Genomic DNA, 228018 nt, shown 5'->3' with positions numbered 1-228018 from the left:
CTACACGTGGGGTCCGGCGCTGGTGTACGTCAAGGGCGGTTATGCCTGGGCTGACTCCCGCCTCACCAACGGTTTTGGCGGCGGCACCTTTTCAAACGGCGGCGGCGGTCGCGACGGCTACACCGTCGGCGGCGGTCTCGAATACCTGTTCACTCAGAATTGGTCGGGCAAAATCGAATACCAGTACTACGATTTCGGTACCCGGAACGCTCTCTTTACCAGCGCTGCTGGCGTCGTCACCGCTGTTGGATTCCGCAACGACGAGCATACGATCAAGGCCGGCCTGAACTACCGGTTCGGTTGGGGCAACGCGGCGGCTTCTCGTTACTGACGACTTTTGAGATGCAGATTAAGAGGGTCAGCCGTCAGGCTGGCCCTTTTTTTGTCCAACGCTGACGTGCGCTCGCGAAACATTCGCATCGTCCCGGCTCATTCGACCGAAACCCGCGCAAGGCCACCCATGCCGATCGCGTTTGCCCCTGCCCCGCTGAGGTCGATGCACCGGCTAAAGGCGACAATTCGACATTACGAAGCATGGATCTGGCCGTGATACTCGCCGGTATCATCATCTTAGAAATTGGCAACCTCCGAAAGGGCATGCTGACAAAATGACGTCCTGCTGAGATTCGCACTCTGCGTCCCCCGCGATGTGTAGGTGATTTGGGGTGCAGGGCAATATCTTTGATTTGCAGAAATTCAGGATTTTGACATGATTTCTTGAAATCGGAAGTGATTTGCCCGTCGAGTCCATTTGTCGCGGATGCCCTTGGGTTGAGGCCCAGCTGCTGGCCGAGATCGACTACCGAGCGAAGTCCGCCGAGGGCAAGGTGCGGCACCCGTTCTTCAAGGATCTGAGGGAGGACTTCGCGAGAATGCAGGTCTCGAATATCTTCGTCAGTACACCGCGCGACCATCGAGCCACCAAAACCGGCATTCGGGAAAAACGGAAAAGCCCTAGGCCGAATCTGATCAGTGAAAACGAAGAAGAGGCCAAAGAGAGCGCTAAAGCAATTCGCAGGCGCAATTTGCGAAGCTAGCGCGTCACCTCAGTTGGCGGCTCCGAACCGTGAATAGGCGGCCCCAGCGCGCCTGGCGCTTGCGCTGGGGCCGCCATGCCGCGTGGCAACGGCGGTTGCCAGCGGGTTCTTGCCAAGTTACCGCAACTTGATTGATCTTTTCGAACCAGTTCGGAGTACCTATTTCGGGAACAAGTGGCAATTTGTTGCGTTGCTGTCCCGTCCGGAGGGATACTGGACATATGCCTTCACGGCCTCAGCGCACGCTTCCCCTTAGACGCTGGGGCCGTTTTTTGTGCCCGCTTGGCGTGGGTCGAAGCCGATGGGCGGCAGCACCAGGATCGGGTCAATTACCTTAGACTGTTGAGATCGGCAGACTGTTGAGATCGGCGCGAGGGAAGGAATTCCACTTATGCGTTCGACATCAATTCTGATTGCCATCATTGCAGCATTCGTCTCAGCGACCCCTGCACGCGCCTTGGAATCCAGCATGACGGCGAGATCGTCACTGCCGCCGGGGCGAACTCTGGGCGCAGATCGGTGATTTCCTATAAACCGAATTGACTTGCCCGTCGGGTCAATTTGTCGCGCAAATGCAAGGCTCGCGCGATGAGCGCTGCCGATCGCGGCCGCATAGACCTCTCGAACCGACGTTGGCGGCGGTTCCATCGCTTCTCCGTCGGCGACGACAGATCGGTGATTGGCGCTGTGAAATGTTCTCCGGAATTAGGAACGACCCCGTAGCGGCCGAGTTAAGCCGACAAACCACCAGTTAGGGAGACGAAACCATGGCCCGTGCAACAGCCCATCCGGATCATCACTGCATCTCGAGCGAAGACATTCAGGGCACCGAGGTTTACGGTGCACAAGGAAAGAATATCGGCGAGATCGATCACCTCATCATCGACAAGATGTCAGGTCGCGTGGCCTATGCCGTCATGAGCTTTGGCGGCTTTGCCGGGTTGGGCCACAGCCACTATCCCATTCCCTGGGGCGCTCTGACATTTGATACGTCGCTTGGTGGTTTTCGAACCAACATCACCGAGCAACAGCTGAAGGACGCGCCTGAGTTCAGTGATGACTCGTGGGAGGATCGAGATTGGGAAGCGCGCACCCACCAGTACTACGGGACGCCTACGTACTGGGAGTCGCGAGGTGGCCAAATACGCTAGGCAGCGCATGTACCAGCCGCGTCATTGAACAACGGATCAATGACGCGGATGGGTGTGATGCCGGAAATCAAGGCGAACTGCCGGAAGGCAGTTCGCCGGCGCAGGTTCTTGTCACTTCAGATCGCTCTTGGAGCGCGGCCAGCGCGTCAGGACGATACTGCCTGTTGATTCAGTGGATTGAGCCGTCTTCGGTCTTGTCGACGGTTCGCAGTTCGTGGGCGCATTAGCATTTGCGCAACCCCGCCTCTTTTGTCGTCGATCAACGGCGGATTACGCCGGAGCCTGCTATCGGGCCGCGCTACGCGCGGACCCGTTGGGCCCAATCCCCTCCGCATGATGGCGATCATACTTTTCGCCGCATACTGCGCGGACGCTCTTCGATCATGACGACGGCGCCAATGACCGAACGAAGGTCATGGCCGTCGCGTATCGGAGTACTCCGGAAGAGTGACTGCAGCTCGCTGACGAGCCGGGTTATGATGCCCAGAAGTGCCGCAGGATCGCGACTTTGGATGGAATACAAGATTTACTTCGCGCTGGTCGGCGTAGCCGGGCTGATCGGATCGTTTGTCACTGCAGCCTTCATGCCGTTGAGTGGGCGATAGGCAGTATCTGACTGCCTCTTCTCTCACCTTTCTGCCTGACGGGTCCGGCCGAATGCGGTGCAGGTCTCTGCAGGGTCTTGGCTATTGATGCCACGGAAAAGTGCGGCGGTTGGCAAGAGCGGATGTACCTCTTGCCAATGCCAGGGCCCCGGAGCGATCCGGGGCCTTTTCGCCGTCCTGAAGCAATCACTCTGCGCTGTTGTGTACGGGTATCGTTGCGTGGAGTTGCTTTATGAGTAAGTCCATTTGGACCCCATCGATCGTTCCAAACGAGCACAATCGAGAGGTCTACCTGGTGGTCGATGACTTTGGCTCCCTCGGCCGAGCATGGCGGGGCAGTGGTGTCGGCGATACCGGCCTCGAAACGGTCGTGCGCGATCTGCTGGAGGGTCAATACTGCAACCCCGTCCGCGTTGCCGGTTTTAATGTCGCTGAGGGATGGTGCAGAGACGTTTCAGCAGACGTCGCCCACGAGCTGCAGAAACGTTGCTCGGATCAGATGCGAGAGCTGCCGAGCTTCCTGCAGGAATTCGTCCGCCGGCATGCCGGAAAAGCAACGCCCAGGTAGCGCCTGTCTGGCCGCACGTTGCCGAGGCCGAACGAGTCTTTAATCTTCCCACGTGCGCTGGCCGCACCGGCATTCAAACATGTGGACGATGCAGCCGGTGCGAGGATTCACTATCGTTCGAATCAGGGCCAACCGCTTCCCGCATGTGCTGCAGATCTTGTTGGTGTGGCTTTCCAAAACAGCCACCTCTTCACCGCGGATTAATTCCATAACCGCCTCCATGCCGAGTTCTGTTTTGAGGGGTGAGACCTAAGTCAGGTCCCCGACATAGTACGAGGGGGCGCGAACTATTCCAAATTAATTCGAAGGTGCGCCCTCCGTTCGAAAGGGTCAGCCTGCAATACCTACCGCTCCGCGTTTATTCGTCAAGACACGCAAGGCGCCGAAGAGACGGAAGCCTGGCACCGCTTCGCCTGGATCGGGAACAAGCAGCAACTGACTGCAATGAACTGTCGCCTATCGGGCAGACAACGACACCAGAAGCGATTTCAATCGGTCCCTACCTGAAGGCTGTGCAATCGCTCAATTGAACGGGTGGACGGATGGCGCACCAAATCAACAGATTGGTTGTCGGCACTCGTTTCAAGGTGAACCAACTCGGATCAGTCCGGTGCCCGGCGCTGGCCGGCAAGACCGGGACGGTTACCGGAATTAGCTATCGCAACACGGGCGTTGCCGTGCTGTTCGATGGCACCAAGAGACCAACTTACCTGCACAGGGATTTTATCAGCTCCATCCCCGATCGTTCGTTGACGACAGAAGAGGCGGGTTACGCAAACGCCAACCCGCACCACGAACTCAAGCGCGGCGATCGGCTGCATGCATAGCTAACCATCTCGTCGACGCGAGACTGTGCCGCAGGCTTCTGCGAGCACGGAATCTCGATTGCGATGTGCGGGTCAACTCCGTCCCACCGAGAAGACCACTCAGCGCGCGGACCGCATTTGCCGAGGCAGATTCGCAAGCGTCGCGGCTTTCGTAATACTCGACCGCGCAACGGCAATCGCTTTGGTCACCTACGATCCAAACAGGAATATTTGCGCGGAGTTATAAAGTCCACAGCAGGATCACGATCGCGGCGCCCGCTGCGCCATTGCACGAACTCGTCGCCAAGATACCAGCCGTGGCTTTGATCTCGAGCGCCTCGCCGTCGCGCGATACGAGAATGGCCGGCGGCGCAAGGATTAGTCGGAGCCCGGTCTCGCGTATCCGCGCCGTTCTGCCTCGGAGGTAAAATGGCATTTCGGACAGGTAAATTGAATCATCGGCCGAGACGACCAGGACGGCTTCACGATGTTCAACGCCATCGGCCACGCGTTGCATTTTGGACATGCGATCAATACGGCATCGGGGGCGAGGTCGGGGGTTCTCATCCGATCCACCTCACCCCGCCCGGTTCACGCAGGTTCGCGTCGATAAGCAACTCCAGAGCCGCGAGCACCCATCCAATGCGGCATCGGCGCACCGTCACGGTGGCGCCCGCCTATACCTGCCGCTGCCCATGCGATGACAGCACCCAGCAACAGGGCCGCGGCGACGGAGAAAGCGAGGATCACCGAGCTCCGGCGAGATTTGGCTATCGCAGTCCGAGAACTTGCGATTACGCCATCGACCCGTTTTTCGGCTTCGGGCCCGGCAAGACCAGTACTCGCGGCGACGAGTTGAGCCAGATAAGATCGGTCCTCACTGCTCATTCCCGAGTGGCTCGACGACGTCAGGAGGATTCTTCCGGCCTCCGCCCGCTCCTGCGAAAGGTCCACGTTCGCGGCGCGGCGCAAGGGCCTGAACAACCGGTCGATCTCATAGCTTAACAGCGGCTCTGCGGCGCTCGTCCTTGCAGAGGACATGTTGCTGTTGGACCGCGTCAGGGACGCACTTCCGAGCAACGCCGCAAGCGCCACCCCGAGCACGACGGCGAGCGCCCAGGCAGCGAGACCATGCAAGCCGTCGCGCTGTTCGATTTCGTCAACATCCGAGACGGCCGGCGCGACACTCGTTCGCCCCGCAATGTAGCCTCCCACGCCGAAACTCAGTGCAGCCTGGATAATGAGATACAGTCCCGATAGAATCCAAAGTGCGGCGGACGCGTCCCGCCACGTCGGCGCCGTCGACGAAATCCCCAATCCGATGGTCGCGCCGAACGCCAACAGGATCGACGAAAGCGCGGTGGCCACCAGCGCACCCAGGATCGCCGGCGTCCAATTCAAATACCTCGGGGGGACTCCAATGGGAGCCGCGCCGGGTTCGATCTGTTTCACCATGTCAGCGCAGCCCGAAGAAAGACAGTACGGCCAGGATGACGACGATCAATCCAACCAGATAAATCAAACCGTTCATTTTTCTCTCCTCGTTTTGCTAACGATCGAACTTGCAGTTCATCATGCGCTTTGCGACGCGCGCTTTCCCGCCGCGTCGCGCCGATCAAGCAGCTTGAAAATGCCAGGCCAGCTGGGGGCCCAACCTCTATCTAGCGATGCGCGAGCCAACCCGACACGGAAGTGCGCCGCGTAACCCGATAATGGAAATCCTATTGGGAAGGTTCCAATCGCGAACAACATAAGACCTTGTCTCGGTCCGATGCGCTTGAGCAGATATTGGGTGCACTGCAACGATGACCGGGAAGAAATGGCAATCTTCAGTGCCCCCTCGTTGCTCCTCGCGGAGGAGACGGAACCAAATCTGAAGACTGCGGTTTCATCGACGCATCATGAAGCTGGAGGATTTTCAGGAAGCTGCGATCGGGATTCTTCAGACACGAAAAACGCGCCGCCCCATGGAGGTGGCAAATCATGGTTGATCCGCATCAGGTTAACTCGATCATTGCAGATGCAATTTGCGAATGCTTCAAGGATCATCCCGAGCGAAGCATGGGCTTTGAGGAAGCCAAACAAATAGCAAAATGCGTCGTCGAGGCCCTCGCCGACGCCCGGCTGGAGATCCGCGTGCGTGAACAGGATTGAATGTTTGCGAGGTGTCTGGGCTTCCATCTTTGCCGTCGATGACGGCGGATGAGGGCTGGGGTGGGGCGTCGCCGCGAGTCATCGTATGGAGAGAGCCCCCACCCGCCGCGCTCTTCGAGCGCAGGTACCTAAGAGCGAGCTTCGCTCGTCTCGACCCCTCGAGCGAGAGAGGTGCACTGAGTTTGCGCCTACCGATTCACTCAAGTGGCATTAGGTTTGGTGCTCGCGTAATCCGCCCGATGGTTTTTCATCACTGGATCGTCTCATGCACGTCGAGAATGGGCACGTCCGGCGTGTTCATGATCTCGGCAATGATATTGTATGAAACGTCAACCGAGCCGGGCTTGTTCGGGTCAATCCTGACATCCTTGACGTGAAGCGTCGCGCGAACCAGCCGGCCGTCGCTCAGGGTTATTTCGGTGACGCCGTGACGAATGCGGGAAACGACAGTTTCCGGGCGATGGCCGATGTTGAAGGAAAATGGTTGTGCGTATCCGAACTTCATGGCCTCACCCTCGCATTTCACGTGCAGTCTCGTAGCTTGCGCGCTTGCTGTCCGATCAGATTTTCGGCGCCCGGCCTGCGCGGTCGAATACCGGCACCTTCTCGACATCGTCGGGTGCTGCGGCAGACGGCGTATCTTCGGCAGCGTGTCGCAACGCCTCGGTCTCGGCGTCGAGGCCGTCAACGGTTTCATTGGCCTGGCTGCCTGAATCGTGCGGTCGTGCCGGAACCTTGCCGTCCGTTTTGACTGGATTCTGTTTTGCCATTGTCTGTCTCCTTGGAGGTCAAGACACCAATGAACCGGGGCGCGGTCGGTTCCGTTGCGTTTATGTGATCGCGAGTAGCAAACGCAGAAGGGCCCCAGCGTAAGGCTGGAGCCCTTCGATGATGTCCGCTTGCCTGATTACGCGGCTTGCGCGGTCTCGGCGTGACGGTTGACCTCGGATTCCGCGAGCTGGCTCAGGGCGCTGTCCGTCGCCTTTTCTTCCTTGAGCGTCGCGTCGAGCAGCTTTACGGCGTCCTTGTAACCCAGTTCACTCGCCCAAGTCTTCAGCGTGCCATAGCGGGAAATCTCGTAGTGCTCTACGGCCTGCGCGGCAGCCAGAAGGCCGGCGTCGAGGGCGGGCATGCCCTTGTACTCGTCCATGACTTCCTTGCCTTCATCGATGATTCCCATGATGGCATCGCAGGTCTTGCCCTTCGGGGTCTCGTCGATCGACGCAAACACCTGCTCCAGCCGCTCGACCTGGCCGTCGGTCTCGGCCAGGTGCTTTTCAAAAGCCGCCTTGAGTTTTGGGGACTGCGCCGCCTTGGCCATCTTCGGCAACGCCGAGAGGATCTTCTTTTCCGCGAAGTAGATGTCCTTCAACGTATCGAGGAACAGGTCCTGCAGTGCTTTCTCTTTCGCCATACCGGCCTCCAGCTGTTGGATTGTGTTGCGGTAGAACCAGCCGTACCGGGAGTTGTTCCTCAACTGCGTCCCGCTGGGACGATTCATTTTTCTCGGCTCATTTTTGTTTTCGGTGCGCCGCAGCGGGCGGACCTGAATCACAAGGACCGCAAACCCGATCAGGCTCGCGACGACGATCGCGATCGACAGATGACCGCCTTGCCCATCATTTTTCGCACCGGCGCCCATCGTTGCGCCCTTCCTTGGCGCCTATCGTTAGTGTGTGTCGCTCTGCTGCCACTTCTCCAGATCGGGCGTCTTGTCGCTCGGCTTCTGCTCCTTCTCGGGAGGCCCTTTCCAGGGTTTGTCGGTCTGGGAATGCGAACCCCAGTCGGTTCGCTGCCGGGGATCGTCCTTCGGGGTTTCTTTGCTCATCGGGTTCTCCTGCATCGGTTACCCTTGGGAAATCCCCTGTCCCGGCGTCCGTTCCATGAGGGAATGCCGAAGTCTGCGTGGAATGCGTCGATGCGTCGCGCTGATTGATTTCATCACGGTGCTCACGGGATGGAGAACGCGTACGACCGGTTGTCTCCGCGTTACCGTAAACGGGAAACCGAAGCAGCAGCCACAGAAGATCCAGAGTCAAAAAACGCCGTCGAGCGGCGTGGTCACCGGCCTGGCGCTCGTTGCACGCGTTGTCGCGCGGATTGCAGGACGCGGCCAAAATCCCATCAACCGTCAGAGCGTAATCGGCAAGACCGCTACCGGCTGATCCATGGAAAGGAATCGCTCACGGCTTTTGCTCGGGATGGAGCGCGGCCTTTTCGGCCATCATTTGCTTTATCAAACCGGCGATCCCGTCCAGCGTGAGCTGGTCAGTCATATGCGTTGATATACGCTGGTAGTGTTCGATCTTGCCGTCGAGTTCGGCGCACCGTTTGCACATTGCTCACCTGCCTTCAGGCGGGAGCACGACACTCTCATCGCCGGTGGAGGCCAGGGGCGGACGGCGATAGAACGGCAACTCCGATCTTTATGTCGGGTTCCTCTGACATCGTGACCCAAGCTGGATCGCCCGGGTAAGGTGGATTAACGGCCACCGGCAGCGATGCTGCGACAAGCACTACCTACCCATAGCGGGGCGGCCGCGACGGAGTAGCCTTCGGCTGCGAAGGCGCGATGCGTGCTGTTCCCGTTTCGATGGCCGGTTTGGCGCCCTCGGCCGCGCGATTCTGGCGGGATGCAAGGATCTGTTCGGCGAGGTATTCCCACCGCTCGGCCTCACCGAGCAACCTCCAGCTATTGTCCGGATCGCACGCGGCCTGTTGACGGCAGAGCAAGGCCGTCGCGCGATACGCTTCAGCGCTCTTGAAACCGCTTTCCATAAGATCCTCCCCAGCTTTCGCGAGGTGCGACCAACCCCGCGTGAGGAGCAGAACGTTCCAGCCGCAGCCCCGTTCCTATGACGCCAGCGACAGGCCCTGTTCGGCTCGAAAACGCTGGTAGGCAGCGATGGCGGTGTTGGAGAGAAGCAGCCGGCGGCGCTCGCCGCGGCGAACCATCGCTTCGATCGTGTCGAGCAGGTGATTGGCTGCGGTGTCGGGATGGCCGAGTTCGCCCGTTGCCTCCAGATAGTCCCAGGCGATCTGGAAGGAATCTTCAATCGTTGTCATCAGCGTTTCGGTCATGAAGGCAAACGCCGCCGGGGATGACCTGTTCCGCGACCATCTGCCGCTTGAAGCAACCATCTGCCGCTTGAAGTAAGTCGCGCGCGCCAAGGGTTCGGGCGACGTCGCGCATCAAGGAACGTGATCGTTCCTGCTGCCGCCGATGCGATGCGGCTTGTTGAGGAAGTATCCGCGATTGCCGAGTGCGGCTTCCGCGTATTGGTCGATCGAGACGATGATGGCCTGGACGTGCTGGTAGCACCAGCCTTCGCGGCAGGCCAACGTCCGCACTTCGGCGAGCGCCTTGATCCAGGGCGGATTATCCGCGTTGTGGTCGTACCATTTCAGCGGATCTGACGGCATCGGAATGGCCTCGCTTCATCAAATCTTCCAGCTCCGCCCGCTTGCGCGAAAGCAGGAGCTCAGCCGTCGCATTGTCGAGGCCGGCTTGATCCAGCCGGCGAACTGCCGAGCCCAGTTCGGCAAGCTGCCTGCGCAGCTTTTCGACTCTTGATTTCCAGGCCTCTTGATATCCAGCCTCATCGCACACGGCGGCCGCGCGCGCCTTTCAAGGGCCCGCGGCCGACGGCTCGGCAATCCGCTTTCAGCCGCTCATCGACATCGAGCAGGCGTTCTTCGCCGCCGAGCCTGTTCCGCTCGCTGATCAGCCCGAGCATCACGACGCGCATGGCCATCACCTGCATCGAGGCCTCAGCGCAGTCTTCGTCGCGGTTGATGTGTTGGCGGATGGTACTCTCGGCATCCAGCATTTGAGAGCGCAAGAACCTGATTTTCCTGCGGATTTCGTTCAATCTGTTGTCCATGGCTCACCTCACCGGGGGTTGGAGCCTATAGAGAACAAACAAAGAACAAATATCAAGTTAACAATGCGGGCGGAGCCAAGAATCTTTGTGGGTCAATCTTTGTGGGGTCGTGTGGGCCGCGCCCGATCGGCTGGTGAACGGGCGCGGGCGTGGCCTGCGCGTAACCGCGCGACCAGCGGTCGTCCGAGCCATCGCGTCGTCAGATCCCGAATACCCAGACCGCGACGATGGTGCCCAAGGTCGCGAGCCCGCTGATGGTCCATCCGGTTGCGTAGAGAAGGTTGTCCTCGCCGGTGCCACGCATCGCGTCGGCATCCGCGGTTTCTGATCGCCAGTGCATGGCGCATCTCCACAGAGCCTGCCCGCGCTGACAACGCCGGGCCGGGTTCCCGGTTCCATCATTCCCAGATCACACGATCGAGCACTGATCGCCGTTTTGAAGGGTGGCCAAGGCCAAAACCGGCGCGCCCGAGCAGGTCACAAAAAAAGGCCGCTCCCCGGGCGGCCCTCTGAGTGCTTCGCGCCGTCGGCGAAGACCATTACACCAGCAACAGACGGTCCGCGTTCGCGGGCGCCAGCTCATCCTCGTCTTTGACGATGATGGTGACGTCCCAGCCTTCGCTGGCCCATACGCGCGCCTTGGCGAGTGCCATCAGCGAACTCGTCCTGTCCATCCTGACGGTCTCGTTGTCCCGTTCCGCCACGATCCTGTACGCCATGCAAGTTCCCCTTACGCATCCTGTTTGGCGGAACATTTGAATCCGGCTTTGACCGCAATTTGCTGACAATTTGTCCAATTGGCGGCCCGCCGGGCGGCGCCGGACCGCAAAACGCCTTATTTCGCCGAGCCACGCGGAACGTTTGCCTTTGTGACGAATTAGCGTCAGTGCGGGCGGGGAGAAATAAGTATGTTGAATTTGTTCCGGCATTCCGAAGCTGCCGATCTCGAAGATATCCTGGCCCGGCACGCCATCAGGAACACCGCCGCAGCTGACGACACGGAATCGCGTGAGAAGCAGTTCCGCGATCTGCTGCAGGCGCTGCCCGCCGCCATCTACACGACAGATGCCGAAGGCCGGATCACGTTCTTCAACCATGCCTGCATCGAGTTCGCCGGCCGCACGCCGAAGATCGGTGAGATGTGGTGCGTGACCTGGAAGCTGTTCTGGCCGGACGGCACGCCGCTGCGCCACGAAGATTGTCCGATGGCGATTGCGCTCAAGGAAAACCGCCCGGTGCGCGACGTCGAGGCGATCGCCGAACGGCCCGACGGCTCGCGCATCTGCTTCATGCCATACCCGACACCGCTGCGCGACGAGGCCGGCCGGCTGCTCGGCGCCGTCAACATGCTGGTCGACATCACCACCCGCAAGCAGGCCGAAGAGCGCATGATGCTGCTGACCGGCGAAGTCGATCATCGCTCGAACAATCTGCTCGCCGTGATCCAGGCCATGCTGCGGCTGACCAAGGCCGACAGCGCCGAAGAGTTTCAGGCCGCATTCCAGGGGCGCTTGAGTGCGCTTGCCAATGTGCAACGGCTGTTCTCGGTGTCGCGCTGGACCGGCGCCAGCATCCAGACCATCATTCAGGAAGAATTGAAGCCCTATGGCTCGACGCGGGTCAGCATGACCGGGACCGACGTCCGGCTTCCCGCTTCACTCGCGCAGGCCATCGCGGTGGCCATCCACGAACTCGCGACCAACGCCGCCAAATACGGCTCGCTGTCGGGCCCCGCGGGCAAGATCGACATCCACTGGCAGATCGATGAGGCCGACAGCCTTCAGCTGCGCTGGACGGAATCCGGCGGTCCCCAAATTGCCGAACCGATGCGGAAAGGATTTGGCGTCGACGCGATCGACGGCATGGTCCGCACCCTCAGCGGCCGGATCACGCGGCAGTGGAAGCCCGAAGGACTGGACTGCGAATTGTCGTTCCCGGTGATCGGGGCGTAGTACTAACACCCTGTTCGTCATGCCCGGCCTTGTGCCGGGCATCCACGTCTTAGCCTTACCTAAGCAAGAAGACGTGGATGGCCGGGGCATAGGCGAGCGAAGCGACGCCGCCCTTCAGACGGCTGTGCCCGGCCATGACGGCTGTGATTAAGACCTCGCCCCTACTTCCCCTGCCTCACGACCAGCGCCGGCTTGGTCACGCCGTCGAGGCCGGTCAGCATCAGAACCGTCAGCAGCGCGTTTTGCGGGCCGAAATACGCATCCGTCGGCTTGTACCATTCGTTGCGCGAGTGCCAGTTGCCGCCCTCGCCGCCGCCGCCGATGGTGACGGCGGGAATGCCGAGCGACATCGCGATGTTGGAGTCGGTCGAGGAGCCCGCAAAGGTCACCCGCGGCGCGCGGGTGACGGCGGCGACCGCGCGCTGCGTCGCCTGAACGATCGGGGAATCCATCGGCACGATTCCGGCGGGCCGGTCTCCGATCATCCTGGCCTCGACGCCAAGCTTGTCGGACTTCCAGCGCGCGTTTTCATCCGCCACCGCCTCCTTGACGAGATCGAGCAGGCGCGCCTCGAGCTTGAGCAGTTCATCGGTCGAATTCGAGCGCATGTCGACCGCCATCCGTGCTTCGGCCGCGATGGCGTTGACCGAGGTGCCGCCGACGACGGTGCCGACGGTGAAGGTGGTCTTGGGATCGGACGGCGGCTGCAGCTCGGAGATTTTGGCGATCGCGCGGCCCATGGCGTGGATCGCGCTCGGCAGGCCGAACTCCTGGAACGAGTGGCCGCCGGGCCCCTTGAAGATGAACTCGTAGCGATGGCTGCCGGTCGCCTGGTTGACGACGCGGGTGATGCCGAGCCCGTCGATCGAGATGAAGCCGTCGATGTCCTTGTGATCGCGGAACAGCGCCTTGACGCCGCGCAAATTGCCGAGTTCCTCCTCGCCGACGGTGCCGACGAACATGATGTCGCCGACGGTCGCGATCTCGTTGGCGTTCATGGCCTTGATCAGCGACAGCAGCGCCGCCAGCCCGCGGGAATCGTCGCCGATGCCGGGCGCGACAAAGGCGCCGTCCTTTTCCTTCACCGTGACGTCGGTGCCTTCGGGGAAGACCGTGTCGAGATGCGCCGACACCACGAGTTTCGGACGGCCGCCGCCGGACCCCTTGCGCAGCGCGATGACGTTGCCTTCGCTGTCGATCGCGGCGTCCTTGAAGCCGAGCTCCTGCATCCGCTTCTGGTAGTATTCAGCACGGATCTTTTCCTTGAAGGGCGGCGCCGGAATTTCGGTGATGCGCTTTTGCTCGTCGAGCGTTCGCGCATCGTCGGCCTTGATGTCCTCAAGTGTCTTGGCGACCTTGGGATTGGCGAGGATGGGCTCTATCGCCGGCGCGGGCGCGGCCTGCCCCCAGGCCTGCGAAGCTGCCGCGACAAAGGCGATTGTCAGGATCGTGCGCTTGAAATTCATGAATGACTTCCCTCGCTCCTCGCAGGTCTCAGCCTGCACTTAAGCCCGTATCCTTCAGCCGCTCGGCGAACCAGATCGACATAGCCGGATCGATCACGCCACCGGTATAGACCTCAGACATCGCGACCTGCTTCCTGCCGAGCGTCACGAACACGCCGATCCAGTAGGCGAACCACAGATGCGGATCGGTCAGCGCCCGCAGCTTGTGCTGGTCGTGTTCCAGCGGCTGGTGATTGGCGGATTTCCGGACCTCGATCGTGAGCAGATTATTGGGGATCTCGCGCTGATGCACGACGATATCTGGGTAGATCGATTTGCCGAGATGGTCGTCGGTCGAGATGATCGAACCGTGCGGCAGCCGCAGCGTCCGCTCGCCGAGCCTGTCGTAGTCGCAATCGACCTGCCAGCCGGCAAACTGATGTTCAAGATGCACCGCCAGCCGGTGCGTCAGCGGGCGCTCGCCGACGTCCTTTTCGAGCAGGAACGTCTCGTGCGCGTAAAACTCTGACAGCGCCGTGACGACCTTGTTCAGCTCGGTCTGCATGTCGCCTCCGACCTTCCGTCATTCCGGGGCGATGCGAAGCATCGAACCCGGAATCTAGAGATCCCCCGGTGCGCAATTGCGCACCTGAGGTTCGCTTCGCACCCCGGGATGACGGCTACGCCGTCACATCTGCACTTCGATCAACCGCGGCCCCGGCTCGGCGACGGCTTCCGCCAGCGCCTTGACGAAATCGTCGACATTGTCGACCGCCCGGCCGGGCACGCCCATGCCCTTGCCGAGCGCGACGAAGTCGATTGTCGGGCGGTCGATCTTGAGCATGTCGAGCGCACGCTGTCCCGGCTCGCCGGCGCCGACGCCGTCGAATTCGCCACGCAATATCTGGTAGATGCGATTAGCGAACACGATCGTGACGACGTTGAGGCCTTCGCGCGCCTGCGTCCACAGCGATTGCAGCGTGTACATCGCGCTGCCGTCGCCGACCATGCAGATCACCTTGCGGTCCGGGCAGGCGATCGCGGCTCCGGTCGCGACCGGCGTCGAGTATCCGATCGAGCCGCCCAGATTCTGGATCCAGTCGTGCGGGGCGCCGGCCGCCATCACCGGAAAGAATGCTCGCCCTGTGGTGACGGATTCGTCGACGACGATAGCATTGTCCGGAATAGCCATGGCGATCGCCTGGGCAATTGACGCATGGTTCAGGGCGCCGGTCGGCTTGACGAGTTCGACCTGGGTCTGCGGCTTCACGTCCGCCGGCTTGGCGCCCAGCGCAGACGCCAGCGCCTCCAGCGCCGCGACCGAATTCTCGCCGCTCGACGTCATGCGATGGACCTCGCAGCCCTCAGGCTTCAGCAAGCTGGGCTTGTTCGGATAGGCGAAAAACGCCACGGGATCGTTGGCTTCGACCAGCACGATGTGCCGAAAACCCTTCAGCGCCGCTTGCGCCGCTTCGATCACGTAAGGCACCCGATCGATCGAAAAACGCCCGCGGCCGCGCGCCATTCGTGGACTGGCCAGCGGGCCCATCACCCTGCAGCCGGTCTTGCCGGCGATTTGCGCGGCCAGCGCCAGTCCCTTCTCCGTCACCGCGCTGCCGGTCATCAACAGCAAGGTCTGTTCGCCTCCGCGCAGCACCTTTGCCGCCTTCTCGACGGCCTGCGGGGAGTAGCTTTGACGCTGCGATTCCAGCGGGACTTCGGCCACGCCATCGGCTTCGTTCCACGCGGTGTCGGCCGGCAGGATCAGGGTTGCGATCTGCGGCGGCGCACCGCTCGCCGCGGCGATGGCGGCAGCACCGTCACGGGCGACCGATTTCGCGTCCGGCGAAGTCCGAACCCAGGACGACATCGGTCGTGCCAGGCCCTCGATATCGGAGGTCAGCGGCGCATTGTATTCGATGTGGTAGGTGGCATGCTGGCCGACGATGTTGACGATGCCGGAATTGGCCTTCTTGGCGTTGTGCAGATTGGCAAGACCGTTGGCGAGCCCGGGGCCAAGATGCAGCAGCGTCGAGGCCGGGGTGCCCTTCATGCGGAAATAGCCGTCGGCGGCCCCCGTCACCACGCCCTCGAACAGGCCCAGCACGCAACGCATGCCCTCGACCCGGTCCAGTGCGGCGACAAAATGCATCTCCGACGTGCCGGGGTTGGTGAAGCAGACGTCGACGCCGCCTGCGACCAATGTCCGCACCAGACTTTCCGCACCGTTCATGGTCTCGCCCCCGTTCGCGATTGTTCTCAAGACGGCTCAAGATCAATCATTGTTCACCCGTTTCGTCAAAGGTTTAGCCGACAATGCAGCCATCGCCTCCGATGTGTTGCCTTTTTTAACCGCCGTGTCCGAAAATGGCGCGCTCACGGGCTCTTTGCTTGCGAAATCGCGGCAGTTATGGCCTGTCTCGCTGCATATTCTGATTTTTCACGAGGAAGAAAATGACCCGGGTTTTGGCTTTGTTATTTGCGGCATTGACGGTGCTGGCCGGTGTCGGTCACGCGCAAGCCCAGGATTTCGGGGGCTTCTTCGACTCGCGCGGCCTCTTCGGCGGCGGTCCCGATTTCCGAGGTGGCGGATCGAGCCCGATCCCGCGGCAGACGGTCAACTTCTCGGGCGGTTATGCCCCGGGCACGATCTACATCAACACCGCCGAGCGCCGGCTCTATCTCGTGGTCGGCAACGGCCAGGCGCTGCGTTACGGCATCGGCGTCGGCCGCGACGGCTTCCGCTGGAGCGGAACCCACCGCATCACGGCGAAAAAGGAATGGCCGAGCTGGACCCCGCCGTCGCAGATGCTGGCGCGGCGGCCCGATCTGCCGCGGCACATGAAAGGCGGCATCGACAATCCGCTCGGCGCCCGCGCGATGTATCTGGGATCGACGCTCTACCGCATCCACGGATCGAACGAGCCCGAGACCATCGGACAGGCGGTATCGTCCGGCTGCTTCCGCATGACCAACGACGATGTGACCGATCTCTATAGCCGCGTCTCGGTCGGCACCCCGGTGATCGTCAAGAACTAGCCGCATCCCAACGTCAGGGAACCGGCAGCGTCTGCGTTGACGCGCGAACAAGACTTGTTGACCTGAACCAGCCTCGCCTGGCGTGAACAAGTCTTGCGCGCACGCGCCGATTGCGGCAGCGTCGAGCCACAATGAGCGCAATTGGCCGGCCTCGATTCCCGCGAATGCTCGCAGCCGCTCTGGCGGCCGTAGCCCTCGGCGAAGTGTTGCTGCCCGCCGCGGCATTGGCCGGGGATCCCTCCGTCGCCCAGCGTCAGCGCGCCCAGAAGAAGATTTTCACGGACAGCGAGATCATCGAAGGCTTCTTCAAGATCGCCTTCGGCGCCGAGTATCACCTTGCCGGCCGCGTCGACCGCATCCGGAAATACGAGGCACCGGTGCGGGTGTTCGCCGACGGCACCCGCGCCGACCGCAAGGCCCAGCTCGCGAAGATCGTCGCCGACATCGCCACACGGGTCCAGCACCTCGATATCGCGATGGCCGCGAACAACGATGATGCCAATGTGCTGGTCAAACTGGTGCGGGACCGCGACCTCAACCGCACCATCATAACCTTCTACGGCAGCGAACGGGCGCGCGAGATTCGCTCCTCGCTCGACCCGCAATGCCTGAGCGGCTTCCGCAAGAACGAAAAGTTCGAGATCGAGCATTCCGACGTGATCCTCACCGTCGACAATGGCGACTTCGTCTTCTTCGATTGCGCCTATGAGGAATTGCTGCAATCGCTCGGCCCGATCAACGACACCCCGACCGTGCCCTGGACCATGTTCAACGACAATGTGTCGATGGGATATTTCGGCGTCTACGACCAGTACCTGCTCAACCTGCTGTACGATCCCCGGATCAAGGCCGGCATGACCGTGCAGGACGTCAGGGCGATATTGCCCGACGTGCTCGCCGACGTCCGTGCATGGGTGCGCAAGGTGAATAATCTGCCGGAGTGATATCCATCACGATCGCGGCGTTGACCTCCGTTAGCTTCCCTATCCTTCCCGACGCCGCCGTTGCGAGGTCCGCTTCGAGGGGAAGAGCGGTGGTCGTGGCCAACCGACGCGAATGCCCCAATTGAGACAGCCTGATCGGCCGGGCGCCATTTCTCACTCGCAGCGCATCCGCAAAGTGCTAGGCTTTAGGCCCGGGACGAGATGTGTTCTTGGGGGATGCATGCGTCGACGCGAGTTCATCACGCTGCTGGGAGGTGCGGCGGCAGCTTGGCCGCTGGCCGCGCGCGCGCAGCAGCCCGCAGGGCGGGTCTACCGGGTGGGTTACTTCGCAACCACCTCCCGGGAACGTTCGCTCCATCTTATGAAGGCGTTCGAAGAGGGCCTGCGGAGCCTCGGCTACCGCGTTGGCGAGAATGTCGCTATCGAGTATCGCTTTGCCGATGGCGAGATGGGACGGCTATCCGCGCTCGCCACAGACCTGGTCAGACTCGGTGTCGACGTCATCGTTGCAGGGAACAATACGAATACGGTTGCCGTCATGAAGGTGACCACGACGATCCCGATCGTCGTGGCCAGCAGTGCCGATCCAGTTAGTGCCGGGCTTGTCGCCAGTCTGGCGCGCCCCGGCGGGAACGTGACCGGGATCGCTCAGGACACGGGCGGCGAGCAACATGTCAAGCGGCTCGAGTTGGTGAAGGACACACTGCCGAACGTCTCGCGCGTGGGCGTTCTGTGGAATCCGGACTTTTCGCCCAATCCCGCCCGGCTGTCGTCGATGCAGGAGGCTGCCCCGGCGCTGGGCTTGACCCTTGTCCCGGCTGAAGCACGCGGGCTGGACGCACTCGAACAAGCGTTCGCGACGATGGTGAAGGAGCGCGCGCAGGCGCTCGTCGTACTGAGCGATGGCGTGCTCTTCAACTTTCGTGGACAGATTGGCGTCATGGCCATCAGAGATCGGCTGCCGGCAGTCGCTGCCGCAAGAGAGTATGCCGAGACGGGTTTTCTTCTGACGTACGGGATTGATTTACGAGATGGATTTCGTCGATCCGCCGCCTTCGTCGACAAGATTTTCAAGGGTGCAAAGCCTGCCGACCTGCCGATCGAACAACCGACCAGGTTCGAGCTAGTGATCAATTTGAGGACCGCGAAGGCGCTTGGCGTTATCATGCCTCCAGCGCTGCTCGCCCGCGCCGACCAGGTGCTTGAATAGCGGGGTTGTTTGCTGTGGTGCAGTGACTGCTTGTGGTCACAAAGCAGATCTGCCGCGATGGCCTATCGATGTCTGCTCCTGAAGGGCAAGAGGCCATCCCTGTCACGAGGCCCAACTTCCGCATTGCCCCCAACGGACGTTGCGCACCCCCAAAGGCAGGAACTGTGGTATCCTCCGTCAAACGCGATGGGACGGTTTGCTGCTCGTGCTGAGCGTCCTCGTGTCCTACGATTGCAAACGGATCAGAAGATAGCTCTCCCGGATCTCGGGGAGGACCAACGTCGTGAAGCGGGACTTCGACCTCATCGTCTATGGTGCGACGGGTTACACCGGCCGTCTCATCGCCGAATATCTGGCGGCATCCTATCGCGGCGACGATGCCCCGTCCTGGGCGATTGCGGGACGCTCGACCGACAAGCTCCAGAAGGTGCGTGCCGACATCGGCGCACCGGACAGTTTGCCTCTGGTGAAGGCGGATGCCGCTGAGCCGGCCAGCCTACGTTCGATGTGCGAGCGCGCGGCCGTGATTGTCACGACGGTCGGGCCTTATCAGCTCCACGGTCCCGAGCTTGTGGCGGCCTGCGCGGCCACGGGCACGGCCTACGTTGATCTGTGCGGCGAACCTGCCTGGATGCGGCGCATGATCGACGCCCATCACGAAGAGGCGAAACGGACCGGGGCGCGCATCGTCTTTTCCTGCGGCTTCGATTCCATCCCGTTCGATCTCGGCGTGCTCACGTTGCAGGAGAAGGCGCGCGAGAAATTCGGACGCCCGGCGCGCCGGGTCAAAGCCCGCCTGCGCAACGTGAGAGGCGGCATGTCTGGCGGCACCGCAGCGAGCGCTCGGGCGACGTTGGCCGCCGCCGCGCGCGACCCGGCCCTGATCCGGCTGCTGAACAATCCCTTCGCGTTGACGCCGGGGTTCACCGGGCCGTCTCAGCCGTCGGGCCTCGTCCCCGAATTCGACCCGCGCATGAACGTGTTGCTCGTGCCGTTCCCCATGGCGCCGATCAACACCAAGAACGTGCACCGCACGAATTTCCTGCTGGGTCATCCCTATGGCAAGGACTTCGTTTACGACGAGATGATGGTCGCGCCGGGATTTGGGGAACTCGCCCGCGTGACGACGGAGACGTTCGCCACGATGATTTCCCTGGTCGCGACCGGCGGTCTCAAACCCGGCGCAGGCCCGACCCGGGAAGCGCGCGAGAAGGGCCTCTACGACATCCTGTTCCTGGGCGAGCTGCCGGATGGTGGACGGGTCGAAGCGGTAGTCACGGGCGACCGCGATCCGGGCTACGGCTCGACCAGCAAGATGATCGCCGAGAGCGCTCTCTGTCTCGTGCGCGACGTGCAGGGCGAGGGTGGCATCTGGACGCCGGGCGCGCTGATGGGGCCGGCATTGCGCAAGCGCCTGAGCGAGCGCGCCGGCCTCACCTTCAGCGCGCATTGAGGTAGCGCTCAGAACTGCAGCGGCGTGCCGGACGACGTCGATCGTAACCAGCGAAAGCGGAGGAGACCAGCATGACGATTTACGTTTCTCAAGGTCGTTACACCGCCGCGGCCATCAAAGGGATGTCTGCGAAACCGGAGGACCGTTCCGAGGCGGTCGCCGAGTTGTTTGCGGCCGCCGGTGGTCGGCTGATCAGTTGGTATCTGACTTTGGGGCCCTACGATTGGCTGATCATAGCTGAAGCTCCGGATGAGCCCACGATGATTTCAGCGGTGCTTGCCGCCGCGGCTGGCGGAAGCCTTTCGGACATAACAACTACCGTGGCGCTCACGGCGAGCGATACGACGAAGGCCTTCCAGCGGGCAGGTGAGCTTACTCAGAAATTCAGATCGGCGGGCCGAGCCGATTACTACGGAGTAGGGATCGATTCGGGGCGTGAGATCGGCTAAGCTTGACTACCAAATTCCGGGATGCACGGTGCCGCTTGCACCACGAAGCCAACAAGATGTCGGCGGCTATGAGCGTGGTGCGGCCTTGTCAGGCCGAGCGTGGGCTGATCGCCAATGCAACTCGAAACGAATGTCCGCGCCCGCAGACGGTGTGTTGGCGCAAACCCTCATTCGGAACCTGAGCAGAGGGGGCATAATCCCTGGGGCCCGCACCGAGGAGCAACAATATGAAGCAACAGATCCCAGAGGAGCTTTCCACCAGGTTGATCCACTGCAGTCCCTTCGTGACCATGGACAGCGCGGTGCCGCCCCGAGATCCTGATGAAGACGAAGAGGACGAAGAGGACGAAGAGGAAGAGGACAATGCCGACGAACCGGCGGTCGTGCGCGAGCCGGACGACGACTAGACTGGCCTGTCGCTGGCAGCCGGCGTAGAGTATCTCCCATGAGTTGGGATGCGAAAGACGTAGCACTGCTCAAAAAACTCTGGGCCGCTGGACAGAGCGCCAGCCAGATCGCGCGTCGTCTCGAGTGTAGCCGTAACGCGGTCTGCGGCAGGCTAACTCGCTTGGGCCTGAAGCGTGGTCACAAGTCGCCAACGGCAAAACCCAAGATAAGGCCGGTCCCGAAACGAAGGCCGGCGTTATTGGCCGCCTGTGCCCGCCCGGTGGCAAAGAAGGTGTCGCTGAAGCCAGTAGGGAGACAACCCAAGGAATTCAGCAAGAGCCAGCTTTACGCGATGCTTGCTGACGCGGTCAGGAATACGGGCTAGCCCGTTCACCGCGACCTCGTTGCGGCACTGCCTCCGGTCCTCGTTCAGTTCGAACGGTTTCCTTGGCGAAACTGCTATTCCCGGCAAACGATCCCGTCATGATCTGCCGCAAAACTCAGGATGTGTTCGGCGCAGGCCCGCGGCTGCAGCATCCCGAGCATCGCGTAGGGTGTGCCCAGATGCGTCACGCGCACCGAGGCGATGTTGTCGCGCAGCGCGGCTTCCTGATCGGATGAGGAGATATTGCTGCCGGTCGGATAGAGTGCGAGCGTCGGAGCCGTGATCTTCTGCAGGTAAGGTCTGGCGTCGACGGAGCCGGCGAACTCGACCATCGCCGCGACGATTTCGACGTCGGCCTTCCCGACTTCCCGGGCGTACCAATCCATGAAGGCGGGATCGAAACCGGCGGGAAACCGCGCCAGCGTGTTCGACTTGCGCACCCAGCCCTCGACGCCGAGCGCCCTGATGGCCTCGACCCAGCTTGGAAAGCCGACCGCATAGGCGTTGCGGATCCAATCATTGGCCCACACCGCCGGCGCCAGCACCGACAGCGTACGCAGGCGCTGCGGCCGCTCGGCGGCGAAAATCAGCGTGATGGCGCCGCCGATCGCCTCGCCGACCAGATGGAAATTCGAAGCGCCCGCGTGATCGGCCACCGCCTCGATGTCCCGGATGTAGGCAGCGAGCGCGAGCGCGTGCGCCGGATCGTTCAGCGGCGTCGATTGTCCGAGCCCGCGCAAGTCCGGACAGATCACGCGGTAGAACCGCGCCAGATACGGCACCATGTTGAACCAGAACTCGCCCGAGCGGGCGAAGCCGTGGATCAGGATGATGGTCTCTGCCTTGCGCCAGCGGTCGGTGTAGTCGTGAACCGCGTAGTGCAACGGTGTCCCGTCGCCGGCTCTGACGGTCGGCATGGCGGCGCTCCCGTCAGTTCGGTTTCAGGCGCAGCTCTCTGGCGAGCTGCTCCATCTGGACGAATTCGCTTTGCGCGTATTTGGCGGCGTCTTCGGCGCTGATCGTCCAGACCTCCTCGCCGCGCTTGGCCGCCATCGCCTTGAATTCGGGGCTTTGCGCCGCCCGGGTCAGAACGTCGCGCAGCTTTTCAAAGCGGTCCTGCGGGATGTCGCGCGGCGCGATGACCGCGCGCCACAGCAATGTCTGGGATGGCGCCATCTTGACGTCATCAAGGCTCTCGACGTCGGGCAGCGTCGGAAAGCGCCGCGCCGTGGTCAGCAGCAGGCACTTTGCTTTTCCTTCGGCGACAAGTTGCGCGATCGAGGCGATGGCGCCGCCATAGATGTCGATGGTGCGCGCAAGGAAGGCCGTTACCGTCTGGTCGGCGCCGGTGAAGGGGATGATCCGCTGGCGGATGCCCTGGGGTTGAAAAATCCGTGCGGTCGAAAACTGCACGAAGGCGCCGACGCCGTCCGAACCATAGGTGTATTTGTCGGGGTTGTTCTTTAGCTCGGCGAGGAACTCGCTTGCGTTCTTCGCCGGAAAATCCGGGTGGACGCAGAACACGCCGGCGGCCTGCGTGATCATCGCAACAATGCGGTAGTCGGCCTGCTGGAAGCTTTGCGCAGCGACATGCGGGGCCATGGTGATGGCGCCACTCGGCACCCCGCCGATGGTGTAGCCGTCCGGCTCGGACTTCGTCACAAAGCCGACGCCGATGGTGCCGCTGGCGCCGGGCTTGTTCAGGACCACGATCGGCTGGCCGAGCATCGGCGCTGCGACCTGGGCCAGCGACCGCATGATGGTGTCGGTGCTGCTGCCTGGCCCGGCGGGCACTACCAGCTGAACCGGCCGTTCGGGATAGCCGTCGGCCGACGCCGGCGAACATACACCTGCCAGGAGGACAGCAAAGGCGGCGACTGCGCCGCTTCGGGCGGAATCGGCACAACGGCGCAACCAGGGCCACCACATCATTTCAGCGAGTTTCTTCATTCTGTCCCCCGCAATTGCCGGCAAGCGCCATGATCCAGGTTCCGGCCGGTGACAACGCAGGGTTTCGCCTTCGAAAACTTGTGACTTGCAGGAGCAAATCTTGTCTAATGAGACAAAGGAAATCGTGTATAAGCTTTTCAAATGAATGACCTCCCCCGTACCCAGGCCCTGCGCTGCTTCATCACCGTGGCGCGCGAGGGCGTTGTGTCGCGCGCGGCAAGTTTGCTGAACCTGACCCAGCCGGCCGTCAGTTTGCAGCTAAAAGGGCTGGAGGAAAGTACCGGCCTGCTGCTTTTCAACCGAACACCGGGCGGCTTTACCCTGACCGAAGCCGGCGCCGCCCTGCTGCCGCTGGCGCACAAGGCGATATCGGCCTCGTCGGACTTCAAGACGATGGCGGATTCCCTGCGCGAGTCGGTACGGGGATCGCTTCGGGTCGGCACGATCCTGGATCCCGAGTTCATCCGGCTCGGACCTTTCGTGCGGAGCCTCGCCACGTCCTTGAAACAGACCGAAGTCTTCCTGCGCTACGGCATGAGCGACGACGTGCTGGCGCAGATCGGCAGAGGCGACCTCGACGTCGGATATTTTGTCGACGCGACGCCTGCCGAATCCCTGTCGTTCCCGAGCTTCTCCGAGCGCCACATCGACGACGGAAAGTACCAGCTCGCGCCGCTGATGAGCTACCCGTACCGGGTGATTGCCCCGGCGGAATGGAGCGACCGGGTGATCGGCAAGGACTGGCCCGACCTGATCGGCCTGCCGTGGCTCGCAACGCCGCCGCACTCGGCGCATCGGCGCCTGCTCGACAATATCTTCCGTCCCATGGGCTCGCTGCCGAAGCGCGTGGCCTATGCCGACCAGGAAGAGGCCATGATCGACTTCGTCGAATCCGGCATCTGCCTCAGCCTCGCGCGCGACTGCACCCTCGATCGCATCACCCGCAAGCGGAACTTCGTGATCGCCGACAAGGTGACGGTGACCTGCGACCTCAGCTTTGCCTGCCTGACATCGCGGCGGCACGAACCGGTGATCTCGCACGCGTTCTCGGCCATGCAGGCGGTGTGGGATTTGAAGCCGACCGTTGCCCTGCCCGCGCCGGAGGCCGCGCCACGGTCGCGCAAAAGCGCGCGACGATAACCAGACCCGCCGAATTGGCCGTCAGATCTTGCCGTCGGAATCGCAGATCGATCTCAGCGCTTGCCATTCCTCCGGCGTCAGCAGCGGCGGTTTGCTGGCCGGCCGGTCTTCCCGGGTCATCCGCGCCAGCCGATCCTCGCTCATCGGATGGCTGGAGATGATGGAGAGGCCCTTGCCTCCCTTGCCGGTGACGCGGACGAGCAGTTCGCCCATCGGCTTGGTCGGCCGGCCCAGCCGGTGCATGACGTCGATCGAGAAGCCGTCGGCATCCTGCTCGGCCTCGCGCGAATGGGACGAGGTGACCAGCGTCTTTGAAGCAAAGATCAGCGCGCTGGAGCCCGTGATGTCGCCGAACAACAACCCGACCAGAAACGCTGTGCCGCCGTCGCGGATCAATCCCCGCATGTTGTCGCGATGCTTGTGGTGGCCGAGTTCGTGCGCCAGCACGCCTGCGATCTCGTCGGCGTTCTCGGCCTTCGCCAGCAAGCCGTTGAACATGTAAACCCTGCCGCCCGGCAGCGCGAAGGCATTGGGCACCGACGACGACAGCACGCTGGACTGAACCGACGTATCCATCCCGGCGGATTCACGTATCGCGGTCATGAGCTTGACGAAGGCTTTTTGTCCGGCCGCATTGTCGCAGACCTTGGCGTCGAAGATCGTCTTGACCTGACTTTCGGCCGCCTCACCGAGCCGCCGTTCGAAGGCCTCCGGCACCAGCGGCGCCAAGCGATCGGCGGCGAGCGGGACGCCGAACAATACCACCGCGATGATCGAAACCGTCGCGGCGAGCGACCAGCCGACGATCGCGGCGACACCGCGGCGGCCCGGCGTGTTCTCGTCCAGAGTTGCGCAGCGCGAGACCAGGTCGGCCGCGACCACGGCATCGCGAACCTCCAGGCGCGCCAGCGCCGGTGCGGTCAGAGCACTGAGGCGCAGCATGCCGGAGGGACCGTCGGCACGGCGGATGTCGGCATAGGCCCATGTCGCAACGGTCGCTTCACCGTCGCGGATTTCAAGCCGGTCAGCAAAGTGCAGCGTGACCGGGCGACGCTGGTTCGACTTGCCGTCGAAATAGATCGCCGAACCGCTAGGCGGCGATTTCGGGGTACCGGGAGCGTCGCTATCCGTGATGGTACCGGTCATCAGCTAGAAGCCCGCCACGTCAAGGCCATCGGCAAAACCTTCACCAAGCGCATTGGCCAGTTCACCCCTTGCCGAAACATTGGCGGCCGCCTCGATGCCGTGGATGTTGATCGATTCCAACACCCGCACCCAGAGATCGCGCATCAGATAGACGCGGATCACGACGTTGAGCGCCAGTGCGAACACCAGGTAGCCGAAGCCTGCGAGCACCAGCAACAGGATGCTCTGAGAAGCTTCCTGCGACTTGAAGAACTCGCCAATTCCCTCGCCACTCATGCTGGCAACCAGCGCCGTGGCAGCTGCGAGGTAGACCGAGAAAACCAGACCCAGCACGACGATCCAGCCGACCACCTTCCAGTACAGGCCGATCAGCCGGCTGCGCGGCAATTCCGATTCCAGGCGCACGCCGCCGATCCGGATGCCGGACAGCCACCAGCGCCATTCGACCGCCTTGAACGCGCCGTAGATGAAGGGTGCGAACAGCGGCATCAGGAATGCCATCGGCGCGAGCAACCACAGCCACCAGCCGCGCTTGAAGAATTCCCAGCCGCTTCCCTCGAACTTCCCCTGCAGATCGCCGTAGTATGAATGGCGCATCTTGTAGCGCTCGAGCGCCGCCGTGCGCCAGGGCAGCGCCAGGCCAAGGGTCGCCATTGATAGCAGGCCCCACAGCGACGCCTGCAAGGCATAGATCCAGCCCGAACCACTCATCCAGAACCGAACGCCGCGCCACACCGTGCGCGTCAGGCGATAGCGGCGGGCGCGAAAGATCGCGAACTGCCCGAACAGATAGAAGAAGGCGACCAGCGGAATGCTGGCGAACGCCTTGTAATGCTCGGCTTCGAGGCCGGCGAGAAAGTAGGCCAGATAGATCGGCACCAGGATCGCGAGGGCAACCAGGAACCCGATCAGCAATTCCCGGCCCCGCCCGGTATATTCGGCGCCGTCGCCGTCGATCTGGGTATTGCTCCAGAGATGGCGGCGGATGTCGGTGGTGAGCCAGAAGCGGTAGAAGCCGAGCGTGACCAATTCCAGCCCGGCGCCGCGCTTCACCAGTTGAAAGAATTCATCACGCTTGCCGGAAAACCCCACCGGCATCGGCGGCGGTTTCGGCAGCGATGGCGGCCCGAGCGGGGTCCAACTCATCTCGTTCACGGGTCAACTCCAGGGCAGCTCCGAGGCAGCGGGCAACAAATCGGGTTTACACCAATTTGTCGACTGGAGTGTGATCCGGTTCACTTACGCCGACTTGTCGAACAGCTCCCGCCCGATCAGCATACGCCGGATTTCGCTGGTTCCAGCGCCGATCTCGTAGAGCTTGGCGTCGCGCAACAGCCTGCCGGTCGGGTAATCGTTGATGTAGCCATTGCCGCCGAGCAGCTGGATGGCGTCGAGCGCGCATTGCGTCGCCTTCTCGGCGGCATAGAGGATGGCGCCGGCGGCGTCCTCGCGCGTGGTCTCGCCGCGGTCGCAGGCTTTCGCCACCGCATACACATAAGCGCGCGAGGCGTTCATCGTGGTGTACATGTCGGCGATCTTGCCCTGCACAAGCTGGAAGGTGCCGATCGGCTGGCCGAACTGCTTGCGCTCATGCACGTAAGGCAGCACCACGTCCATGCAGGCCTGCATGATGCCGATCGGACCTGCGGCCAGCACCGCGCGTTCATAATCGAGGCCCGACATCAGGACGTTGACGCCGCGGCCGACTTCGCTGAGCACGTTCTCTTCCGGCACTTCGCAATTGTCGAACACCAGTTCGCAGGTATCGGAGCCGCGCATGCCGAGCTTGTCGAGCTTTTGCGCGGTGGAAAATCCCTTCATGCCCTTCTCGATGATGAACGCCGTAATGCCGCGCGGGCCGGCATTGGCGTCGGTTCGGGCATAGACCACCAGCGTATCGGCGACCGGGCCGTTGGTGATCCACATCTTGCTGCCGGTCAGCACGAAGCGATCGCCCTTCTTGTCCGCGCGCGTCTTCATCGACACCACGTCGGAGCCGGAATCCGGCTCCGACATCGCCAATGATCCGACATGTTCGCCCGAGATCAGCTTCGGCAGATATTTGCGCTTCTGCGCGTCGTTGCCGTTGCGGCGGATCTGGTTGACGCAGAGGTTGGAATGCGCGCCGTACGAAAGCCCGACCGCCGCCGATGCCCGCGACATTTCCTCGACCGCAATACAATGCTCGAGATAGCCGAGCCCGGTGCCGCCATATTCTTCCTCGACGGTAATGCCGTGCAGGCCGAGCGCGCCGATCTTGGGCCAGAGATCCCGTGGAAACTGGTTGCTCTTGTCGATGTCGGCCGCGCGCGGCGCGATCTCCTTGCTCGAAAAGGCAAACACGGTTTCGCGAATGGCATCCGCGGTTTCACCGAGATCGAAATTGAACATCCGGTACGCATTGGGAATCATGGTCGGGCGACCTCCGGCGAAATATCGTTGTTGGGATAAGCCTTAACCCCTGCAGGCGCGCTTGTCACGAGGAATGATACGGCTCCGTATCGGCCCCGGCCGGGGGTAAAGTTCAATGCGGCCAAAGCATCAAAACTGTCCCTTGCCCCGGCACGTACGAACGGCTGTAATCACCCCAAAATACCGCCACCGGGCGAATCCCGGCGCGCGGAAAACAATCAGGGAGCCGCTCCATGCAGGGAACCATCGAACTCACCCAGGATTCCATTGAACTGGACTCCCGGCAAAAGGCCGCACGCGAGCGCGCTTATTCGCTGCCGCTGGCCGAGTTCGACCCCGGCGATCCCGAACTGTTCAAGACCGATACGTTCTGGCCGTATTTCGACCGGCTGCGCCGGGAAGCGCCGGTGCATTACTGCAAGGACAGCATGTTCGGGCCGTATTGGTCGATCACCAAATACAACGACATCATGGACATCGAGACCAATCACGCGGTGTTCTCGTCGGCGGCCTATCTCGGCGGCATCACCATCCGCGACGTCGCGACCGATCTGCGCCGCGAAAGCTTCATCGCCATGGACCAGCCGCGCCACTCGGCGCAGCGCAAGACCGTAGCGCCGATGTTCACGCCGACCCATCTCGACCAGCTCGCGATCAACATCCGCAAGCGGTCGGCCGAATGCCTCGACAATCTGCCGCGCGGCGAAGTGTTCGACTGGGTCGACCGGGTCTCGATCGAGCTCACCACGCAGATGCTCGCGGTGCTGTTCGACTTCCCCTGGGAGGACCGCCGCAAGCTGACGCGCTGGTCCGACATTGCGACGACGATTCCCGGGCCCGGCGGCCTCGTCCCGACCGAAGAGGCGCGGCAGGCCGAGCTTCTGGAATGCGCGACCTATTTCGCCACGCTCTGGAAAGACCGGATCAACCAGCCGCCGAAGAGCGATCTGCTGTCGATGATGGCGCACAGCGAAGCCACCCGCGACATGGACCCGAAGAATTTCCTCGGCAACCTGATCCTCTTGATCGTCGGCGGCAACGACACCACCCGCAACACGCTGTCGGGCAGCATCTATGCGCTGAGCAAAAATCCGGATCAGTACAGCAAGCTGCGCGACAATCCCGCGCTGATCGACAGTTTCGTTCCCGAGGTGATCCGCTGGCAGACGCCGCTGGCGCATATGCGGCGCACCGCGCTCGAGGATATCGAGTTCCGCGGCAAGCAGATCAAAAAGGGCGACAAGGTCGTGATGTGGTACGTCTCGGGCAACCGTGACGAAGAGATCATCGAACGCCCTTACGAGTTCATCATCGACCGCGCCCGGCCGCGCACCCACATCTCCTTCGGCTTCGGCATCCACCGCTGCGTCGGCTTGCGGCTGGCGGAACTGCAATTGAAGATTATCTGGGAAGAGATCCTCAAGCGCTTCGACAAGATCGAGGTGATGGATGAGCCGAAGCGGGTTTATTCAAGCTTTGTCAAGGGTTACGAGACCCTGCCCGCGCGCATCTCGAACTAGGCAGCCAGTTCCGCAACTACCTGCACGGGCTTTGCCCTTAGAAGGCCTATAAGTTATAGTCTAATACATTCCTTCAACGTTTCCTGTACCCGGGGATGAACGACGATGAACGTCCAGGCCGCGATCCGAGCCGACAGACAAGAGCTTCTGCGCGCCGCGCGCGAAGAGGCCTACTCGACGCCGCTGAAGGATTTTCACCCCGGTGCGCCAAAGCTGTTCCAGAACGATACGTTGTGGCCGTGGTTCGAGCGGCTGCGCAAGGAAGAGCCGGTACATTACTGCACCAACGCGCCGATCGAACCCTATTGGTCGGTGACCAAATACAACGACATCATGCATGTCGACACCAACCACGGCATCTTCTCCTCCGACTCGACACTCGGCGGCATTTCGATCCGCGACGTACCGCCCGGCTATGACTATCCGAGCTTCATCGCGATGGACCAGCCGCGGCACTCCTCGCAGCGCAAGACGGTGTCGCCGATGTTCACGCCGACGCACCTGGACGAGCTGGCAAAACTGATCCGCGAGCGCGCCTGCAAGGTGCTGGACAATCTGCCGCGCAACGAGACCTTCAACTTCGTCGACCGCGTATCGATCGAACTGACGACGCAGATGCTGGCAACGCTGTTCGACTTCCCCTGGGAAGAACGGCGCAAGCTGACGCGCTGGTCCGACGTTTCGACCGCGCTGCCCAAGAGCGGCGTCGTGGAATCCCCGGAACAGCGGCGCCAGGAAATGGACGAATGCTACGCCTATTTCTCAAAGCTCTGGAATGAGCGCGTCAACAGCGAGCCGCGCAACGACCTGCTGTCCATGATGGCCCACAGCGACGCGACGCGGCACATGGACCCCGACAATCTGATGGGCAACATCATCCTCTTGATCGTCGGCGGCAACGACACCACCCGCAACACCATGAGCGGCTCGGTGCTGGCGCTGAACGAGCATCCCGAGCAGTACCAGAAGCTGCGCGACAATCCGGCGCTGATCGACAGCATGGTGCCGGAAGTGATCCGCTGGCAGACTCCCTTGGCGCATATGCGGCGCACCGCGCTGGTCGATACCGAGATCGGCGGCAAGAAGATCGCAAAGGGTGACCGCGTCGTGATGTGGTACGTCTCGGGCAATCGCGACGAGGAGGGTATCGAGAAGCCCGACGAATTCATCATCGACCGCGCCCGGCCCCGCACCCACCTTTCGTTCGGCTTCGGTATCCACCGCTGCGTCGGCATGCGGCTGGCCGAGTTGCAGCTGAAAATCGTGTGGCAGGAAATGCTGAAGCGGTTCGATCGCATCGAGGTGGTCGGCGAGCCGAAGCGGGTCTATTCCAGTTTCGTGCGCGGCATCGAATCGCTGCCGGCGCGGATTTCCTGAGCGAGCTCAATTCGCCTGATCGCGCCGAAGCTATCAACGCCAAAGGCTTTACCGGCGCCCCTATAACATCGCGGCATGGCAGCTTGAACCAGATGAGAAGGCCGCACTGCGGTCTTCTGGGCTAAACCTTGGCCGTGGTCACGCAGGAGACGTGACCCGGAACCGAGGCTGCCATGAACGATGTTGCTGTCAGGGATGACGCCAAAGACGATACCCAGTCCGGCCTAAGCTGGCCGGCGCAGATCTACAAGACGCTGAAAGCGCATGGCGTCTCGCAAATCTCCTATGTTCCCGATGCCGGCCACTCCCGCCTGATCGAGCTGTCGCACGCCGATCCAGCGATCCAGACCACCGTGCTGACCACCGAAGAGGAAGGCGTCGCGCTGTCCGCCGGCGCCTGGCTCGGGGGCGATCGCTCGGTGCTGTTGATGCAGTCGAGCGGCGTCGGCAATTGCGTGAACATGTTTTCGCTGGCCGCGAGCTGCCGCCTGCCGTTCCTGACATTGGTGACGATGCGCGGCGAATGGGCCGAATTCAATCCGTGGCAAATCCCGATGGGGAAAGCGACGCCGCAGGCGTTCGAGATCATGGGCATCACCGTGTTCAGGCTCGAACGGCCTGAAGACGCAGAAGAGGTTATTTCGGCCGCCTGTTCACTGGCGTTCGAGAGCGACCAGCAGATCGCGGTGCTTATCTCGCAGCGCATGCTGGGCCGCAAGAAATGGACGGAGACGAAGTGATGGTCCAGAATTTCACGCTTGGCCGCCGCGAGGCCGTCAAGGCACTGCTCGCCGATCGCAAGGACCTGCTTGTCGTGACCGGGCTCGGCTCGGCGTCGTACGACGTGTTCGATGCCGGCGAGAGCCCTGCCAATTTCTATTTGTGGGGCGCGATGGGCGGAGCCGGCATGGTTGGCCTTGGCCTTGCGCTCGCGCAACCGAAGCGGCCGGTCGCCGTCATCACCGGCGACGGCGAACAGTTGATGGGCATCGGCAGCCTGCTGACGATCGCCACCAAGACGCCGGGCAATCTGACCATCGTCATTCTCGACAACGGCCATTTCGGCGAGACCGGCATGCAGGTCAGCCATTCCGGTCTCGGCGCCCAGCTCGACGTGATCGCGACCGGCGCGGGCTTTCGCTCGGTCACCGAAATCACCGACATCAAGGGCGTCAACGATTATCGGCCGACGCTGCAGCGCATCGACGCCGGGCCGCGGCTGGCGCGCATTCGTATCGCTACCGGCCATGTCGATCGCGCGCTGCCGCCGCGCGACGGCGTGTTCCTGAAGAACCGGTTCCGGGAAAATCTGGGGTTTGCGGTTACGTAATCGCCTCAGCCGACCTGGATATCCCAGAGGCCTTCCTTGCGGCAGGCGTCGACCTCCTTGCGGAGCAGATCAGTGACGAGCGTGATGGCGGTCGACCCGGGATGCTCGATGGGGGAGGCGATGGTGAGTTCGCGCATCGGCGCCGGTTTTGAAATCGTGGCGACTTCCAGCCGGCCGTCGGCGACTTCCGCGCGCAGCGAGGACGGCGGCAGCAGCGCATATCCGAGCCCCTCCTCGACCAGGCTGGTGAGGACGCGAAAGGAATCCGCCTCGACCTGGACATCGAGCTTCAGCTTCTTCTTGGCCGCCGCATGCTCGATCAGCGTCCGGAGCCCGTGCGAATGACTGGGCAACACCAGCCGCTGCCGCAGCAGCCAGTCGATATCGACCTGCTTCTTCTTCGTCAGCCCGCAACCGCGCGGGCCGACCGCCACGATCTTGTCGCGGCCGAGGTGTTGCACGGTGAGGTGCAGGTCGGCCGACGGTCCGTAGATCACGGCGAGATCCATCTGGCCGCGATGCAACCACTCGATCAAATGCCCGCTGTAGCTCTCGACGATGCAGAGCGAGATGCCCGGGTAGCTTTCGACGGTGCGCCGCGCCAGCCGCGCCGAGATCACGCAGCTAACCGTTGGAACCAGACCCAGCACCACCCGTCCCGACGGCGGGCCGCCGGAGGACTGGATATCGTCGCGAATTTGGTCGATTTGCCGGACGATGCCGGCGGTCCGCGCCAGCAGCAGGCGGCCGGCCTCGGTCAGCACCATGCCGCGGCCGTTGCGGGTAAACAGCTCGGCGCGCAGCTCGTGTTCGAGCAGCTTGATCTGGCGGCTGAGCGCCGGCTGCGCGACCCGCAACGTGTCGGAGGCCTTGCTGAGGCTTCCGAGTTCGGCCACGCAACTGAACGTCCTCAGCTGTCGGAAATCCATGCTTGCCAATCTTGGAATGCGGGTTAATACGCTATAACAATCGAGCATAGGGACTTACCGGTGGTTTCACAACTCCACGCCCATCCCCAATCACAACGGCACTCCAAATGACCGCACTCGAACAGCAAGACGAATACGCCGACATCCGCAACGCGGTCGCGAAACTCTGCGCCCAATACCCCGGCGAATACTGGCGCAAGCTCGACCGCGAGATGAAATATCCGAGCGAGTTCGTCGATGCGCTGACGCAGGCGGGCTATCTCTCGGTGCTGATCCCCGAGGAATATAACGGCGCCGGGCTAAAGCTGTCGGCGGCGGCCGCGATTCTCGAAGAGATCCAGCGCGCCGGCTGCAATGGCGGCGGCTGCCACGCCCAGATGTACACGATGGGCACGCTGCTGCGGCACGGCAGCGACGAGCAGAAGGCAAAATGGCTGCCCAAGATCGCCAGCGGCGAATTGCGGCTGCAGGCCTTCGGTGTCACCGAGCCCACCAGCGGCACCGATACCTCCTCGCTGAAGACCTTTGCCAAGCGCGACGGCAACAATGGCTACATCGTCAACGGCCAGAAGATCTGGACCAGCCGCGCCGAATATTCCGACCTGATGATCCTCCTGGCGCGCACCACGCCGAAGGAAGACGCCAAGAAGCGCACCGATGGTCTGTCGGTGTTCATCGTCGACATGCGCGAAGCGAAAGGCAACGGCCTGGAAATCCGCCCGATCCGCACCATGATGAACCACGCCACCACGGAAGTGTTCTTCGCGGACATGCGGGTGCCCGCCGAAAATCTGATCGGCGAGGAAGGCAAGGGTTTCCGCTACATCCTGTCAGGCATGAACGCCGAGCGTATCCTGATTGCGTCCGAATGCATCGGCGACGCCAAATGGTTCATCGCCAAAGCCACCGCCTATGCCAAGGAGCGCGTGGTGTTCGGCCGTCCGATCGGCCAGAACCAGGGCGTCCAGTTCCCGATCGCCAAGGCCTATGCGCAGATGCGCGCGGCCGAGCTGATGGTGAAGGAAGCCACCCGCAAATATGAAGCCGGGCTCGATTGCGGCGCCGAAGCCAACATGGCCAAGATGCTGGCAGCCGACGCCTCCTGGGAAGCCGCCAATGCCTGCGTGCAGACCCATGGCGGCTTTGCCTTCGCCGAGGAATACGACGTCGAGCGCAAGTTCCGCGAGACGCGGCTCTATCAGGTCGCGCCGATCTCGACCAATCTCATTCTGTCGTTCGTGTCCGAGCATGTGCTCGGCATGCCCCGCTCCTACTGAGAACAAATAATGCTGCCGCTTGAAGGATTGATCGTCGTCGCCGTCGAACAGGCGGTCGCTGCGCCGTTTTGCAGCTCACGGCTGGCGGATGCCGGCGCCCATGTCATCAAGGTGGAGCGCCCCGAGGGTGATTTTGCGCGCGGCTATGACGCCGCGGCGAAGGGACAGAGCAGCTATTTCGTCTGGCTCAACCGCGGCAAGAATTCCGTGGTCGTCGACCTCGCCACCAAAGAGGGCCGCGTGGCGATGGAAGAACTGATCGCCAGCGCCGACGTGCTGCTGCAGAACCTGAAACCCGGCTCGATGGACAAGCTCGGCTTCTCGCTGGAGCGTTTGCGCAAGGATTATCCGGCGCTGATCTGCTGCACCATATCAGGCTATGGCGACGACGGCCCCTATGCCGACCGCAAGGCCTATGATCTCCTGATCCAGGCCGAGAGCGGCCTCGCCTCGATCACCGGCGGGCCGGAAGGCCCGTCCCGCGTCGGCATTTCCGTCGTCGATATCGCCACCGGCGCTACCGCGCATGCTTCCATCCTCGAAGCACTCATTGCGCGGGGACGCACCGGCAAGGGCGCCGATATCCGGATCTCGATGTTCGACGTGATGGCCGACTGGATGGCGGTGCCGCTGATCAATTCGGAAGCCGGCAACCCGCCGAAGCGGATGGCGCTGGCGCATCCGTCCATTGCGCCCTACGGCGTATTCCAGTCGAAGGACGGCAAGGGCATCCTGATCTCGATCCAGAGCGAGCGCGAGTGGAAGAAGCTCTGCGCCGAGGTGCTGGATCAACCCGATCTGCCCAATGATCCCCGCCTGGCCAACATGGTCGAGCGCGTCAGGAATCGCACTGTGACCGACAAGATCGTGGCCGACAGCTTTGCCACGATGGATCGTGTCGATCTGCTGAAGCGGCTCGCGAACGCCGATATCGCGTTTGCCGAGGTCAACACCATGGCCGATCTTGCCACCCATCCGCATCTGCGCCGCATCGAGGTCGATACGCCGAAGGGCAAGGTCAGCTACGCCGCGCCGGCTGCGATCTTCGTCGGTGAGAACAGGCGTTACGGCGCGGTCCCTGCGATCGGCGAGCACGTCGAACTCCCCAAGGCTTCTGCACGGGCAAAATCGTCATGACGGAAAAACTCGACCTCGACCATTTGCGCGGCTGGATCGGAAAGACCACCGAGGCCTCCGACATCGTCACCGCGCAACTCGTGAAGGGTTTGCGCGCGACACTGTTTCAGGAGATCGGCGAGCCCAGGACCGGCGACGCCGCGCCCTGGACCACGCATTGGTGCCTGGCGCAGCCGGTGTTTCCGATGTCGATGCTCGGCCCCGACGGCCATCCGACCCGCGGCGGTTTCCTGCCGCCGGTGCCGCTGCCGCGGCGGATGTGGGCCGGCGGCGAGCTCGAATTCCTGGACGCCTTGCGCGTCGGCGATGAGGCCAAACGTACCTCGCGCATCGCTGACGTCGCCATGATGACCGGCAGCACCGGCGCGTTATGTTTTGTCGCGGTCGAGCACACCATCACGACGCCGCGCGGCGTTGCCATCCGCGAGCGCCAGGACATCGTCTACCGCGACCTGTCGGGCGCGGCGCCGTCCGCCCCTGCCAAGGCGCCCCCGCCGCCACCGGTCGCAAAGCACCGCGAAAGCCACATGGCCGACCCCGTGCTGCTGTTCCGCTACTCGGCGCTGACCTTCAACGGCCACCGCATCCATTACGACCGCGACTACGTCACCAAGGTCGAGGGCTATCCGGGGCTGGTGTTCCACGGCCCGCTGCAGGCGGCCCTGATCGTGGAGTTCGCGGCCAAACTGCACGGCGGCGCGGCGCCGAAGAAACTAGGCTACCGCGGCGTGCAGCCGCTGTTCGAAGGCAGCGAGTTCTCGGTCAATGCCAACGACACCGGCACCGGCACGGAACTGTGGACCGCCAATTCGGACGGCCAGCCGACGATGAAGGGTACGGCCACGTGGTGAAGTTGATTTGACGTCATTGCGAGCGTAAGCGAAGCAATCCATACCTCCATGCAGGAAGTATGGATTGCTTCGTCGCTTTGCTCCCTTGTGCAAACGCTTCGCGTTTGTCACAGGCAATGACGGAGTCTGCAGTTAGCTCTGGGAGTCACGGATGTCGTCCCGCAAGCCCACCAAGACCGAAACCAAATCCACCACCGTCAAGGACGCCACCTTCAACCTGCTGCGCGCGTTCGGCGTCAAGAAAGTGTTCGGCAATCCCGGCTCGACCGAACTGCCGTTCCTGAGCGACTGGCCTGACGACATCGATTACGTGCTGGGGCTGCACGAAGCCTCCGTGGTCGGCATGGCCGACGGCTATGCGCAGGCGACCCGCAACGCCGGCTTCGTCAACCTGCATTCCGCCGCCGGCGTCGGCAATGCACTCGGCAATATCTTCAACGCCTACCGTAACCAGACGCCGATCGTGATTTCAGCCGGCCAGCAGGCGCGCTCGATCATGCCGCTGCTGCCGTTCCTGTTTGCCGAACGGGCGACGGAATTTCCGCAGCCTTACGTGAAATACAGCATCGAGCCGGCGCGGCCTGAGGACGTACCGGCCGCGATCGCCCGCGCCTATTATGTCGCGATGCAGCCGCCGTGCGGACCGACCTTTGTCTCGGTGCCGGTCGACGACTGGACCCGTCCCACGCAACCGGTCGAGGCGCGCCAGGTCAGCCGCGAGCTCGGGCCCGATCCCGCTGCGATGAAGGCGCTGGTATCAGCGCTCACCGACAGCAAACGCCCCGCTCTCGTCGTCGGCCCCAGCGTCGATCGCGCCGAGGCCGTCGACCTGATGGTGCGCGTGGCGGAGAAAGCCCGCGCCGCGGTGTGGGTCAGCCCGTTCTCGGCACGCTGTTCGTTTCCGGAACGGCATCCGCAATTCGCGGGCTTTTTGCATGCCTCGCCGGGACAGGTTTCCGACGCACTGCGCGACCACGACCTTGTGGTCGTGATCGGCGCGCCAATTTTCACCTTTCATGTCGAAGGCCACGCCGCGATCTTCGATGGCGCCACCACGATATTCCAGATCACCGACGATCCGACCGCGGCGGCGGTGACGCCGTCAGGCACCAGCATCGTCGCGACGATGAAGCCGGCGCTGACGATGCTGCTGGACCTGTTGCCCGAGACCAAGCGCGTGATCCCGGCAGGCCGCGCGCCACTCCCCGCGCCCACGGCCGCCGATCCGATCCCGACGGAATTCCTGCTGGATGCGCTGTTCCACGCCATGCCGAAAGACGCGGCCCTCGTCGAGGAGGCGCCGTCGCACCGCCCGGCGATGCAGAAATTCATGCCGATGCGCGGGCAGGACAGTTTTTACACCATGGCGAGCGGCGGCCTCGGCTTCAGCCTGCCCGCGGCGGTCGGAATATCGCTGGGACGTCCCGATGTGCGCACCGTCTGCCTGATTGGCGACGGCTCGGCGATGTATTCGATCCAGGCGCTGTGGACCGCGGCTCAGCGCAAGCTGCCGCTGACGGTGGTGGTGATCAACAATTCCGGCTACGGCGCGATGCGTTCGTTCAGCCAGGTGATGCAGGTCCGCAACGTGCCGGGCCTCGAACTGCCGGACATCGATTTTGTGAAAATCGCCGAGGGCATGGGGTGTCACGCGGTGCGCGTCAGCAAGGTATCAGAGCTCGGTGCTGCGCTGAAGCGCGGGTTGGCGCATGAGGGTGCCAGCCTGATCGAGGTGATGGTGGATTCGGCGGTGCCGCTGCTCTACACGAAGAAGGATTGAGCCACCGGCCTATCAACGTCATTGCGAGCGAAGCGAAGCAATCCATGGTGCGGCATAACGGATAGATGGATTGCTTCGTCGCTAACGCTCCTCGCAATGACGGGGAAAGAGCACGGCACTCCTCACGCTCACTTCCCGTACGTTTCCCGCATCTTGGCCTGGATCTTCGCCATCCCTGATATCCAGCGATCGTAATTCTCGGTCTTCTTGCGCATGTAACCGAGCACCTGCGGGTGCGGCAGAATCGCAAAGGTTTCCTGCTCCAGCCCCGCGAGCACGTCCTGCGCCACCTGCTCCGCCGACAGATCGCCGTCGCCGGATTGCGGGCCCTTTGGAATCGACCTGAGCATCGCGGTATCGACGCCCTGCGGGCACAGGATCGAAACCTTGATGCCGTCGGCCTTGTGCGAGATCGCGAGATTTTCCGCAAAGCCCACGGCCGCATGTTTGGTGGTCGAATAGGCCGGGCTGCCGACCTGCGACAGCAGTCCCGCCGCTGATATCGTGTTGAGGAAATAGCCGCCGCCACGCGCCTTCATGCGCGGGATCAGGTGCCGCGCGGCATAGACATGCGCCATGACGTGAACGGCCCAGCTTCGCGACCAGGGCTCATCCGAAGTTCCGCCTGCATTGGTGGACAACGGATCGAAGCCGCCGCCGATGCCGGCATTGGAACAGAACAACGCGATCGGGCCGAATTGCTTCTCGGTCTCCTCGATGACGTGGAGGACATCCTTCTCCTTGCCGACATCGCATTTGAAGGCCGCGCCATTGATCGGCGTGGCGACGGTTCGCGCGCCGTCCGGATTGATGTCGGCGACCACGACCTTGGCCGCGCCCGCGCGATGGAAGGCTTCGCACAGCGCCCGGCCGATGCCGCTGGCGCCGCCGGTGACAACCACGACTTTTCCGGTCACCTGCATGGCCGTTCTCCCCTCATCATTGTTTTCCTGGTCGCGAAGGTATGCCGCGTCCGGAATGTTGTCACGGGGCGATAAAACATCGCCGTTGGGAGGTCAACGCGCCGCCCGGTTCGTCGGCCGAAACCTCCCTCCAAGCTTGATTTTGGTCCCCCAATCGCCACTTTGGCGGGTGAGCGCCCTCTCATCGAGTCTTCCCGCACCGCATGGCCCCCAGTTTTCAGGATATCGTCGAGGAAGCGCGGCTGTCGGCGCGGGCGCTATTGGATTACGGCGACAGTTTCTTCCATCCGACGGTACGGCTCGGCGTCACAGGCTTGTCCCGCGCCGGCAAGACCGTGTTCATCACGGCGCTGATCCACGGCCTCACCCGCGGCGGCCGTTTTCCGGTGTTCGAAGCGTTTGCGACCGGGCGCATCGCCCGCGCCCGACTCGAGCCGCAGCCCGATGACGCGGTGCCGCGCTTCGATTACGAGAACCACGTCCGCACCCTGATCGAGGAGCGCCTCTGGCCCGCCTCCACCGTCGACATCAGCGAACTCCGCCTGGTGATGGACTATCAGCGCCAGAACGGCGCCGACCGCACGCTGACGCTTGATATCGTCGACTACCCCGGCGAATGGCTGCTCGACCTGCCACTGCTCAACAAAAGTTTTGAGCAATGGTCGGCCGAGAGCCTCGCGCTCTCACGCGAAGGCCCGCGCGAAAAGCTCGCCGCGCCGTGGCATGAACATCTGGCGACGTTGACCGCCGAGGCCCGCGAGGACGAGCCGGCGGCGCGCATGGCCGCAAAGCTGTTCACCGATTACTTACGCGCCTGCCGCGACGAGCGCTTTGCGATGAGCCTGCTGCCGCCAGGACGCTTCCTGATGCCGGGCAATCTTGCAGGCTCGCCGGCGCTGACCTTTGCGCCGCTCGACGTCGCACCCGACGGCACCGCGCCTGACGGTTCGCTGTGGGCGATGATGCGACGGCGTTACGAGGCCTACAAGGACGTCGTGGTGCGGCCGTTCTTCCGCGATCATTTCGCGCGGCTCGATCGCCAGATCGTGCTGGTCGATGCGCTCGCGGCCTTCAACGCCGGACCGGAGGCGCTGCACGATCTGGAAGCCGCACTCGCCGGCATCCTCGATTGTTTCCGGATCGGCCGCAGCACGATCCTGAGCAATCTGTTCCGGCCGCGGATCGACCGCATCCTGTTTGCGGCGACCAAGGCCGATCATCTGCATCATTCCAGCCATGACCGGCTGGAGGCCATATTGCGGCGCGCGGTCGCCAAGGCCGCCGATCGCGCTGAGTACGCCGGAGCGGCCATCGACGTGGTGGCGCTGGCCGCGGTGCGCGCCACCCGTGAGGCGATGGTCGCGCGCGGCCGGGAGAAACTGCCCTCGCTGCTCGGCACGCCGGCATCAGGCGAAGTCGCCAATGGCGATACGTTCGACGGCGAGACCGAAGTGGCGACCTTTCCGGGTGACTTGCCCAGCGATCCCGAGGAACTGTTCAAGGGCACGTTCCGCGGCCTCTCCAGCACGCCTTCGGAAAAGGCCGATTATCGCTTCCTGCGCTTCCGGCCGCCGCTGCTGCAGCGCGAAGGCGGCGAAGAGCCGGCGCTGCCTCACATCCGCCTTGACCGCGCCCTCCAGTTCCTGATCGGAGACAAACTGCAATGAGCGAGAAGACGCCTCATCGGCGGCCGGCGACGTTCAAGCTCGACGATCCCGACGTGATCGTGATGGATCCGGATGATGCCAGCCGCCCCGCGCGCGGCACGGTGCATATCACGCCGGAGCCCGACCCTGCGCAATTGCCGGTGCCGATCGACAGGCCGCTGGTCCCGGCCCGGCGCGGCTTCCGCTGGGGCACGCTGTTCTGGACCGCCACCGGAGGGCTGGTGCTGCTCGGCCTCGGGCTCGGCGTTGTCAATTTGATCGAGGATCTGTTCGCGCGCAGCCAGACCATGGGTTACGTCGCGCTGACATTTGCCGTCGCCGCGGCGCTGGCGCTGACGGTTGTGATCGCGCGCGAAGCCTTCGGGCTGGCGCGGCTCGCCGCCATCGAGAAGCTGCACCAGCGTGCCGCCGAGGTGTTGGTCAGCGACGATCGCGCCGCCAGCCGGGCGATCGTCAACGACCTGCTAAAACTCGCGCACCAGAATCCGCAACTGGCGCGCGCCCGCGCCACGCTGGTCGGTCACGCCGACGACATCATCGACGGCGCCGACATGATCAAGCTGGCGGAGCGCGAATTGATGGCGCCGCTCGACGAGGAGGCGCGGCGGCTGGTCTCCACGGCGGCGCAACGCGTCTCGGTCGTCACCGCGGTCAGTCCGCGCGCGCTGATCGACGTGCTGTTCGTGTTCGTCGCCGCGATGCGGCTGATCCGGCAACTGGCGCGGCTTTATGGCGGCCGGCCGGGAACGCTCGGCATGCTCAGCCTGCTGCGCCACGTCATCGGCCACCTCGCCGTTACCGGCGGCATGGCGATTGGCGACAGCCTGGTGCAGCAGATGCTCGGCCATGGCATCGCGGCAAAGCTCTCGCAGCGGCTCGGCGAAGGCGTGCTCAACGGGCTGCTGACCGCCCGGCTCGGCCTCGCCGCCATCGACGTGACGCGGCCGCTACCCTTCACCGCGCTGCCGCGGCCCGCGCTCGGCGATCTCGCCAAGGACCTTTTGCGCAAGCGCGACGGCGAGGAGTGACATTCCCGGCGGCGCATTATCTGCCAGCACGCGCCAGCGGAACAGCGGCGTGTCCGGCGGCGGCGAGAGTTCCGGCGTCCAGCCGGTCAGCTTCTCCAGCGCGTAGGTATCCATCACCACGCCGCGCCAGCTGCGCTCGACGCGTTCGAGCGGCTGCCGCCTGGCTGACGTGAAATCCCAGATCGGCAGGCGGTTATCCGGCTCGCGCGCGACGTAGAGGCCGGCGCGATCCCGGATGAGGTTCATGCCGGGATCGCGAAAGCCCTGAAACCTGCCGCGCTCGTTGATCTGAATGACCGGCACGCGGCCGTTGAAATACCAGCGCAGCATTGCGTAGGTGCGATAGTCCGTGGTCGCGATCCAGGTCGCGCCGGTCTTCTGCAGCTGATCCTGGGCACGCGCCACCACCTGCTCATAGCCGGCCTCGCTGCCGACCGGATCGGCGCGGCCGATCAGGTTCCAGGGAACCGCGACATAATAGAAGAACACGCCGACGACGAAGGCGATGCCGGAAATCACCGCCACCCTCGCCCATTTGTTGGTGGATGCGATCATCGATTCCGGCCAGCCCTCGCGCGGCAGCATTGCGAGGTTGATGGCGGTGGCGGCAAATCCGGCCGGCCACAGGAACATCGGCCAGGTATCGCCGACGCGCAATGTCAGCGACTTCCAGAAGAAGTAGCCGAACGGCACGATGACAGCGGTCGAGAGCAGGATCGCAACCGGCTCGCGATGGCGATAGCCGCGCCACGCCGTCAGCGCCACGCCAGACAGCACCACCGGCAACAGCACGAAGCCGACGAGGCCGAACTGCAGGCCGACATAATCGCCGATGGTGCGCAGCGACAATTGATGGGTCGCGACCGCGCGCACGAACTGGAACCGGAACGAGGCCCAGTCGTGCTGATAGTTCCAGATCAGCACCGGCGCGAACACGATCAATGCAATCAGCGCCGCTGCCCACGGATAGGGACTGAGCAGCCAGCGCCGTCGCCAGTCCGGCACCAGCGCAAACGCCAGCACGGCGGGCAGCAGCATGATCACGGTGAATTTCGACAGCATCGCCAGGCCGGCGAACAGTCCCGCTGCGAGCCACCAGCGCGCATTGCCGCTTTCATGGAGCCGGACCAGCGACCACAGCATCGCGACCGCGAGCGGGATCATCGCCGTATCCGGCGCCACCTTCGCCATCAGCAGCCCATAATAAAGCGCGGCCTCCGGCATCAGCAAGGCGAACACGATGGCGCGAAAATCACCGGTGACACGACGGACGATATCGGCAAGCAGCAGCTGCGTGATCAGCATCGCCACGATGCCGCCGAACCGCACACCGAGATTGGTGTCGCCGAAAATCGCAGTGCCGAATCGGATCAGCCAGGCAATCCCGGGTGGATGGTCGAGAAAAGCCAGCGCGCTCTCCTTCGACCAGGTCCAGTAATAGGCCTCGTCGGTGCGCAGCTCGATGACACCGGCATAGATCAGCCGCATCGCCGTCATCGCGGCGATCAACGCCACCACGGCAAGCCACGGCCGGCCGGCGCTATCCGGTTTGTTGCTATTGTCGGGGGCGCTCGTCACGGCGCTTTTTCTTCGACTCCCGCGGGGGTGTCAACGTTTCGCGGCGGAAAAGACTTGGGTCGCCCCGGCCTAGTGCGCAATTGCGCACGGGGGCCGGGGCCCATAGCCACCGATTGTGGTAAGGAAAACGACTCCGGCCTCGGCGCCCATCGATGGGCCGCGGAGTATGGGTCCCGGCCTTCGCCGGGACGACGCCGGAAGGTATCGGTAGAAGAAGTTAAGCACTATCATCGCTATTACTCATCCTATGGACCGCATGGCCTCCCTGTCCCCTAAGCAAATCACAGCCACCCTGCGCGGCGTCAGCCTGCGACAGGTCCGCCTGGCCACCGGCGTGGTGCTGTTCGCCTATCTGATCAGCCATTTCGTCAACCATGCGCTCGGCAATATCTCGATGGAGGCCCTGGCTAGCGGAGTCTATTGGCACACGCTGTTCTGGCATTCGCTGCCGGTCACGCTGGTGTTCTATGCGGCCTGCCTCATTCACACCGGGCTCGGCATCTGGGCGCTGTACGAGCGCCGGCAATTCCGCTGGAAGGCGATCGAGCCGCTGCAACTGGTGCTGGGCCTCAGCATTCCCGCGATGATCATCACGCACGTGATCGGCGTGCGGCTCGGCTATTCGCTGTACGGGCACGAGATACTCTACCCGCAAGTGTTCTTTGCGTACTGGATCTCATGGCCGCCGCTCAAGATGTGGATGCTGTTCGCCGTCCTGGTGATCTCGTGGACGCACGGCTGCATCGGTCTGTATTTGTGGCTGCGCATGAAGGCGTTCTACAAGACCGCCGCGCCCTATCTGCTGGCCGCCGCGGTGCTGATTCCGACGCTTGCCATGCTCGGCCTATATCAGGGCGGACGCATCGTCGTCGACAGCGACAGCGCCGAATGGCGGGCCGAGAATCTCAAACCATCCCAGACGGGGACATCGGCCGAAAAGGCCGTGCTGAACCAGATCACGGATTATCTTCTGCTCGGCTACTGGGGCCTGCTCGGATTTACACTGCTGGCAAAGGGCGCCCGCGCCATTCATGAGCGCCGCGGCGGCATGATCAACCTGTCCTATGGCAACGGCCGAACGATCCGGGTGCCGAAGGGCCTCAGCGTGCTCGAGGCCAGCCTGCGCCACAACGTGCCCCATGCCAGCGTGTGCGGCGGCCGTGCGCGCTGCTCCACCTGCCGTATCCGCATCATCGGCGACCACCACGACCTGCCCGCGCCCTCGCAGCGCGAAGCCTTCGTGCTCGGCCGCGTCGGCACGTCGGATCCGTCGATCCGCCTCGCCTGTCAGTTGCGGCCGGCGAGCGACCTCTCCTTTTTCCAGCTCTTCCTGCCGCACACCATGTCGGCCGACGCACCGTCGTCCAGTCCGACGCGGATCGGCCAGGAGCGTTATCTCGTCAGCATGTTCGTGGACATGCGCGGCTCGACCAAGCTTGCGGAAAAACGCCTACCCTTCGACACCGTCTTCATCGTCAATCGGTTCCTCGGCGCGGTATCGCAGGCGGTGATCGAAAGCGGCGGCCGGCCGAACCAGTTCGTCGGCGACGGCATGCTGGCGCTGTTCGGGCTTGCTGTGAGCCGACAGGAGGCCTGCCGGCAAGCGCTGCGGGCCGCCGCCATGATCGCCGCCAATGTCGACGAGGTGAACAAGTTTCTGGAACATGATCTGCGCGAACCGATCCGCTTCGGTATCGGCATCAATGGCGGCGAGGTGATCGTCGGCGACATCGGCTACCGCGACCATATGGTGTTCACCGCGCTCGGCGATCCCGTCAATGTCGCCGCACGCCTGCAGGACATGACCAAGAGCCTTTCCTGCGAGGTGGTGATCTCGGACGAGGTTCGCGCCGCCGCAGGCCTATCCGCCGACGCGCTGCCGCAACATGAAGTCGAGATCCGCGGCCGCAACGAGCCGATGATCGTACGCAGCGTGTCGGATGCGAAGGAATTGTCGGCGCTGATCGACGACGTGACGCCTGCCGCGGCGTGATGGCGATGTAAGCCGAAGTCGTAGGGTGGGCAAAGGCGCGTTGCGCCGTGCCCACCATTCTCTCGTACGAATGCCGTGAGGATGGTGGGCACGCTTCGCTTTGCCCACCCTACGATCTACGATTCCATTCGCGATCCTCACTTTCCCTGAACAAGCATTCAGAAAATTCTGCCCGATCGAGACGCCGTTTTCTCGAACCCGCTTTTTGGCGCGTACGACTGATGGGCGATGGGTCAGACTGAAACTGAAACCCAGACTGAAACTGAAACGATCAACCCGCGCCAGGACAAGATGTCGACGCGCATCATTGAAGGAGAAAGACCATGCGTAAAGTTGCTCTCGCTCTCGCCGCCGCCACTTCCCTCGGCGTTATGGCGCTGGCTCCCACCACCGCTTCGGCGTGGCATCACCACCACCATCACCACGGCCATCACCACCACGGTCACTGGGGCCATGGCTTCCGCATCGGCTTCATCGGTGGCGGTTATGACGGCTGCTACGTGACCCGCCGGGTGTTCACCCCCTACGGCGTTGTCCTCCGCACCGTCAACGTCTGCTACTGATCGAAGCACTCATTCGGTTCAGAAACCCCGGTCGCCCAGCGCGGCCGGGGTTTTCTGTTGTGGGTGCGGTTCAGACGAAGCGAAGCAATCCATCTCGCGACGTGCGAGACGATGGATGGATTGCTTCCGCCTTCGCTCGTTGAGCTACGGCGGACAAGTCGTCGCTTCGCTCCTCGCAATGACGATGGCGCCCAACGTTGCATTAACGATGTGGAATCCCGGCGCAAACCGAGCCGCCTAGCCCATCGCGGCTTTCCGTTGTGTGATCTGTTTCACATCTGAACAGCCATTCAGGTAGTTGTCCGCAATGTAATGCGGCTTTCTCGAACCGGCTTTCTTGCACGCACGACTGATGGGCGATGGGTAAGACTGAACCTGAATGATCAACCCGCGCCAAGACAAGATGTCGATCGCGCTTCACTTCCGGAGAAAGACCATGCTTCGTAAAGTTACTCTCGCTATCGCTGCCGCCGCCACCCTCGGCACCATCGCAATGGCTCCGACCGCCGCGTCGGCGAAGCCGGTGCACTGGCCCGCCTTCCCGCATCACCACCACCATGGCCATCATCATCACCACCACGGCTTCGGCTTCAACGTCGGCTACATCGGTGGCGGTTACCACGGCTGCTACGTGAGCCGCCGCGTGTCCACCCCGTATGGCGTTGTGTTCCGCACCGTCAACGTCTGCTACTGATCGAACCACAAATTCGGTTCAGAAACCCCGATCGCCCAGCGCGACCGGGGTTTTCTGTTGTTGCAATGTAAATGTGAGAATGAGTTTGGGCGCGCCCGAGGTGACAAAGATGATGATCATCAAGGTCTGTGTATGGTGGATTATCTCACCGCGAACGACTGAAACGAACGGCGGATGAAGGCGCGGATGCTCCCGCTCGGCGCGTCTATTTTGTGGAGAGCCCCCTCCCCCGCACGCCAGGCGAGGGAGGATTTCTGGTCAATCCCCCCATCGACGAGGCTGGCGCCGGCCACGATTTCGCCGCGTCAAATGAGCGCGAAACGGGCAAAACGGCGGAAATACGGTGCGATATGGCGGATTTTTGCGGAATCCGTGGTGCCGTTTGCGCTACCCAGTCCGCCACAACCCGCGTATCCTGAAGTCTCGGGCATGCCCGGTATGTGCGGGGACCGGCGGCTCGGATATTTTTTTGATTCCGCGGAGACGACGTGAATGGCTAAAGGTACGGTGAAGTGGTTCAACCCGACCAAGGGTTATGGATTTATCCAGCCCAGCAACGGCGGCAAGGACGTTTTCGTTCACATTTCGGCAGTTGAGAAAGCTGGGCTTTCGACGCTTAACGAAGGGCAGACCGTTGAATACGAAGAGATTGCCAATCGCGGCAAGACTTCGGCCGAGAACCTCAAGGTTTAGCGCTACCGCGCGATCGGCAACGGCGCGCTCTCGGAACTAATCCGGGAGCCGGGCTTGAAAAAACTCTCAAAAAACTGTGAGCGTTCGGCGGAGCGAGCACCGTAGTTGCTCGTACTCATTTTGGGCCGACCGGCCGCTCAATCTTCCTTCACCCATTTCTCGACCGGCATGACGTCCGGGGGCTGCAGATAGCCCCGCGGCCAGAGGTCGACGACCCATTCGGCCTTGGTGGCGCGGTCGACCAGCACGGCGGTGTTGTGCGGCGTCTGCAACACCAGCGTATTGCCGCGATAGCGGGGATCACCGATCGCGTGATGTTTCAATAGCCCCCAATCCCGCAGCACCAGTAACAGGCTGGTGGTATTGCGGGTGGTGTCCCAGCAATCGTAATTGTGCTTGTCGTCGAAGTAGCGGAAATCCGCTTTCGCCACGCGCTTGTTGGTGCCGAGGATCGGTCCCATACGGCGGTCGAACCACACCACGGCCTTCTGCACCGCCGCGCGTTCGGCCACGGCCGACGCACGGCCCGCGGCCATGATCTGCGTCAGCGCGGTGCGGTCTTGCGGCGTGAATTCCAGGATCTGGCGGCGCCGGCAGACGAAGCCGTAACAGACCGTCATCGAATTCGCCGACGGCGGATAGATCGACACCGACGTATAGAGGTCGGCGACCGCCGAACTCATTTCGGCCGCTTCGGAAGGCGCGCCTGATAACGCCACCCCGACAACGCCAAGCACGCCCGCAAGCCGGGAAAACGTCTGGCGCAACGCTCGATCGGCGTCTCTCATGATCCCGGCTATCCAAACCATGGCGGTGCCCGAGAATTAGCGCGTGCCTTTCACGCTGCCAAGTTGCAAAGACCGCCACCCGTGGAACAGGCCACGGCTATTTTTGGCGTGGTGCGTTTTGGTCACGGTTGTTTTGTTTGCGCTACCCGACCGGCAACGGCGCGTCGCGCTTGACCTCTTCCATGACGGCGTAGGTCCGCGTTTCGCGCACCCCTGGCAGCGCCAGTAGGGTCTCGCCGAGAAAGCGCCGATAGGCCGTCATGTCGGCGAGGCGGGCCTTCACCAGGTAATCGAAGCCGCCCGCCACCATGTGGCATTCCAGCACTTCCGGGGCCGATTGCACCGCTTCAGCGAAGCGCTCGAAGACATCGGGCGTGGTCTTGTCGAGCATCACCTCGACGAACACCAGCAAGCCCAACCCCAGCCGATGCGGATTGAGCCGGGCACCATAACCCTCGACAAAGCCGTCGCGCTGCAGCCGCTTCAGGCGCTCGCCGATGGAGGTCGGCGACAGCCCGATCCGCTCGGCCAATTCGACATTCGCAATACGGCCATCCCCCTGAAGAATAGAGAGGATTTTGCGGTCAATCTTGTCAATTTGCATCGTTTATGCGGTCACCTCTGCTATTTTCCGAACTTCCTAAGGCAAAATCACGAATTTGTCTATCGAATTGCGGTTGCAGCAACGGTAAATTGGGTTAGACCCGAGGGAATCACCATGCCGGACCGCCCACCGCCTCTCCCGCCCTTCGACGCGGCCTACGCGCCCGATGATTCGAAAATCGCCGCCCGGCTGCTCGCCACCGCCAAACTGAGCGGCGAGCAGGAGGCACGGATCGACCGCACGGCAACGCGCCTGATCGAAGCCGTCAGGGCCAATGACGATCCGCTCGGCGGTGTCGAGGACATGCTGCGCGAGTTCGCATTGTCGACCAAGGAAGGCCTCGCGCTGATGGTGCTTGCGGAAGCGCTGTTGCGGGTGCCGGATGCGCGAACCGCCGACCAGTTCATCGAGGACAAGCTCGGCCAGGGCGACTTCGTGCATCACGAGACCAAGTCCAGCGCCTTCCTGGTCAACGCCTCGGCGTGGGCGCTCGGCATGTCGGCGCGGGTGATCCAGCCCGGCGAGACGCCGCAGGGCACCATCGGCCGGCTGACCAAGCGGCTCGGCGCACCCGCCGTGCGCGCCGCGACACGCCAGGCGATGCGGCTGATGGGCAGCCATTTCGTGCTCGGCGAGACCATCGAGGCCGCACTGGCGCGGGCCGAAGCGCATGCATCGCGCCACCGGCGCTATTCCTTCGACATGCTCGGCGAAGGCGCACGCACCGCCGCCGACGCCGCGCGCTATTTTGATTCCTATGCACGCGCGATCGATGCGATCGGCCGCACCGCCAACAATCGTCCCCTGCCCGATCGGCCGGGTATTTCCGTCAAGCTCTCGGCGTTGCATCCGCGCTTCGAAGCGGTCAGTCATTCACGCGTGATGAGCGAACTGGTGCCGCGCCTGATCGATCTGGCGCGACAGGCCAAGACCTTCAACCTGAATTTCACCGTCGATGCCGAGGAAGCCGATCGGCTGGAATTGTCGCTCGACGTGATCGCGGCGGCATTCGCCGATCCATCCCTGGCTGGCTGGGACGGCTTTGGGCTGGCGATCCAGGCTTATCAGAAGCGCGCCCGCGAGGTGATCGACCATGTCGACGGTCTCGCGAACAGCCTGAACCGCCGCATGATGGTGCGGCTGGTGAAAGGCGCCTATTGGGACACCGAGATCAAGCGCGCGCAGGAGCGCGGCCTCGAGGGTTATCCCGTATTCACCCGCAAGGCGATGGCGGACCTGAACTACGTCGCCTGCGCGCAGCAATTGCTGCGCTTGCGGCCGCGGATCTTTCCGCAATTTGCGACCCACAACGCGCTGACAGTGGCGACCCTCCTCGAACTGGCAAAGGACGAACGCGGCTTCGAGTTCCAGCGCCTGCACGGCATGGGCGAAGCGCTCTATGCCCAGCTCAGCGAGGATCATCCTGACATCGCCTGCCGCACCTACGCGCCGGTCGGCAGCCACCGCGATCTCCTCGCCTATCTGGTGCGGCGCCTGCTGGAGAACGGCGCCAACTCGTCGTTTGTCGCGCTCGCCGCTGACGAGGCCATTCCAGTGTCGGCGCTGCTGCGGCGTCCAGCGGATGTGATCGGCAGTGCCGACAAGGCCATGCATCCGAACATCCCATTGCCGCGCGATCTTTTTTCGCCGCAGCGGGCGAACTCGCGCGGGCTGGAATTCGGCGAGCGCGCGGCGTTGGGCCGGCTTGTTGCTGATGTTGCCGCGGAGACCACGCCGACGGCCGGCGCTATCGCCGATGCGACGCCGGCTGCGGTGAACGCGGCGATATCCGCTGCGCGCAACGGATTCAGGGGTTGGAGCCGGACACCCGCCACGACGCGGGCGCGCGCGTTGGAAAAAGCCGCCGACTTGCTGGAGCAACGCGCGGCGCATTTCATCGCGCTGCTGCAACGCGAAGGCGGCAAGACGCTGGATGACGCGCTGTCGGAACTCCGCGAGGCCGTCGATTTCTGCCGCTACTATGCCGCGCAAGGCCGCGAACAGTTTTGCGACGGCAAGGCCATGCCGGGTCCGACCGGCGAGAGCAATGTGCTCGCCTTGCGCGGCCGCGGTGTCTTCGTCGCGATCTCGCCATGGAATTTTCCGCTCGCGATCTTCATGGGCCAGGTCACGGCAGCGCTGATGGCGGGCAACGCCGTCATCGCAAAACCCGCCGAACAGACACCGCTGATCGCGGCTGAAGCGGTGCGGCTGCTGCATGAAGCCGGCGTCTCACCCTCCGCATTGCATCTGGTGCAAGGCGATGGGCGGATCGGTGCGGCGCTGGTCGGAAATCCCGACATCTCAGGCGTTGTCTTCACCGGCTCGACCGAGGTGGCACGATCAATCAACCGCACGCTCGCCGCCAAGGACGGCCCGATCGTGCCGCTGATCGCGGAGACCGGCGGCATCAATGCGATGATCGTCGATGCCACCGCGTTGCCCGAACAGGTCGCCGACGACGTCGTCACCTCGGCGTTCCGCTCGGCCGGCCAGCGCTGCTCGGCGCTGCGGCTGCTGTTGATCCAGGACGACGTCGCCGACCGCATGATCGAGATGATCGCCGGCGCCGCGCGTGAACTGCGGATTGGTGACCCCTCTGATCCTGCAACCCATATCGGGCCGGTGATCGATGCCGAGGCCAAACAACGCCTGGATGCACATATCGCGCGCATGAAGCAGGACGCGCAGGTGCACTTTGCGGGCACCGCACCGGAGGGTAATTTCGTCGCGCCGCATATCTTCGAACTGTCCGATGCCGGGCAACTTAGGGAAGAAGTGTTCGGTCCGGTGCTCCACGTGGTGCGCTACCGTGCCGACCGGCTCGCCGCCGTGCTGCAATCGATCGAGCGTTCCGGCTACGGACTTACGCTCGGCATTCATTCCCGGATCGACGATACCGTGGACGACATCATCGACGCTGTTCAGATCGGCAATATCTACGTCAACCGCAACATGATCGGCGCCGTCGTCGGCGTGCAGCCGTTCGGCGGCCATGGCCTCTCCGGCACCGGCCCCAAGGCCGGCGGCCCGCATTATCTGGCGCGGTTTGCCACCGAACAGACGGTGACCGTCAATACCGCGGCGGCGGGCGGTAATGCAGCCCTGCTCTCGGGCGGGGAGTAGTTGCATCCCGCGCCCAAATGGCGTTGAAGTTTCAGCACGCACGGCATGCAATATTCCAGTGGAAGAAAAATCAACAGGGTTACGGGAGCGGCATCGAGATGGAAAAAGGCATTTTTGACGGCCTCAAGGTTCTGGACTGCGCGAGTTTCATCGCAGCCCCCGCGGCCGCCACCGTGCTGTCCGATTTCGGCGCCGACGTGATCAAGATCGAACCGCCGGTTACCGGTGATCCCTATCGCAATTTGCCGAATCTGCCGGGCTACCCGCACAGCGAACACAATTTCGCGTGGATGCTGGAAGCCCGTAACAAGAAGAGCCTGGCGCTCGACCTGACGAAACCGGAAGCGCAGGCGGTGCTCTACAAGTTGGTCGCCGAGGCCGATGTCTTCATCACCAACATGCCGCCGCAGGTCCGCACCAAGCTCGGCATCACCTGGGACCATCTGGCGCATCTCAACGACCGGCTGATCTACGCCTCCTTCACCGGCTATGGCGAAAAGGGCGAGGAAGCCAACAAGCCCGGCTTCGACTCTAACGCCTATTGGGCGCGCTCGGGGCTGATGGACCTGGTGCGCGCGGATGAACACACCACGCCAGCGCGATCGATCGCCGGCATGGGCGACCACCCCTGCGCGATGGCGTTTTACGGCGCGATCGTGACCGCGCTGTTCAAGCGCGAAAAGACCGGCAAGGGCTCGCACGTCAGTTCCAACCTGATGGCCAACGGCGTCTGGGCAGCCTCGGTGCTGGCACAGGCCAAACTGGTCGGCGCCAAGTTCGGCGAGCGGCGGCCGCGCGAGCGCGCGCTGAACGCGGTGACCAATCACTACCAGTGCAAGGACGGCCGCTGGCTGATCCTGTCGCTGCTGAACGAGGACCGGCAATGGCCGACACTGGCGCGCTGCCTTGAGCGTGAGGATCTGGTGAGCGACCCGCGCTTTGCAACCAAGAAGGATCGGCACGCGCGCTCGCTGGACCTGATCAAGATCTTCGACGAAATCTTTGCCGGCAAGGACCTCGCCGAATGGCGCAAGATCCTCGACGGCAACGGGCTGGTGTTCGGCGTCGTCGGCATCCTCGACGACATTCCGGGTGACCGGCAGATGATCGAGAACGAAGTGCTGGTGCCGTTCGAGAACGACACCATGATGACCATCAGCAGCCCGATCTGGGTCGACGGCAGCAAGAAGGTCCAGCCGCGCAAGCCGCCCGGCCTCGGCGAGCACAGCGACGAGATTTTGCGCAACGCCGGCTATGACGAGGCTGCGATCAAGAAGTTGCGCGCGTCCGGCGCGGTGGCGTAAGCCTGCGGAAAAGATAGCGGCATGACTACCTACCGACTGCATTACTTTCCAGAGTCCGGAAACAGCTACAAGCTTGCGCTGATGCTGACCCTGTGTGGCCAGACCTTCGAGCCGGTCTGGACCGATTTCGGCGGCGGCATCACGCGGTCAGCGGAATGGCGGCGCACGGTCAACGAGATGGGCGAAATCCCGGTGCTGGAAGAGGACGGCGTCCGTCTTACCCAGACCGCGCCGATCCTGCTGAAGCTGGCGCGGCAGTTCGGCCAGTTCGGCGGCGAGACCGAACAAGAACAGTTCGAACTCCTGCGCTGGCTGTTCTGGGACAACCACAAGCTCACCGGCTACATGGCCTCATACCGGTTCATGCGGACGTTCATTCCGTCTGGCGATCCCGTGGTGCTGAAATATTACCGCAAACGGCTCGACGACTTCCTGGGGATTCTGGAAACGCACTTGCAACGCGATGCGTTCGCGATCGGCGCACGGCCGAGCATCGCCGATATTTCCATGATGGCCTATCTGCATTATCCGAGCGACGAGACTGGATATGATTTTGCGGTGAGCCACCCGGCCATCAGCGCCTGGCTTGGCCGCATGGCTGATCTGCCCGCCTGGAAGTCAGCCTACGATTTGCTGCCCGGCAAGCGGCTGACGCATTACGCGAAATAAGGGGCTCAGCGATTCAACCAGGCCCACGCGATGCCAAAGACGATCACACCGGCAATCACCGTGACCGCAATCGCCCAGGTGCTGACGCGGACGTTGCTGACGACCTCGCGCTTGGCTTCGTTCTCCGCGATCTCGCGATTCCGCTGCCTGTTCTCCTGGTCGGAAGAGCTCATCGCCGGTCCCCGCTCGGTTGGTGCTGATGCCTTGCACACCTTAGCATCAAACGATGACGCGCATCGGTGCTCATGCCGGCCGGCTACCGGCTCTTCACAAAACACATGCCCATGCGTGCGGTCGTGCCGCTGATTTGACAGGCCAGCCCCTCGGCGCAGGTCCAGCTGCGAAAACTCGCGTCGTTGCTGGCGGCCGTCTTGCCCGGAGCGTAGCAATGCGCACCCCAGCCATCGCTATATTCGGTGCCCACCAGTTCCGTGCTGCCGCGCAATTGCGGACGGCTGGCAAAGCCCCGGGAAAAATCCGGCGTCTTGCCATCCCGCACGGCGGTGAGGATGTCACGGCGGCGAACCTGGTCGCCGAAGAAGTGCGGCGACGCCGGAACGACCGTTGAATTGGAAGGATTGACCGCCATCCAGTCGACGCCGGGAAAATGAAATCCGCCGATGCCGCGCGTCTGGTGGCACCCGGAACAGGTGACATCGTTCAGCCGCCGCTCAAAGCCGCCGGCCGAGCGGATGTTTTGCAACTTTATACCGCCGGCAGCGGCCTTCTTCAGTGCCGTGACGACGTCAGCTTCGCTGAACACCGCCTTAGCCCCTTCGCCCTGCATCAGGCCGAATTCAGGCTGCAGGTCGGACGCGTCAAATCCAACCGGCGTTGCGGCGATGGCGCTGTTGGCAAGGAATTTTTCCGGGATCAGCACCGCGCCGGAATCGAATGCTGCCAGATGTTTCGGCTCCAGCAGCCATGACTTGAATTCGCGCCCGAGCTTGTCGTCAGCCAGAATGCGGTCGCGGTCGATCTGGTTCTCCATCGGAGCTTCCCGAAATTCCCGCGCCGCGGCGTTGTAGCGAAACACCTTCAACAGATAATCGGTGCGGAAATCCCGCATTGCAGATTTCGGCGCATGCACGATCTGAAGGTTGGTCTCGATGCGATCGATGTTTTCGTAACCGAGCAGATCGAGTGGACCGTTTTCATCCAGCAGATTTTCCGCGAACGGCGCACCGGTCAGCGACAATTCGGCTGCGGCGAGCCAGCGCTTTGCGATTTCGGAACAGGTGACGGGTTTGCCGTTACGGTCAATCCCATCGCGGGCCTTGGCTTTCAGCACGAGATTCAGCGTCATCGGCAGACGGGGCAAAATTGCCCTGTCGTCGGTCCCCGGCGTTTTCATTCGCGTCAGCCGGTAGATCAGCCGGATGTCGCCGCAGCTGGCCTCGTCGACATAGGCGCGGTCCATGCGGTTGACGATGCCCGCCAGCACGAAACGGGTGTCGCTGGCATCAAGCTGGGTGTGGTCGAACAGTTGAAAGGCAAAGCCAGCGCCAACGCCGATGGTTTCGTTCGGCAGGCCATTTTTGTGTCGCGCAATGTAACGATCGAACTCGGCGTCGATCGCCTGCCGAACCGGGACCATCGACGGCAGGGTGAATAGCTGGCCGCTCGTGAGCGGAACATCGGCCGACCGCTCCGGCCACAGCAGACGGCCGATGCCGAACCTGCCACCGTCGAGTTCGCGCAGCGCCAGGGGATCCGTTATCGCGGTCCCGCGCTCCAGCGGCGCGGCGGACGCCGGCAATGCGCCGCACACCAGGGCGAATAGGATGACAAGAAATCGCAGCGCGCGGCTCATGCCTTCACTAACACCGCGCGAAGTGGCCTATTCAAGCAAAAAGGCGCTTCACATCCCGGTGAAGCGCCTTCGTCATTCAGATTGCGCGCAATCAGCGGGCGACGATCAGGCCCTTGCTGGTCACGACCACCCATCTGCCGTCCTGCTTGCGGATGGCATCGATGCGGCCGAGACCGGGGACGGGATCGCCGGCGTAGACTTCAAAGATGCCCTGGCGGCCCTCGATCAGCGCGCTGCCATTGGCGGCGTCACGCAACACCCAGCCGTCCACGGTCGGCAGCCGTGCAATCTCGGGCTTCGGCGCGGGAAGCGGCACCGCCGCAGCCGTTGCGGGCGGCGACACCGTTCCCGTGACGTCCCTCGCGGCGGCCGGCATTGCGGCGGCGACGGGCGTGGGCGCAGCAGCTTGCGCGCGGAGTTTTTCGACGGCTTCGCTGAGCTTGGCGAGCTTGGCGGCCGGCTCGGCCTGCGCCTTCTCGACCTTGTCGAGGCGGTCGCTGGTCTTGTTGAACTGGCTCACCCCGGTTTTGGAGGTGTGCTCGACGCTGGCCTTCAGCGCCAGGATATCGGCATCGATCCGCGCCACCGAGGCTTCGAGCGCGCTGTTGTTGTTCATGGCGGCGGAATTTCCGGCCATCACGTATCCAAGGCCCCCGGTTGCGAGCGCGCCACCGAGCGCACCGGCGACCGTCGCCAGCGCCACCACAGCCGCCATCGCCGACATCCGGCGCTTGCCTGACACCCCGTCAGCTGCAACGGCCTCCGGCTTCGCATCGGCTTCGTCACCGTTCCACGCGCGCTCGCCGGGCGACATGATCAACAGCTTGCCGGGAATTCGCGGCGATTCAACTTTCGGAGCTTCAGATGTAGCCGCCTCGACCTTCGCCGGTTCAGCTTTGGCAGCTTCAAGCTTGGAAGCCACGACCCTGGGCGCTTCCACTTTGGGTGCATCCGGCTTGGGAGAGGTTTCTTGCTGGTCGGGCGCCAGCATCGGGGACTCGATCGCCGCAATCACCGGCTCTTTGGCTGCGGACATATCGGGAGCGGCCGGCCCGGCGCCGACGGAACCGGTTTCACCGCTGGTGGCCTCGGACTGCTGTTCGCTCACGTTCAATTCTCCAGAATGGGTTGACCTTTTGGTAACTTTTATTGCTTGCGAAATCGTTACCGGGTTCCGCCTTACCGAAATTTAAGAGGGCAACCGGGCCTGTTTGCGGCCGCAAGTTGACGGCGACGCGGCCGGCAATTCCGCCCCTCGCCCTTTGTTGCCCTGCGGCAATTTCGACAGCTCCGTTTGCGCCCGTTCATTTACCGATTAACATGGCCCGACCATCCAGCCAGAAGGCAGGAGGCCGCCATGACCATCGAAAAATGCATCAACGAGTTTGATGTCGATGACGTCATTTTTGAGGAAGGCTCGACCGGGCGTGAGCTGTTCGTCGTACTCGACGGCAAGGTCGAGATCGCCAAGCTTAACGGCGCCAGCAAGACCATCATCGTTACGCTCGGCAAGGGCGAGTTCTTCGGCGAGATGGCCGTGATCGACGGCTCGTCCCGCTCGGCGACCGCGATTGCCGCGGCGGCGCACACCCGCGTGATGCGGATCAACCACGCGCGCTTCGTCTACCTGGTCAGCCAGCAGCCGGCGTTTGCACTGATGATCATGGATGCGCTCAGCAAGCGGCTGCGTGCCTCGAACGCGATCACGTTCAAAGCCGCGGCCAGTCCATGAGCGAGCGCAGGCCGAGCCCATTCAAGACCCTGCTTGAAAGCGACGTCTGCACGCTGATCGAGGCAGCCGAGGACGTCTACCAGATCCGCTTCAAGAACCGCGCGGCGAACGCCTATCTGGTGCGCGGCAGCTCGCGGACCATCATGATCGATGTCGGCCTGTCATCGAACTATCCGCATCTGCTGAAATGTCTGCAACACGTCGATTGTCCGCCCGAGAAAATCGACTTGGTGGTGCTCAGCCATGAGCACCTCGACCATATCGGCGCCGCCTATCATTTCAATGGCCGCGCCTTCATCGCCGCGCATCGGCTGGCCGCCAACAAGATCATGCTGCGCGACGATTTCTCGATGCTGCGCAAGATGTTCAACGAACCGAATATCCCGATCAATGTCGACATCTGGCTCGAGGAAGGCAATCTGCTCGACCTCGGCAATTTCCGCCTCAACGTGATGTACACGCCGGGCCATACCTCGGCCTGCATCACGCTGTTCGACCAGGACAAGGGCCTGTTGTTCGCTTCGGACACGCTGATGCCCGGCGGCGTGATGGGCGGCGTGTTCGGCTCCGGCAGCATCGCCGACTATATCCAGTCGCTGGAGCGGCTGAAGGGGTTGAACTCGAAGATCCTGTTGTCCGGCCACGGCCGCCTGTCCGACACGCCGCAGGACGATGTACGGGTCGCCATTCAACGTTCGCACAACCTGCTATCCGACACCGCGCAATTGTTCGATGCGCTGGATGCGCGCTCGAATTTCGAACCGATCATGCAATCGGTGCGCGACCTCAACAAGCTGGATGACGGCTAGGCAGCCAACGCCGCCGAACCAATTGCGGCATCCGGAATTATTCCCCCCTGCGTGGACCCTGGCATCATTTAAGATCACACTTGCCGACCCTTCTGTGTGACTCAGCGATTTGACAAAATTTGTGGCGGCCTGTTCAACAGCAGCAATAATGACGCCTCAAGGGGCACAGGGAGAGAGAGCACCATGAAACTTTACGACTCGGTCGGACCGAACCCGCGCATTGTCCGTATGTTCATGGCGGAAAAGGGCATCGAAATGCCGAAGCAGACGGTCGACCTGCGCAAGGGCGAAAACCGCGAAGCCGAGCATCTGAAGCGCAATCCGCACGGCCAGATGCCGGCGCTTGAACTCGACAATGGCAGCTATCTCTCGGAAGTCATCCCGATCTGCGAATACCTCGAAGAGAAGACCCCGGCGCCTGCGATGATCGGGACGACGCCGGAAGAGCGCGCCGAATGCCGGATGTGGACGCGCCGCGTCGATCTCAACATCTGCGAACATCTCGCCAATGGCTTTCGCTTCGGCGAGGGTCTGAAGTTTTTCGAAAAGCGCATCCTCTGCGCGCCCGAAGCCTCGCCCGGCCTGAAGATGATCGCGGCCAACCGCCTGCAATGGCTCGACGGCCAAATGGCGGGGAAGGATTACATCTGCGGCAAACGCTTCACGATGGCCGACATCCTGCTGTATTGCTGGCTCGATTTCGGCGGCACGGTCGGCCAGCCGCTGGATCAAAGCAACGGCAATATCGTGGCGTGGATGGCGCGGGTTGCGGAGCGGCCGTCGGTGAAGGCCTGACCGTCATTGCCTGCGACAAGCGCGAAGCGCTTGCGCAAGGGAGCGCAAGCGACGAAGCAATCCCTACTTGCTGTTTGGCTGTGGATTGCTTCGCTTCGCTCGCAATGACGTGGAAGGTTCTGAGTTAAATCACCACCGGCGTATCCGGCAGTTCATTCGTCCCGCCGCCCTGCGGCGGGAAATGCGCCGCCAGTTCGCGCGACACCGCCTCGATCCCCTTGATCACGCCGCGTTCGAAATTTCCCGCCCGAAACTCCGCTTCCATCTCGACGCAGATATTCTCCCAGCCGGCAGTGCCGACATGCGCGTGGATGCCGCGGTCGGCGACGATTTCGACGTCGCGGTCGGCGAGCAGGAGATAGATCAGTACGCCATTGTTGTGCGCGGTGTCCCAGATCCGCAATTGCGAGAAAACATCGAGCGCGCGTTCCCGCGCCGGCTGGTTGCGGAACAGCGGCGCGCCGTCGAGCGCGCCTTCGACGACGAAGCGGACCTGGCCGGAATGCGTGGCCTCGCCCGCCCTGATCGCCGCCTCGATCGCGGCCAGCACTTTTGGTGGAAAGTCGCGCCGCTCCCGCCAGCGGTGTTGCAGAAGATGCCTGCCGATGCGTTTGATGTCCATATCTACCAGCTCCCCGACGCGCCGCCGCCGCCGAAACTGCCACCCCCGCCGCCGCTATCGCTCGAGCTGCTGCTCGAACTGCCTCCGGACCATGAGCCGCCGCTGCTGCCCCTTGACCAGCCGCCGCTCCCACTGCTTCCTGGCCCCGACGACACGATGGCGTCGCTGAACAGCACGAAAAGCGCTGCGATTAACCCCGCGAATATACCCGCAACCAGCGAGCCGAACAGGAACCAGGCGATCAGCATTACCACGCCGCCGCCAACGCCCGCGCCGACCAGGCGCCCGAGCATGGTCCGCATCAATCCGCCGAACAGGAACACCGGTATCAGGAGAAACGGATTGAATATCGCATCGACGTCGAACACCCCTGTCTGATGTTGCCAATGCGGCGGCTCCGGCTCCGGCAGTTTCTCGCCATCGATGATCCGGATCATCTTGTTGAGGCCGGCCGAAACGCCGCCGGCGAAATCACCGGACTTGAATTTTGGCGTGATCTCCTCGTCGATGATGCGCTTGGTGGTGACGTCGGTCAGCGCGCCTTCGAGGCCGTAACCGACCTCGATGCGAAGATGACGATCGTTCTTGGCGATGACCAGCACGGCGCCGTCGTCGATCTTCTTGCGGCCGATCTTCCAGGCCTCTGCCACGCGGAGCGAGAACTGCTCGATCGCCTCGCCATCCGTCGTCGGCACGATCAGCACCGCGACCTGGCTGCCCTTCCGGGTCTCGAAACTTCGGATGGTCTGGTTCAGCGAAGCGATATCGCCGCTGGTGAGTGTCCCGGTCTGATCGACCACGCGCCCGACAAGCGGTGGCACCGCGACGACGGCCAGGGCTGAAGCAGCCCAGAACACGAGCAGCGCAAGAATGGAAACTCTTGCAGCATTCATTGCGATTGATCTTTGATCCGCTACTTCGCGGGCGCGGCCGGTGTCGGATTGAAATCCACCTTCGGCGCCGTGGATATTTCCTTCTCGTTCTCGACCGCGAAGTTCGGCTTTTCCTTGTAGCCGAACATCATCGCCGTCATGTTGTTCGGGAAGGTGCGGATACCGACATTGTAGTCCTGCACCGCCTTGATGTAGCGGTTGCGCGCCACCGTAATGCGGTTCTCGGTGCCTTCGAGCTGCGCCATCAGATCCTTGAACAGTGCGTCGGATTTCAGCTGCGGATAGTTTTCGGTCACGACCAGTAGTCGGGACAGCGCGCTGGAGAGTTCACCCTGGGCGGCCGTAAATTTCTGGAACGCGGCGGGATCGTTCAACACCTCGGGCGTGGCCTGGATGCTGCCGACCTTGGCGCGGGCGTTGGTGACCCCGAGCAGCACGTCCTTTTCCTGCTGCGCAAAACCCTTCACCGAGTTGACGAGGTTGGGCACGAGATCAGCGCGCCGCTGGTACTGATTCACCACCTCCGACCAACCCGCCTTGACCTGCTCGTCGGTGGTCTGGATGGCGTTGTAGCCGCAATTGGTCAGGCTCAGCGTCGCCAGCGCCGCCAGCACGGTCCATAATCTGCGCATAAAACACTCCCGGTATTATTTCGTGTCACGGTATCAGAATGGCGTGGTTTCATACAATTATTCCGGGGCTGGGCCTAATGGCCCATCCCGGAATAACGGCGGTGATTGAATGAACTTCGGGCCGCTTTCGTTCCGATGGCTCTTGCCTATCGTCAGCTGAAATAGTCACATGGCCGCACAATAATAACGGGAGGGCCCATGACCACATTCGAAACCATCGTCGTGGAGCGGCCGGAGCCGCGCATCGCGCGGATCGTGATGAACCGGCCCGAGGCGCGCAACGCGCAGAACCTGCAAATGACCTACGACCTCAACGCCGCCTTCGATGCGGCTGTGCAGGATGACGCGGTCAAGGTCATCATTCTCGCAGGAAGCGGTCCACATTTTTCCGCCGGGCACGACCTGCGCCCGGGCAGCAAAAATGAAGCGGGGGTGGATTTTCCGCCGGTCGGAAATTGGGGCGGCTTTGCCGAACCCAACGCCCATGGCCGCTTCGCACGCGAACAGGAAATCTATCTGCAGATCACGCGGCGCTGGCGCAATCTGGCGAAGCCGACCATTGCGGAAGTGCACGGCAAATGCATCGCCGGCGGCCTGATGCTGGCCTGGGCCTGCGACATGATCGTCGCCAGCGCCGATGCCGAGTTCTGCGATCCCGTGGTCACGATGGGCGTGTGCGGCGTCGAATGGTTCGTGCACCCCTGGGAGCTGGGCCCGCGCAAGGCCAAGGAATTGCTGTTCACGGCGGATACCTGGAGCGCGGACGAGGCGCACCGGCTCGGCATGGTCAACCACGTCGTGCCGCGCGCGGAGCTTTCCTCGTTCGTGATGGCGCTGGCGCAGAAGATCGCAGCAAAGCCGTCGTTTGCGCTGAAGCTGACCAAGGAGGCCGTCAATCGCTCGGTCGACGTGATGGGACAGCCGGCGGCAATCGAACAGGCGTTCGCGCTGCATCAGCTCTGCCATGCGCATAATCTTCAGGAATTCGGAATGGTGGTGGACCCCGCGGGCCTGCATCCTTCCGTCCGGAAATCAGCGGTAACGAAGTAGATCATATGGACCTGACCTTGAGCGACGAGCAGCGGCTGCTGCGTGAGAGTGCCGAACGCTTTGTGAGCGAGACCTACACCGCCGACCATCGCCGCCGGATGGCGAGCGAACCGCTTGGCTTCAGCAATGATCTCTGGAAGCAGTTCGCCGAACTCGGCTGGCTGGCGCTGCCGATTGCCGAGGAATATGGCGGGCTTGGCGGCGGCGCGGTCGAGATCGGCATCCTGATGGAAGCCTTTGGTCGGGGACTGGTGTCTGAACCCTATCTCTCGACGGTGGTGATTGGCGCAGGGCTGATCGGTGCATGCGGCAGCGAGGCGCAGAAGCAGGCGCTGCTGCCCAAGGTCGCCGACGGTTCGCTCTGTCTGGCGTTCGCGCATTCGGAACGCGCGGCGCGGTTTGACCTTGCCGAAGTCTCGACAACGGCCTGGAAGACGCCCAACGGCTGGCGCATCGATGGCCGGAAGACCGCAGTGCTCGACGGCAACGCCGCCGGGCAGATTATTGTTTCGGCGCAAGTCGCCGACGACAATGGCGTGGGCGACCTCTGCCTGTTCCTGGTGCCGGCAGATACGGCCGGCCTCGGCAAGCGCGATTTTCCGCGACTCGGCGGCGGGCGCGCGTGCAACCTCGAACTTCGCGGCGTTCACGTGGGCGCCGATGCCCTGCTCGGCGACGGCGGCGATGCGTTGCCTGTTATCGAGGCGGTGGTCGACCGCGCGATGGCCGCGCTCGGCGCGGAGGCTGTCGGCATCATGCAGACATTGCTGGATCAGACGCTCGAATATACCAAAATTCGAAAACAGTTCGGCCGGCCGCTGTCGGCCAATCAGGTGATCCGCCATCGGCTCGCCGACATGGCGATGAATTGCGACGAGGCCCGCTCGATGGCGCTGCGCGCCGCGCTGATGATCGATGCCGAACCTGTCGCGCGCGGGCGTGCCGCGTCGGGCGCCAAGGCCAAGATCGGCAAATGCGCCCGCTTCGTCGCCGAACAATCCGTGCAGCTGCATGGCGCGATGGGCGTCACCGAAGAGCTCGACATCGGCTCCTACTTCAAGCGGCTGCTCGCTTTCGACACGTTGTTCGGCGGCAGCGCCCATCATTATCGCCGCCACGCCGCCCTCGGCGGCAAGACTCTTCACACTTAGAAGTCCATTCAAGCCTAGCGGGAGCGCACCATGGATCTCACCTTCAGCGCCGAGGAGCGCGCCTTCGAACGGGAAGTCCGCGATTTCATCGCGCAGAATCTGCCGGCGGAAATGAAGCACGCGCAGTCGCTGACCCCATCGGTGTTTTCCGATCCGGATATCGGCATCGCCTGGCAAAAGGCGCTGCACGCCAGGGGCTGGGGCGCGCCGGGATGGCCGGTGGAGCATGGCGGGCCGGACTGGACGCCGGCGCAGCGCTGGATTTTTGAAGCCGAATGCGCCCGTGCCGGTGCGCCCAATGTCAACGTGATGGGCGTCAAGATGGTCGGGCCTGTCATCATCGGCTTCGGCTCGCCTGAGCAGCAGAATTTTTATCTGCCGCGGATTCGCTCCGGCGAGGATTACTGGTGCCAGGGCTATTCCGAGCCCGGCTCCGGCTCCGACCTCGCCTCGCTGAAGACGCGCGCGGTGCGCGACGGCGACGACTACGTCATCAACGGCACCAAGATCTGGACCACGCATGCCCATCACGCCAATCGCATGTTCGCATTGGTGCGCACCAACGAGACCGAGCGGCAGCAGGACGGCATTTCCTTCATCCTGATCGACATGAAGAGCCCGGGCATCACCACCCGCCCGATCCTCACGATCGGCGGCGACCACGAGGTCAACCAGGTGTTCTTCGACGACGTCCGCGTGCCCGTCGCCAACCGGGTCGGCGAGGAAGGCAAGGGCTGGACTTACGGAAAATACCTGCTCGAGTTCGAGCGCGGCTCCGGCATCGCCTCGGCGAAATTGCGCGAGGCGCTGAAGACGGTATCCGACCTCGCCGAATCCGAGGCCACCGGCCGCGCCATCGACGATCCCGATATTTCGATGCGGATGTCGGAGATCGAGGTCGACATCGACACGCTCGAGATGACCGAGCTGCGGGTGCTGTCGGCGCTGCAGACCGGTCAGAATCCCGGCGCGGTGTCCTCGCTGCTGAAGTTGCGCAACAGCGAAATCCGCCAGGCCGTTACGCGCCTCGGTGTCGATGTGATCGGCCATGACGGCCTCTATGTCGAACCGATGCGGCCGTTCTACAAGCTCAACGAGGCGCCGGGGATTCCCGAGGAGATGCTGCCGGTGGTGCCGGAATATCTCAACAGCCGGGCGTACACGATCTTCGGCGGCTCGTCGGAAATCCAGCGCGATATTATCGCCAAGATGGTGCTGGGATTGTAGGACGAATCAGGCCACTTCCCGCCTACGGCCCACAATCTCATGGGCTGTGACAGCGTTACCCAATCCGATCGCGGTGAGCAGCTTCAGCATCTCCAGCCGCGCGGTGACGTGCGACATGGTGGGGCGGCTGCCTAGCGTGATCTCGTCGAGATCATCGACGGCGGTCAGGCCCCGCGGATAGAACTCGCGAAAAATCACCCGTTCGGCGAGGCCGTCGATGCAGCGGAAGTTCAGCCGCTGCGACAGCTGCTGGATGCTCTCGCCCACGAGGCGCTTGTTGCGCGAGCCGAGCGTGGAGAGCCGGTTGCGCAGCACGATCCAGTCGGTGACGCCGAGATAGCGCACGCGGCGCCTGCCGCGCGCTTCTTCCACCATCTCGGCATAATGACTGGTGCCGGTGACGCGGAAGGATTCGGGATCGACGCTGCCGAGCACGTCGAGATCGACGAAGCTGTCATTGAGCGGCGTGATCAAGGTGTCCGCCATCGCATGCGCGACATGCGTCAGATAATCGTCGTGGCCGGGAGTGTCGATGATGACGACGCCGTAGCGGCCGGCGAGCGTCTCGACGGTCTTCTCCAGCGCCCGGCAGCCGGCAGCCTGTTCATCGGCCGAGGGATAATCGAGTTGCTGGAAGCAGAAATGCTGGGGCATGCCGAGGTCGCGGCCGACATGACGCGCCCAGGCGCGGCGGTTCTCGATGTGATGGGTGAGACTCTTCTGCCTGGTATCGAGATCGATGGTGGCGACGGCCTGTCCCGACTTGATCAGGGCGATCGCGATGTGCATGGCGACGGTGGATTTTCCTGATCCGCCTTTTTCATTGCCGACGACGATCACACGAGCAGACAGTGCCCGCATCGCACCTTCAACCGACATCGGATCGCCCCCGAGAGTCTGATTACGTTCCTGCTTCTTGCTGGGCTCATTGGGCTTGATTCGGCGGATTCCCGCAACGGTGCGGGGTGCCGATTTTTGAGGCGTGCTGCTTTGAGTCGCACTCATTTCAAGCCAGCACCAAGTGTCATGGCCGGGCTTGACCCGGCCATCCACGTCTTGCTTGCTCATACACCGTGAAGAGTGGATGCCCGGGACAAGGCCGGGCATGATGACCTTTCTGCCGTTACACCCCCACCCGCGCATCCCTGATCGCTTGCCAGACCTTGGCCGGCGTCAGCGGTGTGTTGAGCTGCTTGATGCCGAGTTCGCTGAGCGCATCCATCACGCCGTTGGTGATGCAGGGCGGGCCGCCGATGGCACCGGATTCGCCGCAGCCCTTGGCACCCAGCGGATTGGTGCGGCAGGGCGCGGAATCATCCAGCGTCACCTCGATGGGCGGAATGTCGTCGGCGCGCGGCACGCAGTAATCCTGATAGCTCGCGGTCAGCAATTGTCCTTCCTCGTTGTAGGACACGCCCTCATACAGCGCCTGTCCGATGCCCTGCGCGACGCCGCCATGCACCTGGCCGGTGACCAGCATCGGATTGACGGCGATGCCGACGTCGTCGACCGTGGTGTAGCGCACCACTTTGCTGACGCCGGTTTCCGGATCGATCTCGACCTCGCAGATATGCGTGCCGTTCGGCCAGCTCGGACCGTCGACTTCGCCCTCCGAGTCGACGCTGAGCCGCGCGCCGTCTTCCTTCTTGGCAATCTCGAACAGGCTGATGCGCCTGTCGGTGCCGACCACGGTGAGAAAGCCATCGCGATACTCGATGTCCTCGACCGAGGTCTCCAGCACGTTGGACGCCTTCTCGCGCGCCTTGTTGATCATGTCGTTGGTGGAGACCGCCACCGCGGTGCCGCCGACGAACAGCGAGCGCGAACCGACCGAGCCGAAGCCGGTGGCCAAATCCGTGTCGCCCTGCACGACGTCGATCTTGTCCATGGGGATGCCAAGCGTATCCGACACCATCTGGGTGTAGGTGGTCTGCAGCCCCTGCCCCATCGCCATGGTGCCGGAATGCAGGATGATGCGGCCCTCGGCTGTCGCGTGCAGTGAGACCTTTTCGGTGTGCGCGCGCCCGCCGGTCCATTCGATGTAGCTGGTGAGGCCGCGGCCGTAGAGCAGGCCCTTCTTCTTCGCGGCCTTCTTGCGCGCGTTAAAACCGTCCCAATCGGCGAGATCGGAGGCGCGCTGCATCATGTGCGCGAACGCGCCGGAATCGTACACCTGGCCGGCGGCGTTGGTGTAGGGCAATTGCGCCGGCTTGACGTAATTGACCTTGCGGATGGCGCGCGGGTCCATCCCGATCTGGCGCGCGGCGGCGTCCATCAGCCGCTCGACGATGAACACGGCTTCCGGCCGGCCCGCGCCGCGATAGGCGCCAACGGGCGCGGTGTTGGTCATCACGGATTTGACTTCGAAATGCACCAGCGGCAGATCATAGACGCCGGTCTGCACGAACGGCCCGAGCACCAGCGGAATGATGTTGCCGGCGCCGCTGCTGTAGGCGCCGGTGCCGCCGATCGAGCGCACGCGATAGGCCAGCACGCGGCCCTTGGCGTCGAGCGCGAATTCGCCGGTCGAGGTGAGATCGCGGCCATGGGTGCCGCCGACGAATTCATCGGTGCGGTCGCCGCGCCAGCGGATTTTCTTGCCGAGCTTTGTGGCGGCATAGGCCACCACGCCGTCTTCTGGATAAAGGCTGGTCTTCTGCCCAAAGCCGCCGCCGATATCGCCGACCAGCACGCGGACGCTTTCCTTCGGCCGCTTCAGGATCGATTCGGCGAGCAGGTCGCGGGTCGAGCCAGGGGTCTGCGATTGGACGTGCAGGATCAGCCGGCCGGCCTTGTCGATCTCGGCAATGGTCGAGCGCGGCTCCATCGCGGAGGGGATCAGCCGCTGGCTGACCAGATCGAGCGACACGGTATGCGCGGCGCTGGCGAAGGCCGCTTCGACCTTGGCGGCATCGCCATAGCTCATGGCGCCGACGATGTTGTCGGGCGCCTCAGGCCAGACCACAGGCGCGCCCGGCTTGACCGCCTCGACGGGATCGACCACCGACGGCAGCACCTCGTAATCGACCGCGATCGCTTCCGCCGCGTTCTGCGCCAGCACGCGCGAGGTCGCGACCACGGCCGCGACCGGCTCGCCGGCGAAGCGCACGATCTCATGCGCCAGCAGCCGCCGCGGCGGCACCGTCATCGGCGAGCCGTCCGGCCGCTTGAAGATCGCCAGCGTCGGGATGGTGCCGATATCGTCCCTGACCAGGTCGGCGCCGGTATAGATGGCTTCGACGCCGGGCAGCTCGACCGCGGCCCTGGTATCGATCGCGACGATTTTGGCGTGGGCATGCGGCGAGCGCAGCACGTGCAGCCACAGCGCACCCTCCTCCGGCCTGTCGTCGATGAACTGCCCCTTCCCGGTGAGCAGTCTCTGATCTTCCAAACGCTTGACCGGCTGGCCCGCACCAAAACGCATATTGCCGGGAAGAATGTTCATCAGTTGGTCCTTCGATTTTCTTCGCAAAAGTTGGGTGGGTTCTAGCCGATAGATAGGGTGCGAGCCAACCCTATGGAAGCGCCTGGGAAATAGGCAATGCTGTCATGCACTGCGGCTCCAAAAATGGTGTCGTCCTCCGCGAAAGCGGGGGACCCAGTACGCCGCGGCTTCTCGGTTCAATCATCGGCGTCTCTGGAATACTGGGTCGCCCGGTCAAGCCGGGCGATGACACTGAATATGTAGCTGCGATCTCGCGACGCGATGCGCCCGAGCTATGCTTGAAATTTCCCGCCCTCGAAAACAGAGGGCGCAGGGAATGCCGGATGCGCGCTGCACCCGCGGTCTCATGTGCGATTGTGCTAAGAAAGCTGCACACGAGCATACAGGGCAGCGGAGAACATCCGACATTCCCTGCGCAATGGCTTTACGGCTTATAACGCGCTCTCCCCGGTGAGACGGCCTCTATTGCCACCGTCGCCCCTCGGAAGCGTTAGCTCCCTTAAGGCTTGACGCCGTTACGGGCGCCAGGACCACACGCTTTCGCCGTACGCCTCAGCCGCGACCGTCAATCGCAACCCCAGCGTCCACCGCAACCCGCCCTCGTCGTGACGACGGCCGACGCCCCTCTTGATAGGACGGGATGGCGATAGATGCGCACTGATTTGGGGTGGATGACAACAAGAATATTTTCGATTTTCGGAATTTTATGACTTGACACGATTTCTGTAATTCGGAACTGATTTGCCCGTCGGGTTATTTTGTCGCACCACTGTCATTGCGAGGAGCGAAGCGACGAAGCAATCCATTCCTCGGCTGGGCGCACCATGGATTGCTTCGCTGCGCTCGCAATGACGGGGAGAGAGCGCAATCCAACTATCCAACATCCCGCAGCGCCGCTTCCACCACCTTGCGCTGCTCCGCCGTCAGCGCGGCCTGCGGTGGAACGGGATCGCCCACCGCGTAGCCCTGGATTTCCAGGCCGGCCTTGATGCAGGCGGCGAGGTTGAATCGCGCAAAAGCTTCGTTGATGCGCCACAGCTTGCGCTGCAGCGTCAGCGCCTCGTCCCAGCGCTTGGCGTGGCAGAGGTTGTAGAGCTCGACGCTCTGGCGCGGGATGATGCAGGCCGGGCCGGCCATCCAGCCGAGGCCGCCGATCAGCATCACCGCCGCCGGAATGTGGGCCGAGGCCGAAAACACTTTAATGCTGTCGCCGCAGCGGTTTATGATCGAGAGCAGTCGCCCGGTGTTGGTCGAGGCGTCCTTGATGTAGCCGATGCGCGGATGGGCGGCGAGCCGCTCGATCACGTCGAGCGTGAGGTCGGAGCGCTGGAATTGCGGGTTGGTGTAGATCACGACGGGAATCTCGACCGCATCGGCAATGGCGCGGAAGTAGGATTCCACTTGCGCATCCGAAATCGGAAAATACGCTTCGAGGATTGCAAGGATGCCGTCGGCGCCGAGCTTCTGATACGCTCTTGCCTGCGCCACCGCGTCGGCCGTCGAGGTCGAGGCAACGCCGGCAATCACGGGCACGCGGCCTTTTGCGGCCTCGATCGTGGTCTGCACCACGGCGGTGCGCTGCGCCGGGTTGAGATAGGCGAACTCGCCGGTCGAGCCGAGCGGCGTCAGCCCGTGCACGCCTGATTTGATCAGATCGTCGCAGAGGCGGCCGAGCACGTCGGTGCGGATGTCGCCTTCGGGATCGATCGGGGAAACGAGGTAAGGAAAGACGCCGTGGAGATCAGCCATTGGAGAAACGCCTTTAAAACAGAAAGCCTCCCTCTCCCCTTGTGGGAGCCGAGGCGAGCGAAGCTCGCTCTTAGGGTGGCACGGACGCGAAGCGTTTGTGACGGATGAGGGGTCTGTTTCCGCGGATAGAGACCCCTCATCCGGCGCGCTACGCGCGCCACCTTCTCCCACAAGGGGAGAAGGGAAGGAAGTACCGGCTTATACGTAACCGGGACGAAGCCACCGTTCAGCCAGCCGTAAGCGCCATACCGTCGGTCGCCGGATCGGCGCCACCTTCCATCCCCTGAGGAGAAATCTTGATACCGTGTACCCAGCCGAATGTGTGGCTAAGTGCGGATCGTACCGTCTGATATCCGAGCCCATTCAGCGCCCGCTCGGTAGAGCGCGGGATCCGGTTCGAGAGATCGATGATATCGCTGGTCGCCGAAAAGCGCGGCGCTGAGACCGCCTCCAGCATCGACATTTCGAAATCGAGGACGTTCAACGATACCTGGAGCACACCCATGGCGATCTGGGTCGCACCAGGTGCTCCGATCACCAGGACGGGCTTGTCATCCCTGAAGACGATCGACGGGCAAATGGAAGAGAACCTCGCCTTTCCCGGCGCCAGCGAGCCGGCGCGCCCGGGCCGCGGATCGAACACCCCCATACATCCATTGTACATGAAGCCCAGTCCATTGGTGATCACGCCGGACGGCAGACCAAGCGAATGGGTCATCGAGATGCAGTTGCCGTCGGCATCGCATATCGAAACCTGTGTCGTATCCTTGCTCGGGAGGCCGGCATTGAGCCTGACCACGTTGACCTTGTCGCCACGCTTGATGCCGTCAGCGATTTCGGCGCAGTGCTCTTTCGAGATCAAACGATCGGTCGGAACGTCAACAAAGGAGGGATCACCGATAAACAGATCCTTGTCGCGGGTTGCGGCCTTCATGGCTTCTGCAACGACGCGAATGTATTCGACACTGTTGTGACCTATCGACTTCAGATCGAAATTCTCGAGCGTGCGAAGCATCTCCAGCAGCATGATGCCGCCGCCCGGCGCCTGATTTGTCGTAACCCGTGAGTTTCGATAGGTGGCCGAGAGCGGCTTGTTCCTTACGGTTTGCAGCTTCTCGAGATCAGATCGGCGCAACAGACCGCCGTGGGCCCGCATGTCCGCGTCGATGGCATCGGCGATCTCGCCGCGAAAGAATGCATCAGGCCCATCCTTCGCGATCGTCCGCAGCACGTTTGCATAGTCCCGATTGACGACGCGGTCTCCCACCCGCTTCGGCGATCCGTCCGGCCTGCAATAAAGCGCCTTGGCCGACGGGACGAATGAAATTCGATTGGCGTTGCCCACCCGCCCCATCGTTCCTTCTTCCGACCACCAGGTGTGGACATGCGGCCGAACGTTCCAGCCGCTTTCGGCGTAATCAATGGCCGGGCCAAACAGTTCGGCCCAAGGCAGTTTGCCGAGATCACGGTGCGCGTCGGCAAAGGCCCTGAGCGAGGAAGGAACGCAGATCGATTGATAACCGATATCGTTCACATTGCCTTTGAGAATGAATCCGTATCCGTCACGCGCTTCGCTCTCGATCAGGTCCTGCCACATGTCAGGCCGTACGGCTGATGGCGCAGGGGCATGGAAATCGTAGTAGCTATGCACCTTCTTCGACGGGAAATAGGCGGCCAGGCTTCCGAAGCCGGCAATGCCGCACATCATGGGGTCAACGACGGTCTGAACCAGCGCGGCCGCGATGGCCGCGTCGATGGCATTGCCGCCGGCGACGAGGATGTCCCTGCCCGCCTCGGTGGCCTCGGGTTGCGGAGTTACGACCATGCCCTTGTGCGTCACGTTGTTCTCCCTGGCGCCGTGAGTTGACATCCGGTCGCTGCAAGGAGCGAAGCAGCTAGGAATTCTTTTGGCAACAGCGCGATCGGCATGGGCCTCTGCGAGAAAAACCAAGCCTCGGGCAGCGCACACGCGCAGGAGCAACCTGCCTCAGCCGTGGACTTAACAGCGAGGAGGCTGCTTTGACGCTGCTTCGTCAGAACGCCTTGGCGATCGCGGCCCTGGCGTCGCTCTGGATCCTGCCCAGATGATCGCTGTCGCGAAAACTCTCGGCGTAGATCTTGTAGACGTCTTCGGTGCCGGACGGCCGTGCGGCGAACCAGCCCTGGTCGGTCTCGACCTTGATGCCGCCGAACGGCTGATCGTTGCCGGGCGCCTTGGTCCTGACCGCCGTCACCGGATCGCCGGCCATTTCCTTCATGCCGAGCTGTTCCGGCCCGAGCGCCTTGAGCGCGTTCTTCTGCTTTGGCGTCGCCGGCACGTCGATCCGCGCATAGACGGGCGTGCCGAGTTCGGCGGTCAATCCGGCAAACAACTCGCTGGGATTGCGGCCGGTTTTGGCGAGGATCTCGGCGGCCAGCAGCCCCATCACGACGCCGTCCTTGTCGGTGGTCCACACCGACCCGTCGCGTTTGAGGAACGAGGCGCCGGCGCTTTCCTCGCCGGCAAAACCGAATGCGCCGCTGCCGAGCCCCTCGACGAACCATTTGAAGCCGACCGGAGTCTCGACCAGCTTGCGGTTCAGCTTTTTCGCAACGCGGTCGATGATCGAACTGGAGACGATGGTCTTGCCGATCGCGGCATCCCTGCTCCATTGCGGCCGGTGCTCGAACAGATAGGCAATTGCAGCGGCGAGGAAATGGTTCGGGTTCATCAGGCCGCCGGTGCGCGTCACGATGCCGTGGCGGTCGGCATCGGTATCGTTGGCGAAGGCGACGTCGAATTTGTCGCGCATCTGGATCAGGCTCGCCATTGCGTAGGGCGAGGAGCAATCCATCCGGATCTTGCCGTCCCAGTCCGCGGTCATGAAGCGGAAGGTGGGATCGACGACATCGTTCACAACAGTGGCGTTGATGCCGTAATGCTCGATGAGAGGCTGCCAATAATGCACGGCGGCGCCGCCGAGCGGATCGATGCCGATCTTCACGCCGGATGATTTGATCAGCGCCATGTCAACGGCATTGCCGAGATCGGCGACATAGGGGCGGATATAATCATACAGATGCGTCGACGGCGCCTTGCGGGCGCGTTCATAGGGCATCCGCGCCACGCCCTTCATGTCTGCCGCCATAAAGGCGTTCGCGGCTTTTTCGACCCTGGCCGTGACGTCGGTATCGGCCGGGCCGCCATGGGGCGGATTGTATTTGTAGCCGCCGTCCTCGGGCGGGTTATGCGACGGCGTGATGACGACGCCGTCGGCAAGGCCGCTGGTCCGGCCCTTGTTGTAGCTCAGGATCGCGTGCGAGATGACCGGCGTCGGCGTGTAGCCGCCGCGATCGTCGATCATGATATCGACGCCGTTGGCGGCAAACACTTCCACCGCGCTCACCAGCGCCGATTCCGCCAGCGCGTGGGTGTCGATGCCGATGAACAGCGGGCCGGTCAGCCCGGTTTCGCGGCGGTAGTCGCAGATCGCCTGCGTCGTCGCCAGAATGTGGTTTTCGTTGAAGGAGTTTTTCAGCGACGTGCCGCGATGACCCGAGGTGCCGAAGGCGACGCGCTGGGCGGGATCGGCCGGATCAGGCTTGCCGGCGAAATAGGCCGTCACCAGGCGCGGAACATTGACGAGATCAGCGGAACCGACCGGTTTGCCCGCGGCGGGATTGGTTGCAGTCACATGGCCTCTCAGGAAGGAGTGGTTTCTTGGAACATAATCGGTTCTGATGAAATCAGAACCGATTATGTTCCAGATTCTTGTTTTGACGCGTTTTTTTTCACGCGAACCGGTATCCACTTCGCTCAAAAACGCTTTGGAAACATACGCGAAAGGACGGCAGCGACAAAGGCGCTTTCGGCCGCTCACCATGCCGGAAATGCAAGCAGGACCGCCATGACGATGCCTTGATCGTCACAGCCGGGGAATATTCGCTGTCTTGATCACGTCGGCCCATTTTACGATTTGCGATTGAATCAGCGCGCGCATCTCCTCCGGCGTACTGCCCTGCACTTCGCCGCCGATCGCGGTTTCCAGCGCCGCCCTGGTTTCGGGATCGGCGAGGGTTTCCAGAACAGCCTTGTTGAGGCGCTTGATGATCGCCGGCGGTGTGCCCTTCGGCGCCAGCAGGCCGGCCCAGGTGCGCACATCGAATCCCTTGACGCCCGATTCATCGGCCGTGGGAACGTTTGGCAGGAGCTTGCTGCGCGCAGGCGATGTGACGGCAAGCCCGCGAATGGCCCCGCTCTCGATCTGCGGCGCCAGCAGCACCGGCGTTCCCACGATCATTGGAATCTCGCCGCCGAGCAGCGCGGTGACGGTGAGCGAATCGCCGCGATAGGGAACGTGCACCATCCTGATGCCGGCCGTGGTTTCCAGCAGCGCGCCGGCCAGATGGTGGGTGCTGCCAAATCCAACGGAAGCGTAATTGAGCTCGCCGGGCTTGGCCCGGGCAAGCGCGATCAATTCCCCAAGCGATTTGGCCTCGTAATCGGCGCGAACCGCGATCACGAGCGCGTAGTAGACGGCGGTCGAAATCATCTCGAAGCTCTCGACGGAATCGTAGGGCAGCGACTTGTAGAGTGCCGGGGATATGGCGTGGGCGCCGGTGACGAGCCCGATCGTGTAGCCATCGGGCTCGGCCTTGGCGATCTGGGCCGCGGCGAGATTGCCGCCCGAGCCCGGCTTGGCCTCGATCACGATCGGCTGGCCCAGCCGTTTCGAAAGCCCGTTCGCCAGAATGCGCGACAGGGTGTCGGCGGCGCCGCCGGCGGCAAAACCGTGGAGAAGGCGGATCGGCCGGGTCGGATAGTCCTGGGCGCTGGCGGCGCACATCGATCCCGCGATCGTGGCGATGAACACCATCGCGAGCAGTCGCCCGAACGAATGACGACGAACTGAACTGCGTGTTGATCCCGCCATTTTCGTCTCTCCCCATATCGATCATTTGTGATGTTAGCCGTCGAAGGTCCGCGCGCTTACTTCCCGCCGCGCATCTTCGGCGAGAACTCCGCCGCGTCAGGCGAAGGGCCGACGCCCCAGATGTCGCGCGGCAATCCGATCCAGGTCTTCGGACGCTGCGGCCGGTCGCGATGCCAGGGACGCGGCTCGAAATAGCCGAGTTCCTCGTCGGCCATGCGGTCCATGTCGTAGAACAGCTCGATCAGATAGCCGTCGGGGTCGCGATGATAGGTCGCGATGTTGTGGCCGGGGCCGTGGCGCACCGGTCCCCACAACAGCGGGATTTTTCGGCGCCCGAGCAGGTCGCAGGCCTGCTGCATGTGGGAAGCATCGCGCAGTTCGAACGCCATGTGGTGCAGCCGCGCGTCAGTGCCGCGCGCAAAATTGATGGCGTGATGCTCGAAACCGCAGCGCATGAAGACGAAGTTTTCCTCGATCCGGTCCGAATCGCGGAAACCCAGAACGTCGGCATAGAATTTTGCGGTCCGGTCCGGATCGGGCGCGTACAGCGCCATGTGGCCGAGTTTGCTGACGACGATGCCCCGCACCTGTTCGCTCGGCGGGGTGAATTGCCACTGCGTGAACAGCTCGATCTGGCGGCCGTCGACATCCGAGAAAACCAGCGCGCGCGGTATTCCCGGCACCGAATCGGAGCGGAGTTCGGATTTGATGCCGAGATCCCCAAGCTGCTTGCCGACGTCCCCGAGTTCGACATTGGGGGCGATCTCGAACGCCATGGCCTTGCAGGATGAAGCCGTATCCTGCTCCAGAACCAGCGTGAGTTCGCCGGACTCCGAGGCAAACAGCGCGCGGCCGGCCTGCCTTTCGACAAGACCGAGCCCGATGATCGCCTGATAATATTCGATCTGCCGTGCGATATCGGCGGTCGCGAACGTCGCGTGCCTGATGCGTTTGACCTTTATCATCGTAACCATCCCCGTCAGTCGCGCGTCATGATGATCTTGCCGAGCGCCTGGCCGGAATCCAGCAGCTCGTGCGCCTGCCGGACCTCGGACAGCTTGAAACGCGCAAAGATCGCCGGCTTGATGCTGCCGTCAGCCAGATGGCCGATCATGCGCTGCATGATGGCGCGGCGGCCTTCGCGGTCGTGGTCGTAGATGTGAAACGAGAAACAGCGGATGGCGGGGCAGACGTCGAGATGCTTGCGCATCTCCTCCATCATGTTCTGCGTGGGCAGGCCGTCGAACGCGTTGTAGGAGACCACCGTTCCCCACTTGGCCAGCGCGTGCAGATGGCTGAAGAAATCAGGACCGCCGACGTGATCGAGCACCAGATCGACGCCGCGCCCATTCGTCAGTTCGCGCACGCGCGCGACGACGTCTTCGCCGCGGTAGTAGATGATGCCGTCGGCGCCCATCGCGCTGGCGAAGACCGCCTTCTCCTCCGAGCTGACGGTGCCGATCACGGTCATGCCCGCAAGTTTTGCCAGTTGCACCAGCGATGAGCCGACGCCGCCGGCCGCGCCGATGACGAGCACCGATTTCGGCGGACGCGCAGCGCCGCATTCATTCAGCAGCGCCCAGGCCACCTGGTAATTGGCAAGGCAAACCGCGGCCTCGAGATCAACCTGCTCGGGCAGCAGATGAATGGCATCCGCCGGGGCTGCGACCATCTCGGCGTAGCAGCCGCCGCGCTGTGCCAGATCGCGGGCGCTCAGCAGCACCTTGTGTCCGACCTTGATGTCACGGACGGCGCTGCCGACAGCCTCGATCCGGCCCGCGACGTCATTCCCGGGGTTGGCCGGCAGCGGCGGCATCCATTTGTAGACGCCGCTGCGGATCAGCTTGTCGGGCTGCCCGACCCCGAAGGTCTCGGCCCGGATCAGCACGTCGGTCTCGGCGAGCTTTGGCTCCGGGACGTCCTGATATTGCAGGGCGTCCGGTCCTCCCGGGCGGTGTACCAAGACAGCCTTCATGCGCGCTCCCACCCGTCCTCAAGCCATATTTTCGAAAATACTACCGCTTACGAAAATTATTGCAACAGCATTCTCGCCTCGATAGACTCGAAGGGCGATCGGAGAGCGATTCCATGAACGTGACGGCCTTCAAGCGCCGAAAGGAATTCGGCAAGACGCTCGCGTCCGACATCGCGCACCGGATGCGAAACGAGATCGTGACCTGCCGGCTCAGGCCCGGCGAGGTGCTCAAATTCGATACGCTGCGGCTGACCTATGGCGCGAGCTTCACGACGCTGCGCGAGGCGCTGACGTGTCTGGCGGCCGAGGGGCTGGTGGTGGCCGAGGAGCAGCGCGGCTTCAAGGTGGCGCCGATCAGCCTCGCGGATCTGATCGATCTCACCCGTGCCCGCATCCTGATCGAGGTCGATTTGATCCGCCGCTCGATCGAAAATGGCGATGATGACTGGGAAATCGCGGTTATTTCGTCGATTCACCGGCTTGGAATCATCGAGGGGCGCGAGGTCGAGGACTACGCCGACAATCCGGAATGGAAGCTGGCGCACCGGGAGTTTCACGAATCCCTGGTGGCGGCATGCGGCTCGCCAACCCTGCTTGGCATCCGGCAATCACTGTTCGAACGCGCCGAGCGCTATCGCAATATCTCGGCAAGGTTCCGGCCACGTCCGCGCGACAAGGCCGGCGAGCACCGTGCGCTGATGAAGGCCGCCGTCGGCCGCGATGCCGACCGCGCCTGCGAGCTGATCGCAAAGCACATCCAGAGCACCACTGACAACGTCATCAAATACGCTTCGGAATTGTTCAGCCAGAATTGAACCCGATCGGGCCTCGGCGACCGCGCCGAAATGCGCGCTCCCGAGCCGAAACTGAATTCCGCTTGTTTAATTTTCGAAAATAGTGTCTTTTACGGAAATCTTAGATCAGGGTCCAGGGATCACGTTCATGAAGCTCATATCTTTCCTGCGGCAGCAGACCGAAACATGGGGCGCCGTGCGCGGCGACGAGGTCATCGACCTCGGCAAGGTGCTCGGCGGGACGCTGGCGGATTTCATTGGCAGCGCGAAATTCGCCGAGCGGGAGCAGATCGCCGCCGCCCACAAGGCGGACCTGAAACTGAGCGAGATCAGTTTTCTGCCTGTGATCCCGCGGCCCGAAAAGATCGTCTGCGCCGTGCGCAACTACCTCGACCACCACAACGAGGCTGTCGCGTTCGGCATGAAGCGCGAGATCACCGAATTTCCGCCGATCTTCCTGCGGGTCTGGCGCTCGCAGGTCGCGCACAACGCGCCGGTGATCCGGCCAAAAGTTTCCGACAATCTGGACTGGGAAGGCGAGCTCGCCGTCGTGATCGGCAAGGGCGGCCGCCACATCAGCCAGGCCGACGCCTGGAGCCATGTCGCGGGTTACTCGATCTACAACGACGTCAGCGTCCGCGACTGGCAACGGCATGCGCAGCAGATCGCGTCCGGCAAGAATTTCGTCGGCACCGGCCCGTTCGGTCCGTGGCTGGTGACGCCTGACGAGATTGCCGATCCCACCAATCTGAAGCTCGAAACCCGCGTCAATGGCGAGGCGGTGCAATCGAGCAATACCTCGATGCTGATCTTCTCGATCCCGCGGCTGATCGAATATTCCTCGACCATCTTCGACCTCGTGCCGGGCGACGTCATCGCGACAGGCACGCCGGCCGGCGTCGGCTTCACCCGCAAGCCGCCGATCTTCCTCAAGCCCGGCGACGTCGTTGAGGTCGAGATCGAACAGATCGGTGTGCTCCGTAATCCCGTCGTCGACGAGTGATCCGATGACGACGCAATCGTCCGCCGCCTATGAAATCCGCAAGACCTCGCTGAGCGTCGAGACGATCTGGCACGAGCGCGGGCCGCGGCTGGCAGCGCCGCTGCTCGTCGGCACGGCGATCGCGGTGATCCGCAATCCCTTTGCCGGACGCTATGAGCCGGACCTGATGCCGTTTCAGGCGTCACTCCGCGAACTCGGCCGCGAGCTCGCGGCCGGGTTGATGGAGCGGCTCGGCGCCAGCGCCATGATCGAGGCCTATGGAAAGGGCATCGTCGTCGGCGAGGACGGTGAACTCGAACATGGCGCAGTGTGGCACGAGGCCGGCGGCCAGGGCATGCGCGAGGTGCTTGGCCAGCCCAAGGCGATCGTTCCCGCGGCAAAGACGATCGGCGGCCCCGGCACACGCCTGATGGTGCCGCTCGGCCATATCAACGCCGCCTATGTGCGCAGCCACTTCGGCACCGCCGAGATGACGATGTGGGACGCGCCACGCCGCGACGAAATCGCGTTCGGCCTCGTGATGGCAACCGGCGGCCGGCCGCACGCCCGCATCGGCGGATTGTCGGCCGATGCGATTTCAGTCCATGACGGTCAGCGCTGACTTCACACGCCGATCGCTCAGCCGCCCTGCAGGCCGGTTTCCTTGATCAGCGGCCCCCACTTCAGCCGCTCCCGCTTCTCGAACTGGGTCAGCTCGGCGGGCGTACCGCCACCGGGATCGAATCCGAGTTCCAGCAGGCGCTTCTTCGTTTCCGGTTCGGCAAGCGCCTTGGCCAGTTCCTTGTTCAAGAGATCGACGATCGGCTGCGGCGTGTCGCGCGGCGCATAGAACGCGTTCCAGGCGGTCACCTCGAAGTCGGCTACACCCTGCTCGGCGATGGACTTTACACCCGGCATCAGCTCGGTCGATTTCAGCGAGGTGATCCCGAGCGCCTTCAGCTTGCCGCCGGCGACATGGCCGCGCAGCGCCGTCACCGTGTCGATGATCAGCGGCACCTGGCCGCCGAGAACATCCGTCGTCGCCGTCGCCGATCCCTTGTAGGGCACCGAAAACAACGACGCGCCGCTCCGCCCCTTCAGGAACTCGAAGACGATACGGGCCGTCGTGCTCGGCAGCGCGATGTCGACCTTGTCGGGCGTCGCCTTGGCCGCGGCAACCAGGTCGGCCAGCGAACTTCCTGAAAACGACGGATTGGCCGCGAGCACCATGGGCAACTTGCCCACCAGGATGATCGGCGCAAAATCCTTCGCCGGATCGAATCCCGGCGATGCATACATGAACTCGTTCATGCTCTGGGTGGCATTGGTGCCCATCATCAGCGTGTATCCGTCAGCGTCCGAACGCGCCGCCTGCTCGGCGCCGATATTGCCGCCGGCGCCCGGCTTGTTCTCGACATAGAACCGCTGGCCCATCGTCCGCGACAAATGGTCGGCGAAGTATCTTGCCACCACGTCGGTGCCCTGGCCCGCCTGATACGGCACGATGATCCGCACCGGCCTCGACGGATAGGACTGCGCAACTGCCGCGCAGCTCCATAGCAAAGCCAGCAATCCTGCGGCCCATTTTGCGGATTTCAGCATGATGGTTTCCTCTCCAGATGATTTTGTTTTTTGTTATGAGCTCTTCTTGTCGTTGGGTGAGACGATGCCGGTCTCGATCAAACCGTCGATGGCCATTTGATCGAATCCGGCTTCCGCCAGTATGTCGTGGACATGTTCGCCGAAGCGGGGCGGTCGCCGTCCCGCGCCACCGGGCGTCTGCGCAAGTTTTATGGGAATGCCGGGTGCGCGGTGGCCCTCGCTTTCGACCAGCATGTCGCGGTGTGCCACATGCGGCTGCGCGAACGCCTGCGCCACATTGTTCACCGGTCCCGCCGGCACCCCCGCGCGCATCAAATCGCGGCAGAGATCGTCGGACTTGAAGCCGGCCAGCGTACGCTCGAGTTCGGCGCGAAGGGATCCTACGTGCTTGAGCCGGTCGGCATTGGTCCGGAAGCGCGGATCGTCGAGCAGATCTTCGCGCGCCACCTTCTGGCAGAAACGGCGGAACTGGCCGTCGTTGAGGATACCCAGAAAAATCTCGCCATCGCTGGCCGCGAATTTGTCGTAAGGCGCGATGTTGGGGTGCGCGCTGCCGAGCCGGCCGGGTACGTTGCCCGAGCAGAGCCAGTTGGCCGCGTGCGGCACCAGGAGATTGAGCGCGGTGTCGAACAGCGTCACCTCGACGCGCTGCCCCATCCCGGTGCGCTCGCGCGCCGCCAGCGCCAACAGGACGCCGGTGAGCGCATTGTATCCGGTGACGTAATCGACAATGGGAACACCGACGCGGGTGGCGCCGGATTGCTGCGTGCCGTTGATGCTCATCAGCCCGCACATCGCCTGCAGCACCGCGTCATAGCCGGGGAGCCCACCGAGCGGCCCGTCGGAGCCGAAGCCGGAGATGGCGCAGTAGATCAGCCGCGGAAAGCGCGTGGACAGAGCATCAAAGCCGATACCCCAGCGCTCCATGGTGCCCGGCAGGAAATTCTCCACCAGCACGTCCGCATCCTTTAATAGGGCTTCGAGCACCGCGCGCCCTTCGCTGCGCGAGAGGTCGAGCGCCATGCCGCGCTTGCCGCGGTTGACGGCGCTGAAATAGGCCGCCTGCCCGGCCGCATCGAACGGCGGCCCGAGACCACGGGTCTCGTCCCCCGCAGGCGGCTCGATCTTGACGACATCGGCGCCGTGATCGGCCAGCATCTGCGTGCACAGTGGTCCGGCGAGCACGCGCGACAGATCGACGACCTTGAGGCCGGTCATCGCTCCGCGCGTGAGCTCGTTTGCGGGCATGGTCAATTGACCGTTCTGTTGTCAGGAACGAAGCTTCTTCAGGAACGGCTTGGCAGTTCCACGATGCCGGTCCCCAGCACCGACACTTCATTGTCCTGGTTGTAGGCTTCCTGCTCGATCTCGACGAGGTGACGTCCGCCCTCGACGAACTTGCGCTTCACCTTGCCTCTGATGAACAGCATGTCGCCTTCGGGATTGTGCCGGCGGATCTTGCAGGTCGCACGGCGCAGGAAGCCGTCATCGCCCATCCAGTTGGTGAGATGGTGGGTGAGCCAGGAGCAGCGTTCCGGACCGTAATCGTAGGCGCCGGGCGCGCCGACTTCGAGCGCGAACTCCTCTTCCCAGTGCACGCGCTCGGGACAATCGGGAATGTTGAAGCGGTTGGGAATGCCGAGACCGCGATGGGCGTCCTGCAGCTTCCAGGCGAGCTTGTTGGCGCGGATGTAGAGGCCGCCCCACCCTTGCGCATAGGCGATGAAGCCGGTGACCGTCATCGGCCCCTTGAACATGACGGGCAGCGCCTCACCCTCGGTGACGTCCTGCCAGTAGCGCTTGCGCGAACCCTGAATCCGCTCCTCGGCATAGAGCTTGTAGGCGTCAGCCAGTTCCTGCTCGCTGTAACGGCGCGGCGCGCGGGCCTTGACCTCCTTGTACTTGGTGCCCTGCTCGCGCGCATGGTCGCGCTCGGTGCGGAAGCACCAGCTATCCGCCTCGGCGACGAGGTCGCCCTGCTGGTTGAAGAAGTCGACATGATAGGTCTGCTGGATCGCGCGGCCGGCAAAGCGCGTCTGGTGCTCGACGAGATCCTTCAGCTTGGCCTCGGTCGAAATCACGTCGTTGCGCCTGACCGCCTTGTGCCAGGTCCAGTCGGCGCCCGACCACATCGCGTGGACGCCGGGCAAACCGCCGACGTAACCCGACACGATGCGGCTGGTCGAGAACAGGAAGCTCGGCAGCGCGATGATGCCGCCATGGTTGGTCTTGGCGGCGTAATCAGGGTCGCACCACAGCGGATTGTCGTCGCCGATGCCGTGCGCATAATGGCGGATGTTGTCGCGCGTCGCCTCGTAGCACCAGGGCTCGGCGGTGACGCCGATGGAGACGCCGATGCGCTTGCGCAGATCGTCGAGGCCATCCTCGGTGATTTTCGGAAATCTGGTTTCGACGGTATCAAGCATTGACGTTCCTTCCTTCAGGCTTTTGCCTCTATCTCGCTTCTGATTTCGTGATGGCCTGCTCGCGGTCGCGCAGCACCTTGCGGTTGACCTTGCCGGCCGGCGTCTTGGGCAGTTCGGTGACGAAACTGACGACACGCGGATATTCGTGATGGCTGAGGCGCTGGCGCACGACGTCCTGGATCTCGTGCTGGAACGCTTCATCGCCGGCCCGGTCGGTGACGACGAAGGCCTTTACGACTTGTCCGCGCAGCGGATCGGCGACGCCGATGGCGGCCGCCTCGCGCACTTGCGGATGCTTCAGGATCGCATCCTCGATCTCGACGGCGCTCATGGTCCAGCCGGCGGAGATGATCACATCGTCGGCGCGGCCGCCGTGATAGAAATAACCGTCCTCATCGATGCGGCCGAGATCCTTGGTCGCGATCCACTGCCCGTGGCGCCAGACCTTCAGTTCGCCGGCGACGCCGGGCGGGCATTGCCGGCCCTCGGCATCATGGACTTCGACGCGTCCGCCGGGGATCGGCTTACCCAATGAACCGGGCTTGACGACGAAATCGCCGGCGCCGGGATAGCTCACCAGGATCACGCCGATCTCGGTGGTGCCGTACATGCTGCAGGCCGGCCGGCCAAAAACATGCTCGACGAACGAAGCGGTCTCGCTGTCGATCGGCTCGCCGGTGAAGGACAGTTTCTCGATCGCGTAGCGATAATTCGGCGCCGCGCCGGAATTTCGCATCATGCGATAATGGGTGGCGGCCGCCGAGATGTTGGTGAACTGGTGCTGCTGCAGCGCCGCCAGCAGCCGTTCCGGATTGAACTTGCCGGCATAGGCGCCAATGGTGATGCCGAGCGCCAGCGGCGCCAGCGTGCCGTGCCAGAGACCATGGCCCCACGCCGGCGACGACGGACAGATGAAACGATCGCCGGGTCGCAAACCGGTGCCGTAGAGCGCCGCCACCATCAGCGTCACGATCGAACGATGGGTGTGCTTGACCGCCTCGGGAAGCTCGCGCGTCGTCCCCGACGTGTACTGGAACAGCGCCAGCGCGTCGGCCGCCGTGTTTGATGTGAAGTGCGGCGAGAAGCCCTCAAGTCCTTTCAGGAACGCATCGTCGGCGACCACGATTTTCGCTTCGATGCCGTCCAGGCTCGGCGCCTTCTCGGCGTTCGTCACAATCAGCCGCGGCGTGCAATCGTTGACGCGCAGCTTGACGCCATCGGGTCCGAACAGCGTGAACAAGGGCACGGCGATGGCGCCCGCCTTCATCGTGCCGAACACCGCCACGTAGAACGCCCGCGACGGCTCCAGCATGATCGCGACGCGATCGCCGGGCTTGACACCCTCGCTTGCCAGATAATGCGCGAAGCGCGACGAGGCTTCCGAGATCTCGCGAAAGCTCAACAGTTCATCCGGCCCGTCGGCGTGAACGACAATGACAGCCGGATTGGAACGCCCGGCATGCCGGTCGATGCATTCATGGGCGATGTTCAGGCGTTCGCGATTGCCCGCGAACAATTCCCAGAGTCTGGCGGAGGAAAATTCCGCCTGCGCATCCGCGTAGCTCGTGAAGTGGGTCAGCTTGGTCATGGCGGCAAAATACCGAAGACAAGCTGATTGTCAAATAGCGTTTATAATTGTATATGTACAATTAGCACGGATCGTTGTTGCACCGCAATCACTGTTGTACAGAGACAATCATGCCGAATCCCAAATCGCCGCGAGTCCGCGCGGTACCCGCCGTCACCCGCGCCATCGCCATTCTCCGGCTGCTCAGCCGCAGCCGCGATCCACAGAGCCTCAAGGCAATAGCCGAAGCGCTCGATCTGGTGCCGAGCACCGCGCTGCATATTGCGCGCGCGCTGGTAGCCGAAGATCTGCTGCGGGTCGACCCGCTGACCAAGCGCTACAGTCTCGGTACCGGCATGTTGCCGCTGGCGCGCGCGGTGCTTGAGAACGCAGACTTTCCAAGCCTGGTGCGGCCCAAGCTCGATGATCTCTCGGCGCGCTATGGCGTGATGGCGATCGGCGTCGAGGTCCCGGATCTCGACCACATGATCGTGGTCACGCTGTCCCGCAGCCAGGCGCCGGTGCGCCTGCATGTCGATGTCGGGAGCCGGTTTCCGGCGCTGATCAGCGCCACGGGGCGATGCGTCGCCGCCTTTTGCGGGCAACCGCAGAAGGAGATCGAGAAGCGGTTTCGCCTGCTGCGCTGGCACAACGCGCCGAGCTACGATTCCTGGCGCAAGGAAGTCGAGCTGGTACGGCGCCAGGGTTTCAGCATCGATCGCGGCAATTATATTGACGGCGTCACGATCGTGGCGGTGCCGGTTCTGAACGGCCAGGGTACGATCTCGCATACGCTCGCGGCCGTTGGCCTCGGCAGCCAACTCGACCGTGCAAAATCGCTGGCGCTGGCGCACGACATGAGCGTCGTCGCACGCGAGGTGACGGAGCAGTTGTCGCCGCAGTCATAGGCGGCGCGAACCTGTCCACACAGCGGTCCCGGACATACCCCGATTTGCCGAATGTACGTCCCGCGCCAGAAGCGGAAATTACCTCCAGGTCAGTCTTTGACCCAAAACCGGCGTGCTTCAGAAATCCCACGCCGCCTTCTCCGACGCCCACTAATATCCCTATTCGTCGCCACCGATCAGTGGTTCACTTGATCCTGCCGTAAGGCATCTCGTGTTTTCTCAAAATGGAGATTGCAATGAAGTACATCTCACATTGGAAAATACCATCAAGCTCGATCGATGCTGCAATCAAAAAGTTTCTTGAGACGGGTGGTACGCCGCCTGAGGGCGTGAAAATGCTTGGCCGTTGGCACGGCATGAATGGCCAAGGATTCGCGATTTCCGAGAGCAATGACGCGAAGGCGATGTACGGATGGTACGCGCAATGGTCAAACGTGATGGAGATTACCGTGACGCCCTGTGTTGAGGATGCGGAGGCCGGGCCGATTCTGGCATCAATGGTCCAGCGCTAACCTGACACCTGCTTGCCTGACTAAATAGAAACTGGTGCATTTCAGGCTCAGTTTGATGCGCTTTAACGCCACCCATTAGCGAATGCATGGGTGGCGTTTGTGTTATTCCGTGACAGGCAGCTCGAATGTCGCTTGTTGGCACCTAGCCGACATAATCGTGGCACCCGCGCAACTGGCGCCGATCGTCTAATTTCGCGATCCACGTTCGTGACAAACTCAGCTGCGCCAGATTTTATCCTCGCTCCAACCGAGCTCGGCAAACTGCGCGGCGCGCAGCGGCGCTTCTTCCGCGGCAAAGAACTCGTCGAGCTGCGGCGGCTTGACAGCAGTCGCGCTCAACATCGCATGCGCCTGGCCGCGATGATGAATCTGGTGCTGGAACAGATGCAGCAGCAGCCGGTCCATCCGCTCATGTTGAATGCGACTGCCGCGGTGGACGTTGACGATGCGATCGAGATCTTCAGCGCCGAGGCGCTCGACGAAGGCGATCAACCGGCGGTCCATCTCGCCCTGCGCGTCGCGGAGAATGCTGACGGTTTCGCACGGCTCCTGGTTTGCCCAGGCCGCCGGCCCCAACGTGCCGCCTTCCAGGGCATCGATGTAGAAGCTGTCGATGATCAGGATGTGATTGAGGGTGGCGCGCAGGCTTGGAAAGAAGCCGGTGCGCGGCGCGGTGAAATCCGCCTGCGACAGCGCTGCACAGGCGGTCAGCAGGCGATGATTGGCCCAGCCATTGTTGTAGGCCATGGTACGGAAAGGAAGCACGGCATCCATCACATCTGCTCCCGCCTGATGGCTCAGACCTTGACGAGGCGCACGCGCGTGCCCCAGGGGTCGACGGCCTCGAGGCCGCCAGCAACAGACGCGACCTGGACGCCGGCCTGACGCAGGCGCTCTTCCTTTGCCGCGAACAAATCCGCCTTCTCGATCTCCAGCGAAAACCAGGCAAGGCCGGTGGCCGCGTCGTCACGGCGGCCGGCACCAGCACTTTGCCAGACGTTGAGACCGAGATGGTGATGGTAGCGCCCGGAGGACAGGAACGCAGCGCCGCTGCGCGCCCGTGTCGGATCGAAGCCGAGCGTGCCGCGGTAGAAGCCGTCGGCCTTGGCGAGATCGCCGACGCGCAGATGCATGTGGCCGATGCGCAAGCCGTCGGGCGCCTTTGCATAATCGCTGACGTTGGTATTGGTGAGCGAGACGAGATTGTCGATATCGAGCTGGTCGGTCCCCATCGTCACGGTGCCCTCGCTCCATTGCCAGAGCGAGGGATCGCGATCGGCATAGACCTCGATGCCATTGCCCTCGGGGTCGTCGAGGTAGACGGATTCGCTGACGCGGTGATCGGCAAAGCCCGACAGCGGCACGCGATGGATCGCGGCATTGACCAGCCAGCGCGCGAGATCCTTGCGCGTCGGCATCAGGAAGGCGGTGTGATAGAGCCCGGCTGCGTTGCGGGCTTCGTTCGCAGCATCCGGGCGCGCCTCGAGCACCAGCAGTTTCACCCCGCCGGCGCCGAGCACCGCGCCGGTGGCCGAGCGTTCCATCACGGCAAGGCCGAGCACGTCGCGGTAATAGTCCGCCACCACATCGAGCTTGCGGACCCGGATCGTCACCATGCCGATCCGCATCGGCGTGCGGTTGGCGAAAGTCGGCCCGCCGCCGCTACCGCCCTGCTCGGCGCGCGCCGCGGCCGCGAGTGAGGAGGCGCCGGCGAGATGCAGCAAGGTGCGGCGGGTCATATCGAGGTTCATGGTGAGCGCGTTGCCTGTTTCGAATGAGATGACGGCGGTCTATCACATTTTCGACCGGCGAACTGCCCGCCATCGCGCGCATTTCAATCACATCTGCGTCGGCGGAATGGCAGTCACCCGGAGGTTACCAGGCCTACCCGAGCGCGCGATAAATACCGCGCTCGAACTGCCGGTAGGCCACCAGCGCCTGTTTGTCGACGAAGGGCAGGATCTGCATCATGATCACGCCCGCAATCCGCTTTTTCGGGTCGATCCAGTAATAGGTGTTGTACAGGCCGGCCCAGGTGAGGCTGCCCGCCGCGCGGCCCTCGCGGACCGGATCGACATTGATCATGTGGCCGAGCCCCCAGCGCAGATGGACGCCCGGGAAAAAATCCACGTCATTTGAAAGCGCCGGATTGGCCGTCTTGAGAATTCCGGCTTCGATATTGCCGATCTGATTGGTCGACATCATTGCGACGGTATCCGGCCGCAACAGGCTTGCGCTGCGAAAACGTCCGCCGTTCAGCAACGCCTGCAGCAGGACCAGATAGTCCGGCGCGGTCGAATAGATGCCGCCGCCGCCGGAAAAGGCTGAGGTCGGGGCCAGCTTCTCGAACGGTTTTGGGACGAGCTTTCCGCTGGCCTCGCGCACATGCAGGCTGGCCTGGCGGGCACGCTGCTGCTCGGTGATGACAAAGCCCGTGTCGTTCATGCCGAGCGGGCCGGTGATGTGTTCACTGAAGTAGCGATCGATGGTTTGCCCGCTGGCGATCTCGACCAGCTGGCTGACATTGTCGATACTGCCGCCATAGGCCCATCGTGCCCCTGGCTCGAACATCAGCGGCCGGCGCGGCAGCGCCGGATCGGCCCGCGCCGCTTTCTGGTAGCGAACCACATTCGGATCCCACAGCGGGTAGCTGAAGCCGGACGTGTGCGTCAGCAGGTTTCGCAGCGTGATCGGCTTGTGCGCCGGCCGCATCTGCGGAACGCCTTTGGCATCGAAGCCCGCGAGGACCTGGGGCGCGGCGAGGGTCGGATCGATATTGGCGGCCGGCTCATCCAGTTTCAGTTTGCCGCGCTCGACCAGCTGCAATGCGGCCACCGACGTCAGCAATTTGACCATCGAGGCAATACGAAAAACCGTATCTGGTGACATTGGCATTGCGGCCGCGACGTTGCGCGCGCCGAATGCCCCTTGGTAGACGACCGAGGTTTCGTTCGCGGCCATCGCGACCACGCCGGGTATTTCCTTGGCGCCGATCTTCGCCAGCAATGCAGCGTCGATCGCCTCGCCGGAAACCGGCTTGCGGACAGGTGCGGCAAAACCCGCGTTAGAAACCAGGCCGGCCGCCGCAAGCCCCGCGCTCCGCACCAACGCATCACGCCGACTGAGCAATCCTGTCATCGTGTTCCCGAATGCCGCGCCGAGATTCGGGCATTCTAGACGCTTCGAAACCGATGACGCCAGTGGGCTAAACCGGCGCGGCGATGCCGCGCCGGGCTCGTTTGCTTCAGCCTACTTCCACTTCGCCAGATAGAAGCGCGGCAGCTCGTCCGAATAGGGGGTGAATTCGAGCTGCTTGGAATAGCCGTAGGTCGTCACATAGGTGTGCAGCGGCGTGAAATAGGCCTGCTGGGTGATGCGCTGGATCGCGGCCGAATAGGCCTTGTTGCGCACTTCAGCGTCATTGGTCGATCCGCCCTCGATCAGCCATTTCTGCACGTCCGGATCGCGCGCATAATCGTCGGCGCCGCCGTCAAAGAAGTTCGGCAGGAAGGCCGAGACGTCATTGATCGAATAGCTGCCCCAGGTGCCGAGATAGGCGCGCAGTTCCCCTGCCTTCGCGCGCTGTATCAGCGCGCCGACCTGGAGCTGGTTGAGCTTGGCGCGGATGCCGACCGCCATCAGATAGTTCTGAATCGCCGAGCCCCATTGCGGCAATATATAGCTGGCCAGATCGACTTCGAAGCCATCCGGATAGCCGGCTTCCGCGAGCAGCTGCTTCGCCTTGGCGGGATTGTAGTCGTAAAGCGTCGCGGCCTCGCCGTTGCAGCCGAATTGAGTCGGGAAGCAGGGAGCTCCCGGAACGCGGCTTCCGCCGGTGACGAGCTTGTCGGCAATCGTCTGCCGGTCGATCGCGTGCCAGATCGCCTGGCGCACCTTGAGCTTGGTCAAAGGATTGTCGGCGCCGGTGCGGCCGGCGGCGTCAAGCGCGAGATAGCCTACCCGCATTGACTCCTTGCGCACGGCCGCCAGATTCGGGAACTTGTTGACGCTATCGAACTGGTCGGGGTTCAGATTCCAGATCCAGTCCGCACGACCGGAGAGCAGTTCGGTCATTTCGGTGGCGGCATCCGGCACGAAGCGCACGCTCATCTTCTTGATCGCGGCTTTTCCCTTGGGGCTGCCGGCCCAATAATCCTCGAAGCGTTCGAAGTCGATGGAGACGCCCGACTCGACCTTGGTCATCTTGTAGGGGCCGGCGCCGACCGGCGCCTTGGCATAGGCTTCCGCACCGACCTTCTCGCGATAGGCCTTGGGGTAGATCGGGACAACCATCGCGAAATAATCCAGCGCCGCCGGCGTCGGCCGCTTGAGTTTGACGCGAACCGACATGTCGCCGGTCTTCTCCGCCTTGTCGATCCAGTTGTAGTTCGCCGGGGTCGACACCTTGCTCGCGGGATCGGATATGAGATTGAGCGTGTAGACGACGTCATCGGCGGTGAACGCGCTGCCGTCGTGGAATTTGACGCCGGGCCTGAGCGTAAACTCGATCGTGGTCGTATCCGGCAGCTTCCACTCGGTGGCGAGCAGCGGCTCGACCTTGAAGGTTTCGGGGTTGCGGTAGACCAACCCGTCCCAGCCCTGGTGGTGCATCACCACGCCGGTGCGCTCGTTGTTATAGTAGGGGTCGATGTTCGACAACGCGGCGCGCATCGTGATCCGCAACGTGTCGGCGGACTTCTGCGCCAGCGCCGGGGAAGCGCCGGCACCGACCAGTGCCGCCGCGAGGATCGCCGCACCAAATCTCAATTGCACGCCCATGCCGTCCTCCTTTGGTTCCGATCGCAAGACCGATTTCAAGCACACTCTATGCCAGATGGCACTCTACCATTCCCTGGGGCGCGCGGGCCATGGGCGTTGGTGCCACACGGCGGCAGCGCTCAACGGCGATGCCGCAGCGCGGGTTGAACCGGCAGCCCGGGGGAATATTGGCCGGATCCGGCATGGCGTCGCCGAGGCCGATATCGGGCACGCCCCGGCCCGGCTCCGGTGTCAGCACGCTTTGCAGCAACGCCTGCGTGTAGGGATGACCGGGCGCACGAAACAGGGCGTCGGTTTCGTTGCGCTCGACGAAACGACCGAGATACATCACCGCGACCTCGCTCGCGACATGCTCCACGACCGCCAGATTGTGGCTGATGAAAAGATAGGTCAGTCCGAGATCGCGGCGCAGATCGGCGAGCAAATTGAGGATTTGCGCCTGCACCGAAACGTCGAGCGCACTGGTCGGCTCGTCGCAGATCACGATCCGCGGCTCGAGCACCAGCGCACGGGCAATCGCCGCCCGCTGGCGCTGCCCGCCGGAGAGTTGCGAGGGCATGCGCTCGCCCATCGCCGCCGAAAGCCCGACGCGTTCCAGAATTTGAGCGACCCGGCGCTCGATTTCCGCGCGTGAGAAGGTGCCCTGGGCGGCGAGCGGCAGCGCGACGATGTCCTTGATGCGGTGCCGCGGATTGAGCGAGGCGAACGGATCCTGGAACACCGGCTGGATCAATCGCGCCCGCGCCTTGCGGTCGAGATCGAACAGGCGCTTGCCGTCGACCAACACGGTCCCCGCCGTCGGCTTCAGCAGCCCGAGGATCAGCCGCGCGAGGGTGGATTTTCCACACCCGGACTCGCCGACAATGCCGAGCACGCTGCCCGCCGGCACGCTGAAGGTAACGTCGTCGACCGCGATCACGCGCTTTTCCGCCGCGAACCAGCCGGCGTTGACCCGGAACTCGCACCGCAAATTCTGGACTTCGATCGCGACGCTCATGCGGGCTGCGGCTCCGAGAACTGCGGCGCGAGCCGGCACAGATAGTCGTGCGCGCCAGCTGCCTCGCGGCGCGGAATTTCGCGTTCGCAGCTGGCGTCGGCATGGGAACAGCGTGAGCGGAACGCGCAGCCTGCAAAGCCGGGTCCGATCGCCGGCACCACGCCCGGGATCGAGCCGAGCGGCCGGTCGCGCTGCACCCGGCCCGGCACCGGCACGCAGGACAAGAGGCCGCGCGTATAGGGGTGTTGGGGGCTGCGGAACAATTCCGCGGTCGGCGCGCGCTCGACCACCTCGCCCGCATACATCACCGACACGCGGTCGGCGACGCGGGCGACGATGCCGAGGTCATGGGTGATCAAGAGGATCGCAAGGCCGAGTTCGCGTTTCAAGGTCGCCAGCAGCCGCAGGATCTGCGCCTGCACGGTAACGTCGAGCGCGGTGGTCGGCTCGTCGGCGACCAGCAGTTCGGGATCGCACATCAGCGCCATCGCGATCATGACGCGTTGACGCAAGCCGCCGGAAAGCTGATGCGGAAACTGGCCGAGCCGCATCTCCGGCGCGGTGATACCGACGCGGCCCATCAGTTCGACCGCCCGCTCGAGCGCGGCGGTGCGCGAGCCGCCCTTGTGGCGGGTCAGCACCTCAGCCATTTGCGAGCCGATCGTAAAGGCCGGGTTGAGGCTGGTCATCGGCTCCTGGAAGATCATCGAGATCCGATTGCCGCGCAGGCGCGCCATCTCGCGGTCGGACAGCGAAAGGAGGTCGGTACCGGCAAAGCTCATGCGTTTGGCGGAGCGCCGGCCGCCGCGCGCGAGCAGGTTCATGATCGACAGCGCGGTCACCGATTTGCCGCAGCCGGATTCGCCGACCAGGCAATGCGTCTCGCCCTTCTCGACCTGAAACGAGGCGCCGCGTACCGCCGCGCTACGGCCGCCGAACATCACTTCGAGATCCTCGATGTCAAGCAATGCGCTCATCGCGACCGCTCCGAGCCGAGCAGATTGCGCAATCCGTCGCCGACCAGGTTGATGCCGAGCACCAGGATGAACAGCGCGACGCCGGGCACCATGATCACCCAGGCCGAAAAGAACATGTAATCCTTGCCCTCGGCGATCATCAGACCCCAGGACGGCAGCGGCGGCGGCACGCCGAGGCCGAGGAACGACAGCGCGGCCTCGAGCAGGATCGCGAGCGCCATTTCCAATGTTGCCACCACGGCAAGATGGCTCGCGATGTTCGGCAGGATCTCCCTGATCAGCAGATGCGAAGTCGAGGCGCCGGCGCAGCGGGCGGCATTGACGTAATCGAGGCTGCGGATCTGCATCGTGGTCGCGCGCGCCACCACCGCAAAACGGTCCCACAACAAAAGCCCGAGGGTTGCGACCACGAGGCCAAGGCCCGAGCCCATCAGCCCCACAACTGCGAGCGCGACCAGCACCACCGGGATCGACAGCCGCGTGGTGATGGCGAACAGCACGGCGTCGTCGATGCGGCCGCCGAAGAAGCCGCCGAGCACGCCGAGCGTGATGCCGATCAGTCCCGACGTGATGACCGTCATGATACCGATCAGCAGCGAAATGCGCGCGCCGTACACCAGCCGCGCCAGATAGTCGCGGCCGAGCTGATCGGTGCCGAGCAGATGCCCGGCCTGGGTGCCCTCCATCCAGAATGGCGGCTTGAGGCGGTTGCCGAGATCCTGGGTGAAGGGATCATGCGGCACCAGCTGATTGCCAATGATCGCGGCCACCGCGATGATGCCGACGATGACGATCCCGACCGTGAAGCCGGCCACGCCGACCCGCGACGTCAGGGGCGCATGGATTGCAATCGGTTCGCTCATCCGGTCCGGAGCCTCGGATCAAGCAGCGCGTTGAGGATGTCGGAAAGCAGCGTGAGGCCGATATAGATCGCCGCCAGCACCAGCACCACCGCTTGCACGACAGGAAAATCATTCTTGGCGATGCTCTCCCAGCCGAGATAGCCGACGCCATGCAGCGCAAACACCGTCTCGATGACGATGGAGCCGCCGAGCATGAAGCCAAGTTGCACCGCTGCGATCGACACCACGGGGATCGCGGCGTTGCGCAGCGCGTGCTTGAAGATGATGCGTGCGCGCGACAGGCCCTTGGCCCGCGCGGTGCGGATGTAGTCGGACGCCATCGCCTCGATCATGCCGGAGCGCGTCAGCCGTGTAAGGGCGGGGATTGCCGTAAAAGCGAGCACGATGCCCGGCATCACGAAGTGCTGCCAGGTTCCGGTGCCTGAGATCGGCAGGATGCCGAGATTGAGACCGAGCACGATCATCAGGATCAGTGCGAGCCAGAAGCTCGGGATCGCCTGCCCCACCATCGTGAACATGGTGACGCCGCGATCGAGCCAGGTATTCTCGCGGACCGCCGCCAGGATGCCGAGCGGGATCGAGATGATCAGAGCCAGGCTAAGGCCCACCAGGCCGAGCGTGAGCGTGATGGGCAGGCGCTTCGCGATCAGGTTGGAGACGCTGTCCTTGAAGAAATAGCTCTGGCCGAAATCGCCGACCATGGCGCGGCCGACCCAGGAGAAGAACTGGACGTAGAGCGGACGATCGAGACCATAGGCCTTGCGAATGATTTCGACGTCGGCCTGCGTCGCGGACGGGCCGGCGATTGAAATGGCAAGGTCACCGGACAGCCGCGTCAGCATGAATGCAAGCGTCATCACCGTGAGCGCGACCAGGAGGCCGAGACCGAGACGCCGGGCAATCAGAAGCAGCATCGAGACGTCCAATACCGAAACGCAACGAGAGTGTTCAGGTCGGTGTCCCCTACCCGAAGCGACCGCACGGTGTCATCAAACAGACCCTCCATGCAAGAGCACGACTTGCCACATGCAAGAGCCGCGCCGCGGCCACGAGCAAGAGCCGCGCCGCGCCGCGCGCAGGTTTCAGGGTGCGGCCTTGCCCGAGGCAGCTTAGAGCGTTGCGTACGTCACGTGAAACTTCGGCTTGAGACCTTCAGGCGACCTCCGGGCTCATCAGTGTCTCCAGCTTGGCCTTGAAAGCCGCGCCGTCAGCGCACTGGCGCAGCGGTGGACGCACCCGCAGCCAGCCGGCATCGCCGCTTTGCGCGGCGAGAATTGCCTTCAACGTCGAGGGGAACGACGGCCCGCTCGCCACGACGTCAATGGCGGCCTGCATGCGCGCTTCCGCCCCCGCGCCGTTGATCATGGCCTGAACCAGCCCAGGCACGACATTGCCCATCCCACAAATCGTTCCGGCACCGCCTTCTGCGATGGCGCGGGCGATATCGGCCTCGTTGCCGACCGTAATCGCAAGCTCGGGCGCGGCGGCACGAAACGCCTGGAATTGCCTGAAGTCGCCGCTTGAGTCCTTGAGACCGGCGACGATAACGCCGTAGCGCTTGCGCAGACTGGCCGCCACCGCGGCCGGCACGGCGACGCCGGACACTTGCGGGATGTGATAGAGCGTGGCGCGAAGGCGGTCGTCAGCCACGGCATCGAAAATCGCGGCGAACGAATCCTCGATTCCCTCCGGCGTGACGGCACGGTCGAAATAGGGCGGCAGGATCAGCACATGGTTCAAGCCCAGGCTCAGCGCCGAACGCGCCAGTGCAATGCTGTCGGTGATGGCGGGAAAGCCGCCGCCAAGCCCGATGCGCGACGCCGCCACGCCGGCCTTGAGCAACGCCTCGACGGTCGCGATCCGCTCGGCCACACCGAATGAGGTGCCCTCGCCGGTGGTGCCGAACAGCACAACGCCATCGACGCCTTTTTTGAAGAGGTCGAGGGCGTGCCCCGCGAGCTTCGCGTGATCCACGATCCCACCGGCCGTCAGCGGCGTGGGCGCAGCCGCCCAAAACCCGCGAATTGCTGCTGTCATGACCTCTCCCATTGCATCTGGACGCTTCAAGCGGCCTTCTTGACTTCTGTTGTACCTTACATACAAGAAGACCTCAACTCGGTATTGGGCAGGCCGCGCCGCCAAAAACGCATGGACGCGCGACGGACCAACAAAGGCTCCGCCATGGATGCGATGACGCGACCCGAACGACCGCTGGAGCTGCTCGGCGCCTTGCAGCTCAAACTCGGCCCGCAGGCGGTGCTGACCGGCGCCGAAATTCCCGCCCGAAATTGCAACGACTGGAGCGCGAGCCTGCCGCAAACACCGATCGCGGTGGTTCGGCCGCTGGACGCGGCCGGCGTATCTGAAACCATCGCGACATGCCGCAAGGCGCAGCTGCCGTTCGTGCCGCAAGGCGGATTGACCGGCCTGTGCGGCGGTGCCGCACCGGAGCCAGGCTGGGTCGCCATTTCGCTGGAGCGAATGGTCGGCATCGAAGAGATCGATCGCGCCAGCGCGACCATGACGGTGAAGGCCGGCACGCCGCTGGAGACGATTCAGAAAGCCGCAGATGAAGCCGGCTTGTTCTTTCCGCTGGATTTGGGATCACGCGGCTCCTGCGCGATCGGCGGCAATCTTTCCACCAATGCCGGCGGCAATCGCGTCATCCGTTACGGCATGACGCGCGAACTGGTGCTTGGCCTCGAAGTCGTGCTGCCGGACGGCACCATCGTCACCAACCTCAACAAGCTGCTGAAGAACAATGCCGGCTACGATCTGAAGCACCTCTTCATCGGCTCGGAAGGCACGCTCGGCATCATCACCCGCGTCGTATTGCGGCTGTTTCCGAAACCGCGCTCGACCATGGCGGCACTCTGCGCAGTTGCTGACTATGCTGCGGTGCTTGATCTGCTCGACGCGGCGCGTGGCGGGCTCGGCCCGCTTTTGTCTGCGTTCGAAGTGATGTGGCCGGACTATTGGGAGGTGATTACGGCACGGGCCGGCGTACGCTCGCCGGTCGGCACCGGTCATGGCCTCTATGTGCTGGTGGAGGCGCAAGGCACCGATGAGAGCATCGACGCGCCGCAGTTCGAAGCCTGGCTCGAAGGCCTGATGGCGCGCGAACTGCTGCTGGACGCCGCCGTCTCGCAATCGGTAGCCCAGACCAAGGCGTTCTGGGCGGTACGCGACATCTGTTCGGAATTCGGCCAGGTGCTCGGCCCGCACATTTCCTACGATATCGGGCTTGCGGTGGCGCGGATGGATGAGTTCGTCGGCCGCTGCAAGGCCGCGCTGACCACCGGCATTGCCGGATGCGAAAGCGTCTATTACGGCCATATCGGCGACGGCAATTTGCATCTGGTGTCCTGGGTCGCTGGGCTGCCGGTCGAGCGCCAGCCAAAGGAGGCAATGGACGCGATCATCTACGGCCTGGTGCGCGACATGGGTGGCAGCGTCTCCGCCGAACACGGCATCGGCACGATGAAGAAAAAATGGCTCGGCCATGCGCGCAGCGAACCGGAGATCGCGCTGATGCGCACGCTGAAGGCGGCGCTCGATCCCGATCATTTGCTTAATCCCGGAAAGGTGATCTGATCGGGCCGGAGGCACGAGGACCATGAAATCGCTCAAGCTCGATGCACCGAAGTCGCTGTCGCAGCGGGTCATGCTGCGGCTGCGTCAGGCCATCATCGATGGTGAATTCGGACTGGGCGCGGTCATTTCCGAAGAGATGATCGCGCAATCGTTCGGCGTCAGTCGAACGCCGGTCCGCGAAGCGATGGGTCTGTTGCAATCGCAAGGGCTCGTGGTGATAAGGCCGCAGGTCGGCAGCTTTGTCTTTACCCCGAGCGCTGCCGACATCTCGGCGCTTTGCGCGTTCAGGATCATCATCGAGCCCAAGGCCGCCGAACTCGCCTATCGTCATGATCGTGCCGGCGCGGTCGCGGCGATGCGGACCGCGATCTCGGAGATGGAGCAGGCGCTGGCCGCCAAGGACAACGTCGCCTATGGGCGAGCCGATACCGCAATGCATGAGGCCTTCTTCGCGCATTGCGGCAATCGCTATCTCGTCGAGTCCTATCAACTGGTATCGGGACGCGTAGCTGCGCTGCGCACCAATTTGAGCGCGCCCGTCGACGTCCAGACACCGGCCTCGTTCGACGAGCACCGCAAGCTGCTCCACCTGTTCGAGCGCGGCGAGTTCGCGGCGTTCGAGGCGCTGATGACGTCGCACATCGCCAATTCAGGGTTGACCTACGCGCGGGCGCTGGAAGTCGCGTAGGCGCGCCCGCCAGAGATTTTCAAGCGATCGGCGGACGCGCTGAAGCCCATGGACGCGCGGCCTCGAACGCCGCGGACATTTGCAGCACTCCGAGATCGTCGCAGCGCCGGCCGACGATCTGCAAGCCCACCGGCAGGCCTGATGCGGTGAACCCGCAGGGAAGCGACGCGGCCGGATTCTGCGCCAGGTTGAACGGATAGGAAAACTCCGCCCACGACATCCAGTCCCACTTATGTTGAGGCCAGTGGTCGGGCTGCAGCTGCGTGGCGGGGAATGCCGCAACGGATACCGCCGGTGTCAGGAGGAAATCCCAATCCTCGAAGAAATGGTGGATCTCCGCACAATAGGCGAGCTTTGCGACTTTCATTTTCAGATAGTCCGGCAGCGTGATGTGCTGTCCGGCCTCAAAGCATGCGACAAAGCCCGGATCCAGCTGGTCGAGGGATTCGGCGATGCGATCGGCGTAACGGCTGTAATGCGCCGGCCAGAAGAAGCGCGCGAGCTCCGGGCCTTTCGGTCCCCACGGCGTCTTGACCTGTTCGACGCGCCAGCCGAGCTCGGTTTCGAACACCTCCGCGGCCTTGCGCACCAGGTCAGCCACGTCAGGATCAACGCGGGCATGGCCGAGATCCGGACTGAATGCGATACGCGGCGCGCGCGGCCGGCTCGCGAGCTGTGCGGGATAGTCGGCCGGCGGCCCTTCAAGGCTCGACTGGTCGTCGGGATGGCGGCCGGCCATCACTTTCAGCATCAGCGCGGCGTCCGCGACCGTGCGCGTCAAAGGACCGAGATGCACGGTGTTGTCGCTCGGCGTCATCGGCGATTGCGGCACGCGACCGTAGGTCGGCTTGATTCCGTAGACGCCGCAAAAATGCGCGGGCATGCGGATCGAGCCCGCGCCGTCGCTGCCCTGATGCAGTGGACCATAGCCCGCCGCGGCACCGACGCCCGCGCCGGAAGAAGACGCGCCGGCGTTCAGGCCGAGCTTCCACGGATTATTCGTGACGCCGGTCAGCGGGCTGTGGCTGACGCCCTTCCAGCCGAATTCGGGCGTGGTGGTCTTGCCGAGGATGATGGCGCCCGCACTGCGGAGGCGCGCGACCGCGACGTTATCGGCAGGCGCGACCTCGCCGCGAAACAAATAGGTCCCGCGTTCGAACGGCATGCCGCGCACCGGTTCGAGGTCCTTGATGGTGACGGGAATGCCGTGCAGCGGCCCGAGCGAATCTCCCTTGGCGAGCGCGCTGTCGGCGGCCGCCGCGGCGTCCATCGCCTCCGCCGCAGCCAGATGCGCGAACGCGTTCAGTTTGGGTTCAAGGGCTGCGATGCGCTCCAGCACCGTCGAGGTGATTTCGACGGAGGATAGTTTTTTGGCGCGGATCGCACCCGCCAGATCCGTTGCCGGCGTGAAACAGAGATCAACTTTATCCATGACCTAGCTTCCGCGCTTCGCTGTCACGGGCGGATCGTAGGCCTGGATCGGCGGCAGATTGCCGATGAAACGTTCGACCTCGGCGGTCGTCAGTTGCCCGGTGCAGCCCTGCGCCAGAGAGGACGTGCCGACGTCCCGCGTCAGGACGTTCGGATTGCCGTGCACGCAAAGCGGCGCATCTTCGTTGGGATCGGCGGGATCGTACCAGGCGCCGGTAGCCAGTTGGATCACGCCCTGCCTTATACCGTCGGTCACGCGGACGCCCGCCAGACACGCGCCGCGCTCGTTGAACAGGCGAATGATGTCACCGTCGGAAATCCCGCGCGCGGCGGCGTCGATCGGATTCATGCATGCGACCTCGCGTCCGCGTTGCTTCGACGCTGCGCTGTGGCCACCGAAATCAAGCTGGCTGTGTAGCCGCGTCGCCGGCTGGTTGGCGACCAGGATCAGCGGTGCCGACGGCGCCGGCACCTGCACCCGCTCGAGCCAGGCCGGATGACCCGGACAGTCCGTCTCGCCAAAGCCCGCGATGGTCTCCGAGAAGATTTCCAGCTTGCCGCTCGGCGTCGGCAGTTTTGCGCCATCCGGATCTTCGCGGAAACGGCGCAGCTGCCCGCCATCATCAGGGTGTTGCGGCATGATCAGGCCGTCGCCCTTCCAGAATTCGTCGAAGCTCGGCGCAGCCAAGCCACGCTCCGCGAGCCCCTTCCGTGTCGGTTCATACAGATGCTCCAGCCATTGGCGGACGTTGCGGCCTTCGGTGAAGGCTTCGCGCTTGCCGAGGCGTTCGGCGAGATCGGAGAAGATCGCGTAATCGTCCCGCGCTTCGCCATAAGGCGGCGCAATCTGCTGCATCGGCACCAGAAGTGGATCGTTGGCGTTGGCACCGATGTCCTCGCGCTCCAGCGTCATGGTCGCGGGCAGCACGAAATCGGCATGCCGCGCCGTCGCGGTCCAGCCCAATTCATGCACCACCAACGTGTCGACCTGCGCGAAAGCCTTGCGTAGCCGATTGATGTCCTGATGGTGATGGAAGGGATTACCGCCGGCCCAGTAGACCAGCTTGATATCGGGATAGGTCTTGGTCTTGCCGTTGTAGCGATAGGTGCCGCCGGGATTGAGCAGCATGTCGGCGATGCGGGCGACCGGAATGAATTCGGTGACGCCGTTACGCGCTTGCGAAAGTGTCGGCGTCGGCACGGCGTTGTAGCGTCGGCCGTAATAGGCGATGGCCCCGAGCGCGTAGGCATAGCCGCCGCCCGGCAGACCGATCTGCCCCAGCGCTGCGGCAAGAACGGCGCCCATCCAGACCGGCTGCTCGCCATGTTCGGCCCGTTGCAGCGAGTGCGAGACCACGATCAGCGCGCGGCGGCCGTGAAGCTTGCGGGCGAGCGCAACGATGGTGTCGGCGGCGACGCCTGATATCGCCGCGGCCCATGCCGCATCCTTGGGCTGGCCGTCGGTCTCGCCCAGAACGTAACGCTCGAACACCGGCCAGCCGACCGTGAAGCGATCGAGGAAGGCCCGATCGTGCAGTCCCTCGGCAACCAGCGTATGCACCAGCGCCAGCATCAGGGCGACATCGGTGCCCGGGATGTTGCTGATCCATTGCGAGCGGGCTTCATCAGGCAAATCGCCGCGCAGCGGGCTGACATGGACGAACTGGCAGCCGCGCGCCGCGGCGCGCGCCATCGCGCCACGCTCGACATGCTTGCTGGTGCCGCCGCCGGCCACCATGCTGTTCTTCAGCGCCATGCCGCCAAAGGCGAGCACGACATCGCTGTGCTCGGCGATCTGTTCCCAGGAGACGTTGCGCTTGGTCAGATCCTCGTAGTCGCCAATGATGTGGGGCACCACGACGGTGGCGGCGCCGGAACTATATGAATTGACCGACTTGACGTAGCCGCCCATCGCGATGTTCAGGAAGCGATGGACCTGGCTCTGCGCATGGTGAAAGCGGCCCGCGCTCGACCAGCCGTAGGAGCCGCCGAACACCGCACCCGGACCATAATTGTCCCGCACGCGGGCGAGTTCGGCGCCAAGCAGATCCAGCGCGTCCTCCCAGGACATCGGGACAAATTCATCACGCCCGCGGCGCGCGTCCGGCCCGCGCTTGCCTTCGAGCCAGCCGCGGCGCACCATCGGCTGCGCGACGCGCGCGCGGTGGCGCAAGGCGCCGGGAAAATTATCGATGATCTGGTTCGGATCGGGATCATCCGGATGCGGCCGAACCTCGAGTTCATCGCCCTGCCAGCGCGCCGAAAACACGCCCCAATGGGACGAATGCGGGCGGAAAGACGCGTCGGTTGGGGAATCGGAAGGGGCGTTATCGGTCACATCGGTCATCAGAGTCTCTCATGCCCATTTGGTTCCGCGCTGGCGCAACCTTGCTGCCGACAGCATAAACCGATCGGGCACCATGAGTAATGCGTAATTCGAGAGAGAGACCTGCTCCAGCCCGCCTCGCTCCCAACCAAAATATCGAAAACAACCCCATGCAAAGAAAGGGCTGCACGGATGCCGCACCCCGCAAAAACATTTTTGACACGTCGGGCAAATCAGGGACACCAATCCATCATCGCCCCATTTGTAAGATCGCCCATGGCGCCGCCCATCGGGTTCCCGGCGCGATGACAGGCCAAAATCCCGACAATTCAAGTGGTACGGGCTGGCACGCAGCGATTGATCGCTTGCGTGCTGCCGTACTGCGTAGCCGCTTGGAGCCGCAATTGCTGCGTCGTGACCTATCGTCCGCATCCTCCCGACCTCATCCCCGGGACAACCTGGGAGACTCCTGTTCCGCGAATCAGTGCACGGCGTTAACGATGGCGAGGAGCTGGCGATCCGACCCGGAGATTTCCATGGCCCTTCCACTCGTTCAACAACAGCCGAACCGATCCTGAGTCGGCGACACGCCTCGACGTGCGATGATCTTCTTGCCCGCTACCTTCACCTGCGGGAAATCTCCAAGGGACTTCACGAGGAGGTTCTCAACTCCATCTCCAGCGATGCACTGTTGAGCTGCGCGCGCCGGCTCGGTCTGGCGCAAGGAAAGACGCTTCTTCTCGAACACATGGACGAGATGTACTACGTCTATGACCTTGCCATTTATACGGCGCCCGCGGATCGTTCGCGAGCGATCGATCGTTACGCGAGGTCGGCCAAATGCGACGCGCAGTCCGACGAGCGGCTGATGCTGGAGGCGATGCGCGCATCGCAGTTTGCAATACTCCTGATCGAGCAACGTCACGACGTTGTGGGTCTGATCGCCACCGACATTCTCCGCAACTCCAAGGTATGGCTGCTCGACGTGGGGCTCGAGAGTTCGATGGACGAAGGCGAATTGATCGCTACCCGGTTGCTCACCCCCGGGCCGTGCTCGATGACCGCCGGCGTCAACGTTCCTTTCGAGATCGAAATGCTCGAACCGGTTTGTGCGCTATTGCCGCAGCGCATGGCCAATGGCAAACTGACCCGAACAGCCGACGACAGGCGTTTCGCTGAAGCCGTCTACAGGGTGGGGCTCGCGGATGGCGTCATGGATCGTCTGGCCTATCTTGATCTACCCGATCGCGCCTGACTCAGCGCGCCACGGAATGGCTCGCTCGCACAACGAAGCGCGGCTGATGCAATCCGCGCGCGCCCGATCTGGCCGGCAGCGTGCCCTGTGCCAAATCTGCAAAGATTGTGACAGTGCAAAAATTCACCAAGCCGATCGCTCTTAGGTTAAGTGCACTGTCACCGTAATCTGCCTGCCCCTTGCCGCAGCAAGCACTGTCCCAGTTTATTTGTCGAACCCAAACAGGCTTGCCGGATTGGTCACCAGAATTTTCTCGAGCTCGGCCTCATCAGGCGCATAGCGATAGAGCAATTCCAGCAAATCCGCGTCGTTGGGGGGCTGGACGACCGAAACCGGATGCGGCCAATCGCTGGCCCATACGCAGCGGTCGGGCGCCGCCTCGATATAGGCGCGGGCGATCGGAATGACGTCGTCCCACGGCGGGCCGGCCTTCGAGGTCTTCTCGCCGAGCGAAAGCATCACCCAGAAATTGCCCTTCGAGAGCAGATCGAGCACCGCGCGCAAATTCGGATCGTCCTTGCCGCGCAGCGGATCGGGCCGCCCCATGTGATCGATCAGGACAGGCACGTTCAGCCCGCGGATCTTGTCGAGATTGCCGACGATGCCATCCTTCTCGGGCTGGAACTTGGCGTACCAACCGAGTTCGCGGATGCGCGCAATGGCGCGCTCGAAATCCTTGTCCGACAGCACCGCGCCGAGCTCTTTTCGGAAACTGAAGCGCGCCCCGCCGACGCCTGCGGCATCGAGCTTGGCAAGGTAGGCGTCATCGGCTTCGGCAAAGACCAGTGCGTTGGCGCAGGCGCGATAGTTCGGCCCCATCGCAGCCAGGCCATCGAGCACCACGGAATGATCGGCGCCATAGGTCGTGGTTTGCACGATGATGCCGCGCTCGATGCCGAGCGCCTTGTGGACGCGCAGCGCCGCCTCCCAGGTCGCTGACGGCATCTGGTAGGCCGCCCCTGCCCGGATCGGATATTTTTCCACCGGCCCCAGCACGTGAAACTGGCTGTCGATGCTCTTCGGCGGCGGCAGCCTCAAAGGACGGCGCGGGTTCGGATCGAACGGCAGATAGTCCGGCATGGTATGTCCTCTCCTCGGGCGCGTCAGCCGATCACGGCGGTGAAGTCGCATTGCACCAGCGCGCCGCCATCCATGTTCATCTGCAGCGCATGACGGGCGGGGCGCGAATGCTCGTCCGGAAACATCTTCAGCCACTCGGTGTTAACAGGCGCGCGCTGGGTGCGGTCCTGCAGCCACACCGTCATCTTGATGATGTCGTCGGTGGTGCCGCCGCCGGCTTCCACAATGGCCTTCATGTGGGCGAACATGTTGGCGCACTGCTCCTCGATGCGTTCGGGCATGACGCCGGCGGCGTCGCGACCGAGGATGACACCCGACATCAGGAGATTGCCGATCCGGCATGCATTCGGAATCGGGTTGGCATGCTTGAACTCGCCGATATAGATGCTCTTGCGTCGTGCCATTTGCACACCTCGCTTTGATGAATACTCGCTCAGACGAATTGGCAGGAGACCGATCCGAATGGACCGTAATCAGCGTGAAACGTATCGCCCTTGCTGATTTCGACCGGGCGCGTAAAGGATCCCGCCAACACCACTTCGCCTGCAGCCAGGTGCTCGTCATGGCGAGCCAGCCGGTTGGCGAGCCACGCCACGCCATTGGCCGGGTGGTTGAGGACGCCGGCCGCGATCCCGGTCTCCTCGATCTGCCCGTTGCGAAACAGCAATGCGCCGATCCAGCGCAGATCTGCGTCCAGCGGCCGGAACGGCCGGCCGCCGACCACCAGCGCCGCGTTCGCCGCATTGTCGGAGATCGTGTCCGTGACCTTGCGCGGCGCCTTTGTCTCAGGGTCTATCCGGTGCATGCGCGTTTCCAAAATTTCGAGCGCGGGCGTGACGTAGTCGGTGGCGTTGAGCACGTCGAACAGCGTGCAGTCTGGCCCCTTCAGCGGCGCCTTCAGGACGAACGCCAGTTCGACCTCGATGCGCGGGGCGTGGAAGCGGTCGAACGGAATGGTGCCGGCGTCCGAATAGAACATGTCCGCGAACAGCACGCCGAAGTCAGGCTCGGAGATACCCACCGCGTTCTGCATCGCCTTCGACGTCAGACCGATCTTGTGGCCCTTGATGCTGCGGCCGCGCGACAGCTGGACCCTGGTCCACGCCCGCTGGATCGCATAGGCATCCTCGATCGTCAGATCCGGATATTCCGACGTGAACGCAGGGATCAGCGACTTGCTGCGTTCGGCCTCGTCGAGACGCTGCGCCAGGCGGTCGATGGTTTGCTGGTCGAGCATAACTTAAGCTTCCGCGGCAACGACGTTGCGTAAGGTACCGATGCGGGAGGATTCCACCTCGACCACGTCGCCGGGCTTCAGCCAGCGGGGCGGGTCGAACCTCGCGCCCGCGCCGGTCGGGGTGCCGGTTGCGATCATGTCGCCCGGTTTCAGGGTCGCGAAGGTGGAAAGATAGGCGATCAGGAAATCGAACGGAAACATCAGCCGCTCGGTGGAATCGCTCTGCCGTACCTCGCCATTGACGCGGGTGACGATATCGTGCGGCCCGCGCGGATCGCATTCGTCTGATGTGACGATCCACGGCCCGACGCTGCCGGAGCGGTCGAAATTCTTGCCCTGCGTGACGTTGAACTTGCCGTGGTGCAGCCAGTCGCGCACGCTGCCTTCGTTGCACAGCGTCATGCCGAAGATGTGGTCGAAGGCCCGCTCGCGCGGGATGTGGCGCCCCGCCTTGCCGATCACGATGACGAGCTCGCCCTCGTAATCCAGTTGCTCGGATATTTTCGGCTTCTCGATCGGCTGGCCGGACCCGACCACCGAGGACGGGTTGCGAACGAACAGGCTGGGATATTTCGGCAGGTCGGAATTGTCTTTATATTCGGCGTTGCGATCCCGGTAGTTGACGCCGATGCACCACAGCTTCTCCGGAGCCGGGATCGGCGAGCGCAGGGTGAGATCGCCGAGCGCATGGTCAGGCGCTTGTCCGGCGATGGCGGCGCGCGCTGCCTCGAAGCCGTCGCCGGCGATCAAGGTCCGCAAATCGGGAAACTTGGTGCCGATCCGGCTGCTCAGATCGACGACACCGCCGTCGACGGCAGCGCCAAAGCACGGTCGTCCGTTGGCGTGATAGCTCAGAAGACGCATGTGGCTTCCCTCAGGATTCGGATTTCGAGGTCTGGAAAACTGGCTTCAGCGTGACGATCTCGCCGAGCCGCGCGTAGCGCGGACCGCCGATGCGCGCGATCGGATCGAGCGCCTCGGTCTCGATCTTGCCGTTCTGCAGCAGCCCGTCGCGGACGTGGAACACCAATACTTCGCCGACGATCAGCCGGCTGCGGGTCTCGCCGAACTCGAGGCATTGCCGAAAGCGGCACTCCATCGCGATCGGTGCTGCGGCGAGACGGGGCACCTTGATGCGCTCGCTCGGCAGCGTCTCGAGTTGCAGCTCCTCGACCTCGCTGACATCGGGCGGATGCTCGGTGGAACTCTCATGCACCGCAATCATCAGGCTCGAATCGGCGATGTGGACGACGTATTCCTCGTTGCCCAGGATGTTATGCGCCGTGTCCTTGTAGATTCCGGCCTTGCGGCCGACGCTGATCGCCAACATCGGCGGCTTCGGCGAAACAAAGGTAAAGGCGCTGAACGGCGCAAGGTTGACGATGCCGCCGCTCGACAGGCTGGTGACCCAGGCGATCGGACGCGGCACCACGATGCCGGTGATCAGCCGGTAGGCCCTCTCGGCATCGAGATCTGACGGATCGATCCGCATCACGATTCCCTCAAAACAGTTCCCTCAATCGGTCTTGATATTCGCTTTGCGAACGACGGGAATCCATTTGGCGTCCTCGGCCTCGAGATAGCTCTTGAACGCCGCCGGTGTCATCGTGACGGCCTCGGCGCCGAGCGTATTGAACTTTTCGACGATCGCGGGATCCTTCAGGATCGCCGCCATCGTATCGTGCAGCTTGGTCACGATCTCGGCGGGCGTACCTGATGGCGCGAACAGGCCGGTAAAGGTCTGGCCGTCGAATTCCTTGTAACCGAGCTCGGCGAAGGTCGGCACATCAGGTATCCACGAGGCGCGGTGGCTGCCGGTGACGGCAAGAGCGCGCACATTTCCATTCTTGATGAAGGGCAGTCCGACCGAAATCTGGTCAAAGGCAAACTGCACCTGGCCCCCGATCAGGTCGTTGATGGCGGGCGCGTTGCCGCGGTAATGCGCCGTCACCCATTGGACTCCGAGCGTCGACTGTACGAGCTCGCTGAGCAAATGATTGGTGGTGCCGGCGCCGGGCGAGGCCATCGTCATCTTGCCGGGCTCGCGGCGGGCGAGATCGAAAAACGCCTTCAGATCCTTTGCCGCGACCGACGGATGCACCTCCAGCACCAGCGGCGTCATCGAGATCGAGGTGATGGGGAGGAAATCACGCTTCCAGTTATAGGCGTCGCGTTTGGCGATCTCGGGGGCGAACAGAACCGGTCCGTTGGCGCCGACAAACAGGGTGTAGCCGTCGGGCGCGGCCTTCGCGAATGCCTCGCCGGCGATCAAGCCGCCGGCACCGGCCTTGTTTTCCACGATGAAGGGCTGCCCCAGCGCCGTTTGCAGCTTGTCGGCGATGATGCGCGCGGCTCCGTCGACATTGCCGCCGGCCGGATAAGGCACGATGAGCTTCACCGACCGTGCCGGCCATTGCTGGGCCGCGACCGGAACGCTCGACAGTGCCGTTATCAATGCCGTGACCGCAATGCCAGCGATGGCGAACAATCTCATTGCATCCTCCCGAAAGCGAGCAGCTGGAGCAATCCGCTACTCTCGTTGTTGTGGTGCGAGCTGCAGCCCGTCCGCCGTTACATTCATCCGATCTTGCCCCGCGGGCTTCCCTTGTCGATGGAATTGTGGTGTTTTTGTCCACATTATGGACATCGGATGAAGCTAGATGACGGATGGTCGGCGGCGCGACAGACCGGAGCCCCAGCAGGGCGGGCAGGCGATCCGCCGCGCCTTGACCGTGCTGCGGATTCTAGCGGCCGGCCGGGAAACCGGCGTGCCGTTGTCGGAGGTCGTTCGGGCAACGTCCCTCACCCGTCCTACCGTGCACCGGATCGCGCAGGTGCTGATCGAGGAAGGCATCGTCGAGCGCAGCGCCCAGACCGGACGCTACGCAATCGGCCGCCAAGTGGCGGAACTGGCGCTGGCGCGGCAATCGCGCTCGCCGCTGCTGGTCGCGGCCGAGCCTTATCTGGCGCGGGCGTCCGCGCAGCTTGGCGATACCTTGTTCCTGACGGTGCGCACCGGGCTCGATACGCTGTGCGTCGCGCGCCGCATCGGCTCATATCCGATCCAGGTGCTGTCGATCGAGGTAGGCGCGCGGCGGCCACTCGGGGTCTCCAGCGCGGGCGTGGCAATTCTGGCCGCGATGCCGGCTCCGGAGGCGCGAGGGATCGTCCTCGCCAACGAGGCACGATTCATGGCCTATCGCACCGACCTGCCGACGGTACTGGGGCAGATCCGGCTTGCACGGCGCCGGGGCTACAATTTGCGCGACGTCGGCCTCGTGCAGGGAACGAAATCGCTCTCGGCCTGGATCAGGAGTCCCGACGGTCAGCCCGCGGCGGCGATTACCCTATCCGCGGTGAGAAACAGGCTGAGCCCGCGCCGTGCCGTCGAAGTGTCTGATGTCCTCATCGCCGCTGCACGAGAGATCGAGCGAACGATACCGAGTGCGCCAGGCGGCTAACCGATCGGGATTCGAAACCGAACGACAGCGTAGTGCCGGACTCCGGGTCTAAGACTTGTCCTTCAAGAACACCCGGCTGGCGAGCACGTCCGACGCCTGCAACGACATCACGTCGTCCGCGTCCAGCATGCGGTCGAGATCGGCGACGAGACGATTGGCCTGGCGCAGCCGCATGCGGTCGAGCGCGTTTCGGATCGAGCGGGCGTTGGAGAACAGCGGCTGGGTGACGCGCGCCGCGATGTAGCGGATGAAGGCCTCCCGCGCCTCGTCGCTGAACTTGTAGTTCATGTCGTGCAGCATCAGCTCGGCGATGGCGAGCAGCTCATCATTGGAATAATCCGGAAAATCGATGTGATGGGCGATCCGGGAGCGGAAGCCCGGATTGCTGGCGTAGAATTTCTCCATGCGGTCGCCATAGCCGGCGAGGATGACCACCAGATCCTCGCGCTGCGATTCCATCACCTGCAGCAGGATCTCGATCGCCTCCTGGCCGTAGTCCCGTTCATTGTCCGGCCGATTGAGATAATAGGCCTCATCGATGAACAGCACGCCGCCCATCGCCTTCTTCAGCACCTCCTTGGTCTTGGGTGCGGTGTGGCCGATATATTGCCCCACCAGTTCGTCGCGGGTGACCGAGACGACATGGCCGCGGCGAACGAAACCAAGCCGGTGGAGAATGCTCGCGATCCGCAGCGCCACCGTGGTCTTGCCGGTGCCGGGATTGCCGGTGAACGACATATGCAGTGTCGGCACGTCCGTTGTCAGATTCATCCGCTTGCGGATACGCTCGATCAACAGCAGCGACGCGATTTCGCGGATGCGTGTCTTGACGGGTTTGAGCCCGATCAGCTCGCGGTCGAGCTGGGTGAGGATCTCCTCAATGCCGACGGCCTCGAGTTCTTCGCGGAGACTGACCCTGTCTGTCATCGGCGAGGCATCCAAATCCATGTGCGAACCTCAACGCTGGAGAAAAAAAGCTCCGTCGCCGCTTTCGCAAACGACGGAGCAGAGGATCCGGCCGGGGTCGATGAGGGAGATCCGCCGGCCGGCAGAGGTAACAGAGGAGCTAACCGTAGCGACCGCCTTCCGGGCGATCGACCGCGTAAGACTTCGTGGTGTAGCGAATGTTGCGGCCGGCCATCTCGTGCCGTTCGAGGCGGAAGCCGGGTTCGTCCTTTGGCCGGTTGACGATGAAGGACAGCCGCACCGATTCCCAGCCGTGGCTGTTATCGAACGCCGACATTCGGATGTAGCTGTTGCCGTACACCTTGCGGCATTGACCGAGCTCCATCATCACGCCGGCGGCGTCGCGAAGGTCGAACATCGGCAATCCCCACATCTCCCAAAAACTGTTGCGGGGATGCGGGTCGTCGGTGAATTCGATGTTCACCGCCCAGCCTTTCTCCAGACAATACTGGACCTGGCGGGAAATCTGCTCGTCGGTTAGATCGGGCAGGAACGAGAAGCACCCCTGGGTAATGCGCATGATAACAGCTCCTTACATCGCGACGCTGGGTGTGGGGACGTAGTCGGGCATGTCGGTCGATTCATAGTTGAAGGTGACGTTCTTCCAGACCTCGAGCGCCGACTTCAGCGGCGTGCAAGTCTCCGCCGCCTTGGCCAGAATTTCTGGACCTTCGGCGAGATAGTCGCGGCCCTCGTTGCGGGCGAGGATCATCGCTTCCAGCGCGACGCGATTGGCGGTTGCGCCGGCCTGGATGCCCATGGGATGGCCGATGGTGCCGCCGCCGAACTGCAGGATCACGTCTTCGCCGAGATGATCGAGCAGCTGGTGCATCTGCCCGGCGTGAATGCCGCCGGACGCGACCGGCATCATCCGGTTGAGGCTGGCCCAGTTCTGTTCAAAGAACACGCCGTGCTCGAGCCGCACCGGATTGTAGTCTTCGCGGCAGATGTCGTAATAGCCGCGCGTGGTCGCCGGATCGCCCTCGAGCTTGCCGACCACGGTGCCGGCGTGGATGTGATCGACGCCGGCGAGCCGCATCCATTTCGCGATGACGCGGAATGAGACGCCATGGCTGCGCTGCCGCGTATAGGTCGAATGCCCTGCCCGATGCAGATGCAGGATCATGTCGTTGCGGCGCGCCCATTTCGCCATCGACTGGATCGCTGTGTAGCCGATCACCAGGTCGATCATGATGATGACCGAGCCAAGCTCCTTGGCGAATTCGGCCCGTTCGTACATGTCCTCCATGGTTCCGGCGGTGACGTTGAGATAGGTGCCCTTGACCTCACCGGACGCCGCCTGCGCCTTGTTGACGGCTTCCATGCAATAGAGGAAGCGTTCGCGCCAATGCATGAACGGCTGCGAGTTGATGTTCTCGTCGTCCTTGGTGAAGTCGAGCCCGCCCTTGAGCGCTTCATAGACCACGCGTCCGTAGTTGCGGCCGGACAGCCCAAGCTTCGGCTTCACGGTGGCCCCGAGCAGCGGGCGGCCGAACTTGTCCATGCGCTCGCGCTCGACCACGATGCCGGTCGCCGGCCCCTGGAACGTCTTCACATAGGCCACCGGCAGCCGCATGTCCTCCAGCCGCAACGCCTTCAGCGGCTTGAAGCCGAACACGTTGCCGATGATTGACGCCGACAGATTGGCGATCGATCCGTTCTCGAACAGGTCGAGATCGTAGGCGATATAGGCGAAATATTGCCCCGGCGAGTTCGGCACCGGATCGACGCGGTAGCACTTGGCGCGGTATTTCTCCGCCGCCGTGAGCCGGTCGGTCCACACCACGGTCCAGGTCGCGGTCGAGGATTCGCCGGCCACCGCCGCCGCAGCCTCGATCGGATCGACGCCATCCTGCGGGGTGACTCGGAACAGGGCGATGATGTCGGTTTCCTTCGGCTCGTAGTCGGGCTCCCAATAGCCCATCTTCTTGTATTCCATGACGCCGGACCTGTAGCGATCCTTGCCGCGGATGGTCATCGAGTGCTGGTTCATCTTGGTTTCCTCTTGTTGCGTGCGGCGGCTGGTCGGAAGCGTGGGGATCAAAAGATCAGGCGGCATGGGTCATCTCCCCGATGCGTGGGTCGAGCGCGCCGGAGCGATAGCGCCTCGCCATCTCGGCCAATGGAACGACCTTGATCTTCGAGGCGTGGCCGGCGGTGCCGAATTGCTCGAAGCGCTCACGGCAAAGATCGCGCAGCGCGTCCATCGCCGGTTTGAGGAATTTGCGCGGATCGAATTCGCTGCGGTTTTGGGTGGCGACCTTGCGGAACGCAGCGGCCATCGCCAGCCGGCAGTCGGTATCGATGTTGACCTTGCGGACGCCGTGCCTGATGCCGCGGACGATCTCCTCGACCGGCACGCCCCAGGTCTGCGGCATCTCGCCGCCGAACTGATTGAAAATGTCCTGCAGCGGCTGCGGCACCGAGGAGGAACCGTGCATCACCAGATGCGTGTTCGGCAGCCGGCGATGGATCTCCTCGACCACCCGCATCGCAAGGATGTCGCCGTCCGGCTTGCGCGAAAACTTGTAGGCGCCGTGCGAGGTGCCCATCGCGATCGCCAGCGCGTCGACCTTGGTGGCGCGGACGAAATCGACAGCCTGGTCCGGATCGGTCAGCAACTGGTCGTGACTGACTTCACCCTCGACGCCGTGGCCATCCTCCTGCTCGCCGCCGCCATGTTCCAGCGAACCGAGCACGCCCAGTTCGCCCTCGACGGAGGCGCCGATCCAGTGCGCCATGTCGACGACGCGGCGGGTGATGTCGACATTGTAGTCGTAATCCGCCGCGGTCTTGGCGTCGGCCTTGAGCGAGCCGTCCATCATGACGGAGGTGAAGCCATGTTTGATCGCGGTGGCGCAGGTTGCTTCCTCGTTGCCGTGGTCCTGATGCAGGCAAAGCGGGATCTGCGGATGCATCTCCTCCAGCGCATCGATCACCTTCGAGAGCATGATGTCGTTGGCGTAAGAGCGCGCGCCGCGCGAGGCCTGGATGATAACGGGCGCATCGACGGCGGTCGCCGCTTCCATGATCGCAAGGCCCTGTTCCATGTTGTTGATGTTGAACGCCGGCACGCCGTAGCCGCGCTCGGCAGCATGATCCAGCAATTGCCTCAGTGTGATCCTGGCCATCGGCCCCTCCGTGTCGTTGTTGGTTTGCAGGCGGTCATGTGTCGCTAGCCGCCATCCTCGCCCGCGCGATGCAGCGCAGGGCCGCCTTCGCCACCTCGTCCGCGGTGATACCGAATTCGCGGTAGAGCGTTTCGGCCGGTGCGGAAGCGCCAAAGCCGGTCATGCCGACGAATTCGCCGTCATCGCCGAGCCAGCGCGCCCAGTCGCCTTCGACCGCGGCTTCGACGCCGATCCGCGGCACGCGGCCGAGCACCGCGGTTCGATATTCGCGGGATTGCTGGCGAAACAATTCGAAGCACGGCGCCGAAACCACGGCCGCGCGGACGTTGACGCTCGCCAGCAATTCGGCCGCGTGCATGGCGATCGATACTTCCGAGCCGGTCGCGATCAGGGTGACGTCACGGCCTTCCTCCGGATCGACCACGACGTAAGCGCCGAACGCGACCAGATTCTGTTCGCCAGCTTCGCGAAACGTCGGCATCGCCTGCCGCGACAGGCACAGCAGCGACGGGCTATTTTGAGCGCGCAACGCGCAATCCCAGGCTTCTGCGGCCTCAATGGCATCGCCGGGGCGAAACACCAGCAGGTTGGGGATCGCCCGCAGCGATGCCAGATGCTCGACCGGCTGGTGAGTGGGGCCATCTTCGCCCAGTCCGATCGAGTCGTGCGTCATTACATGGATGACGCGGATACCCATCAATGCCGCCAGCCTGATCGCGGGGCGGCTGTAGTCGGCGAAGCTGAGAAAGGTGCCGCCATAGGGAATGAAGCCGCCATGCAACGCGATGCCGTTCATCGCCGCCGCCATCGCGTGCTCGCGGACGCCGTAGTGAATGTAGCTGCCGTTGAGGCAATCGGCCTGCACCGGCCGATGCGTTTTGGCGCGCGTCAGGTTGGAATGGGTCAGATCGGCGGAGCCGCCGAGCAGATTCGGCAACGCCTCGGCGATTGCGTCGATCACCAGCTGCGAGGCCTGCCGGCTCGCGATGTTGGGCCGCTCGGCGGCGAAGCGATCCCGCAACAGCGCCATCGCGTCGACATAGCTGCACGGCAGGTTGCGATTGAGGGCATCGTGAAACGGCGAGCGCGTCGCGGCACAGCGTTTTGTGCGTTCGATCCAGCTGCGGCGCGCCGCATGCCCGCGTGCGCCGGCGTTGCGCCATTGCGCAAGGATGGAATCGGGAACGTGGAACGGCGGATGCGGCCAGTTCAACGCATCGCGGGTCCTTGCGACCTCTTCAGTGCCGAGCGGCGCGCCATGGGCTTTCTCGCTGCCCTGGCGGCTCGGCGACCCAAAACCGATCAGCGTGCGGCAGGCGATCAGCGACGGCCGGTCGCTGGTGCGGGCCCGTTCGATCGCAGCGGCGATGGCCTCGGGGTCGTGGCCGTCGATCCGGCAGGCCGACCATCCGGAGGCCTTGAACCGCGCGAGCTGGTCATCAGAGCACGACAGCGAGGTCGCGCCATCGATCGAAATCTCGTTGTCGTCGAACAGCACGATCAGGCGATTGAGCCTGAGATGGCCGGCCAGCGAGATCGCCTCGTGGCTGAGGCCTTCCATCAGGCAGCCGTCGCCGGCAATCACATACGTGAAGTGATCGACGTAGTCGTCGCCGAAGCGCGCATTCATCAGTCGTTCGGCGAGCGCCATGCCAACGGCGGTGGCGATGCCCTGCCCAAGCGGCCCGGTAGTGGTCTCGACACCAGGGGTATGGCCATATTCGGGATGTCCCGGCGTTTTCGATCCCCATTGCCGGAAGGCCCTGAGTTCATCCGATGTCACGCCCTCGTAGCCTGTCAGGTGCAACAGCGCGTACAGCAGCATCGAGCCGTGACCGGCGGACAACACAAAGCGATCGCGGTCGGGCCACGCCGGGTCGGCCGGATCGAATTTAAGGAATCGCGAAAACAGAACGGTGGCGACGTCGGCCATACCCATCGGCATGCCGGGATGGCCGGATTTCGCCTGCTCGACCGCATCGATCGCCAGAAAGCGAATCGCGTTGGCCATTTCCGCGTGCGAAGCATCCGGACGGGTGGCAATACGGGACAGGGGAGCGTTCATGTCGTGCGCCTCTTGCGTTCCATCAGTTGCAGGATCAGCGGGGTGAGAATGAGCTGCATCGCCAGATCGAGTTTCGCGCCATGGATCACGATCGAATTGGCGCGCGACATGAAGCTGTGCGGGATCATCGACAGCAGATACGGGAAATCGATGCCGCGCGGATTCTTCAGGCGGATCACCACCATCGATTCGTCCGGCGTCGGAATCCACCGCGCGATGAACGGGTTCGACGTATCGACCGTCGGCACGCGCTGGAAATTGATGTCGGTCTCGGCGAACTGCGGACAGATGTAGTTCACGTAGTCGGGCATGCGCCGCAGGATGGTGTCGGTTACAGCCTCCGCGGTATAGCCACGGGCGCTGCGGTCGCGGTGCAGCTTCTGAATCCATTCCAGGTTGATGACAGGCACGACGCCGATCTTGAGATCGGCATGCTGCGCGACGTTGACCTTGTCGGTCACGACGGCGCCATGCAGTCCTTCGTAAAACAGCAGGTCGGAATTCTCAGGCAATCGGTGCCAGTCGGTGAACGTGCCCGGTTCGGCGCCGTACAGCTTCGCCTCTTCGTCGTCGTGGATGTAGTGCCGGGTGGTTCCGGTACCGGATTCGCCATAGTCCCGGAACACCCGTTCCAGTTCCACAAACAGGTTGGTTTCCGGGCTGAAATGGCTGAAATGCTTGTTGCCGCGCTCGGCTTCCTCCAGCATTTTCGTGCGCATCTCAAAGCGATTGTAGCGATGGAAGGCGTCGCCCTCGATGTAGGCCGCAACGACCTTTTCGCGGCGGAAGATCTGCTCGAACGTCTTCTTCACCGACGTCGTGCCGGCGCCGGACGAACCCGTGATCGAAATGATGGGATGAGCCCGTGACATGTCGATCGCCCCTCAGAGAAATAGGCCGCGCCGCGCAAACAGCGGTGCGTCGCTATTGTCGAACATCGGTTCGATCCTGTCGTGGATGGCCGTCACGTCGCGCACGTGATGCACGGATCCCATGATCAGTGGCACCCGCTGATGCGGGGTTTTCGCGGCCAGTTCCAGAATTCGCCGGCGCCCGGTCGACGCCGCGCCTCCCGCCCATTCCATGATCAGCGCCATTGGATGGGCTTCGTACAGCAGGCGAAGCCGCCCTTCCCGATAGCTCGGGCGTGCATCGGCCGGATAAAGGAACACGCCGCCGCGCACCAGGATGCGAAGCGCCTCCGCCACCAGCGAACCAATCCAGCGCATGTTGAAATCCACCTCGCCGCCGCCGCTGGTGCCGGAGAGGCACTCATCGATATAGGTGCGGACCGGCCCGTGCCAGTGGCGGTGATTGGACGCGTTGATGGCGAACTCCGGCATATTGCGTGCGATCTGCACACCCTGCCGGGTCTGCACGAATTCCTGCGCGTGGCGGTCGAGCATGAAGACATCGACGCGCGCGTTGAGCGCGAGGACGAGCGTGGTCTGCGGACCGTAGACGATGAAACCGGCGGCGCACTGCGCCGTGCCGGGCTCGAAGAAAGTCGAAAGCAGATCGTTGCCCCTGGGGCGGATCGAAAAGATGGTGCCGACCGAGATATTGTTGTCGAGGTTGGCCGATCCATCGAGCGGATCGATCGCAACGCAGAACGGCGCCGAAGGACGCAGGGTTTCCGGCAGCGCCGCTTCCTCGGAAAGAACCGCCGCCACCGGGGTGCCGCGTAGGGCACGCCGTATCAATTCATCGGCGGCAACATCGATATCCCTTTGCTGATCGCCGTCAGAATTGATGCCGCCGTGCCGTCCGGTAATGCCTGCGAACGGTCCATCCGCGATCAGCCCGGCAAGCTCGATGGAAGCTGACGCAATCGCCTTGATCACGTCGGCAAGCGCAGCGCCATGCAGCGGTGTCTGCAACGCGGACCGATCGAGATGTGAACGCAGCGTCACGCGCTCGTCCATGGCCGTCTCCCCTGTGCCCTCTTTCGGGGGCTCTCGAAGCGTCTCGCCGGCTTGGCAATCCGCGATGTCAAAGGAAACGCAGTTTGCCGAATTAGTAAAATTTTGTTATCTTTTGTCTGGGCAAAGTTTTTATTATAAGGGGTGCTGCGATGGCAGGCCGGTTATTGCGGGAAGTGACGATCCGCCAGTTGCGTGCACTGGCCGCTGTTCAAAAAAGTCGATCGGTCACATCAGCGGCCAAACAGCTCCATCTCACCCAGCCCGCGGTCACGCTGCAGCTTCGCAATTTGCAGGCACTCGCCGGACTGCCGCTGATCCAGCGCACCGGCGACGGCATGCTGCTGACGGATGCCGGACGCGAAGTGCTGGCGCTGACTGAGCGGATCGAGGCGGCGATATCAGATTGCGAAACCACGATGGCGATGATGGCGGGGAAGACCGCCGGCCGCATCTCGATCGGCGCCGTCAGCACCGCGAAATATTTCGTGCCGTTCATGATTTCAGGATTTTCGAAACGGCATCCGGACGTCGAAGTCACGCTCTCGATCGGAAACCGGCAGGAGATAGGCACGGCATTGCGCGGCTACGATCTCGACTTTGCGATCATGGGCCGCCCGCCTGCAGACATCGACATGAACGTTCACCTGATCGGCGATCACCCCCACGTCATCATCGCGCCGACCGGACATCGGCTGGCGCGAAAATCCCGCATCGCGCCGGGCGAACTCGCCAGCGAAACTTTCCTGACGCGCGAGCCTGGATCCGGAACGCGCGGGTTGATGGAACAACTGTTCGAATCGGCCGGCATTCGCCCCAGGATCGGCCTCGTCATGAGCAGCAACGAGACCATCAAGCAGGCCGTGATCGCAGGTTTGGGCATTGCATTCATTTCCGCACACACGGTGGCGACCGAACTCGACGAGCGGCGATTGACCACGCTCGACGTGGACGGCCTTCCCGTGATCCGGCAATGGTACGCGCTCGCCCGCAAGGACAAGGTCTTGCTGCCGCCGGCGCAGGCGATGCTCGATTTCCTCAGCACCAGGGGCAAGCAGTTTCTGCCGCGCACCAATGGCCGCCTGCGTCTCACCCGGTCATCCATCCGCAAGAAACGCGGCTGAAATGCCACGCAAGTTCTGATCACGCTGCTACCTTGACCGGCAATCCGGTACTCTGGAAGGCTCCATGCTCTCTCGTATCAAAACTCGTATCAAAACCTGGGCGAAGGCTCTGAAACGCGACGCTCACGCGATCTATCTCGCGTCCCGCGATCCGCGCGTGCCGTGGTACGCGAAGGCGCTCGCCATTGCCGTTGCCGGATATGCGCTGTCGCCGATTGACCTCATTCCGGACTTCATCCCGGTCGTCGGCTATCTCGACGAGTTGATCCTGCTCCCTTTGGGCATCTGGCTCGTGGTGACGCTGATTCCCGATGAGATCATGGTCGAATGCCGCGCCAAGGCGAACGCGGCCGCGCAGCGTCCGATCAGCCGAGCCGGAATGGCTGTTATCATCCTGTTGTGGATTGCAGGCGCAGTGATGCTGGGATGGATCGGCTTTTCCTGGTGGAATCGACCGTGACGGTTCGCTTCAGAAGGTCGACTTCAGGCCTGCGTAGAAGGCGCGCGGCCGCGCCGGGCTGAGCGAACGCGCGTCGGTGAAGGGTGCGCCGCCATTGGCGAAGTTGGGGATGTCGCCCATGTCGAAGAAGGTCCCGTAAGTCGCATAGCGGTTATCGAAGATGTTATCCACGCGCCCATAGATCTGGAGCGTCTTGTTGATCTGATACGAGGTGTGCAGATTGAACACCGCATAGGACGGCAGTCTCGGCGCCTGATTGGATTCGTCGCCGGCAAAAAACTGGTTGTCGACGAACAGCGCATCGCCTCCGACCTTGAAGGCATCCGTGATCGCGTAGTCGATGCCGAACTTGATCCGGTTGCGGGGGATCGCCGGAATTCGATTGCCCGGCAGAATCTGGACATTGCCGTTGTCATCGGCAAACGGGCTATTGGAGCCGACCTGCAGCGCGTCGAGGAAGCGCGCATCCACGAGGGCATAGCTGGCATAAAGTTGCAGTGTCTTGGACGTCAGATTGACCTGGGCGTCGATGCCCTGGCGCCGGGTCCGGCCTACGTTCTGGAAGTAACCAAATCCCTGCAGCTCGGGGCTCGGAATTGCGAGGATGTCATCGGCGTTGGTGGCGCGGAACGCACCAACTTTCCAACTCAACGTTCCGATATTCAGTTCCGACGTTCCGCGGAAGCCTGCCTCGATGGTGCGGGACACGACTTGCTTCAGCGGCGGGTCGGCGATGAGGAATGCGGCAATGAGACAGGGGCGCAAGGGGTCGGCGCACGCAAGCTCCAGCGGGGTCGGTGCACGATTGGCCTCGGAATACCCCGCATAGGCAGTCAAGGCGGGTGTGATCTTGTAGGTGCCGCCGATCATCGGATTGAAGCGGGTAAACGTATGCTCGCCGTTGAGCGCCGTACCGATCTGGTCCTCGAGCTTAATATGCGCATGGTTGAACCGGCCGCCGCCCGTGATCGAAAATCGATCGGTCACGTCGAACGTGTCTGACGCGTAGAGCCCGGTGTAGCGGTTGGTGGCGCGAAGCGAAACCGGGCCGATCGAGATCGGCTCGCCGGAGGGTCCGAGATAGATGCCACTGCCGTTGACGACGTAGTTTGAACCGATGGTGCCGAGTTCCGCGCTCGCCCCGAACCGGGTGACACCGGAGTCGATACTGGCGCCGACCATGAACTGGTTGTTGTGCCCGAACAGCTGGTCGGTATTGGTGGCCTGCAGGGTTGCCCCGGTCGTGAGCGAACGGGTTGTGGTCCGGTCGATCTGTCCCAGCACGGCATTGTCGGGGAAGGGATTGGCAAGCTGGACGCCGTTGAGGCCATTCGCCGGGACGTCGTCGTCGTTAAAGCAAAGCAGGCCCGGATCGGCCGCGCAGCGCTCCGTCTCGGTCGGATTGCCGTCCACCGTCTTTTGCCTGAAAGCGCGGACACGGGCCGAGCCTTCGATCGTCCAGGTCGGCGTGGCCTCGACCTTTCCGGTCAAATTGGCATAGGCAACCTGATTGGATGTCGTCTGCGGCGTGGTGTAGGTGGCGCCCCAGTAATTCTGCAGCAGTTCAGCCGGCACCGTCGCCGCCGCGCCGAAATTGTTCTTGGCCAGGCCCACGTTGAGGTGAAATTCACTGCTATCGGTGCGGTAGCCGACATCGCCATAGAACCGGCGAATGGCCGACTCCGAAAAATTGCGAAAGCCGTTATCACGCACGCCTTCGAGCGCGCCATAGACGGAAAAATTGTCGATCTGCTTGCCATACTGCGCCGAACTCTGGATGCGTCCGAACGAACCGCCCATCGTGTTGATTTCGGCGCCACGATAGTTGAAGCCATCCTTCATCTGGACGTTGACGGCGCCGCCCAGCGCATTGAGACCGAATGCGGGATTGTTGGTGACGACGGTGACCGACCTGATCGCGGCAGTCGGGATCAGGTCCCAGTTGACGGTGTCGCCGAACGCTTCGTTGATCCGCACGCCATTCTGGTAAACCGCCAGTCCCTGAGGCGTACCGGCGACCGGTGATGCGACGAAACCTCGAAATTGGATGTCGGGCATAAACGGATTTCCGGTCGTATCACTGATGATGATACCGGGCACCTGCTGCTGTAATGCGTCCGCGATGTTCAGCGAGCCGGTGCGCGCGATCTGTCCGGCACCCACTGCGTTGACGCTTGCCGCCACCTTGTCGACATCCATTCCGGAACCGGCCGTCGGCGTGGGCGCGGTCGGATAGACGAAAACCCTGCGGACGTTCCTGCTCGCCCGGGGCGCATTTCTGCTGCGGGCGGGCCTGGCAGCTGTCCCCGGAGAAACCACCTCGATGGCGGGCAAGACCTCGGTCGCACCGGCCGCGTCCTGGGCTTGAGCGCAGTCACTCCCGGGAACCAGGCACAGTGATATTGTCCCGATAAACAGGAATCGCGCGCCCATTTTACTTCGTCCCATCCCATTCCGGCTGCATTGGTGTCTGCCGGTACGCCGCGGATGATCTTACGGGCGTCAAAAAAGTTGCGCACCATTCAAAACGTCCCGAACGGGTTCGGGAAAAATTCCCGAATTAGAGCGCTTTCCAGCGAAGTGGACACCGGTTCGCGTCAAGAAAACGCGTCAAAAAAGAATCTAGAGCCCAACGGGCTCTATCGCCCCACGTCCCGGGGAACCAGGGCTTCTACCGTTACGCCGCTGTCCCCGGAGGCAATCGTAAGCGAGCCGCCCAGCGCCAAAATGCGCTCGCGCATGCCGGTTAGCCCGAAGCCCAGCTTGTGATCGGGCCCCAATCCGTTGCCATTGTCACGAACCCGCACCAGCGCGCCGCCGCGGCCGCTACGCGCAAGCCCCACAGGCAGTTCGGCCGGTTGAACGCTTACCTCGATGCAGGTGGCGCCGGCGTGGCGAAACACATTGGTCAGGGCTTCCTGGATGGTGCGGTAGATCGTCAGATCAGCCGTCTCGCCGGTGTCGCCCAACGAGGGCGAGATCGCCGTTTCGATAGCGACTTCGGGGTGAGACTCGCCCCACAGGCGCAGCAGCGCGCCGAGCGCCTCGCGAAGGCCGAGTTCCGTCAGTCCTACGGGGCGCAATTTTTCAAGAACCCGGCGATTGGACGCCTGCAAGGCATTCAGCTGTTCCAATATGGCACTGCCGTGCCTTCGCGTGGCCTCCGCGCTCGGATCCCCCGCATCCGCAATCCGCGTCAGGGCGCTGGCGTGCACCCGCAAAGCGAAGAGATAGGGGCCAAATTCATCGTGCAGTTCGCGGGCAATTTCCTTGCGTTCAACATCCTGCAGCGAGACGACGCGCTCGGCCAGGCGCCGCTTGTCTTCAACCGCATCGCCCAGAGTGGCCGCAAGGTGATTCAACTTGTCGCAAATGGCAACGAGTTCCGGCGGCCCGTCCGGTTTCACGCGCGTGTCGTAGCCGCCGGCCTCGATCTTCGCCATCGCACTCGAAAGCGTCTGGATCGGCGCCAGCGCCCGGCCAACGACCCTGCTGGTAATGAGGAATAGAACGATCGCAATCGCGGCGCCGATCAGGAGCTGAGTGAATATCCCGTCCCAGATTTCGGCCATCTCGTCGTTGGGATGCGACGTGATCAGCAGCGTGTCCGGTTTTGCCTTGATCGAGATCGGCACGTTCACCGTGGTCTGTTCGGGGTGAACAAGCCGGACAAACCATGCCGGCGGCGAGCGTGCATCGGGATTGTCGTCCGGCTTGTCCGCGATCCCGGATCTTGCGACGGCTTCGCTCTGTCGGGTGATGCTGACGTGACGCAGCTTGTTGAGGTCGTGAACAATCTGGTTCAGTCGCGCCTCGGGATCCGGCGCCTCGTTCAATCCTGCAACGATCGTATCGATGAACTCGCGCGCCAATCGTATGACGCTTTGATCTTCGGCCTGCACCCGGGGGCCGGCCTCGAGCACAAGCCGCGCAACGTTGATGGCCAGACCAAGCGTGAGGACGAGCGCGAGCAACAGGTTGATCCGGGCACGTAACGAAAGCTTTTGCCACATATCATTTGTCCAGGAGTGAAATCGCCTTTGCCTGAGAGCGAACTCGTCTTCAATTCATCATCGAGCAGAGCGTTGACAGATAAAACCGGCGTCTATCTAATCGAAGCGTATAGCAACATCGCCCGGGTTGCATGACCATCGACGGCAGGTGTTCACCTGATGCGGTGCACAACGGGATTGACGCGGCTATTCGGGACCAATGCCAATGCGCGTTCTGATCGTTGATGACCATCGCATCGTAGCTTCAGGCTGTCGTGCCTTGTTCGCGGACGAGCCGGAGATCGATGTCGTGGAAGCCTCCGACGCGGAGAGCGGCGAGCGCGTGTTCGGCGAACGGCATCCCGATATCTGCGTGCTCGACATCAACCTTCCGACGGTGTCCGGTTTCGAGTTGGCGCGACGCCTGCTAGGGCGCGATGCGTCGGCGCGCATCATCATGTTCAGCATGAACGATGACCCGGTATTCGCCGCGCGCGCCATCGACGTCGGCGCCAAGGGTTTTGTCTCCAAGACCGGGGATCCCCAGGACCTTGTTGATGCCATCCGCGAGGTAGCAAAGGGCGGGGTCTATTTGCCGCCGGCGATTGCGCAAAGCATTGCATTCGCCGGACCATCGTACGCAAGGAGCCCGCTTTCAAAACTCACGGCGCGCGAGATGGAGATACTGCGCCTGCTCAGTGCAGGAAAATGCCTGTCCGAAATCGCGTGGCTGGTCCATTCCTCCTACAAGACCGTCGCCAATACATCCTCGATCATGCGCCACAAACTCGGCGTGCGCACATCCGCCGAACTGGTGCGGTTGGCCATCGACAACGGCGTGGCCTAAAGGCCGCGCGACGCGGCACGGCACGGCAATGGTGAGCTCATGACAATTCAAACGGTTTCGCTGAACAAATCGCATGGCGGTACGCAAGGCGTTTACAAGCACGCCAGCGCCGAGACCGGTACCGACATGACATTTTCGGTCTATGTCCCTCCCCATCAGGATGGCGCGAAGCTGCCGGTGATCTGGTATCTGTCGGGACTGACCTGCACCCACGCCAACGTCACGGAAAAAGGCGAGTTCCGCAGTGCCTGCGCTGAACTCGGACTGGTGTTCGTCGCGCCGGACACCAGCCCGCGCGGCGACAAGGTGCCCGGCGATCCTGCCGGCGCCTATGATTTCGGGCTCGGCGCCGGCTTTTATGTCGACGCAACACAGGCGCCGTTCGCGCGTAACTACCGGATGTGGAGTTATGTCACGGAAGAATTGCCGAAACTGGTCGCCGCGAATTTCCCCGTCGATGCCGGGCGGCAATCCATCTTCGGTCATTCCATGGGCGGCCACGGCGCCCTGACCGTCGCACTGCGCCATCCCGACCGGTACCGCGCCGCCAGCGCCTTTGCGCCGATCGTCGCCCCCTCACAGGTACCGTGGGGCATCAAGGCGCTCGGAGGCTATCTCGGCAGCGACAGGCAGGCCTGGCGCAGACATGATGCGGTTGCGTTGATCGAGGACGGCGACAGATTCTCCGATCTACTGGTGGATTATGGCGACGCAGATTCGTTTCTGGCCGAGCAGCTTCGCCCCGAATTGCTGAAAAGCGCCTGCGAGAAGGCGAACATTCCGCTCACGCTGCGCCGCCAGGGTGGTTACGACCACAGTTATTTCTTCATCTCCAGCTTCATGGGCGATCATCTGCGCTGGCACGCCGCGCGCCTGAAAGCCTGAGATTTTGCGCAGTCCATTAGGGCTGGGGCTTGCCATAATTGGGCGCCAGCAGCCGGTTGCGCACGAGATAGCTGGTCGCCCGCGTCCAGGATTCATCGGTGTTGCCGCGAAAATCGGCATTCATCGCGGTGATGAGCTGTCCGGTGTGGGCGTCGCGCACGAAGATGGTGAGGTTGAGAATAAGTGTCGAGATCTTCTTCATGACACCCGTGATGACGAGATCCGCGCCGATGCGCTGCGCATACTGGACGTCGCAACCGCCGCATGCCTGCAGATTGCTGCCCTCAGCCGCAGCTTTCACCGGCGAGATGTCCAGAAGTTCGAACTTGCTGGATTCCGTCAACTGCCGGCGCACCAGATCGCTGATGCGGATCAGTCGATCATGCTCGTCGGCCTGAGGTCCCCTCATCTCGCCTTCGAGACTGGTGTCCAGCAGCTCGAAATCGAAAATCGCGAGCTTCGGCGGATCGGCGCGCGCCGGCACCGACACCAGCAGCATCAGCGCGGCAAAGACAAATTGCGCTCTCATGATCGTGATCCCTCACATCGACGGTCGAACAACGACGAAATGCGGACTTGCAAGCTAGAACAATTCAGTCAAGTTTCAAGTCGAGTGTGCTTACGGGACAAGTATCCCTCCATCGTCGTCAAGTCGAGGAGGAGAATTCAGGGAGCGTCCATGATCCGATGGTTGATCGGCGCAATCGGACTAAGCTTCGTGGCCAGTTCCGCGCTCGCGGCCGACCCGATCGACATCCGCGTCGGCTATCTCGGTCAGGCCGGCATCAAATCGAAACTGTCCCTTGTCGAGCAACCGTCAGAAAATGACGGCATCGCCGGTGCGCGGCTGGCGATCGAGGACAACAACACCACCGGCAAATTCCTCAATCAGCGTTTCTTCCTGGAAGAAATGCGATTGAAGGAAGGCGAGGATGTCGCCAAGGCGGCGGCGGCTCTCGCCGACCGCAACGGCATCATCATCACCGATCTGCCCGCCGACGCGCTGTTAAAGGCGGCCGATGCACTGCGCGATCGCAAAACCGTGCTGTTGAACAGTGGTGCGATCGACGACCGGCTGCGCGAGCAGGATTGCCGCGCCAATGTGATCCATGTGGCCCCGACCCGCTCGATGCTCGCTGACGCGCTGGCGCAGTATCTGGTGTGGAAGCAGTGGAAGCGCTGGCTGCTGGTGGTCGGCTCACATGAAGCCGACAAACTTTACGCCGACGCGCTGCGGCGCGCGGCGACCCGCTTTGGCGCCAAGATCGTTCAGGAAAAGGTCTTCGAGGATACCGGCGGCGCGCGGCGCACCGACAGCGGTGTAACCCTGATCCAGCGGCAAATGCCGGTGTTTACGCAAGGTGCGCCGGCTTATGACGTCCTCGTCGCGGCGGACGAAAGCGAAGTGTTCGCCTCCTATCTGCCCTACCGGACCTGGGACCCGCGGCCGATCGCCGGCTCGGCAGGCCTGGTGCCGACGAGTTGGGACGCGGCGCACGATCAGTGGGGCGCGATCCAGATCCAGAACCGTTTCGTCAAATTGAACTCGCGGCGCATGACGGCGCGGGACATGCAGGCCTGGACCGCAGGGCGCATGATCGGCGAAGCCACATCGCGCACCAACTCCGGCGACCCGAAAGTGGTGTTCGACTTTCTCAAGCGGCCGGACTTTTCGGTCGCGGCCTTCAAGGGACAGCGGCTGACGCTGCGGGACTGGAACCTGCAGCTACGCCAGCCGATCCTGCTGGTCGACGGCCGCATGGTCGTCTCGGTCTCGCCGCAGGAGGGTTTCTTGCATCAGTACTCCGAACTCGACACACTCGGCCTCGACCGGCCCGAAACCAAATGCAAACTGAACTGAAAACGGAGGAATGGCGGATGTGGCGTCGGTGTCTGCTTTCCGGAATGGCGGTGTGGCTCGCGGCCACCAGCCCCGCTTTCGCCTTCATCGCCTATGTATCGAATGAGAAGAGCAACACCGTATCGGTGATCGATACCGACAAATGGGCGGTCACCCATACCATCAAGGTCGGTCAGCGCCCGCGCGGTATCGAATTCACGAAGAACGGCAAATTCGTGCTGGTCGCGGTCGGCGATGACGACAAGATTGACGTGATCGATACCGCGACCCATCAGGTGGTGGACAGCCTGCCCTCCGGTCCCGATCCGGAGCTGTTCACCCAGGATGCCGCCGGCAAACTCCTCTATGTCGCCAACGAGAACGACAACACGGTGACCATCATCGACCTCGAGAAGCGCGTCCGCCTCGGTGACATCCAGGTCGGCGTCGAGCCCGAAGGCATGGCCCTCAGCCCGGACGGCAAGATCCTGATCAATACTTCAGAGACCACCAACATGGCGCATTTCATCGACACCGCGACGCGCGAGATCGTCGCTAATGTGCTGGTCGATGCCCGGCCGCGCTATGCCGAGTTCAAGCGCGACAGTTCCGAATTGTGGGTATCGTCGGAGATCGGCGGCACCGTTTCCATCCTCGACCCCGCCAAGCGCACCATCACCGGCAAGATCGAGTTCAACATTCCCGGCCTGCGGCGCGAGGCGATCCAGCCGGTCGGCATCGCGATCACCAAGGACGGCAAGACCGGTTTCATTGCGCTCGGCCCCGCCAACCGCGTTGCCGTCGTCGACGCTACGACGCACAAGGTCACGAAATATCTTCTGGTCGGCCAACGGGTCTGGCATATGGCCTTCACCCCGGACGAAAAACATCTGCTGGTGACCAACGGCGTCTCCAACGACGTCTCTGTCATCGACGTGGCGGCGCAAAAAGTGATCAAGACAATCCAGGTCGGCGAGCTGCCCTGGGGGATTACGTTTGCTCAGCCATGACAGCAATCGACGCACACAGCACAGGACCCGCACCGCCGGACCCGCGTCCCCGGAGCGATCCTGCGGCTACGCCCGCATTGTCGATCGACGGCATCAGCCATTCCTACGGCACAAGGCGCGCTTTGATCGACGTCAGCTTCGCGGTTGCACCGGCAAGCTTCACGGCGCTGCTTGGCCTCAATGGCGCCGGCAAGAGCACGTTGTTCGCGCTGATCACGCGGCTGTTCGGAACCCAGGCTGGACGCATCGGCATTTTCGGCCACGACATCAGTCTTGCGCCAGGCGAAGCGCTGCGGCTGCTCGGCGTGGTGTTCCAGTCACGCACGCTCGATCTCGATCTCTCGGTGACGCAAAACCTGCTCTATCACGCCGCCCTGCATGGCATCGGCAAGCGCGAGGCACGCCTGCGCAGCGACGAAGTGCTGACGCGTATCGGGCTTGCCGACCGCGCCGGCAGCAAGGTACGCGACCTCTCGGGCGGCCAGATGCGGCGGCTGGAAATCGCGCGCGCCTTGCTGCATCGCCCGCGCCTGCTGCTGCTTGACGAAGCGACCGTCGGGCTCGACGTCAAAGCCCGTGCCGATATCCTCGGCCACGTCCGGCAGCTCGTGACCGAGCAGGATATCGGCGTGCTGTGGGCCACCCATCTGTTCGACGAGATCGTGCCCGGCGACGATCTCGTGGTCCTGCATCAGGGCCGGGTTCTTGCGCATGGCCCGGTCGAGAATATCATCGCCGACGCCGGAGCCCGTGACATCAATTCCGCATTCATGCGCCTGACCGGCGCTGCGGTGGATCCCGGGAGCCCCGCGCCATGAGCTCCACGACCGTCAGCCGACGCCACGGCGGCTTCTCGCTCGCGCAATATGTCACCTGCCTGAACGGCATCGTGTGGCGCGAGGCGCTGCGCTTCGTGCACCAGCGCGAACGTTTCGTTTCAGCGCTGGTCAGGCCGCTGGTGTGGCTGTTCATCTTCGCCGCCGGCTTTCGTCAGGTCCTCGGCATCTCCATCATCCCGCCATACGAAACCTACATTCTCTATGAGGTCTATATCGCGCCGGGATTGATGGCGATGATCCAGCTCTTCAACGGCATGCAGTCGTCGCTCTCGATGGTCTACGATCGCGAGATGGGCAATATGCGCACCCTGCTGGTCAGCCCTCTGCCGCGCTGGTATTTGCTGTTCTGCAAGCTCGTTGCGGGAACCGCGGTCTCGCTGCTCCAGGTCTACGCCTTCCTGCTGATCGCGTGGTTCTGGGATATCGCGCCGCCGCCGATCGGCTATCTCACGGTGCTGCCGGCGCTGATCGTTTCGGGCTTGATGCTCGGCGCGCTCGGCATGCTGATCTCCTCCGGCATCAAGCAGCTCGAGAACTTTGCCGGCGTGATGAACTTTGTGATTTTCCCGATGTTCTTTGCTTCATCGGCGCTCTATCCGCTGTGGCGGGTGCAGGAGGGAAGCCCCTTGCTCTACTATGTCTGCCTGTTCAATCCGTTTACCCACGCCGTCGAACTGATACGCTTTGCGCTGTATGGACAGATGAACTGGACTTCACTGGCCGTCGTCGTTTGCTGCACAACGGCTTTCATGATCGGTGCGATATACGCCTATGATCCATCGCGCGGCCTGGTTCGCCGCGGGCCCGCCGGAGGCGAAGCATGAGATGGCAGATCGCAATCGGGACGCTCTTCCTTGTCGCAGCATCGACCGAGGCCGGCTTTGCCGCCGATCCGCGCTATCCGGACTGGCCGTGCACCCAGGCCAAGGTCCCGGAAATCTCGCTCACCGCGGTGTGGGCCGGTCCGCCGCTCGACGACATCAAGGACAAATGGAGGGACGATGCCAAGGTAAGCCCGCTGGTGTCGAGGCTGGCCGCAAGGCGGACTTCCCTCGACGAGGCCCAGAAGCTGATCACGGAATTCCTTGGCAGCCCGGCCACCGACAAGGCCACGGCAGGCAAGCTGCTGTTCGCCGGCCTGTTCGACAGCCTCAACGCGCAGCGCGCATCGGTCATGAACGGGTTGGAGCGGATCACCCGCAAGCAGCGCGAGGCCGCGGACAAGATCCGGTCCGATGTGTCCGCATTGCATGCCCTGCAGGGTGCGTCCGCGCCCGATCAAGCCAAGATCGACGACCTCAGCAATCAAATGGTCTGGCAAACCCGGATCTTTGAAGACCGGCAGCGGGTGGTCAAATTCGTCTGCGAGGTGCCCACCGCGATCGACCAGCGACTGTTCGCGCTCGGCCGCATGATCCAGCAGGAAATCGAGTAGCGAATGGGTGGCCGATTCTACTTTGCATGGGGTTGTTTTTGCAATTTTGTCGCAAGCCCCTCATCTGCTCCCATTCTCATCCGTTCTGGGCTCAGGCTGTGATTCAACGACCGGCAGGTTGGCCTGCTCCCATCCTTCGGTTCCATCCGGGTACCAGGCCACATTGGAATAGCCGTAGGACAGGACCCGTTTCGCCGCGTTCCACGACATCCAGCAATCCTCCTGACAGTAGATCACCAGCAGCGCGGCTTTGTTACCATGAGACGCCCGCTCGAGCCCGCGCCGCAGATAGGCCTCGGTTGGCTCTGCCAGTTTGCCGTATCCCGTATCGGGCAACCAGATGCTGCCGGGGATGTTGAGCCGCGGCTTGTCACGCCAGACCGTGCCGGCGGGAAGATTTGGCGGCTTCGGCGCGCGCGGCAACACGTCGATAAAAACGCCGCTGCCGGCGCGCCAGATCGCTTCGGCCTGTGCCGTCGTAACGACGCGTACGCCGGCGAGCGACGCAGGAACAGCCGCGCGATAATTATCCGTGCGGTAGCCGTCCGGCTCCGGCACATTCTGCTGCGCGAGAACGTTGGCTGCGAGGGCAAGGGTCGCAACGACCACGCACGCCAGCCTTCGTATCACGGCGACTTTTTCGCCGTCTCCGCGCCGATCGGCCGGTCATTCTCGTCGAGCAAGGGAACGCCGAAGTCGAGCAGTATCCTGTTGATGGCCGGCTGGTTCTCCTGGATCAGACGATTGAGCATCCGCTTCCAGTTCTGGTCGGCCGGCCGGACGCCCATGCCGATGCGATAGACGAGCCGAGGTCCCGTGGTTTCCTTGACGAGCGGCGTGACATGAAGCGGCGGGTTCGCCTTCCCGGCGTAATACCCGGCGAGCGGTCCCCACAGAATGGCGGCGTCGATCTTCCCCGACGTCAGATCCCTGATCATGACCTCCGCCGATGAATCGATCCGCGTATCGACCATCAGCGGATAGGACTTGGCTTCCGCCATCAAACCATTGGCGGTCATGTTGGTGGCGGGCGGCGTGCCGGCAACGATGCCGATATGCTTGCCTTTCAGACGCGCGTCCGCCAGCGTCGCGACCTCGTCAAGGCCGCTGCCCTGCCTGACCACCAGCGCGTAAGCGGTCCGGTAGTAGGGATTGGTGCCCTGCACCAGGTCGTCGCCTTGCGGATAGCCCATGATGACGTCGCAACGATGAGCGGCAAGCGTCATCCGGACAAAGCCAGCCGCTTGCGGATAGTAAGCATAGTCCAGCTTTTTCTGCAGCTTTTCGGCGAACAGCTCGCCGAGCTTGTTTTCGATCCCCTCCCCCTTGTCGTTCGAGAACGGCAAATTGCGCGGATCAGCGCACACCCTCAGCACCTTGGGATCGATGAGCTCGATGGACAGGTCGGTGCTGTCGTTGGTCTGGGCTCCGGCGATGTCGCGACCGGCGAATATTGCTGTGATCGCCAGGAGCGAGACCAGCAAGCGGCGGCGTTGTCCCCAATCTGTCATCATGCATTCCCTTCTTGATTGAACGCCCGCTATCCATCAATTGCTCAGCGTGCCAGAGCGTGCAACAGGAATATCCCCGTGCTGGATTTGCGTTGCATGCTGCGACGCAAAACCAACTCGACGGAACCCCAGGCGATCGAAATCGCTTCCGGACGAGACTGAGGCAGAAACATGACTCATGGCGTTTCGATTCTTGCCTTACTCGTGGTTTTCGCGACGTCCACCCTAGCGCAAGCCCAGCAGCAAGAATTGACTGTGAGCGAAGTCGCTCCCGGAATATTTGTGCACCAGGGCCAGACCGCGCTGATGACGGGCGAGAACGACGGCGCGACCGCGAACATAGGATTCATCATCGGGGAGAGCGCGGTGGCGGTGATCGACACCGGAGGAAGCGTTCGCGAGGGTCAGCGGCTGCTCACGGCGATCCGTGCACGAACCGGCAAACCGATCCGCTATGTCATCTACACACACGGCCATCCGGATCATGTCTTCGGCGGCGCCGCGTTCGCGAGTGATGGAACCGAGTTCGTCGGCCATCGGAACCTGCCGCGCGCGCTGGCGGCGCGGGGAGCATTCTATCTCGATGCATTTCGCCGGATCATGGGTGCGCAGTCCCTGGATGGGGTGCGCATGATACCGCCCACGCTCCTCGTCGACGGCACCGTCGAGCTCGATCTCGGGGCGCGGATTTTGACCTTGAAGTCGTGGCCGGCCGCGCACAGCGACAACGACGTCACCGTGCTCGACGAGCGGACCAAAACCCTGTTCGCCGGCGACCTGCTGTTCATTGGCCACATTCCGGTGCTGGACGGCAGTATTCGCGGATGGCTCGCCGTGATCGACGAACTCGGCGCGCTTTCCGCGCAACGCGTGATTCCCGGTCACGGACCTGTGAGCGAATGGCCGGGCGCCCTCGCCGACCAACGCCGCTACCTGGAAACGCTGGCGGCGGATGTTCGCAAGCTGGTCGCCCGTGGCGCTCCGATCACGGTCGCCGCCGACACCGCCGCGGCCAGCGAACGACCGCGATGGCAACTGTTCGACGACTACAATGCACGCAATGCAACAACTGCATTTTCGGAAATTGAATGGGAATAGCCCGCCCGATGACGTATACTGGCGGCGCTACGTTCCATCCCAGCGAAGGGGTGCCGCCATGCCCGGACGTCGTTTTCGCCTGCTCTGCATCGCCAGCCTCCTGAGCGTCATGCTCGTCGACGCGCGCGTTGCGCCTGCGGCCAACGATCCGTGGCCCGGACTGGTCCAGGACATCTTCAACAATCGCCCGATGAACGACGGCGCAGACGTGATCGCCATCGAGATGCCGTACCGCGCCGAGGATGCGGCGATCGTTCCCGTCACCCTGCGCACCAAGCTCCCGCCTGGCGACAGCCGCCGCGTCGTGAGAATCACGCTGGTGATCGACCAGAATCCGGCGCCGATGGCGGCAAAGTTCGAACTGGGACCGGACGCCAATGTGACGGAAATCTCGACGCGTGTGCGCGTCAACAACTACACCGATGTTCATGCCGTGGCCGAACTGAGCGACGGCAAGCTCTATATGACGAAGACTTACGTGAAGGCTTCCGGCGGCTGCTCCGCACCGGCCACCAAGGTCGCCGACGATGCCAAAAGCCGCCTGGGGCTGATGCGATACCGGCAATTCGCGCGTGCCGGTGAAGGACCTGCTAGTCAAGGGCTTGGCCAGGGTCCCGCCAGCGCCACCCGCGAGGCGCAGATCATGATCGGTCATCCCAGCCATTCCGGCCTGCAGATGGATCAGGTGACCCAGCTCTACATCCCGGCCTTCTTCGTCGACCAGTTGCGGCTGTGGCAGGACGATAGTCTGGTGCTGGCGATGGAAGGCGGCATCTCGATTTCGGAAGACCCCAATATCCGCTTTACCTATGTTTCGAATGGCGCCAAGCGGTTCCGGGCCGAAGCCAGGGATACCGAAGGCCACGTCTTCCAGAAGGAATGGAAGGTCGACGATTCAGGCACTTGACGCGACACGGCAATACCGCCAGCACATCGCGACCACGTCTAGAAACATCGCACCTCTGCTTCAGCCTGTGCGCGCCTGAGATCATTGAGCGCGCTCGCCGCCTGCTCTGAAGTGCGGAACTGCCCGCCCAGATTGCCCCGGTGCTGCGCCATGCTGAGGACGGTTTCGGCCGAGACATAGCGCTCGTAAGGGATGATCGATGCGATGATATCGATCGAGCAGGAGCATTGTTCGATCGCCTGCCGCGTCTCGCCATTCGCCTTGAGACAACCAAAGACGTATTCGGCGCGCGCCGAGGTCGGATAGTCGTTGATGTCTGCGGCCCGCGCCATCGTTACCATCGCCGTCAACGCTGACAACGCGGCGACAATACGTCGTACCGATCCGACAGCTGCCATGATCTTCCTCCCGCTACGAAGCGTGGAAGCTATGCTATGACAGTCCTCAAGAAAAGATGCGCGCGGAAACGGCTCACCATGACAATTTGCATTCGCATGCTGCTGGCTGCGGGTATTTTGGCCTTTGCGCAGGTCGGTGCATGCTACAGCGCTGAGACCGTGCGGGTTGCGGTGCAAAAAACCGGAACATTCGCCTGGGAACTTGCCGTGATCCGCGCCCATGGTCTCGACAAGCAGGCCAACCTCTCCGTCGGGGTTGTTGAGCTCGCGAGCCCGGAGGCAGGCAAGATCGCGCTACGCGCAGGCAACGCCGATATCATCGTCTCCGACTGGCTGTGGGTGTCGCGCGAACGTACGCTTGGCGCCAAGCTGACATTCTATCCCTATTCGAGCGCGCTCGGCGCCGTCATGGTGCCGGCCGCGTCGCCGATCCAGACCTTGGCCGATCTCAAGGGCCGCAAGCTCGCCGTTGCCGGCGGCCCGATCGACAAGAACTGGCTGCTGTTGCAGGCGTGGCTGAAACGGGGCGGCATCGACCTGAAGTCGGAGGCGACCATCGCTTACGGCGCGCCGCCGCTGCTGACGGCAAAGACGCTCAGCGGGGAAATGGACGCCACCATGAACTACTGGAATTTCTGCGCGGTGCTGGAAGCCAAAGGCTTCCGCCGCGTCGCCGGCGTCGAGGATCTGCTGCCGAAGCTTGGCGCCACCGGCCGCACCGCGATGATCGGCTACGTCTTCGACGAAGCATGGGCAAACGCCAACCAGGACAAAGTGGCCCGCTTTATCGCCATGACCCGCATGGCGAAGGAGATCCTGTCGACCTCGGATGCCGAGTGGGAGACAATTGCGCCGCTGACCGGCGCCGGCGATGCCGCAACGCTCCGCGTCTATCGCGATCGCTATCGGGAGGGAATTCCACGTCGCCCGATTGCCGACGAGGAGGCCGACGCGCGCACCCTCTATCGCGTATTGGCAGACATCGGTGGCCGCGAACTCGTCGGGGCTGCGCCAGAGCTTGCTTCCGGCACATTCTATCACGCGATTCCGGGAGACTGAGGTGCCGCGTCTGCTGTCATTCGCCGTGTTCTTCGCGACCTGGTGGATCGCCTCGTTGCTCGCCGGCGACGCGAAGCTGCCGCCTCCGCCCACCGTCCTCGCGGCCATGCTTGCGGAAGCGAAGTCGGGTGACTTGTTCCTCAATCTCGGCGTGACATTGGCGCGCGTGGCGCTCGCCTTCACCCTGGCGATGTCGCTGGGTTCCGCCATCGGCTACCTGATGGGCCGAGTGCGGCTTGCCGACCGGCTGGGCGACCCCTGGCTGATCCTGCTGCTCAATCTACCCGCGCTCGTGGTCATCGTGCTCGCCTATATCTGGGCCGGATTGACGGAAATCGCCGCCATTGCGGCAATTGCCATCAACAAGCTGCCGACCGCCGTCGTGACGTTACGCGAGGGCGCGCGGGCACTCGACGCGGCGCTCGACGAAATGGCGACAGTATTTGCATTGCCGCGCTCAAGGACGTTCCGGCACGTCATATTGCCGCAACTGGCGCCCTATATCGCGGCCGCTGCGCGATCGGGCCTTTCTCTGGTCTGGAAGATCGTCCTAGTTGCGGAACTGCTTGGACGCCCGAACGGCGTTGGCTTCGAGATTGGCGTGGCGTTCCAATTGTTCGACATCCCGCTTTTGCTCGCCTACTCACTGAGCTTCGCGGCGGTCGTGCTCGTCATCGAAACCGTGTTGGTGCAGCCATTTGAGGCCCGGCTATCCCGGTGGCGCCCCCGTGCGGCTTGACGTCGATATAGCCAGCAAGAAGTTCAGGAACGCGGCGGGCGAACAGCACGACGTGATCGCCGGCGTGGCCTTTGCGCTCGATGCCGGAGAGGTCGGCGTTTTGGTCGGTCCATCCGGCTGCGGCAAGAGTACCATGCTGAGGATTCTCGCCGGCCTCGACCACGACTTTCAGGGACGCGTGGAGCGTCCGGCCGGCGCGCGCATCGGCATCGTATTCCAGGAACCGCGGCTGCTGCCGTGGCGATCGGTCGAGGAAAACGTGCGGCTTGTCGCACCCCTGGCCGACGAAACGAAGCTTTCGGCGCTGTTCGAAATTCTGGAGCTGAACGAGCATCGCAAGCATTTTCCCGGCGAATTATCGCTCGGCCTTGCCCGGCGCGTCGCGCTCGCGCGCGCGTTCGCCATCGAGCCGGATTTCCTCATTCTCGACGAGCCGCTGGCCTCGCTCGATGGCGCCCTCGCCGCGCGCCTGCGCGATCAGATTGCCATGCTGGTCGACGGCCGTTCCGTGATGACGCTGCTGGTGACCCATGACGTGGACGATGCGGCCCGCCTCGGCGACCGCTTGTTTCTGCTGTCGCCGCGCCCGGCCCGGGTTGTCGCCGATCTGCCCATCCGCACGCCGCGTCGCGCGCGGGGCGACGCCGAGATCGCGGCGATCAAGTCGGACATCATGCAGCGGATCAACGGCGGTCTCACCGGGCGGGATGCCTCATAGTTGCTCGATGTGATTCAGCGAGATTGAAAAGCACCAAAAACTTTCGAGACGGCGAAAAACCGGAAACGTCTGATAAGGTAGGAAGCGCTTGAGGCTTGCCGCGGGAGGATCTCATAATGCGATGGATACTGGCCTTGGTCGTGCTGTTGTTGGCGGGCGCCGGCGAACTCGCCGCGCAGAGCAAGGGCAAGGGCATCCGGCTCTGGAACCTGACCACCTCGACAATATCGGGTTTCCAGCTGTCGCCGGTCGGGAAGGACACTTGGGGACCTAACCTGACCCTGAACGACAAGGACAAGGAGGTCGACCACGACGAACGCCTTCGCATCACGGGCGTGGAGCCGGGACAATACGATGCCAAGGTAAGTTATCCCGACGCGCGGCAGTGCCTTGTGAGGGACATCGAGATCAAGGCGGATGCCGTATTTTCGATTGCCGACAAGGATTTAAAGGACTGCAACAAGTAACCCTTGCGGCGGCCTGACAGGATGGCTTCAGCCTGCGGGTGTCACTTCGCCCTTGTCCGCCCGGTCGTTGTGGTGCGGATATTCGCAGCGCCACTTGACCGCGGTCCATTTCGGATGCTCGCCGACCCATTGCGCGATATAGGGTTGCGCAGCCATGACGCATTGCCGCGGAGAAACATCCGATGAAAACACCAGATGCCGTTCTTCGCAGGTGGCCGGCGACAGCACGGCACACACGGTCAGTACCAGGTCGATCGCATTCATGCCTGAGATCCCAGAGCTAGTGCGTTGAATAGATAACACAAACAGCTACGTATCAGGCAGAGCAAAGTTTCACCACACCGTGAAAATCCGGTTCCCGGCGACCTCGAGTCAGCCGCACAGGCTCAAAAGTTAACGCCGAAAATCAGCCGCGCGTGATGGCGTTCGAAGTTGACGAGATCGAGCGCCGCATTCGATCCGGCCGGACGCCCCCATGCCTGAACGCTCCAGGCCGCGGTCAATCGTGAGCGCGGCGACAATTGAAAATAGGCGGTTGGTCCGACAAACAGCGCCTGGCCTTCGAATTCCTGCAACCCGATCCCTTCATATTGCCTGAGGTAGCGGGCTTCACCGCCGAGAAAGACGCCCGGACGTGTTTGCACCATCAAGGCGAGCGCGGCGCCGATGGTCGATTCCTGCTCTGCGGCTCGCGTGCCGACAAGGCGCGTCCATTCCGGCTGGTAAATCAGATTGAGCGCGGTGACGGCGACGTTCGGAATTATTTCGCGATCGAACGCCAGCGCCAGTCCCGCCCCGTAGCTTCGGACCGCCGCCGCGGAAGACTCGTCAATGCGGCTGCCGTGGCCTTCGACCGCGACGGTAAAACCGAATGGGGCGGCGTCCCGATCGAGAAACCGGTAGCGCAGGTCCAAGGAGACGCCTTCCCACGACAATTGGCGCCGATCCTCCAGGCCTGGAACGCCGCGGATGTAATGGGACGCAAAGCTGGTTCCCAACTCCACCCGAACATTTTTGGCAGGCACGAACTCCAATTCGAATTCCTGCCCGATCGCGCGATACTTTCCGCCATTCTTGGAAAATCGTCCGGTGGTCTCGCTCTGCAGCTCGCGCTCGCCGACAGTGCCGATATCCGTGCCGATCATGAAGCCGAACAGATGCTCGGTATCAATGCCTTCCGCGCAAACACCACCCGGAAGCAGCGCGGCGAGACAGACGAATACCACCCGGCAGGTGTTCGAACGAATTGGCATCCACGAGCCACAGGAATGAAAACGACGGGAATGAACGAGGCGTCACTGCCGGCACCCTAGCATGGCGCAGAGGGCTGCGGCCAAGGAATCGAAAGGCGTGTTCCCGGAATTCCGGATCATGGCACCCGGAGCCGGCACGAGGGCGCCCCCGTCAGGGAAGATCAAATGGCAAGCTTCTTCTGCAGGAAGCCTGACGCAAGCCGATCAATGCAAAGGGAGCTGGGTGCTGCGTGATTTCGCGAGGCGATGTTCTGAGATACTGAACCGGACTAATTCTCGCGCCGGACTAAATCTCGAGCCGGACCAGATCTTGAACCGGACGCCTGCCACGGCTCGAGCAACAGAATGCAGCCAGAGCCGGGCAGATCGTTTCGGTGCAGTCTATTTGCGCGATGCGCAGGCGTACATGTTGATTTCCATGCCCACCGACACTTCGACAATTTTCGGAGTCTTCCAAGTCATTCGGGGTCCTCCCAACTAGTTTGGCGCGACGTTCACGCCGGAGCAGAACCTAGGGCGGCCCCGGACGCAGCGCAAGTACGGAACATCGACGCACAACGCTGGAGTGCCGCACCTGGCCGCCAATATTTCTCTCTCGGACAAAGTCACTTCGCTCCTAGACAAATCGGAACACCGGCTCGCTACGCGACATGAGCGCAATAGCGCACGGGCCGTGAAAGACCTCGTGCCCAACGGAAGCTTGAACACCACTTGACGAATTCGGTTTGCCTGCCCATGCGACATGTGGAAGGCTGGTGTTCTCTTGGGTCGAGGTTCTTGGGTCCAGGTTCTTGGGTCGAGGTGTCCGGATGCCAACGGCGAGTGGCGATCTAGATTCTTTTGGTGACCGCGGGCCTCTGTTGCGATGGCTGGTCTTCACCGGGCTGTGGATTTTTGCGTTCTTTCTGTTGTGGCGCTTCGGCCTCATTCGGCAGATGATCGCTGGCGATCGCACCTATCTCTCGCCGATCATCGCGCTGCTCTATGTTGCGACGTCGCTGCATTGCCTGTGGCGCACGATCGTGATTGCGCGCGAGGGCGATGCGGCGCGCCGCACAGGCGCGTTGATCGCATCTGGATCGGGTCGCATTGATCTTGACGGCGACGCCGTCGTCGTCGAAGGCGTCGGCCTGCTTCCAACCGGCCTGGTCGCGGCCCACATTCGTGACCTTGCCGTCAAGGCACGCCTGCAGGGATCCCGCAAGCTCGATCAGACGCTGCTGCTGCGCGGACTGGCCAGCCGGCTACGCGGCTCCAACCAGTTTGGCGCCTTCGCCAGTGACACGCTGATGAAGCTGGGCCTGCTCGGCACGATCATCGGATTCATCATGATGCTGGCGCCAATTGCGGGGTTAGATCCCAGCGACCGCAGCACGGTCAGGTCTTCGATGAATCTGATGAGCGACGGCATGGCGGTCGCCATGTACACGACGCTCGCCGGTCTCGTCGGTTCCATCCTCGTCAGGATCCAGTACTACATGCTCGACGACGCGACCGCGAAGCTGTTTGCATTCGCCGTCGGGCTGACGGAAGTCCGCGTGGTTTCGATCCTGGAGAACAGGCCTGAGGCCGCGGAATGATCGACGAATATGACCTCATGCCGCAGGAGGAACCATTCGATCCGTTCGCGGTCATGCTGTTCAAGGCGCTGCAGGTCCTTGCCTTCCTGTTCTTCGTCGCATTGCTGGCCATCGCGCCCGAGGCAAAGGATGGCAAGATCGACAGCAAGGCGGAATTCCTCGTCACGATGGCCTGGCCCGACCAGCATCCTGATGACTTCGACATGTTCGTTCAGGACCCGCTTGGCAATATGGTCTGGTATCGGCGGCGCGAGGCTGGATTCATGCTGCTCGACCGCGACGATCGTGGCGGCGCCAACGATTTCATTCTGGTCAACGGCCGCAAGGTCCTGTCGCCGATCCGCCAGGAGACGGTCAGCATCCGCGGCATCGTCGCCGGCGAATACACTGTGAATATCTATCATTTTATCGCGATGGGCCGCGAACCCGTGCCGGTCTCGGTGAAGGTCGAGAAGCTCAATCCAACGGTTCAGGTCGTCCACTACGACAAGATGATGATGCAAAGCGCGGGCACCGAACGCACCGCCGTCCGCTTTTCGATCGACGCCAGCGGCGGCATCGTCGATGTCAACCATCACGAGAAATCGCTGCTGCAGACGCTGCGCAACCGGCTCAGCAAGAGTGGCTGACCATGGAACTGCAGAAGGAAATCGTGGGTCTGTCGATTGCCTACGCGCTGCTGGCGGCGTTGTTGCTGATCTTTGTGGTGCGCGCCCGCGTATCCTGGCAGCTCAAGGCAGCGGCCGTGCTTGTCACCAGCGTCTACTACTGCGTGGCGTTCTTCCGCATCGAAGGCCTGGCCGGCTGGTCGGCGCCCGCACCGCTGCCGTCGCAGTTCCAGTTGTTGTGGGCGCGGGTTGTCGAGCCGAACCCGCTCGATCGCGATCCCGGTGCGGTGCATATCTGGGTCGAGGAACTCGATGCCGCCAATCTTCCGAACGGTCAGCCGCGGGCCCATCGCCTGCCCTATTCCGCGGCACTCGCGCACAAGGTAACCGCGGCGCGCGACGAGATCATGAAAGGCCATCCGCAGGGCGGACGCGCGGCCGATTATGGATCCGGCAATGGGCAACCCGCGCCGGAAGGTCCCGCCGATGTCTCGACGCTTCGCCCGACGGCCGCACCGGGCGGCGATCCGATGAGCGGCGGTCCGCTCGATCTATCGTTCCTGACCGGTGAAGCCGGCAATATCGAATTCGCACCGCTGCCCGCTCCGATTCTTCCACCGAAGGACGGGCCCTGAAGGCTGTTCAATGCGGCGCATGTTTCAGCCGTCGGCGCGTTTAGCAGTCCTCATCGGCTTTCGCGGTCTGGCCGTCAGGCTTGGCGCCTTGGGCCTCCTGCGCGGCCGTCGGCTGACCTTGCATCTGCTTTTGTGTGTCCTGCGAAGACGCTGCAACATCGTCGGTTGCACGATTCATCGTGCTGGTTGCCGCGTGTTCCCTGGTGTCGGAAGCCTTGCCGGTGGTCTGGCCACTGCCAACCGATGCGGGTCCGGAACCCGCGTCCTTCAGATTTGCGGCGCGACCGGTGGTGTCGCACGGGCCTGCCATTGCGGTGCTGATGCTCAAAACAGCGATCGAGCAAGCCGCGAGAATGAGTCGTTTCGTGTTCATCTGATCCTCCTTGGACCTGCCGCGCGCCCCGGCACGTCAGGACGGAGGAGCAACCGGTTCGAAGGCCACGGGTTCCGGGTGGCGGGTCGAATCTCGCTATTGTTTAATCGGGCGCACCTCATGTTCCGATCAGTGCCAACAAATTGCGAGGCGATTTCACATGCGACCATTGATCTGCGGAACGCTCGCGATCTTTCTCGCCGTCTGCCCAGGGCCAGCGGCCGACGCCCAGGACAATTCGCGACTCGGGCAGCCGACACCGGATTCAGCAAACCCGCCTGCGACACTGACCGGCAAGGAGCGTCTCGGCAGGAAATGGATGGATGAGCAGCGGATCGACAATTGCAATGTGCCGATCGACAAGCGTGGGTCGCAGCCACGGCCAAGCGTCTGCCCGCATGTTCCGATGGGTTGATCAAGCGCTCACACGCCGCCGTCTGGACGTGGCAGAACACGTGACCGATGCGGGGTTAAGCGAGGGCGCCTAGGAAGCGTCTGGAGCCGGGCTGCTGTGCTGCGCCTTCTGGATCGAAGACGGAACAATGCCGAAATACCTGCGGAAGACCCGGCTGAAGTGGGAAGAACTCGAAAAGCCCCATGAAAATGCGACATCCGTGACGGTCTTGCCGCCGTGCGTCTCCAGTTCGTGGCGGCAGTTCTGCAACCGTGCCTGCCAGATATAGTCGCTGACGGTCATGCCCCGGTCGCTGAACAGCATGTGCAGATAACGCTTGGTGCAGCCCAGCGCCGCGGAAATCTGATCGATGCACAGATCAGGATCGCGCAGATGTTCGCGGATGAAGGCCTGGGCGCGAATATACATCGCCTCGGGGCCGCCGCGATCGAAACTCGCGTCCGCCTCGCGCAGCGGCAACAGCAACAGATCGATCAGCGAATCGGCGACGACGACCGCGTTGTTCGGTGACAGTCTCGCAGCCTGGTCAAATGCGGCATGAACGAAGTCATAGGCAATGCGGCCGGTGCCGGTGCGCGCCGAGAGCTTGCACGCCGACATCCGCGCTGTATGGAAGCCGCGCTCCTGCAGCAGCGCCTTCGGCACGATGACGACCTCGTGCCGCGTCAGCGCCGGACTGACGATCGTATGCGGGCAGGATACATCATAGGCAAGACAATCGCCGGGCATCAGCTCGATGCGCCGGCCCTCCTGCTCGAAATAGGAAACGCCGTGCGTCTGAAACAATATCTTGACGTAGGGATGCTCGCTGGCTTTTGAACGCGACACGGTGTGCGCGATGCGATGCTGGCTCACCTCGATCTGACAGAGCTTCAGCTTTGAGACCGTCGTGTAATTGACACGCGCTTCGAGCGACGAAGCCTTCAACGGATCTATGTCAAATTGGCCACAAAGATCCGTCAGTGCATCCGACCAGCACTGGATCTGCTTCTTCGGCGACAATCCCGAAGTGGTAAGCGAGTGGACCGTATCAACCATTTCCAGCCACCGATTCGAGAAACGTAACTGTTGCCGCGGAAGACTCGGTCACGGTGAAGTTTGATTTACCTCAATTTAGAACGGTCGTTGTTGCCTAAGCAACGTATGTCCCGGCATCCACTTGACAATCCTCCGACTTAGTTTCTGCGCCGTCAAGGGGAAGGTTCGCCTCGATCGTGCGACATCCGTCGTAGTGCGCCGCACAGTGGCTGCCCAAACCGCTGCCTTATGTGTGGCAACCCCCACAGCGATTCGGCAGGAAAACAGAAATCTCGCCAAGGTTCGCTTTGGAGCAAATGCCCTTCCCTCTTGGGCAAGTTTCCCATTCCCGAACGGGATAAAGATACGGGACAAAATCGAAAAAGTGGGCCGCCTCGGCGGTACCTGGGCTTCATCAGTGGGAGGACGCAATGCGCAGACTGCTAGTTGCAACTTGTCTTGGTTCCATGGCGGCGTTCGCCGTGGGCAGCGCCGTAGCCAACGAGGAATTGATCAAAATGTCGCAGAACCCAAAGGATTGGGTGATGCCGGCAGGCGACTACGCCAATACGCGCTACTCGAAACTCAACCAGATCACGGCGGCCAATGTCGGCAAGCTCCAGGTCGCCTGGACCTTCTCGACCGGCGTGCTGCGTGGCCACGAAGGCGGACCGCTCATCATCGGCAACATGATGTATGTCCACACGCCGTTCCCAAACAAGGTCTATGCCCTTGACCTATCCAAGGACCAACAGATCGTCTGGAAGTACGAGCCGAAGCAGGATCCGAACGTCATTCCGGTGATGTGCTGCGACACCGTCAACCGTGGCGTGGCCTATGGCGACGGCAAGATCTTCCTGCACCAGGCCGACACCACGCTGGTCGCTCTCGATGCCAAGACCGGCAAGGTTGAGTGGTCGGTAAAGAACGGCGATCCCGGCAAGGGCGCTACCGGCACTTCCGCACCCCTCGTCATCAAGGACAAGGTCCTGATTGGCATTTCCGGCGGCGAGTTCGGCGTGCAGTGTCACGTCACCGCATACGACATCAAGTCAGGCAAGCAGGTGTGGCGGGCGTACTCCGAAGGGCCGGACGATCAGCTCCTGGTCGACCCCGAGAAGACGACCGATCTCGGCAAGCCGATCGGCAAGGATTCCAGCATCAAGACCTGGCAGGGCGACCAGTGGAAGATCGGTGGCGGCTGCACATGGGGCTGGCTGTCCTATGACCCCGCGCTCAACATGGTCTACTACGGCTCGGGAAATCCCTCGACCTGGAACCCGAAGCAGCGCCCGGGCGACAACAAGTGGTCGATGACCATTTTTGCCCGCAATGCCGACACCGGGATGGCCCGCTGGGTCTATCAGATGACGCCCCATGACGAATGGGACTATGACGGCGTCAACGAAATGATCCTGAGCGATCAGCAGATCAATGGCACGGAGCGCAAGCTTCTCACCCATTTCGACCGCAACGGGCTCGCCTATACGATGGACCGCGTCAACGGTGAATTGCTGGTGGCCGAGAAGTACGACCCGAAGGTCAACTGGACCACCGGCGTCGACATGAACAAGAGCTCGCCGACCTACGGCCGCCCCAAGGTCGTCGCCCAATATTCGACGGAACAGACCGGCGAGGACAAGAATACCAAGGGCATCTGCCCGGCCGCGCTCGGCACCAAGGACGAGCAGCCGGCAGCCTACTCGCCGGACACCCAGCTGTTCTATGTGCCGACCAACCACGTCTGCATGGACTATGAGCCGTTCAAGGTGAGCTACACCGCAGGCCAGCCCTATGTCGGGGCGACGCTCTCGATGTATCCACCTCCCGGCGAATCCCACATGGGCAACTTCATTGCCTGGGACAACAAGACCGGCAAGATCGTGTGGTCGAACAAGGAGCAGTTCTCGGTGTGGTCCGGTGCGCTCGCCACCGCCGGCGGCGTGGTGTTCTACGGAACGCTCGAAGGCTACCTCAAGGCAGTCGATGCCAAGACGGGCAAGGAACTCTACAAGTTCAGGACCCCGTCCGGCATCATCGGCAACGTCACGACCTATGAGCAGGGCGGCCGGCAGTATATCGCAGTTCTGTCCGGCGTCGGTGGTTGGGCGGGCATCGGCCTTGCGGCCGGTCTGACCGATCCGACCGCTGGTCTCGGCGCGGTCGGCGGCTACGCCGCCCTGAGCAACTACACGGCACTCGGCGGATCACTGACCGTATTCGCCCTGCCGCAGTAAGCCGAACCATCTACGTTCCGGCGCATGGACTGGCTCCATGCGCCGGAGCACTTCCCAACGAATCCCGAGGACAATCTCTTGCGTAAAATCTGGTTTGTGGGCGCCGCAATGATCTTCGCGGTATCTGGCGGAATTACCCTCGCTGCAGACGCGGTCGATCCGACTGCCGTCAAGTCCGAGGACGGAAAGTACTTCGACAAGGAAGGCACTCCGACCTTCAAGGTCGCCCCTGACGGCACGGTGGATTGGTACACCTACTCCGGATACCGCCGCTATCACTCGGAATGCCATGTCTGCCATGGCCCCGACGGGATGGGATCGACCTACGCCCCAGCCCTCACCGATTCGGTCAAGACCATGAGCTACGGAGACTTCGTCGGCGTTGTCGCGAGCGGCCGCAAGAACGTGAGTTCGTCGCAGGAGAACGTGATGCCGGCGCTCGGCGATAATCCGAACGTCGCCTGCTACATGGACGACCTCTACATCTATCTGCGCGCCCGCGCCAATGACGCGGTCGGGCGCGTGCGTCCTGCCAAGAAAGAAGACAAGCCTGACGCCTACACCGAGGCGGAGAATTCTTGCATGGGCAGGAAATGATCATCCGGAGTGAGCGCGGGGGACAGGTGTCCTTGCAGCGCCCTCAAGACGAAAAGTGGAGTTGAGAATGAAGACGCGCGCAGCTGTGGCTTTCGAAGCAAAAAAGCCGCTCGAAATCGTCGAGGTCGACCTCGACGGGCCGAAGGCTGGTGAGGTCCTTGTCGAGATCAAGGCGACCGGGATTTGCCACACCGACGCCTATACGCTTGACGGTTTCGACAGCGAGGGAATCTTTCCGTCGATCCTCGGCCATGAGGGCGCCGGCATCGTTCGCGAGGTCGGCGCGGGGGTCACGTCACTGAAGCCGGGCGACCATGTGATCCCGCTTTACACGCCCGAATGCCGCCAGTGCAAGAGCTGTCTGAGCGGCAAGACCAACCTCTGCACCTCGATACGCGCCACGCAGGGCAAGGGCGTGATGCCCGACGGCACGTCGCGGTTCAGCTACAAGGGCAAGCCCGTCTTCCACTACATGGGCTGCTCGACGTTTTCGAACTTTACCGTGCTGCCGGAAATTGCGCTGGCAAAGATCCGCGAAGACGCTCCGTTCGACAAGAGTTGCTACATCGGCTGCGGTGTGACGACCGGGGTCGGCGCGGTGGTCAACACCGCCAAGGTCACGCCGGGCGCCAATGTGGTGGTGTTCGGACTTGGCGGAATCGGGCTCAACGTGATTCAGGGGGCCAAAATGGTCGGCGCCGACAAGATCATCGGAGTCGACATCAACGACAGCAAGGAAGCATGGGGTCGCCGCTTTGGCATGACCCATTTCGTCAATCCGACCAAGGTCGGCGGCGATATCGTTGCGCATCTCGTTACGCTCACCGACGGCGGCGCCGACTACACCTTCGACTGCACCGGCAACACGACAGTGATGCGCCAGGCGCTCGAGGCGTGCCATCGCGGCTGGGGCGTCTCTGTCGTGATCGGGGTGGCGGAATCCGGCAAGGAAATCGCGACCCGGCCGTTCCAGCTGGTGACCGGCCGGGTGTGGAAAGGCACTGCGTTCGGCGGCGCGCGCGGCCGTACCGATGTCCCGAAGATCGTTGACTGGTACATGAACGGAAAGATCGAGATCGACCCGATGATCACCCACGTCCTCACGCTGGAAGAGATCAACAAGGGCTTCGATCTGATGCACGAGGGCAAGTCGATCCGCTCGGTCGTCGTTTTCTAAAGCCAAAGAACGTCAAACATAAGGAGGATAGGCCCATGACTGTTCACATCCACCCATCGGTCGACAGCGGCGTCAAGAAGGGATCGGGCAGCTTTGCCGGCGGCACCCTTGTCTGCAAGTGCTCGGACAAGGCGGTCAAGGTCGGCATCAAGGGCGATGTCGCCCACAACCACGCCTGCGGCTGCACCAAATGCTGGAAGCCGGCAGGGGCAACCTTCTCGGTGGTGGCGGTCGTGCCGCGCGAGAATGTGTCGGTGCTGGAAAACGGCGACAAGCTGCAAATCGTCGATGCGTCGGCGGCGATCCAACGCCACGCCTGCAAGGCCTGCGGCACGCATATGTACGGCCGGATCGAGAACAAGGGACATCCGTTCTACGGCCTCGACTTCATCCACCCCGAACTATTCCAGGAAGCCGGTTCGGCGGCACCAGGGTTTGCCGCGTTTGTATCGTCCGTGATCGAAGCCGGCGTCGCTCCGTCGGACATGGCGGGGATCAGAGCCCGCCTCACGGAGCTCGGGCTCGAGCCCTATGATTGCCTGTCGCCGCCGCTGATGGATGCGATCGCTACCCACGTGGCGAAATCGAAAACCAAAGCGGCCTGACCCTTGCCATCGTCTACGACCGCCGGTGAGCTTACTGCCACCGGCGGAGCCTCGATCAACCGCGCAAGATTCGGCCTCGCCGATCAGCAAGGCTGCGCGAATTCGCCGCGGCGGGTGACTTTTCCCGACCTCCGATAACCTACCTGCCAGTAAGTCAAGCCCTCTCGAAGCCGGCTGAAACGCATACTGAAGATGCGTTTCTCGAGATTTGATGGCATAATCATCAAGGGCTGCTGAGGCTCCGAGACCGAGGATTGCGCGTACGCGATCAATCCCGGCCAAAGCGATGCGCCCAAAGAGATGCACTCCAGAATCCAGCGAACGATCGCGGCTGCGGTCAGACGGCGAGAGAAATGGAGGACCTTATGGCGTCGTGGCGTGACGACAAGGCCCGGGCGACCCTGATCCGCGAAGCTGCGGGTAACGTGCAGCCAGGCAAGGCGCCCCGATCCTTTGCCGAGCATCTGTTCGGCCATACCAATCTCGAGGACCTCGCCAACTACGATGCGGCCTCCCTGGCCTTCCTGGCGGAACAGGCCTGGGAGCATGTGCAGCAACGCACGACGGGCCGTGCCGACATCCGTGTCGTCAATCCGATGATGCCCGACGGGCGCGAGATTTCCGTGCTCGAAGTTCTCAACGACAACATGCCCTTCCTGTTCGATTCCACCATGGCGGAGCTCGCCGAGCGGGGCATCGAGGTCACGCTGGTCGCCCACCCGATCATCGCCGTGGAGCGCAACGACCAAGGCAAGCTGGAGCATTTCCACGGCGAAGCGCTGCCCGAGGGAGCAAAGGGCGAACGCGAAAGCCTGATTCATTTCCACATCGCGCGCCTGGACGCCGATGCCGACCGCCAGAAACTGATCGAGGGCCTGACCAGGACGCTCAACGACGTGCGCGCCTGCGTCGGCGACTGGCGGGCCATGCGCGCCCGGGTCGAGCAGGCGATCATGACCTTCCGCTCCAATCCGCCGCCGCTGCCGATCGACGAGGTGGCCGAAGCCAACCAGTTCCTGCAATGGCTGTGCGCCGACAATTTCACCTTCCTGGGCTTGCGCGAATATCGATTCTCGCCCGACGCCGATGCGCCGGACGACATCAGCACCGGCGAAGGCCTCGGCATCCTGCGTGATCCCGATGTGAAGGTTCTTCGCCGCGGCGCCGAAATGGTGGTCATGACGCCGGAAATCCGCGAATTCATGCGCGAGCCGACCGTTCTGATGGTGGTCAAGGCGAATGTGAACAGCCGTGTTCATCGGCGTGTCCGCATGGATTATGTCGGCATCAAGCTCTATGCGTCCGACGGGCGGCTCGAGGGCGAGTTGCGCCTCGTCGGCCTGTTCACCTCGGGTGCCTATACCCGCTCGGCGCGGCAGATCCCCTATGTCCGCCACAAGGTCGAACAGGTGCTGCAGCGCGCCGGCTTCGACCCAGCCAGTCACTCAGGCAAGGCGGTCCTGCATATCCTCGAAGATTATCCACGCGACGAGCTCTTCCAGCTCGATGCCAAAACGCTCTACAATTTCGTCATGGAAGTCCTGACGCTCTATGAGCGTCCCCGCGTGCGGGCGCTGGCACGGGCCGACAAGTTCGACCGTTTCGTCTCCATCCTCGTCTTCATCCCGCGCGAGAAATATGACACCGATGTGCGCACGCGCGTCGGGGACTTCCTGGCGCAGGTCTACAAGGGGCGCCTGGCGGCCTCGTACGCTTCCTTCCCCGAGGGATCGCTTGCGCGCGTCCACTACATCATCGGGCGCTATGACGGCAAAACGCCTGTCGTCGAGCGCGCTGCGCTGGAAGCCGAGATCAGCACCATCGCCGCGACCTGGGGCGACAAGCTGAAGGCGGCGCTCGCCGCCTCCACCGACGGCATGCGAGCGCGCATGCTCGCCAACCGTTACGCCCAGGCCTTCACTGGCGGCTACACCGAGGCCTTCGGCACCTCGCAGGCGATTGCCGATATCGCCACCATCGAAAAGCTCACCCCGGCGCGACCGGTGGCGATTTCGGCCCACCATATCGAGGGCGAAGACGATCCAACGCGCTTCGGTCTCAAGGTCTTCTCGCTTGGCGCGCCCCTGTCGCTGTCGTACCGGGTGCCGGTGATCGAACATCACGGCCTGCGCGTCGTCAACGAGCGCACCTATCAGATCGTGCCTCGCGCCATGCCGGCGCCGGCGCCGGTATGGCTGCACGACATGACGATCGAGGCCAACGACGGCAAGCCGATCGTGATCAGCTCGGAATTCGGCCATCGTCTGGAAGCCTCGATCATGGCGGTGGTCGGCGATCGGGCCGAATCCGACGGATACAACGCCCTCATCCTGCGTACGGCCCTGAGCTGGCGCGAGGTTTCGACCATCCGCGCGCTCTCCCGCTACCTGCACCAGATCCGCGCGCCGTTCAGCCAGGACTACATGTGGGAGACCTTGCGCAGGAACACCGCGATCACCGCCAGCATGGTCGCGCTGTTCCAGGCCCGCCTCGATCCGCGCCTCGCCGCCACCGACGCCGAGCGCTCGGCACGTGAGGCGACCCTCCTCACCGAGATCGAGGAGCAGCTCAAATCCGTCGCTTCGCTCGACGAAGACCGCATCCTGCGCCGCTTCACCAATCTGGTGCAGGCAGCCATCCGCACCAATCTGTGGCAGATCGGCCAGGACGGACATCCGCGTCCGGTAATCTCGTTCAAGTTCGACGCGCGCAAGATCGAGGACCTGCCGGCCCCGCGGCCGCTCTACGAGATCTTCGTCTATTCGCCGCGTGTCGAAGGTATTCATCTGCGCTTCGGCAAGGTCGCGCGCGGCGGGTTGCGCTGGTCTGACCGGCCGCAAGACTTCCGCACCGAGATCCTCGGCCTGGTCAAGGCCCAGCAGGTCAAGAACGCCGTGATCGTGCCGGTCGGCGCCAAGGGCGGCTTCGTGCCCAAGCGCCTGCCGCCGCCCTCCAATCGCGACGCCTTCATGGCCGAAGGCACCGAAGCCTATCGCATCTTCATTCGCTCCATGCTCGAACTCACCGACAATCTCGACGGCGACGACATCGTGTCGCCCGACTCCACCGTGCGGCATGACGGCGACGACCCCTACCTCGTCGTCGCCGCTGACAAGGGCACCGCCACCTTTTCCGACATCGCCAACGCGATCTCGACCGAGAAGAACCATTGGCTCGGCGACGCCTTCGCCTCCGGCGGCAGCCAGGGCTATGACCACAAGAAGATGGGGATCACGGCGCGCGGCGCCTGGGAGGCGGTGAAGCGCCACTTCCGCGAGCTCGGCACCGACATTCAGACCATGCCGTTCACCGCCGCCGGCGTGGGCGACATGTCCGGCGATGTGTTCGGCAATGGTATGCTGCTGTCGCCGGCGACCAGGCTGGTCGCGGCTTTCGATCACCGCGACATCTTCATCGATCCCTCGCCCGACCCGGCCGTCAGCCACGCCGAACGCCTGCGCATGTTCAACCTGCCGCGGTCGAGCTGGCAGGATTACAACAAGGGGCTGATCTCGCAAGGCGGCGGCGTGTTCTCGCGCTCTCTCAAGGCCATTGCGCTCGCCCCGGAAGTCCGCAGCCTGCTTGATCTCGACAAACCGCAAGCCACGCCGTTCGAGGTGATGACGGCGATCCTGAAAGCGCGCGTCGACCTGCTCTGGTTTGGCGGCATCGGCAGCTATATCCGCGCGTCGGGGGAAAGCGACGATCAGGTCGGCGATCGCGCCAACGATCCGATCCGCGTCACCGGCGCCGATATCCGTGCCCGGGTGATCGGCGAGGGCGCCAACCTTGGCGTGACCCAGCGCGGCCGCATCGAAGCCGCGCAGAAAGGCGTCAGGCTCAACACCGACGCGATCGACAATTCGGCCGGCGTGAACACCTCCGACGTCGAGGTCAATATCAAGATCGCGCTGGCGCGCCCCGAGCGCGAGGGACACCTCAGTGCGGCTGACCGCAACAGCCTGCTGGCCGCGATGACCGACGAGGTCGGCGCCCTGGTGCTACGTAACAATTATCTGCAGACGCTGGCGCTTTCGCTGGCCGAACGCAAGGGCCTGGCAGAGACCGGATTCCTCACGCGCCTGATGCAGTCGCTCGAGCAGCGCGGCCTTCTCAGCCGCGCTGTGGAATTCCTGCCCGACGACGCGGCGATCGCCGAACGCGCCCGGCGCGGCCAATCCCTGACTCGGCCGGAACTTGCCGTGCTGCTTGCCTACGCCAAGCTGACGCTTTACGACGATCTGCTCGCCGCCAGCGTGCCTGACGATCCGTATCTTGCCCGCGAATTGTCTCAGTACTTCCCGCGCGAGGTTAAGGACAAATTCCCCGCTGCAGTGGAACAGCATCGCCTTCGGCGGGAGATTGTCGCCACCAGTCTCGCCAATGCCGTCATCAATCGCGGCGGCCCGGCGTGTGTCGTGCGCCTGATCGACGAGACGGACGCCGAGGCGTCGACCATTGTCATGGCCTTCGTGGCGGTGAATGAATCCTACGGTCTGAAGCGGCTGAACGACGCGATCGATGCGCTCGACACCCGCATCGACGGGCAATTGCAACTTACCCTCTACGCCGCGATTCAGGATCTCCTGCTTTCCCGGATGGTCTGGTATGTGCGCAACGTCGATTTCAAGGCCGGTCTGGACCCGGTCATCGCGCGCTTCGGCCCGAGCATCCGCGAGATCGTCGCTGGGCTCGACAAGACCCTTCCGGAGGACTTGCTGGCCGGGCGCGGCAAGCGACGGCAGGACCTGATCGATGCCGGCGTCCCAGCCGACGTCGCAGGCGAGTTCGCCGATCTCGACGCCTTGGTCTCGGCACCGGATATCGTGACTGTAGCGGAGCGCACCAGCCGGACCATCGGCGACGCCGCCGCTACCTTCTTCGCCGCCGAGGCTAATTTCCGTCTCGATCGCCTTATCGCCGCGGCACGCAGCGTCCCGGCCAACGATAACTACGAACGTCTCGCCATTGATCGCGCCATTGACCAGATCGCAGCCGCCGAAAGAAGGCTGGCTGCGGACATGCTGGCAACCGGCCAATGCGGCCAGGAGGCCGCCGGGAGCTGGCTGGCGGCTCATCCTGAAGCGACGCGCATTCGCCGCTCGGTCGAGGAGATTGTGGCCAGCGGCCTGACGCTCGCGAAGCTGACGGTGGCGGCGAACTTGCTCGGAGATATGGTGAAGGGCTGAGCAGGCGCGCTCACAAGCGATTCGGGATACCAGTTAGCCCGACCATTCTTCGTCCCAAACCTGGACGACGTGGCCCGGTGTGACCTCGCGGTACTGGCGGACCGGAGGCTGGTAGTCGGGCGCGCGCACGGGACTTTTGATTTCGTCGTTGGATACACCGCGCTTCTCGGCGCGGCGCGCAGGATCGGGGATCGGTACGGCCGCCATCAGCTTCCTGGTATAGGGATGCTGCGGATTCCCGAACACCGCCGCGCGGGGTCCGATCTCGACAATTTCGCCGAGATACATGACAGCGACACGGTGGCTCATCCGCTCGACGACCGCGATGTCATGGGAGATGAACAGATAGGCAAGACCCATGCTCGCCTGAAGGTCGAGCATCAGATTGACTACCTGCGCCTTGACCGAGACGTCGAGCGCCGAGACCGCCTCGTCGGCGATGATCAGCCTGGGCCCGAGCGCCAACGCGCGGGCGATGCAGATGCGCTGGCGTTGCCCGCCGGAAAACTCGTGCGGAAAGCGCGACGCCATATCCGCCGTCAGTCCGACGCGAACCAATAGATCGGCAACCTTGTCGCGCGCCTGCGACGAAGAAGCCAGTCCATGGGCATAGAGCGGCGCGGCGACCGCCGAGCCGACCGACATGCGCGGATTGAGGCTCGCGAACGGATCCTGGAAGACGATCTGCATGCGCTTGCGCAACGCACGCAGAGCCCAGGCGCCCATGCCGAGGACATCCTCGCCATCGACCAGCACGGAGCCGCTGTCCGGCTCGACCAGCTTGAGGATGGACCGTCCCGTCGTCGACTTGCCGCAGCCGGACTCGCCGACAAGCGCCAGTGTTTCGCCGGCGTGCACGCTGAAGGATATGTTCTCCACCGCATGGACGCGGCCCGAGACCTTGCCGAACAGGCCGGAGCGGATCGGAAACCGCGTGGTCAGGTTGGCGACGTCGAGCACCGGCCGCTCTGATGCGGCGACCGTATCGGGCGTCTCCGTCGGTTCATCCGACGTTCCCGTTACCTTGTCGACGATCGGAAATCGCATCGGCCGCGCCCGCCCTTCCATGGAGCCGAGACGCGGCACAGCGGAGAGAAGCGCGCGGGTATAAGGATGCGAAGGCGCGGCGAAGATCCGTGCGGTGCTGTCGGCTTCCACCGCCTGGCCGTCATACATCACCACGGTGCGGTCCGCGATCTCGGCCACCACTCCCATGTCATGCGTGATGAAGAGGATCGACATATCCTCTTCTTCCTGCAGAACCTTGAGGAGTTCGAGGATCTGCGCCTGGATCGTGACGTCGAGCGCGGTGGTCGGCTCGTCGGCGATGAGCAGCTTCGGCCTGCAGGCCAGCGCCATGGCGATCATCACGCGCTGGCGCATGCCCCCGGAGAAGCGATGGGGATGTTCATGGAAACGCGACTTCGCCGCCGGGATGCGGACCCTCTCGAGCAGGCAAACGGTCTCGGCCTCGGCCGCCGCGCGCGACATGCCCCGATGGTAGATCAGCGCTTCGGCGATCTGGAAGCCGATGGTCAGCACCGGATTGAGGCTGGTCATCGGTTCCTGGAAGATCATGGCAACTTCGTTGCCGCGCACATCCTGCATGGTCTGTTCGGGCAGCGTCAGGAGATCGCGACCCGCGAGCTTGATGCTGCCCACGATGCGGCCGCTCTCCTGCGGAATGAGCCGCATGATGGAGAGCGCGGTGACGCTCTTGCCCGAGCCAGATTCCCCGACGATCGCCACAGTCTCCTTCGCGGCAACGTCGAACGACACGTTCCGGACGACGGGAATCCATTGCCCGTCGCGGATGAACGAGGTGGTCAGACCCGCGATCGACAGCACCGGCGAACCCGCTGCCTGGGCCGGCTTCACGCCGGTGGCGAGATGGTCAAGTCCGCTTGGGCCAATACTCATCCTGAAGCTTTCAATGCACGGTTTCAGTAGCCGCGGTCACGATCGACACGCCCCGGCAAGATTTCACCGCGGCGGTGGCGACCGATGGTATCGAGCACGAATTCGACCGCCGTTTCCGGCGTCGTCATGCTTGCGATATGTGGTGTGAGCAGGATGCGCGGATGGTTCCAGAACGGGTGGCCTGCCGGCAGCGGTTCCTGTTCGGCGACGTCAAGAACGGCTGACGACAACAGGCCGCGCTCCAGCGCCGCAATCAGGTCTGCCTCGACCAGATGCCCGCCCCGCCCGACATTGACGAGTTGAGCGCCACGCGGCAGCGCCTCGAACAGACTCATATTCAGGATGCCGCGGGTTTCATCGGTCAGCGGCAGCAGGCAGACAAGGATGTCGGTCTGCGCCAAAAAATCCAGCAATGTCTCCCGGCCCGCATAACAAGTGACACCCTCTATGGTGCGTGGGGAGCGGTTCCACCCCGCGAGCGGAAAGCCGAATAGTTTGAGCCGTTCAAGCACCGCCTGACCGAGCAGGCCGAGGCCCATCACGCCAACACGCCGTTTCGCCGCCGGCGTGATCCGGATCTCGCGCCAGATCTGCTGGCGCTGCTGGGCGATGAGGTGCACGAGATCGCGATGCAGTGCGAGCACGGCCATGGTGGCATATTCAACCATGCCTTCCGCAATGCCGGGCTCCAGCATGCGGATGAGCGGAACATGAGGCGGGAGCTGCGAGAAATCGAATTGATCGACCCCTGCCCCGACCGAGAAGACGAGTTCGAGATTGCGGAAGGTTGTGGCGATGTTTTCCGGCGGGCTCCATACCGCGAGATAGCGTACCTCTGCCGGATCGCCGATATCAGGCCAGAGCCGGAACGGCAGCTCCGGGGCGCGCGCCGCAAAATGGCGGGCCCATTCGAGGCCGCGGGTTGCATTCGCCTTGTAGAGGAATGTCATGGCGAGCTGCCCCGATCCGGCACCGCTAGAACAGGCTGACCGGCGCCAGCGGCCGGCCGTCGATCAGGCGCATATGGCTGTAGGCCGCCGGATCGACCAGCGGCGTTTCGCCCGTGACGAGGTCGGCAGCGAGCTTGCCGGCTGCCGGGCCAATGCCGAAGCCATGGCCGCTGAAGCCGGTCGCGAGGAAAAACCCTGGCATCGCATCGACAGGTGAAATCACCGGAATGGTGTCGGGCGTCGTGTCGATGGTGCCTCCCCAGGCCTCCGCGACTTCGATGCCTTTCAACTCGGGATTTGACTTGATCAGCGCCGCGAGCGCCGAAGTGACCAGCGACATATCAGGCGCGGGATCGCGCACCCGCTCGGTCTCGAACGGCGAAGGCTTGTCGAGACTCCAGCTGGTGCCGCGCATGATCTGGTCGAAAAACGACTTTCCGAACGACAGCTTCAACCCCTTGCGGCGCTGCTTGTAGGTCGGCCAGAAGGTTTTGGCATAGCGAAACAGATCCGGCGACACTTCCACCGTGCCGCGGCCGCGCAGCGCCAGCGTAAAGCCGCCATCGAGGCGGCGGCGAATGCAATAGAAGTCGGTACCGAGCGCGCCCATCGTGATTTCCGGCGCCGGCGTGGTGCGGCACGCGGTGGCGTTGACGAGGCCGATCGGCAGCTCAATGCCGTGGCGCCGGCAGAACAGCGACGACCAGGCCCCACCCGCCAGCAGCACGGACTGCGTGCGAATGGCCCCCTTCTCGGTGACGACCGCGCTTACCTGTCCGCCCTGGGTTTCGAGCCCGCGCGCGGCGCAGCCCTGATGAATCGTTACACCGTGCTTGCGCGCGGCGGCCGCGAGCGCCGGCACGGCCATCGAAGGCTCGGCGCGCCCGTCACTCGGCGTGTGCAAACCACCGACCCAGCTATCGGCATTGCCGGGCACGCGCTCGGCGACCTCGGCCGCCGACAAGACGGTTGAATGAACCTGCTGTTCGCGGGCGATCTCGGCCCATTTCTCCCACGCGGCCAGTTCCTGCGGGTTCTTGGTCAGGAACAAGACACCGGTACGCCGAAAGCCGGCATCGACGCCGGCGTCGTTCTGCATGTCCTCCCACAGCCGCAGCGCCTCGCGGGCCAGCGGGATCTCGGCGCGGGCACGGCCCTGCTGGCGGCACCAGCCCCAGTTGCGGCTCGACTGCTCGGCGCCGACATGCCCCTTCTCGATCAGCGCGACGGAGTGTCCTTTCTTCGCCAGGTGATAGGCCGCCGAAACGCCGATGACGCCACCGCCGATGACGACGACATCGGCTTGCGCCGGCAAGCGTTCGTCGCTTGTGATGCGGCTGAGTGGCGGGGACATGAGACTCTCCTGACAGTAAAGTTGATCGAAGCTAGAGCCTTTTCCGTTCCGATTGTATCGGAACGGGCTCTAGGTTTTTGTTTTGACGCGTTTTCTTCAGGTGAACCGGTATCCACTTCGCTGGAAAACGCTCTGGTTGGCGCTTCATGGGATGTTCATGCGCGGATCGAGGGCGTCGCGCAGTCCGTCGCCGAGGAAGTTGAAGCTGGTCACGGCGAGCGTGATGGCAATGCCCGGCGCAATCGCAAGCCAGGGCGCACTCGTCATGTAGATCTGCGCATTGTTGAGCATGTTGCCCCAGCTCGCGGCCGGCGGCTGAATGCCGAAACCCAAATAGCTGACATAGGATTCGAGCAGGATCGCCTTGGCGACGTTGAGCGTCGCCGCAACCACGATCGGCGCCATGGCGTTTGGTACGAGTTCGCGGAACATGATCCGCAGGTTCGACGAGCCGAAGGCGACGGCGGCGATCGCGAACTCGCGTTCGCGCAGCGAACGGACCTGCGCTTCCACCACGCGGGCGACGCTCATCCACGCGGTGGCCGCGATCAGCAAGGTGGTGGTCATCAGGCCCGGCTCGGTGAGCGCCGCGAGCGCCAGCAGCAGAAAGATCGCCGGGAAGCACAGCACGGCATCGACGAACCGCATCAGCACGGCACCGATGACGCCGCCGTAGAAGCCCGCGAAAGCGCCGACCAGGATGCCGACCGCCATGGCGATGGTCATGGCGACGATGCCGATGGAGAGCGACACGCGGCCTCCCATCATCAGCCGCGCCAGCACGTCGCGGCCGAGTTCGTCGGTGCCAAGGATGTGGGCTCCCGACAATGGCGGCGCGAACCGCTTCATGATGTCGATAAAGGTGTCGTCGAACGGCAAAAGATAAGGGCCGAACGCCGAACCCAGCACGAGGATGACGATGGTCACGGCACCCGCCAGAGCCAGCTTGTGACGCCGGAAGCGCTGCCAGGCGGCCTGGCCAGGAGCAAGTTGGACGGTCTGCAAGGCTGCGGTGCTCATCGCCTATCCCACCCGGATCCGAGGATCGACGACGGCATAGAGGATGTCGGCGAGAAGCGAACCTATCAGCACCATCATGGCCGAAAACATCAGGATGCCCATCACGACCGGATAATCGCGATAGCCGATGGAATCGAGGAACAGCCGGCCCATGCCAGGCCAAGTGAAGACGGTCTCGGTGACCAGCGCGCCGCCGAGCAATGTTGGAAACTGAAGGCCCGCAACTGTTATCATCGGCAGCAGCGCGTTGCGCAAGGCATGCACCGTCAGGATGCGCCACTCCGGCATCCCCTTGGCGCGCGCCGTGCGGATGTAATCCTGGTTGATGACCTCGAGCATGGAGGAGCGCATGAAGCGCCCCCAGATGGCGGTCTCGACAAGCGCCAGCACGACGGCCGGTGCGATCAGATGATGCAGGAGATCGAGAAATGAGCCGTCACCTATCGTGTGCCGGTTGCCCGACGGCAACCAGCCGAGCTTCACCGAAAACAGATAGATCGTGACGAGCCCGAACCAGAACGTCGGAATGGAGAGCGCGATCATGGCGCCGACAGTTGCCAGCGAATCGAACAAGGAATAGCGGCGCACGGCGCCAAGCACGCCGATCCAGCAGCCGAGCAGAACCGCAATGAGGGTCGCTGTCGCCATCAGTTCGAGCGTGGCGCCGAGATGCGAGCCGATGACGGACAGCACCGCCTCGCCGTCCCGATAGGATCGGCCCCAGTCGCCCCTGACCATGCGGCCGAACCAGTCGAGATACTGGATCGGAAGCGGACGATCGAGGCCGAGCTGCCTGGTGACGCGATCGAGGTCCTCCTGCGTCATTTGCGCCGAGGCGGCGAATTGGGAGAGCGGGCCGCCAGGCGCCAGATGCAGGATCGCAAAGCCGAGCGCCGAGACAATCACCAGCAACATGATCGCCTGCATCAGGCGATTGGCGACGTAACGGGCCATTCAGGCAATCCCCCGGATCAGACGCGTCAGGTCCAGTACCATTCGCGGATGTTCCAGCAGTTGGACGAGGCGTTGATGTTGTGCCGGAAGCCCTGCAATCCTTCCTTGACGCCCTCGGTGATGGTGCCCTGGAACAGCGGCAGCACCGCGAGGTCGTTGCGGATCAGCTTCTGAAGGTCGCCATAGATCGCCTTGCGCCTTGCAAGATCGAACTGCTTGGCGCCCTCGGCGAGCAGCCGGTCGGCTTCCGGGCTTTGGTATTGATAGGTGTTGAAGCCGCGTCCGCCTTTGGCCGGGATGGCGCCCGAGCCGAAGCGCGGCGTCACGTCCGGATCGCTGCCCAGCATGAAGTTCACCGACACCAGGACCGAGTTGAACTTCGACTGCTGCCAGAACTCGCCCCAGATGACCGCAGCCGGCATGTTGTTCACGCGCATCGCAGCGCCGATCGCGCGCCAGTCCTGAATCAGCAGCTGCTGGGTTTGCTCGCGCACGGCGTTGCCGGACGTGGTCGAATTGGTGAATTCGAGCTTGGCGCCGCCCTTCTCGCGGATGCCGCCCGCGCCGCGGACCCATCCCGCCGCATCGAGCAGCGCATTTGCCTTCGCCGGATCGTAGCTGTGCTGCGGCAGGCCCTGCTGGAACGACCAGGCCTGCTGCGGCACAAAACTCTCGGTCTGCGTCGGCAGGCCGTAATTGAGCGCGTCGATGATCGCCTTCTTGTTGATCGCGAGATAAAGCGCCTCGCGCACCATGCGATCGGTGAATGGACCGAAATCCAGGTTCGGCGCGACATGCTCCACCGAGGCCGTCGACGACACGAAAATCTTGCGGCCACGCAGCGTTTTCGCCTCTTGCACGAAGTTCGGCAGGATTCCCTGCAAGCCGGTGTAGTCGACCTGGCCGGTGCGGAACTGGGTGTACAGGACGGTCAGGTCCGGGATGTATTTGAAAACGACGCGCTCCAGATAAGGCCCCTTGCCGTGGTAGCCGGTATGGGCGTGCAACAGGATATGGTCGCCAGGCACGCGCTCGCCCCAACGGAACGGTCCGGTCCCGACCGGTGCATTGTGGAACGGCGAGCTGTTCGGATCCGAGACCTTCTCCAGGATGTGTTTGGGCACCATGCAGGTCAGCGACAGGATCGACATATAGGGCGAATACGGCGCCTCCATGCGCCAATGAACCTCGTCGGGCGCGACGACCTTGATGTCCTTGACCAGGTTATGGCCGACGCGGTTGCGCGCGCGGAAATCCGTGTTGTTGATCAGCTCAAGGGAGAACTTGACGTCATCAGCCGTAAACGCCGTGCCATCATGCCACTTGGCGTTACTGCGCAGCTTGATCTTCCAGATCAGACCGTCGGCCGACAGCCCGCCGTTCTCGATGGTGGGGACTTCGCGGGCCAGGTCAGGAACGAAGTTTCCATCAGGATCGATGAACCACAACGGCGAGAAGACTTGCCACCAAACGCCCTGATCGACCTCGATACCGGGCATCAGGGGATGAAAGACGGTCGGCTCCTGCGACAGGGCCGCGATCACCTGCCCGCGTGGCTTGGCGGGCGGATTGCCCGGACGTTCGGTCTGGGCAAAGGCGGAGGCGGTGGCACTCAGCCCCGCCGCAGCGCCCGCGCCAAGCAGCATGAACTGCCGGCGGTTCGGTATGCCGAAGGCCGAGTTGCCCAATGCGGGAATGTCGAATTTGCCCGTTTCGTCCGCCATGACCGTCTCCGTTTTCGCGCGCGGTACCGATCCCCCGTGCCCGATCTCGAAAACCCGGCAACGCAGAGGTTAGCTGAGCTTTAGTACGTCTAATTATTTGCATCCAAATTTCATCATAGCTAAATAAACGAGTCAATCACATTGATGATATGGTCCGATTATTCGATGAAACTGATCGCCGCTTGTTCCGGTGGGTCAGAAACGGTTGGGGCTTTGAGACGATGTACGGGAGAGCGACATGGCTGGCCGCGGCGGCGTGAGCGTTCCGAAGAACGCCCAGGCGATCGAAAGCGACGACGCGGTCGATCAGCGGCGGCTTGGCGAGACGGTGCGGCTGCTGCGCCAGCGCGCAGGCTTCTCGATTCAGGACGTCGCCAAACGTACCGGCCTGTCCACCGGCATGATCAGCCAGCTCGAACGCGCGCTCGCCATGCCGTCCGTGCGCACCTTGCGTCTTCTCAGCATCGCTCTCGACGTGCCGATCTCCTATTTCTTCGGAGCAACCGACGCCGGCGAACCGCAGCGCTACATCGTGCGGAAGAATGACCGTCGGCTGCTTCGGCTCACCGCCAGCGGCGTCGTCAAGGAAGCGCTCACCCCTGCCGAGAAGGGTGAACTCGAACTTTATGAACTCACGCTCAATCCCGGCGGCTCGTCGGGCACCGACTTCTTCCAGCACACCGGTGAAAAGGCGGGCTACATATTGTCGGGCAGCCTGCGTCTGTGGCTCGACCACGAAGCCCATGTCCTGGAGGCCGGCGACAGCTTCCGCTTCCCGAGCATCGTGCCGCACATGTTCGACAATCCGACCCAGCAGGTAGCGCGCGTCATCTGGATAACGACACTGCGCCGAACCGATCCGCCTGCTGGTTGAAGTGCGGTGCGGCCGCGTACGCCGCGTGGTCCGCAACACTCACGCGATTCTGCGCAAATTACGCAAACCCAGCGTCGTGCGCGTAGCAAGCTGCTGATGCGGCCTGTGCTGGCTATTTCTTTTTTGGCGTCAGCCAGTCGTCGTCTTCCAGGGACGGTGCCAGCTTCTGCTGTTCCAGGATTTTCCTGTGCTCCTCGGGGATGACCTGACTGCGCGATGCCTCGTGCAGCCTCTGCGGGAACCAGGTCGCAATGCCGGGGAAGGCGATCATCAGTCCAACGCAGATCACCTGCAGGATCATGAACTGGAACATGCCGGCGTAAATCGTCGCGAGACTCCAGCCCTTGACCACCTGCTTGAGATAGTACGCCGACATGGCGACCGGCGGCGACAGGAAGGCGGTCTGCAGCACCACCGCAACCAATGCTCCGAACCATATGAGGTCGATGCCCATGCCCTTCACGACGGGGTAGAAGATCGGCAGGAACACCAGGATGATGGCTGGCCACTCGAACGGCCAACCCAGCAGGAAAATGAGAAACAGCACGACAATCAGCATGAGGCCGGTCGGCAACTGGAGGCCGAGCATCGTCTCGGTGATCCAGTTCGCCGAGCCGAGGCGGGCGAACACCGCACCGAAAATGTTCGACGTGACCGCCAGTAGCAGCACCATGCTCGACGTCGCCATCGTCGAGATCAGCGCTCGCTGCAGTCCGCCGAGCGAGAACCTGCGATATGCGATCGCCAGGGTCAGCGCGCCGACGCTGCCGATGCCGGCGGCCTCCGTCGGCGTCGCAAGCCCCCCGATGATCGAGCCGAGCGTCGCCGTGATGAGCCCGAGCAGGGGCAGCGTGCCGACGATCACCTCGCGCGCAATGTACCCCGCCGAGTAGATCCGCTCATCCATTGGCACCGGCGGCCCGAGTTTGGGGTTCAGGAAGGCGCGGCCCATCAGATAGACGATGTAGAGGCCGGCCAGCAGGAAGCCCGGCCCGAAGGCTGCAGCATAGAGATCGGCGACCGACACCCCGAGCACCGGCCCCATCACGATCAGCATTACCGACGGGGGAATGAGAATGCCGAGCGTGCCACCCGCAGTGATGGTGCCCGCCGAAAGCTTGGCGTCATAACCCGCCTTCATCATGATGGGCGAGGCCATGATGCCAAGAACGGTGACGGCGGCTCCGACGATGCCCGTCGCCATCGCGAACACGGTCGAGGTCAGGATGACGACGAGGAAGAGTGCGCCGCGCACCGGCGCAAGCAGCATGCGGAACGCCGTGAAAAGGCGCTCCATGAGCCCTGCTTGCTCGGTGATGAAGCCCATGAAGATGAACAGCGGCACGGCGGCCAGCAGCTCCTCCTTCATCAGGCCGATGGTCTGGAAGTAGGCAAGGTCGAAGACCGTCGCGCCCATGCCCACGTAGCCGAACGCAAAGGCGAGAAAAAGCAGCGTGAACGAGATCGGCACGCCGATGAAGATCGCTCCGAGCAGCACCAGAAGCATGATGAGGCCGATGAGCGCTTCTGCGGTCATATCTCGACCTTCTCCTTGTGCTCGAGCTCGACGCCGGTGCGCACCATGTAGATGCTCTTGATCAACTCGGACACGCCCTGGATCAGCAGCAAGATGCAGGCGAGCGGCACGACGAACTTGAACGGCCACAGTACCGGCCGCCACGGTGTCTGGTCCGACATCTCGTTGATCTGCCAGGAGTAATGAAACTCGTTCCAGCTGATCAGCAACAGCATGATCAGGCTCGGGAAGAAGAAGACGATATAGGAGATCGTGTCGATCAGGCCCTTCCTGCGGGTGGAGAACTTCTCCCAGAAAAAATCGGTGCGGATATGAGCGCCCTTGTGCAGCGCGTAAGCGGCGCCGAGCATGAACAGCGATCCATAGAGCATGTAGGTTGCGTCGTAGGCCCATACGGTCGGCGCGTTGAACAGGTAACGCGCTCCAACCTCGTAGGCGACGGCCAGAACCAGCGGTACCGCCAGCCACGAGAAGATCGTACCGGTCCGATCCGTGAAGCCGTCAATGATCCGGATCATGGTCAGCAGCGCCGGCGACTGCCTGTCTGTTGCCTCAGCCATCCCTCCCCCTACGGTTCGCGCCTTGCGGCGCGATGCAGGCAATGGAGGGCGGCCAAACCGGCCGCCCTCGGACGAGGTCCTATTTCTCGACCGGGAAGTAGTAGTTCGCCATGAAGGAGTATGGCGGGAAATAGGACCGCTTGTACGGCACCACAGCGCTGGCATAGGTCTTCTGCGAGTCGTGCACCTTCTTGAAGAACGGGTTCCTGGCGCCCTCGGCCGCCGCGATCTCGTCCCACTTCTTGATGAAGGCCAGCAGGATCTCGGTCGGCGTGCGCAGGATCTGTACGCCGTGCTTCTGCTGCATCTCAATCAGCGCATCTGCGTTCTGGCGCTGCCACTTGGTCCACCAGACGAGAAATGCCTCGTTGGCAGCCGACTTGATGATTTCCTGGTGCTGCGGGCTGAGCTCCTTCCACACATCGCCGTTGATCACGATTTCGCCGACCGTCACGTTCTCGTGCAGGCCGGGCGAATAGTGATACTTCCAGACGTTGTGGAAGCCGAGCTGCATGTCCTCGATGCCGCCGACCCATTCCGCGCAATCGATCACGCCGCGCTGTGCGGAGGGAATGATCTCGCCGCCCGGCATGTTGACCACACTGAAGCCGAGCGCCTGCCAGACTTCGCCGGCCATGCCGGTCTGGCGGCATTTCATTCCCTTCATGTCCTCGATCGTCTGGATCGGCTTCTTGAACCAGCCGAAAGCCTGCGGCCCTGCAGGCAGGATGGGGAACACGACGACGTTGAGCTTGAGCTCCTTCTGATAGAACTCGTTGTAAAGATCGAGGCCGCCGCCGTGATAGAACCAGCCCATCACGTCCATGTAGTCCATGCCGAAGGTGCCGCCGGGACCGCCGGTGAACAGAATCGCGGTCTTGTTCTTGCCGGTCCAATAGCCGGCCCACGCATGCGATCCGTCGAGCACCTTCTTGTGGGTCGCGTCGAGCACCTCGAACGCCGGCACAACCTGGCCGGCGGGCATCGTCTCGATCTTCAGCGCGCCCGCGGACAGCTTGTTCACCCGCTCGGCGAAGTAGGTGAAGTTATCATAGAGCGTGAGCGATGCCGGCCATGAGGCCTGCATCTTCAGCGTCTTTGTCTGCGCCATGACTGCAGTAGTGGATCCGACAAACGCCGATGCCATCAGGGCAGCGACGAGCGATCCCAGAAACAAGCGTTTCATGAGCCCTCTCCTCCCTTTGACGACGTGACCTTGGCGATCGTTTTCTTGGTTTTTCTTGCCGCGCTTGGTCTCGAAACCAAGTCTGCCACCATCTCGTCAATTTGTCATCTTGCTTTCTGGCCGCAGCAAGCGCCGGCAGTCAGCTGCAGCGTGGGCGCGCTTTTGCGCAGGGGCGCGCCCGACGGATCCACCGCTGCCTGTTGCACCGCGGTCGATCTTTCTTACCGATGTCAGCACGCGGAGCGTGTGGTGAAAGCCCGGCCTGCTCCGGGTTTGGGCAGCGACTTCCAAAGCGTTTCAGAACGGCTGCCCAAACCCGCCCTAAAGGCGATGAAGCCGAGCCTCGCCGCCAAGACTACAAACTCACCGGCGACGGCAGTTGAGCATACTCATGGTGTCCGGGCGCCGTCGCTACGACCGCAAATCACTTCGAGCGGAAAAATTCACTCATCCAATTTCTTGCTCAGTTCAGGATCGAGCTTGTTCCGGTCGACAGACTGATAGAACGTGATGGGTCTGCATTTTCCCTCGAAATCTGCCAGCACGATGGCCGTCCATGGATTCGTGGTCTCGCCCGAATTGTCGCGGAGGTCCGGCATGACCTTGCGGGCAGCGATCACATACCAAGCTCGACCAGTCGTTGCGGCCTTCGCAGCCGCAGCGAACTCGTCCAATATTCCGCGCAGATTCTTGCGCATTTCTTCTTCAGTGTCCCCGCGGAGGTATTTTCGAGACGACTTTCCCGCCTCTCCGTACTCATGATGAATGTTCAACTGCAGTCGGGCATCGTCCACTTCGATCTTGGTCACCCGTATCGCCGCGCCGCCTTCGCGAAGATAGTCTCGCACCCGGACATCGCAGGCCAAAAATCTGTCGGCGGGCGGCTGAGCGACGCTCGCTGCAGGGTTCTTTTTTCGAGGAGCGGCATCCGCAGGCGTCGTGGCGATGGCGGTGCTGAAGAGCGCCGCGGCAAGCACGACTGGAAGAGGGGTACTCATGACTGCGCTGCCAATATGGTGTTTTTAGAACGCACCGGCCGCAGCGTTGGTTCCGCGGGCCCGGCCAAGTCGGAGCGGTGCTGAAGGTTCGGAAAAGCGGGCGGCGGCACCTCGGGAACTTTTTCCTCAACACAGCCTTGTTTATAGTATTGTTCTACAAGAACGGGACCTTACGGAGGCGGCTTTTTCGACCGTCGGCAGGTCATGGACTCGATTCTCATCAAGATCTTCGCCACGGCGCTGGCCTTCAGCCAGGTCACTACCCGGCCGGATGGGGTCAAGACGGAATTCGATGCGGTGCGCGACCGCTTCGAGGTGGCGCAGCTTTTGAATGCCGGCTGCGACCACATGCGCAAGGCTTTCGACATCGAGGACATCAACGTCGACGATCTGATTGCCACTGCCATGGATGACAAGGAGGCACTGAGCAGCGAGATCAAGGCGCTTAAAGGACTGAACCTAGCCGACCTCCACGTGACCTACAGGGAGTTCTGCAAAGTCGAAAAAGTGGAAGGATCGCCGGTCGATCTTGGCCAGGTCATCGCTTTCTACAACGGCGCGGTCAAGGATCTGCCCGACGCCGTGCAGCTCAAGCACCTCAGGCTTCCTGGCACCAGCGTAGTCCTCGACAACAAGCGCGAGCGCCTTGCCGAGATTTACGAGCCGAACAACCGCCGCGTCTGGGTCAAGCTTGCGGATATCCCAGAGGAGGTGCGCAACGCATTCATCGCAGCCGAGGACAAGCGTTTTTTCCAACACGCGGGCATTGACGAGCGCGGGCTGGTCCGCGCCTTCATCGGCAACTTCACGCATCCGGGCCGGCCGCAGGGCGGCTCGACCATCACGCAGCAGGTCGCCAAGAATCTGCTGGTGGGCAACGACATCACTTACGAAAGAAAACTGCGCGAAATGATCGTTGCCTCGCGGATGGAGCGCGCCCTGACCAAGGCGGAAATCCTCGAGCTCTATCTCAACTCGATTTATCTCGGTCGCGGAGCCTGGGGCATCGAGATGGCGGCGCGCAGCTATTTCGGCAAACCAGCCAAGGCGCTCTCCGCCGTCGAGGGCGCGCTACTCGCCGGGCTCGCCAAGGGACCGAACTACTTCAATCCTGACCGCCACCCTGAGCGCGCGCGCGAGCGGCTTGCCTACGTGCTGGGCCGCATGCAGAACGACGCCATGATCGACGCCGCCGCGGCGCAAGCAGTATTGCCGCAGCTTGTCGAGTACCGGCCGACGCGACGGGACTTCGGCTTTCACTTCGTCGATCACGTCGCCCGCGAGGCAAAGGTGGTCGCGGGCCTCGATACTCTCACCAGTTCCTCCTACACGGTGCGCTCGACCGTCAACTCGGCCTTGCAGCGCACAGTCGAAGCAACATTGCAGGAGGGCCTCGCGCGGTACGAGCTGAACACCAATCGGTACAAATTTGAGGGACCCGAGGCGAACATTTCCAATGCTGTTCGTCTGAGTGCGGCTGACCTGAGGGCCACGGAACCGGCCTGGCTCGTGGCGTTGAAGACGACGCGGCTACCTCTCTATGACGTTCACTGGGAATCGGCGGTCGTCCTGGAGAATACGCGTGGCAAAAGCAGCCATGCGATCAACGTCGGCCTGACCGATGGAAGCATCCTGCCGCTGAACACCTGGAGCGCCGCGATCCGGCGCAGTCTCAAGCCGTACGACGTGATCTACGTGCAGGTGCGCAAAGCCAATGGTAAGCAAGCGGCGCGTGCCGATCTGCGCATTCGACCGAACGTGCAGGGAGCGGCGCTCGTACTCGAGAACGAAACCGGCCGCATTCTCGCGATGGCGGGCGGCTTTTCCTATCCGGCAAGCCAGCTCAACCGCGTCGTCCAGAGCCTGCGGCAACCCGGCTCCACCTTCAAGCCGCTGACCTACCTCGCCGCCCTTCGGAAGGGGTTGCAGCCCAACACGCTGGTGATGGACGAACCTCTGACGCTGGCACCGATCGGGGCGACGGCCTCCGGCCAGCGCGGTTTCTGGTCGCCGAAGAACTATGACGGCGGCGCTTCGGGCGCCATTACACTGCGGCGTGCGCTGGAAAACTCCCGGAATCTCGCTACCGCCCAACTGCTCGCGACCGGTCTCGATGACAGCGCCGAGCGAGGCCTCGACCAGGTCTGCTTGCTCGCGATGGAAGCGCAGCTCTACAAGGAATGCATGCGCTACTACCCGTTCGTGCTCGGTGCCCAGACTGTGCGGCTCATCGACCTTGCGGCGTTCTATGCGGCGATCGCCAACGAAGGCGCACGACCCCAGCCCCATGCGATCGAAACGATCGAACAGGACGGCCGCCCAATCTACCGGCACGATCCGCATGCGGTATCCTGGATCGGCTTCGCCGACCGCGCATCATTTTACCAGTTGAAATCAATGCTGCAGGGCGTGCTCGCGCGCGGAACTGCGCGCGTAGTGAAGCATCTCTCGCCCTATGTCGGCGGCAAGACCGGTACCACTGATAATTCGGCCGATGCCTGGTTCGTCGGTTTCACAAATGACGTCACCATCGCCATCTGGGTCGGCTACGACAATGGCGACGGCGGGCGTCGCACCCTTGGGCGCGGCCAGACCGGAGGGAAAGTGGCGCTGCCGATGTTCGAGCCGATCGCGCAGGCAGCCTGGGAGTTGCACGCTCCCAGGACGGCGTTGAACGGCCCTTCGCGCGAAGCCATGCGTCAGCTCGTTGCTCTGTCGATCGATTCCCATACCGGCGATCCCGCACCGGCCGGCTCCGGGCGCGCTTTCACCGAGTACCTCAAGAGGGATCCGTCGGGCAGAATCGATGATACGCAATTTCGGATCGTCTCGCGTGCAGAAAGCTACGTTCATCGTGGCGGTCATGACGGAGACGAGGGGCCATTCCAGCCGTGGTCCTACGATAACCGCCTTTACGGCGATAACCGGCTGCCCTTTCAATTCCCGAACTGGCGTCTTGGTCCGCGCGAATATCCCTCCTGGCGCGGAAATCCCGATGACGAGGACCGCCTCCCGCGACCGCCGCTCCGAGTCGATCCCGATTATTTCTGGCGGCGGCTGAATTGAGCATTGACGCCATGAGACTGCACCGTGCCGCTGCCCTCATCGCCGCCTGCGTCGCCACATGCACGGGCGCGGCCGCGCAGGAATTCCGGCTGGAGGACGTGCCCGCAGCCGCCAGCGTTCCGATTGCACAGATCAAACCTCGCACAGTCATCTTCGCTGACCAGCGCAACGACAAGCTCGCCGATTCCTCGACGGGACTCATTCCTTTCGACGATTGGGCCCGCTCACGTCCGGTGCAGCGGCGCTTCCTCTCGCTCTTCCCGAGCTTCGTTGAGCCCACGCTCAATCAGCAAACGAAGCTGACGCTCTCAGTCTACCAGGCAGAGGCGCGGTTTCGCCTTCCAAGACCGGCAGCGGCATTGGATCTGTCGCGGTATGCGAATGTCGCGTTCCTCGAGCAGATCGATCCGGCGGTCAAGCACCGGCCGATCACGGCGGGCGATGCTGTTCCCAACAGGGACACGGGCGTCGCCGCGCACAACCGTCCGCCGGATCGCCGCTGGTGCGAGGACACGAAAGCGATCTGCGTGCAGTCCCGCTACATGTTCGAAGGGAAAATTCCGGCGGGCATTCAGCTTGCCAACAAGCTGCGCGAGGAGAGCAAAAGGCCCATTCCGGATTTCATCGAGTTCCAGAGTGAGATCGGGTTGGTCACGCAGCCGCACCTTGCCGAACTGCCGAGCCTGACAGGGCTCGACTCCACAGTCACCGGCGGGCTCGAGCAGAACATCTTTTGGGTCAACCAGGTCATCCAGTTCGGCAAGCTGCTTGCGATTCTGCAACAACATCCGACTGAGCGGGACGCCGCCATCGCGACGGTCTACATCCTGATTGTGGTCAGAAACGACGTGCTGAACAAGCAAAGGGAATACAGCAAGACCCCCGTTCTGCGAAACCTCGTGCCCGCGCAACTGCTCATGGGCAACAGCTCCTTCAACAGCGGCGATTCGCTGAGCGCCGGCCTGCCGAAATACGCCAGAAGCCGCATCAAGGCGATCGCCGACATGATGGAGCGGGAATGAGCAGATCGTGTGCGGCGCCGAATGGACGCCGGTAGATTGACAAATCGCGTTTGCAGTCGAAGGCCTCTAAGATGGCAAACAGCCACCGCGCCAGGGGCAAGACTCCTGCGCACCATCGCTTGCAAGATCAGTCGATCGAGGGGCTGGCACGCTCGATCGGGACTCCCATCGCAAATTTCGCGAAGGATCGTGCAATTTGGCGCTCCCTAGGGGAATCGAACCCCTGTTTCAGCCTTGAGAGGGGCGTAACGTGGACTTTGACGGACGTTGGCGAACGTCTACAAATGCAATAATATCAGTTGCTTAGTTCGTATGCGTCCGCTAGAGTCCGTCTCGACTTTCCTCCGTTTATTGGAGAAAAGTTGAAGAAATGGGACCCGCCTGAATGGCCCGCACCGCTCGCAATTCCTCCCTCGAAACCAGAACCGCGCGCGTCCGATTGCGTGTTCGTCGTACGCCCTACTTCGCAAAAATCGCGAAAGGTTTACGGCTTGGCTATTACCGCGGCTCGGTCGCGGGCTCTTGGGTGGCGCGCTGCTATCGCGGCGCCGGCGTCTACGCCACCGAGGCGCTCGGCATCGCCGACGACACGCTGGACGCTGACGGCGTCAAAGTGCTCGACTACTGGCAGGCGCAGGACCACGCGCGGCGTTGGGGCGAGCGGCAGCGGCTGATCGCCGAGGGCCGGCTGCGCGAGGGCATCTATACCGTCAAGGACGCCGTCACGGATTACCTGGCGGAGATCGCTGCCGAGAAGAGCCCGGCCGCGCTGCAGGGCGCAAAATATGTGTTCGACGCCTGGATCCTGCCGGACCTCGGCGCCACCCAGGTCGAAAAGCTGACGACTGACCGCATCAACCGCTGGCGCAACAAGCTCGCCACCCAGCCCAAGCGCGTCCGCAAGAAGCTGACGGCGCTCGAGCCCGCCACCCGCGAAACCCCCGACGACGAGGACGCACGCCGCGCCCGCAAGGCGACCGCTAACCGCATCCTGACCATGCTCAAGGCCGCCCTCAACCGCGCCTTCCACGCCGACCGGGTTTCTTCCGACAGCGCCTGGCGCAAGGTGAAGCCGTTCAAGAAGGTCGACGAGGCCGTGGTCCGCTATCTCAGCGCCGCGGAGGCGCGCCGGCTGGTCCGGGCCTGCCCCGAAGATTTCGGGAAGCTGGTGCAGGGAGCCCTCCTCACCGGCTGCCGGTACTCCGAACTCGCCCGCCTCAAAGCTGGCAATTTCAACCGCGATAGCGGAACGCTGGCCATTCGCCTCAGCAAGGGCAAGATCCGCCACGTTGTGCTGACTGATGAGGGAAAGCAGTCGTTCGCCAAGTGGACTGACAAGCTAGGCCCTGCGGACAATATATTCCTGCGCGCTGACAAAGAGCGTTGGGGTGCTTCGCACCAGAAGCGGCCTTTGGATGAGGCGAGCAAGCGCGCCGGCATAGAGCCAGCGGTGACCTTCCACATCCTACGGCATACCCACGGTTCACACCTCGCCATGGCCGGGGTGCAGATGGGGGTGATCGCCGCGCAGCTCGGCCACGCCGACACCAGGATGACCGAAAAGCACTATGCTCATCTGGGGCCGAACTACGTTGCAGACACCATCCGTGCGAACTTTCCGGTACTCGGATTTCAAGCAAACGACACTGTGGTCTCATTCCGCCCACCTGGTTCAGCGAGGCGCGCCTAGTCTGGCCTGCAACATTCAGCAATTCCGCGTATGAAATCGAAGAAAGCCCAGAAGCGTCGTACCAGGGTTAGCTCCGACGCAGACCCTCCGGACGCAGCGTCAACGAACAGCGCGGAGGAAACTCTTCGTGCATGGAACGATTCGGCTTGGAAGGCGCGGCTGAGCTGGATTGCTAAGCCGCGACTGCACACAGCCATTTTTGAACAATTCCTCGAGACTGACATCTCGATTGAGCCTGCGGATGATGCGTTCCCTTCGCTTGAAACTAAGGAAGCGTTCTATCGACAGCGCAAGGAAATGATCGAGAAGATTGAGGATTTAAAAAAACGGTTGGATTGGGACAACGAGAGATTGAACCATTTCGCAACCCTTGCTGTTGATTTTCATAAAGATCCCTCGATAGAAAAGTATCTTACAATCCGACAGACGTTCTCAGAGGTCGATATACAGGTAGGAATGTCCGGGGGAATTGACGCGCTCTTTGCCATCCAAAAACAATGTGAGCAGTACGGCATCGATCCTAGCCTAGTCGCCGGCACAATGGACGGGGATGAGCCAGACATGGACGAGCTCTCCCTAATGTTGATGGCGAGAATCGTCAACCGAAACAAGATCGCTGGTGTCGGGGCGCTTCAAAAACGACGTGCCGCAATTTCCGACGCAATGGTCAATTATTTGATCGCATTTATGCTTGAGGGGGCAGACTGGAGCAACGAAGAAATCCGCTTACCAGCCTCTCTGATCCTCCTGATTAGACACCAACTCGGTGCCCTCAAGGGCGTTTTGCATGAGGAATATAGATCTCGCGAAACAAAATTAAGAGCCGCTTGGATCGCCGGGCAGCAACTGAAGTTCGACGAGTCACTTTCGATTAATCGCCTCGTTAACCTGACGGCTAGTGTACCGAATTTTGTCATTTCCCGTGCGACCGCTGCGAGATGGCTGAAAGATGTTGAATTCCAGAAACACCTAGAATCGTCTCGAAAGATCAAGAATTCATCCGAAAAGCTCGATCTTAAGCCAAAGAAATAGAGTCTCATCAGAAAAAACGTGCGAGACACCTTCTAGTTTCCATATGACTTCGCTGTCATCCGCCGCAATGCGGGTGGCTCCGGGACAGATCCCGGTTAGCACCAGCGGACGCCGTATGACTCCAAACAGAATTTTAGAGCGAGAACAGCAGCGCCGGTCGCGTCAGCGCGCCCTCAGTGTTGTCGAGTTTGCCCAACGATATGGCGTTGGCCGAACCACGACTTACGAGGAAATCAAATCTGGGCGTTTGCCCGCCCGCAAGATCGGGAAGCGCACCATCATCACTGTTGATGACGCAGAAGAGTGGTTAAGTCGTCTACCTGTACTGGGGGCCGCTAAATGAATCGAGGCGTCCAGAACGCACACGTTTTTGGTGGCGACGCGTTGTTGCATCAGCCGGGCATGTACGATCGCCGGCGTCGGGTGCATGCGGCCAGCGTTACGGATTGGCAAACTCCGCGACGGCGTGAGTCACGCCATTTATTGGACAAATCGCAACAACAATTGCAGTTCCTCACGGAGACGAACTCGACCTTGCTGGCCAGCGGTGAAATTTTGGAGCTGTACGATGAGCGTTAATGGGGCTGCTTCATGCAAATTGTCACCCAACCACCAGCGCATGATCCGTCTGGCACACCTTCAGGGGCGTAGTCTGACTCAGCGTGAAATCGATCGCTTTGCCAAACTTAAAATCAGCGCGCCCAACTTGGGCGTCCCCTGGCCCGTGTTGGCTGACCGCGTGGTGTTCGAGCGAAAATTCTTCGTCTTCGCCGACGATGCCGACGAGACGGGCGAGCTCGCCTTCACGTTTGCGGTGATATCCAACGCTGGGTTCATCGACATCGTGGCATGGCACCCAACGACAGATCGCCTTGCGACCTGGTTTGGACATGCTTTCGCGCTTGGCGAACGCCAAGTGCACCATCCGAATCCCCTCTTCTCCGGCCTGCCCGTCTTCCGTTCGCCAATTGGCTGGCTTCGCAACGGCCGCCGCGGGATCGTTATCGTCCGTGACAATTTTGCTCGGACTGTGCTGGCAAGAGTGCCCTTGCTCATTGCCGAAGATGAAGAACACCAGCGCGACTTGGAGAAGGTGCTTCCGGTCAACCCGGGGCCGAGGATCATCGTGTCGCAAAAGGTATTGATCAGGCCGGAAACCGTGGAAGCGGTGCGCACATGACCGAGGTCGTCACGGTGCTCAAGGAACTCCAGGGGCCACGCCCGTTGCCGTTGGTACGCGAAGTCGTGCCAGCCGACGCATTTCCTGTCGAAGCTCTCGGCGAGGTTCTGGGCTCGGCCGCGCTGGCCATTCATGACCATGTTCAGTCGCCGTTGGCGATGTGCGGACAGGCGGTGCTGGCCGCCGCCACCCTGACTGTTCAGGGTCACGCAGATGTCGAAGTGGCAACCGGACAGGTAAAGCCGCTCTCGAATTTCTATCTGACGATCGCCGCTTCCGGGGAAAGGAAGACGGCGACCGACAGCATGGCGCTGTCGCCAATTCGTAAACACGAATCATATTTGGCAGAAATCTATCAGGCCGAATTGCCTCGTTTTCAGAACGACATGATTGCCTGGGAAGCGGCTCGCAAGAAGGCGGTCACATCGAATAAAGGTAATCGCGCTGCGGTTCGTGATGCGCTGAATGGACTCGGACCGCGGCCCGTCGGCCCGCTTCTGCCCATGTTGACATGCCCGGAACCGACGTTTGAAGGCCTCACCCTGGCGTTACAACTTGGCCAGCCTAGCATTGGCATTTTTTCTTCGGAGGGAGGCCAGTTTATCGGCGGCCACGGCATGTCGGCGGAGAACAAGCTGGCCAGCGCCGCAGGCTATTCCAGCATCTGGGATGGAGACCCAATCAAGCGGGTTCGCGCCAAGGACGGCGTAACCATTCTGGTCGGCCGGCGTCTTTCGACACACCTGATGGTGCAGCCCGACGTAGCCAACCTGCTGCTCTCTGATGCTCTCTTAGCGGATCAGGGAATGCTTTCCCGGTATCTCGTGACCGCGCCCGACTCTCGTTCCGGTCAGCGCTTTTCCCGTGACCCTTCGCCAGATTCTCGGCTGAAGATGATGGCCTACGAGAACCACATGCACGAGATCCTGAGAAGGCAGTTGCCGCTTGCTGTCGGCAAAGCGAATGAGCTGGAACCGCGCGTGCTGCGTCTGAGCGCGGACGCTCATACTCTGCAGAACAATTTTGCCGACCATATCGAGCGGCAGATTGGGCCCAACGGCGAGTTGAAGCCGATCTCGGGCTTGGCCAACAAGCTTCCGGAGCATGCAGGGCGCCTCGCCGGCGTTTTGACCATTTTCGAGAATCCTGACGCTCACGAAATTTCACAGGATTTCATGGCCCGCGGCATCATGTTGGCCCAGCATTTTGCCGGAGAAGCCTTGCGCCTCTTCCAGGGAGCCAGGATCGACGCAGACCTGCGGCATGCCGCCCGTTTACTCGACTGGCTTCACAACAGCTGGAATGAGACAAACATCTCATTGCCCGACATTTATCAACGAGGACCCAATTCGATCGGAAGTCGAGAAACCGCCCTTCATCTTGTCAGAATTCTCGAAACCCATGCCTGGGTGGTGAAATTGCCTGGCGGGGCTGTCGTTGGCGGTGAGCCACGCCGCGATGTCTGGCGTATCATACGGAACAGCTAGCATGGGCGCTTTCGAGAAGTTCGATCCATACGCACCGGTGTCAGGTCCGAAGGGGACTGCCCCTAAAGTGGCTAAAGTACCTAAAGTGGCCAGACCCGCTTATCGCCGAGAGGTAACTTTAGGTGGTTTAGGTACTTTAGGTGGCGTCACCGCAAGCATCGCGAAGCCGACGGGATCGCTTTCTTACGGTCGCCCGGACCTTATAGGTCGGAACCGGACCCACTTTGTTCGGTGGCGGGTCCCAGCGGACTGGATCGACGGTCTCGAGCGCATGCGCGTTAGGACTCGTCCTGGTGCCATCAATCCAAACCATTGGCTGCAGCTCCAGGATGCTGCCCAGCGCCTTCTAGAACTATGGGGCGAACAGGCAGCGGGGTTAGGTTGGTCGGCTTTAGACGTCTTCGGCTGCCATCCTGAACGCCCTTCTGATCGTACCGATTGTATGGGACTTGTGTGGACAGTCACCCGCGCCGATCCTCTAGCGATGGGCCGTTGGATTGTCGCAGTTCGAACTCGGTCTGGACGACTGATGACGGTGTCCAAGTCCGCCGATGTTTGCGAGCGGATTCTAATATGGGATCTCCCCGGGGGGGCAGATTTTTTGGAGACAACCCCATGAACCAAGACCGTGTCATGGCACAGCTTGCAAACATCAGGACAGCCCTACGCTGTGGCGCAAAGACACGGGCCGGCGGTCCTTGCCAGTGCCCGGCCATTTGGGGCCGCAACCGCTGTCGGCTTCACGGCGGGCGCAGCACCGGCGCGCCGAAAGGCCTGGGTAACGGCAACTACAAGGATGGCACGTTCACCGCGGAGGCGGTCGAGGAGCGACAATGGCTCAGATCGATCGTTCGCACTTATGGAAAGGTCGATAAAGGATGAGCATCCTACCGGCGAGCCAGATTCCGGCCCGGGGAAGGAAGAAGGAAGCTCCTGTGCGGGTCAAACTCGAGCGCATCAATTGCAACGTTGCCAAGTCGCTTCCGCCGGATGGCAACCACCAACTGTGGTTCGTCCGACTGATGGACGCCTGCGGCACTTCTTCGCCAGATTTCATCAATGCGACTTTGTTTCAGCTTCAAGCCGCCGCTCGACTGCCAAACGGTGGATTGTCTGAGACCGCCCTGAATGCTGCTCTAGCAATGATCGAAAGCGAGCAGCCCAGGGGTGAAACCGAATGCGCACTAGTGATCCAGATGGCAGCTGTGCACGCAGCATCGATGGCCGTCCTGGGCCGGCTCGGCGGCGGTCATGGCGGTGATCGTCATATATTGGCAGGTGCGACGGCCGTAAGCCGGCTGTCGCGTACTTTCGCGATCCTAGTTGAAACATTGCGGCGGCTTAGGAGCGGCGGATCGCAAGTCATCCGGATTGAAAGAGTGGACGTCCGGGAGGGAGGGCAAGCGGTCATCGGAAACATAAAGCAGGAGAGCTTGAGTGGATAATACTTCCATACAACGTCTCCGTCGCAGTCATAACGTTCGTTGTAGCGTCGTTGCGGTATACCTTGCTTTGCGGTTTTTCGCGTCGCTGACTTAGGCACTCGGAGTTGTCCATGCCTGATGAGCATCAAATAAATGCGACCATCGCAACGACGATACTCGCATGCGCCATGAGCTGCAACCAATCCACGGAACGGAAACAAGGAGAGGACACCATCAGGTGAAGGATACAACATACAACGGCGCGTGCACGCGCACGGCGCTGACCAAATCAATAACGCCAGAAGAGGTTCGCGATCTTCTCACTGGTTTTGTCGCCGCCATCGAGCTGGATCAGATCCGGGTGGATGCCTTGCCACCTGAAAAGTTTCATCGGTGGTACAGTGATAACATGTGGCGGAATTGGCGTCGCAATCATATTGAGCAGATCAATCGGTTGCTTTCTAGCGTGAACACGATCCCGCCGAGCCTGCTCAAAGAACTGGCCTGGCTGGCGATCAGCTACGAGCCGGCATTCGTCCGGCAAGCGCTACTCCGTCTTTTCGCCGAGGCCGCAAGTGGTAGCTGCGCTGCGGAGGAACCTAATACCACCGCCGCTTTTTTTGGCTGGCTGATCAAAGATGTGAGCGACACACCCGCACGCAAACCCCTGAATATCGATGCCAGAGCCTTGATGATGCAGTGGTTGGCCGTCACCGACCCGTTAAGCATCGCTGAAGATCCCGAGTGCGGTTACGGTCGGCCCGCTGGATTTGTGAGTTGAGGCGCTCCAAGCCGTATGTTGTGATTGACTGGCAGATAAGCCTGACGAAGGCTCAGCCTACCCAAGCGGCAGCAGATTGATTGTAACCCAGTCCACAGCTAACCGGTGATTGCGATAGCGTCTATAATCTATTACGGTAGGCCAATAGTTCAGTTCTAGTTTTGTAAAAGGCTCCCATAGGCGGGCCCTCAGGTCGAACAGTTAGGGCTTTTGCGTTAGGGCAATTTGCTGTCAAAGGTGAAGCACACAGATAACTAGCTAATCTTAAGCGCATTCGTCGGCGATCACGTTAGACCCGGTGGGCCAGGTCTCTCAATTTTTTGGGAGCAGAACATGAAAGCGCGCAATTTAATACTTGAGGACTTACTTCCCGTGAAGCTGCTCGCGCGATTAAATCGCAGCGAGGACCGACGCCCAGCAGCAATTCAGTTTACCGCAGCCGTCATGTTCATCGACGTGTCGCGATACACAGCCTTGGTAGAGCAGTTGGCGCGCCGCGGCCAAGAGGGACTCGAAGATCTTCCGAGATTACTCAGCCTTTCGTACGGCCGCTGCGCGGAGCATATCGATGATCTCGGAGGTGAAGTGCTCTACTTCGCTGGAGATTCGCTACTGGCCTATTGGCCCTCCGATGCTGACGATCTTGGGTGCGCCGTACGGTCAGCAGTTGCCTGTGCAGAAATGATCTGCCAAGGCGGCAGCGACGTGAAACATCGTGTTGCCAGCGAAATTTATCCGGCTTTGCATCTAGGCATAGGCGCGGGTCGCCTTTGGTCGGCCGCTTTGGGCGAGCACCCGACCCGAAATCTCATCGCAGGTGGTGAAGCCGTCACCCAGGCCGCTGCGTCACAAGCCGTCGCACGCAGTTGGGGCTACGTACTGTCCACCGAAGCCACGCAAATACTCGCTCGCGAGGTCACCACGGCGACAAACGTTTTCTCCCGACGTCATTTCGAAACCTGCTCTGACATACCTTCCGTCGACTGGATGACTCAGTTCTTGCCCATGCAAGTCAGGGAGATACTGCTTTCAGCTGATTCGAAGCCACCTGCTGTTCGCGGGTTGTTGGCGGTCGACGTCGATCCCATTGGGGATATCGATGTCCAACTGGCTGAACTTAGCGAAATAAGACCTGTCTCTGCTCTCTTCGCGCGAATTGTCGGTCTCAATTGCTCCGATGCTCTCGCACTACCGCAACACCAAACGCTCTATGCTTCCTTAGAGGAAGTAGTGCGAGCGCGGGGCGGGCCACCGGGAAATCTGTACTATGACGATAAGGGGCTTGTATTTTCTACGACATTTGGGGCCCGCGGCAGCTTTCACCGCGATGACGCTCGGCGTGCCGTTAATGTTGCGCACGCCATCAATCAAGCTGTTGACAGCCTGGGGCTCTCGTCCTCGATCGGCGTTGCTACTGGGGAAGCCCTTTTTGGATTCGTCGGAAGCATGCGGCGCCGCCAATTTATGACACACGGCGCACCGATTAATCGTGCTGCACGCCTTATGATGGCAAATGATCGAGGTATTCTCTGCGACGCACCGACGGAACGAGCAAGTCGATCGGCGTTCAGATTCGAACCGAAAGGCACTCTCCAGCTCACCGGCCTCGGTGATATGGCGGCGGTTTTTTGCCCAGTTGAGTCCTACGAGGCCAGTTCGTCCGACATATATCTCGTTGGACGACTCAATGAACTAGATCTGCTCAAACGTACATTCGAGGAAGTACAAGGCGGAGGCAAACGCCTACTCGTCATCATGGGCGAGTCAGGCATAGGTAAGTCTACGTTGGTTGCTTCGTTCACTGAAACTCTGCGCTCAACTGGGACGACGGTCGCCGTGGCACGCGCCGAACGGGATGATCGCCGAACGTCCTTTCTGCCCTGGCGACGACTGCTGGGTTCCATTCTTAATTTGGCGATTGATATCGATGCCATGCTTGTGCTCGACGCTCTTTCGTCGCGGCTCGGGAATAATCCGAGAATTCTCGAACGACTGCCTCTGCTCGATGGCGTTTTGGGGATTGACATTAACGAGACCGAGAGTACGCGTCACCTTCAAGGTGCCCATCGTGGCGACGCAACCATGCGTCTGGTTGCTGACCTACTTGACGTAATCGCACCATGCCCTTTGGTGTTGGTACTAGAAGACAGCCAATGGCTTGACTCGGCATCGTGGCGGCTAGTCGAGCGGGTAGTGGCTGGCCGCTCGTCAATACTGGCGGTGCTGTGTGTGAGATCGGAGGAAATCCCTGAAGATCTTCGGAACCTCCAGCGGCGCGCAGAAGCCGCGCGAGTGACTCCATCTGGAATTGAGTTAGATGATCCGGCCCGGTTCTGCCGCATCCTTGAAGTCGAGGAACTCCACGACACTGCGATATGCGAACTTGCTGCGCGCACGCTTGGGGATGCGACTCCGGATCGCGAGCTCGCCGAACGGATATCCGCATTAGCTTGCGGCAATCCTCTTTTTGCAGAGGAAATCAGCCTTACATTAAAGACCGAGGGATTGATAGCCATTCGCGAAGGCTGTTGGCGGTCGATCCGCCCGCTGGATGACCTCCGCTATTTCGAACGCATAGAGCGAGTGATACGAGAACGCGTAGATGGCATTGAACCCAAAGCGCTAGACGTCCTTAAGGCATGCGCTGTGATCGGACGATCCTTTCTGTTCGAGGCGCTGGAGGTCGTACTCAAGGACGAATCGAAACACACAATACAAGCTGCTCTCAACTCGCTTGTGGCCGCGCATTTTCTACGAAAAAACTCGACTGCGCGAGCTTACGAATTTCGACATGATCAGATCAGAGACGTCGTTTACGCTTCGATCCCTGCAGACGTTCGGCAACGACTCCACGGCATCTTGGCTGATTGGCTCGAGCAAACCGAAGAAACTGCCACTGGGGCGGATATTGCAATTCTTGCTCAGCATTTTGAAGCCGCCGGAAACAAAGATAAAGCTGTCACATACGCGGAGAGTGCGGCGACAAAGGCGCTGCAGGCCGGAGCTTTTCGCGAGGTCGAAGCCTTTCTGGCTATTTGTTTCAGTCATGAATCGCGACAGATGAACTTAACGAATAAGCAAAGGCTTCGGGCGGTCCGATGGAGAGCACAGCTTGCTGAGTCCCATTATAGCCGCGGAGATATCTATGCTCAGGGCGTCGCAATTCGTCGCGCGCTCACACTGGCCGGGGAAACGATTCCTCGTTCGCGCATCACAATTGCCGCTCGGATTGCAAGAAGTGCCTGTCGGCTCTTGTTTCAGCAGATGCTCCCGCGAGCGACTCCCGAGTCGGGCAAGGCTTGGGAGCAGGAAATGGCTCGCTGCCACAACCAGGCAGTGATGGTCGACTATTTCGAACTTCGTTTCCTTGAGGGTATGCGCCATCTCATCGAGGCTGTTGTTCATGCCGAACGAGCGGGAATCACAAGAGAACTCGCTGTGGCGTCTTCACAGATGGCGTGCGGACTCGGGATATTAGGGCAAAAGCGCCTCAGCAAATATTTTATGAGAAAGGCCGATCGAGCTGCGGTTACTCTCGGTGATCCAGCAATACATTCGCACGTCTGTAACCTCGATGCGCTGTGGCAAGTTGGGCGGTGTCACTGGGAGATGGTCGATCGTCGTCTGAATCAATCACAGGATCTGAGCTTGCGCGCGGGAGATCAATTGCGGTGGTCCAATGCGCAAGTCATCCGCTTCTGGTCCCTGTTCTATCGCGGGGACTGGAATTCGCTCGAACAGACCGCGCAAGGGCTCTTGTCACGTGCACAAAGCAGCGGAAACGTTCAACAGGAGAACTGGGCCTTGCGATGCAAATCGTTGTGCGCGCTTCATGCGGATCGCCCTCGCGAGGCCATCGAAATCTTACGGCTCATTACTTCTGCAATGCTCGGATCTGCCGACTTGGCTGCCCAAGTGTCCACAAAGGGTTCGCTCGCTTTGGCACTTTCTCGGATCGGCTTGAATGACGAGAGTCTTCAGGCAGTCGAAGAAACGCTCCGGATACTGCGCGGAATGCGTCGTCCGACGGGCCACGTCACACTCGTTGGCATCTCCGGTGTATGTGAGGTGCTCTTCCGGGGGCGAGAGACTGCATTGTCTCGCGAGTACGACCAGTGGTCCGATTGGGAGGCGCAAGCCCTCAACGAGCTCAAAAGATACAGTCACGTCTTCCCCGTCGGGAAGCCTCAGTACGGCTTGTGGGCGGGCGTGGCGCTCTGGTTGGAGGGTCGAAAGGATAGAGCACTTATTAAATGGAATGAGGCGTTGTCGGTCGCCCGGCGGCTTTCGCTGCGGCACGACGAGGCGATGATCGCAGCTGAAATCAGACGCAGGCAGGACCGACTTTAGAAATCTTTGCGCCGCCGCGATGGCAAGCTGTTCAGGTGCTCGGATGAGAAAGAGGTGCGTCGATCAACATTTATTGGCACCGACCCGCAACGACAGTGCGGCGTCAATGGGCTGTTTGATATCCGCCGAGTGAAGATGTTGCAGCGGTTACGGGTCTCGGCGGCGGGTCTCTGATCAGCGCTCGGAACATGGGGCGCATATGGCAGGTTGTGAACGCTTCGCCTGGAAATCACTTCGAAGGGCTCCTGTCCTCTCCGTGGTGCTTTAGTGGTTAATTGTGTGCTGTTTAGAGGGGTCGCGCATGGACACCCAGACATCAGGCGGACGGCGACATGTGACTTGGTTGTCGTGCGGGCTCGAGACATTGGTGGACAACTGCCGATGGATGGCCAACCCCGAGCTGCCGGATCGTCCCGAACATGACTTCGACATAGTCATCGTCGGCAGCGGTTACGGCGGTGCTGTGGCCGCTGCGAGACTGAGCGGCTGCACGGATACGCAAGGCCAGGCACTAGGCAAAGACGGGAAGCTAAAGATTTGTGTGCTCGAACGCGGCAACGAGTACCTGCGCGGCATGTTCCCATCGCGCCAGGCCGAACTGCCCGGACATATCCGTTTTACAACGCCCGAGGCAAAACGACAGCGCGGCGTCTATGACGGGCTCTATGACATGCGCTGGAGCAATGACGCCGTGGCGCTGATAGCGTCGGGTGTGGGAGGTGGTTCGCTGATCAACGCCGGCGTCATGGAAATGCCGAAGCCGTATGTGTTTCAAGAGGCCCGTTGGCCTCACGAAATCCGCAAAGCGAGTCTCGACGGCAGCCTCGAAACGTCCGCTAAAGCGCTTCGCATTTGGCTGGGCGCTGACCGCTTGAAAGCAACGGAAGCTAATACTGATCTTGCCAAGACCGGCGCACTTAGGAAGCTGGGCGGTGGAAAGGTGGATCCCGTTCACGTGACCGTGGCATCCAAGAATCACAAGAATGCTGCTGGCGTTACCCTCTCAAAATGCAACTGTTGTGGCGACTGCGCAACAGGCTGCAATTACAACGCAAAGGAATCACTCGATCTCAACCTGTTGTGCCTCGCCCATGAGGCCGGTGCGCAAATCATCACGGGCGCCACAGTGCTGCGCGTCGCGCCGCGCGAGACCGGCGCGGATGGCGGCTGGCAGGTATATGTCAACCACACGGATGGCCATCTGCGGGACCGTCAACTGGAGCCGTTCTGTCTCCGCGCCAAACGGGTGATCCTCGCCGCTGGGACGTTCGGCTCTACCGAGATCCTGATGCGCTCGCGAAACGCGCGGTTGCAGCTTTCCGACCAGCTCGGATTCAAGTTCTCGGCCAACGGCGACATGCTGGTGATGGCGCATGACCTAGCTTTAGGCACGGAGGTAAACGCCGTTGCCGACGAAACGGTAGATCCGAAACCGCTTCCGGAGGCACAGCTTGGGCGTCGGGCCATCGGTCCCACGATCACCGGGATGATCGATCTGCGCAACGGCGATGCGGAGACGGACTTGGTAATCCAGGACCTCGCGGTACCCGGGCCGCTGCGGCGGCTGTTCGAGGAAGCCACCACCACTTTCGACCTTCTGAACCAGCTGACCGCGGGCGACTGGAAAAAACATGAGAATGGCGCCAGCCGCGACGACGACGCTTCGGTCAACACTTCCGCGATGAAGAGGTCGCTGGTCTTGGCGATGATCGGCCGTGATGATGCAGAAGGAGAGTTGAGCCTGGCCGGTCGTCCGATATGCGACGACGCAGACGGGTTGCTCACGGTCAATTGGCCGCAGCTTCGCTTGGACCGCCGGTTTGAAAACCACCACCGCCATCTCGGTGATATGCTGAAGGAATCCGCCGTCGGCGGGCGGGTAGTGAATAACCTGCTTTGGCGGCCACTCTCCGAGGAGCTGGAAGACGTCTTTGGCCGACAGCGGGGCCCGCTGTTGACGGTGCATCCGCTAGGTGGCTGTCCAATGGGGGAAGACGTGGGCCAAGGCGTCACCGACGACTGCGGCCAAGTGTTCGATGCATCAGACCGGACGGCGAAAGCCGTGCATTCCGGATTGATCGTGCTGGACGGTTCGATCGTGCCCACATCACTTGGTATCAACCCGGCATTGACAATCGCCGTGCTGGCAGATCGCGCCGTCACCATTCTCAAGAAGAAATGGAACCTGAATGGCGGCGAGTTGTGCGACTTGCCCAAGCGCGACGGCTTGGAACGCCCGACGTTCTCGGTGACCGTGACAAAAGCCAATCCGGAGCCGACTCGTATCGAATTGACAGAGCAGATGCGCGGTGAGGTGGAGCTCAAGGGACGCGGGCGCCGGCGATCGCACGAGGTCGAAATCACCCTTACGACCGAGCCGGTGCGGGTGGCCGATCTGATGGATCAATCGCCCTCACACGGCTGCCGACTGCACGACGTCCCGACAGTGCAGGCCGGACGCCGCCTGAACGTCGCACGTCCCCAAGAGGGAAAGCCTGCCAAAGGAAAGCTGCGGATTCTACGTACGGGGGCCAGGTTCGATCCCGTGTCCGACCATCCCCAGCCAAAGGACGTGATACTCGAGGCCGACATCTCGGGCTGGCTGACCCTTTTTGATTTCGAACCCACTCAACCTTGGTCGCGAATCCTTCGCGTTTTCTGGGCCTGGCTGCTGAACCGCGGCCTGCGTGACTTGGTTCAGAGGTTAATCCGGTGGCTCCAGGAAACGCTGCGCCTCCTGCCACGGCTGGACGATCGACCAAAGCAAAAGTTGTCCTTTCTACAAAAGGTGACTCGTGTAGTTTTGGGTGTAGTGATCTTCGCGTTGCTCATCTTTGCGCACTGGCTCAACGGTTGGTGGAAGGCGGCCTCCGTAGGTGCGGCGGCAGCAGTGTTCGGCCTATACCTGCTATGGTCGTACAGGCCATACATACGCAAAATGCTGGGCCTGTTTTCGCGTGCAGGTGCGGTACGACTTATCGAGTACGACCTGCGCATCAACAGGGTTGTGCGGCACAATGTCGGCCTTGAACCGGCTGTTGCCGATCTTGAACCTCAGATGTTCGAAGGAGAATCGATTCGGGGCGTCAAACGGCTCACCTACGGGCGCTGTGCCAGCCCGTTTACGCAGCTGACGTCGATGTCGCTTGAGAAATTCCCAGGAATGCCCAGCTTCATCGGCAGGAAATCGCCCGAGCTGGAATTGAACAAGCGCTACCTGGCGCGCCAGGGAGTACCTTTGCTGCGTGTTGTAGGACAGCAGGACGGCTTTGCGTCGTTGGTCGATATGCTATCGTTCGCGCTTTATGTGATCAGGATCGTGCTGCAGGTCCATGCATTAAGCTTTCGCAAGCCCGATGCCTCTTTCGCCCGCGCACACCAGCGCCTGCCCGTCGCAGTGCCGGGCTTGCCCATCCCTCAGATCGATTGGCTGATTGTCGATCGCAAGATTAATCCGCACCCCCGTATTCGCTTGGCGCGCTATGACGGCCGAAAGCAACCGCCTGTTACCAGCGCCCCGGGAAGGCCTGTGCTGCTCATCCACGGCTACAGTGCGAGCGGCACGACTTTTGTTCATCACTCTGTGCCAGGCAACTTAGTGGAAGTTTTATGCGGGCACGGCCGCGACGTGTGGGTGCTTGACATGCGCAGCAGTGCGGGTCTCGACACTGCCACGGAAGACTGGTCGTTCGAGATGATGGCTAATCAGGACATACCGATTGCCATAGAGCATATCCTCTCCGCCACCCAAATGACTAGAATCGACGTCGTTGCCCACTGCATGGGAGCGGCGATGTTCAGCATGGCAGTGCTGGAAGACGAGGACCCCAACGACAAGAAAAAGAAGAACCGATTGCATGAGAAGATCGGCCGTGTCGTGTTCTCTCAGATCGGGCCGGCAATGTTGTTGAGCCGGACCAACGTGCTTGCCGCCTATATCATGCGCTATGTTCGCGAATTCCTTCCACTGGAGAAATATAGTTTCAGCCCGAAGGATGTCTCGCCCGCCGGCCAGTTCCTCGACCGTGCCCTCGCCACCATGTCCATGCCACGGGACGAGTTCCTGCGAGAAAATCCCTTGTCGTGGCCGCCGGGCAAGGCGAGACCCTGGGTCGGAACACGGCATCGCATGGACGCTCTGTACGGACGGACATTCCGACTCAAGAACATGGACACCCGCACGCTCGAGCATATCGACGATTTCTTCGGCCCGCTCAGCGTCGAGACGGTGTCTCAGGTGTTGCATTTTGCAGCCGTCAACTGCGTAACCGATGCCCGGGGTATCAACAGATATGTGACTCCAGAGCGTGTGAAGGAACGGCTCAGGTTTCCAATGATGTCGATCCACGGAGAGGAGAACGGCCTCGCCGACCCGGCTACCATGGCGATCGTGCGCAGAATGCTCGAGAAAGCAGGCGTACCCTACCTTAACGATGATTGGGGTGAGCCACAGCGGGCCAGCAAGGACCGCGTCGCGACGGCGAGTTGCAGCGAGGAAATCGAGCGGCTCATCGACTCGGCCGGTCCGGATCTGACGCCAGGCAAGCCCTCCTACTTGACATGGCTCATCAAGGACCACGGCCACCAAGACTGCCTAATCGGCAAAGACGCCAAAAGCATCTGCGGGGTAATCGCGAAGTATCTAGGTATGCCGGACGCTTCCCGATCGGTTCAGTCCGCGCCAGTTGTGGTCGCAACCGTGTCGAAACCGGCGACGGACACGAGGGCCTGCGAGGCGAGAGCGCCTGCATGTGGCTTGCGCGTGGCGGCTGCGGCCGACAAGATCACCGTGCTCGCCCTGGACGCGAGCGGGCGTGGTCGCCCTCTTGGGGCCGTCTTCGTGCCGGTTGAGCAGGAGAACGAAAGGTTCCGCATGGTCGAGCGGAACGAAGGTCCCGGTTTCACGATCTATTTTCCCCAACTTCCCGAGCGCGCATCCCAGGTCGCGCAGAAGCTACCTGAGAAGAAACCGGTGCATGAAGAAGAAATTGTCACGTTGTATGTGTTCGAAGTGCCGCGCGCCGAATGGCCACCAGGGTCGCAAGTTCTCGTCTTGTTGCTCTATGAGCAGAGTGAAGGCATCGGCGGTAACCCCCGCCCGCCACGATCGATGGCGGACAACAGTACTGACTCCCTAGTAAGGGAGGCGCTCGATCATGACAGTCTGGATGAACTGCGTGGAGGTCTCATTTGCTGTTCGTCCGCCGCTCCAGAGCCGGACACACTCGTAGCAGACAAACCGCGGCGCGTTACCTTCGCGGTGGCAAGCTGCCAATATCCGAGCGACATCTTCAACCGCATGCCGGATGGCGAGCATGCCACGCGCGGACCGGTCGACCGCTCACTGCTCGCGCTCGGCGACCGGTTGAACGAGCCGAACCCGCCGACGCTCCTCTTGCTGTGCGGCGATCAAGTCTACACCGACGCGACAGCCGGCCTGTTCGATCCTAAAGTGTCCGATCAGAAATTCCGTATACCCCATGAACGCCGGGGGCAGAGCCGTGGCGCCAGGGCGGTCACGCAACGCCTTAACTTGGCCGTTCAGATGATGCTGGACGACCACGAGATCCGCGACAACTGGGCGCCCAATGATCCCGACACGGAAATGCTGGGAAGCGGGAAGACCCTGATGGAACTCGGTAGGTCGGCGTATTTCAGATATGAGCGCGGACTGCAGAAGGAGCCGCCACACGTTTGGCACACCATCGAGCACAATGGACTGCCGTTCTTCCTTGGAGACACGCGCACAGAACGCGAGGCTCGGACAGTGTTGGACTGGCGCGAGAAGCAGATCATGAGCCGGAAGCAGTACACCGCTCTTTGCGACTGGCTTAAGACTGATGCCTACAAAGACGTTCCGAAGTTCATCCTGACACCCGCGGCCTTGCTGCCGCGCAGGCTGCAGGTGGCCAACGAACCTGCCCGCACCCTGCACTCGGAAGCTTGGGAAGGATATCCCGCATCGATGTACGCGTTGCTCAAATTCATCTGCGACAACGAAATCAAAGGCGTGGTATTCCTGTCGGGCGACGACCATTTGAGCAACCTGGTGACCGCCACCGTGACTCGTGGCGACGGTGATCGGCGCTGCACCCTGCACTCAGTGCACAGCTCAGCGCTGTACGCGCCGTATCCGGTCGCGAACGGCGTGCCGGAAGATTTCAAGGGCGACGAGAACTTCCGCTTTCCCGACCCGGATGCGTCTCAGGAGAGGTCCTATTTTTGCGAGGTACGAACGCAGTTCGCTCGCGGTGACGGCTTTGCGGTGCTGACTGCACGCAGTGAAAGATTCGGTTGGCACCTGGATGTCGACTTTTACAATGCCGCCGGGGACAAGAAGGGCGAAACAGTTACCCGAGACCTCGGGCTGCGCTCGTCTTCACAAGCAATGCTTTAACGTGAACCCGTCGGAGACACTGTTGGATTTTAGGCCGTGTTCTCCACGGAGCAGGTGCATTCGATTTCCGCTTCGGCCGCTGTCGCCAGCAATCGTGGGGTATGTGTATTAATATACGACTGTCTTCGGTCCTGAGTTGGGTGTGGCGACCCCTGTGCTGTGCCAGCTGACTACTGCCGCAAGCCTAATCGGACGGATCATCTCTTACTTTGGCTTACGTTCGTTTCACGAGCCTTCCTCATTGCTGATTTGAATAAACCAGAACCCAAAATATTCTTTTCCCACTGGCGCAAGCTATTCCCGCTGTAACGTTGTCTCACTTCTGCAGGTGGCCGAGGGCGAGGAAGTCCTCTCACCGAAGCATCTGCATATTGGATTAAAAAGACCTGCACAGCCCTTTCGAATGCGGTAGGCCGTTTGCGTCGCGCTTCGTTTGTCTTATTTTTCTCATGATCCGCAAGCGCTGCGCGTTGGTTGGGAGTTACGCCGGACGGTTCAGTGCGAACACCTTCCTCTTTCCAGACTTTCTCGTAAAGAATCTGTTCGCCGCGAACGTGGCAATATGCCTCAACAAAGAGTCGTCTGTAGGTCTGATCGGAGGCCAACCAAGTGACGTTTCCTGCGGCCGCCTTGATTGTCCATCTCAGCGATTCCGGTGGGATTGGATAAGTTGCTGTAAGCTTATGATATGCATAAGCTGTCGCGCATTGGGAGACGAAACTGCGTAGAAGCTTACGGGCTTTTTTAGCTTTCGCTTCTTCAATAGCTTTCTGCTCTGCCTTTGAGAGGGGCTTACCGGCAGTCTTTGATTTGGGAGGTCCATATCCCGGTCCTTTGCGGCTTCCTGTCATAAATCTGTTGGCTTTTTTATACATGCCAAATAGCCCGCGACCGAGACCGCCGTCCCCATGTGCCCTGCATAGCAGGCAGAGCTCTGTCACCACCAATTCCGCTCCAGGGTGTGAATTGCAAGAGCATGGTCTACGTGCCAACCACGGCTTTGACGATTTTGTAGGTCAAATAAATCCTCGCGACCTCTTGGTTTGAGCTGTCCTGATAGACCAGCCGCTTGATCTCATCGCCCTGTACTAACCAATGGCTGTAATCGATGCCCATCACCATGAGGTTCCCCTACCTCAGGTTGACGCGGCTTCCATTGTGAATCAAGCCTCATGGAGTAGAAAGACCCTTTCAGCTTCAAGCGCCAGTGCGGAGATATTCGTCGTGGATTCGTTTCAGGAGATGCAATGGCCGTGGCTCTCACCTCTGGGCCCGCGCCAGCAGCCCGTGCAATAATCATGAATTATGCACAATCCCGTTGACCCTTGCAAAATAGTAGTTTATGTTGTGCGTAATATATGTGCGAAATGTGAGGAATTATGGTCGCTTACGGATACGCCCGTGTAAGCACAGACGGCCAGTCTCTTGCCGCCCAGTTCGCTGAGCTCAAGGCGGCCAAATGCACCAAGATTTTTCAGGAGAAGATCAGCGGTGCACGTTCGGACCGCAAGCAACTAATGCGACTGGTGGCGGTTCTGACAAAGGGCGACGTATTGGTCGTCACTCGGCTCGATCGCCTGGCGCGCTCCACTCGCGATCTCCTCAACTTGCTCGCAACAATCGCAGACAAAGGCGCCGGCTTCAGATCGCTAGGAGACGTCTGGGCTGACACAACAACGGCTCACGGTCGCTTAATGCTAACAGTTCTTGGGGGCCTCGCTGAGTTCGAACGTGAACTCATTCGATCGCGCACTGGTGAAGGCCGCGAGCGCGCCAAGGCGAGAGGGGTTATCCTTGGCCGCAAACCAAAGTTGACGACTCACCAGCGGAAGGAGGCAATCCTCCGCCGAGAGGCCGGCGAAGTACTGACCGACATCGCTCGTTCCTACAATGTCAGTCACAGCACAATTAGTCGTTTGCGCACCTAGCGAATTCAGCCACATGGCCAAAGGACTTTCCCTATGAAAGCGGGAGGTGAGTTTGAAGAACTCTCCAAGCCGCCCGAGCAACATGGCGAACTACGCCATTACAAACTTGGTCACACCGAGATGCCATTGGACAGAAATTACCCGCAATCGGTACAAGTGACTTAAGAATCACGGTATCGGTCGCTGAGGCCAGCGGCGGCAAATTGCGTCGCATGTACGCCGCAGAGAATTAGGTGTCGGGGCGGTGGCAAACAGCCGGCTTGATGAATGAGCGGCCTATCCATCAGCGGCACTGCCTTGACAGATGCAGCGGTCATCAGATCTTATCTAAAGTTGTGGGGGAGATGAGATGCCTTTTGAAACGCCAATTCCTATCCGTCAGGCCATACAGAACATCCTCGACGGGAAATATGTCCTTCCGGCTATTCAGCGCGAATTTATTTGGGAGCCCGAGCAAATCGAACTTCTTTTCGACTCTCTGTTGCGGGGCTATCCGATCAGCAGCTTCCTTTTCTGGGAAGTACCTCGCAAACAGGTGAACGACTGGCAGTTCTACAAGTTTCTGACGCAGTATCACGAGTACAACGCGCGCCATAATGCGCCGGCCCAACTAACCGGTGATCGAGACGTTACGGCGGTCCTGGATGGTCAACAGCGGCTGACGGCGCTCGTGATCGCCCTCACCGGAACCTATGCGAGCCGCACCAAGAACAAGCAACGCTCAAATTTAGCCGCCTATCCAGTTAGGAAGCTTTATATTGATCTCCTCGGGCGCGCCGACGAAACCGACGAGCAAAAGTTCTATGCGATCCGCTTTCTTACCCCGGAAGAGGCTGCGATCGATAAGGCGCGCTTCTGGGTGTCATTTCCAGAACTCTTCTTGAAAATTAAGAGCGTCAGTGATGTTTTGATGTTCATGGCGATGGAGCGCATTAGTTCGTCGCCTCAGGAGAAGCGTGACTTTGCGGCTCAAACGCTCGCAAAAATCTGTGAATCGCTGAACACTATAGGGAATGTGAACTTCTTCCTAGAGCGCGAAGCCGATCTCGATAAGGTCCTGCAGATATTCATCCGAATAAACAGCGGGGGTACGAAGCTGAGTTATTCCGACCTATTGCTTTCGATCGCTACCGCTTCATGGAAAGGTACAGATGCCCGCCAGGCAATCCACGGATTTGTCGACGAATTAAACAGCGTCAGCGACGAGTTGACTTTCGACCAGGATTTTGTCCTCAAATCCGCATTGGTGCTTTCGGACATATCGGACGTGAAATTTAAGGTCGAGAACTTCAATGCACAGAACATGGCCACGATTGAAAAGGCCTGGCCCTCGATCAAGACCAGCCTATCATTGACGGTTCATTTGACCAAATCGTTCGGGCTCAGTGACAGATCGCTACTGTCGGCGAACGCACTAATCCCGATCGCCTACTACCTACGAAAAAAGGGCGCCACTGACTCTTATCTACACTCCTCATCGAACTTGGCGGATCGAGCCACCATTCGCAGCTGGCTAACGAAGGTGCTACTGCGCGGGACGTTCGGGTCAATGGGAGACACAATTCTAGGTGCCCTTCGCGGCGTTCTGCAGAGCGCATCTATTGAAAGATTTCCCGAAGCGGAAATCAATGACCGGCTAACGCAGCTGAACCGATCGATTAAGTTTCCGCAGGAAGAGATTCAAAATCTTTTGGGACTGCAACACAAGGGTCGGCAAACTTTCCTCGTGCTCAGTCTCCTCTATCCAAATTTTGACTTCTCCAATGGCTTCCATATTGATCATGTCTACCCCAGAAGCAAGGTCACTGAACGACGCTTGCTCGCCAAGGACGTCGACCCTGAGAATGCCAGCGTTTGGCCGGATTTGCGTGACAACCTTGCCAACTTGCAATTGCTACAAGGTGGCCCCAACCAAGCCAAATCAGCCGCCGACTTCGACGAGTGGCTGGATAGCCAGTTTAGAGATAGCACAAAGAGGGGCTACTTTTTAGCCACGCATCATTTCCCAAACTGGTCTGCATTTCCCTATACAAGGTTCGGCGAATTCCTCGGCGATCGAGAAGCCATCATAGGCAAATATTTGGAAACGGTGCTGGCCTAACTCTCCACACAAAAGAATGCCGAACGCTGCGGCGACATGGTCTGCATCAGCAGGTTGCGATCCAGAAACGTATTGCGCATTTCGCAGCTGGTCTCCGCGATCAGCAGGCAGCCATGACAGGCAGCGCCATGGGTAGCGCGGTCGCCGCCGTGGGGATCGGGTTCGTGATCGGCGCAGACCGGGTCGTTCGAGCAGACCCGCGTGCGCTCAAGCGCTGCAGAAAGGATTTGCGAGAAGCGCGGCGCGGTACCGACCAGGCCACCGAGCGTGCCCTGCGCGCCGGCCGTCGCCGTGTAGATCAGGATGCCGCACCGCTCCGGGGCGCCGTCAGCCGCATGCAGCGCATAAACGCGCTCCTTCAGCGAGCTCGACGGATAGCCGCAGTCGAGCGCTATCTCCGTCATCAGGATATGCGCTAGGCTGTGCAGCAGCGTATAAGCTGTGCCCGGGTATTTAGGCGGCTTCGCGAATTTTTGCCTCCAGTGTAGATAGCCGCCATGCAACAGATCGTGCCGCGCACGCGTTTCAGCCTCGGTCAGCCAACGCGCGATCGCTACTTCGTCGAAGTGAATGAACAGACCCTCGCCGAACTGCTCGATCGCGGGAAGCCAGTCGGCATTCTGCGAAATCGGTGCGCCGTGCACGGCGAGACCGACATCCTCAAGCTCTCCGTCCGCCGAGGTCGGCGCGGCCTCGAAGCGCGTGAAGCCGTAGAGGCACGATACGGCGCGCAGCCGATGTACCGCCACGACGCTCTTGATCGACGAGAGGTCGATCTCGGTGCCGGCGTCGAGCCAGGTCTCGCGGGGCAACGTTTGCGCATAGAGTTTGGCGGTCGGCGTATTGTGCCCGATCTCCGGCCGGCCGCTGGCAAACACGTCGAATTCCGCCAGCTTCGCCGAGCCACTGCTCTCCGCGACCGCGCCTTCTCGAATACGGGTGAGGCGCGCGAAGATCTCCTCGTCGGGATATGACTCGAGCGCAGCCTTGATCTTCGAATTGAACCGCCTAGCAGGTCCAACGTCCGCAACAGATTGAACGTTGGCCAGCTCGCCCGACAGGCTCTCGACCAGCTTCGTCAGCTCGTCCTCGGCCGACGGTAACGAAATGACGGTATCGACCTGTGGAAAGTACGTATTGGTCGCCGTACGCGTCAGCAGCTTCAGCGGCTGATCGCAACCGTTCGGGTCCCGGTCGAGAAGCCAGGGGCGTTCGCCGCGACATTCGCCCAGCAATCCGGCAATGAACAATTGCCGCATCGCCAGCCTCTTTCCGCAGCCGCAGACGACCTCGAGATCATCCGCGTCGGCGCTCGTGCCCTTTTCTTCGATCCACATCGGGTTCTGGCAGGGCTCACTACGATGCACTATCCAGCGCCAGTCAATGTCCTGGATGTGGCCTTTCCTGCAGGCGCAGACGAACCGGATCGGGGTGGTGTCCGACTTCTTACCATCGTCGGAGACGAACCTGCGTCGTCCTCCTGCCGTGTCGAGGTCCTGCCAGCGCACCAGACGGCGGCGGCGCAACGTGTCACGGCCCGTGCTTTCAACCTGGTCGCATACGAACCATGCCGGGAATACCGGCGCAGCGATGTGGCTCGGCACCTGACCGGGCCGTCCATGATCGACCGGCGGAGTGCGCAGCGACAAATTTGTCGTCTGCGGGAGCCGGTTCTGGGCCTTGAGGAACGTCTCCAGCCTGGCGACCAGCCGTGGCTCGGGTACCGCCGCGAAGCTTCCGCTCCGCATGTCCCAGAGCTCAAGCCCGCCGATGATCACGGAACGCGTCGGTAGATCGACCATGGCTCCGGGGCCGAAGGTCGAAATAACCTGGCTCAATCGTTGCGCATTTTTTGTCATTTGAGATCGTCCGCGTTGGCGATTGGCTTGCCCCATGGATCACGCGCATTGACCAGCACGCTGGCCTCGACGTCACGCATCGAACGGCCGGCAACGAAGCGTTGATGGGCCGGAGGAAGGTTCGCGATTTCCGGCGCGAGCGGCATGTGCAGCAGCCGGTGTGGGCTGGGATTTGACGCATATGCGAACGAGTTACCGCCATCGATCTGCTCTCTTGCAGTTTCGATCCAGGCGTCGAACAGGGCGTCGATCAGCTTCCCTAGTGCAGGCCTCCCGCCGGGGATCGCCGCCTCGGGTGCGCGTTGCAGGATAGCTTCGCGCACCGCGGTTCGCGTCGGCGCCTGATTGACCAGCTCCTTGACAGCGGTCTCCGGCGTCAGTCCCGGATTAATGTGGCGGGCCGCCGCCACAACGACCGCCGCGAGCGCGCGATCCAGCGCGCGGGACGCCCAAGGCGTCACGCTGGTGGCCTCGACGGCGCGGTAGAACGTGCGGTGATACTGTCCGAACTGCTCGAAATGGGCGCGGTCGCGTGGCTTGTGCATGTTCAGGACCACGACGACGAGGCCGGGTCGGCGATGATCGCGGCCGATGCGGCTCGTCGCCTGGATGTATTCAGCTGCTGTCTTCGGTTGACCCTGCACCGCCATCAAACCCAGCCGTAGAATGTCGAGGCCGACCGAAATCATGTTGGTGGCAAGCGCCACGTCCACCGGCTCGCCGTTTCCGCCGAAGACGGCGTCGAGACGTTGCTTGGCGCGTGCCACGTCGTCAGTTGATACGCGCGAGGTGATCTCAAGCGGCTCGCGGAGCCGGCGGTCGGCAAAGGGAGAATCTATTGGGTCTGCCCTGCGACGGTCGGACCCGTAGCGCTGGGCATTCGCGCGCACCTCGTCTTCGACGATACGGCGCGCACCGCCGAGCTCGCGCAACGCATTGAAGTAGCAGAGTGCCGTCATGTAGGGATCGGCCGGATTGGGGTTGGCCCCCGCCGCCGCGAGACGGTCGTATTCGGCCTGGGCTGCCGTCAGCAGCGTCGTCAACGAACGCAGGAAGACGAGCTTGGGGCCTCTGCCCTGCGCGGCGATGCCCAGATAAAGCCGCGCGGGATCCTGCGACGAGGGCACGGTGCGTGCGAAGAAGCTGTTCGTGCGATCGATGCCCGGTGGTGGAAAGATGCTGGTGCTCTGCCGATCGAACAAGGCTTCGATCTGCTGGCTTGCGCGCCGCACCGTCGCCGTCGAGGCCACGATCTTGGGACGAACGCGCTTGCCGGATACGCTGCGCGTTGAAAGCTGGTCGATCGCAACCTCATAGAGGCCAGCGACGGTTCCGAGCGGGCCGGCGATAAGATGTAGTTCGTCCTGAATGATGAGATCGGGCGGATCGAGTTTCCAACCGTTGTCGAGCTTCTTTCCCTGCCGTTGCTCGGCGGCGCCGAAGAAGCCGACGTTCTCTTGGAAGCGATCGACATGGCCGAAGAACGCGCCGGCCTCGCCGACCCAAGGCAGGCCGGCAAACTTGTCCACGGTTGCGATCACGAAGGCCGGAAGACGCCGATAGATCGGCTCATCGACCGTGAGAATGGGGAGCGGACGGTCGCGGGTAAAGTCACAACCGGTATTCGCGCAGCGGATCACCATGTTGTTCGGCGCGGCATCGCTCGGAACACAGGAGAACGACTGCGGCGTGAAAGCCGTGCCACACCAGGGGCACGCCTTCAGCGGCGCGGGCGCACGCTTATCCTGCCCCATCCTGTAGCGCCGCACGCGGCCCACCGCGGTTGTCTGGTCTGCGTCACCCTGGCGGCCCAGTCGATTGGGCGAGGCATCGGAGCCGACCCACAGGCCGATCTCGATTGGCCAGTCGCCGAGCAGTTTGCGGCCGTTCTGGTCGGCGTTGGCCGGGTCGGTTCTCATCAGCTCGAGCGCGCAGACCACACCTGCAGCGCGCGAGAGCTGATCAAGTGTCAGCAGCCGGAGCGTATATCGCATGATCACCGCTACACCCGCGCCAAGCACGCCGGCGCCCTTCAGACGCCGAAGCGCGATGACGAAGGCCGCGAGCCCAAGATAGGCTTCGGTCTTGCCGCCGCCAGTGGGGAAGAACAGCAGGTCGGCGATCTCACGATCCTTGTGGGTGCGATCGGAAAGGCCGGCCAGATTGACGAGAATGAACGCCAGCTGGAACGGGCGCCATCGAGGGTTCTGCATCGATGCGTCGCGACGACGCGCCGCCGCTGAGACGGCAAGATTCATGAAGCGGAACGCGCTGCGCGCGAGCTTGTCGCGCGAGAGAATGTCGATTCCTTCGACAATGCGCTCGCGCGCGCGCTCCATATCAGCGATTAGCTGACTTGCCGTTTCGCCGCGGCGCACGCCCAGATCCGCTCGCTTGACGCGCTCGGCCTCAACCCAGCCCGCATAGAGTTGCGGCAGCGCCGACAGGGCCCTGACAAGATCCGCGCCGTCCCCGGCCGCCGCCTCGGCGAGCGGGCCCATGTCGAACACCACCTTCGACGTCAGCGAGACGTCTTCGTTTGGCGCCACGCGCTCGACCTCGGCTAGCGGCAGCGGATCGGTCCAGACCCGCGTGACCCTGGCTGCATTTTCTTCTGCTTCGTCCCAGCCCGCGGCGGAGTTGCGGCCGACGCCGTATTCGCAAACATCACGGTAGTGAAGGTCGGCAAGGCGCAGATCAGGGTCGTCGGAATTGAAACCGGACAGATCGCGGCGAGGCTTGAAGCCTTCTTTGCAAATGAGTTCGAGCCGCGCCTGGAAGACCAAACTGACGTCCGCGTAGCGGCGACGGACTTCGGCACGCTTGTTGACGAGAAAGACCGTCAACGCCGTGACTTGTTCGGTTCCCTCCGGGGTGGCGAAGCTGAACTTGCGCGCGTGCGCCTCCAGAACGAGGCCGCCCCCGCTTCGCTGCTCGGCCGCGCTTTCGGGAACCATGACCGGATCCTCCGCACGCCCGTCGGGCACGGGGACGCGCACGACCTGTTCACGCGGAGCACGAATCCAGTCCACCTTCGGCGGCTTCGGCGCCTTGGGATCGACATCGGAAAGCGTTTCGTCATCTGGAAGCAGCATCGACTCCGGCAGCCGCGGCTCGGTCAGATAGTCGCCCCAGGAGACTCGCGCCTCAATCTGGGTGACGTCCGGCGGCAGTAGGACGGTCAGACCGACCGAGGACGGCAGGAACCGGCGCTTGCTGTTCGGCGCTTCGGGAGGATCGTCGTCGCCCGCGGCGCCGCCAGCGCCAGCCTCATTCGGCTGCGTGAGGAAATTCTCATTGTCTTCTTGCGCCGACGGAGTGTCTTCCTCTTTCGACGGCGTTTCGTGTGTAAATGGGTCGGCGATCGGTGCAAGGAATCCGGTCAGATACCAGCGCGAGGGATTTTCGTTCAGCCGCTCGCGCACGATGTCGGCATCGGCAGGATCGAGACCGGGACCGACGAGATCGCGACGAAATTTGCCAACGATGATCGAACGCATCTCGAGGGGGGTGTTCGTGGTCATTTGCGTTTCGCTCCCTCAGACATCACCATTTCGCCGAGTATCCGGTCGAGCCACTTCGATGTGTAGTTCTCCCGCAGCACCGATCCGGCCTTGTGACCCGCGTCGGACAACAATCTCTCCAGGGCGACGAGCCGGTCGCGCAGGCCAAGCCTTACGCCGAAGCGCAAGCTCGCCTTGTCCGGCCCACAGAGCACCCAGGCATCGGCGCGGCCGACGGCGTGCGCCCACAGCGAGCGTTCGCCATGGTCGAGGTTGGCAGCCAGCGGATCGCGAAGCAGAACGCCGGCCAGTTCGGCCTTGCCGACCTTGTGAACGGCGCGCAGCGAGGCCGCGAGCACAGCCTGCTCGACACGCTGCTCCTCGCGCCGGCGCTGGTAGCCGGTCTGGGTCTCGATCACGCAGTCCTCGACCGTTTCCACGCCGTAGCCTCCGCTGAGTGCATTCCACGCATTCACGCGCCAGCACTCGAGAATGACGTTGGTATCCACCAATACCGGGCCCTGGCGCCGCACCATGGCCCCTCACAAATCGACCGAAGCTTTGACGCCGTGAGTGGCGCAAAGCTCCGCAAGGTCTTCGAGTTTCAGGTCGAGCAGATCCGCCGCCTTGCGCGCGGACACCTGCCCGTCGTCGATCGCAAGCGCTATCACTTCCATGAACGCTTTCGAGAAAAGCGGAGGCGGCGTGCGGCCTTCGACCTTGCGGCCGTTGTTGCGCAGCGCCGAGTCGGCCATCCTGTTGGCCTCCGCGGAATCGAGCCGGCCGAGTGCGACCAGCCGCCACTTCAGCGCCGACGCGGTCACCTGCAGCGCTTCGGCGGTGTCGTTTAGCCATTTGACATTGTATCCCTTTGCGGGCGCCAGCCCGTCGAGCACCGCTGCCGGCATCAGCAAGGCTGAGGCAAAACTGTTCGCGAGCTGCTCGACGCGACTTCTGCTGCGCTCGGACGATTCCTCGACATGCTCAGGCGGCATCGTGTCCCAGGTGAGGATGTGAAACAACTCGTGCGCAAGATCGAAGTGACGGCGGCCCGCAATTTCCCGGCGGTTGATAAGCACCGCGTCCAGTTCGGGCAGCCGGCATGCGGCCCCCGAGACGCCCTCGAACGCGTCGATCATCAGCACGAGGATGCCGAGCTTTCCCTCCATCACCTCGGCGAGGCGTCGGGCGGGAACATCGCCAAGTCCGAAATCGGTCGCGAACCGCTCCCCCGCGGCCATCGCGTCGTCGAAACTGCTCTTCGACGTCAGCTTCAAAGACTGGCGCATGTTCGGTCCGGGCCTGCCGACCGCGGGCGCCAGGGTGCGGATGGCGGCGACCCAGCGGCCGACGACGCGCTCGAAGGAATTCAGGCGCTCGCTCGACACGCCCGACTGACGCCAGGAAAAGCTCCCCTCGCCGGCAAGCATGAAGGGGTCGGTGAAATATTCGAGCGAGGACGCAAGCTTCTCGACCGCGAGCAGCAACTCCTCGGCTGAGAGGCGGCGCTCGCCGTTCTCGATCGCCGATACGGTTTGCCGGTCCTTGAAGCCGAACATGCGTGCAAGGTCGTCCTGCGAAAGCTTGCGCTCCTCGCGAAGAGCCTTGAGGCGGGTGCCGATCAACGTGCTCATGAAGATCTTATAATCTTGCGAATCCGTACATGCAAGATAATCTTGCAATTAGACTTATGTCAAATTGGATGAAAAAGATGTAAATTTTCAATAGGTTATTCGATAGATTTCGCGGAACCAAGATCCGCTGTGCGTCAGTACGTAGCAGGAAATCGTGAAAGGTCTGAATGTCGCCTCGGTCACCCCCGGATTTCGAGCATCGCCCTTCGTACCGCCTCGGGTGAAAAGTCGAGCCGCGGGGGCCCGCGAAACACCTCAAGTGCGCGGCCTGCGCGCTGTCGGGTCGGCGCACCCATGATCGGTGTGGAAAAACCTCAGCCAAGCTTGCCCGGAAACAACGGAAGGCTCTCAACTCGTCGCTGTCGGACGCATTTTACGGACACCTAGATCAATTTCGGTCATCGACATCTTACCGACAGCCGTCCGCGACGTGGCGATGCGCAACGCGGCAAGTCGGAAGGCCTTTGTCTTGACGTCCTCAGCGCCAGAATTCGGCTTGGGTCTCAGGCCGATCCGCGGGCCGATATAGAGCGGGGTTGTTTGCTCTTGCCGTCGAACGAGACGCAATGGTCCCAAGTGAATGTTGGTACCGTGAATCGAGCGGACGATCTTTTTCTCGTCATCAGACCACACATTCCCCTTTCGCGGGAAGCTTTCCCTGTCGCCCCGGATGATTCGTTGGAAGACCCATCGATGCTCTCCCGACAGTTCGCGCACGAGAATACCGCCGTGGATGCCGTCATCGTCTGATCCGCATGTGATGTCGATTCCCGAATACGTCGGCGCACGGGTACCTTCATCATGGACGTACCATGTACCGGCCTTCAGCTGTTCCGGATTGGCATGCGTATAGGGATCCCGCCAGCCGTTGAAGGACTGGCGGCTGCAAAGATAGAGTTCGATAGCCGTGACCTTCCAGCGGCGTTCGCCGTGGACCAGATCGTGAGACCCCATGATATCGCGCGCGAAGTCGATGAATCGCGCCTCGATCTGGTCAGCGGTCTGTGCGCCCCTGAATCCGACCACTTCGAGGGTTTCGTCCAATGGCTTGGTCATGAAACAGGTCTCCCGCAAAAGGCGTCAATAGACTGCGAAACCCGATTTGAGAGCGACGGGAAATTCAAGGAAACACAGGCCGGCACTCTTCGAAGGGGGCGCTCCGCGCAGTCAAGGCTGAGGCGCTTCGCTGTCGGTTGAGTAATTTCCAACAACCCAAATAAGGCTCTGGACATCGATTCGATCGCGCGGCTTGAGATCGGCCAGTTCCTCTTCCGTCTGGGCGACGAGGTCGAGCAGGCTCTCGTATACGGCTGGATCGAGCCGCGCCTCATAGTCAAAGGAAAATCGATGTCCTACCCGCGCGGCAACGTCATTGGTCACCTCGGGCTTCAGGAACATGTGCTGATCCGGCCGCCAGAGAAAGGGCAAGTAGGTCACGACCGTCCATTTCGCGTTGTCATGAGGCTTCAGCGTACGCTCCATATCGAGGAGCGCGGGCTCGCCCCCGCCCAGCGTAAAGCGCGCGGCAGCCTGAACGAATGCGTCGGCGTTCGGCCCTCGCAAGACTTCCTGCATACGCGTCATTTCGAAGGAGGACAGCAGATTGGTGGCCCGGAATACCGCGAGGACCGCTTCGCCAAATCCGGTGCCTGTTGCCGCCTGGCCGACCGAAACGGTCGAATCGAGTTTCGACTTTGCGGCGACTTTGTAGTCGCGCTCCTGCCTCGCATAGCCATCGGACTGAAAGCCGTTCGGAAAGAAATGCAGGAACCGGTTTCTCGCGCCGTCGAAGCCCACGTACTTCGGGCCCGATTTTGCGGCCTCATCGTGAAGCCGCCGCCAGACATCGTCTGCGCTATCACCCTCGATCGGCGCCCTCCGCGTGCTACCGCCGACAACCACGCCGAAAAAGCGTTTGTCCTTTTCGACAAGCCGCAGTTCGAGTTTGCCAAGCTTGGCCGTGCGGACTGTCTTCATGGTTCGGAGGCCAATTGAATTGGAGATTTCAATGGTATCTCTGGAAATCCTCAGCCAGCTTTCGCCAGGATATGCGCTTGAATCCGCTCTTTGTCTTTGCGCCCTTCCAACCAAACGTGCCCTGGCCGATCTCAATAGTGCCGAGCAACAAACCCCGATCACGCACGCGCAGCGTGACCGCGGCGCCCGCCTTTGCCAAATCCCATGCCTTCATCGAAATATTGACGGCGTATTTTGGTTCGACTTTTCGCCTCTTCGCCATAGCCACCCCCTGAGCCTACCTCAGTCCAGCACAGACTGTTACTGATTTCAACGTCGGGTTGTCGGCAGTTTCGGGCGCGGCCTAGTCGCGTCTCGTATTGAACTCGATATGATCGACCTCATGGGGATCGATCGCCTTATTCACTGCATTGCGGAATCGAGCAAACGTACGGCGCGGGGCTTCGTCCCGCGATCGATCTGACCACCCTCCCCACGATGGGGTCGCCGTACCGTCAGCTTGGACAAGCAAGCGTCGCGTTTTCTTGCCCGTGAACGCCACGGGACGTGTAACTGTTGAAAGGTCCGATCCAGCGATCTCGGCCCAATGCGCAGATAAATATTCGAAATCTTTCACTAGTTCATCATCGGGCCGTCGCACCTTTGTCTCGGAATCCCACAGTAGGTAACATGGACCCGCCCATCGGACCTACTGAATAGCTGGTCGGCATTTCGGCCCTTACGATCCGCAATTCCTTCGACGATGCTTAAGCAGCCATTGGCTGAGGCACAGTCAACCATCTCTCTCCACCTGCGCGCCTTATCGCTGTCATTGCTGTACGCCCATCCGGCGAGAATGAACGGAGCCGGCGGCCGGCTTGGATTGCAGGGATGCGCCTCGGCGTATTCAACCAATTGCTTGAATACGTCGTTCCACCGCGGCGGGTGGGGGCAAATGCGTTGCGGGGTCGCACTTCTTACCTTCGTGCTGTTCCCAACGCGCCGCCGTAGAGGTGCAGCGGTAAGCTGCGCCCCTTCATCTAGCGGAACTCAATTTCGCTACCGCATCGGCTACAGATCGGCATCCGGCACTCTCTGCTGGCGCGACCATTTACTCTGTATCGCCATCCTCATCGCTTTCATCCTCGGGCTCGCCCTTCATCCCCGGCGCGACACCACGACGAACTTCTTCGGCATGGCGCTCGGCGTTGAGCGCGAGGAGACGGGCGAGGACCTCGTCGCGAAAATCGGAGGGCCAGAACAAGCGGCCTTGGTAGGTGAAATCGCCCTCGTTGGTTTCGTCGAGAAAAACTGGCTCGGCGCGCGCGGCGAGATCGTGCCAGCCATAGGCTTCGAACACGGCACGATCCATCGCGGCATGTAGCTCGCGCAGGCATTGGATGTCTTCAGCGGTCTCTAACGAATTGTGGAAACGATTGTAAGCTTTGGTCATACCCTCGTTGCGGGCGACCATTAGCGCAGCACGATGGTCGAGGTATCTTTGCGCCGCCGCGTCTAAATTGGGCGCAGATTCGAAATTGGTCGGAAGTGGGAATGTCTCAAAACAGTCTGATGGCGTATACCGCAAATCATCTTTCATCGATGAGGCAAAAAACCGTGCCCACATCTCGTGCGGACGGGCCTGCAGGTGGCAGAATGGCGACAACGAATGAAATGGAAATATCACCAGCGAGTGTGCAAAGATACTACCTGTAGGCAGGCGGGCAACAACGTGATGCGGTGAAGCTCCTGCATTGCAAGCCAAGACGTGGCCTAGGTTTGAAACCGAGCTATATAGGCCTGGCCGCTTATCGGCGTATTGCCACCAGCGCTCTCGGACAGCTTTACGTTTCTGTCCGTCGCGCTCTGGCTTAACGCGAAGGCGGATTATCTCTAAGAGATCAGGCCAATCTTCGGCGACTTCGTCTGGATAGTCACCTGGTACAAGACCTCGACTCAGGCATTTTGCTTTTTCGCCTTCAGGCATTTCTTTCCAAGAGCGTAAGTCGCGATCGCGGCTCAACGGCCTATCAAAAAAATCGATTGTGTACCGATGGTGCTCGTGGCGAGGATCAGAGTTCATCTCTTCGCCTCCGATGAACGGAAAGACGAGTTTGGCATTGTGGGAATCTTTGTGAATCAGACTCCGCATCGTCTCTAGATTTTCAGACACCCCCTTTTTTGCGGCCGCATCATCAAAGGTAAATCCCATGCCAAGCAAGAATGAGCCAACAAATGACTTTCGAACATTGGAAGCGAGCCGCTGTGGCGAAAGGTCGAAGTCCCCGTCGACGAGATAAGCCGAGATGCGACGGACAGGTCGCCCATCCAGTAAGGGACGCGAGAGGCCAACTTTGGCGATATGAACCACGCAAACAATGACCGATGCCTCACCTGGCCATTTCAAGCGCCTCACAGCTCGCCGAATTATGCCGCCCTGCGCAACGATTGCTGCCAAACCCGTTTCCCGGGTGTCGCCTTGACGGATTGTCTTGGTAGCGATCAGCCCAAACGCGCCGTTCTTATTGACCAAATCAAATGCTTGGCGGAAAAAATGCGCAACAATATCTGCGCTACGACTACCTTGGGGGTGTTGCGCTTCCAACCAAAGTCCGAATGAATTCCCGAAGTTTGTCGAAATGGATTTGCCACCAAGAAACGGTGGATTTCCAACAATTGCGTCGAAGCCAGCATCTATCCTTGCAAAGATCTCCGGAAACTCGATTCCCCAATGAAAGGGCGTAAGCGAATACTCGCCTTGCTTTAGCGTCGCGGCAATCGCGGTGAGTTTGTTCCACGCTACTGGCGATCCGGCCAACCAGCTCTCGACCTCGGCGCGCTTCTTCTCGCGGGCCTTCGGCTTGTCCTCGGAGAAGAACGCCGCGATCACTGCATCGCCCATCAAGCGAATTTCCTTCAGGCGCCCTTCCAGCGAGCGATGCCGGGCCTCCTGGATGGCACGCGCAGTATCGTCAGGTGCCACCTGGATTTCCGCGCGGCCCTTCATAGCTTCATCGATTCGATCCTTTACGAGCTTGCGGAACAGCGGCAGGCTTGGCTTCGACGTATCCCAATGTGCCGCCGCGATCTGCGCCTGCGAGAGACCTACAAGGCTGTCGCCCGATTTGAGCGCGTGGTCTATAAAGGTGAACTCGTGGTCGCGCGCGAGCGTCGCAAGCCACAGCGACAGCTTTGCAAGATCCGTGGCGAGGGGATTCTTGTCCACGCCGTAGAGGCAGCGCTGCGCCACAAGGCGCTTTGCATGCAGCTCTTCGTCCTCGTCCGGCGGAATGTTCTTCGGCTTCTGTTCTGGATGGCGTGCCCACGCCTGCACAAGTCGTGCAGCCAGCGCGCGACAGGCCTCGACTAGGAACGCGCCGGAGCCCATGGCGGGGTCGCAGACTTTCAGGTCGAGAATCTGTTCGGGCGTCGCGGCCGGCCCTAGTCGCTCGAATGCCGGCGCAAGCGCGTGTTCGACGATAGGCGCGGTAAGCGTGCGCGGCGTGTAGTGGCTGCCGGTGCGGCGGCGCTCGTCGGTCGGCTGCAGGATCGGTGTTCCCGCCGCAATCGGATGCTTCCTGGGCGAGCCCCGTTCGTCGACGATCCCATCGAGCGCGGCGGCAAGTTCGGCGGCCGTTTTGGCAGCCTGAACTGCATTCGTCACGCCAGCGGACAACTGTGCGCGATCCGCTTCCTCCTTCAGATGCTTGATACGATTCTTGCCCTTGGCCGCAAGCAACGCCTTGAGATCGACGAAGACGGGGGTGCGGTTGTTTTTGCCGGCCTTGATCGCGAGGCTTGGACCCTCGGTCCGCTCGGCGCGAAAGCCCATCACCGTCTCATAAACCGAGCCGATTTGTTCGACATCGAGGGTACGGTAGGACAATCGCTCGCGCGCGCCCCCTTTCGCGGCGAGAGTCATCAGACCTTCGAGAATGCGCAGAACGCAGCCGTCGGAAACAGGCAGCACGCATGATGCATCTTCATCAACCTTGCGTCCCTCGAGGAATGAAAACTGATCAGGGTCGAATAGCTTGCCGCCCCGTGCCCGCACGAAATGGCTCGAATGTCCTTCGTGAATCAGGCGGAATAGCGCGAGCAACTGGCCCCAAGCGCCACGGCGTTCGTCCATGGTGTCCGGATTGAGCGCGGTGTCGTGGGTGAGGCGGTCATAGAGACCGCGCAGCGAATAACCGGTCTCGTAGAGCTCGCGCGCGCGGCCGTCGGTCCGGGACGGAAGCAGGTCGCGATCCTCGGCATAGAGGATGAAGACGAGCCGCATCATCACTGTCAGGAGGCCTTCATAAAGATGCGCGGGTCGCTCGCCCGCCAGATCGCGAACGAGATCGGGCGCCGCAGCGTCGAGCCCGCGCAGCAGCTCGTGCAGCGCGCCGAGAACCTGCTCGGCCAGCGTGGTGGAAACAGCAGCCTGCGCCTCTCGGCTCTTTTCCAGCAGCGCCGGAAGACGGCGGTCGCTTGCGTCAGCAAACAAACGGGTGGAATCGAGCAGCAGCTTGAGGCCGCCGAGCATCGGCCGCCCGGCAACGGTGCGCAGGTCGCGCAACGGGAACGCGAGATACCCCGACGTTTCGCCCTTCGGCGCATAGACGAGGCGCAGCTCTGGACGGAAACGATCTTCGCCGTCCTTGTGCTCGCTCCGCTCCGAGATCAGAACGCCGGCGTGGACGCCGGTTTCGCGCAGCAGGCGCTCGAATCGCTGGTGGGCAGTCGCTTCCCAGCCACCGTGCGTCGCGCGTGCATCGGGATCAATGCCCGTCTGCTCGATGCGCACGAGGAGCTGCCAAGGCTGCTTGGTCTCGCCCAGCTCCTTCACCGCCCAGGTAGGGCTGAGGGTAGTCGTATGCTCGGGCAGCGCGACCTGCACGTCCGGCAACGGCGGGCCATCCGGACTGCCGGCAACATGTGCGGCTTCCCAGCCGAGGACGTCGCGGACGAACCCCCACGCATCGGCCAGCGCCGGCCTGCCGTCATCGTCGCCGATGTGCGCGGCCACCACGGCGCTGTCGAGCTGGGTCTGACGCACCGGCGGCAGGCCGAGCTCCTTGAGCAGCACCGGTGCGACGACAAGCCCGACCGGCCGGACGTGGTCCAGCCATTCCAAATCGGGATCGCGCCTGATCTCCTGAGCCATCGCCATCAGCCTGTCGCGGGCCAGAGATAAACGAGCCCGACTGGCTCAAGTCGATGTGCCGAGACGTCATAGGAGCTGCGGATTCGCGCGGGCTCGTCGCGGATTTCCTTCTCCAGCCGCACCAGGCGGCCCTGCCAGTGACGCCGGTCCGCCTCGCGCTCGCGCCGCTCCTCGTCGCCAACGCCGGGTAAAAGATACTGGTTCGGATCGTATTCGTCGTTAGCCTTTGCGATGCGCCGCCGCTGTTGCTCCAGCAACTCGGCAAGCGATTTCGCCTCCGCCTCACCACGCTTCACGAGATCGATTTTCACCTTCGCGAGCCGCTCGTCAGCGATCGTCTTCAGCACGGGCACGAGGTCGGCGATATCCTTCTCGATCAGTGCCTCGACGCGGGCGGCCGCCATGGGAGGCGCGCGACGTGCGTCACGCAGCGCGTGCTCGAGCTGATTGAGCGTCCGCTCCTCGCCGCTTTCACCAAGGGCTTTAAGCGGCTTCTTCCCGCGGTCCGCCTCGATCCAGATCGCGGCGACCGGGATGATCTCTTCATGCAGCCGAGCGGCGCCTGCGCCGTACACCGCAAGGCGCCCCATCAGCACAAGCCGCGGCTGCGCGCCCGGCCCTGCGATTACGGTAACGCGAGAGAGGCCGGACTGAAACCCCTGCGACAGAAAGCGGGACATGAGCCGGCGCACGAGCCGATGCTCGAGGTGCACCTGTACGATCTCCGGCACGTCGCGGCCGTCCGGGAGGCGCGGCGATTCGAAGGCGATGGGGCGGACGGGCGCGCGCTTGCGCCATTCGTTGAGGCTTTCGCCGCGCTTGCGCCGGCGCAGGCGGAGGTCGTCGAACGTATCCTGCCAGCCCGCGTCCTTCGCGAATGCCTTGTCCGTGGGATCGATCGCGAATGTCGCGACGTTGCCGATCGTCTCGCCGCGCGCCTTGTCCAGCAACAGGTCGACGTGCGACAGCGCGGCGCCGATCACACGCTGCAGATCATGCGGGTCGACGCCGACGCGCTCACGCGAATTCTCGAGCGCCTTCTGCAGATCCTGCTGCTCCCTGACGACGCGCTCGTACCGCGCCTTTTCTTCGTCATCCATCTCGGCGCGCGCACGGGCGAAGCTCTCGGCGTCGGTCTCCTCCTCGATCGCCTTCGCAAGTGCCTTCGCCTCGCCGCGATCAATGCCCACGGCCGCCATCCGCTCCTTGATCCGCTTCTCGATCACTTGCCCCGCGGAGCCGAGCTGGTTTTGAATCACCTCGGTCTTGCGCACCAGCGCTTCCAGCACGATATCGGCCTCGCGTTGCTCGTAGCGGAAGTAGCGGCAGAACACCTGCTTCGCCGGTTGCAGCTTGCGATCGATACGGCCGTTACGCTGTTCCAGACGGGAGGGATTCCAAGGCAGATCGAAGTGGACCAGATCATGGCAACGGGTCTGCAAATTGATGCCTTCGCGCGCCGCATCGGTGCAGATCAGAATGCGCACGGGCTCCTTTGCGGGATCGGCATTGAAGGCGGCCTTCACCTCTTCGCGACGGTCCTGCCCAGTTGCTCCCGTGAATATGGCGATGCGGTCGTCGGCGTGATCGGTGCCCTCGATCACTTCCCGCAGACGTTTCTCAAGCCAGCGGCGAGTGTCTTCCCACTCGGTGAAGATGATCAGCCGGCGGCTGTTCCACGCCTTGCCCGAGAAACAATTGGATTTGATCCACTGCGCGAGCCATTGCGCCCGCGCGTCCGGCTTGGGTGCGGCACGCGCGGCGATCGTCAGCATCTCGTCGACTGCGGCGACTTCCTTAGTCAGATCGGGCGCCATTGCGCCGGAGGCACCAACAATCGACGCCGCTTCGGTCGCGGCGTCCTCATCCGCATCGAGACCGGTCTCCTGCTCCTCGTCATCGAGCTCGAGACCCTCGACCTTGCCCGTGGTGCTGCCGTCCACGAAAGAGTGGGCCGCCTCCTCGACGACTTGGGACTGCTCACCATCGAGCAGGCGATGCAGGGTCTTGCGATGCGCCTTCAGCGTGCGTTCGAACGCGGAAATCGATGACAACAGACGCTGCTGCAAGCCGACGAAGGTGAGTTTTGCCAGCGCTTTTTTCTGTGGCGGCAGTTTCGCGAGCCGGATGTCGCGGAGTTCGCCGTAGGCGGCGAGTTTCCGCCAAAGGTCCAATTCCGGTGCATCCGCTGGCAGTCCCACAATGGGAATTGCCTCGATCTTGCGCTCGGGGAATGCCTCTCCGAGACGGCGCAGATCGACCTTGAGGCGGCGCACCATCACCGGATCGAGGTCGCGCGGGCCAATTTTCAAGGCCTTGGAATCGCCGCGAGTAAACCTTTGCGGATCGAGCATCTCCAGCAACGCAGCAAAACTGTTCGAATGCCCATTGTGCGGTGTCGCAGTGAGGAACAGGCGGTGCTCGAAACGCTGACTCAGATCGCGCACCGCACGGGTGATCTGGCTTGCAATCGCATAGCGCCCCCCACCCGAGGGGGCTGCATGATGCGCTTCATCAAGGATAAACAGCGCGCGCGAGCGGAATTCGCCGAGCAGATCACGCAGGCCTGCGATGTAGTTCTCCTCGGTCAGGAGGCTGTGGGAGATGATGAAACGCGAACCAGTCGCCCATGGGTTGACCGAGAAGCCGCGCAGGCGGCGCAGCTCGCCGATGCGTTCGCGATCGATGATGTCGAAGCTCAGACCGAACTTGCTCTCAAGCTCGTCTTTCCACTGGATCGTCATCGCCGGCGGCGCCGCAATGACGATGAAATCGATGCGCCGGCGCAGCAGCAGCTCGCGCACGACGAGACCGGCCTCGACCGTCTTGCCAAGGCCGACGTCGTCGGCGATCAGGAGATTCACCCGCGGAAGCCGCAGCGCCTTGCGCAGCGGCAAGAGCTGATAGGCATCAAGCCGGATGCCGGCGCGGAATGGCGCCTGCAGCAGATCGCGATCGGCCGCGGTTGCCGACTTCCAGCGGATCGCGCGCAGGTGGGCGGCGAGAACCTGCGGATCGTCGGGCGCGCCGCGACCTACGTTGTCCCATGAATTGACCGGCAATACGGAGGTGCCGATTTCGGCGTCCCACAGCACCTCGATCTGCTCGCCTTGGGCGTCGTCAGATATGGACGAGAGCCGCACCGTGCGAAGATCGGAATCCGGATGGTCGACCGCCTCCACGAGCCATTGACGGCCCCTCGCCTCGACGAAGTCTCCCTGCTGGATGCTCATTATTCCCTTTTTTCGCTCCCCGGTCTGCCTCATTATGCGAGACGTGGCGCTCTACGCAACCCGGTACCATCAGTTCCCCAGTCTTGACCGGCCCGTATGCCGGACGCGCACCGCTATTGCGGGCGCGGGTGCCGCCAGGCGGGATGGACCGGTCGCCCAAGGAAGAACTGACCCGCAACGGGTCGCCTGGCCGAATCAGATAAGAGGAAGGGTGAACTGGAAAATTCCGAGGCACGGATGAATGGGCCTGCAATACTCGTTCGGACGTTATCGAAGGTCAGTATCCGCGATCGCTATCATAACATGTGGCAATATCATTCGAGGAGTGATCACCACTCGAAGATTGCGTGCTGGGGCGTGATTTTCGATTTGATGGTAACAACTCCGCTCCTGCGTCGCCATGTCGAGGCCGGTGTCGTTTGCTTCGGCATCAATCACGAAATGCGAGATTTTGTCCACGATCGAAAGAAGAACCTGGATCTCGTGCTGTGCATGCCCGGCGGGCCCACAACAACTGAGACTTTGGCGAGCATTGCGGCAGATTACGATATTGAGCTGACAGAGAAGGAGCAGACGGCATTGGATGGGCTTCCGAAGCTCGTCCGCGCACCGGTAGGCTCAGTGCTGATGGCGCTTGAAGCCAAAGCGTGCATGACGGCACATCAGCGCGCCCTTCCCCGCCTATATGACGAGTTGAACTCGTCTCATCTAACGGTGCACGGAGCAAGCGAGCAGGCAATTGCCGTCGCGTTCACCATGGTGAATCTCGCGGATACCTATCTCAGTCCGGATTTGAACAAGAAGAACCGATCAGCTGACCCGGAGTGGAGCCGACACCGGCAGCCACGGGATGCTCAGCTAGCAATCGATAAGATCAAACAACTACCGCGTCGTTCAAAGGTGGGCGACGTTGGATATGATGCGATTTCCATCCTGGTAATAGACATGGCGAACGATGGATCGCCCCCTAAGCTGGCGACTGGCATTCCTTCGCCACCGAATGGCGACATCTACAACTATAAGAATATGATCGCTCGGCTATCTGGCATCTACGCTACGCGGTTCAAGGACCTTAGCTAGTTTGTCTCGGATTTGGTCCTGCTGACATTCCCAAATGATGATGACGCGATAACCCTCGCGGCGGAGCCGCATTGCGCACCGGGCGTCTCTCCGTTGATTATCACGAAACTTGGCGGTCCAAAATTTGCGGTTTGATTTTGGAACCGTCGCCCTCGAACATCCTTGGTGATGATGCCAGAAACACCCGTTTACAAAAATGGCCCACCGCTTAGAGCGATTCGCGAAATCGGGACTTCCGGGAAGCGTCTTTACGTTCTTGCGGTAGTAGGCACCCACATCGCGCAATGCGGCCGCAACAATTGTTTCGATTTTTGTTCCCTTCTGCCTAATCCGCGCCATTCGCGCGGAGGTTCTGGGATCTGGGCTGCCGCCTTCATTCAGCGGCAATGGCGAATTTCGAGTGCTTCGCATTCTCAAGCGCTTCCATGCGGAGAAGATGTTCGCGAAGTCTATCTTGGAAGCCGTCCGCAAAGCGAAGCTTTGCCCGCTCGGTCCTCGAAAGGAATCCACGTGTCGCACGGGCCGAAAGGGGCTTTCCGGCGTAGCGGAGGAACTGCGTCAAGGCTGGTCGCGTTCCCCATTTTGGATAGCAATTGATGCGAACCGCACATCGGCGATTACCATCATAACGCGCCGCCGTGGGCCACCTCCCGTTCGCAGGAAGTTCAAGATCTCGGCTGACCTCATATTTGACTGGCCGATTTAAGCGTCTGCCCAACCATGTCGCAACTGGAACTGTGACTGCATTTCCGACAAGCGACCAGCGCAGCGACGCACGACCAACCCGTTCTGCCGGACGGGTCCAATTCTCCGGAAAACCTTGAAGACGTTCTGCATCCCGAATGTCGGGCGTAATCACTTCGCCAGATGGCAGCAAGATCGCGGGGGGAGAAGCAATACCCACGGTCGAGCCGTTCTTCAATGTGGGAACCGAATCAACGGCCCAGCCGAGGCCACGTACTCCTTCGGTCCAATAGAATCCATGAGCGTGCAAATCGAGATTGGTTGGAACCAAACGTGGCTCAGCTTCGTCAGTTAGAACTATCGAAGCTGGATCGATATCGGTCGTGGTCGCGACAAAAAGCACCCGCGCCCGCCGTTGCGGCAAAAAAGAGAGACTATTCACGACGCGATATGCCCAGCGGTAGTTGCGCTCCTCAAACGCTTCGACAAGGGCCCGCATGCCGCTTCCCTTATCCAGCTGCAACATGAATGAGACGTTCTCCAGTACGACCCAAGGCACACGCCGGCGATCGAGAAGGCGGAAGATTTCACCGACTAGGCCCGACCGAGAACCCCCGATACCCAGCGTTTGGCCCGCCTGGCTCAGATCCTGGCATGGAAATCCCGCTGCTATCAGTTCAACTTCGCTAGGGAGCGCTTTGAGTTCTCTAACGTCCCGTTTGCATGGAACGTCAGGCAGCCGGTCTGCCAGAACGGCCCGAGCCGGCTCCCAAATTTCGCAAAGAAGAATTGACTCATGCCCCACTGCGGCAAGGCCACGCTCCAATCCCCCAACACCGGCGAATAGCCCCGCTACCTTCACTTCCAGTCAGTCCTAACCACAACGAATCGAAGAGCAGTCTGCATTACAGTAACACGTTCTCACTCTGTTCTCAATCCTCACCCCATCAACACACTAGGTGAGCGTCCCGGTCCAATGCGTCGTTACGTTGCCTAGCTATCGGGCAACAAGAAAGCGTCTTACCCGATACAGTACAAAGCGACGATTATCAAAAGACCGGGCATAATTGGGATCCAAACAGTACAGGAGGTGTCGAATGCCAGCAGTTTGGGCTAGCTCGGCGTTCGCGGGAGGCGACGACACATTTCGGACGCTTCATCAGGGGCTCTCGGTCAGTTTGATTTCGACATCTCGCGATCAACTTAGAACTTGCAGACCAACTGAACTGGCCTCGGACGTTCTTGCTGCAAATTCAGGTGAGTTCGACTTCATTCCAGTTATAGACAATTCCGATAGCCACCACGGGTTTGTCGGCCTTTTTCCTGCAGCCGCTGTTCGCAATAGTGGTAGAATCGATGGGACCGTGGCGTCTCTCTATCAGCCGCTAGCGGACGAACTCTTAATCCATTCCGACGTGAGCATTTTGGACTACGTCCTCCAGGCAGATAGTCGCCCTTGCTGTCTCCTTATCGAGGATTCGCAAATTGTAGGATTAGTCACTCTATCTGACCTACAGCGATTGCCAGTGCGCGCAGCCCTGTTCGCGCTCATCACTGGCTTTGAGATGACAATGGCGGACTTCATAAAGGCAAGGTTACCGGATGAAGCAGCTTGGATGGCTATGCTTAGACGGGAGAGACAGGAAAAGCTCCGACGAGAGATATCGACTGCTCGCACCGGTGGAGCTTTCATAGATGCGCTGCTTTTCACGCAATTTTCGGACAAGGCCCAAATTCTCAAACAGTTAGATCTGGGTCTAGACCCCAATCTGCTAACGCAACAACTGGAAGACTTCCGGAATCTCAGAAACAGCCTCGCACACGCGAACGAATACGCTTCCTCGCCGCATAAGGCCAAACAGGTTTGCAAACTGGTCCGCAACCTCTTGAGCGTGCGGCTACAGTTAAACAAGGAGCTAGCTCAATAGACGTGCGACGATATGGCTGCCTTACGACAATTGGAAACTCACATGAAAACCCGGCTGGAATTATTGAGTGCGGTAAAAAAACTTCCGGCGGGCGCTCAATTCGGCTCCCTTGCTGAAGCAACGCTTCGTAGGATGGCTTTCGGAATACAACAATCCGCTATGGCGCAAGAATCCTGATCGCGATGCTCGCTTTATTTACAACAAGTTAAACGCACCAATGACGATTTTGTGGCTCGCAGCGGCAGCGGGCATTGACGAGAGGATAATTGGAACCGCCTTAAAGCGTGTCAAATGGTCGGAGCGACCTGAAACCAGTGCTGCCGCCGCGCGCAAGGTGTTGGCTTGGGACATCATCGCCCATAAGCTCGATGAGTGGCGGCCGAGTGCAAGCCATATCGCGCGAAATTTTGTTGCCTATCACAATCGAGAACAAATCGGGCAACCATTTCTTAGCGGAGACGATGCGTCCGGTATCGACGAGGCAACGTTCTTCACTGCAAAGCAATTCAGACCTGAAACGCTTTTAGGCAACCGTCTGTGGGTATTCGAAGGATCGGGATCACCGCGCAGATACACACTGGCTTGTCATGGGACGATCGTCGGCCTTAAAAAAAGAGCGCGACCAGCGTGGTACCAAAGAAAGAGGCGAAGGGACGGAAGATCGGTTGTATTCCGCCTAGACGACCCTAACCCCGTCGCTGTGGATGTTACCGGGCTCGGATGGTTCAAGCGGCTACGCATTCAGCAACAGTCGTTTCAGAACGGGCTAAATTCTATAGACGACAGCAATGCCATCTTTGCACTACACCGATTGGCGAACCCAAGCGCCGAAGAGAGATCAGTGCAAATCGCCCAGGCGCAGCTCTCAAGGGAGGCAAAACAAACAACCGATCTGATCGAGATTGCGAGCCGAAAGCGCGACGAAACCACTCGAAAGATCTTTATCGACGCCCGATTGGGTCAAGGTCAATTTCGAGCGGACGTAGCAAGGCTCTGGAGTAACGCCTGTGCCGTGACCGGCTGCGACATTCCAGAGATGTTACGAGCCTCCCATATGAAGCCTTGGAACATCTCTAATGATGGCGAACGCCTCGACCCGCAAAACGGATTGCTCTTGGCGGCACACGTTGACGCGTTGTTCGATCGGGGCCTCATATCCTTTTGGCCGAACGGTACCATGATGATCTCGGACGCAATCGATTCAGCAAATCTACGACGCCTCCGCCTACCCTCGAAACTACGTCAGAAACTCTCGGCGGGTCAGCAGCGTTTTCTCGCGCATCACAGACGTAGCTATTTTAACTGAGGAAGCTCTCGGCACGCCGTTTCCGCTAACGCGAATTGTCGCTTCATCGCCGAAGTGATGTAACACGTGAAACGACTCGTTGCTGAAGTCGAGATCTATAAGCTCGCCGAACCGGATCGCCTCTTGCGGATTCATTCGCTTGCCTAGCTCATTGCTTCGAGCTCGTGAGCAATAGGCCATCTCGGCTGTTGGAGAAAAGTTGGAGAAGCGCAGTGCTTCTTCCTAAAGGATCGACGTAAGCAATTGATATCATTGGCGCTCCCTAGGGGAATCGAACCCCTGTTTCAGCCTTGAGAGGGCCGCGTCCTAACCGCTAGACGAAGGGAGCGTACGGCAGAGGGAATAGCCGTGAAATCGGCCCGCCGCAAGATGGCTGTGGGGCGGATGGGCTCATAACGACACCGCAAAAGCCAGCATCGAGGCCCGAAAACGGCGGAATCCCTGACCATCTGCCGGGCGAACTAGACCTTGTCTGTTGCCCGGCTTCCACTGTGGCGTGAAAACCCGGCAACTTCCCGGCAGCCCTGCTTCTGACAAACGGCACATCCCAAACACCTGTCTGTGAAGTCACCGCGGCGTTAACGTCTGATAGCATCACCGTATTCTTGATGCCGAGGCCGGCCAGGCCAAATCGCGAAAGGACATCCGCAAACCGCAAACTGCCTTGGGAAAACTGCCTTGGAATATTGCCTGGGCAGGGAAACCCGCGCGGCGATCCGAGCGAATGGAAATGTGTTCCGGCTCGTGCCGCAAACAGATCAACAGCTTAAAAAGAGCGAGGGACAGCCATGATCAAGGTAAAGATAAACGGCCAGGAACAAAATTGGGATGGCGATCCGGATCTTCCGTTACTCTGGTTTCTCCGTGACGAGGTGGGACTGACAGGGACCAAATATGGCTGCGGCCAGGCCCTGTGCGGCTCGTGCACCGTCATCATCGACAAGCAGGCCGTGCGCGCCTGCATCACCTCGGTTTCCGACGTGGTCGGCCGCGACGTCACCACCATCGAGGGCCTGCACCCCACCGGCGATCACCCGGTGCAGAAGGCCTGGCGCCAACTCAATGTCCCGCAATGCGGCTATTGCCAGACCGGCCAGATCATGCAGGGCGCCGCGCTGTTGATGGACAATCCAAAGCCTTCCCATGACCAGATCCGCGAAGCGATGGCGGGCAACATCTGCCGCTGCGGCGCTTACCAGCGCATCGAGAACGCCGTGCGTCTGGCGTCGACGGGGGTGTGATCATGAATATTCTCACCAATCCCAAAAAACTCCGTGGCTTTGAGCGGCATCTCAAGGTCGAGAACGTCTCCCGCCGCAGCATCCTGAAAGGCCTTGGCATCGCCGGCGGCTTCGCGCTCGCGGCGCCCGTGATGTCGCGCCCGGCTTTCGCCGCCTACGAGACCGGCGCAGGGGCGATGCCGCACGGCACCGTGGTCGATCCACGCGTGTTCGTCTCGATCGCGCCCGATGGCATCGTCACCATCATCGGCCACCGCGCCGAGATGGGAACCGGCGTGCGGACCAGCCTGCCGCTGATCGTCGCCGAAGAGATGGAAGCCGACTGGTCGCGCGTCCGGGTCCAGCAGGCGCCCGGCAACGAGGCCAAATACGGCAACCAGGATACCGACGGCTCGCGCAGCACGCGGCATTATCTGATGCCGATGCGCCAGATCGGCGCCTCGGCGCGCTCGATGCTGGAGGCCGCCGCCGCCAAGCGCTGGGGCGTGCCGGCGACCGAGGTGAAGGCCCGCAATCACGAGGTGGTCCACGCTGCGAGCGGACGCAAGCTTGGCTTCGGCGAGCTTGCCGCCGATGCCGCGAAGGAATCGGTGCCTGGCATCGAAGGCTTGAAACTGAAGGACCCGAAGGATTTCCGCTATCTCGGCAAGGGCCAGATCGGCATCGTCGACCTCAAGGACATCACCACCGGTAAGGCGCAGTACGGCGCCGATATTCGGCTGCCGGGCATGAAATACGCCGTCATCGCCCGCCCGCCGGTGACCGGCGGCAAGCTGAAGTCGTTCGACGCGGCGGACGCGATGAAGGTCTCCGGGGTCGAGAAGGTATTGGAGGTCAAGGGCTGGCCGTGGCCATCCAAATTCCAGCCGCTCGGCGGCGTTGCCGTGATCGCCCGCAACACCGGGGCGGCGATCAAGGGGCGCGACGCGCTGAAGATCGTCTGGGATGACGGCGCCAACGGCAAATACGACTCCGTCGCCTACCGGGCTTCGCTCGAGGAGGCCGCGCGAAAACCGGGGCTGGTGGTGCGCAAGGAAGGCGACGCCGAGGCGGCGTTGAAGAGCGCCGACAAGGTGATAACCGGCGAGTATTATTTGCCGCATCTGGCGCATGTCAGCATGGAGCCGCCGGTCGCGGTCGCCGACGTCAAAGGCGACAGGTGCGAGATCTGGGCGCCGGTGCAGAGTGCCGGCGGCACGCGCGAAGACGTCGCCAAGACGCTCGGCATCCCCGAAGCCAACGTGACCGTGAACGTTACGCTGCTCGGCGGCGGGTTCGGGCGCAAATCGAAATGCGATTTCGCGATCGAGGCGGCGCTGCTGTCGAAGGAACTCGGTGCACCCGTGAAGGTGCAATGGACGCGGGAGGACGATGTTCGTCACGGCTTCCTGCACACCGTTTCGCTGGAACGCATCGAGGCCGGGCTCGACAAGAACGGCAAGGTGATCGCGTGGCGGCACCGCAGCGTCGCCCCGACGATCGCTTCGACCTTCGCGGCCGGTGCGAAGCATGCGGCGCCGTTCGAACTCGGCATGGGACTGATCGACAATCCGTTCGAGATCGCCAACCTGCAATGCGAGAATCCGGAGGCCGCGGCGCATACAAGGATCGGCTGGTTCCGTGCGGTGTCGAACATCCCGCGCGCCTTCGCAGTCCAGTCCATGGTCGCCGAAATCGCTGCTGCGACCAAGCGCGACCCAAAGGACATGCTGCTGGAGCTGATCGGATCGCCGCGGCTCGTCAACCTGTCGTCGGTGAAGGACCCCTGGAACTATGGCGAGCCCTACGGCAGCTATCCGATCGACACCGCGCGCTTGCGCAAGGTGGTGGAGCTGGTCGCGGACAAGGGCGGCTGGGGACGGTCCGTGCCGAAGGGCCACGGGCTCGGCATCGCCGTGCACCGCAGTTTCGTCAGCTACATCGCGACCATCGTCGAGGTCGCCATTGACGACAAGGGCAAGCTCACAGTGCCGAGGGTCGATACCGCGATCGATTGCGGAACCTATGTCAATCCGGAGCGCATCGAATCCCAGATCGAGGGCGCGGCGATCATGGGATTGAGCCTTGCCAAATATGGCGAGATCACTTTCAAGGACGGCAAGGTGCAACAGGGCAATTTCGACGATTTCCCTGTGATCCGCCTGGACGAGTCACCGCTGGTGACCCACGTCTATATCGTGCCGCCGGGCCCCGACACGCCGCCCAGCGGCGTCGGCGAACCCGGCGTGCCGCCGTTCGCGCCGGCCCTGATCAACGCGATCTTCGCCGCCACCGGCAAGCGCATCCGCAGCCTGCCGATCGGCAAGCAACTGGAGGCGTGACAAGGAACGTTAAGGGGCCGAGGCCGTTTTCATCGATCTGACAGGAGCCAGGTCGATGAAAAGGTCGATGAAAGTCACGATGGTGAAGTTGGGGACGCTCGCGGCAGCCTTGCTGGCGAGCGTCCTTGTTTTTGACGTGCAGGCTGCGAGCGCCCAGACCAACACGGCGCCGGACGCAACGGCAACGCGGCCGGCGAAGACGCCGTCAGGCCAGACTTCGATTCCAAGCAGTGGGCCGGCCGCCACGACGACGCAAACCACCGGCGAAGCCAGCCGGGATCCGACCATCAAGCAGATGAACGAAACCGAAAAGTCGAAGGTCGATTCCAAAGGCAAATGACTTGAAATAAAAAGCGGCGGGGTTGAACCCGCCGCTTTCTACGCCACCCCCGTCGAACTGTTCGGCCCTTACTTCTTGACGGCGAACACCCAGACGACGCCGCCTTGCGGCACGTTGTTCTCGACACCCACATTATTCTGGGTCGCCAGCGCGTCCTGGATGCGTTGCGCGTCCACGCCCCAGCCGGATTGCACGGCGATATATTGCGTGCCGTCGACCTCATAGGCGATCGGCATGCCCACGATGCCGGAGTTGGTCTTCTGCTCCCACAGCAACTCGCCCGTCTTGGCGTGGTAGGCACGGAACATCCGGTCGTTGGTGCCGCCAACGAAAACGAGATCTCCCGCCGTCGCGGTCACCGAGCCGAACAGTTGCGATTTGGGAAAGTTCTGCTGCCAGACCTTTTTCCCGGTGGCCGGATCCCACGCCTGCAGTTCGCCAAAATGATCGGCGCCGGGGCGAACCTTGAGGCCGATGTCCTCGGGCTTGGTGCCGAGCCAAAGCTGGCCCGCAACCAGCGGCACTTTCTCGCCGGTAAAGCCGCCGCAGAAATTCTCGTTGGCGGGCACGTAGACCAGGCCGGTCTTCTGGCTATAGGCCGCCGACGGCCAATCCTTGCCGCCCCACAGTGACGGGCAGAACTCGACCCGCTTGCCAATCACCGGCTTGTGCGCGGGATCGACGATCGGCCTGCCGGTCTCCGGCTCGATTCCCTTCCAGACGTCGGTGTGAACAAAGGGCCAGCCGCTGACGTAGTTGATCTTGTCCGCCTTGCGCTCGAGCACCCAGAAGATCGCGTTGCGGCCCGGATGAATCAGGCTCTTGATGGTGCGGCCGTCCTTTTGCAGGTCGACCAGCATCGGCGCCTCGACCTCGTCCCAGTCCCATGAATCGTTCTGATGGTACTGGAAGTATGTCTTTATCCTTCCGTTCTCGGGGGCGAGCGCGAGCACCGAGGTTGAGTAGAGATTGTCGCCGGGATGCGTATTGCCCGGCCAGGGTGCGGCATTGCCGGTGCCCCAATAGATGGTTTTGGTCTCGATGTCGTAGTTGCCGGTCATCCAGGCCGGCGCCCCGCCCGATTTCCAGTCGTCACCGCTCCAGGTTTCATGACCGGGTTCGCCGGGACCCGGAATCGTAAAGGTGCGCCACAGTTCCTTGCCGTTCTCGGCATCATAAGCGACAACATATCCGCGCACGCCGAACTCACCGCCGGAACCGCCGACGATCACCTTGCCGTCGACGATCAGCGGCATCAGCGTCAGGTACTGACCCTTCTTGTAGTCCTGAACCTTGGTGTCCCAGAGCACCTTGCCGGTCTTGGCGTCGAGCGCGACGACGTGATCGTCGGTTGTCGCAAGGTACAATTTGTCCTGCCACAACCCGACGCCGCGGTTGGTCGGATGCAATTGAAAGAGATCGTCAGGAAGCTGGCGCTTGTATCGCCAGTACTCGTCACCGGTCTTGGCGTTGAGCGCGATCACCTGCCCCGCCGGGGTCGCCACGAACATCACGCCATTGTTGACGATCGGCGGCGCCTCATGGCCTTCGACCACACCGGTCGAGAAGGTCCATACCGGCGTGAGATCCTTGACGTTCGAAGTGTTGATCTGGTCGAGCGGGCTGTAGCCCTGCCCGTCATAGGTCCGGCGATACAGCATCCAGTTGCCGGGTTCGGGCTTTTCGAGACGGGCCGACGTCACCGGGCTGTAGTTCTCGATCGGCCCCGCGCCGGCGGCGGCTGAGACAAGGCACGTGAATGCGACAGAGCTCGACAATAACCAATGCTTCGTGGTCATGAGACGCAACCTCCCTGTTTTGTTTTTTTTCATTCATTCCATGGTCGTGCGAATGCCCGATGCGGCTTCATCTTCGAGTCAGGTACCTACCTTTCCAATGAATGTTGCGGTGACGGTGAGCGCACCGTCAGAGATCGCCAGCGGAAGCGCCGCCAGGCGCCGCGGCGCCGGCCCGAACAGGACTTTTGCGCTTTCCCGCGGATCATATTCGGAGTTGTGGCAGGCACATTTGAACACGAGCTTGTCGCCCGACGCCTGTTTCACCCAGCCGGTGACCGGGCACCCCGTGTGCGAACAGATCAGCGAATAGGCGACGATGCCGTCGGCGCTGCGTGATCGCGTGTCATCATCCAGTTCGGCTGGATCGAGCCTGACCACCAAAAGCTCGTTCAACCGTGAGCCCTTGCGGATCACGGTGGTCTTGGGATCCTTTGGCCACGCGCGCACGGGAGGCCCGCCAAGCTTCAAATCCTCGGGCTTGATGGCCTCACCGGCGTGGTCGCCTTCCGAGAACACCAGCGTGTCAGCTTTTTGCGGCCGCAGATTGCTGCCGGGCTGATCATCCTCCGCAACGGAGGGCTCTGGAGCAGCAAGACAGGCGCAAGTCGCAAGCGCCGTCAGCAACATCGCACGCCGCGTCGGATCGGAAACCGCAGCATCGTGTTCAACGATGGTGTTGAGGGGAACCGCGGCGCTGGGGTTGGATTCCGACATGGCGCAAGCTGAGCGTGTAACTCAGCCAAAAAAATGGCGAGCGTCCAACTTGCCGGCGTTGCTGCTACGCGAAAAATCACCTTGCATTCTGAAGTTGAATTCGACGAGCGGCCGTTGATCGCTCCGCTCAGGGCTCGCTCACGAATTTCAGCTGCCCTACAGGTTTCAGCGTCTTTGCATCAAATGTGCGGATTTCGGTTACGCCGCCGATATCGAGGGTCACGACAAGCCGATCGCCGGCGACGCCGGTGGACACGATACGGGCGCCTTTCGGCAAGCTCGCCGTGGTATCTGATATCGCTGCGGGGCTTCCCTCGCTGCGATAAAGACGATAGCCGATGGCGGTCAGGACGATGGCGACGGCGAGCGCCGAGGTCAGGCCTGCGATCAGCATCATCCGCCGCACCCGTGCAAACAGCGCGGCCTGCTCGGGGGTCGGTTCGGGCACAACGGTATCGGTCATACAAAGGCTCTTCTTTGGAACACGTCACGTCTTCGAATAACGGCGAGAGGCTGGAGGTCACGGTCGGCGGCGACGAGGGATCGCCCCGGCTCGACCGCGTGCTCGCGGTGCTTCGCCCGGAACTGTCGCGGTCACGCCTGAAGGCGTTGATCCTCGCCGGTTCCGTCACCGCCAAGGGCACCCCCATTCGCGACCCCGCTTATCATGTTGCCAAGGGCGATACGATCACAATCGACGTCCCGGAGGCCACCCCGCCCGAGCCAAAGGGCGAGGATATCGCGCTCGATATCGTCTTCGAGGATGAGGACATTATCGTCATCGACAAGCCTAAGGGCCTGGTCGTGCATCCCGCTGCCGGCCACGAAACCGGCACGCTGGTGAATGCGCTGATTGCCCATTGCGGCGCAAGCCTTTCCGGCATCGGCGGTGTCCGCCGCCCGGGCATCGTGCACCGGCTCGACAAGGACACGACAGGGTTAATGGTCGTCGCCAAAAACGACCGGGCTCACCAATCACTGACCGCCCAGTTCGCCGACCATGGCCGCACCGGACCAATGCAGCGCGGCTATCTGGCCTTTATCTGGGGTGTGCCGAACCGCCAGCGCGGCACGGTCAATGCGCCGATCGACCGGCATCCCTTTGCCCGCGAGAAAATGGCGGTGCGCGACAACGGCCGCGAGGCGGTGACTCATTGGGAGCTGCAGGCGGCCTTCAATGGCCGGGACGGCAAAGCGGTCGCCTCGCTCCTGGCCTGCCAGCTCGAGACCGGGCGGACCCATCAGATCCGGGTGCATCTTTCCCATATCGGCCATCCCCTGATGGGCGATGCGGTCTATGGCCCGCACTTCAAGACCAAAGCCGGCCAGCTCGGGCCCGGAGGTCAGGCGGCCTTGGCCGCCCTCGACCGGCAGGCCCTACATGCCTACCTGCTTGCCTTGGAACACCCAAGGACAGCGGAATTTTTGCACTGGGAAGCGGCTTTGCCGGAGGATTTGCTTCTCCTGCGACAGGCGCTGGAAGCGGCCGTATGACGCAGGCCCTCCAGAAAAACATTGTTATAACAATAGGTTATGGCTGCCACACGGGGACGTGACGTCAGCATTCCTTCCCTATTTGTTCGTTTTCGGCTATGTTGCACCTGCGCTGAATATCCAGCGCGGAACATCGCAGCCTGGTCGGCTTTAACACAGCGATCACCTGCCGGGCCCGCCGCTATCGGGGGCCTGAACCACTGGAGGGCGCTCAATGGCCCGTACAGCTACGTTGCCGGTTCTCAATGGAGAATCCGGCCTTTCTAGATACCTCGCCGAGATCCGCAAATTTCCGATGCTGGAACCCCAGCAGGAATACATGTTCGCCAAGCGTTGGCGCGAACATGACGATCGCGACGCGGCACATCACCTTGTCACCAGCCATCTCCGGCTCGTCGCCAAGATCGCCATGGGCTATCGCGGCTACGGCCTGCCTATTTCCGAGGTCGTCTCGGAAGGCAATGTCGGCCTGATGCAGGCGGTCAAGCGGTTCGAACCCGAAAAGGGCTTCCGACTCGCTACCTACGCCATGTGGTGGATCAAGGCGTCAATACAAGAGTACATTCTGCGTTCCTGGTCGCTCGTGAAAATGGGCACCACCGCGAACCAGAAGAAGCTGTTCTTCAACCTGCGCAAGGCGAAGAGCAAAATCTCCGCGCTGGACGAGGGCGATCTGCGCCCCGATCAGGTGGCGATCATTGCCAAGCGCCTCGGCGTGACGAATCAGGACGTGATCGACATGAACCGCCGCCTCGGTGGCGACGCGTCGCTCAACGCTCCGATCCGCGACGACGGTGAAGCCGGCGAATGGCAGGACTGGCTGGTCGATAACTCGCCCAACCAGGAAGCCATCATGGCTGAACACGAGGAGTTCGATCATCGCCGCCAGGCGCTGAACGGCGCCATCGGTGTGCTCAACCCGCGCGAACGCCGCATCTTCGAGGCGCGGCGTCTGGCGGAAGAGCCGATGACGCTGGAAGACCTCGCCGCCGAATTCGGCGTGTCGCGCGAGCGCGTGCGGCAGATCGAGGTCCGCGCTTTCGAGAAGGTGCAGTCGGCCGTCAAGGGCACGATCGCCAAGCAGGAAGCCGCCGTGCTCGAAGCCGCGCACTAATTTCGCGGCCAAGGCAATGAACGACGAAAGCCGGCGGCAACGCCGGCTTTTTGTTGTTTGGTAGTTCAACGTTCGCAGTGTCGTCCTCCGCGAAAGCGGGGGACCCAGTACGCCGCGGCGGTCATGATATGTCGCGCGATAATCGCGGCCTCTGGAATACTGGATCGTCCGGTCATAGGCGGAGCGGAAGCGACGCCGTTCTTCGAACGGCTATGCCGGACGATGACAGCAGAGTTCAATAACACGTCCGCAAATAATCCCGGGTGCTGGTCGACTCGTTCAGCGTGCTCCAGTCATTGGGATCACAACCAATCAGCGCGGCCGCCCGGCCTGATCAGCCGCATCTTCCAATGGATGGCGAAGCCGGTTTGAGGAGCGCAAGCATTTCAATCTCGTGCTTCCCGAGCGTGAAATACCCGCAGCATGACCAAGCGTTTTACATAGGCTGCACCGAGACCCTGCAACACGATCTGGCGATATTCTTCCCTGCCCGCAATCGGTCGCCCAAGCCTTGGATGTTCCGATAGAACTTGCACCTTGTCGACGATCTCGCGAGCCACGATTGCGGCGAGCGCAGGATGCTCGATCAAGAATTCAGCAAAGCGGTCGAGATCGGCGAGGGCGGCGTCCGACCATTCCAACCTCATCGATTGCGCCAGCTCCGGAACGCTGGCGTACCCCAGGTCTGAAGCCACTGGACGACGTCATCGTTCGATACAACTGAATCTTGTGTCTCAAACGCTTGCCAGCGACGATCAAGCTCCGCCACCTCGTCGACATCGGCCTCGACGGGGCTGACGGCAAGCGTCGCCAGTTCGGCAACCAGCTCGGGCACGGTTACACCCCGCTCCGCTGCCCGCCTCTTCAGCGCCGTCGCAGTGCTATCATCGATTTCGATCGTCTCGGTTTTCATGCCTAATATGATAGCCCAAATAGCGCTCTTGATCCATACTTCGCTGGCTGCCAAAAATCCCTACTCGCCCCACTCCCGCGCCAGCTTTGCAAGCTCGCAGCCTTCGCAATACCGGGCGTCCTTGAAGTCGATCCAGTTATGCGCATAGACCTGCGTCAGCGGGATGCGGTAACGCGCGCGCAGCACCTTGACCAGGATGCGCCACGCCGCCACCTGCGCCTCGGTGGGGCCGCGCGTCACGTCGGGAAAATTGCCGGCGAATTCCACGCCGACCGAATTGTTGCCGACCACCTGACGAAAGGTCGGGCGGTTGTCGATGTATTTGTTGTCGTTGCGATTGCCGCCGTCGCCATGGGTCGGCACCAGATTTTCCGGCACCGCCCAGTACACGGTGCCGTCGGTTTCGACCCAGACCATGACGCCTCGCCGCGTCGGATTTTTGGACTGCGCCTGTGCCCCGCCACGGGCCGAGCCGGCCGGGCCTTCGGTCTGGTGCACGATGATGTTGCGCCAGGGATGCGCCTTTGCAAGGTCGCCCCATGGCGCCAGCCAGACCATCTTCAACCCCGGAATCTCGGGCGTGCCGGACGACCGCGCGATAGTGGCGAGGTCGGGCGTTTGGGCGGATGCGGGAAAAGCGAGCGCGATGGCGCAGAGCGCAATCGCAAGGCGGCGGAGCTTCATACGCTAGGGATCCAATGACGACCCCTTGAGTAACATGCTTCAGGCGCGCTTGCGCAAGCTCGCATCCGCCAGCACGGATATTTCGATCCCGGGCGCCAGCGGCGGCGCGGGCTCGTAGGTCGCAAAGCAGTTTCGGCCACCCTTCTTGGCGTCGTAGAGCGCGTGGTCGGCGGCCGCGATCAGACGGTCGGGGAACGCCCCCATCTCCCGGGTCCATTGTGCGACGCCGATCGAGACCGAGATCGGAATATCCTTGCCCATGCATTGTTCGGCATCGGCGCGGCAAACTTCCAGCACCCGACGCGCGATCATCGCGCCCTCGCGCAAGGTCGAGGACGGCAGCACGATGCAGAACTCGTCGCCGCCCGACCGCGCCAGCATGTCGCCGGGGCGCAGGCGGGTTTGCGCCATCAGGGTGAAATGCTGCAGGCAGGCGTCGCCGGCGGCGTGACCGTAGGTGTCGTTGATGCCCTTGAATCCGTCGAGGTCGATCACCAGCAACGCGAACGGCTGGTTGCAGCGCTCCGAGCGGGCGCATTCCTCGGTCAGGCGCTGCACCAAATGGCGGCGGTTGCCGACGCCGGTGAGGTCGTCGAGCAACGCCAGATCGGCGACTTCATTGCGCAGATGGTCCATCGCCATCAGCAGGAAGCCGAAATTCAGCGCCATCGACAGGAATACCATCACCAGGATCACGCCCGACTGCACCGGGCTGAAATGCATGTAGTTGACGTTGCCGACGATGCCGCCGACCAGCCGGATGCCGTAAATGGCGATGATGAGGCTGGCGACGATGGCCGCCAGCCGCGCGCCCGGATTGACGCGGCCCTGATGCGGGGTCAGCAGCAGTTTGACGCTCAGCGCCAGCGGAAGAACCTGGGCGATGGTGAAGATGGTGATGCGCGCCGGCGCGCTGTCATAGGCGAACACGAAAAAGGAAAGGCCGGCGAAGCTCAGCCCCAGGACCAGCCAGGTGGCGCGCCACGACACTGGTTTCTCGAAGAATTTCTGAACGCCCATCGCGGCAAGGCAGAGGGCTGCGATCATCGCGGTGCCGGCGATCAGCAGCGGCCAGAGTGCGTCGGTCACGACGCGCAGCATGGCGACGGCCGCGCCTGTGGCAGCCATGAAGGAAGAGGCGGTCCAGTACCGCGCCGCATAGAAGGACGGATAGCTGCGGATCACGTAGGCCCAGATCAGGCCCAGCGCGAGAAAATTGATGACGAACACCGTCCACAGCGTCGGAACGCTCAGCATCGCCTGCCCGGGACGTCTGCGGTCCCGTCTCCCCTGTTAGATCGCCCCAGTAAATCGCTCAAGGCTTTCACCTCCGCGGGCGTTTCCCCGATCGACAATCCCCGTTGTCTTACGGACAAGGTGCGCCCTGCTCGCTTAACGGACTCTCACCGTCGCCGGGTAATCAATACCGTGGTTTTAAATTGATGAAGAGCGCGCGCGTTGGGGCATCGTTAAGCATGATGCGCGCGGCGCGATCGGCGCTACCGAATGGCATTTCGGCGGAAAAGCACGTCAAAATGCATAACAGCTGTGGATAACGTGATGACGGCGACGTGACAGCACGCGGCATCGCACCGCGAATCTGTTGCAATTGATCTCGAGGATGTTGCGAGGTTGGCCCTCCGCCAAGCATGCCTCGGAGTCGCGTTTCAATCCATTAAAACCTTGAGAGGATTTACTATGGCTAAGAAAGCGAAGAAGGCGAAAAAGGCGAAGAAGGCGAAGAAGGCCAAGTCGAAGAAGTGAATTTTGGCCCGGGTGGGGCGCTCAGTTCCGCCCGGGCTTCCACCTTCGAGACTTCACTTTCAAGGCTTCACTTTCGAGGCTCTAGGTACGTTGCTCTAGGTACGTTCAAGGCTTCCACTTTCAAGCCTCCCAATTGCAAAACCATCGATTTCGAAAGCAGCGGGCTTCGGGCCCGCTTTTTTGTACCCCGGGTATACTCTGAGCCTTTTGTGTCCTGAGTCTATCTCTCCGCGAACGCCAGCTTCGCGCCCAGCGCGGCAAATCCCGCCGCAAAGCTGCGGCGCAGCCAGGCCATCACCCTGGGCCGGGTGATGACGCGGTCGCGGACGCCGGCCGCGAACAGGCCGTAGATCGCGAACACCGCAAACGTCATCGCCATGAAGACCCCGCTCAATTCCAGCATCCGCGCCAAAGGATAGGCCTCGTCTACCGCGATGAACTGCGGCAGGAAGGCGAGGAAAAAGATCGAGAGCTTTGGGTTGAGGATGTTGATCAGCACCGCCGTGACGATCACCCGCCGGCTCGATCGGCCCGGCGCCGGCCGGGCGTCGATCGCAAGCGCGCCGGTTTCGCGCAGCGCCTGCCAGGCCATAAAGAGCAGATAGACCACGCCGCACCATTTCAACACCGCGAACGCCAAAGCGCTGGTATGCAGCACGGCGGCAAGCCCGAGCATCGCCGCCAGCATCTGCGGCAGGATGCCGAGCGTGCAGCCGAAGGCTGCGGCGATCGAGGCGCGGCCGCCTTGCGTCAGCGCCACCGCCAGCGTGTAGAGCACGCCGGTGCCGGGCGATGCGACCACGATCAGCGTGGTGAGCAGGAAGGACCATGTCATCAATCAGACCCCATTGGCTGCGAATGCGGCGCCGGTCGGCCATATCATGGCGCGGCCGGTTGCGAAAGCAGCGCATCCGCCAAGACGTGGATGGCCGGGTCAAGCCAGGTCAAGCCCGGCCATGACAGATGATGGGGTCGGCCACTACGCCTCGCCCATCCGGCTCCAGGCGATCGACATCCTTTCCGCCTCGCGGATCACGTCCAGCGGCGCCCAGGGCTTCGCCCAGAATCGGGCGCCATCCGGCAGCTTCTGCCGCAGCGGTTTGCCCGAGGTGACGATCACATCGATGTCCGGATTGAATCGTTTGGCGACATGCGCGAGCTCCACGCCGTTCTTGTGGCCGGCGAGCTGGACGTCGGTCATCATCAGGACGAGGCTCGCCCCCGCCTCCTCCAGCACCAGTTCGGCGGCCTCCGCGCTTTCGCACTCGATCACGTCCATGTCGCTTTCTTCCAGCAACAGGCAGATCATTTCCCGCTGCATCGGATCGTCTTCGACAACGAGTGCGGTCGCCCGGAAGGGTTTTGATTGTCCCATAATTCGCCTCCCTGAATGGGTATTCATCAACCTGACGGGGGTTAAAGCGGAATATCGCTTTATGTTCGGTTCCAATTTGCGAAAGATGCGGGAACCCGCACTGCTGCGCGGCCTGTCTGTTTTCTCATCTGTGGGAGCTACCCTCGCATGACTGCCATCAATGGATCGGCCGCCGCCGTAACCGGCGCGGCCAGCGGCATCGGCCGCGCTTTGGCGCTTGAACTGGCCGCGCGCGGCTGCGACCTGGCGCTCGCCGATCGCGACGAGGCCGGGCTGCAGCAGGTCGCCGCCGAGATCGCCAAGACCGAGATCGCCAAGGCCGGGATCACCAAGGCGAACCAATGCAAGGTCTCGACGCACCGCGTCGATGTCGGCGAGCCCGGCCAGATCTCGGAATTCGCTGAAGCCGCCAGCGCCGCGCATCCCAGGCTGAACATCGTGATCAACAATGCCGGCGTCGCATTGCTCGGCCAGTTCAGCGAGATCGAACAGGCGCAGATGGACTGGCTGTTCAACATCAATTTCTGGGGCACGGTGCACGGCACGCGCGCATTCCTGCCGATCTTGGCGAAGCAGCGCGAGGCGCATATCGTCAATCTCTCCTCGATCTTCGGCATCATCGCACCGCCCGGCCAGACCGCCTATTGCGCGGCGAAATTCGCGGTGCGCGGCTTTTCGGAAAGCCTGCGGCATGAGCTCGCGATGGCCAACAGCCCGGTGCGATTGTCGGTGGTGCATCCCGGCGGCGTCGCCACCAACATCGCGCGCAACTCCCGCACCGGCACCGGCGTCACCGATAATGCCCGCCGCGCGCAATCGATCGACCGCTTCGATGCGGTGGCAAAGACGACGCCGCCGGCGGCAGCGCAGCGCATCATCCTCGGCATCGAGAAAAACCAGCCGCGGATTCTGATCGGCAACGATGCCTGGTACATGGATCTCCTGCAGCGCTTCCGGCCGGCGACGTATTGGCCGGTGCTGGCGAAGCGGCTGGAGAAGGCGATGAGCGCGGGGAAGGTTTCGTAGCTCGCCACACATTCGGTGTCGTCCCGGCCTT

206 protein-coding genes, 1 tRNA gene and 1 pseudogene (1 of these 208 only partly in view) are annotated in these 228018 nt (G+C 62.1%); 96 read left to right on the top strand and 112 right to left on the bottom strand.

What is annotated here, in order from left to right; translation table 11 throughout:
• Together JQ574_RS18410 and JQ574_RS18405 are read left to right on the top strand one after the other, a co-directional pair.
• Positions 1–331 carry the end of an outer membrane protein gene (locus JQ574_RS18410; RefSeq protein ID WP_212211837.1) on the top strand. 365 nt of this gene lie to the left of the window's left edge, so only the last 331 of its 696 coding nucleotides appear in the window; its start codon lies off the left edge, out of view; the stop codon is at positions 329–331.
• Positions 332–767: 436 nt separating this feature from the next.
• A pseudogene (locus JQ574_RS18405) lies at positions 768–863 on the top strand (DNA ligase); the annotation flags it as partial.
• A gap of 426 nt (positions 864–1289) precedes the next feature.
• On the opposite strand, the gene JQ574_RS18400 reads toward JQ574_RS18405, so the two are convergent.
• Positions 1290–1685, bottom strand: coding sequence for a hypothetical protein (locus tag JQ574_RS18400; RefSeq protein WP_212211839.1), 396 nt, complete (start codon positions 1683–1685; stop codon positions 1290–1292).
• A 119-nt stretch (positions 1686–1804) separates the two neighbouring features.
• On the opposite strand from JQ574_RS18400, the gene JQ574_RS18395 reads away from it, so the two are divergent.
• The 3 genes from JQ574_RS18395 (at position 1805) to JQ574_RS18385 (ending at position 4188) form a co-directional block, all read left to right on the top strand.
• Positions 1805–2188 (top strand): PRC-barrel domain-containing protein, encoded by a 384-nt coding sequence (locus JQ574_RS18395; RefSeq protein ID WP_212211841.1) that lies wholly within the window; start codon positions 1805–1807, stop codon positions 2186–2188.
• Positions 2189–3025: 837 nt separating this feature from the next.
• Entirely contained in the window at positions 3026–3361 is a 336-nt protein-coding gene (locus JQ574_RS18390; RefSeq protein WP_212211842.1) for a hypothetical protein, read from the top strand.
• A gap of 542 nt (positions 3362–3903) precedes the next feature.
• Positions 3904–4188, top strand: a complete 285-nt coding sequence (locus JQ574_RS18385) for a hypothetical protein (RefSeq protein WP_212211844.1) — start codon at positions 3904–3906, stop codon at positions 4186–4188.
• A 220-nt stretch (positions 4189–4408) separates the two neighbouring features.
• Here the strand turns inward: JQ574_RS18385 and JQ574_RS18380 are convergent, their stop codons facing one another.
• A complete protein-coding gene (locus JQ574_RS18380; protein WP_212211846.1) occupies positions 4409–4693 on the bottom strand; it encodes a hypothetical protein in 285 nt (94 codons plus the stop codon).
• A gap of 65 nt (positions 4694–4758) precedes the next feature.
• Positions 4759–5622 carry a hypothetical protein gene (locus JQ574_RS18375; RefSeq protein WP_212211848.1) on the bottom strand — a complete coding sequence of 288 codons (864 nt, stop codon included), beginning with the start codon at positions 5620–5622 and terminating at the stop codon, positions 4759–4761.
• A gap of 528 nt (positions 5623–6150) precedes the next feature.
• On the opposite strand from JQ574_RS18375, the gene JQ574_RS18370 reads away from it, so the two are divergent.
• Positions 6151–6321, top strand: coding sequence for a hypothetical protein (locus JQ574_RS18370; RefSeq protein ID WP_212211850.1), 171 nt, complete (start codon positions 6151–6153; stop codon positions 6319–6321).
• Positions 6322–6571: 250 nt separating this feature from the next.
• On the opposite strand, the gene JQ574_RS18365 is transcribed toward JQ574_RS18370, so the two are convergent.
• From JQ574_RS18365 to JQ574_RS18320, 10 genes are all read right to left on the bottom strand, one after another.
• A complete protein-coding gene (locus JQ574_RS18365; protein WP_212211852.1) occupies positions 6572–6826 on the bottom strand; it encodes a hypothetical protein in 255 nt (84 codons plus the stop codon).
• Between the two features lie 55 nt (positions 6827–6881).
• Positions 6882–7091 (bottom strand): hypothetical protein, encoded by a 210-nt coding sequence (locus JQ574_RS18360; RefSeq protein WP_212211853.1) that lies wholly within the window; start codon positions 7089–7091, stop codon positions 6882–6884.
• A gap of 137 nt (positions 7092–7228) precedes the next feature.
• On the bottom strand, positions 7229–7735 hold the full coding sequence (locus JQ574_RS18355) for a ferritin-like domain-containing protein (protein WP_212211986.1): 507 nt from the start codon (positions 7733–7735) through the stop codon (positions 7229–7231).
• 255 nt (positions 7736–7990) lie between these two features.
• Positions 7991–8149: a hypothetical protein gene (locus tag JQ574_RS18350; RefSeq protein ID WP_212211854.1), complete on the bottom strand. Its 159-nt coding sequence runs from the start codon at positions 8147–8149 to the stop codon at positions 7991–7993.
• 692 nt (positions 8150–8841) lie between these two features.
• Positions 8842–9099: a hypothetical protein gene (locus tag JQ574_RS18345; protein ID WP_212212019.1), complete on the bottom strand. Its 258-nt coding sequence runs from the start codon at positions 9097–9099 to the stop codon at positions 8842–8844.
• 75 nt (positions 9100–9174) lie between these two features.
• Positions 9175–9387, bottom strand: a complete 213-nt coding sequence (locus JQ574_RS18340) for a hypothetical protein (RefSeq protein ID WP_249119417.1) — start codon at positions 9385–9387, stop codon at positions 9175–9177.
• 126 nt (positions 9388–9513) lie between these two features.
• Positions 9514–9744 carry a hypothetical protein gene (locus tag JQ574_RS18335; protein ID WP_212001304.1) on the bottom strand — a complete coding sequence of 77 codons (231 nt, stop codon included), beginning with the start codon at positions 9742–9744 and terminating at the stop codon, positions 9514–9516.
• A 176-nt stretch (positions 9745–9920) separates the two neighbouring features.
• A complete protein-coding gene (locus JQ574_RS18330; RefSeq protein ID WP_212211858.1) occupies positions 9921–10151 on the bottom strand; it encodes a hypothetical protein in 231 nt (76 codons plus the stop codon).
• Positions 10152–10404: 253 nt separating this feature from the next.
• A complete protein-coding gene (locus JQ574_RS18325; protein WP_212211860.1) occupies positions 10405–10545 on the bottom strand; it encodes a hypothetical protein in 141 nt (46 codons plus the stop codon).
• A 199-nt stretch (positions 10546–10744) separates the two neighbouring features.
• The gene (locus JQ574_RS18320) at positions 10745–10924 is read right to left on the bottom strand and encodes a hypothetical protein (RefSeq protein ID WP_212211863.1); all 180 of its coding nucleotides are present in this window, start codon (positions 10922–10924) and stop codon (positions 10745–10747) included.
• A 189-nt stretch (positions 10925–11113) separates the two neighbouring features.
• Between JQ574_RS18320 and JQ574_RS18315 the strand changes: the two genes are divergently transcribed.
• A complete protein-coding gene (locus JQ574_RS18315) occupies positions 11114–12157 on the top strand; it encodes an HWE histidine kinase domain-containing protein (protein ID WP_212211866.1) in 1044 nt (347 codons plus the stop codon).
• Positions 12158–12318: 161 nt separating this feature from the next.
• Here JQ574_RS18315 and JQ574_RS18310 read toward each other — a convergent pair whose 3' ends face one another.
• From JQ574_RS18310 to JQ574_RS18300, 3 genes are all read right to left on the bottom strand, one after another.
• A complete protein-coding gene (locus tag JQ574_RS18310; protein WP_212211869.1) occupies positions 12319–13623 on the bottom strand; it encodes a M20/M25/M40 family metallo-hydrolase in 1305 nt (434 codons plus the stop codon).
• A 28-nt stretch (positions 13624–13651) separates the two neighbouring features.
• Complete coding sequence (locus tag JQ574_RS18305) at positions 13652–14167, bottom strand: hypothetical protein (protein WP_192736580.1); 516 nt, start codon at positions 14165–14167, stop codon at positions 13652–13654.
• Between the two features lie 123 nt (positions 14168–14290).
• A complete protein-coding gene (locus JQ574_RS18300) occupies positions 14291–15835 on the bottom strand; it encodes an acetolactate synthase large subunit (RefSeq protein WP_212383762.1) in 1545 nt (514 codons plus the stop codon).
• 221 nt (positions 15836–16056) lie between these two features.
• On the opposite strand from JQ574_RS18300, the gene JQ574_RS18295 reads away from it, so the two are divergent.
• The 7 genes from JQ574_RS18295 to JQ574_RS18265 all read left to right on the top strand — a co-directional run bounded on the left by JQ574_RS18295 (position 16057) and on the right by JQ574_RS18265 (position 21469).
• Positions 16057–16641, top strand: coding sequence for a L,D-transpeptidase (locus tag JQ574_RS18295; protein WP_212211872.1), 585 nt, complete (start codon positions 16057–16059; stop codon positions 16639–16641).
• Positions 16642–16805: 164 nt separating this feature from the next.
• Positions 16806–17585, top strand: coding sequence for a DUF2927 domain-containing protein (locus JQ574_RS18290; protein WP_249119416.1), 780 nt, complete (start codon positions 16806–16808; stop codon positions 17583–17585).
• A 220-nt stretch (positions 17586–17805) separates the two neighbouring features.
• The gene (locus JQ574_RS18285; RefSeq protein ID WP_212211876.1) at positions 17806–18795 is read left to right on the top strand and encodes an ABC transporter substrate-binding protein; all 990 of its coding nucleotides are present in this window, start codon (positions 17806–17808) and stop codon (positions 18793–18795) included.
• 283 nt (positions 18796–19078) lie between these two features.
• Entirely contained in the window at positions 19079–20248 is a 1170-nt protein-coding gene (locus JQ574_RS18280; RefSeq protein WP_212211878.1) for a trans-acting enoyl reductase family protein, read from the top strand.
• Between the two features lie 71 nt (positions 20249–20319).
• On the top strand, positions 20320–20697 hold the full coding sequence (locus tag JQ574_RS18275; RefSeq protein ID WP_212211881.1) for a GYD domain-containing protein: 378 nt from the start codon (positions 20320–20322) through the stop codon (positions 20695–20697).
• Positions 20698–20924: 227 nt separating this feature from the next.
• Positions 20925–21104, top strand: coding sequence for a hypothetical protein (locus JQ574_RS18270; protein ID WP_212211882.1), 180 nt, complete (start codon positions 20925–20927; stop codon positions 21102–21104).
• Positions 21105–21142: 38 nt separating this feature from the next.
• Positions 21143–21469 carry a GcrA family cell cycle regulator gene (locus tag JQ574_RS18265; RefSeq protein WP_212383760.1) on the top strand — a complete coding sequence of 109 codons (327 nt, stop codon included), beginning with the start codon at positions 21143–21145 and terminating at the stop codon, positions 21467–21469.
• Positions 21470–21543: 74 nt separating this feature from the next.
• On the opposite strand, the gene JQ574_RS18260 is transcribed toward JQ574_RS18265, so the two are convergent.
• Both JQ574_RS18260 and JQ574_RS18255 read right to left on the bottom strand, forming a co-directional pair.
• Positions 21544–22386, bottom strand: coding sequence for an alpha/beta fold hydrolase (locus tag JQ574_RS18260; RefSeq protein WP_212211887.1), 843 nt, complete (start codon positions 22384–22386; stop codon positions 21544–21546).
• A gap of 13 nt (positions 22387–22399) precedes the next feature.
• A complete protein-coding gene (locus JQ574_RS18255) occupies positions 22400–23419 on the bottom strand; it encodes a tripartite tricarboxylate transporter substrate binding protein (RefSeq protein WP_212211890.1) in 1020 nt (339 codons plus the stop codon).
• A 141-nt stretch (positions 23420–23560) separates the two neighbouring features.
• Between JQ574_RS18255 and JQ574_RS18250 the strand changes: the two genes are divergently transcribed.
• Positions 23561–24559, top strand: a complete 999-nt coding sequence (locus JQ574_RS18250) for a LysR family transcriptional regulator (RefSeq protein ID WP_212211893.1) — start codon at positions 23561–23563, stop codon at positions 24557–24559.
• Between the two features lie 21 nt (positions 24560–24580).
• Here JQ574_RS18250 and JQ574_RS18245 read toward each other — a convergent pair whose 3' ends face one another.
• From JQ574_RS18245 to JQ574_RS18235, 3 genes are all read right to left on the bottom strand, one after another.
• Positions 24581–25705, bottom strand: a complete 1125-nt coding sequence (locus tag JQ574_RS18245) for a M48 family metallopeptidase (protein WP_212211896.1) — start codon at positions 25703–25705, stop codon at positions 24581–24583.
• A gap of 3 nt (positions 25706–25708) precedes the next feature.
• Positions 25709–26860 (bottom strand): DUF898 family protein, encoded by a 1152-nt coding sequence (locus tag JQ574_RS18240; protein ID WP_312014756.1) that lies wholly within the window; start codon positions 26858–26860, stop codon positions 25709–25711.
• An 84-nt stretch (positions 26861–26944) separates the two neighbouring features.
• Positions 26945–28117 (bottom strand): isovaleryl-CoA dehydrogenase, encoded by a 1173-nt coding sequence (locus JQ574_RS18235; protein ID WP_212211899.1) that lies wholly within the window; start codon positions 28115–28117, stop codon positions 26945–26947.
• A 233-nt stretch (positions 28118–28350) separates the two neighbouring features.
• Here JQ574_RS18235 and JQ574_RS18230 point away from each other — a divergent pair, with 233 nt between their 5' ends.
• The 4 genes from JQ574_RS18230 to JQ574_RS18215 all read left to right on the top strand — a co-directional run bounded on the left by JQ574_RS18230 (position 28351) and on the right by JQ574_RS18215 (position 32344).
• The gene (locus JQ574_RS18230; RefSeq protein WP_212211902.1) at positions 28351–29637 is read left to right on the top strand and encodes a cytochrome P450; all 1287 of its coding nucleotides are present in this window, start codon (positions 28351–28353) and stop codon (positions 29635–29637) included.
• A 105-nt stretch (positions 29638–29742) separates the two neighbouring features.
• Positions 29743–31014: a cytochrome P450 gene (locus JQ574_RS18225; protein ID WP_212211904.1), complete on the top strand. Its 1272-nt coding sequence runs from the start codon at positions 29743–29745 to the stop codon at positions 31012–31014.
• Positions 31015–31187: 173 nt separating this feature from the next.
• Positions 31188–31754: a thiamine pyrophosphate-binding protein gene (locus JQ574_RS18220; protein ID WP_212211908.1), complete on the top strand. Its 567-nt coding sequence runs from the start codon at positions 31188–31190 to the stop codon at positions 31752–31754.
• Positions 31754–32344, top strand: coding sequence for a thiamine pyrophosphate-dependent enzyme (locus JQ574_RS18215; protein ID WP_249119415.1), 591 nt, complete (start codon positions 31754–31756; stop codon positions 32342–32344). The genes JQ574_RS18220 and JQ574_RS18215 overlap by 1 nt, the downstream gene beginning before the upstream one ends.
• A gap of 5 nt (positions 32345–32349) precedes the next feature.
• Here the strand turns inward: JQ574_RS18215 and JQ574_RS18210 are convergent, their stop codons facing one another.
• Complete coding sequence (locus JQ574_RS18210) at positions 32350–33273, bottom strand: LysR substrate-binding domain-containing protein (RefSeq protein WP_192736597.1); 924 nt, start codon at positions 33271–33273, stop codon at positions 32350–32352.
• A 107-nt stretch (positions 33274–33380) separates the two neighbouring features.
• Between JQ574_RS18210 and JQ574_RS18205 the strand changes: the two genes are divergently transcribed.
• The 4 genes from JQ574_RS18205 (at position 33381) to mdlC (ending at position 38318) form a co-directional block, all read left to right on the top strand.
• Positions 33381–34550 carry an acyl-CoA dehydrogenase family protein gene (locus JQ574_RS18205; protein WP_212211914.1) on the top strand — a complete coding sequence of 390 codons (1170 nt, stop codon included), beginning with the start codon at positions 33381–33383 and terminating at the stop codon, positions 34548–34550.
• Positions 34551–34559: 9 nt separating this feature from the next.
• Complete coding sequence (locus JQ574_RS18200; RefSeq protein ID WP_212211917.1) at positions 34560–35687, top strand: CaiB/BaiF CoA-transferase family protein; 1128 nt, start codon at positions 34560–34562, stop codon at positions 35685–35687.
• Positions 35684–36538: a MaoC family dehydratase N-terminal domain-containing protein gene (locus tag JQ574_RS18195; RefSeq protein ID WP_212383758.1), complete on the top strand. Its 855-nt coding sequence runs from the start codon at positions 35684–35686 to the stop codon at positions 36536–36538. Before JQ574_RS18200 ends, JQ574_RS18195 begins: the two co-directional genes overlap by 4 nt.
• Positions 36539–36689: 151 nt before the next feature.
• Positions 36690–38318 (top strand): benzoylformate decarboxylase, encoded by a 1629-nt coding sequence (mdlC, locus tag JQ574_RS18190; RefSeq protein ID WP_212211923.1) that lies wholly within the window; start codon positions 36690–36692, stop codon positions 38316–38318.
• Between the two features lie 128 nt (positions 38319–38446).
• Here the strand turns inward: mdlC and JQ574_RS18185 are convergent, their stop codons facing one another.
• On the bottom strand, positions 38447–39241 hold the full coding sequence (locus tag JQ574_RS18185) for an SDR family oxidoreductase (RefSeq protein ID WP_212211926.1): 795 nt from the start codon (positions 39239–39241) through the stop codon (positions 38447–38449).
• 203 nt (positions 39242–39444) lie between these two features.
• On the opposite strand from JQ574_RS18185, the gene JQ574_RS18180 reads away from it, so the two are divergent.
• Together JQ574_RS18180 and JQ574_RS18175 are read left to right on the top strand one after the other, a co-directional pair.
• The gene (locus tag JQ574_RS18180; RefSeq protein ID WP_212211929.1) at positions 39445–40908 is read left to right on the top strand and encodes a YcjX family protein; all 1464 of its coding nucleotides are present in this window, start codon (positions 39445–39447) and stop codon (positions 40906–40908) included.
• Positions 40905–41936 carry a YcjF family protein gene (locus JQ574_RS18175; protein WP_212211931.1) on the top strand — a complete coding sequence of 344 codons (1032 nt, stop codon included), beginning with the start codon at positions 40905–40907 and terminating at the stop codon, positions 41934–41936. Before JQ574_RS18180 ends, JQ574_RS18175 begins: the two co-directional genes overlap by 4 nt.
• Here the strand turns inward: JQ574_RS18175 and JQ574_RS18170 are convergent.
• Positions 41856–43433 carry a glycosyltransferase family 39 protein gene (locus JQ574_RS18170; protein WP_212211992.1) on the bottom strand — a complete coding sequence of 526 codons (1578 nt, stop codon included), beginning with the start codon at positions 43431–43433 and terminating at the stop codon, positions 41856–41858. The two genes, JQ574_RS18175 and JQ574_RS18170, sit on opposite strands and share 81 nt — an antisense overlap.
• Before the next feature lie 337 nt (positions 43434–43770).
• Here JQ574_RS18170 and JQ574_RS18165 point away from each other — a divergent pair, with 337 nt between their 5' ends.
• From JQ574_RS18165 to JQ574_RS18150, 4 genes are all read left to right on the top strand, one after another.
• Positions 43771–45507, top strand: coding sequence for an adenylate/guanylate cyclase domain-containing protein (locus JQ574_RS18165; protein ID WP_212211934.1), 1737 nt, complete (start codon positions 43771–43773; stop codon positions 45505–45507).
• A 323-nt stretch (positions 45508–45830) separates the two neighbouring features.
• On the top strand, positions 45831–46070 hold the full coding sequence (locus tag JQ574_RS18160) for a hypothetical protein (RefSeq protein WP_212211937.1): 240 nt from the start codon (positions 45831–45833) through the stop codon (positions 46068–46070).
• A gap of 436 nt (positions 46071–46506) precedes the next feature.
• Positions 46507–46764 (top strand): hypothetical protein, encoded by a 258-nt coding sequence (locus JQ574_RS18155; RefSeq protein ID WP_212211940.1) that lies wholly within the window; start codon positions 46507–46509, stop codon positions 46762–46764.
• A gap of 492 nt (positions 46765–47256) precedes the next feature.
• Positions 47257–47457, top strand: a complete 201-nt coding sequence (locus JQ574_RS18150; RefSeq protein WP_027539571.1) for a cold-shock protein — start codon at positions 47257–47259, stop codon at positions 47455–47457.
• A 137-nt stretch (positions 47458–47594) separates the two neighbouring features.
• On the opposite strand, the gene JQ574_RS18145 is transcribed toward JQ574_RS18150, so the two are convergent.
• Complete coding sequence (locus JQ574_RS18145; protein ID WP_409363431.1) at positions 47595–48245, bottom strand: hypothetical protein; 651 nt, start codon at positions 48243–48245, stop codon at positions 47595–47597.
• Between the two features lie 142 nt (positions 48246–48387).
• Positions 48388–48849 (bottom strand): Lrp/AsnC ligand binding domain-containing protein, encoded by a 462-nt coding sequence (locus JQ574_RS18140; protein WP_212211942.1) that lies wholly within the window; start codon positions 48847–48849, stop codon positions 48388–48390.
• Between the two features lie 114 nt (positions 48850–48963).
• Here JQ574_RS18140 and putA point away from each other — a divergent pair, with 114 nt between their 5' ends.
• From putA to JQ574_RS18125, 3 genes are all read left to right on the top strand, one after another.
• On the top strand, positions 48964–51975 hold the full coding sequence (gene putA, locus JQ574_RS18135) for a bifunctional proline dehydrogenase/L-glutamate gamma-semialdehyde dehydrogenase PutA (RefSeq protein ID WP_212211945.1): 3012 nt from the start codon (positions 48964–48966) through the stop codon (positions 51973–51975).
• Between the two features lie 98 nt (positions 51976–52073).
• Positions 52074–53279 (top strand): CaiB/BaiF CoA-transferase family protein, encoded by a 1206-nt coding sequence (locus tag JQ574_RS18130; RefSeq protein WP_212211948.1) that lies wholly within the window; start codon positions 52074–52076, stop codon positions 53277–53279.
• 21 nt (positions 53280–53300) lie between these two features.
• Positions 53301–53948, top strand: coding sequence for a glutathione S-transferase family protein (locus tag JQ574_RS18125; RefSeq protein WP_212211951.1), 648 nt, complete (start codon positions 53301–53303; stop codon positions 53946–53948).
• Positions 53949–53953: 5 nt separating this feature from the next.
• Here the strand turns inward: JQ574_RS18125 and JQ574_RS18120 are convergent, their stop codons facing one another.
• From JQ574_RS18120 to JQ574_RS18110, 3 genes are all read right to left on the bottom strand, one after another.
• Entirely contained in the window at positions 53954–54121 is a 168-nt protein-coding gene (locus JQ574_RS18120; protein WP_192736612.1) for a hypothetical protein, read from the bottom strand.
• An 83-nt stretch (positions 54122–54204) separates the two neighbouring features.
• The gene (locus JQ574_RS18115; RefSeq protein WP_212211957.1) at positions 54205–55761 is read right to left on the bottom strand and encodes a hypothetical protein; all 1557 of its coding nucleotides are present in this window, start codon (positions 55759–55761) and stop codon (positions 54205–54207) included.
• A gap of 91 nt (positions 55762–55852) precedes the next feature.
• Positions 55853–56869, bottom strand: a complete 1017-nt coding sequence (locus JQ574_RS18110) for a hypothetical protein (RefSeq protein ID WP_409363432.1) — start codon at positions 56867–56869, stop codon at positions 55853–55855.
• Positions 56870–57118: 249 nt separating this feature from the next.
• On the opposite strand from JQ574_RS18110, the gene JQ574_RS18105 reads away from it, so the two are divergent.
• The 3 genes from JQ574_RS18105 to JQ574_RS18095 all read left to right on the top strand — a co-directional run bounded on the left by JQ574_RS18105 (position 57119) and on the right by JQ574_RS18095 (position 59097).
• Positions 57119–57493: a Crp/Fnr family transcriptional regulator gene (locus JQ574_RS18105; RefSeq protein ID WP_212211963.1), complete on the top strand. Its 375-nt coding sequence runs from the start codon at positions 57119–57121 to the stop codon at positions 57491–57493.
• Complete coding sequence (locus tag JQ574_RS18100; protein WP_212211965.1) at positions 57490–58302, top strand: MBL fold metallo-hydrolase; 813 nt, start codon at positions 57490–57492, stop codon at positions 58300–58302. Before JQ574_RS18105 ends, JQ574_RS18100 begins: the two co-directional genes overlap by 4 nt.
• 183 nt (positions 58303–58485) lie before the next feature.
• A complete protein-coding gene (locus JQ574_RS18095) occupies positions 58486–59097 on the top strand; it encodes a glutathione S-transferase family protein (RefSeq protein WP_212211967.1) in 612 nt (203 codons plus the stop codon).
• Positions 59098–59221: 124 nt separating this feature from the next.
• Here the strand turns inward: JQ574_RS18095 and JQ574_RS18090 are convergent, their stop codons facing one another.
• From JQ574_RS18090 to JQ574_RS18080, 3 genes are read right to left on the bottom strand one after another with little or no spacing between them, the layout of a single operon-like run.
• Positions 59222–59719, bottom strand: a complete 498-nt coding sequence (locus JQ574_RS18090; protein WP_212211969.1) for a TPM domain-containing protein — start codon at positions 59717–59719, stop codon at positions 59222–59224.
• 2 nt (positions 59720–59721) lie between these two features.
• Entirely contained in the window at positions 59722–60612 is an 891-nt protein-coding gene (locus JQ574_RS18085; protein WP_212211971.1) for a YgcG family protein, read from the bottom strand.
• A 20-nt stretch (positions 60613–60632) separates the two neighbouring features.
• Complete coding sequence (locus JQ574_RS18080) at positions 60633–61244, bottom strand: LemA family protein (RefSeq protein WP_212211973.1); 612 nt, start codon at positions 61242–61244, stop codon at positions 60633–60635.
• Between the two features lie 198 nt (positions 61245–61442).
• On the opposite strand from JQ574_RS18080, the gene JQ574_RS18075 reads away from it, so the two are divergent.
• The 3 genes from JQ574_RS18075 to JQ574_RS18065 are packed head-to-tail and all read left to right on the top strand — an operon-like array spanning position 61443 to position 64672.
• Complete coding sequence (locus JQ574_RS18075; protein ID WP_212211975.1) at positions 61443–62294, top strand: enoyl-CoA hydratase; 852 nt, start codon at positions 61443–61445, stop codon at positions 62292–62294.
• Between the two features lie 5 nt (positions 62295–62299).
• On the top strand, positions 62300–63445 hold the full coding sequence (locus JQ574_RS18070) for an acyl-CoA dehydrogenase family protein (RefSeq protein WP_212211977.1): 1146 nt from the start codon (positions 62300–62302) through the stop codon (positions 63443–63445).
• Between the two features lie 30 nt (positions 63446–63475).
• Positions 63476–64672 (top strand): acyl-CoA dehydrogenase family protein, encoded by a 1197-nt coding sequence (locus JQ574_RS18065; protein ID WP_212211980.1) that lies wholly within the window; start codon positions 63476–63478, stop codon positions 64670–64672.
• A 6-nt stretch (positions 64673–64678) separates the two neighbouring features.
• Here the strand turns inward: JQ574_RS18065 and JQ574_RS18060 are convergent, their stop codons facing one another.
• From JQ574_RS18060 to JQ574_RS18025, 8 genes are all read right to left on the bottom strand, one after another.
• Positions 64679–65551 (bottom strand): division plane positioning ATPase MipZ, encoded by an 873-nt coding sequence (locus JQ574_RS18060; protein WP_212211982.1) that lies wholly within the window; start codon positions 65549–65551, stop codon positions 64679–64681.
• Positions 65552–65795: 244 nt separating this feature from the next.
• The gene (locus tag JQ574_RS18055) at positions 65796–68117 is read right to left on the bottom strand and encodes a xanthine dehydrogenase family protein molybdopterin-binding subunit (RefSeq protein WP_212211984.1); all 2322 of its coding nucleotides are present in this window, start codon (positions 68115–68117) and stop codon (positions 65796–65798) included.
• 873 nt (positions 68118–68990) lie between these two features.
• Entirely contained in the window at positions 68991–69866 is an 876-nt protein-coding gene (locus JQ574_RS18050) for a dihydrodipicolinate synthase family protein (protein WP_212207805.1), read from the bottom strand.
• 226 nt (positions 69867–70092) lie between these two features.
• Positions 70093–71736: a gamma-glutamyltransferase family protein gene (locus JQ574_RS18045; RefSeq protein WP_212207804.1), complete on the bottom strand. Its 1644-nt coding sequence runs from the start codon at positions 71734–71736 to the stop codon at positions 70093–70095.
• 163 nt (positions 71737–71899) lie between these two features.
• Positions 71900–73540 (bottom strand): phosphoglucomutase (alpha-D-glucose-1,6-bisphosphate-dependent), encoded by a 1641-nt coding sequence (gene pgm / locus JQ574_RS18040; protein ID WP_212207803.1) that lies wholly within the window; start codon positions 73538–73540, stop codon positions 71900–71902.
• 231 nt (positions 73541–73771) lie between these two features.
• Complete coding sequence (locus tag JQ574_RS18035) at positions 73772–74779, bottom strand: Bug family tripartite tricarboxylate transporter substrate binding protein (protein WP_249119414.1); 1008 nt, start codon at positions 74777–74779, stop codon at positions 73772–73774.
• A 56-nt stretch (positions 74780–74835) separates the two neighbouring features.
• On the bottom strand, positions 74836–75744 hold the full coding sequence (locus JQ574_RS18030; RefSeq protein WP_249119413.1) for a VOC family protein: 909 nt from the start codon (positions 75742–75744) through the stop codon (positions 74836–74838).
• Between the two features lie 14 nt (positions 75745–75758).
• Positions 75759–76754, bottom strand: coding sequence for a zinc-dependent alcohol dehydrogenase family protein (locus JQ574_RS18025; RefSeq protein WP_212207801.1), 996 nt, complete (start codon positions 76752–76754; stop codon positions 75759–75761).
• A 113-nt stretch (positions 76755–76867) separates the two neighbouring features.
• On the opposite strand from JQ574_RS18025, the gene JQ574_RS18020 reads away from it, so the two are divergent.
• The 3 genes from JQ574_RS18020 to JQ574_RS18010 all read left to right on the top strand — a co-directional run bounded on the left by JQ574_RS18020 (position 76868) and on the right by JQ574_RS18010 (position 79152).
• Complete coding sequence (locus JQ574_RS18020) at positions 76868–77569, top strand: GntR family transcriptional regulator (protein ID WP_212207800.1); 702 nt, start codon at positions 76868–76870, stop codon at positions 77567–77569.
• A 127-nt stretch (positions 77570–77696) separates the two neighbouring features.
• Positions 77697–78551, top strand: a complete 855-nt coding sequence (locus tag JQ574_RS18015) for a fumarylacetoacetate hydrolase family protein (protein WP_212207799.1) — start codon at positions 77697–77699, stop codon at positions 78549–78551.
• Between the two features lie 4 nt (positions 78552–78555).
• Positions 78556–79152 (top strand): amino acid synthesis family protein, encoded by a 597-nt coding sequence (locus JQ574_RS18010; protein WP_212207798.1) that lies wholly within the window; start codon positions 78556–78558, stop codon positions 79150–79152.
• 17 nt (positions 79153–79169) lie between these two features.
• Here JQ574_RS18010 and JQ574_RS18005 read toward each other — a convergent pair whose 3' ends face one another.
• From JQ574_RS18005 to JQ574_RS17990, 4 genes are read right to left on the bottom strand one after another with little or no spacing between them, the layout of a single operon-like run.
• Positions 79170–80132: a tripartite tricarboxylate transporter substrate binding protein gene (locus JQ574_RS18005; RefSeq protein WP_212207797.1), complete on the bottom strand. Its 963-nt coding sequence runs from the start codon at positions 80130–80132 to the stop codon at positions 79170–79172.
• Positions 80133–80165: 33 nt separating this feature from the next.
• Positions 80166–81380, bottom strand: coding sequence for a CaiB/BaiF CoA-transferase family protein (locus JQ574_RS18000; RefSeq protein WP_212207826.1), 1215 nt, complete (start codon positions 81378–81380; stop codon positions 80166–80168).
• Between the two features lie 38 nt (positions 81381–81418).
• Entirely contained in the window at positions 81419–82558 is a 1140-nt protein-coding gene (locus JQ574_RS17995) for a MaoC family dehydratase N-terminal domain-containing protein (RefSeq protein ID WP_212207796.1), read from the bottom strand.
• Between the two features lie 28 nt (positions 82559–82586).
• A complete protein-coding gene (locus JQ574_RS17990; protein ID WP_212207795.1) occupies positions 82587–84146 on the bottom strand; it encodes an acyl-CoA synthetase in 1560 nt (519 codons plus the stop codon).
• A 110-nt stretch (positions 84147–84256) separates the two neighbouring features.
• Here JQ574_RS17990 and JQ574_RS17985 point away from each other — a divergent pair, with 110 nt between their 5' ends.
• Positions 84257–85033: an IclR family transcriptional regulator gene (locus JQ574_RS17985; protein ID WP_212207794.1), complete on the top strand. Its 777-nt coding sequence runs from the start codon at positions 84257–84259 to the stop codon at positions 85031–85033.
• A gap of 236 nt (positions 85034–85269) precedes the next feature.
• Positions 85270–85545: a DUF3303 domain-containing protein gene (locus tag JQ574_RS17980; RefSeq protein WP_212207793.1), complete on the top strand. Its 276-nt coding sequence runs from the start codon at positions 85270–85272 to the stop codon at positions 85543–85545.
• 216 nt (positions 85546–85761) lie between these two features.
• On the opposite strand, the gene JQ574_RS17975 is transcribed toward JQ574_RS17980, so the two are convergent.
• From JQ574_RS17975 to JQ574_RS17935, 9 genes are all read right to left on the bottom strand, one after another.
• The gene (locus JQ574_RS17975; RefSeq protein ID WP_212207792.1) at positions 85762–86319 is read right to left on the bottom strand and encodes a DinB family protein; all 558 of its coding nucleotides are present in this window, start codon (positions 86317–86319) and stop codon (positions 85762–85764) included.
• A gap of 23 nt (positions 86320–86342) precedes the next feature.
• Positions 86343–87296: a VOC family protein gene (locus JQ574_RS17970; protein WP_212207791.1), complete on the bottom strand. Its 954-nt coding sequence runs from the start codon at positions 87294–87296 to the stop codon at positions 86343–86345.
• A gap of 133 nt (positions 87297–87429) precedes the next feature.
• On the bottom strand, positions 87430–88683 hold the full coding sequence (locus JQ574_RS17965) for a serine hydrolase (protein WP_212207790.1): 1254 nt from the start codon (positions 88681–88683) through the stop codon (positions 87430–87432).
• Between the two features lie 111 nt (positions 88684–88794).
• Entirely contained in the window at positions 88795–90324 is a 1530-nt protein-coding gene (locus JQ574_RS17960) for an ABC transporter substrate-binding protein (RefSeq protein ID WP_212207789.1), read from the bottom strand.
• Positions 90325–90370: 46 nt separating this feature from the next.
• Positions 90371–91321, bottom strand: a complete 951-nt coding sequence (locus tag JQ574_RS17955) for an ABC transporter ATP-binding protein (protein ID WP_212207788.1) — start codon at positions 91319–91321, stop codon at positions 90371–90373.
• The gene (locus JQ574_RS17950) at positions 91318–92298 is read right to left on the bottom strand and encodes an ABC transporter ATP-binding protein (RefSeq protein ID WP_212207787.1); all 981 of its coding nucleotides are present in this window, start codon (positions 92296–92298) and stop codon (positions 91318–91320) included. The genes JQ574_RS17955 and JQ574_RS17950 overlap by 4 nt, the downstream gene beginning before the upstream one ends.
• Positions 92295–93161 (bottom strand): ABC transporter permease, encoded by an 867-nt coding sequence (locus JQ574_RS17945; protein WP_212207786.1) that lies wholly within the window; start codon positions 93159–93161, stop codon positions 92295–92297. Before JQ574_RS17945 ends, JQ574_RS17950 begins: the two co-directional genes overlap by 4 nt.
• Positions 93158–94075 carry an ABC transporter permease gene (locus tag JQ574_RS17940; RefSeq protein WP_192736646.1) on the bottom strand — a complete coding sequence of 306 codons (918 nt, stop codon included), beginning with the start codon at positions 94073–94075 and terminating at the stop codon, positions 93158–93160. The genes JQ574_RS17945 and JQ574_RS17940 overlap by 4 nt, the downstream gene beginning before the upstream one ends.
• Positions 94076–94313: 238 nt before the next feature.
• Positions 94314–95198 carry a dihydrodipicolinate synthase family protein gene (locus JQ574_RS17935; RefSeq protein WP_212207785.1) on the bottom strand — a complete coding sequence of 295 codons (885 nt, stop codon included), beginning with the start codon at positions 95196–95198 and terminating at the stop codon, positions 94314–94316.
• A 144-nt stretch (positions 95199–95342) separates the two neighbouring features.
• Here JQ574_RS17935 and JQ574_RS17930 point away from each other — a divergent pair, with 144 nt between their 5' ends.
• Positions 95343–96755, top strand: a complete 1413-nt coding sequence (locus JQ574_RS17930; protein ID WP_212207825.1) for an FAD-binding oxidoreductase — start codon at positions 95343–95345, stop codon at positions 96753–96755.
• Between the two features lie 22 nt (positions 96756–96777).
• The gene (locus JQ574_RS17925) at positions 96778–97443 is read left to right on the top strand and encodes a GntR family transcriptional regulator (protein ID WP_212207784.1); all 666 of its coding nucleotides are present in this window, start codon (positions 96778–96780) and stop codon (positions 97441–97443) included.
• Between the two features lie 19 nt (positions 97444–97462).
• On the opposite strand, the gene JQ574_RS17920 is transcribed toward JQ574_RS17925, so the two are convergent.
• The gene (locus tag JQ574_RS17920; RefSeq protein WP_212207783.1) at positions 97463–98875 is read right to left on the bottom strand and encodes an amidase; all 1413 of its coding nucleotides are present in this window, start codon (positions 98873–98875) and stop codon (positions 97463–97465) included.
• 3 nt (positions 98876–98878) lie between these two features.
• Entirely contained in the window at positions 98879–101221 is a 2343-nt protein-coding gene (locus JQ574_RS17915; RefSeq protein ID WP_212207782.1) for a molybdopterin guanine dinucleotide-containing S/N-oxide reductase, read from the bottom strand.
• 463 nt (positions 101222–101684) lie between these two features.
• On the opposite strand from JQ574_RS17915, the gene JQ574_RS17910 reads away from it, so the two are divergent.
• Complete coding sequence (locus JQ574_RS17910) at positions 101685–102455, top strand: hypothetical protein (RefSeq protein WP_212383756.1); 771 nt, start codon at positions 101685–101687, stop codon at positions 102453–102455.
• A gap of 204 nt (positions 102456–102659) precedes the next feature.
• Here the strand turns inward: JQ574_RS17910 and JQ574_RS17905 are convergent, their stop codons facing one another.
• From JQ574_RS17905 to JQ574_RS17880, 6 genes are read right to left on the bottom strand one after another with little or no spacing between them, the layout of a single operon-like run.
• The gene (locus tag JQ574_RS17905) at positions 102660–103535 is read right to left on the bottom strand and encodes an amidohydrolase (protein ID WP_212207780.1); all 876 of its coding nucleotides are present in this window, start codon (positions 103533–103535) and stop codon (positions 102660–102662) included.
• 23 nt (positions 103536–103558) lie between these two features.
• Positions 103559–103939 carry a RidA family protein gene (locus JQ574_RS17900; protein ID WP_212207779.1) on the bottom strand — a complete coding sequence of 127 codons (381 nt, stop codon included), beginning with the start codon at positions 103937–103939 and terminating at the stop codon, positions 103559–103561.
• Between the two features lie 29 nt (positions 103940–103968).
• On the bottom strand, positions 103969–104772 hold the full coding sequence (gene hpaH, locus JQ574_RS17895) for a 2-oxo-hept-4-ene-1,7-dioate hydratase (RefSeq protein ID WP_212207778.1): 804 nt from the start codon (positions 104770–104772) through the stop codon (positions 103969–103971).
• Positions 104773–104775: 3 nt separating this feature from the next.
• Positions 104776–105636, bottom strand: a complete 861-nt coding sequence (locus JQ574_RS17890; RefSeq protein ID WP_212207777.1) for a fumarylacetoacetate hydrolase family protein — start codon at positions 105634–105636, stop codon at positions 104776–104778.
• Between the two features lie 10 nt (positions 105637–105646).
• Positions 105647–106264 carry a flavin reductase family protein gene (locus JQ574_RS17885; RefSeq protein WP_212207776.1) on the bottom strand — a complete coding sequence of 206 codons (618 nt, stop codon included), beginning with the start codon at positions 106262–106264 and terminating at the stop codon, positions 105647–105649.
• Positions 106265–106288: 24 nt separating this feature from the next.
• Entirely contained in the window at positions 106289–107266 is a 978-nt protein-coding gene (locus JQ574_RS17880) for a tripartite tricarboxylate transporter substrate binding protein (RefSeq protein ID WP_212207775.1), read from the bottom strand.
• A gap of 166 nt (positions 107267–107432) precedes the next feature.
• Between JQ574_RS17880 and JQ574_RS17875 the strand changes: the two genes are divergently transcribed.
• The gene (locus JQ574_RS17875; RefSeq protein WP_212207774.1) at positions 107433–108233 is read left to right on the top strand and encodes an IclR family transcriptional regulator; all 801 of its coding nucleotides are present in this window, start codon (positions 107433–107435) and stop codon (positions 108231–108233) included.
• Positions 108234–108281: 48 nt separating this feature from the next.
• Here the strand turns inward: JQ574_RS17875 and cbbX are convergent, their stop codons facing one another.
• The 7 genes from cbbX to JQ574_RS17840 all read right to left on the bottom strand — a co-directional run bounded on the left by cbbX (position 108282) and on the right by JQ574_RS17840 (position 116320).
• The gene (gene cbbX, locus JQ574_RS17870; RefSeq protein WP_212207773.1) at positions 108282–109160 is read right to left on the bottom strand and encodes a CbbX protein; all 879 of its coding nucleotides are present in this window, start codon (positions 109158–109160) and stop codon (positions 108282–108284) included.
• A 139-nt stretch (positions 109161–109299) separates the two neighbouring features.
• Positions 109300–109719: a ribulose bisphosphate carboxylase small subunit gene (locus tag JQ574_RS17865; RefSeq protein WP_212207772.1), complete on the bottom strand. Its 420-nt coding sequence runs from the start codon at positions 109717–109719 to the stop codon at positions 109300–109302.
• A 12-nt stretch (positions 109720–109731) separates the two neighbouring features.
• Positions 109732–111192 (bottom strand): form I ribulose bisphosphate carboxylase large subunit, encoded by a 1461-nt coding sequence (locus tag JQ574_RS17860; protein ID WP_212207824.1) that lies wholly within the window; start codon positions 111190–111192, stop codon positions 109732–109734.
• A 55-nt stretch (positions 111193–111247) separates the two neighbouring features.
• On the bottom strand, positions 111248–112330 hold the full coding sequence (gene fba / locus JQ574_RS17855) for a class II fructose-bisphosphate aldolase (RefSeq protein ID WP_212207771.1): 1083 nt from the start codon (positions 112328–112330) through the stop codon (positions 111248–111250).
• Positions 112331–112364: 34 nt separating this feature from the next.
• Positions 112365–114395 carry a transketolase gene (tkt, locus tag JQ574_RS17850; protein WP_212207770.1) on the bottom strand — a complete coding sequence of 677 codons (2031 nt, stop codon included), beginning with the start codon at positions 114393–114395 and terminating at the stop codon, positions 112365–112367.
• A complete protein-coding gene (locus JQ574_RS17845) occupies positions 114392–115267 on the bottom strand; it encodes a phosphoribulokinase (protein WP_212207769.1) in 876 nt (291 codons plus the stop codon). The genes tkt and JQ574_RS17845 overlap by 4 nt, the downstream gene beginning before the upstream one ends.
• 12 nt (positions 115268–115279) lie before the next feature.
• Positions 115280–116320 (bottom strand): class 1 fructose-bisphosphatase, encoded by a 1041-nt coding sequence (locus JQ574_RS17840; protein ID WP_212207768.1) that lies wholly within the window; start codon positions 116318–116320, stop codon positions 115280–115282.
• Between the two features lie 149 nt (positions 116321–116469).
• Here JQ574_RS17840 and JQ574_RS17835 point away from each other — a divergent pair, with 149 nt between their 5' ends.
• Together JQ574_RS17835 and JQ574_RS17830 are read left to right on the top strand one after the other, a co-directional pair.
• Positions 116470–117441: a LysR substrate-binding domain-containing protein gene (locus JQ574_RS17835; RefSeq protein WP_212207767.1), complete on the top strand. Its 972-nt coding sequence runs from the start codon at positions 116470–116472 to the stop codon at positions 117439–117441.
• Positions 117442–117505: 64 nt separating this feature from the next.
• Entirely contained in the window at positions 117506–117901 is a 396-nt protein-coding gene (locus JQ574_RS17830) for a YkvA family protein (RefSeq protein ID WP_212207766.1), read from the top strand.
• A gap of 9 nt (positions 117902–117910) precedes the next feature.
• Here the strand turns inward: JQ574_RS17830 and JQ574_RS17825 are convergent, their stop codons facing one another.
• Entirely contained in the window at positions 117911–120349 is a 2439-nt protein-coding gene (locus JQ574_RS17825) for a TonB-dependent receptor (RefSeq protein ID WP_212207765.1), read from the bottom strand.
• Positions 120350–120540: 191 nt separating this feature from the next.
• A complete protein-coding gene (locus JQ574_RS17820) occupies positions 120541–121914 on the bottom strand; it encodes a histidine kinase (protein WP_212207764.1) in 1374 nt (457 codons plus the stop codon).
• 205 nt (positions 121915–122119) lie between these two features.
• Here JQ574_RS17820 and JQ574_RS17815 point away from each other — a divergent pair, with 205 nt between their 5' ends.
• Entirely contained in the window at positions 122120–122740 is a 621-nt protein-coding gene (locus JQ574_RS17815) for a response regulator transcription factor (RefSeq protein WP_212207763.1), read from the top strand.
• Positions 122741–122779: 39 nt separating this feature from the next.
• Positions 122780–123625: an S-formylglutathione hydrolase gene (gene fghA / locus JQ574_RS17810; RefSeq protein ID WP_212383754.1), complete on the top strand. Its 846-nt coding sequence runs from the start codon at positions 122780–122782 to the stop codon at positions 123623–123625.
• Positions 123626–123641: 16 nt separating this feature from the next.
• Here the strand turns inward: fghA and JQ574_RS17805 are convergent, their stop codons facing one another.
• Positions 123642–124154, bottom strand: a complete 513-nt coding sequence (locus JQ574_RS17805; RefSeq protein WP_212207761.1) for a DUF3280 domain-containing protein — start codon at positions 124152–124154, stop codon at positions 123642–123644.
• Between the two features lie 150 nt (positions 124155–124304).
• Between JQ574_RS17805 and JQ574_RS17800 the strand changes: the two genes are divergently transcribed.
• Genes JQ574_RS17800 through JQ574_RS17780 form a run of 5 tightly spaced genes read left to right on the top strand, consistent with a single transcriptional unit; the run spans position 124305 to position 128749 of the window.
• Entirely contained in the window at positions 124305–125486 is a 1182-nt protein-coding gene (locus tag JQ574_RS17800; protein ID WP_212207760.1) for an ABC transporter substrate-binding protein, read from the top strand.
• A 17-nt stretch (positions 125487–125503) separates the two neighbouring features.
• Positions 125504–126475 (top strand): YVTN family beta-propeller repeat protein, encoded by a 972-nt coding sequence (locus JQ574_RS17795; protein ID WP_409363383.1) that lies wholly within the window; start codon positions 125504–125506, stop codon positions 126473–126475.
• A complete protein-coding gene (locus JQ574_RS17790) occupies positions 126472–127293 on the top strand; it encodes an ABC transporter ATP-binding protein (protein WP_212207758.1) in 822 nt (273 codons plus the stop codon). Before JQ574_RS17795 ends, JQ574_RS17790 begins: the two co-directional genes overlap by 4 nt.
• Positions 127290–128138: an ABC transporter permease gene (locus JQ574_RS17785; RefSeq protein WP_212207757.1), complete on the top strand. Its 849-nt coding sequence runs from the start codon at positions 127290–127292 to the stop codon at positions 128136–128138. Before JQ574_RS17790 ends, JQ574_RS17785 begins: the two co-directional genes overlap by 4 nt.
• Entirely contained in the window at positions 128135–128749 is a 615-nt protein-coding gene (locus JQ574_RS17780) for a hypothetical protein (RefSeq protein ID WP_212207756.1), read from the top strand. Before JQ574_RS17785 ends, JQ574_RS17780 begins: the two co-directional genes overlap by 4 nt.
• 60 nt (positions 128750–128809) lie before the next feature.
• On the opposite strand, the gene JQ574_RS17775 is transcribed toward JQ574_RS17780, so the two are convergent.
• Together JQ574_RS17775 and JQ574_RS17770 are read right to left on the bottom strand one after the other, a co-directional pair.
• Positions 128810–129379 carry a PQQ-dependent catabolism-associated CXXCW motif protein gene (locus tag JQ574_RS17775; RefSeq protein WP_212207755.1) on the bottom strand — a complete coding sequence of 190 codons (570 nt, stop codon included), beginning with the start codon at positions 129377–129379 and terminating at the stop codon, positions 128810–128812.
• Positions 129376–130260, bottom strand: a complete 885-nt coding sequence (locus JQ574_RS17770; RefSeq protein WP_212207823.1) for a substrate-binding domain-containing protein — start codon at positions 130258–130260, stop codon at positions 129376–129378. The genes JQ574_RS17775 and JQ574_RS17770 overlap by 4 nt, the downstream gene beginning before the upstream one ends.
• Positions 130261–130431: 171 nt before the next feature.
• Between JQ574_RS17770 and JQ574_RS17765 the strand changes: the two genes are divergently transcribed.
• Both JQ574_RS17765 and JQ574_RS17760 read left to right on the top strand, forming a co-directional pair.
• Positions 130432–131358, top strand: coding sequence for a quinoprotein relay system zinc metallohydrolase 2 (locus JQ574_RS17765; RefSeq protein ID WP_212207754.1), 927 nt, complete (start codon positions 130432–130434; stop codon positions 131356–131358).
• A gap of 58 nt (positions 131359–131416) precedes the next feature.
• Positions 131417–132265 carry a quinoprotein dehydrogenase-associated SoxYZ-like carrier gene (locus JQ574_RS17760; RefSeq protein ID WP_212207753.1) on the top strand — a complete coding sequence of 283 codons (849 nt, stop codon included), beginning with the start codon at positions 131417–131419 and terminating at the stop codon, positions 132263–132265.
• Positions 132266–132303: 38 nt separating this feature from the next.
• Here JQ574_RS17760 and JQ574_RS17755 read toward each other — a convergent pair whose 3' ends face one another.
• Entirely contained in the window at positions 132304–132663 is a 360-nt protein-coding gene (locus JQ574_RS17755) for a hypothetical protein (protein WP_212207752.1), read from the bottom strand.
• A gap of 96 nt (positions 132664–132759) precedes the next feature.
• Here JQ574_RS17755 and JQ574_RS17750 point away from each other — a divergent pair, with 96 nt between their 5' ends.
• The 4 genes from JQ574_RS17750 (at position 132760) to JQ574_RS17735 (ending at position 135646) form a co-directional block, all read left to right on the top strand.
• Positions 132760–133722: an ABC transporter substrate-binding protein gene (locus JQ574_RS17750; protein WP_249119423.1), complete on the top strand. Its 963-nt coding sequence runs from the start codon at positions 132760–132762 to the stop codon at positions 133720–133722.
• Position 133723: 1 nt separating this feature from the next.
• Positions 133724–134461, top strand: a complete 738-nt coding sequence (locus tag JQ574_RS17745; RefSeq protein ID WP_212207822.1) for an ABC transporter permease subunit — start codon at positions 133724–133726, stop codon at positions 134459–134461.
• On the top strand, positions 134451–135179 hold the full coding sequence (locus JQ574_RS17740) for an ABC transporter ATP-binding protein (protein ID WP_212207750.1): 729 nt from the start codon (positions 134451–134453) through the stop codon (positions 135177–135179). Before JQ574_RS17745 ends, JQ574_RS17740 begins: the two co-directional genes overlap by 11 nt.
• 116 nt (positions 135180–135295) lie before the next feature.
• Positions 135296–135646: a hypothetical protein gene (locus JQ574_RS17735; protein WP_212207749.1), complete on the top strand. Its 351-nt coding sequence runs from the start codon at positions 135296–135298 to the stop codon at positions 135644–135646.
• Positions 135647–135673: 27 nt separating this feature from the next.
• Here the strand turns inward: JQ574_RS17735 and JQ574_RS17730 are convergent, their stop codons facing one another.
• The 3 genes from JQ574_RS17730 to pqqA all read right to left on the bottom strand — a co-directional run bounded on the left by JQ574_RS17730 (position 135674) and on the right by pqqA (position 137361).
• Positions 135674–135910 (bottom strand): hypothetical protein, encoded by a 237-nt coding sequence (locus JQ574_RS17730; protein ID WP_192736678.1) that lies wholly within the window; start codon positions 135908–135910, stop codon positions 135674–135676.
• Positions 135911–136032: 122 nt separating this feature from the next.
• The gene (locus JQ574_RS17725; protein WP_212207748.1) at positions 136033–136899 is read right to left on the bottom strand and encodes a hypothetical protein; all 867 of its coding nucleotides are present in this window, start codon (positions 136897–136899) and stop codon (positions 136033–136035) included.
• A gap of 381 nt (positions 136900–137280) precedes the next feature.
• Positions 137281–137361: a pyrroloquinoline quinone precursor peptide PqqA gene (pqqA, locus tag JQ574_RS17720; RefSeq protein ID WP_192736930.1), complete on the bottom strand. Its 81-nt coding sequence runs from the start codon at positions 137359–137361 to the stop codon at positions 137281–137283.
• 347 nt (positions 137362–137708) lie between these two features.
• On the opposite strand from pqqA, the gene JQ574_RS17715 reads away from it, so the two are divergent.
• From JQ574_RS17715 to JQ574_RS17705, 3 genes are read left to right on the top strand one after another with little or no spacing between them, the layout of a single operon-like run.
• Positions 137709–138479, top strand: coding sequence for a MotA/TolQ/ExbB proton channel family protein (locus tag JQ574_RS17715; RefSeq protein ID WP_212207747.1), 771 nt, complete (start codon positions 137709–137711; stop codon positions 138477–138479).
• Entirely contained in the window at positions 138476–139108 is a 633-nt protein-coding gene (locus JQ574_RS17710; RefSeq protein WP_212207746.1) for a hypothetical protein, read from the top strand. The genes JQ574_RS17715 and JQ574_RS17710 overlap by 4 nt, the downstream gene beginning before the upstream one ends.
• A gap of 2 nt (positions 139109–139110) precedes the next feature.
• A complete protein-coding gene (locus JQ574_RS17705; RefSeq protein ID WP_212383752.1) occupies positions 139111–139722 on the top strand; it encodes a hypothetical protein in 612 nt (203 codons plus the stop codon).
• A 40-nt stretch (positions 139723–139762) separates the two neighbouring features.
• On the opposite strand, the gene JQ574_RS17700 is transcribed toward JQ574_RS17705, so the two are convergent.
• Positions 139763–140095 (bottom strand): hypothetical protein, encoded by a 333-nt coding sequence (locus tag JQ574_RS17700; protein WP_212207744.1) that lies wholly within the window; start codon positions 140093–140095, stop codon positions 139763–139765.
• Positions 140096–140255: 160 nt separating this feature from the next.
• Here JQ574_RS17700 and JQ574_RS17695 point away from each other — a divergent pair, with 160 nt between their 5' ends.
• Positions 140256–140510: a hypothetical protein gene (locus JQ574_RS17695; RefSeq protein ID WP_212207828.1), complete on the top strand. Its 255-nt coding sequence runs from the start codon at positions 140256–140258 to the stop codon at positions 140508–140510.
• A gap of 69 nt (positions 140511–140579) precedes the next feature.
• Here the strand turns inward: JQ574_RS17695 and JQ574_RS17690 are convergent, their stop codons facing one another.
• Positions 140580–141548 carry a helix-turn-helix domain-containing protein gene (locus JQ574_RS17690; RefSeq protein WP_212207743.1) on the bottom strand — a complete coding sequence of 323 codons (969 nt, stop codon included), beginning with the start codon at positions 141546–141548 and terminating at the stop codon, positions 140580–140582.
• Positions 141549–141958: 410 nt separating this feature from the next.
• On the opposite strand from JQ574_RS17690, the gene xoxF5 reads away from it, so the two are divergent.
• The 5 genes from xoxF5 to JQ574_RS17665 all read left to right on the top strand — a co-directional run bounded on the left by xoxF5 (position 141959) and on the right by JQ574_RS17665 (position 151332).
• Entirely contained in the window at positions 141959–143764 is a 1806-nt protein-coding gene (gene xoxF5 / locus JQ574_RS17685; RefSeq protein WP_212207742.1) for a lanthanide-dependent methanol dehydrogenase XoxF5, read from the top strand.
• 108 nt (positions 143765–143872) lie between these two features.
• Positions 143873–144361, top strand: a complete 489-nt coding sequence (locus JQ574_RS17680; protein WP_212207821.1) for a c-type cytochrome, methanol metabolism-related — start codon at positions 143873–143875, stop codon at positions 144359–144361.
• A gap of 67 nt (positions 144362–144428) precedes the next feature.
• Positions 144429–145538, top strand: a complete 1110-nt coding sequence (locus JQ574_RS17675) for an S-(hydroxymethyl)glutathione dehydrogenase/class III alcohol dehydrogenase (RefSeq protein WP_212207741.1) — start codon at positions 144429–144431, stop codon at positions 145536–145538.
• A 35-nt stretch (positions 145539–145573) separates the two neighbouring features.
• Complete coding sequence (gfa, locus tag JQ574_RS17670; protein WP_212207740.1) at positions 145574–146143, top strand: S-(hydroxymethyl)glutathione synthase; 570 nt, start codon at positions 145574–145576, stop codon at positions 146141–146143.
• A 353-nt stretch (positions 146144–146496) separates the two neighbouring features.
• Positions 146497–151332, top strand: coding sequence for an NAD-glutamate dehydrogenase (locus JQ574_RS17665; protein WP_212207739.1), 4836 nt, complete (start codon positions 146497–146499; stop codon positions 151330–151332).
• Between the two features lie 33 nt (positions 151333–151365).
• Here JQ574_RS17665 and JQ574_RS17660 read toward each other — a convergent pair whose 3' ends face one another.
• The 6 genes from JQ574_RS17660 to JQ574_RS17635 all read right to left on the bottom strand — a co-directional run bounded on the left by JQ574_RS17660 (position 151366) and on the right by JQ574_RS17635 (position 159254).
• On the bottom strand, positions 151366–153252 hold the full coding sequence (locus JQ574_RS17660) for an ABC transporter ATP-binding protein (RefSeq protein ID WP_212383750.1): 1887 nt from the start codon (positions 153250–153252) through the stop codon (positions 151366–151368).
• 23 nt (positions 153253–153275) lie between these two features.
• Positions 153276–154202 (bottom strand): glyoxylate/hydroxypyruvate reductase A, encoded by a 927-nt coding sequence (locus JQ574_RS17655; protein ID WP_212207737.1) that lies wholly within the window; start codon positions 154200–154202, stop codon positions 153276–153278.
• Positions 154203–154227: 25 nt separating this feature from the next.
• Positions 154228–155556: an FAD-binding oxidoreductase gene (locus JQ574_RS17650; RefSeq protein WP_212383749.1), complete on the bottom strand. Its 1329-nt coding sequence runs from the start codon at positions 155554–155556 to the stop codon at positions 154228–154230.
• Positions 155557–155700: 144 nt separating this feature from the next.
• Positions 155701–156576 (bottom strand): ABC transporter permease, encoded by an 876-nt coding sequence (locus JQ574_RS17645; RefSeq protein ID WP_212207735.1) that lies wholly within the window; start codon positions 156574–156576, stop codon positions 155701–155703.
• Between the two features lie 3 nt (positions 156577–156579).
• A complete protein-coding gene (locus tag JQ574_RS17640) occupies positions 156580–157530 on the bottom strand; it encodes an ABC transporter permease (protein ID WP_212207734.1) in 951 nt (316 codons plus the stop codon).
• A gap of 26 nt (positions 157531–157556) precedes the next feature.
• Positions 157557–159254: a peptide ABC transporter substrate-binding protein gene (locus tag JQ574_RS17635; protein WP_212207733.1), complete on the bottom strand. Its 1698-nt coding sequence runs from the start codon at positions 159252–159254 to the stop codon at positions 157557–157559.
• A 238-nt stretch (positions 159255–159492) separates the two neighbouring features.
• On the opposite strand from JQ574_RS17635, the gene JQ574_RS17630 reads away from it, so the two are divergent.
• On the top strand, positions 159493–160128 hold the full coding sequence (locus tag JQ574_RS17630; protein WP_212207732.1) for a helix-turn-helix domain-containing protein: 636 nt from the start codon (positions 159493–159495) through the stop codon (positions 160126–160128).
• A gap of 112 nt (positions 160129–160240) precedes the next feature.
• Here JQ574_RS17630 and JQ574_RS17625 read toward each other — a convergent pair whose 3' ends face one another.
• From JQ574_RS17625 to JQ574_RS17610, 4 genes are all read right to left on the bottom strand, one after another.
• Positions 160241–161665, bottom strand: a complete 1425-nt coding sequence (locus tag JQ574_RS17625) for a TRAP transporter large permease subunit (protein ID WP_212207731.1) — start codon at positions 161663–161665, stop codon at positions 160241–160243.
• Positions 161662–162225: a TRAP transporter small permease subunit gene (locus JQ574_RS17620; protein WP_212207730.1), complete on the bottom strand. Its 564-nt coding sequence runs from the start codon at positions 162223–162225 to the stop codon at positions 161662–161664. The genes JQ574_RS17625 and JQ574_RS17620 overlap by 4 nt, the downstream gene beginning before the upstream one ends.
• A gap of 79 nt (positions 162226–162304) precedes the next feature.
• A complete protein-coding gene (locus JQ574_RS17615; protein ID WP_212207729.1) occupies positions 162305–163411 on the bottom strand; it encodes a TRAP transporter substrate-binding protein in 1107 nt (368 codons plus the stop codon).
• A gap of 443 nt (positions 163412–163854) precedes the next feature.
• The gene (locus tag JQ574_RS17610) at positions 163855–164409 is read right to left on the bottom strand and encodes a hypothetical protein (protein ID WP_212207728.1); all 555 of its coding nucleotides are present in this window, start codon (positions 164407–164409) and stop codon (positions 163855–163857) included.
• A gap of 204 nt (positions 164410–164613) precedes the next feature.
• Between JQ574_RS17610 and JQ574_RS17605 the strand changes: the two genes are divergently transcribed.
• The 13 genes from JQ574_RS17605 (at position 164614) to JQ574_RS17550 (ending at position 186838) form a co-directional block, all read left to right on the top strand.
• A complete protein-coding gene (locus JQ574_RS17605) occupies positions 164614–167475 on the top strand; it encodes a penicillin-binding protein 1A (protein ID WP_212383748.1) in 2862 nt (953 codons plus the stop codon).
• Complete coding sequence (locus JQ574_RS17600) at positions 167472–168497, top strand: hypothetical protein (protein ID WP_212207726.1); 1026 nt, start codon at positions 167472–167474, stop codon at positions 168495–168497. The genes JQ574_RS17605 and JQ574_RS17600 overlap by 4 nt, the downstream gene beginning before the upstream one ends.
• A gap of 385 nt (positions 168498–168882) precedes the next feature.
• Positions 168883–170187, top strand: coding sequence for a site-specific integrase (locus JQ574_RS17595; protein WP_212383747.1), 1305 nt, complete (start codon positions 168883–168885; stop codon positions 170185–170187).
• Positions 170188–170217: 30 nt separating this feature from the next.
• Positions 170218–171219: a hypothetical protein gene (locus tag JQ574_RS17590; RefSeq protein WP_212383746.1), complete on the top strand. Its 1002-nt coding sequence runs from the start codon at positions 170218–170220 to the stop codon at positions 171217–171219.
• Positions 171220–171262: 43 nt separating this feature from the next.
• On the top strand, positions 171263–171562 hold the full coding sequence (locus JQ574_RS17585; protein ID WP_312018269.1) for a helix-turn-helix domain-containing protein: 300 nt from the start codon (positions 171263–171265) through the stop codon (positions 171560–171562).
• Positions 171559–171798, top strand: a complete 240-nt coding sequence (locus JQ574_RS17580) for a hypothetical protein (protein WP_212383744.1) — start codon at positions 171559–171561, stop codon at positions 171796–171798. Before JQ574_RS17585 ends, JQ574_RS17580 begins: the two co-directional genes overlap by 4 nt.
• The gene (locus JQ574_RS17575; RefSeq protein WP_212383742.1) at positions 171788–172399 is read left to right on the top strand and encodes a hypothetical protein; all 612 of its coding nucleotides are present in this window, start codon (positions 171788–171790) and stop codon (positions 172397–172399) included. Before JQ574_RS17580 ends, JQ574_RS17575 begins: the two co-directional genes overlap by 11 nt.
• Complete coding sequence (locus JQ574_RS17570) at positions 172396–173886, top strand: YfjI family protein (protein ID WP_212383740.1); 1491 nt, start codon at positions 172396–172398, stop codon at positions 173884–173886. The genes JQ574_RS17575 and JQ574_RS17570 overlap by 4 nt, the downstream gene beginning before the upstream one ends.
• Before the next feature lie 573 nt (positions 173887–174459).
• Positions 174460–174768, top strand: coding sequence for an HGGxSTG domain-containing protein (locus JQ574_RS35535; RefSeq protein WP_312018268.1), 309 nt, complete (start codon positions 174460–174462; stop codon positions 174766–174768).
• Positions 174765–175331 carry a hypothetical protein gene (locus JQ574_RS17565; RefSeq protein ID WP_212383738.1) on the top strand — a complete coding sequence of 189 codons (567 nt, stop codon included), beginning with the start codon at positions 174765–174767 and terminating at the stop codon, positions 175329–175331. The genes JQ574_RS35535 and JQ574_RS17565 overlap by 4 nt, the downstream gene beginning before the upstream one ends.
• 160 nt (positions 175332–175491) lie before the next feature.
• Positions 175492–176091 (top strand): hypothetical protein, encoded by a 600-nt coding sequence (locus JQ574_RS17560; RefSeq protein WP_212383736.1) that lies wholly within the window; start codon positions 175492–175494, stop codon positions 176089–176091.
• A gap of 333 nt (positions 176092–176424) precedes the next feature.
• Positions 176425–180441: an AAA and adenylate/guanylate cyclase domain-containing protein gene (locus JQ574_RS17555; protein WP_212383734.1), complete on the top strand. Its 4017-nt coding sequence runs from the start codon at positions 176425–176427 to the stop codon at positions 180439–180441.
• Between the two features lie 301 nt (positions 180442–180742).
• Complete coding sequence (locus JQ574_RS17550) at positions 180743–186838, top strand: alpha/beta fold hydrolase (protein ID WP_212383732.1); 6096 nt, start codon at positions 180743–180745, stop codon at positions 186836–186838.
• 197 nt (positions 186839–187035) lie between these two features.
• Here the strand turns inward: JQ574_RS17550 and JQ574_RS17545 are convergent, their stop codons facing one another.
• Positions 187036–187713, bottom strand: a complete 678-nt coding sequence (locus JQ574_RS17545) for a hypothetical protein (protein WP_212383730.1) — start codon at positions 187711–187713, stop codon at positions 187036–187038.
• 106 nt (positions 187714–187819) lie between these two features.
• A complete protein-coding gene (locus tag JQ574_RS17540; protein ID WP_212383728.1) occupies positions 187820–187960 on the bottom strand; it encodes a hypothetical protein in 141 nt (46 codons plus the stop codon).
• Positions 187961–188217: 257 nt separating this feature from the next.
• Here JQ574_RS17540 and JQ574_RS17535 point away from each other — a divergent pair, with 257 nt between their 5' ends.
• Positions 188218–188766: a recombinase family protein gene (locus JQ574_RS17535; protein ID WP_212383726.1), complete on the top strand. Its 549-nt coding sequence runs from the start codon at positions 188218–188220 to the stop codon at positions 188764–188766.
• A gap of 349 nt (positions 188767–189115) precedes the next feature.
• Positions 189116–190867: a DUF262 domain-containing protein gene (locus JQ574_RS17530; protein ID WP_212383724.1), complete on the top strand. Its 1752-nt coding sequence runs from the start codon at positions 189116–189118 to the stop codon at positions 190865–190867.
• Here JQ574_RS17530 and drmB read toward each other — a convergent pair.
• The 9 genes from drmB to drmD all read right to left on the bottom strand — a co-directional run bounded on the left by drmB (position 190864) and on the right by drmD (position 208204).
• Positions 190864–192726, bottom strand: a complete 1863-nt coding sequence (drmB, locus tag JQ574_RS17525; RefSeq protein WP_212383722.1) for a DUF1998 domain-containing protein — start codon at positions 192724–192726, stop codon at positions 190864–190866. The genes JQ574_RS17530 and drmB overlap by 4 nt on opposite strands.
• Entirely contained in the window at positions 192723–196250 is a 3528-nt protein-coding gene (drmA, locus tag JQ574_RS17520) for a DISARM system helicase DrmA (RefSeq protein ID WP_212383720.1), read from the bottom strand. The genes drmB and drmA overlap by 4 nt, the downstream gene beginning before the upstream one ends.
• Positions 196247–196765 (bottom strand): hypothetical protein, encoded by a 519-nt coding sequence (locus JQ574_RS17515; protein ID WP_212383718.1) that lies wholly within the window; start codon positions 196763–196765, stop codon positions 196247–196249. The genes drmA and JQ574_RS17515 overlap by 4 nt, the downstream gene beginning before the upstream one ends.
• Before the next feature lie 6 nt (positions 196766–196771).
• On the bottom strand, positions 196772–197863 hold the full coding sequence (locus JQ574_RS17510; protein ID WP_212383716.1) for an XRE family transcriptional regulator: 1092 nt from the start codon (positions 197861–197863) through the stop codon (positions 196772–196774).
• A 348-nt stretch (positions 197864–198211) separates the two neighbouring features.
• Positions 198212–198919, bottom strand: coding sequence for a hypothetical protein (locus JQ574_RS17505; RefSeq protein ID WP_212383714.1), 708 nt, complete (start codon positions 198917–198919; stop codon positions 198212–198214).
• A 111-nt stretch (positions 198920–199030) separates the two neighbouring features.
• The gene (locus tag JQ574_RS17500) at positions 199031–199840 is read right to left on the bottom strand and encodes a hypothetical protein (protein ID WP_212383712.1); all 810 of its coding nucleotides are present in this window, start codon (positions 199838–199840) and stop codon (positions 199031–199033) included.
• A 28-nt stretch (positions 199841–199868) separates the two neighbouring features.
• Positions 199869–200108 carry a hypothetical protein gene (locus tag JQ574_RS17495; protein WP_212383710.1) on the bottom strand — a complete coding sequence of 80 codons (240 nt, stop codon included), beginning with the start codon at positions 200106–200108 and terminating at the stop codon, positions 199869–199871.
• An 822-nt stretch (positions 200109–200930) separates the two neighbouring features.
• Positions 200931–204977, bottom strand: coding sequence for a DNA methyltransferase (locus JQ574_RS17490; RefSeq protein ID WP_249119411.1), 4047 nt, complete (start codon positions 204975–204977; stop codon positions 200931–200933).
• Positions 204977–208204, bottom strand: a complete 3228-nt coding sequence (gene drmD / locus JQ574_RS17485) for a DISARM system SNF2-like helicase DrmD (RefSeq protein WP_212383709.1) — start codon at positions 208202–208204, stop codon at positions 204977–204979. The genes JQ574_RS17490 and drmD overlap by 1 nt, the downstream gene beginning before the upstream one ends.
• Before the next feature lie 237 nt (positions 208205–208441).
• On the opposite strand from drmD, the gene JQ574_RS17480 reads away from it, so the two are divergent.
• Positions 208442–209284: a hypothetical protein gene (locus tag JQ574_RS17480; RefSeq protein WP_212383707.1), complete on the top strand. Its 843-nt coding sequence runs from the start codon at positions 208442–208444 to the stop codon at positions 209282–209284.
• Here the strand turns inward: JQ574_RS17480 and JQ574_RS17475 are convergent.
• Both JQ574_RS17475 and JQ574_RS17470 read right to left on the bottom strand, forming a co-directional pair.
• Positions 209243–209695: a very short patch repair endonuclease gene (locus JQ574_RS17475; RefSeq protein ID WP_212383705.1), complete on the bottom strand. Its 453-nt coding sequence runs from the start codon at positions 209693–209695 to the stop codon at positions 209243–209245. The two genes, JQ574_RS17480 and JQ574_RS17475, sit on opposite strands and share 42 nt — an antisense overlap.
• Positions 209658–210830: a DNA cytosine methyltransferase gene (locus tag JQ574_RS17470; protein WP_212383704.1), complete on the bottom strand. Its 1173-nt coding sequence runs from the start codon at positions 210828–210830 to the stop codon at positions 209658–209660. Before JQ574_RS17470 ends, JQ574_RS17475 begins: the two co-directional genes overlap by 38 nt.
• A gap of 235 nt (positions 210831–211065) precedes the next feature.
• Between JQ574_RS17470 and JQ574_RS17465 the strand changes: the two genes are divergently transcribed.
• Both JQ574_RS17465 and JQ574_RS17460 read left to right on the top strand, forming a co-directional pair.
• The gene (locus JQ574_RS17465) at positions 211066–211896 is read left to right on the top strand and encodes a hypothetical protein (protein WP_212383702.1); all 831 of its coding nucleotides are present in this window, start codon (positions 211066–211068) and stop codon (positions 211894–211896) included.
• A gap of 109 nt (positions 211897–212005) precedes the next feature.
• Positions 212006–213202 carry an HNH endonuclease gene (locus JQ574_RS17460; RefSeq protein ID WP_212383700.1) on the top strand — a complete coding sequence of 399 codons (1197 nt, stop codon included), beginning with the start codon at positions 212006–212008 and terminating at the stop codon, positions 213200–213202.
• Positions 213203–213455: 253 nt separating this feature from the next.
• On the opposite strand, the gene JQ574_RS17455 is transcribed toward JQ574_RS17460, so the two are convergent.
• Positions 213456–213530 (bottom strand) — tRNA-Glu (locus JQ574_RS17455).
• Between the two features lie 460 nt (positions 213531–213990).
• On the opposite strand from JQ574_RS17455, the gene JQ574_RS17450 reads away from it, so the two are divergent.
• From JQ574_RS17450 to JQ574_RS17440, 3 genes are all read left to right on the top strand, one after another.
• On the top strand, positions 213991–214443 hold the full coding sequence (locus tag JQ574_RS17450) for a (2Fe-2S)-binding protein (RefSeq protein WP_212207725.1): 453 nt from the start codon (positions 213991–213993) through the stop codon (positions 214441–214443).
• 2 nt (positions 214444–214445) lie between these two features.
• The gene (locus JQ574_RS17445; RefSeq protein ID WP_212207724.1) at positions 214446–216764 is read left to right on the top strand and encodes a molybdopterin cofactor-binding domain-containing protein; all 2319 of its coding nucleotides are present in this window, start codon (positions 214446–214448) and stop codon (positions 216762–216764) included.
• A gap of 67 nt (positions 216765–216831) precedes the next feature.
• Positions 216832–217104: a hypothetical protein gene (locus tag JQ574_RS17440; protein ID WP_212207820.1), complete on the top strand. Its 273-nt coding sequence runs from the start codon at positions 216832–216834 to the stop codon at positions 217102–217104.
• 68 nt (positions 217105–217172) lie between these two features.
• On the opposite strand, the gene JQ574_RS17435 is transcribed toward JQ574_RS17440, so the two are convergent.
• The 3 genes from JQ574_RS17435 to JQ574_RS17425 form a co-directional block, all read right to left on the bottom strand.
• Positions 217173–218903 carry a methanol/ethanol family PQQ-dependent dehydrogenase gene (locus JQ574_RS17435; protein ID WP_212207723.1) on the bottom strand — a complete coding sequence of 577 codons (1731 nt, stop codon included), beginning with the start codon at positions 218901–218903 and terminating at the stop codon, positions 217173–217175.
• A gap of 78 nt (positions 218904–218981) precedes the next feature.
• Positions 218982–219617 (bottom strand): ubiquinol-cytochrome c reductase iron-sulfur subunit, encoded by a 636-nt coding sequence (locus JQ574_RS17430; RefSeq protein ID WP_212383698.1) that lies wholly within the window; start codon positions 219615–219617, stop codon positions 218982–218984.
• 127 nt (positions 219618–219744) lie between these two features.
• Positions 219745–220080 carry a hypothetical protein gene (locus JQ574_RS17425; protein ID WP_212207721.1) on the bottom strand — a complete coding sequence of 112 codons (336 nt, stop codon included), beginning with the start codon at positions 220078–220080 and terminating at the stop codon, positions 219745–219747.
• Between the two features lie 50 nt (positions 220081–220130).
• Here JQ574_RS17425 and JQ574_RS17420 point away from each other — a divergent pair, with 50 nt between their 5' ends.
• Together JQ574_RS17420 and rpoH are read left to right on the top strand one after the other, a co-directional pair.
• Positions 220131–221111 carry an RluA family pseudouridine synthase gene (locus JQ574_RS17420; protein WP_212207819.1) on the top strand — a complete coding sequence of 327 codons (981 nt, stop codon included), beginning with the start codon at positions 220131–220133 and terminating at the stop codon, positions 221109–221111.
• A gap of 214 nt (positions 221112–221325) precedes the next feature.
• Positions 221326–222225, top strand: a complete 900-nt coding sequence (gene rpoH, locus JQ574_RS17415) for an RNA polymerase sigma factor RpoH (RefSeq protein WP_212207720.1) — start codon at positions 221326–221328, stop codon at positions 222223–222225.
• Between the two features lie 386 nt (positions 222226–222611).
• Here rpoH and JQ574_RS17410 read toward each other — a convergent pair whose 3' ends face one another.
• From JQ574_RS17410 to JQ574_RS17385, 6 genes are all read right to left on the bottom strand, one after another.
• Positions 222612–222872, bottom strand: coding sequence for a type II toxin-antitoxin system RelE/ParE family toxin (locus JQ574_RS17410; RefSeq protein ID WP_212207719.1), 261 nt, complete (start codon positions 222870–222872; stop codon positions 222612–222614).
• Positions 222869–223138, bottom strand: a complete 270-nt coding sequence (locus JQ574_RS17405) for a hypothetical protein (protein ID WP_212207718.1) — start codon at positions 223136–223138, stop codon at positions 222869–222871. The genes JQ574_RS17410 and JQ574_RS17405 overlap by 4 nt, the downstream gene beginning before the upstream one ends.
• A 60-nt stretch (positions 223139–223198) precedes the next feature.
• Positions 223199–223822: a peptidoglycan recognition family protein gene (locus JQ574_RS17400; protein WP_212207717.1), complete on the bottom strand. Its 624-nt coding sequence runs from the start codon at positions 223820–223822 to the stop codon at positions 223199–223201.
• 39 nt (positions 223823–223861) lie between these two features.
• Positions 223862–225079 carry a GGDEF domain-containing protein gene (locus tag JQ574_RS17395; protein ID WP_212207716.1) on the bottom strand — a complete coding sequence of 406 codons (1218 nt, stop codon included), beginning with the start codon at positions 225077–225079 and terminating at the stop codon, positions 223862–223864.
• Between the two features lie 727 nt (positions 225080–225806).
• Positions 225807–226421 carry a LysE family translocator gene (locus JQ574_RS17390; protein ID WP_192736709.1) on the bottom strand — a complete coding sequence of 205 codons (615 nt, stop codon included), beginning with the start codon at positions 226419–226421 and terminating at the stop codon, positions 225807–225809.
• A gap of 144 nt (positions 226422–226565) precedes the next feature.
• Positions 226566–226961 (bottom strand): response regulator, encoded by a 396-nt coding sequence (locus tag JQ574_RS17385; RefSeq protein WP_212207715.1) that lies wholly within the window; start codon positions 226959–226961, stop codon positions 226566–226568.
• Positions 226962–227108: 147 nt separating this feature from the next.
• On the opposite strand from JQ574_RS17385, the gene JQ574_RS17380 reads away from it, so the two are divergent.
• A complete protein-coding gene (locus JQ574_RS17380) occupies positions 227109–227987 on the top strand; it encodes an SDR family oxidoreductase (protein WP_212207714.1) in 879 nt (292 codons plus the stop codon).
• The last annotated feature ends 31 nt before the right edge of the window (positions 227988–228018 follow it).

It is taken from the genome of Bradyrhizobium sp. AUGA SZCCT0158 (assembly GCF_018130065.1).
Classification (GTDB): domain Bacteria; phylum Pseudomonadota; class Alphaproteobacteria; order Rhizobiales; family Xanthobacteraceae; genus Bradyrhizobium.
Note: the sequence above shows the minus strand (reverse complement) of the source record. Positions and strands in the feature narration are given on the sequence as shown.

Excerpts from the sequence above, each read along its gene's own strand:
- JQ574_RS18015 (WP_212207799.1), top strand. The coding sequence starts at position 77,697 with ATGAAGCTCATATCTTTCCTGCGGCAGCAGACCGAAACATGGGGCGCC.
- JQ574_RS18320 (WP_212211863.1), bottom strand. The coding sequence starts at position 10,924 with ATGGCGTACAGGATCGTGGCGGAACGGGACAACGAGACCGTCAGGATG.
- JQ574_RS17435 (WP_212207723.1), bottom strand. The coding sequence starts at position 218,903 with ATGACCACGAAGCATTGGTTATTGTCGAGCTCTGTCGCATTCACGTGC.
- JQ574_RS17620 (WP_212207730.1), bottom strand. The coding sequence starts at position 162,225 with ATGGCTGAGGCAACAGACAGGCAGTCGCCGGCGCTGCTGACCATGATC.
- JQ574_RS18075 (WP_212211975.1), top strand. The coding sequence starts at position 61,443 with ATGACCACATTCGAAACCATCGTCGTGGAGCGGCCGGAGCCGCGCATC.
- JQ574_RS17945 (WP_212207786.1), bottom strand. The coding sequence starts at position 93,161 with ATGAGCGAACCGATTGCAATCCATGCGCCCCTGACGTCGCGGGTCGGC.
- JQ574_RS18035 (WP_249119414.1), bottom strand. The coding sequence starts at position 74,779 with ATGGCGGGATCAACACGCAGTTCAGTTCGTCGTCATTCGTTCGGGCGA.
- JQ574_RS18400 (WP_212211839.1), bottom strand. The coding sequence starts at position 1,685 with ATGGAACCGCCGCCAACGTCGGTTCGAGAGGTCTATGCGGCCGCGATC.
- JQ574_RS17700 (WP_212207744.1), bottom strand. The coding sequence starts at position 140,095 with ATGAACACGAAACGACTCATTCTCGCGGCTTGCTCGATCGCTGTTTTG.
- JQ574_RS18370 (WP_212211850.1), top strand. The coding sequence starts at position 6,151 with ATGGTTGATCCGCATCAGGTTAACTCGATCATTGCAGATGCAATTTGC.
- JQ574_RS17500 (WP_212383712.1), bottom strand. The coding sequence starts at position 199,840 with ATGAAGACAGTCCGCACGGCCAAGCTTGGCAAACTCGAACTGCGGCTT.
- cbbX (WP_212207773.1), bottom strand. The coding sequence starts at position 109,160 with ATGACAGACAGGGTCAGTCTCCGCGAAGAACTCGAGGCCGTCGGCATT.
- JQ574_RS17505 (WP_212383714.1), bottom strand. The coding sequence starts at position 198,919 with ATGACCAAGCCATTGGACGAAACCCTCGAAGTGGTCGGATTCAGGGGC.
- JQ574_RS17475 (WP_212383705.1), bottom strand. The coding sequence starts at position 209,695 with ATGCGAAGCACTCGAAATTCGCCATTGCCGCTGAATGAAGGCGGCAGC.
- JQ574_RS17580 (WP_212383744.1), top strand. The coding sequence starts at position 171,559 with ATGAATCGAGGCGTCCAGAACGCACACGTTTTTGGTGGCGACGCGTTG.
- JQ574_RS18030 (WP_249119413.1), bottom strand. The coding sequence starts at position 75,744 with ATGATAAAGGTCAAACGCATCAGGCACGCGACGTTCGCGACCGCCGAT.
- JQ574_RS18160 (WP_212211937.1), top strand. The coding sequence starts at position 45,831 with ATGCGTAAAGTTGCTCTCGCTCTCGCCGCCGCCACTTCCCTCGGCGTT.
- pqqA (WP_192736930.1), bottom strand. The coding sequence starts at position 137,361 with ATGACTTGGAAGACTCCGAAAATTGTCGAAGTGTCGGTGGGCATGGAA.
- JQ574_RS17875 (WP_212207774.1), top strand. The coding sequence starts at position 107,433 with ATGACGGATGGTCGGCGGCGCGACAGACCGGAGCCCCAGCAGGGCGGG.
- JQ574_RS18050 (WP_212207805.1), bottom strand. The coding sequence starts at position 69,866 with ATGGCTGATCTCCACGGCGTCTTTCCTTACCTCGTTTCCCCGATCGAT.
- JQ574_RS18285 (WP_212211876.1), top strand. The coding sequence starts at position 17,806 with ATGCGTCGACGCGAGTTCATCACGCTGCTGGGAGGTGCGGCGGCAGCT.
- JQ574_RS18045 (WP_212207804.1), bottom strand. The coding sequence starts at position 71,736 with ATGTCAACTCACGGCGCCAGGGAGAACAACGTGACGCACAAGGGCATG.
- JQ574_RS17920 (WP_212207783.1), bottom strand. The coding sequence starts at position 98,875 with ATGGATAAAGTTGATCTCTGTTTCACGCCGGCAACGGATCTGGCGGGT.
- JQ574_RS18210 (WP_192736597.1), bottom strand. The coding sequence starts at position 33,273 with ATGGATTTCCGACAGCTGAGGACGTTCAGTTGCGTGGCCGAACTCGGA.
- JQ574_RS17690 (WP_212207743.1), bottom strand. The coding sequence starts at position 141,548 with ATGGTTGATACGGTCCACTCGCTTACCACTTCGGGATTGTCGCCGAAG.
- JQ574_RS17800 (WP_212207760.1), top strand. The coding sequence starts at position 124,305 with ATGATCCGATGGTTGATCGGCGCAATCGGACTAAGCTTCGTGGCCAGT.
- JQ574_RS17675 (WP_212207741.1), top strand. The coding sequence starts at position 144,429 with ATGAAGACGCGCGCAGCTGTGGCTTTCGAAGCAAAAAAGCCGCTCGAA.
- JQ574_RS18260 (WP_212211887.1), bottom strand. The coding sequence starts at position 22,386 with ATGCCGACCGTCAGAGCCGGCGACGGGACACCGTTGCACTACGCGGTT.
- JQ574_RS18090 (WP_212211969.1), bottom strand. The coding sequence starts at position 59,719 with ATGGACATCAAACGCATCGGCAGGCATCTTCTGCAACACCGCTGGCGG.
- JQ574_RS17795 (WP_409363383.1), top strand. The coding sequence starts at position 125,504 with ATGTGGCGTCGGTGTCTGCTTTCCGGAATGGCGGTGTGGCTCGCGGCC.
- JQ574_RS18365 (WP_212211852.1), bottom strand. The coding sequence starts at position 6,826 with ATGAAGTTCGGATACGCACAACCATTTTCCTTCAACATCGGCCATCGC.
- drmA (WP_212383720.1), bottom strand. The coding sequence starts at position 196,250 with ATGACCACGAACACCCCCCTCGAGATGCGTTCGATCATCGTTGGCAAA.
- JQ574_RS17380 (WP_212207714.1), top strand. The coding sequence starts at position 227,109 with ATGACTGCCATCAATGGATCGGCCGCCGCCGTAACCGGCGCGGCCAGC.
- JQ574_RS17610 (WP_212207728.1), bottom strand. The coding sequence starts at position 164,409 with ATGAGTACCCCTCTTCCAGTCGTGCTTGCCGCGGCGCTCTTCAGCACC.
- JQ574_RS17595 (WP_212383747.1), top strand. The coding sequence starts at position 168,883 with ATGGCCCGCACCGCTCGCAATTCCTCCCTCGAAACCAGAACCGCGCGC.
- JQ574_RS18385 (WP_212211844.1), top strand. The coding sequence starts at position 3,904 with ATGGCGCACCAAATCAACAGATTGGTTGTCGGCACTCGTTTCAAGGTG.
- JQ574_RS17930 (WP_212207825.1), top strand. The coding sequence starts at position 95,343 with ATGGATGCGATGACGCGACCCGAACGACCGCTGGAGCTGCTCGGCGCC.
- JQ574_RS18055 (WP_212211984.1), bottom strand. The coding sequence starts at position 68,117 with ATGAACATTCTTCCCGGCAATATGCGTTTTGGTGCGGGCCAGCCGGTC.
- JQ574_RS17480 (WP_212383707.1), top strand. The coding sequence starts at position 208,442 with ATGAATGGGCCTGCAATACTCGTTCGGACGTTATCGAAGGTCAGTATC.
- JQ574_RS18360 (WP_212211853.1), bottom strand. The coding sequence starts at position 7,091 with ATGGCAAAACAGAATCCAGTCAAAACGGACGGCAAGGTTCCGGCACGA.
- JQ574_RS17680 (WP_212207821.1), top strand. The coding sequence starts at position 143,873 with ATGATCTTCGCGGTATCTGGCGGAATTACCCTCGCTGCAGACGCGGTC.
- JQ574_RS18125 (WP_212211951.1), top strand. The coding sequence starts at position 53,301 with ATGACTACCTACCGACTGCATTACTTTCCAGAGTCCGGAAACAGCTAC.
- JQ574_RS17780 (WP_212207756.1), top strand. The coding sequence starts at position 128,135 with ATGAGATGGCAGATCGCAATCGGGACGCTCTTCCTTGTCGCAGCATCG.
- JQ574_RS18300 (WP_212383762.1), bottom strand. The coding sequence starts at position 15,835 with ATGAACGGTGCGGAAAGTCTGGTGCGGACATTGGTCGCAGGCGGCGTC.
- JQ574_RS17565 (WP_212383738.1), top strand. The coding sequence starts at position 174,765 with ATGAGCATCCTACCGGCGAGCCAGATTCCGGCCCGGGGAAGGAAGAAG.
- JQ574_RS18315 (WP_212211866.1), top strand. The coding sequence starts at position 11,114 with ATGTTGAATTTGTTCCGGCATTCCGAAGCTGCCGATCTCGAAGATATC.
- JQ574_RS17925 (WP_212207784.1), top strand. The coding sequence starts at position 96,778 with ATGAAATCGCTCAAGCTCGATGCACCGAAGTCGCTGTCGCAGCGGGTC.
- JQ574_RS17835 (WP_212207767.1), top strand. The coding sequence starts at position 116,470 with ATGGCAGGCCGGTTATTGCGGGAAGTGACGATCCGCCAGTTGCGTGCA.
- hpaH (WP_212207778.1), bottom strand. The coding sequence starts at position 104,772 with ATGCTCGACCAGCAAACCATCGACCGCCTGGCGCAGCGTCTCGACGAG.
- JQ574_RS18120 (WP_192736612.1), bottom strand. The coding sequence starts at position 54,121 with ATGAGCTCTTCCGACCAGGAGAACAGGCAGCGGAATCGCGAGATCGCG.
- JQ574_RS17820 (WP_212207764.1), bottom strand. The coding sequence starts at position 121,914 with ATGTGGCAAAAGCTTTCGTTACGTGCCCGGATCAACCTGTTGCTCGCG.
- JQ574_RS18070 (WP_212211977.1), top strand. The coding sequence starts at position 62,300 with ATGGACCTGACCTTGAGCGACGAGCAGCGGCTGCTGCGTGAGAGTGCC.
- JQ574_RS17695 (WP_212207828.1), top strand. The coding sequence starts at position 140,256 with ATGCGACCATTGATCTGCGGAACGCTCGCGATCTTTCTCGCCGTCTGC.
- JQ574_RS17535 (WP_212383726.1), top strand. The coding sequence starts at position 188,218 with ATGGTCGCTTACGGATACGCCCGTGTAAGCACAGACGGCCAGTCTCTT.
- JQ574_RS17625 (WP_212207731.1), bottom strand. The coding sequence starts at position 161,665 with ATGACCGCAGAAGCGCTCATCGGCCTCATCATGCTTCTGGTGCTGCTC.
- JQ574_RS17790 (WP_212207758.1), top strand. The coding sequence starts at position 126,472 with ATGACAGCAATCGACGCACACAGCACAGGACCCGCACCGCCGGACCCG.
- mdlC (WP_212211923.1), top strand. The coding sequence starts at position 36,690 with ATGTCGTCCCGCAAGCCCACCAAGACCGAAACCAAATCCACCACCGTC.
- JQ574_RS17980 (WP_212207793.1), top strand. The coding sequence starts at position 85,270 with ATGAAGTACATCTCACATTGGAAAATACCATCAAGCTCGATCGATGCT.
- JQ574_RS17995 (WP_212207796.1), bottom strand. The coding sequence starts at position 82,558 with ATGCTTGATACCGTCGAAACCAGATTTCCGAAAATCACCGAGGATGGC.
- JQ574_RS17640 (WP_212207734.1), bottom strand. The coding sequence starts at position 157,530 with ATGGCCCGTTACGTCGCCAATCGCCTGATGCAGGCGATCATGTTGCTG.
- JQ574_RS17825 (WP_212207765.1), bottom strand. The coding sequence starts at position 120,349 with ATGGGACGAAGTAAAATGGGCGCGCGATTCCTGTTTATCGGGACAATA.
- JQ574_RS18325 (WP_212211860.1), bottom strand. The coding sequence starts at position 10,545 with ATGCACTGGCGATCAGAAACCGCGGATGCCGACGCGATGCGTGGCACC.
- JQ574_RS17715 (WP_212207747.1), top strand. The coding sequence starts at position 137,709 with ATGCCAACGGCGAGTGGCGATCTAGATTCTTTTGGTGACCGCGGGCCT.
- JQ574_RS17975 (WP_212207792.1), bottom strand. The coding sequence starts at position 86,319 with ATGGATGCCGTGCTTCCTTTCCGTACCATGGCCTACAACAATGGCTGG.
- JQ574_RS17645 (WP_212207735.1), bottom strand. The coding sequence starts at position 156,576 with ATGAGCACCGCAGCCTTGCAGACCGTCCAACTTGCTCCTGGCCAGGCC.
- JQ574_RS17785 (WP_212207757.1), top strand. The coding sequence starts at position 127,290 with ATGAGCTCCACGACCGTCAGCCGACGCCACGGCGGCTTCTCGCTCGCG.
- JQ574_RS17750 (WP_249119423.1), top strand. The coding sequence starts at position 132,760 with ATGCTGCTGGCTGCGGGTATTTTGGCCTTTGCGCAGGTCGGTGCATGC.
- JQ574_RS18225 (WP_212211904.1), top strand. The coding sequence starts at position 29,743 with ATGAACGTCCAGGCCGCGATCCGAGCCGACAGACAAGAGCTTCTGCGC.
- xoxF5 (WP_212207742.1), top strand. The coding sequence starts at position 141,959 with ATGCGCAGACTGCTAGTTGCAACTTGTCTTGGTTCCATGGCGGCGTTC.
- JQ574_RS17630 (WP_212207732.1), top strand. The coding sequence starts at position 159,493 with ATGGCTGGCCGCGGCGGCGTGAGCGTTCCGAAGAACGCCCAGGCGATC.
- JQ574_RS17615 (WP_212207729.1), bottom strand. The coding sequence starts at position 163,411 with ATGAAACGCTTGTTTCTGGGATCGCTCGTCGCTGCCCTGATGGCATCG.
- JQ574_RS17400 (WP_212207717.1), bottom strand. The coding sequence starts at position 223,822 with ATGAAGCTCCGCCGCCTTGCGATTGCGCTCTGCGCCATCGCGCTCGCT.
- JQ574_RS18310 (WP_212211869.1), bottom strand. The coding sequence starts at position 13,623 with ATGAATTTCAAGCGCACGATCCTGACAATCGCCTTTGTCGCGGCAGCT.
- JQ574_RS17550 (WP_212383732.1), top strand. The coding sequence starts at position 180,743 with ATGGACACCCAGACATCAGGCGGACGGCGACATGTGACTTGGTTGTCG.
- JQ574_RS17445 (WP_212207724.1), top strand. The coding sequence starts at position 214,446 with ATGAATATTCTCACCAATCCCAAAAAACTCCGTGGCTTTGAGCGGCAT.
- JQ574_RS17635 (WP_212207733.1), bottom strand. The coding sequence starts at position 159,254 with ATGGCGGACGAAACGGGCAAATTCGACATTCCCGCATTGGGCAACTCG.
- JQ574_RS18335 (WP_212001304.1), bottom strand. The coding sequence starts at position 9,744 with ATGCCGTCAGATCCGCTGAAATGGTACGACCACAACGCGGATAATCCG.
- JQ574_RS17815 (WP_212207763.1), top strand. The coding sequence starts at position 122,120 with ATGCGCGTTCTGATCGTTGATGACCATCGCATCGTAGCTTCAGGCTGT.
- JQ574_RS17665 (WP_212207739.1), top strand. The coding sequence starts at position 146,497 with ATGGAGGACCTTATGGCGTCGTGGCGTGACGACAAGGCCCGGGCGACC.
- JQ574_RS18085 (WP_212211971.1), bottom strand. The coding sequence starts at position 60,612 with ATGAATGCTGCAAGAGTTTCCATTCTTGCGCTGCTCGTGTTCTGGGCT.
- JQ574_RS17490 (WP_249119411.1), bottom strand. The coding sequence starts at position 204,977 with ATGGCGATGGCTCAGGAGATCAGGCGCGATCCCGATTTGGAATGGCTG.
- JQ574_RS17575 (WP_212383742.1), top strand. The coding sequence starts at position 171,788 with ATGAGCGTTAATGGGGCTGCTTCATGCAAATTGTCACCCAACCACCAG.
- JQ574_RS18115 (WP_212211957.1), bottom strand. The coding sequence starts at position 55,761 with ATGAGCCGCGCGCTGCGATTTCTTGTCATCCTATTCGCCCTGGTGTGC.
- JQ574_RS17885 (WP_212207776.1), bottom strand. The coding sequence starts at position 106,264 with ATGCGGATCGATCCGTCAGATCTCGATGCCGAGAGGGCCTACCGGCTG.
- JQ574_RS18155 (WP_212211940.1), top strand. The coding sequence starts at position 46,507 with ATGCTTCGTAAAGTTACTCTCGCTATCGCTGCCGCCGCCACCCTCGGC.
- JQ574_RS17510 (WP_212383716.1), bottom strand. The coding sequence starts at position 197,863 with ATGAGCACGTTGATCGGCACCCGCCTCAAGGCTCTTCGCGAGGAGCGC.
- tkt (WP_212207770.1), bottom strand. The coding sequence starts at position 114,395 with ATGAACGCTCCCCTGTCCCGTATTGCCACCCGTCCGGATGCTTCGCAC.
- JQ574_RS18095 (WP_212211967.1), top strand. The coding sequence starts at position 58,486 with ATGAAACTTTACGACTCGGTCGGACCGAACCCGCGCATTGTCCGTATG.
- JQ574_RS17915 (WP_212207782.1), bottom strand. The coding sequence starts at position 101,221 with ATGACCGATGTGACCGATAACGCCCCTTCCGATTCCCCAACCGACGCG.
- JQ574_RS18345 (WP_212212019.1), bottom strand. The coding sequence starts at position 9,099 with ATGGAAAGCGGTTTCAAGAGCGCTGAAGCGTATCGCGCGACGGCCTTG.
- fghA (WP_212383754.1), top strand. The coding sequence starts at position 122,780 with ATGACAATTCAAACGGTTTCGCTGAACAAATCGCATGGCGGTACGCAA.
- JQ574_RS18390 (WP_212211842.1), top strand. The coding sequence starts at position 3,026 with ATGAGTAAGTCCATTTGGACCCCATCGATCGTTCCAAACGAGCACAAT.
- JQ574_RS17410 (WP_212207719.1), bottom strand. The coding sequence starts at position 222,872 with ATGAGGTTGGAATGGTCGGACGCCGCCCTCGCCGATCTCGACCGCTTT.
- JQ574_RS17465 (WP_212383702.1), top strand. The coding sequence starts at position 211,066 with ATGCCAGCAGTTTGGGCTAGCTCGGCGTTCGCGGGAGGCGACGACACA.
- JQ574_RS17890 (WP_212207777.1), bottom strand. The coding sequence starts at position 105,636 with ATGCGTCTTCTGAGCTATCACGCCAACGGACGACCGTGCTTTGGCGCT.
- JQ574_RS18340 (WP_249119417.1), bottom strand. The coding sequence starts at position 9,387 with ATGACAACGATTGAAGATTCCTTCCAGATCGCCTGGGACTATCTGGAG.
- JQ574_RS17960 (WP_212207789.1), bottom strand. The coding sequence starts at position 90,324 with ATGGGCGTGCAATTGAGATTTGGTGCGGCGATCCTCGCGGCGGCACTG.
- JQ574_RS17865 (WP_212207772.1), bottom strand. The coding sequence starts at position 109,719 with ATGCGCATTACCCAGGGGTGCTTCTCGTTCCTGCCCGATCTAACCGAC.
- gfa (WP_212207740.1), top strand. The coding sequence starts at position 145,574 with ATGACTGTTCACATCCACCCATCGGTCGACAGCGGCGTCAAGAAGGGA.
- JQ574_RS18130 (WP_212211948.1), top strand. The coding sequence starts at position 52,074 with ATGGAAAAAGGCATTTTTGACGGCCTCAAGGTTCTGGACTGCGCGAGT.
- JQ574_RS17545 (WP_212383730.1), bottom strand. The coding sequence starts at position 187,713 with ATGTATAAAAAAGCCAACAGATTTATGACAGGAAGCCGCAAAGGACCG.
- JQ574_RS17985 (WP_212207794.1), top strand. The coding sequence starts at position 84,257 with ATGCCGAATCCCAAATCGCCGCGAGTCCGCGCGGTACCCGCCGTCACC.
- JQ574_RS18150 (WP_027539571.1), top strand. The coding sequence starts at position 47,257 with ATGGCTAAAGGTACGGTGAAGTGGTTCAACCCGACCAAGGGTTATGGA.
- JQ574_RS17830 (WP_212207766.1), top strand. The coding sequence starts at position 117,506 with ATGCTCTCTCGTATCAAAACTCGTATCAAAACCTGGGCGAAGGCTCTG.
- JQ574_RS18065 (WP_212211980.1), top strand. The coding sequence starts at position 63,476 with ATGGATCTCACCTTCAGCGCCGAGGAGCGCGCCTTCGAACGGGAAGTC.
- JQ574_RS17385 (WP_212207715.1), bottom strand. The coding sequence starts at position 226,961 with ATGGGACAATCAAAACCCTTCCGGGCGACCGCACTCGTTGTCGAAGAC.
- JQ574_RS17840 (WP_212207768.1), bottom strand. The coding sequence starts at position 116,320 with ATGGACGAGCGCGTGACGCTGCGTTCACATCTCGATCGGTCCGCGTTG.
- JQ574_RS18020 (WP_212207800.1), top strand. The coding sequence starts at position 76,868 with ATGAACGTGACGGCCTTCAAGCGCCGAAAGGAATTCGGCAAGACGCTC.
- JQ574_RS17990 (WP_212207795.1), bottom strand. The coding sequence starts at position 84,146 with ATGACCAAGCTGACCCACTTCACGAGCTACGCGGATGCGCAGGCGGAA.
- JQ574_RS17710 (WP_212207746.1), top strand. The coding sequence starts at position 138,476 with ATGATCGACGAATATGACCTCATGCCGCAGGAGGAACCATTCGATCCG.
- JQ574_RS17390 (WP_192736709.1), bottom strand. The coding sequence starts at position 226,421 with ATGACATGGTCCTTCCTGCTCACCACGCTGATCGTGGTCGCATCGCCC.
- JQ574_RS17570 (WP_212383740.1), top strand. The coding sequence starts at position 172,396 with ATGACCGAGGTCGTCACGGTGCTCAAGGAACTCCAGGGGCCACGCCCG.
- JQ574_RS17940 (WP_192736646.1), bottom strand. The coding sequence starts at position 94,075 with ATGCTGCTTCTGATTGCCCGGCGTCTCGGTCTCGGCCTCCTGGTCGCG.
- JQ574_RS17650 (WP_212383749.1), bottom strand. The coding sequence starts at position 155,556 with ATGTCCCCGCCACTCAGCCGCATCACAAGCGACGAACGCTTGCCGGCG.
- fba (WP_212207771.1), bottom strand. The coding sequence starts at position 112,330 with ATGGCCAGGATCACACTGAGGCAATTGCTGGATCATGCTGCCGAGCGC.
- JQ574_RS18295 (WP_212211872.1), top strand. The coding sequence starts at position 16,057 with ATGACCCGGGTTTTGGCTTTGTTATTTGCGGCATTGACGGTGCTGGCC.
- JQ574_RS18060 (WP_212211982.1), bottom strand. The coding sequence starts at position 65,551 with ATGTCGGTTGAAGGTGCGATGCGGGCACTGTCTGCTCGTGTGATCGTC.
- JQ574_RS18350 (WP_212211854.1), bottom strand. The coding sequence starts at position 8,149 with ATGAGCAAAGAAACCCCGAAGGACGATCCCCGGCAGCGAACCGACTGG.
- JQ574_RS17905 (WP_212207780.1), bottom strand. The coding sequence starts at position 103,535 with ATGCCGGACTATCTGCCGTTCGATCCGAACCCGCGCCGTCCTTTGAGG.
- JQ574_RS17935 (WP_212207785.1), bottom strand. The coding sequence starts at position 95,198 with ATGACAGCAGCAATTCGCGGGTTTTGGGCGGCTGCGCCCACGCCGCTG.
- JQ574_RS18330 (WP_212211858.1), bottom strand. The coding sequence starts at position 10,151 with ATGCTGGATGCCGAGAGTACCATCCGCCAACACATCAACCGCGACGAA.
- JQ574_RS18010 (WP_212207798.1), top strand. The coding sequence starts at position 78,556 with ATGACGACGCAATCGTCCGCCGCCTATGAAATCCGCAAGACCTCGCTG.
- JQ574_RS17755 (WP_212207752.1), bottom strand. The coding sequence starts at position 132,663 with ATGGCAGCTGTCGGATCGGTACGACGTATTGTCGCCGCGTTGTCAGCG.
- JQ574_RS18235 (WP_212211899.1), bottom strand. The coding sequence starts at position 28,117 with ATGATTCCCAATGCGTACCGGATGTTCAATTTCGATCTCGGTGAAACC.
- JQ574_RS17845 (WP_212207769.1), bottom strand. The coding sequence starts at position 115,267 with ATGTCACGGGCTCATCCCATCATTTCGATCACGGGTTCGTCCGGCGCC.
- JQ574_RS18145 (WP_409363431.1), bottom strand. The coding sequence starts at position 48,245 with ATGAGAGACGCCGATCGAGCGTTGCGCCAGACGTTTTCCCGGCTTGCG.
- JQ574_RS17430 (WP_212383698.1), bottom strand. The coding sequence starts at position 219,617 with ATGTCGGAATCCAACCCCAGCGCCGCGGTTCCCCTCAACACCATCGTT.
- JQ574_RS17730 (WP_192736678.1), bottom strand. The coding sequence starts at position 135,910 with ATGAATGCGATCGACCTGGTACTGACCGTGTGTGCCGTGCTGTCGCCG.
- JQ574_RS17725 (WP_212207748.1), bottom strand. The coding sequence starts at position 136,899 with ATGCCAATTCGTTCGAACACCTGCCGGGTGGTATTCGTCTGTCTCGCC.
- drmD (WP_212383709.1), bottom strand. The coding sequence starts at position 208,204 with ATGAGCATCCAGCAGGGAGACTTCGTCGAGGCGAGGGGCCGTCAATGG.
- JQ574_RS18180 (WP_212211929.1), top strand. The coding sequence starts at position 39,445 with ATGGCCCCCAGTTTTCAGGATATCGTCGAGGAAGCGCGGCTGTCGGCG.
- JQ574_RS17660 (WP_212383750.1), bottom strand. The coding sequence starts at position 153,252 with ATGAGTATTGGCCCAAGCGGACTTGACCATCTCGCCACCGGCGTGAAG.
- JQ574_RS18230 (WP_212211902.1), top strand. The coding sequence starts at position 28,351 with ATGCAGGGAACCATCGAACTCACCCAGGATTCCATTGAACTGGACTCC.
- JQ574_RS17760 (WP_212207753.1), top strand. The coding sequence starts at position 131,417 with ATGCCCGGACGTCGTTTTCGCCTGCTCTGCATCGCCAGCCTCCTGAGC.
- JQ574_RS17605 (WP_212383748.1), top strand. The coding sequence starts at position 164,614 with ATGGACTCGATTCTCATCAAGATCTTCGCCACGGCGCTGGCCTTCAGC.
- JQ574_RS17450 (WP_212207725.1), top strand. The coding sequence starts at position 213,991 with ATGATCAAGGTAAAGATAAACGGCCAGGAACAAAATTGGGATGGCGAT.
- JQ574_RS18080 (WP_212211973.1), bottom strand. The coding sequence starts at position 61,244 with ATGCGCAGATTATGGACCGTGCTGGCGGCGCTGGCGACGCTGAGCCTG.
- JQ574_RS18025 (WP_212207801.1), bottom strand. The coding sequence starts at position 76,754 with ATGAAGGCTGTCTTGGTACACCGCCCGGGAGGACCGGACGCCCTGCAA.
- JQ574_RS17880 (WP_212207775.1), bottom strand. The coding sequence starts at position 107,266 with ATGAGATTGTTCGCCATCGCTGGCATTGCGGTCACGGCATTGATAACG.
- JQ574_RS18195 (WP_212383758.1), top strand. The coding sequence starts at position 35,684 with ATGACGGAAAAACTCGACCTCGACCATTTGCGCGGCTGGATCGGAAAG.
- JQ574_RS17805 (WP_212207761.1), bottom strand. The coding sequence starts at position 124,154 with ATGAGAGCGCAATTTGTCTTTGCCGCGCTGATGCTGCTGGTGTCGGTG.
- JQ574_RS17770 (WP_212207823.1), bottom strand. The coding sequence starts at position 130,260 with ATGACAGATTGGGGACAACGCCGCCGCTTGCTGGTCTCGCTCCTGGCG.
- JQ574_RS18270 (WP_212211882.1), top strand. The coding sequence starts at position 20,925 with ATGAAGCAACAGATCCCAGAGGAGCTTTCCACCAGGTTGATCCACTGC.
- JQ574_RS18255 (WP_212211890.1), bottom strand. The coding sequence starts at position 23,419 with ATGAAGAAACTCGCTGAAATGATGTGGTGGCCCTGGTTGCGCCGTTGT.
- JQ574_RS18205 (WP_212211914.1), top strand. The coding sequence starts at position 33,381 with ATGACCGCACTCGAACAGCAAGACGAATACGCCGACATCCGCAACGCG.
- JQ574_RS18355 (WP_212211986.1), bottom strand. The coding sequence starts at position 7,735 with ATGGCGAAAGAGAAAGCACTGCAGGACCTGTTCCTCGATACGTTGAAG.
- JQ574_RS17530 (WP_212383724.1), top strand. The coding sequence starts at position 189,116 with ATGCCTTTTGAAACGCCAATTCCTATCCGTCAGGCCATACAGAACATC.
- JQ574_RS35535 (WP_312018268.1), top strand. The coding sequence starts at position 174,460 with ATGGGATCTCCCCGGGGGGGCAGATTTTTTGGAGACAACCCCATGAAC.
- JQ574_RS17515 (WP_212383718.1), bottom strand. The coding sequence starts at position 196,765 with ATGGTGCGGCGCCAGGGCCCGGTATTGGTGGATACCAACGTCATTCTC.
- JQ574_RS17965 (WP_212207790.1), bottom strand. The coding sequence starts at position 88,683 with ATGACAGGATTGCTCAGTCGGCGTGATGCGTTGGTGCGGAGCGCGGGG.
- JQ574_RS18100 (WP_212211965.1), top strand. The coding sequence starts at position 57,490 with ATGAGCGAGCGCAGGCCGAGCCCATTCAAGACCCTGCTTGAAAGCGAC.
- JQ574_RS17735 (WP_212207749.1), top strand. The coding sequence starts at position 135,296 with ATGCGATGGATACTGGCCTTGGTCGTGCTGTTGTTGGCGGGCGCCGGC.
- JQ574_RS18005 (WP_212207797.1), bottom strand. The coding sequence starts at position 80,132 with ATGCTGAAATCCGCAAAATGGGCCGCAGGATTGCTGGCTTTGCTATGG.
- JQ574_RS17970 (WP_212207791.1), bottom strand. The coding sequence starts at position 87,296 with ATGAACCTCGATATGACCCGCCGCACCTTGCTGCATCTCGCCGGCGCC.
- JQ574_RS18395 (WP_212211841.1), top strand. The coding sequence starts at position 1,805 with ATGGCCCGTGCAACAGCCCATCCGGATCATCACTGCATCTCGAGCGAA.
- JQ574_RS18305 (WP_192736580.1), bottom strand. The coding sequence starts at position 14,167 with ATGCAGACCGAGCTGAACAAGGTCGTCACGGCGCTGTCAGAGTTTTAC.
- JQ574_RS17950 (WP_212207787.1), bottom strand. The coding sequence starts at position 92,298 with ATGAGCGCATTGCTTGACATCGAGGATCTCGAAGTGATGTTCGGCGGC.
- JQ574_RS18265 (WP_212383760.1), top strand. The coding sequence starts at position 21,143 with ATGAGTTGGGATGCGAAAGACGTAGCACTGCTCAAAAAACTCTGGGCC.
- JQ574_RS17765 (WP_212207754.1), top strand. The coding sequence starts at position 130,432 with ATGACTCATGGCGTTTCGATTCTTGCCTTACTCGTGGTTTTCGCGACG.
- JQ574_RS18290 (WP_249119416.1), top strand. The coding sequence starts at position 16,806 with ATGCTCGCAGCCGCTCTGGCGGCCGTAGCCCTCGGCGAAGTGTTGCTG.
- JQ574_RS18375 (WP_212211848.1), bottom strand. The coding sequence starts at position 5,622 with ATGGTGAAACAGATCGAACCCGGCGCGGCTCCCATTGGAGTCCCCCCG.
- JQ574_RS17955 (WP_212207788.1), bottom strand. The coding sequence starts at position 91,321 with ATGAGCGTCGCGATCGAAGTCCAGAATTTGCGGTGCGAGTTCCGGGTC.
- JQ574_RS17655 (WP_212207737.1), bottom strand. The coding sequence starts at position 154,202 with ATGACATTCCTCTACAAGGCGAATGCAACCCGCGGCCTCGAATGGGCC.
- putA (WP_212211945.1), top strand. The coding sequence starts at position 48,964 with ATGCCGGACCGCCCACCGCCTCTCCCGCCCTTCGACGCGGCCTACGCG.
- JQ574_RS18105 (WP_212211963.1), top strand. The coding sequence starts at position 57,119 with ATGACCATCGAAAAATGCATCAACGAGTTTGATGTCGATGACGTCATT.
- JQ574_RS17555 (WP_212383734.1), top strand. The coding sequence starts at position 176,425 with ATGAAAGCGCGCAATTTAATACTTGAGGACTTACTTCCCGTGAAGCTG.
- JQ574_RS17560 (WP_212383736.1), top strand. The coding sequence starts at position 175,492 with ATGCGCCATGAGCTGCAACCAATCCACGGAACGGAAACAAGGAGAGGA.
- JQ574_RS17540 (WP_212383728.1), bottom strand. The coding sequence starts at position 187,960 with ATGGTGATGGGCATCGATTACAGCCATTGGTTAGTACAGGGCGATGAG.
- JQ574_RS17395 (WP_212207716.1), bottom strand. The coding sequence starts at position 225,079 with ATGCTGAGCGTTCCGACGCTGTGGACGGTGTTCGTCATCAATTTTCTC.
- JQ574_RS18200 (WP_212211917.1), top strand. The coding sequence starts at position 34,560 with ATGCTGCCGCTTGAAGGATTGATCGTCGTCGCCGTCGAACAGGCGGTC.
- JQ574_RS18000 (WP_212207826.1), bottom strand. The coding sequence starts at position 81,380 with ATGCCCGCAAACGAGCTCACGCGCGGAGCGATGACCGGCCTCAAGGTC.
- JQ574_RS17590 (WP_212383746.1), top strand. The coding sequence starts at position 170,218 with ATGAAATCGAAGAAAGCCCAGAAGCGTCGTACCAGGGTTAGCTCCGAC.
- JQ574_RS17425 (WP_212207721.1), bottom strand. The coding sequence starts at position 220,080 with ATGACCGATACCGTTGTGCCCGAACCGACCCCCGAGCAGGCCGCGCTG.
- JQ574_RS18170 (WP_212211992.1), bottom strand. The coding sequence starts at position 43,433 with ATGACGGCGATGCGGCTGATCTATGCCGGTGTCATCGAGCTGCGCACC.
- JQ574_RS18380 (WP_212211846.1), bottom strand. The coding sequence starts at position 4,693 with ATGTCCAAAATGCAACGCGTGGCCGATGGCGTTGAACATCGTGAAGCC.
- JQ574_RS17900 (WP_212207779.1), bottom strand. The coding sequence starts at position 103,939 with ATGGCACGACGCAAGAGCATCTATATCGGCGAGTTCAAGCATGCCAAC.
- JQ574_RS18185 (WP_212211926.1), bottom strand. The coding sequence starts at position 39,241 with ATGCAGGTGACCGGAAAAGTCGTGGTTGTCACCGGCGGCGCCAGCGGC.
- JQ574_RS17860 (WP_212207824.1), bottom strand. The coding sequence starts at position 111,192 with ATGAACCAGCACTCGATGACCATCCGCGGCAAGGATCGCTACAGGTCC.
- JQ574_RS18175 (WP_212211931.1), top strand. The coding sequence starts at position 40,905 with ATGAGCGAGAAGACGCCTCATCGGCGGCCGGCGACGTTCAAGCTCGAC.
- JQ574_RS17585 (WP_312018269.1), top strand. The coding sequence starts at position 171,263 with ATGACTTCGCTGTCATCCGCCGCAATGCGGGTGGCTCCGGGACAGATC.
- JQ574_RS17440 (WP_212207820.1), top strand. The coding sequence starts at position 216,832 with ATGAAAGTCACGATGGTGAAGTTGGGGACGCTCGCGGCAGCCTTGCTG.
- JQ574_RS18220 (WP_212211908.1), top strand. The coding sequence starts at position 31,188 with ATGAACGATGTTGCTGTCAGGGATGACGCCAAAGACGATACCCAGTCC.
- drmB (WP_212383722.1), bottom strand. The coding sequence starts at position 192,726 with ATGACAAAAAATGCGCAACGATTGAGCCAGGTTATTTCGACCTTCGGC.
- JQ574_RS18250 (WP_212211893.1), top strand. The coding sequence starts at position 23,561 with ATGAATGACCTCCCCCGTACCCAGGCCCTGCGCTGCTTCATCACCGTG.
- rpoH (WP_212207720.1), top strand. The coding sequence starts at position 221,326 with ATGGCCCGTACAGCTACGTTGCCGGTTCTCAATGGAGAATCCGGCCTT.
- JQ574_RS18215 (WP_249119415.1), top strand. The coding sequence starts at position 31,754 with ATGGTCCAGAATTTCACGCTTGGCCGCCGCGAGGCCGTCAAGGCACTG.
- JQ574_RS18275 (WP_212211881.1), top strand. The coding sequence starts at position 20,320 with ATGACGATTTACGTTTCTCAAGGTCGTTACACCGCCGCGGCCATCAAA.
- JQ574_RS18165 (WP_212211934.1), top strand. The coding sequence starts at position 43,771 with ATGGCCTCCCTGTCCCCTAAGCAAATCACAGCCACCCTGCGCGGCGTC.
- JQ574_RS17705 (WP_212383752.1), top strand. The coding sequence starts at position 139,111 with ATGGAACTGCAGAAGGAAATCGTGGGTCTGTCGATTGCCTACGCGCTG.
- JQ574_RS18140 (WP_212211942.1), bottom strand. The coding sequence starts at position 48,849 with ATGCAAATTGACAAGATTGACCGCAAAATCCTCTCTATTCTTCAGGGG.
- JQ574_RS17405 (WP_212207718.1), bottom strand. The coding sequence starts at position 223,138 with ATGAAAACCGAGACGATCGAAATCGATGATAGCACTGCGACGGCGCTG.
- JQ574_RS18245 (WP_212211896.1), bottom strand. The coding sequence starts at position 25,705 with ATGACCGGTACCATCACGGATAGCGACGCTCCCGGTACCCCGAAATCG.